234 protein-coding genes and 1 tRNA gene (1 of these 235 running past the window's edge) are annotated in these 222,626 nt (G+C 59.8%); 129 read left to right on the top strand and 106 right to left on the bottom strand.

The window, feature by feature from the left end:
* A protein-coding gene (locus tag ACR0C9_RS12160; protein ID WP_170519632.1) for a succinate dehydrogenase assembly factor 2 crosses the window boundary here: on the top strand, positions 1-182 show its 3' portion. The gene continues 76 nt to the left of window position 1, outside the view; only the last 182 of its 258 coding nucleotides appear in the window; the start codon falls outside the window, past its left edge; the stop codon is at positions 180-182.
* A 77-nt stretch (positions 183-259) separates the two neighbouring features.
* Entirely contained in the window at positions 260-757 is a 498-nt protein-coding gene (locus tag ACR0C9_RS12155; protein WP_170449617.1) for a winged helix DNA-binding protein, read from the top strand.
* On the opposite strand, the gene ACR0C9_RS12150 is transcribed toward ACR0C9_RS12155, so the two are convergent.
* Genes ACR0C9_RS12150 through ACR0C9_RS12140 form a run of 3 tightly spaced genes read right to left on the bottom strand, consistent with a single transcriptional unit; the run spans position 704 to position 2,591 of the window.
* Positions 704-1,468, bottom strand: a complete 765-nt coding sequence (locus ACR0C9_RS12150) for a DUF1194 domain-containing protein (RefSeq protein WP_480626202.1) — start codon at positions 1,466-1,468, stop codon at positions 704-706. The genes ACR0C9_RS12155 and ACR0C9_RS12150 overlap by 54 nt on opposite strands.
* On the bottom strand, positions 1,465-2,166 hold the full coding sequence (locus tag ACR0C9_RS12145) for a DUF1194 domain-containing protein (protein WP_480781103.1): 702 nt from the start codon (positions 2,164-2,166) through the stop codon (positions 1,465-1,467). Before ACR0C9_RS12145 ends, ACR0C9_RS12150 begins: the two co-directional genes overlap by 4 nt.
* On the bottom strand, positions 2,163-2,591 hold the full coding sequence (locus tag ACR0C9_RS12140; RefSeq protein WP_170449626.1) for a VOC family protein: 429 nt from the start codon (positions 2,589-2,591) through the stop codon (positions 2,163-2,165). Before ACR0C9_RS12140 ends, ACR0C9_RS12145 begins: the two co-directional genes overlap by 4 nt.
* A gap of 177 nt (positions 2,592-2,768) precedes the next feature.
* Here ACR0C9_RS12140 and thyX point away from each other — a divergent pair, with 177 nt between their 5' ends.
* Positions 2,769-3,680 (top strand): FAD-dependent thymidylate synthase, encoded by a 912-nt coding sequence (gene thyX / locus ACR0C9_RS12135; protein ID WP_170622040.1) that lies wholly within the window; start codon positions 2,769-2,771, stop codon positions 3,678-3,680.
* 56 nt (positions 3,681-3,736) lie between these two features.
* Positions 3,737-4,045 (top strand): hypothetical protein, encoded by a 309-nt coding sequence (locus ACR0C9_RS12130; RefSeq protein ID WP_480781102.1) that lies wholly within the window; start codon positions 3,737-3,739, stop codon positions 4,043-4,045.
* An 86-nt stretch (positions 4,046-4,131) separates the two neighbouring features.
* Here ACR0C9_RS12130 and ACR0C9_RS12125 read toward each other — a convergent pair whose 3' ends face one another.
* Positions 4,132-4,338: a cold-shock protein gene (locus ACR0C9_RS12125; RefSeq protein WP_008758035.1), complete on the bottom strand. Its 207-nt coding sequence runs from the start codon at positions 4,336-4,338 to the stop codon at positions 4,132-4,134.
* Positions 4,339-4,553: 215 nt separating this feature from the next.
* Between ACR0C9_RS12125 and ACR0C9_RS12120 the strand changes: the two genes are divergently transcribed.
* Together ACR0C9_RS12120 and ACR0C9_RS12115 are read left to right on the top strand one after the other, a co-directional pair.
* On the top strand, positions 4,554-4,871 hold the full coding sequence (locus ACR0C9_RS12120) for an ArsC/Spx/MgsR family protein (RefSeq protein WP_480626199.1): 318 nt from the start codon (positions 4,554-4,556) through the stop codon (positions 4,869-4,871).
* A gap of 41 nt (positions 4,872-4,912) precedes the next feature.
* Positions 4,913-5,281 (top strand): hypothetical protein, encoded by a 369-nt coding sequence (locus ACR0C9_RS12115; protein ID WP_170449639.1) that lies wholly within the window; start codon positions 4,913-4,915, stop codon positions 5,279-5,281.
* A 101-nt stretch (positions 5,282-5,382) separates the two neighbouring features.
* Here ACR0C9_RS12115 and ACR0C9_RS12110 read toward each other — a convergent pair whose 3' ends face one another.
* The 5 genes from ACR0C9_RS12110 to thrS all read right to left on the bottom strand — a co-directional run bounded on the left by ACR0C9_RS12110 (position 5,383) and on the right by thrS (position 10,068).
* The gene (locus ACR0C9_RS12110) at positions 5,383-5,901 is read right to left on the bottom strand and encodes a DoxX family protein (protein WP_170622038.1); all 519 of its coding nucleotides are present in this window, start codon (positions 5,899-5,901) and stop codon (positions 5,383-5,385) included.
* Positions 5,898-6,659, bottom strand: a complete 762-nt coding sequence (locus tag ACR0C9_RS12105; protein ID WP_170622037.1) for an HvfC/BufC family peptide modification chaperone — start codon at positions 6,657-6,659, stop codon at positions 5,898-5,900. The genes ACR0C9_RS12110 and ACR0C9_RS12105 overlap by 4 nt, the downstream gene beginning before the upstream one ends.
* Entirely contained in the window at positions 6,656-7,513 is an 858-nt protein-coding gene (bufB, locus tag ACR0C9_RS12100; protein WP_170449647.1) for an MNIO family bufferin maturase, read from the bottom strand. Before bufB ends, ACR0C9_RS12105 begins: the two co-directional genes overlap by 4 nt.
* Before the next feature lie 72 nt (positions 7,514-7,585).
* On the bottom strand, positions 7,586-7,888 hold the full coding sequence (locus ACR0C9_RS12095; protein WP_170449650.1) for a BufA1 family periplasmic bufferin-type metallophore: 303 nt from the start codon (positions 7,886-7,888) through the stop codon (positions 7,586-7,588).
* A gap of 221 nt (positions 7,889-8,109) precedes the next feature.
* The gene (gene thrS, locus ACR0C9_RS12090) at positions 8,110-10,068 is read right to left on the bottom strand and encodes a threonine--tRNA ligase (RefSeq protein ID WP_170449653.1); all 1,959 of its coding nucleotides are present in this window, start codon (positions 10,066-10,068) and stop codon (positions 8,110-8,112) included.
* Positions 10,069-10,286: 218 nt separating this feature from the next.
* Here thrS and ACR0C9_RS12085 point away from each other — a divergent pair, with 218 nt between their 5' ends.
* The 4 genes from ACR0C9_RS12085 (at position 10,287) to ACR0C9_RS12070 (ending at position 13,493) form a co-directional block, all read left to right on the top strand.
* The gene (locus ACR0C9_RS12085; RefSeq protein WP_170449657.1) at positions 10,287-11,036 is read left to right on the top strand and encodes an alpha/beta fold hydrolase; all 750 of its coding nucleotides are present in this window, start codon (positions 10,287-10,289) and stop codon (positions 11,034-11,036) included.
* Positions 11,036-12,028, top strand: coding sequence for an alpha/beta hydrolase (locus tag ACR0C9_RS12080; protein WP_480781101.1), 993 nt, complete (start codon positions 11,036-11,038; stop codon positions 12,026-12,028). The genes ACR0C9_RS12085 and ACR0C9_RS12080 overlap by 1 nt, the downstream gene beginning before the upstream one ends.
* Positions 12,029-12,077: 49 nt before the next feature.
* Positions 12,078-12,692, top strand: a complete 615-nt coding sequence (locus ACR0C9_RS12075; RefSeq protein WP_480781142.1) for a hypothetical protein — start codon at positions 12,078-12,080, stop codon at positions 12,690-12,692.
* Positions 12,693-12,776: 84 nt separating this feature from the next.
* Positions 12,777-13,493, top strand: coding sequence for an alpha/beta fold hydrolase (locus ACR0C9_RS12070; RefSeq protein WP_480781100.1), 717 nt, complete (start codon positions 12,777-12,779; stop codon positions 13,491-13,493).
* Here the strand turns inward: ACR0C9_RS12070 and ACR0C9_RS12065 are convergent.
* Both ACR0C9_RS12065 and phaZ read right to left on the bottom strand, forming a co-directional pair.
* Entirely contained in the window at positions 13,484-14,068 is a 585-nt protein-coding gene (locus ACR0C9_RS12065) for a DUF6151 family protein (RefSeq protein WP_480781099.1), read from the bottom strand. The genes ACR0C9_RS12070 and ACR0C9_RS12065 overlap by 10 nt on opposite strands.
* A gap of 5 nt (positions 14,069-14,073) precedes the next feature.
* Positions 14,074-15,345: a polyhydroxyalkanoate depolymerase gene (gene phaZ, locus ACR0C9_RS12060; RefSeq protein ID WP_170622033.1), complete on the bottom strand. Its 1,272-nt coding sequence runs from the start codon at positions 15,343-15,345 to the stop codon at positions 14,074-14,076.
* A gap of 112 nt (positions 15,346-15,457) precedes the next feature.
* Here phaZ and ACR0C9_RS12055 point away from each other — a divergent pair, with 112 nt between their 5' ends.
* From ACR0C9_RS12055 to phaR, 3 genes are all read left to right on the top strand, one after another.
* Positions 15,458-17,260, top strand: a complete 1,803-nt coding sequence (locus ACR0C9_RS12055) for a class I poly(R)-hydroxyalkanoic acid synthase (RefSeq protein ID WP_170735173.1) — start codon at positions 15,458-15,460, stop codon at positions 17,258-17,260.
* Positions 17,261-17,389: 129 nt separating this feature from the next.
* Positions 17,390-17,836, top strand: coding sequence for a phasin family protein (locus tag ACR0C9_RS12050; protein ID WP_170449690.1), 447 nt, complete (start codon positions 17,390-17,392; stop codon positions 17,834-17,836).
* A gap of 134 nt (positions 17,837-17,970) precedes the next feature.
* Positions 17,971-18,522 (top strand): polyhydroxyalkanoate synthesis repressor PhaR, encoded by a 552-nt coding sequence (gene phaR / locus ACR0C9_RS12045; protein ID WP_170449693.1) that lies wholly within the window; start codon positions 17,971-17,973, stop codon positions 18,520-18,522.
* Between the two features lie 49 nt (positions 18,523-18,571).
* On the opposite strand, the gene ACR0C9_RS12040 is transcribed toward phaR, so the two are convergent.
* The 7 genes from ACR0C9_RS12040 to ACR0C9_RS12010 form a co-directional block, all read right to left on the bottom strand.
* On the bottom strand, positions 18,572-19,786 hold the full coding sequence (locus ACR0C9_RS12040; RefSeq protein ID WP_480781098.1) for a DegT/DnrJ/EryC1/StrS family aminotransferase: 1,215 nt from the start codon (positions 19,784-19,786) through the stop codon (positions 18,572-18,574).
* 116 nt (positions 19,787-19,902) lie between these two features.
* Positions 19,903-21,207 (bottom strand): NAD(P)/FAD-dependent oxidoreductase, encoded by a 1,305-nt coding sequence (locus ACR0C9_RS12035; RefSeq protein ID WP_480781097.1) that lies wholly within the window; start codon positions 21,205-21,207, stop codon positions 19,903-19,905.
* 45 nt (positions 21,208-21,252) lie between these two features.
* Positions 21,253-22,611 (bottom strand): glutamine synthetase family protein, encoded by a 1,359-nt coding sequence (locus ACR0C9_RS12030; protein WP_170449702.1) that lies wholly within the window; start codon positions 22,609-22,611, stop codon positions 21,253-21,255.
* Positions 22,611-23,291 carry a type 1 glutamine amidotransferase gene (locus ACR0C9_RS12025; RefSeq protein ID WP_480781096.1) on the bottom strand — a complete coding sequence of 227 codons (681 nt, stop codon included), beginning with the start codon at positions 23,289-23,291 and terminating at the stop codon, positions 22,611-22,613. The genes ACR0C9_RS12030 and ACR0C9_RS12025 overlap by 1 nt, the downstream gene beginning before the upstream one ends.
* A gap of 58 nt (positions 23,292-23,349) precedes the next feature.
* Positions 23,350-24,669 carry a glutamine synthetase family protein gene (locus tag ACR0C9_RS12020; protein ID WP_480781095.1) on the bottom strand — a complete coding sequence of 440 codons (1,320 nt, stop codon included), beginning with the start codon at positions 24,667-24,669 and terminating at the stop codon, positions 23,350-23,352.
* Positions 24,670-24,806: 137 nt separating this feature from the next.
* Positions 24,807-26,993, bottom strand: a complete 2,187-nt coding sequence (locus ACR0C9_RS12015) for a xanthine dehydrogenase family protein molybdopterin-binding subunit (RefSeq protein ID WP_480781094.1) — start codon at positions 26,991-26,993, stop codon at positions 24,807-24,809.
* 2 nt (positions 26,994-26,995) lie between these two features.
* On the bottom strand, positions 26,996-27,460 hold the full coding sequence (locus tag ACR0C9_RS12010; RefSeq protein WP_170449709.1) for a (2Fe-2S)-binding protein: 465 nt from the start codon (positions 27,458-27,460) through the stop codon (positions 26,996-26,998).
* 137 nt (positions 27,461-27,597) lie between these two features.
* Between ACR0C9_RS12010 and ACR0C9_RS12005 the strand changes: the two genes are divergently transcribed.
* The 7 genes from ACR0C9_RS12005 to ACR0C9_RS11975 all read left to right on the top strand — a co-directional run bounded on the left by ACR0C9_RS12005 (position 27,598) and on the right by ACR0C9_RS11975 (position 33,358).
* Positions 27,598-28,206, top strand: coding sequence for a TetR/AcrR family transcriptional regulator (locus ACR0C9_RS12005; RefSeq protein WP_170449712.1), 609 nt, complete (start codon positions 27,598-27,600; stop codon positions 28,204-28,206).
* Positions 28,207-28,391: 185 nt separating this feature from the next.
* Positions 28,392-29,231, top strand: a complete 840-nt coding sequence (locus ACR0C9_RS12000; RefSeq protein ID WP_480781093.1) for a hypothetical protein — start codon at positions 28,392-28,394, stop codon at positions 29,229-29,231.
* A gap of 160 nt (positions 29,232-29,391) precedes the next feature.
* Entirely contained in the window at positions 29,392-30,423 is a 1,032-nt protein-coding gene (gene dusA, locus ACR0C9_RS11995; protein ID WP_480781092.1) for a tRNA dihydrouridine(20/20a) synthase DusA, read from the top strand.
* A gap of 40 nt (positions 30,424-30,463) precedes the next feature.
* Positions 30,464-31,288 (top strand): sulfite exporter TauE/SafE family protein, encoded by an 825-nt coding sequence (locus tag ACR0C9_RS11990; RefSeq protein WP_480708373.1) that lies wholly within the window; start codon positions 30,464-30,466, stop codon positions 31,286-31,288.
* Positions 31,282-32,067 carry a hypothetical protein gene (locus ACR0C9_RS11985; RefSeq protein WP_480781091.1) on the top strand — a complete coding sequence of 262 codons (786 nt, stop codon included), beginning with the start codon at positions 31,282-31,284 and terminating at the stop codon, positions 32,065-32,067. The genes ACR0C9_RS11990 and ACR0C9_RS11985 overlap by 7 nt, the downstream gene beginning before the upstream one ends.
* A 36-nt stretch (positions 32,068-32,103) precedes the next feature.
* Positions 32,104-32,832: a SpoIIAA family protein gene (locus ACR0C9_RS11980; RefSeq protein WP_170449726.1), complete on the top strand. Its 729-nt coding sequence runs from the start codon at positions 32,104-32,106 to the stop codon at positions 32,830-32,832.
* Positions 32,833-33,124: 292 nt separating this feature from the next.
* Positions 33,125-33,358: a hypothetical protein gene (locus ACR0C9_RS11975; RefSeq protein WP_170449730.1), complete on the top strand. Its 234-nt coding sequence runs from the start codon at positions 33,125-33,127 to the stop codon at positions 33,356-33,358.
* Between the two features lie 4 nt (positions 33,359-33,362).
* Here the strand turns inward: ACR0C9_RS11975 and ACR0C9_RS11970 are convergent, their stop codons facing one another.
* The 3 genes from ACR0C9_RS11970 to ccmI are packed head-to-tail and all read right to left on the bottom strand — an operon-like array spanning position 33,363 to position 35,295.
* Positions 33,363-33,596 carry a DUF1289 domain-containing protein gene (locus ACR0C9_RS11970; RefSeq protein ID WP_170449733.1) on the bottom strand — a complete coding sequence of 78 codons (234 nt, stop codon included), beginning with the start codon at positions 33,594-33,596 and terminating at the stop codon, positions 33,363-33,365.
* A 17-nt stretch (positions 33,597-33,613) separates the two neighbouring features.
* Positions 33,614-34,078: a Holliday junction resolvase RuvX gene (gene ruvX / locus ACR0C9_RS11965; RefSeq protein WP_170449736.1), complete on the bottom strand. Its 465-nt coding sequence runs from the start codon at positions 34,076-34,078 to the stop codon at positions 33,614-33,616.
* Positions 34,075-35,295 (bottom strand): c-type cytochrome biogenesis protein CcmI, encoded by a 1,221-nt coding sequence (ccmI, locus tag ACR0C9_RS11960; RefSeq protein WP_170449738.1) that lies wholly within the window; start codon positions 35,293-35,295, stop codon positions 34,075-34,077. Before ccmI ends, ruvX begins: the two co-directional genes overlap by 4 nt.
* Before the next feature lie 176 nt (positions 35,296-35,471).
* On the opposite strand from ccmI, the gene ACR0C9_RS11955 reads away from it, so the two are divergent.
* From ACR0C9_RS11955 to ACR0C9_RS11925, 7 genes are all read left to right on the top strand, one after another.
* Positions 35,472-36,716 (top strand): sarcosine oxidase subunit beta family protein, encoded by a 1,245-nt coding sequence (locus ACR0C9_RS11955; RefSeq protein WP_170449741.1) that lies wholly within the window; start codon positions 35,472-35,474, stop codon positions 36,714-36,716.
* A gap of 75 nt (positions 36,717-36,791) precedes the next feature.
* The gene (locus ACR0C9_RS11950) at positions 36,792-37,121 is read left to right on the top strand and encodes a sarcosine oxidase subunit delta (protein ID WP_170449744.1); all 330 of its coding nucleotides are present in this window, start codon (positions 36,792-36,794) and stop codon (positions 37,119-37,121) included.
* Between the two features lie 67 nt (positions 37,122-37,188).
* Positions 37,189-40,227, top strand: coding sequence for a sarcosine oxidase subunit alpha family protein (locus ACR0C9_RS11945; RefSeq protein WP_480781090.1), 3,039 nt, complete (start codon positions 37,189-37,191; stop codon positions 40,225-40,227).
* On the top strand, positions 40,220-40,786 hold the full coding sequence (locus tag ACR0C9_RS11940; protein ID WP_170449750.1) for a sarcosine oxidase subunit gamma family protein: 567 nt from the start codon (positions 40,220-40,222) through the stop codon (positions 40,784-40,786). The genes ACR0C9_RS11945 and ACR0C9_RS11940 overlap by 8 nt, the downstream gene beginning before the upstream one ends.
* A 203-nt stretch (positions 40,787-40,989) precedes the next feature.
* Positions 40,990-41,466: a hypothetical protein gene (locus ACR0C9_RS11935; RefSeq protein ID WP_170449753.1), complete on the top strand. Its 477-nt coding sequence runs from the start codon at positions 40,990-40,992 to the stop codon at positions 41,464-41,466.
* Positions 41,467-41,485: 19 nt separating this feature from the next.
* Positions 41,486-41,962, top strand: coding sequence for a hypothetical protein (locus ACR0C9_RS11930; protein ID WP_480781089.1), 477 nt, complete (start codon positions 41,486-41,488; stop codon positions 41,960-41,962).
* Positions 41,934-42,425 carry a hypothetical protein gene (locus ACR0C9_RS11925; protein ID WP_480781088.1) on the top strand — a complete coding sequence of 164 codons (492 nt, stop codon included), beginning with the start codon at positions 41,934-41,936 and terminating at the stop codon, positions 42,423-42,425. Before ACR0C9_RS11930 ends, ACR0C9_RS11925 begins: the two co-directional genes overlap by 29 nt.
* A 72-nt stretch (positions 42,426-42,497) precedes the next feature.
* Here the strand turns inward: ACR0C9_RS11925 and ACR0C9_RS11920 are convergent, their stop codons facing one another.
* Positions 42,498-43,259: an FkbM family methyltransferase gene (locus ACR0C9_RS11920; RefSeq protein WP_480781087.1), complete on the bottom strand. Its 762-nt coding sequence runs from the start codon at positions 43,257-43,259 to the stop codon at positions 42,498-42,500.
* Between the two features lie 100 nt (positions 43,260-43,359).
* Here ACR0C9_RS11920 and ACR0C9_RS11915 point away from each other — a divergent pair, with 100 nt between their 5' ends.
* The 3 genes from ACR0C9_RS11915 to ACR0C9_RS11905 all read left to right on the top strand — a co-directional run bounded on the left by ACR0C9_RS11915 (position 43,360) and on the right by ACR0C9_RS11905 (position 45,505).
* Positions 43,360-43,959, top strand: coding sequence for a superoxide dismutase (locus ACR0C9_RS11915; RefSeq protein ID WP_113789565.1), 600 nt, complete (start codon positions 43,360-43,362; stop codon positions 43,957-43,959).
* A 3-nt stretch (positions 43,960-43,962) separates the two neighbouring features.
* A complete protein-coding gene (locus ACR0C9_RS11910) occupies positions 43,963-44,844 on the top strand; it encodes a metallophosphoesterase (protein ID WP_480781086.1) in 882 nt (293 codons plus the stop codon).
* Positions 44,845-45,043: 199 nt separating this feature from the next.
* The gene (locus ACR0C9_RS11905; protein ID WP_480626183.1) at positions 45,044-45,505 is read left to right on the top strand and encodes a host attachment family protein; all 462 of its coding nucleotides are present in this window, start codon (positions 45,044-45,046) and stop codon (positions 45,503-45,505) included.
* Between the two features lie 30 nt (positions 45,506-45,535).
* Here the strand turns inward: ACR0C9_RS11905 and ACR0C9_RS11900 are convergent, their stop codons facing one another.
* A complete protein-coding gene (locus ACR0C9_RS11900) occupies positions 45,536-46,087 on the bottom strand; it encodes an LOG family protein (protein WP_480626182.1) in 552 nt (183 codons plus the stop codon).
* A gap of 127 nt (positions 46,088-46,214) precedes the next feature.
* Here ACR0C9_RS11900 and ACR0C9_RS11895 point away from each other — a divergent pair, with 127 nt between their 5' ends.
* The 3 genes from ACR0C9_RS11895 to ACR0C9_RS11885 all read left to right on the top strand — a co-directional run bounded on the left by ACR0C9_RS11895 (position 46,215) and on the right by ACR0C9_RS11885 (position 49,896).
* Complete coding sequence (locus ACR0C9_RS11895) at positions 46,215-47,582, top strand: LysM peptidoglycan-binding domain-containing protein (RefSeq protein ID WP_480781085.1); 1,368 nt, start codon at positions 46,215-46,217, stop codon at positions 47,580-47,582.
* A gap of 76 nt (positions 47,583-47,658) precedes the next feature.
* Positions 47,659-49,464, top strand: a complete 1,806-nt coding sequence (locus tag ACR0C9_RS11890; protein WP_480781084.1) for an ABCB family ABC transporter ATP-binding protein/permease — start codon at positions 47,659-47,661, stop codon at positions 49,462-49,464.
* A 108-nt stretch (positions 49,465-49,572) separates the two neighbouring features.
* On the top strand, positions 49,573-49,896 hold the full coding sequence (locus ACR0C9_RS11885) for a hypothetical protein (protein WP_480781083.1): 324 nt from the start codon (positions 49,573-49,575) through the stop codon (positions 49,894-49,896).
* Between the two features lie 58 nt (positions 49,897-49,954).
* On the opposite strand, the gene ACR0C9_RS11880 is transcribed toward ACR0C9_RS11885, so the two are convergent.
* Both ACR0C9_RS11880 and ACR0C9_RS11875 read right to left on the bottom strand, forming a co-directional pair.
* The gene (locus tag ACR0C9_RS11880; protein WP_170449775.1) at positions 49,955-53,734 is read right to left on the bottom strand and encodes an efflux RND transporter permease subunit; all 3,780 of its coding nucleotides are present in this window, start codon (positions 53,732-53,734) and stop codon (positions 49,955-49,957) included.
* Positions 53,731-54,963 carry an efflux RND transporter periplasmic adaptor subunit gene (locus tag ACR0C9_RS11875; RefSeq protein WP_170449777.1) on the bottom strand — a complete coding sequence of 411 codons (1,233 nt, stop codon included), beginning with the start codon at positions 54,961-54,963 and terminating at the stop codon, positions 53,731-53,733. The genes ACR0C9_RS11880 and ACR0C9_RS11875 overlap by 4 nt, the downstream gene beginning before the upstream one ends.
* Positions 54,964-55,187: 224 nt before the next feature.
* Here ACR0C9_RS11875 and ACR0C9_RS11870 point away from each other — a divergent pair, with 224 nt between their 5' ends.
* The 5 genes from ACR0C9_RS11870 (at position 55,188) to ACR0C9_RS11850 (ending at position 60,554) form a co-directional block, all read left to right on the top strand.
* Positions 55,188-55,859, top strand: a complete 672-nt coding sequence (locus ACR0C9_RS11870; protein WP_170449779.1) for a hypothetical protein — start codon at positions 55,188-55,190, stop codon at positions 55,857-55,859.
* A 39-nt stretch (positions 55,860-55,898) separates the two neighbouring features.
* The gene (locus tag ACR0C9_RS11865; RefSeq protein WP_170449781.1) at positions 55,899-57,221 is read left to right on the top strand and encodes a PQQ-binding-like beta-propeller repeat protein; all 1,323 of its coding nucleotides are present in this window, start codon (positions 55,899-55,901) and stop codon (positions 57,219-57,221) included.
* A 48-nt stretch (positions 57,222-57,269) separates the two neighbouring features.
* Positions 57,270-58,733, top strand: coding sequence for a ribosome biogenesis GTPase Der (der, locus tag ACR0C9_RS11860; RefSeq protein WP_170628547.1), 1,464 nt, complete (start codon positions 57,270-57,272; stop codon positions 58,731-58,733).
* A 163-nt stretch (positions 58,734-58,896) separates the two neighbouring features.
* Positions 58,897-59,883 carry a fatty acid desaturase gene (locus ACR0C9_RS11855; protein ID WP_170449785.1) on the top strand — a complete coding sequence of 329 codons (987 nt, stop codon included), beginning with the start codon at positions 58,897-58,899 and terminating at the stop codon, positions 59,881-59,883.
* 86 nt (positions 59,884-59,969) lie between these two features.
* Positions 59,970-60,554 (top strand): helix-hairpin-helix domain-containing protein, encoded by a 585-nt coding sequence (locus tag ACR0C9_RS11850; protein WP_480781082.1) that lies wholly within the window; start codon positions 59,970-59,972, stop codon positions 60,552-60,554.
* 51 nt (positions 60,555-60,605) lie between these two features.
* Here the strand turns inward: ACR0C9_RS11850 and serS are convergent, their stop codons facing one another.
* Positions 60,606-61,898 (bottom strand): serine--tRNA ligase, encoded by a 1,293-nt coding sequence (gene serS / locus ACR0C9_RS11845; RefSeq protein ID WP_480626176.1) that lies wholly within the window; start codon positions 61,896-61,898, stop codon positions 60,606-60,608.
* A gap of 86 nt (positions 61,899-61,984) precedes the next feature.
* Positions 61,985-63,643: a mechanosensitive ion channel family protein gene (locus ACR0C9_RS11840; protein ID WP_480781081.1), complete on the bottom strand. Its 1,659-nt coding sequence runs from the start codon at positions 63,641-63,643 to the stop codon at positions 61,985-61,987.
* A 201-nt stretch (positions 63,644-63,844) separates the two neighbouring features.
* Between ACR0C9_RS11840 and yajC the strand changes: the two genes are divergently transcribed.
* The 10 genes from yajC to ACR0C9_RS11790 all read left to right on the top strand — a co-directional run bounded on the left by yajC (position 63,845) and on the right by ACR0C9_RS11790 (position 70,871).
* Entirely contained in the window at positions 63,845-64,132 is a 288-nt protein-coding gene (gene yajC, locus ACR0C9_RS11835) for a preprotein translocase subunit YajC (RefSeq protein ID WP_480626174.1), read from the top strand.
* A 33-nt stretch (positions 64,133-64,165) separates the two neighbouring features.
* A complete protein-coding gene (gene secD / locus ACR0C9_RS11830; RefSeq protein ID WP_170519499.1) occupies positions 64,166-65,827 on the top strand; it encodes a protein translocase subunit SecD in 1,662 nt (553 codons plus the stop codon).
* A gap of 1 nt (position 65,828) precedes the next feature.
* Complete coding sequence (gene secF / locus ACR0C9_RS11825; protein ID WP_170449797.1) at positions 65,829-66,797, top strand: protein translocase subunit SecF; 969 nt, start codon at positions 65,829-65,831, stop codon at positions 66,795-66,797.
* On the top strand, positions 66,790-67,536 hold the full coding sequence (locus ACR0C9_RS11820) for a TSUP family transporter (RefSeq protein ID WP_480781080.1): 747 nt from the start codon (positions 66,790-66,792) through the stop codon (positions 67,534-67,536). Before secF ends, ACR0C9_RS11820 begins: the two co-directional genes overlap by 8 nt.
* A gap of 9 nt (positions 67,537-67,545) precedes the next feature.
* A complete protein-coding gene (locus ACR0C9_RS11815; protein ID WP_170735125.1) occupies positions 67,546-67,899 on the top strand; it encodes an Mth938-like domain-containing protein in 354 nt (117 codons plus the stop codon).
* 182 nt (positions 67,900-68,081) lie between these two features.
* Positions 68,082-68,696 carry a heme ABC exporter ATP-binding protein CcmA gene (gene ccmA, locus ACR0C9_RS11810; protein WP_480781079.1) on the top strand — a complete coding sequence of 205 codons (615 nt, stop codon included), beginning with the start codon at positions 68,082-68,084 and terminating at the stop codon, positions 68,694-68,696.
* Positions 68,693-69,349 carry a heme exporter protein CcmB gene (ccmB, locus tag ACR0C9_RS11805; RefSeq protein ID WP_480781078.1) on the top strand — a complete coding sequence of 219 codons (657 nt, stop codon included), beginning with the start codon at positions 68,693-68,695 and terminating at the stop codon, positions 69,347-69,349. Before ccmA ends, ccmB begins: the two co-directional genes overlap by 4 nt.
* A 61-nt stretch (positions 69,350-69,410) precedes the next feature.
* Positions 69,411-70,184: a heme ABC transporter permease gene (locus tag ACR0C9_RS11800; protein WP_170449806.1), complete on the top strand. Its 774-nt coding sequence runs from the start codon at positions 69,411-69,413 to the stop codon at positions 70,182-70,184.
* Positions 70,181-70,339, top strand: a complete 159-nt coding sequence (gene ccmD, locus ACR0C9_RS11795) for a heme exporter protein CcmD (protein ID WP_480781077.1) — start codon at positions 70,181-70,183, stop codon at positions 70,337-70,339. Before ACR0C9_RS11800 ends, ccmD begins: the two co-directional genes overlap by 4 nt.
* Positions 70,332-70,871: a DsbE family thiol:disulfide interchange protein gene (locus ACR0C9_RS11790; protein ID WP_480781076.1), complete on the top strand. Its 540-nt coding sequence runs from the start codon at positions 70,332-70,334 to the stop codon at positions 70,869-70,871. Before ccmD ends, ACR0C9_RS11790 begins: the two co-directional genes overlap by 8 nt.
* A 9-nt stretch (positions 70,872-70,880) precedes the next feature.
* Here the strand turns inward: ACR0C9_RS11790 and ACR0C9_RS11785 are convergent, their stop codons facing one another.
* Together ACR0C9_RS11785 and acnA are read right to left on the bottom strand one after the other, a co-directional pair.
* On the bottom strand, positions 70,881-71,582 hold the full coding sequence (locus ACR0C9_RS11785) for an SDR family oxidoreductase (protein ID WP_170449812.1): 702 nt from the start codon (positions 71,580-71,582) through the stop codon (positions 70,881-70,883).
* A 146-nt stretch (positions 71,583-71,728) separates the two neighbouring features.
* The gene (gene acnA, locus ACR0C9_RS11780; RefSeq protein ID WP_480781075.1) at positions 71,729-74,419 is read right to left on the bottom strand and encodes an aconitate hydratase AcnA; all 2,691 of its coding nucleotides are present in this window, start codon (positions 74,417-74,419) and stop codon (positions 71,729-71,731) included.
* A gap of 247 nt (positions 74,420-74,666) precedes the next feature.
* Here acnA and ACR0C9_RS11775 point away from each other — a divergent pair, with 247 nt between their 5' ends.
* Entirely contained in the window at positions 74,667-75,368 is a 702-nt protein-coding gene (locus ACR0C9_RS11775; protein WP_480781074.1) for a DUF1223 domain-containing protein, read from the top strand.
* Here ACR0C9_RS11775 and ACR0C9_RS11770 read toward each other — a convergent pair whose 3' ends face one another.
* From ACR0C9_RS11770 to purB, 5 genes are all read right to left on the bottom strand, one after another.
* The gene (locus tag ACR0C9_RS11770; RefSeq protein ID WP_170449818.1) at positions 75,369-76,292 is read right to left on the bottom strand and encodes a lysophospholipid acyltransferase family protein; all 924 of its coding nucleotides are present in this window, start codon (positions 76,290-76,292) and stop codon (positions 75,369-75,371) included.
* Between the two features lie 95 nt (positions 76,293-76,387).
* Positions 76,388-77,479, bottom strand: a complete 1,092-nt coding sequence (locus tag ACR0C9_RS11765) for a flagellar motor switch protein FliG (RefSeq protein ID WP_480781073.1) — start codon at positions 77,477-77,479, stop codon at positions 76,388-76,390.
* A gap of 67 nt (positions 77,480-77,546) precedes the next feature.
* Positions 77,547-78,086 carry a tetratricopeptide repeat protein gene (locus ACR0C9_RS11760; protein WP_480781072.1) on the bottom strand — a complete coding sequence of 180 codons (540 nt, stop codon included), beginning with the start codon at positions 78,084-78,086 and terminating at the stop codon, positions 77,547-77,549.
* 104 nt (positions 78,087-78,190) lie between these two features.
* A complete protein-coding gene (locus ACR0C9_RS11755) occupies positions 78,191-78,343 on the bottom strand; it encodes a hypothetical protein (RefSeq protein WP_170449824.1) in 153 nt (50 codons plus the stop codon).
* A 113-nt stretch (positions 78,344-78,456) separates the two neighbouring features.
* Positions 78,457-79,761, bottom strand: coding sequence for an adenylosuccinate lyase (purB, locus tag ACR0C9_RS11750; protein WP_170449825.1), 1,305 nt, complete (start codon positions 79,759-79,761; stop codon positions 78,457-78,459).
* A gap of 89 nt (positions 79,762-79,850) precedes the next feature.
* Between purB and ACR0C9_RS11745 the strand changes: the two genes are divergently transcribed.
* The 3 genes from ACR0C9_RS11745 (at position 79,851) to ACR0C9_RS11735 (ending at position 81,237) form a co-directional block, all read left to right on the top strand.
* Positions 79,851-80,192: a hypothetical protein gene (locus ACR0C9_RS11745; protein WP_170449828.1), complete on the top strand. Its 342-nt coding sequence runs from the start codon at positions 79,851-79,853 to the stop codon at positions 80,190-80,192.
* Positions 80,193-80,299: 107 nt separating this feature from the next.
* A complete protein-coding gene (locus ACR0C9_RS11740; protein WP_480781071.1) occupies positions 80,300-80,860 on the top strand; it encodes a hypothetical protein in 561 nt (186 codons plus the stop codon).
* A gap of 11 nt (positions 80,861-80,871) precedes the next feature.
* Positions 80,872-81,237, top strand: a complete 366-nt coding sequence (locus ACR0C9_RS11735) for a UbiA prenyltransferase family protein (RefSeq protein WP_170449832.1) — start codon at positions 80,872-80,874, stop codon at positions 81,235-81,237.
* 41 nt (positions 81,238-81,278) lie between these two features.
* On the opposite strand, the gene ACR0C9_RS11730 is transcribed toward ACR0C9_RS11735, so the two are convergent.
* Positions 81,279-82,088 (bottom strand): glycosyl transferase, encoded by an 810-nt coding sequence (locus tag ACR0C9_RS11730; protein ID WP_480626281.1) that lies wholly within the window; start codon positions 82,086-82,088, stop codon positions 81,279-81,281.
* Positions 82,089-82,138: 50 nt separating this feature from the next.
* Entirely contained in the window at positions 82,139-83,356 is a 1,218-nt protein-coding gene (locus tag ACR0C9_RS11725) for a bifunctional alpha/beta hydrolase/OsmC family protein (protein ID WP_480781070.1), read from the bottom strand.
* Positions 83,357-83,625: 269 nt separating this feature from the next.
* Here ACR0C9_RS11725 and ACR0C9_RS11720 point away from each other — a divergent pair, with 269 nt between their 5' ends.
* Complete coding sequence (locus tag ACR0C9_RS11720) at positions 83,626-83,820, top strand: hypothetical protein (RefSeq protein ID WP_170519447.1); 195 nt, start codon at positions 83,626-83,628, stop codon at positions 83,818-83,820.
* Positions 83,821-83,828: 8 nt separating this feature from the next.
* On the opposite strand, the gene dddP is transcribed toward ACR0C9_RS11720, so the two are convergent.
* Complete coding sequence (dddP, locus tag ACR0C9_RS11715; RefSeq protein ID WP_170621999.1) at positions 83,829-85,172, bottom strand: dimethylsulfonioproprionate lyase DddP; 1,344 nt, start codon at positions 85,170-85,172, stop codon at positions 83,829-83,831.
* 123 nt (positions 85,173-85,295) lie between these two features.
* Here dddP and ACR0C9_RS11710 point away from each other — a divergent pair, with 123 nt between their 5' ends.
* The gene (locus ACR0C9_RS11710) at positions 85,296-86,039 is read left to right on the top strand and encodes a heme-dependent oxidative N-demethylase family protein (RefSeq protein ID WP_480781069.1); all 744 of its coding nucleotides are present in this window, start codon (positions 85,296-85,298) and stop codon (positions 86,037-86,039) included.
* A gap of 35 nt (positions 86,040-86,074) precedes the next feature.
* Here the strand turns inward: ACR0C9_RS11710 and ACR0C9_RS11705 are convergent, their stop codons facing one another.
* The 5 genes from ACR0C9_RS11705 to ACR0C9_RS11685 form a co-directional block, all read right to left on the bottom strand.
* The gene (locus ACR0C9_RS11705) at positions 86,075-86,977 is read right to left on the bottom strand and encodes a hypothetical protein (RefSeq protein WP_480626164.1); all 903 of its coding nucleotides are present in this window, start codon (positions 86,975-86,977) and stop codon (positions 86,075-86,077) included.
* A gap of 200 nt (positions 86,978-87,177) precedes the next feature.
* On the bottom strand, positions 87,178-87,969 hold the full coding sequence (locus ACR0C9_RS11700; RefSeq protein ID WP_170449844.1) for a lytic murein transglycosylase: 792 nt from the start codon (positions 87,967-87,969) through the stop codon (positions 87,178-87,180).
* Positions 87,970-88,032: 63 nt separating this feature from the next.
* Entirely contained in the window at positions 88,033-88,677 is a 645-nt protein-coding gene (locus tag ACR0C9_RS11695; protein WP_170449846.1) for an MSMEG_1061 family FMN-dependent PPOX-type flavoprotein, read from the bottom strand.
* Positions 88,678-88,778: 101 nt separating this feature from the next.
* Positions 88,779-90,185, bottom strand: a complete 1,407-nt coding sequence (gene glnA, locus ACR0C9_RS11690) for a type I glutamate--ammonia ligase (protein WP_170449848.1) — start codon at positions 90,183-90,185, stop codon at positions 88,779-88,781.
* Positions 90,186-90,221: 36 nt separating this feature from the next.
* Positions 90,222-90,560: a P-II family nitrogen regulator gene (locus ACR0C9_RS11685; RefSeq protein ID WP_050602105.1), complete on the bottom strand. Its 339-nt coding sequence runs from the start codon at positions 90,558-90,560 to the stop codon at positions 90,222-90,224.
* Between the two features lie 169 nt (positions 90,561-90,729).
* Here ACR0C9_RS11685 and ACR0C9_RS11680 point away from each other — a divergent pair, with 169 nt between their 5' ends.
* From ACR0C9_RS11680 to tig, 3 genes are all read left to right on the top strand, one after another.
* Positions 90,730-92,325 (top strand): NAD(P)H-hydrate dehydratase, encoded by a 1,596-nt coding sequence (locus tag ACR0C9_RS11680; RefSeq protein WP_480781068.1) that lies wholly within the window; start codon positions 90,730-90,732, stop codon positions 92,323-92,325.
* 308 nt (positions 92,326-92,633) lie between these two features.
* Complete coding sequence (locus ACR0C9_RS11675) at positions 92,634-93,758, top strand: porin (RefSeq protein WP_170449853.1); 1,125 nt, start codon at positions 92,634-92,636, stop codon at positions 93,756-93,758.
* A gap of 185 nt (positions 93,759-93,943) precedes the next feature.
* The gene (gene tig, locus ACR0C9_RS11670) at positions 93,944-95,275 is read left to right on the top strand and encodes a trigger factor (protein WP_170452999.1); all 1,332 of its coding nucleotides are present in this window, start codon (positions 93,944-93,946) and stop codon (positions 95,273-95,275) included.
* A gap of 94 nt (positions 95,276-95,369) precedes the next feature.
* Here tig and ACR0C9_RS11665 read toward each other — a convergent pair whose 3' ends face one another.
* The 6 genes from ACR0C9_RS11665 to rpsF all read right to left on the bottom strand — a co-directional run bounded on the left by ACR0C9_RS11665 (position 95,370) and on the right by rpsF (position 99,151).
* Positions 95,370-96,224, bottom strand: a complete 855-nt coding sequence (locus ACR0C9_RS11665; protein WP_170449855.1) for an acyl-homoserine-lactone synthase — start codon at positions 96,222-96,224, stop codon at positions 95,370-95,372.
* Between the two features lie 107 nt (positions 96,225-96,331).
* On the bottom strand, positions 96,332-97,033 hold the full coding sequence (locus tag ACR0C9_RS11660; RefSeq protein ID WP_170449857.1) for a LuxR family transcriptional regulator: 702 nt from the start codon (positions 97,031-97,033) through the stop codon (positions 96,332-96,334).
* A gap of 239 nt (positions 97,034-97,272) precedes the next feature.
* Positions 97,273-97,758, bottom strand: a complete 486-nt coding sequence (locus ACR0C9_RS11655) for a lytic transglycosylase domain-containing protein (protein ID WP_170449859.1) — start codon at positions 97,756-97,758, stop codon at positions 97,273-97,275.
* A 150-nt stretch (positions 97,759-97,908) separates the two neighbouring features.
* Entirely contained in the window at positions 97,909-98,529 is a 621-nt protein-coding gene (rplI, locus tag ACR0C9_RS11650) for a 50S ribosomal protein L9 (protein ID WP_170449861.1), read from the bottom strand.
* Between the two features lie 12 nt (positions 98,530-98,541).
* Positions 98,542-98,769, bottom strand: a complete 228-nt coding sequence (rpsR, locus tag ACR0C9_RS11645; RefSeq protein WP_005608650.1) for a 30S ribosomal protein S18 — start codon at positions 98,767-98,769, stop codon at positions 98,542-98,544.
* Between the two features lie 28 nt (positions 98,770-98,797).
* Positions 98,798-99,151 (bottom strand): 30S ribosomal protein S6, encoded by a 354-nt coding sequence (rpsF, locus tag ACR0C9_RS11640; RefSeq protein ID WP_170449863.1) that lies wholly within the window; start codon positions 99,149-99,151, stop codon positions 98,798-98,800.
* A gap of 285 nt (positions 99,152-99,436) precedes the next feature.
* Here rpsF and ACR0C9_RS11635 point away from each other — a divergent pair, with 285 nt between their 5' ends.
* Positions 99,437-99,955, top strand: coding sequence for a hypothetical protein (locus ACR0C9_RS11635; protein ID WP_170449865.1), 519 nt, complete (start codon positions 99,437-99,439; stop codon positions 99,953-99,955).
* A gap of 125 nt (positions 99,956-100,080) precedes the next feature.
* Entirely contained in the window at positions 100,081-100,653 is a 573-nt protein-coding gene (locus tag ACR0C9_RS11630; protein WP_170449867.1) for a YceI family protein, read from the top strand.
* A gap of 59 nt (positions 100,654-100,712) precedes the next feature.
* Here the strand turns inward: ACR0C9_RS11630 and ACR0C9_RS11625 are convergent, their stop codons facing one another.
* Complete coding sequence (locus tag ACR0C9_RS11625) at positions 100,713-101,942, bottom strand: cytochrome b/b6 domain-containing protein (RefSeq protein ID WP_480626160.1); 1,230 nt, start codon at positions 101,940-101,942, stop codon at positions 100,713-100,715.
* 166 nt (positions 101,943-102,108) lie between these two features.
* Between ACR0C9_RS11625 and fabD the strand changes: the two genes are divergently transcribed.
* The 7 genes from fabD (at position 102,109) to mltG (ending at position 108,451) form a co-directional block, all read left to right on the top strand.
* The gene (gene fabD / locus ACR0C9_RS11620) at positions 102,109-103,047 is read left to right on the top strand and encodes an ACP S-malonyltransferase (protein ID WP_170621994.1); all 939 of its coding nucleotides are present in this window, start codon (positions 102,109-102,111) and stop codon (positions 103,045-103,047) included.
* Positions 103,048-103,089: 42 nt separating this feature from the next.
* Positions 103,090-103,827 (top strand): 3-oxoacyl-[acyl-carrier-protein] reductase, encoded by a 738-nt coding sequence (gene fabG, locus ACR0C9_RS11615; protein ID WP_170449874.1) that lies wholly within the window; start codon positions 103,090-103,092, stop codon positions 103,825-103,827.
* A gap of 210 nt (positions 103,828-104,037) precedes the next feature.
* Positions 104,038-104,271 carry an acyl carrier protein gene (locus ACR0C9_RS11610; protein ID WP_008756330.1) on the top strand — a complete coding sequence of 78 codons (234 nt, stop codon included), beginning with the start codon at positions 104,038-104,040 and terminating at the stop codon, positions 104,269-104,271.
* 139 nt (positions 104,272-104,410) lie between these two features.
* Entirely contained in the window at positions 104,411-104,950 is a 540-nt protein-coding gene (locus tag ACR0C9_RS11605) for a GNAT family N-acetyltransferase (protein WP_170449876.1), read from the top strand.
* Between the two features lie 122 nt (positions 104,951-105,072).
* Entirely contained in the window at positions 105,073-105,816 is a 744-nt protein-coding gene (locus ACR0C9_RS11600) for a 1-(5-phosphoribosyl)-5-[(5-phosphoribosylamino)methylideneamino] imidazole-4-carboxamide isomerase (RefSeq protein ID WP_170449877.1), read from the top strand.
* A gap of 211 nt (positions 105,817-106,027) precedes the next feature.
* Complete coding sequence (gene fabF / locus ACR0C9_RS11595) at positions 106,028-107,293, top strand: beta-ketoacyl-ACP synthase II (RefSeq protein WP_480781067.1); 1,266 nt, start codon at positions 106,028-106,030, stop codon at positions 107,291-107,293.
* On the top strand, positions 107,294-108,451 hold the full coding sequence (gene mltG, locus ACR0C9_RS11590; protein WP_480781066.1) for an endolytic transglycosylase MltG: 1,158 nt from the start codon (positions 107,294-107,296) through the stop codon (positions 108,449-108,451).
* 55 nt (positions 108,452-108,506) lie between these two features.
* Here mltG and ACR0C9_RS11585 read toward each other — a convergent pair whose 3' ends face one another.
* A complete protein-coding gene (locus ACR0C9_RS11585) occupies positions 108,507-109,769 on the bottom strand; it encodes a DEAD/DEAH box helicase (protein ID WP_480781065.1) in 1,263 nt (420 codons plus the stop codon).
* Between the two features lie 418 nt (positions 109,770-110,187).
* Here ACR0C9_RS11585 and ACR0C9_RS11580 point away from each other — a divergent pair, with 418 nt between their 5' ends.
* The 3 genes from ACR0C9_RS11580 (at position 110,188) to ACR0C9_RS11570 (ending at position 112,905) form a co-directional block, all read left to right on the top strand.
* Entirely contained in the window at positions 110,188-111,069 is an 882-nt protein-coding gene (locus ACR0C9_RS11580) for a DMT family transporter (protein WP_170449885.1), read from the top strand.
* Between the two features lie 212 nt (positions 111,070-111,281).
* A complete protein-coding gene (locus ACR0C9_RS11575) occupies positions 111,282-111,626 on the top strand; it encodes an aldehyde dehydrogenase family protein (protein ID WP_170449887.1) in 345 nt (114 codons plus the stop codon).
* Positions 111,535-112,905, top strand: coding sequence for a DNA-packaging protein (locus ACR0C9_RS11570; protein WP_480781064.1), 1,371 nt, complete (start codon positions 111,535-111,537; stop codon positions 112,903-112,905). Before ACR0C9_RS11575 ends, ACR0C9_RS11570 begins: the two co-directional genes overlap by 92 nt.
* 132 nt (positions 112,906-113,037) lie before the next feature.
* Here ACR0C9_RS11570 and ACR0C9_RS11565 read toward each other — a convergent pair whose 3' ends face one another.
* Positions 113,038-113,625, bottom strand: coding sequence for a hypothetical protein (locus ACR0C9_RS11565; protein WP_480781063.1), 588 nt, complete (start codon positions 113,623-113,625; stop codon positions 113,038-113,040).
* 262 nt (positions 113,626-113,887) lie between these two features.
* On the opposite strand from ACR0C9_RS11565, the gene ACR0C9_RS11560 reads away from it, so the two are divergent.
* The 16 genes from ACR0C9_RS11560 to ACR0C9_RS11485 all read left to right on the top strand — a co-directional run bounded on the left by ACR0C9_RS11560 (position 113,888) and on the right by ACR0C9_RS11485 (position 126,397).
* The gene (locus ACR0C9_RS11560; protein WP_170621989.1) at positions 113,888-115,048 is read left to right on the top strand and encodes a phage portal protein; all 1,161 of its coding nucleotides are present in this window, start codon (positions 113,888-113,890) and stop codon (positions 115,046-115,048) included.
* On the top strand, positions 115,041-115,259 hold the full coding sequence (locus ACR0C9_RS11555; protein ID WP_170449893.1) for a GTA head formation protein, RCAP_rcc01685 family: 219 nt from the start codon (positions 115,041-115,043) through the stop codon (positions 115,257-115,259). Before ACR0C9_RS11560 ends, ACR0C9_RS11555 begins: the two co-directional genes overlap by 8 nt.
* Positions 115,260-115,285: 26 nt before the next feature.
* Positions 115,286-115,831: an HK97 family phage prohead protease gene (locus ACR0C9_RS11550; RefSeq protein WP_480781062.1), complete on the top strand. Its 546-nt coding sequence runs from the start codon at positions 115,286-115,288 to the stop codon at positions 115,829-115,831.
* A 29-nt stretch (positions 115,832-115,860) separates the two neighbouring features.
* Positions 115,861-117,039, top strand: a complete 1,179-nt coding sequence (locus ACR0C9_RS11545; protein WP_170621987.1) for a phage major capsid protein — start codon at positions 115,861-115,863, stop codon at positions 117,037-117,039.
* A gap of 173 nt (positions 117,040-117,212) precedes the next feature.
* On the top strand, positions 117,213-117,812 hold the full coding sequence (locus ACR0C9_RS11540; RefSeq protein ID WP_170621986.1) for a head-tail connector protein: 600 nt from the start codon (positions 117,213-117,215) through the stop codon (positions 117,810-117,812).
* On the top strand, positions 117,809-118,147 hold the full coding sequence (locus ACR0C9_RS11535) for a phage head closure protein (protein ID WP_170449902.1): 339 nt from the start codon (positions 117,809-117,811) through the stop codon (positions 118,145-118,147). Before ACR0C9_RS11540 ends, ACR0C9_RS11535 begins: the two co-directional genes overlap by 4 nt.
* Positions 118,144-118,557, top strand: coding sequence for a DUF3168 domain-containing protein (locus ACR0C9_RS11530; RefSeq protein ID WP_170449904.1), 414 nt, complete (start codon positions 118,144-118,146; stop codon positions 118,555-118,557). The genes ACR0C9_RS11535 and ACR0C9_RS11530 overlap by 4 nt, the downstream gene beginning before the upstream one ends.
* A gap of 20 nt (positions 118,558-118,577) precedes the next feature.
* Positions 118,578-118,991, top strand: coding sequence for a phage major tail protein, TP901-1 family (locus tag ACR0C9_RS11525; RefSeq protein WP_480781061.1), 414 nt, complete (start codon positions 118,578-118,580; stop codon positions 118,989-118,991).
* On the top strand, positions 118,991-119,311 hold the full coding sequence (locus ACR0C9_RS11520) for a gene transfer agent family protein (protein WP_170449909.1): 321 nt from the start codon (positions 118,991-118,993) through the stop codon (positions 119,309-119,311). Before ACR0C9_RS11525 ends, ACR0C9_RS11520 begins: the two co-directional genes overlap by 1 nt.
* The gene (locus ACR0C9_RS11515; protein WP_170449911.1) at positions 119,308-119,517 is read left to right on the top strand and encodes a rcc01693 family protein; all 210 of its coding nucleotides are present in this window, start codon (positions 119,308-119,310) and stop codon (positions 119,515-119,517) included. The genes ACR0C9_RS11520 and ACR0C9_RS11515 overlap by 4 nt, the downstream gene beginning before the upstream one ends.
* Complete coding sequence (locus ACR0C9_RS11510; RefSeq protein ID WP_170449913.1) at positions 119,504-120,166, top strand: phage tail tape measure protein; 663 nt, start codon at positions 119,504-119,506, stop codon at positions 120,164-120,166. The genes ACR0C9_RS11515 and ACR0C9_RS11510 overlap by 14 nt, the downstream gene beginning before the upstream one ends.
* A gap of 15 nt (positions 120,167-120,181) precedes the next feature.
* Positions 120,182-120,814, top strand: coding sequence for a DUF2460 domain-containing protein (locus tag ACR0C9_RS11505; protein WP_170449915.1), 633 nt, complete (start codon positions 120,182-120,184; stop codon positions 120,812-120,814).
* On the top strand, positions 120,814-121,701 hold the full coding sequence (locus ACR0C9_RS11500; protein WP_480781060.1) for a DUF2163 domain-containing protein: 888 nt from the start codon (positions 120,814-120,816) through the stop codon (positions 121,699-121,701). The genes ACR0C9_RS11505 and ACR0C9_RS11500 overlap by 1 nt, the downstream gene beginning before the upstream one ends.
* Positions 121,698-122,144 carry a C40 family peptidase gene (locus tag ACR0C9_RS11495; protein WP_480781059.1) on the top strand — a complete coding sequence of 149 codons (447 nt, stop codon included), beginning with the start codon at positions 121,698-121,700 and terminating at the stop codon, positions 122,142-122,144. Before ACR0C9_RS11500 ends, ACR0C9_RS11495 begins: the two co-directional genes overlap by 4 nt.
* Positions 122,144-126,091: a baseplate multidomain protein megatron gene (locus ACR0C9_RS11490; RefSeq protein ID WP_480781058.1), complete on the top strand. Its 3,948-nt coding sequence runs from the start codon at positions 122,144-122,146 to the stop codon at positions 126,089-126,091. Before ACR0C9_RS11495 ends, ACR0C9_RS11490 begins: the two co-directional genes overlap by 1 nt.
* A gap of 9 nt (positions 126,092-126,100) precedes the next feature.
* Positions 126,101-126,397, top strand: a complete 297-nt coding sequence (locus ACR0C9_RS11485; protein WP_170449923.1) for a DUF7742 family protein — start codon at positions 126,101-126,103, stop codon at positions 126,395-126,397.
* On the opposite strand, the gene ACR0C9_RS11480 is transcribed toward ACR0C9_RS11485, so the two are convergent.
* On the bottom strand, positions 126,378-126,716 hold the full coding sequence (locus ACR0C9_RS11480; RefSeq protein WP_480781141.1) for a TraR/DksA family transcriptional regulator: 339 nt from the start codon (positions 126,714-126,716) through the stop codon (positions 126,378-126,380). The two genes, ACR0C9_RS11485 and ACR0C9_RS11480, sit on opposite strands and share 20 nt — an antisense overlap.
* A gap of 84 nt (positions 126,717-126,800) precedes the next feature.
* Here ACR0C9_RS11480 and cysE point away from each other — a divergent pair, with 84 nt between their 5' ends.
* Complete coding sequence (cysE, locus tag ACR0C9_RS11475) at positions 126,801-127,610, top strand: serine O-acetyltransferase (RefSeq protein ID WP_170519339.1); 810 nt, start codon at positions 126,801-126,803, stop codon at positions 127,608-127,610.
* Positions 127,611-127,613: 3 nt separating this feature from the next.
* On the opposite strand, the gene ACR0C9_RS11470 is transcribed toward cysE, so the two are convergent.
* From ACR0C9_RS11470 to ACR0C9_RS11440, 7 genes are all read right to left on the bottom strand, one after another.
* Positions 127,614-127,856 carry a hypothetical protein gene (locus ACR0C9_RS11470; protein WP_170628760.1) on the bottom strand — a complete coding sequence of 81 codons (243 nt, stop codon included), beginning with the start codon at positions 127,854-127,856 and terminating at the stop codon, positions 127,614-127,616.
* Positions 127,857-128,003: 147 nt separating this feature from the next.
* Positions 128,004-129,302: a pyruvate dehydrogenase complex dihydrolipoamide acetyltransferase gene (locus tag ACR0C9_RS11465; RefSeq protein ID WP_480781057.1), complete on the bottom strand. Its 1,299-nt coding sequence runs from the start codon at positions 129,300-129,302 to the stop codon at positions 128,004-128,006.
* Positions 129,303-129,316: 14 nt separating this feature from the next.
* Positions 129,317-129,802 carry a hypothetical protein gene (locus tag ACR0C9_RS11460; RefSeq protein ID WP_170449933.1) on the bottom strand — a complete coding sequence of 162 codons (486 nt, stop codon included), beginning with the start codon at positions 129,800-129,802 and terminating at the stop codon, positions 129,317-129,319.
* A gap of 3 nt (positions 129,803-129,805) precedes the next feature.
* Complete coding sequence (locus ACR0C9_RS11455) at positions 129,806-131,170, bottom strand: pyruvate dehydrogenase complex E1 component subunit beta (RefSeq protein ID WP_480781056.1); 1,365 nt, start codon at positions 131,168-131,170, stop codon at positions 129,806-129,808.
* Positions 131,171-131,185: 15 nt separating this feature from the next.
* Entirely contained in the window at positions 131,186-132,175 is a 990-nt protein-coding gene (gene pdhA / locus ACR0C9_RS11450) for a pyruvate dehydrogenase (acetyl-transferring) E1 component subunit alpha (protein ID WP_170449937.1), read from the bottom strand.
* 169 nt (positions 132,176-132,344) lie between these two features.
* Positions 132,345-132,644, bottom strand: coding sequence for a septum formation initiator family protein (locus ACR0C9_RS11445; RefSeq protein ID WP_170449939.1), 300 nt, complete (start codon positions 132,642-132,644; stop codon positions 132,345-132,347).
* 148 nt (positions 132,645-132,792) lie between these two features.
* Positions 132,793-133,983 carry a phosphoglycerate kinase gene (locus tag ACR0C9_RS11440; RefSeq protein WP_480781055.1) on the bottom strand — a complete coding sequence of 397 codons (1,191 nt, stop codon included), beginning with the start codon at positions 133,981-133,983 and terminating at the stop codon, positions 132,793-132,795.
* Between the two features lie 136 nt (positions 133,984-134,119).
* Between ACR0C9_RS11440 and ACR0C9_RS11435 the strand changes: the two genes are divergently transcribed.
* Positions 134,120-134,626, top strand: a complete 507-nt coding sequence (locus ACR0C9_RS11435) for a peptidylprolyl isomerase (protein WP_170449943.1) — start codon at positions 134,120-134,122, stop codon at positions 134,624-134,626.
* Positions 134,619-135,176, top strand: a complete 558-nt coding sequence (locus ACR0C9_RS11430) for a peptidylprolyl isomerase (RefSeq protein WP_480781054.1) — start codon at positions 134,619-134,621, stop codon at positions 135,174-135,176. Before ACR0C9_RS11435 ends, ACR0C9_RS11430 begins: the two co-directional genes overlap by 8 nt.
* A 46-nt stretch (positions 135,177-135,222) precedes the next feature.
* On the opposite strand, the gene ACR0C9_RS11425 is transcribed toward ACR0C9_RS11430, so the two are convergent.
* The 7 genes from ACR0C9_RS11425 to ACR0C9_RS11395 all read right to left on the bottom strand — a co-directional run bounded on the left by ACR0C9_RS11425 (position 135,223) and on the right by ACR0C9_RS11395 (position 141,755).
* A complete protein-coding gene (locus ACR0C9_RS11425) occupies positions 135,223-136,512 on the bottom strand; it encodes a hypothetical protein (protein WP_480580733.1) in 1,290 nt (429 codons plus the stop codon).
* Positions 136,513-136,658: 146 nt separating this feature from the next.
* On the bottom strand, positions 136,659-137,348 hold the full coding sequence (aqpZ, locus tag ACR0C9_RS11420; RefSeq protein WP_170449949.1) for an aquaporin Z: 690 nt from the start codon (positions 137,346-137,348) through the stop codon (positions 136,659-136,661).
* Between the two features lie 113 nt (positions 137,349-137,461).
* Positions 137,462-138,271, bottom strand: coding sequence for a M90 family metallopeptidase (locus tag ACR0C9_RS11415; RefSeq protein WP_480781053.1), 810 nt, complete (start codon positions 138,269-138,271; stop codon positions 137,462-137,464).
* A gap of 119 nt (positions 138,272-138,390) precedes the next feature.
* Complete coding sequence (locus tag ACR0C9_RS11410; protein WP_170449953.1) at positions 138,391-138,891, bottom strand: polymer-forming cytoskeletal protein; 501 nt, start codon at positions 138,889-138,891, stop codon at positions 138,391-138,393.
* A complete protein-coding gene (locus ACR0C9_RS11405; RefSeq protein WP_170449955.1) occupies positions 138,881-140,212 on the bottom strand; it encodes a DUF5930 domain-containing protein in 1,332 nt (443 codons plus the stop codon). The genes ACR0C9_RS11410 and ACR0C9_RS11405 overlap by 11 nt, the downstream gene beginning before the upstream one ends.
* Before the next feature lie 175 nt (positions 140,213-140,387).
* On the bottom strand, positions 140,388-141,206 hold the full coding sequence (locus tag ACR0C9_RS11400; RefSeq protein WP_170519807.1) for a ferritin-like domain-containing protein: 819 nt from the start codon (positions 141,204-141,206) through the stop codon (positions 140,388-140,390).
* Between the two features lie 87 nt (positions 141,207-141,293).
* Positions 141,294-141,755 (bottom strand): peroxiredoxin, encoded by a 462-nt coding sequence (locus ACR0C9_RS11395; protein ID WP_170449958.1) that lies wholly within the window; start codon positions 141,753-141,755, stop codon positions 141,294-141,296.
* A gap of 68 nt (positions 141,756-141,823) precedes the next feature.
* Here ACR0C9_RS11395 and ACR0C9_RS11390 point away from each other — a divergent pair, with 68 nt between their 5' ends.
* The 4 genes from ACR0C9_RS11390 to ACR0C9_RS11375 all read left to right on the top strand — a co-directional run bounded on the left by ACR0C9_RS11390 (position 141,824) and on the right by ACR0C9_RS11375 (position 148,369).
* Entirely contained in the window at positions 141,824-145,207 is a 3,384-nt protein-coding gene (locus ACR0C9_RS11390) for a YhdP family protein (protein ID WP_480781052.1), read from the top strand.
* A 45-nt stretch (positions 145,208-145,252) separates the two neighbouring features.
* The gene (gene queA / locus ACR0C9_RS11385; RefSeq protein WP_170453005.1) at positions 145,253-146,299 is read left to right on the top strand and encodes a tRNA preQ1(34) S-adenosylmethionine ribosyltransferase-isomerase QueA; all 1,047 of its coding nucleotides are present in this window, start codon (positions 145,253-145,255) and stop codon (positions 146,297-146,299) included.
* Between the two features lie 113 nt (positions 146,300-146,412).
* Positions 146,413-147,684 carry an MFS transporter gene (locus ACR0C9_RS11380; RefSeq protein ID WP_170449962.1) on the top strand — a complete coding sequence of 424 codons (1,272 nt, stop codon included), beginning with the start codon at positions 146,413-146,415 and terminating at the stop codon, positions 147,682-147,684.
* Positions 147,685-147,793: 109 nt separating this feature from the next.
* Positions 147,794-148,369, top strand: a complete 576-nt coding sequence (locus ACR0C9_RS11375; protein ID WP_170449964.1) for a DUF924 family protein — start codon at positions 147,794-147,796, stop codon at positions 148,367-148,369.
* Here the strand turns inward: ACR0C9_RS11375 and ACR0C9_RS11370 are convergent.
* Positions 148,366-148,800: a hypothetical protein gene (locus ACR0C9_RS11370; RefSeq protein ID WP_480781051.1), complete on the bottom strand. Its 435-nt coding sequence runs from the start codon at positions 148,798-148,800 to the stop codon at positions 148,366-148,368. The two genes, ACR0C9_RS11375 and ACR0C9_RS11370, sit on opposite strands and share 4 nt — an antisense overlap.
* Before the next feature lie 216 nt (positions 148,801-149,016).
* On the opposite strand from ACR0C9_RS11370, the gene lpdA reads away from it, so the two are divergent.
* Positions 149,017-150,411, top strand: a complete 1,395-nt coding sequence (gene lpdA / locus ACR0C9_RS11365) for a dihydrolipoyl dehydrogenase (protein WP_480781050.1) — start codon at positions 149,017-149,019, stop codon at positions 150,409-150,411.
* Positions 150,412-150,545: 134 nt separating this feature from the next.
* Here lpdA and ACR0C9_RS11360 read toward each other — a convergent pair whose 3' ends face one another.
* Positions 150,546-151,931, bottom strand: coding sequence for a dipeptidase (locus ACR0C9_RS11360; RefSeq protein WP_170519293.1), 1,386 nt, complete (start codon positions 151,929-151,931; stop codon positions 150,546-150,548).
* Positions 151,932-152,264: 333 nt separating this feature from the next.
* Here ACR0C9_RS11360 and hemA point away from each other — a divergent pair, with 333 nt between their 5' ends.
* From hemA to ACR0C9_RS11340, 4 genes are all read left to right on the top strand, one after another.
* Positions 152,265-153,488, top strand: a complete 1,224-nt coding sequence (gene hemA, locus ACR0C9_RS11355) for a 5-aminolevulinate synthase (RefSeq protein WP_480781049.1) — start codon at positions 152,265-152,267, stop codon at positions 153,486-153,488.
* Between the two features lie 128 nt (positions 153,489-153,616).
* Complete coding sequence (locus ACR0C9_RS11350; RefSeq protein ID WP_480781048.1) at positions 153,617-154,825, top strand: helix-turn-helix domain-containing protein; 1,209 nt, start codon at positions 153,617-153,619, stop codon at positions 154,823-154,825.
* A 71-nt stretch (positions 154,826-154,896) separates the two neighbouring features.
* The gene (gene ispG, locus ACR0C9_RS11345) at positions 154,897-156,018 is read left to right on the top strand and encodes a flavodoxin-dependent (E)-4-hydroxy-3-methylbut-2-enyl-diphosphate synthase (protein WP_170449976.1); all 1,122 of its coding nucleotides are present in this window, start codon (positions 154,897-154,899) and stop codon (positions 156,016-156,018) included.
* A 28-nt stretch (positions 156,019-156,046) separates the two neighbouring features.
* Positions 156,047-156,892, top strand: a complete 846-nt coding sequence (locus ACR0C9_RS11340; RefSeq protein ID WP_480781047.1) for an SDR family NAD(P)-dependent oxidoreductase — start codon at positions 156,047-156,049, stop codon at positions 156,890-156,892.
* Positions 156,893-156,940: 48 nt separating this feature from the next.
* Here ACR0C9_RS11340 and ACR0C9_RS11335 read toward each other — a convergent pair whose 3' ends face one another.
* Genes ACR0C9_RS11335 through ACR0C9_RS11320 form a run of 4 tightly spaced genes read right to left on the bottom strand, consistent with a single transcriptional unit; the run spans position 156,941 to position 159,783 of the window.
* Positions 156,941-157,273, bottom strand: a complete 333-nt coding sequence (locus tag ACR0C9_RS11335; RefSeq protein ID WP_480781046.1) for a Rieske (2Fe-2S) protein — start codon at positions 157,271-157,273, stop codon at positions 156,941-156,943.
* Positions 157,260-157,631: a hypothetical protein gene (locus tag ACR0C9_RS11330; RefSeq protein WP_480781045.1), complete on the bottom strand. Its 372-nt coding sequence runs from the start codon at positions 157,629-157,631 to the stop codon at positions 157,260-157,262. The genes ACR0C9_RS11335 and ACR0C9_RS11330 overlap by 14 nt, the downstream gene beginning before the upstream one ends.
* Positions 157,632-157,645: 14 nt before the next feature.
* Positions 157,646-158,404, bottom strand: a complete 759-nt coding sequence (locus ACR0C9_RS11325; protein ID WP_170449980.1) for a DsbA family protein — start codon at positions 158,402-158,404, stop codon at positions 157,646-157,648.
* Entirely contained in the window at positions 158,401-159,783 is a 1,383-nt protein-coding gene (locus ACR0C9_RS11320) for a M48 family metalloprotease (protein ID WP_170449982.1), read from the bottom strand. The genes ACR0C9_RS11325 and ACR0C9_RS11320 overlap by 4 nt, the downstream gene beginning before the upstream one ends.
* Between ACR0C9_RS11320 and ACR0C9_RS11315 the strand changes: the two genes are divergently transcribed.
* The 3 genes from ACR0C9_RS11315 to ACR0C9_RS11305 all read left to right on the top strand — a co-directional run bounded on the left by ACR0C9_RS11315 (position 159,782) and on the right by ACR0C9_RS11305 (position 164,816).
* Positions 159,782-160,945: a pyridoxal phosphate-dependent aminotransferase gene (locus tag ACR0C9_RS11315; protein ID WP_480781044.1), complete on the top strand. Its 1,164-nt coding sequence runs from the start codon at positions 159,782-159,784 to the stop codon at positions 160,943-160,945. The genes ACR0C9_RS11320 and ACR0C9_RS11315 overlap by 2 nt on opposite strands.
* 66 nt (positions 160,946-161,011) lie before the next feature.
* Positions 161,012-162,232, top strand: coding sequence for an N-acetylmuramoyl-L-alanine amidase (locus tag ACR0C9_RS11310; RefSeq protein ID WP_170449986.1), 1,221 nt, complete (start codon positions 161,012-161,014; stop codon positions 162,230-162,232).
* Between the two features lie 94 nt (positions 162,233-162,326).
* Positions 162,327-164,816, top strand: coding sequence for a PBP1A family penicillin-binding protein (locus ACR0C9_RS11305; RefSeq protein WP_170449988.1), 2,490 nt, complete (start codon positions 162,327-162,329; stop codon positions 164,814-164,816).
* Here the strand turns inward: ACR0C9_RS11305 and ACR0C9_RS11300 are convergent.
* A complete protein-coding gene (locus tag ACR0C9_RS11300) occupies positions 164,810-165,643 on the bottom strand; it encodes an aminoglycoside phosphotransferase family protein (RefSeq protein WP_480781043.1) in 834 nt (277 codons plus the stop codon). The genes ACR0C9_RS11305 and ACR0C9_RS11300 overlap by 7 nt on opposite strands.
* A 77-nt stretch (positions 165,644-165,720) precedes the next feature.
* Here ACR0C9_RS11300 and prfB point away from each other — a divergent pair, with 77 nt between their 5' ends.
* The 3 genes from prfB (at position 165,721) to ACR0C9_RS11285 (ending at position 169,243) form a co-directional block, all read left to right on the top strand.
* Positions 165,721-166,845 (top strand): peptide chain release factor 2, encoded by a 1,125-nt coding sequence (gene prfB / locus ACR0C9_RS11295; RefSeq protein ID WP_170449992.1) that lies wholly within the window; start codon positions 165,721-165,723, stop codon positions 166,843-166,845.
* 185 nt (positions 166,846-167,030) lie between these two features.
* A complete protein-coding gene (locus ACR0C9_RS11290; RefSeq protein ID WP_480781042.1) occupies positions 167,031-168,431 on the top strand; it encodes an amidase in 1,401 nt (466 codons plus the stop codon).
* A 26-nt stretch (positions 168,432-168,457) separates the two neighbouring features.
* Positions 168,458-169,243: a DUF2189 domain-containing protein gene (locus tag ACR0C9_RS11285; RefSeq protein ID WP_480781041.1), complete on the top strand. Its 786-nt coding sequence runs from the start codon at positions 168,458-168,460 to the stop codon at positions 169,241-169,243.
* Here ACR0C9_RS11285 and ACR0C9_RS11280 read toward each other — a convergent pair.
* From ACR0C9_RS11280 to ACR0C9_RS11270, 3 genes are all read right to left on the bottom strand, one after another.
* Positions 169,236-169,964 (bottom strand): helix-turn-helix domain-containing protein, encoded by a 729-nt coding sequence (locus tag ACR0C9_RS11280; protein ID WP_480626136.1) that lies wholly within the window; start codon positions 169,962-169,964, stop codon positions 169,236-169,238. The two genes, ACR0C9_RS11285 and ACR0C9_RS11280, sit on opposite strands and share 8 nt — an antisense overlap.
* Before the next feature lie 317 nt (positions 169,965-170,281).
* Entirely contained in the window at positions 170,282-170,842 is a 561-nt protein-coding gene (gene ilvN, locus ACR0C9_RS11275) for an acetolactate synthase small subunit (RefSeq protein ID WP_170449999.1), read from the bottom strand.
* A gap of 67 nt (positions 170,843-170,909) precedes the next feature.
* Entirely contained in the window at positions 170,910-172,661 is a 1,752-nt protein-coding gene (locus tag ACR0C9_RS11270) for an acetolactate synthase 3 large subunit (protein WP_170450001.1), read from the bottom strand.
* Positions 172,662-173,083: 422 nt separating this feature from the next.
* On the opposite strand from ACR0C9_RS11270, the gene ACR0C9_RS11265 reads away from it, so the two are divergent.
* Positions 173,084-173,929 carry a HalD/BesD family halogenase gene (locus ACR0C9_RS11265; RefSeq protein ID WP_170621962.1) on the top strand — a complete coding sequence of 282 codons (846 nt, stop codon included), beginning with the start codon at positions 173,084-173,086 and terminating at the stop codon, positions 173,927-173,929.
* Positions 173,930-173,974: 45 nt separating this feature from the next.
* Positions 173,975-174,358 (top strand): bleomycin resistance protein, encoded by a 384-nt coding sequence (locus ACR0C9_RS11260; RefSeq protein WP_170621961.1) that lies wholly within the window; start codon positions 173,975-173,977, stop codon positions 174,356-174,358.
* A gap of 79 nt (positions 174,359-174,437) precedes the next feature.
* Here the strand turns inward: ACR0C9_RS11260 and ACR0C9_RS11255 are convergent, their stop codons facing one another.
* Positions 174,438-175,076, bottom strand: coding sequence for a response regulator transcription factor (locus tag ACR0C9_RS11255; RefSeq protein ID WP_170450005.1), 639 nt, complete (start codon positions 175,074-175,076; stop codon positions 174,438-174,440).
* Positions 175,073-176,506: a cache domain-containing protein gene (locus tag ACR0C9_RS11250; RefSeq protein WP_170450008.1), complete on the bottom strand. Its 1,434-nt coding sequence runs from the start codon at positions 176,504-176,506 to the stop codon at positions 175,073-175,075. The genes ACR0C9_RS11255 and ACR0C9_RS11250 overlap by 4 nt, the downstream gene beginning before the upstream one ends.
* A gap of 247 nt (positions 176,507-176,753) precedes the next feature.
* On the opposite strand from ACR0C9_RS11250, the gene ACR0C9_RS11245 reads away from it, so the two are divergent.
* The 3 genes from ACR0C9_RS11245 to ACR0C9_RS11235 all read left to right on the top strand — a co-directional run bounded on the left by ACR0C9_RS11245 (position 176,754) and on the right by ACR0C9_RS11235 (position 181,255).
* Positions 176,754-177,836: a TRAP transporter substrate-binding protein DctP gene (locus tag ACR0C9_RS11245; RefSeq protein ID WP_170450010.1), complete on the top strand. Its 1,083-nt coding sequence runs from the start codon at positions 176,754-176,756 to the stop codon at positions 177,834-177,836.
* Positions 177,837-177,956: 120 nt separating this feature from the next.
* Positions 177,957-178,883: a TRAP transporter small permease subunit gene (locus ACR0C9_RS11240; protein WP_480781040.1), complete on the top strand. Its 927-nt coding sequence runs from the start codon at positions 177,957-177,959 to the stop codon at positions 178,881-178,883.
* 17 nt (positions 178,884-178,900) lie between these two features.
* Entirely contained in the window at positions 178,901-181,255 is a 2,355-nt protein-coding gene (locus tag ACR0C9_RS11235) for a TRAP transporter large permease (protein WP_480781039.1), read from the top strand.
* A 136-nt stretch (positions 181,256-181,391) separates the two neighbouring features.
* On the opposite strand, the gene ACR0C9_RS11230 is transcribed toward ACR0C9_RS11235, so the two are convergent.
* The 4 genes from ACR0C9_RS11230 to ACR0C9_RS11215 all read right to left on the bottom strand — a co-directional run bounded on the left by ACR0C9_RS11230 (position 181,392) and on the right by ACR0C9_RS11215 (position 183,608).
* The gene (locus ACR0C9_RS11230; protein WP_170450016.1) at positions 181,392-181,781 is read right to left on the bottom strand and encodes a VOC family protein; all 390 of its coding nucleotides are present in this window, start codon (positions 181,779-181,781) and stop codon (positions 181,392-181,394) included.
* A 6-nt stretch (positions 181,782-181,787) separates the two neighbouring features.
* Entirely contained in the window at positions 181,788-182,612 is an 825-nt protein-coding gene (locus tag ACR0C9_RS11225; RefSeq protein ID WP_170621960.1) for an arginyltransferase, read from the bottom strand.
* A 75-nt stretch (positions 182,613-182,687) separates the two neighbouring features.
* Positions 182,688-183,119: an RDD family protein gene (locus ACR0C9_RS11220; RefSeq protein WP_480781038.1), complete on the bottom strand. Its 432-nt coding sequence runs from the start codon at positions 183,117-183,119 to the stop codon at positions 182,688-182,690.
* A 66-nt stretch (positions 183,120-183,185) separates the two neighbouring features.
* On the bottom strand, positions 183,186-183,608 hold the full coding sequence (locus ACR0C9_RS11215; RefSeq protein ID WP_170450023.1) for a DUF2852 domain-containing protein: 423 nt from the start codon (positions 183,606-183,608) through the stop codon (positions 183,186-183,188).
* 143 nt (positions 183,609-183,751) lie between these two features.
* On the opposite strand from ACR0C9_RS11215, the gene ACR0C9_RS11210 reads away from it, so the two are divergent.
* Genes ACR0C9_RS11210 through ACR0C9_RS11190 form a run of 5 tightly spaced genes read left to right on the top strand, consistent with a single transcriptional unit; the run spans position 183,752 to position 189,020 of the window.
* Positions 183,752-184,138 (top strand): DUF4440 domain-containing protein, encoded by a 387-nt coding sequence (locus tag ACR0C9_RS11210; RefSeq protein ID WP_480781037.1) that lies wholly within the window; start codon positions 183,752-183,754, stop codon positions 184,136-184,138.
* Between the two features lie 49 nt (positions 184,139-184,187).
* Positions 184,188-186,983, top strand: a complete 2,796-nt coding sequence (locus tag ACR0C9_RS11205; protein WP_480781036.1) for a [protein-PII] uridylyltransferase family protein — start codon at positions 184,188-184,190, stop codon at positions 186,981-186,983.
* Entirely contained in the window at positions 186,967-187,239 is a 273-nt protein-coding gene (locus tag ACR0C9_RS11200; protein WP_170519229.1) for a hypothetical protein, read from the top strand. Before ACR0C9_RS11205 ends, ACR0C9_RS11200 begins: the two co-directional genes overlap by 17 nt.
* A gap of 39 nt (positions 187,240-187,278) precedes the next feature.
* Positions 187,279-188,481: an RSP_2647 family RNA methyltransferase gene (locus tag ACR0C9_RS11195; protein WP_480781035.1), complete on the top strand. Its 1,203-nt coding sequence runs from the start codon at positions 187,279-187,281 to the stop codon at positions 188,479-188,481.
* Positions 188,478-189,020, top strand: a complete 543-nt coding sequence (locus tag ACR0C9_RS11190) for an RSP_2648 family PIN domain-containing protein (protein WP_480626128.1) — start codon at positions 188,478-188,480, stop codon at positions 189,018-189,020. Before ACR0C9_RS11195 ends, ACR0C9_RS11190 begins: the two co-directional genes overlap by 4 nt.
* Positions 189,021-189,126: 106 nt before the next feature.
* Here ACR0C9_RS11190 and ACR0C9_RS11185 read toward each other — a convergent pair whose 3' ends face one another.
* Positions 189,127-189,813: a M48 family metallopeptidase gene (locus tag ACR0C9_RS11185; RefSeq protein WP_170519220.1), complete on the bottom strand. Its 687-nt coding sequence runs from the start codon at positions 189,811-189,813 to the stop codon at positions 189,127-189,129.
* A gap of 193 nt (positions 189,814-190,006) precedes the next feature.
* Between ACR0C9_RS11185 and ACR0C9_RS11180 the strand changes: the two genes are divergently transcribed.
* Positions 190,007-190,711, top strand: a complete 705-nt coding sequence (locus tag ACR0C9_RS11180; protein WP_170450037.1) for a metalloregulator ArsR/SmtB family transcription factor — start codon at positions 190,007-190,009, stop codon at positions 190,709-190,711.
* Between the two features lie 82 nt (positions 190,712-190,793).
* A complete protein-coding gene (locus tag ACR0C9_RS11175) occupies positions 190,794-191,237 on the top strand; it encodes a YqfO family protein (RefSeq protein ID WP_480781034.1) in 444 nt (147 codons plus the stop codon).
* Positions 191,238-191,306: 69 nt separating this feature from the next.
* Here the strand turns inward: ACR0C9_RS11175 and ACR0C9_RS11170 are convergent, their stop codons facing one another.
* From ACR0C9_RS11170 to ACR0C9_RS11150, 5 genes are all read right to left on the bottom strand, one after another.
* The gene (locus tag ACR0C9_RS11170; RefSeq protein ID WP_170629059.1) at positions 191,307-192,491 is read right to left on the bottom strand and encodes a vWA domain-containing protein; all 1,185 of its coding nucleotides are present in this window, start codon (positions 192,489-192,491) and stop codon (positions 191,307-191,309) included.
* A gap of 3 nt (positions 192,492-192,494) precedes the next feature.
* Positions 192,495-192,665, bottom strand: coding sequence for a hypothetical protein (locus ACR0C9_RS11165; protein WP_170519210.1), 171 nt, complete (start codon positions 192,663-192,665; stop codon positions 192,495-192,497).
* Positions 192,666-192,672: 7 nt separating this feature from the next.
* Positions 192,673-194,040 carry a DUF2927 domain-containing protein gene (locus ACR0C9_RS11160; protein WP_480781033.1) on the bottom strand — a complete coding sequence of 456 codons (1,368 nt, stop codon included), beginning with the start codon at positions 194,038-194,040 and terminating at the stop codon, positions 192,673-192,675.
* On the bottom strand, positions 194,037-194,486 hold the full coding sequence (locus ACR0C9_RS11155) for an N-acetyltransferase family protein (protein ID WP_480781032.1): 450 nt from the start codon (positions 194,484-194,486) through the stop codon (positions 194,037-194,039). Before ACR0C9_RS11155 ends, ACR0C9_RS11160 begins: the two co-directional genes overlap by 4 nt.
* 97 nt (positions 194,487-194,583) lie before the next feature.
* A complete protein-coding gene (locus tag ACR0C9_RS11150) occupies positions 194,584-195,429 on the bottom strand; it encodes an AAA family ATPase (protein ID WP_170450048.1) in 846 nt (281 codons plus the stop codon).
* Between the two features lie 379 nt (positions 195,430-195,808).
* On the opposite strand from ACR0C9_RS11150, the gene dksA reads away from it, so the two are divergent.
* Both dksA and ACR0C9_RS11140 read left to right on the top strand, forming a co-directional pair.
* Positions 195,809-196,231, top strand: coding sequence for an RNA polymerase-binding protein DksA (gene dksA, locus ACR0C9_RS11145; protein WP_170450050.1), 423 nt, complete (start codon positions 195,809-195,811; stop codon positions 196,229-196,231).
* A gap of 71 nt (positions 196,232-196,302) precedes the next feature.
* Complete coding sequence (locus ACR0C9_RS11140; protein WP_170450052.1) at positions 196,303-197,454, top strand: FAD-dependent oxidoreductase; 1,152 nt, start codon at positions 196,303-196,305, stop codon at positions 197,452-197,454.
* Between the two features lie 4 nt (positions 197,455-197,458).
* Here ACR0C9_RS11140 and xth read toward each other — a convergent pair whose 3' ends face one another.
* Both xth and ACR0C9_RS11130 read right to left on the bottom strand, forming a co-directional pair.
* Positions 197,459-198,238 carry an exodeoxyribonuclease III gene (xth, locus tag ACR0C9_RS11135; protein ID WP_480781031.1) on the bottom strand — a complete coding sequence of 260 codons (780 nt, stop codon included), beginning with the start codon at positions 198,236-198,238 and terminating at the stop codon, positions 197,459-197,461.
* A 182-nt stretch (positions 198,239-198,420) separates the two neighbouring features.
* A complete protein-coding gene (locus ACR0C9_RS11130; RefSeq protein ID WP_170450056.1) occupies positions 198,421-198,744 on the bottom strand; it encodes a HesB/IscA family protein in 324 nt (107 codons plus the stop codon).
* A 76-nt stretch (positions 198,745-198,820) separates the two neighbouring features.
* Here ACR0C9_RS11130 and ACR0C9_RS11125 point away from each other — a divergent pair, with 76 nt between their 5' ends.
* Complete coding sequence (locus ACR0C9_RS11125) at positions 198,821-199,963, top strand: deoxyguanosinetriphosphate triphosphohydrolase (protein WP_170450058.1); 1,143 nt, start codon at positions 198,821-198,823, stop codon at positions 199,961-199,963.
* On the opposite strand, the gene ACR0C9_RS11120 is transcribed toward ACR0C9_RS11125, so the two are convergent.
* Complete coding sequence (locus ACR0C9_RS11120; RefSeq protein WP_170450060.1) at positions 199,964-200,515, bottom strand: molybdopterin-binding protein; 552 nt, start codon at positions 200,513-200,515, stop codon at positions 199,964-199,966.
* 133 nt (positions 200,516-200,648) lie between these two features.
* Here ACR0C9_RS11120 and argS point away from each other — a divergent pair, with 133 nt between their 5' ends.
* The 6 genes from argS to ACR0C9_RS11090 all read left to right on the top strand — a co-directional run bounded on the left by argS (position 200,649) and on the right by ACR0C9_RS11090 (position 206,227).
* Positions 200,649-202,394: an arginine--tRNA ligase gene (gene argS, locus ACR0C9_RS11115; protein WP_480781030.1), complete on the top strand. Its 1,746-nt coding sequence runs from the start codon at positions 200,649-200,651 to the stop codon at positions 202,392-202,394.
* An 87-nt stretch (positions 202,395-202,481) separates the two neighbouring features.
* Positions 202,482-203,513, top strand: coding sequence for an SPOR domain-containing protein (locus ACR0C9_RS11110; protein WP_480781029.1), 1,032 nt, complete (start codon positions 202,482-202,484; stop codon positions 203,511-203,513).
* A complete protein-coding gene (nagZ, locus tag ACR0C9_RS11105; RefSeq protein WP_170621949.1) occupies positions 203,510-204,517 on the top strand; it encodes a beta-N-acetylhexosaminidase in 1,008 nt (335 codons plus the stop codon). Before ACR0C9_RS11110 ends, nagZ begins: the two co-directional genes overlap by 4 nt.
* A complete protein-coding gene (locus ACR0C9_RS11100) occupies positions 204,507-205,301 on the top strand; it encodes a segregation and condensation protein A (protein WP_170450066.1) in 795 nt (264 codons plus the stop codon). Before nagZ ends, ACR0C9_RS11100 begins: the two co-directional genes overlap by 11 nt.
* Positions 205,294-205,944, top strand: a complete 651-nt coding sequence (scpB, locus tag ACR0C9_RS11095) for an SMC-Scp complex subunit ScpB (protein ID WP_480781028.1) — start codon at positions 205,294-205,296, stop codon at positions 205,942-205,944. Before ACR0C9_RS11100 ends, scpB begins: the two co-directional genes overlap by 8 nt.
* A 64-nt stretch (positions 205,945-206,008) precedes the next feature.
* The gene (locus tag ACR0C9_RS11090; RefSeq protein ID WP_480626120.1) at positions 206,009-206,227 is read left to right on the top strand and encodes a hypothetical protein; all 219 of its coding nucleotides are present in this window, start codon (positions 206,009-206,011) and stop codon (positions 206,225-206,227) included.
* 3 nt (positions 206,228-206,230) lie between these two features.
* Here the strand turns inward: ACR0C9_RS11090 and ACR0C9_RS11085 are convergent, their stop codons facing one another.
* The 8 genes from ACR0C9_RS11085 to ACR0C9_RS11050 form a co-directional block, all read right to left on the bottom strand.
* On the bottom strand, positions 206,231-207,310 hold the full coding sequence (locus ACR0C9_RS11085; RefSeq protein WP_480781027.1) for a 2'-deoxycytidine 5'-triphosphate deaminase: 1,080 nt from the start codon (positions 207,308-207,310) through the stop codon (positions 206,231-206,233).
* 61 nt (positions 207,311-207,371) lie between these two features.
* Positions 207,372-207,448: transfer RNA gene (locus ACR0C9_RS11080), tRNA-Pro, on the bottom strand.
* A 62-nt stretch (positions 207,449-207,510) separates the two neighbouring features.
* Complete coding sequence (locus ACR0C9_RS11075) at positions 207,511-208,077, bottom strand: MerR family transcriptional regulator (protein WP_170621947.1); 567 nt, start codon at positions 208,075-208,077, stop codon at positions 207,511-207,513.
* A gap of 18 nt (positions 208,078-208,095) precedes the next feature.
* A complete protein-coding gene (gene ihfA, locus ACR0C9_RS11070) occupies positions 208,096-208,398 on the bottom strand; it encodes an integration host factor subunit alpha (protein WP_008755922.1) in 303 nt (100 codons plus the stop codon).
* A 97-nt stretch (positions 208,399-208,495) separates the two neighbouring features.
* Positions 208,496-209,467, bottom strand: a complete 972-nt coding sequence (locus ACR0C9_RS11065; RefSeq protein WP_170450076.1) for a beta-ketoacyl-ACP synthase III — start codon at positions 209,465-209,467, stop codon at positions 208,496-208,498.
* 21 nt (positions 209,468-209,488) lie between these two features.
* Positions 209,489-210,577 carry a phosphate acyltransferase PlsX gene (plsX, locus tag ACR0C9_RS11060; protein ID WP_170450078.1) on the bottom strand — a complete coding sequence of 363 codons (1,089 nt, stop codon included), beginning with the start codon at positions 210,575-210,577 and terminating at the stop codon, positions 209,489-209,491.
* Between the two features lie 24 nt (positions 210,578-210,601).
* On the bottom strand, positions 210,602-210,808 hold the full coding sequence (rpmF, locus tag ACR0C9_RS11055) for a 50S ribosomal protein L32 (protein WP_008756996.1): 207 nt from the start codon (positions 210,806-210,808) through the stop codon (positions 210,602-210,604).
* 205 nt (positions 210,809-211,013) lie between these two features.
* Positions 211,014-211,550 (bottom strand): DUF177 domain-containing protein, encoded by a 537-nt coding sequence (locus ACR0C9_RS11050; RefSeq protein ID WP_170621944.1) that lies wholly within the window; start codon positions 211,548-211,550, stop codon positions 211,014-211,016.
* Between the two features lie 85 nt (positions 211,551-211,635).
* Between ACR0C9_RS11050 and ACR0C9_RS11045 the strand changes: the two genes are divergently transcribed.
* The 3 genes from ACR0C9_RS11045 to ACR0C9_RS11035 all read left to right on the top strand — a co-directional run bounded on the left by ACR0C9_RS11045 (position 211,636) and on the right by ACR0C9_RS11035 (position 214,829).
* The gene (locus tag ACR0C9_RS11045; protein WP_170450082.1) at positions 211,636-212,112 is read left to right on the top strand and encodes an outer membrane protein assembly factor BamE domain-containing protein; all 477 of its coding nucleotides are present in this window, start codon (positions 211,636-211,638) and stop codon (positions 212,110-212,112) included.
* Between the two features lie 100 nt (positions 212,113-212,212).
* Positions 212,213-212,953, top strand: a complete 741-nt coding sequence (locus ACR0C9_RS11040) for a GNAT family N-acetyltransferase (protein WP_480781026.1) — start codon at positions 212,213-212,215, stop codon at positions 212,951-212,953.
* 67 nt (positions 212,954-213,020) lie between these two features.
* Positions 213,021-214,829, top strand: a complete 1,809-nt coding sequence (locus tag ACR0C9_RS11035; RefSeq protein ID WP_480781025.1) for an ABC-F family ATP-binding cassette domain-containing protein — start codon at positions 213,021-213,023, stop codon at positions 214,827-214,829.
* A 90-nt stretch (positions 214,830-214,919) separates the two neighbouring features.
* Here ACR0C9_RS11035 and ACR0C9_RS11030 read toward each other — a convergent pair whose 3' ends face one another.
* Complete coding sequence (locus tag ACR0C9_RS11030) at positions 214,920-215,207, bottom strand: putative quinol monooxygenase (RefSeq protein WP_170734990.1); 288 nt, start codon at positions 215,205-215,207, stop codon at positions 214,920-214,922.
* A gap of 124 nt (positions 215,208-215,331) precedes the next feature.
* On the opposite strand from ACR0C9_RS11030, the gene ACR0C9_RS11025 reads away from it, so the two are divergent.
* On the top strand, positions 215,332-215,670 hold the full coding sequence (locus ACR0C9_RS11025) for a winged helix-turn-helix transcriptional regulator (protein WP_480781024.1): 339 nt from the start codon (positions 215,332-215,334) through the stop codon (positions 215,668-215,670).
* Here ACR0C9_RS11025 and ACR0C9_RS11020 read toward each other — a convergent pair.
* Together ACR0C9_RS11020 and ACR0C9_RS11015 are read right to left on the bottom strand one after the other, a co-directional pair.
* Entirely contained in the window at positions 215,651-216,205 is a 555-nt protein-coding gene (locus tag ACR0C9_RS11020; RefSeq protein WP_480781023.1) for a sugar O-acetyltransferase, read from the bottom strand. The genes ACR0C9_RS11025 and ACR0C9_RS11020 overlap by 20 nt on opposite strands.
* 9 nt (positions 216,206-216,214) lie before the next feature.
* Complete coding sequence (locus ACR0C9_RS11015; protein WP_480781022.1) at positions 216,215-216,970, bottom strand: SDR family NAD(P)-dependent oxidoreductase; 756 nt, start codon at positions 216,968-216,970, stop codon at positions 216,215-216,217.
* Between the two features lie 281 nt (positions 216,971-217,251).
* Here ACR0C9_RS11015 and ACR0C9_RS11010 point away from each other — a divergent pair, with 281 nt between their 5' ends.
* The gene (locus ACR0C9_RS11010; RefSeq protein WP_480781021.1) at positions 217,252-217,977 is read left to right on the top strand and encodes a hypothetical protein; all 726 of its coding nucleotides are present in this window, start codon (positions 217,252-217,254) and stop codon (positions 217,975-217,977) included.
* Between the two features lie 109 nt (positions 217,978-218,086).
* On the opposite strand, the gene ACR0C9_RS11005 is transcribed toward ACR0C9_RS11010, so the two are convergent.
* The 4 genes from ACR0C9_RS11005 to ACR0C9_RS10990 form a co-directional block, all read right to left on the bottom strand.
* Positions 218,087-218,851 carry a DNA/RNA non-specific endonuclease gene (locus ACR0C9_RS11005; RefSeq protein WP_170450095.1) on the bottom strand — a complete coding sequence of 255 codons (765 nt, stop codon included), beginning with the start codon at positions 218,849-218,851 and terminating at the stop codon, positions 218,087-218,089.
* A 119-nt stretch (positions 218,852-218,970) separates the two neighbouring features.
* Positions 218,971-220,224 (bottom strand): tyrosine--tRNA ligase, encoded by a 1,254-nt coding sequence (gene tyrS, locus ACR0C9_RS11000; protein ID WP_480781020.1) that lies wholly within the window; start codon positions 220,222-220,224, stop codon positions 218,971-218,973.
* 498 nt (positions 220,225-220,722) lie between these two features.
* Positions 220,723-221,670: a hypothetical protein gene (locus tag ACR0C9_RS10995; protein ID WP_480781019.1), complete on the bottom strand. Its 948-nt coding sequence runs from the start codon at positions 221,668-221,670 to the stop codon at positions 220,723-220,725.
* 257 nt (positions 221,671-221,927) lie between these two features.
* On the bottom strand, positions 221,928-222,458 hold the full coding sequence (locus tag ACR0C9_RS10990; protein WP_480781018.1) for a hypothetical protein: 531 nt from the start codon (positions 222,456-222,458) through the stop codon (positions 221,928-221,930).
* Between the last annotated feature and the right edge of the window lie 168 nt (positions 222,459-222,626).

The raw sequence follows: 222,626 nt of genomic DNA, 5'->3' as shown, positions 1-222,626 counted from the left end.
TGATCCTGACCGCCTATGCTGACCGCAATCTTGACGGAATGGATGCCGACGGTCTGGACACCTATGATGCGATGCTCAGCGAAAACGATCAGGACCTGTATCAATGGGTGACAGGGCAGGTCCAACCGCCCGAGGCACTGGCCGACCTGATCGCGGATATCGCCCAGACCTTTCAAAAGTAAGGATAAAACAGGCTTAACTGATTTTTCGGGATTTCGGTTCATCGTGTCGGAAAGGCACGACTGAATCGGAGGGTTGGATGAGTATGGAATTGCAGGTCTCGGCACCGGGGACCAAAGGGTTCATGACCAGCTATCTTGAGGCGCTGGCCCTGGTGGAACGGTTGCACCGCTTGCTTCTGGACGTGATCAAGGACGAGTTCGAGCGGGTCGGCGTGCTGGAAATCAACGCAGTTCAGGCGCTGTTGCTGTTCAACATCGGCGATCATGAGGTGACGGCGGGTGAGTTGAAGAGCCGGGGTTACTATCAGGGCAGCAATGTCAGCTACAACCTCAAGAAACTGGTTGAGATGGGGTATATGCACCATCAACGGTGCGAGATAGACCGACGTTCGGTCCGGGTGCGCCTGACGCCGCGCGGGCGCGAGATTCGGGACATTGTGTCAGACCTGTTTGCCCGCCATGCCGAAGGGTTGCAAAATCGCGGTGTGCTGGGCCTGGAAGGGATCGATGATATTACAAACTCATTGCGCCGGGTCGAGCGTTACTGGACGGACCAAATCCGCTATATCTACTGATCCGGGGCGCGCGTCCGACAGCACAAGGCCCTCCAGCTCTCGGATCAGTTTGCGCGCCATGGCATCTTCGTAGGCATCAAATCCCAGGGCGACCTCGACAAACGCATCCGGGCCGAGGATGACCCAAGTGTTGTAATAGGCTGAAAGCTCACCGACCTGCACCTGCCGTTGATCGCCTTGTCTCGGATCGTCTGCGCCAATGACCAGCCCGTTGATTGTGATGCCGGTGGAGTGCAGTTGAGATTTTACTTTGCGCGGATGCGGCCCCAGATTGTGTTTGCCATCGCCGGATAGGTCCAGCGTCCGCTTCCAACACTCTTGCCGGATCAGCAGATTGGCACCGAAGGCCATGGCCGAACCCACGGCGGTGCCTTGCGGGGCAGGGCTGCGTTTCACGGCATCTAGCTGTTGCCCAATGCGGGTCAGATCAAACTGGGTGCGGATCTCGGTCCAGTCCAACAGCAGTTTCTGATGATCGGGTTCGCTCCATTCGAACACGGCAATCCGTACAGGCGCGCCAGGATTGGACAGGATCAAACGCGCTACGTCCGGACGACGCAGAGCTGCCGCAAGCCCGCGCAGTTGCAACCTGTACTCCTGCGCGTCGACCGAGCCCGACACGTCCAACCCCAAGGCCAGAGCCTGCCTGCACTGAGCGGTGGCGTGAGTCGCGAGCAGACACAGCGATGTCATCAGGATGCGCAGCATCATTCGGTCACGTCCTGCAACGCCCCAATTTGCAGGCCCCGCAATTCCCGTTCCAGTTTCCGGCGCATTGCGCGTTCGAAATCTTCAAACCCCTGCGCCACCTCAAGAAACGCGCCGGGGCCGTGCAGAACGTTGTTCTCAAAAAACGGGATCAGGAACAATTCGCCTTCAAAATCAGCGGCATTGATGACCAGCCCGTTGACCACCACGTCGCGGAACGGAAAGTGCCGATAGGCGTTCTGCGGGCCATACCCGTCATTGTTCGACCCGTCCCCCGACAGATCGATCGTCTGAAACAGGCAGGGCGGGGCCCGTTGCAGCAAGGTCGCCCCAAAGGCCAGCGCATAGCCCATCGCCGTAGCCGACCCGGCATCCGACCGTTCGGATTGGCTGATCTGTGTCGCGGCGGCCAGCAGATCGCCGGTGTTCCGGATCATCCGCCAATCCATGATGATATGCTGCGTGGACCGCCCGCTCCATTCGTAAACAGCCAGGGCAACGGGCATGGGTGAGGAGAAAAAGGCCTCTTGAACCTCGGGCGCGATCAGGGCGGCGGCCAGCCCTTGCCGTTGCAGCGAGTCTTCGCTTTCATCCACCGACACCGAAATATCCAGCGCCAGTGCCAGGGCCAGACGGCAGGTCTCGGCCTGGGCAGGGCTGGCCAGCGCGGCCAGACCCACGGCTATCAAGGTGCGGATCACCAGTGGCCGGTGTTGCCCATGCTGACCCAGGGTTCCGCCGGTTCCAGCGCATCGCCGTTCTGCAGCAGTTCGACCGAGATATTGTCGGGCGAGCGCACAAATGCCATGCGCCCGTCACGCGGGGGCCGGTTGATCACCACGTCATTGTCCTGAAGGTGCTGGCATGTCTCGTAAATATTGTCGACCCCATAGGCGAGGTGGCCGAAATGGCGGCTGTCATTTGGCAGCTCGTCGTCGCCATCCCAGTTATAGGTCAGTTCAATCGGTCGATCCTCTTGCCCCGGAGGCGCCATGAAGATCAGCGAGAACCGGCCCTCTTCACTGTCATAGCGGCGTGTTTCCTTGAGGCCGAGCAACTCGTAGAACGCCAGAGATTTTTCCAGATCTTTCACCCGAACCATAGTGTGAAGGTATTTCAGCCCCATCACGGCAATCCTTATTCAGCATGAGTTCGCCATCAGCTTAGCGCGCTTCGGGGGCGTGTCGAGGGGGGCTGCGAACACATTTCCGGAAATCATCCATGTGCGGCACATCATGCGGTTCCAGCGCCGGAACTGACGATATATAGTAGGCGGCGACTCATTATCGGAAAGGATGTTTTCATGCCGCTGTCTGCCGACCAACAGGCCGAGATCGAAGCGCAACGCGCGCAGTCGCATCAAACACGCCGCGTCGTTGCAGCGGGAATGGAAGATCACCTGTATACCGCGCATCAGGTGCTGGATCACGGCTTTGTCCGTGTGATCGACTATATGGGCGACGATGCCGCGATCTGTCAGGCGGCGCGCGTATCCTATGGCAAAGGCACGAAATCCGTCCAGAACGACGAAGGGCTGATCCGCTATCTGATGCGGCACTGGCACTCGACCCCGTTCGAGATGTGCGAGGTCAAGCTGCACGTGAAGCTTCCGGTCTTTGTGGCCCGTCAGTGGATTCGTCACCGGACCGCCAATGTGAACGAATATTCGGCGCGGTATTCGATTCTGGACCGTGAGTTCTATATCCCCGCGCCCGAACATGTCGCCGCCCAGTCCGAGGTGAACAATCAGGGGCGCGGTTCGGCGCTGGAAGGGGAAGAGGCCGCGCGCGTGCTGGAAATCCTGAAGGCCGACAGCACCCGTTGCTATGACAATTACGAGGCGATGATCAATCAGGACGGGCAACAGGGGCTGGCGCGCGAATTGGCGCGGATGAACCTGCCCGCGAACGTTTATACGCAGTGGTACTGGAAGGTCGACCTGCACAACCTGTTCCACTTCCTGCGCCTGCGCGCTGACCCGCATGCGCAATACGAGATCCGGGTCTATGCCGAGATGATGTGCAAGATCGTGGCCGATTGGGTCCCATTCGCATATCGCGCGTTCGAGGATTATCGCCTTGGCGCGGTCAATCTGTCGGCTCAGATGGTCAACAGTCTGCGTCGGATGTTGGCGGGTGAAACGGTCACGCAAGACAACTCGGGAATGACCGCGCGCGAATGGCGTGAGTTTGAGGCCATCATCCGCGAAGGCTGAACCGGGCGCATATCAATCCGCTATACAGGTTGTCATGAAACTGTTACCTTGGTTTCATGACCCATGCTTCGTTTCTTTCCGTTCTGGGCCTGACCTTTGCGCTGGCTGTGCCCGCGCAGGCCAAATCCCCGATTGCCGAGGTGTTGTGCGAGCCGACTCAACGGCTACATGACAAGCTCAAGGGACAATTCCGGTCCGAGCGTGTGGCAACGGGAATGCGTGGCCCTGAACAGATCATGGAGGTCTGGAGCAGCGAAAGGGGCGACTGGACCATGGTCGTGACCTATGCCGCCGGTACGTCCTGCATCGTTGCGATGGGACAAGACTGGCACACGCATGCCGACGACAAGCCAGCACGGGGGTAGGGCATTCGCCGGAAAAGGGGGCGATTGGCGGCCGGAAATTGGCCGCCAATCCTAATTGAAGAACCCCGCGTCACACGGGGGCGTCGTTACAACGGCTTCAAATCAGCTGCCATCTGACGGCCATCGCGCCCGTCCTGCAACTCGTACGAGACTTTCTGATTGTCTGCGAGCCCGGTCAGTCCGGACCGTTCTACGGCCGAGATATGAACAAACACATCTTTGCCCCCTTCGTCAGGGGCAATAAACCCATAGCCTTTGGTGGTATTGAACCATTTCACGGTGCCAGTTGGCATCTCCCGTGTCTCCTTCTACTTTCGCATTGTCCCACAAATTGGTGGGGCGGTGGTTGGCAAGACCGCAAAAAACGGACTGTTTCCTGATCGGGTTACAGTCCGATTTGCACGTTTCACCTTTTTCAACATTGCACGGTGAAGTAAAAAATCAAGAATAACCGCTGGAAACTGGCACAATCGCCTAAAATTGAAACAAATACCGGAGCAGTCCCCAAATGCGCCTTTATGGTCTGAAAACATGCGACACCTGCCGTAAGGCGCTGAAATCACTACCAGATGCCAAGTTTTTAGACGTGCGCAGCGACGGAGTTCCCGAAACTGTACTGGCGCAGGCTTTTGCCGAGTTCGGCGGGGCTTTGCTCAACACCCGCTCGACAACCTGGCGTGGATTGGATGAGGCGCAGCGCACGCGCCCGGCTTTGGAATTGCTGCAAGACCATCCGACGCTGATGAAGCGCCCGCTGATCGAAAATGACGGAGCATTGACGTTAGGTTGGACCGCCGAGGCGCGCGCAAAGCTTGGCGTGGCGTGATCGGGTACTTATCTGATCAGGCGCAACTGCGAGGATAATTTATGCGAAACGCCGCAATGATTTTGGGTGTCATCGCCGGTTTGGTCGGGATGATTGTTGGGTTCTTTGGATATGGATATGTTGAGGCGATCAAGCATTTCGGCGATATCGATGGCATCGCCGAGCAGGTGGACAATCCCGCTTTGATCCAGACGGCGTCCATCGTGGCACCGCTGCTGGCTCTTGTCGGTGGGGCAATGGCCCATGCCCGCGCGCTGGTGGCGGGTGTCTTGCTGTTGGTGTCGGCGGCGGGGATGTATTACGCGTTCGGGTTCGGTGTCTTCACCATGTTCCCGATTGCGTTTGCCGGTGTGGCCGGGGTGCTTGGGCTCGCCGCTGGAAAACCGGACGAGCCCAAGGCGCATTTCTGAAGCGCTTTGCGTTAAACTTGAATCGGAATGCGCTGCCTCTCCCTTTGGTCGAACGCGCATTCCGATGAATGTGTCTCAGATAAAACGCAAAACGCTGTAGATCATTTCAGGCGCAGCAAGCGGTCCAGGGACAGCGGACCTGCGCCATGGATGACGATCACCAGGAACAGGAAGGTCCACATCACACGCTGATCCATCAGATCGGGCGCAGCGTTGAACAGGCTGCCCAGTTTGACGCCGTGGCCGGTGACATCAACAATGGTTTGGACCCAGACAAAGCCGATCATGGCCAGCGCGGCCAAGCGTGTGAACAGGCCAACCAGCAGCAGGGCGGGCAGGACAAATTCGGCCACGGTGCCAAAGAAGATCACGATGCGCTGGAAGAAGGTCATCTGCGTGACGTCCCACAAGACCGCCTCGGCCGCTTTGGGAAAGATCTGCCCGAACGCCCCGCTGGAGGGCGAAAAGATCGACCCGTCGATCTTCAGCATGGCCGAATTCCAGTAATAGACCAGCAGAACCGCGATGAAGATCAGCCGCGCAAGCGTCGGTGTGAGCCAGCCGGACGCGTGGTCCACCTTACCCAGAACGTTGTTGTGGATTGAAATCAGGGCAGTCATGTCGCCAGCCTTTCGATAGTCACAGAGGTTATTGCACCACCTTGCAGAAGCAGTGCCAGAGTGGTTCCAAGGTCAAAGTCAGGTGTTTCCACAGCGGTTTTTTCGAACGCTTCGCCGATGGTGTTGCCTGACTGAATATGTCCGATCCAGTTTGCGCCGCCCGGTGGCAGCAGATGTGGGGCCGGATCAAATTCGGGGCGGGTGATCAGCACATCCTCGGCCCCGGTGGTGGGTTTCGGGGCATGCGGTTCCGAATTGAACCGCCAGATCGCGTGAATGGGCCAGTCCGAGCGGATGATCCGCATCGACGGCGCGAACGTCAGCCGCGCTTGCATCACATCCTCGGGCGGGACCGCCAGCGCATCGGCCGGGGCCGCTTGGCTGTCAGCCGCATGGTAGGATTGCCGCAGTGCCAGTTCCAGCCGCGCTACATCTGGCAGATAGGCCAGATGCGCAAGTTGTGGCATGTCGGCCAGAAATGCGGGAAACGCCTCGCCATAGAACATCATCAGGGGCGAGGTCGGCGGGTGTTGCCGCAGAAAGATACCGGACAGCCCGTCCATGTTCTGCGCGCCCAGAAGCTTGGCGATCACCGGAAAGGCCTGATGCATGGCCTCGGTCAGGGAAACGGCGACATTGTTGCGGTAGACGCTGAACCGACGGCCCGCCGGTTGCGCCTCGGCATCGGTCAGCCCGTCCGGCACCGGGGTCTTCGCGTCCAGCAAGGCCGCGTGAAACTCCGTTTGCGAGACGGTCATGCCGGAACCCTGTCCAGCGCCGCTTGCGCGCGTTCGGCCTCGGCCCGCAGAACCGGCCAATCGGGGACATCGGTATCCCATTCGACCAGCAGAGGTTTGGGACCGGATTGCTCTAAAACGTAATCCAGCAACGCCCAGACCGGATCCACAACCTCGCGCCCGTGGCTGTCGATCAGCAGGGGGTGGCCGTGGTCATCTTCGTCCTCGTCATGACCGCCGAGGTGAATTTCGCCCACCTGATCCAGCGGGTAGGCGTCGATATAGTCTTGCGGCGAGAAGTCCAGATTGGTGGCCGAAACAAAGACGTTGTTCACGTCCAGCAACAGCCCGCAGCCGGTGCGTTTGGCGATCTCGCGCAGGAAATCGGGTTCCGACCATGTGCTTTCCTCGAACGCGAGATAGCTGGAGGGATTTTCCAGCAGCATCTGCCGACCGACGGTCTCCTGCACCTGATCGATATGCGCGCAGACCCGTGCCAGCGTCGCATCCGTGTAGGGCAGGGGCAGCAGGTCGTTGAAGAAATGGCTGTCATGGGTGGACCAGGCCAAATGCTCTGAGAAGCTGGCCGGGCTCAGCCAGCCGACCAGATGTTTCAGCCGGGCCAGATGATCCGGGTCCAAGGGGCCTTCGCCGCCGATGGAAAGGCCGACGCCGTGAACCGAGATCGGGAATTGTTCTGAAAGATGGCGCAGTTGCGCCAGCGGGCGTCCACCGTCGCCCATGTAGTTTTCGGCATGAATCTCAAGCCATGCGACGGGCTGGGCGTGGTCCAGAATCTGGGCGAAATGCTGCGGTTTGTATCCGACACCCGGCGCAGCGGGCAGGCGGTTCGACCTGAGGGCATCATCCAGCATTTGCACGCTCCTTCATCGCGAAGAAAAGGGCGGGCGATATTGCCCGCCCCCTACGAGTCGTTTGGCCGAAGCTTATGCCGGCAGGTCGCGGTCCAGCTCTTCCAGCGAGCCTTGGCGCGGGGTGCCGTCTGCCTGTGCGGGCAGTTCGATATCGGCACAGGTGCCTGCATCGACCAAGGTCCATGCGTTGCCCTGATAATCAACGGTCGAGGTGCCCGCGCAGGTGGTGCCGGGGCCTGCTGCGCAGTCATTCTGACCAGCCAGCGAAACGCCATAGCACTTTTCTTTGGCCTGAGCGGTTGCTGTGGTCGCTGCACCCGATACGGCGGCTGCGACTGCGCTGGCGATGACAAGGGTTTTTGCTGTGTTCGACATCTCTGAAATCCTCTTGATGACTGGGTATGTCTGCTTGTGACAGTGACTAAGGTAGTGGGTAGTTGGTTACAGTTAAACTCACGAGCCCGTGTCTCACAACCGTGTCAGGGTACAGATTGGCCCCTTGCAGGTTAATATACTGTTTTTAAGAAAGAAAAGAGGAAATGTTACAATCCGACCCCTTCCGAGGGGTCGGATTTCCGGCGATATGGTGCCGAATGTTACAGCAGGTCGGGCGGGGTTGCGGCCTGGCCCAGCTCAATTGTTACAGCCTCAAGGGATTGAACCTGCGTCTGTTTTTCGCCAAGGCGGCGGACACTGACGGTGCGGTCTTCAACTTCGCGGTGCCCGACGGCCAGAATGACCGGCACTTTGCCGACCGAATGCTCGCGGACCTTGTAGTTGATCTTCTCGTTGCGGATATCCGCCTCGGCGCGGACACCGGCGGCCTTGAGCGTTTCGACCACGTCCATCACATAGTCATCTGCATCCGAGGTAATCGAGGCGACAACGACCTGACGCGGGGCCAGCCAGAACGGCAGCTTGCCCGCGTGTTCCTCGATCAGGATACCGATGAAACGTTCGAACGAACCAAGGCAGGCGCGGTGCAGCATGACCGGCGTGTGCCGTTCACCATCCGCTGCGATATAGGTCGCGCCCAGACGTTCGGGGATAATGAAGTCCACCTGCAGGGTGCCGCACTGCCAGTCGCGCCCGATGGCGTCGGTCAGAACAAACTCCAGCTTGGGTCCATAGAACGCACCTTCGCCCGGGTTCAGATCATAGGCACATCCAGCCGCGTCACAGGCGGCTTTCAGCAGTTCATCGGCCTTGTCCCACTGCTCATCCGTCCCGGCGCGCACTTCGGGCCGATCCGAGAACTTGACCTTGAAGTTCTCGAACCCGAGGTCCTTGTAGACGTTGGACAGGAAGTTGAGGAACAGTTTGGTCTCATCGGCGATCATCTCTTCGGTGCAGAAGATATGCGCGTCGTCCTGCGTGAACCCGCGCACCCTCATGATGCCGTGCAGCGCGCCCGAGGGTTCGTACCGATTGCACGATCCGAACTCGGCCATGCGCAGCGGCAGATCGCGATAGGATTTCAGACCCTGCTTGAAGATTTCCACGTGGCAGGGGCAGTTCATCGGCTTGAGCGCATTGACCGCCTTGTCGCGGGCATGTTCCTCATCGACTTCGACGATGAACATGTTTTCCTGATACTTGTCCCAGTGGCCCGAGGCCTCCCACAATTTGCGGTCGACGACCTGTGGGGTATTGACCTCGACATAGCCGCCGCGTTTCTGCTGACGGCGCATGTAGTCCTGCAGCATGGTGTAGATGGTCCAGCCGTTCGGGTGCCAGAAAATCTGGCCCGGCGCTTCGGGTTGCAGGTGGAACAGGTCCATCTCCTTGCCCAGCTTGCGGTGGTCACGCTTGGCGGCCTCTTCCAGCATATGCAGGTGCGCTTTGAGCTTTTCCTTGCCGGTGAAGGCCACGCCGTAGATGCGTTGCAGCATCTGGCGGCTGCTGTCGCCGCGCCAGTAGGCACCGGCGATGGACATCAGTTTGAACGCGTCACCCGGAACTTGTCCGGTGTGCTGCAGGTGCGGGCCGCGGCACAGGTCCTGCCAGTCGCCATGCCAGTACATGCGCAGCGGTTCGTCGCCCGGGATGGCTTCGATCAGTTCGACCTTATAGGGCTCATTATTCGCCGTGTAGAAATCGATCGCGCGCTGACGGTCCCAGACCTCGGTGGTCACGGTGTCGCGCTTATTGATGATTTCCTTCATCTTTTTCTCGATCAGGCCGAGGTCTTCGGGGGTGAAGGGTTCGGCGCGGTCGAAGTCGTAGTACCAGCCGTTATCAATCACCGGGCCGATTGTGACCTTGGTGTCGGGCCAGATTTCCTGCACCGCGCGCGCCATGATATGGGCCAGGTCGTGACGGATCAGTTCGTTGGCCTGAACTTCGTCCTTCATGGTGTGAATGGCGATGTCGGAATCAGACTCGATGGGCCATTGCAGGTCCCAATGCTGGCCGTTCACCGTGGCCGAGATGGCCTTTTTCGCCAGCGAGGTCGAGATATCGGCAGCCACCTGCGCAGGCGTGACGCCTGCGTCATAAGAACGTGCATTGCCATCGGGAAAGGTGAGTGAGACGGATTTTGAATCCAGGGCCATGGTCTGGCTCTCCTCGTCGGTTTGGCGCCCACTGAACGCCCGGTTGCGGGTTATTTGCGTTCGGCTCATGTGGCAGGTGGAGGTGCCTGTGTCAAGTGTGGGAGCGAGGGGCGCTGCCCCTCGCGCTCCCCGGGATATTTTTGGCCAGATGAAGAGGGATCCGGGAATTGCACTTGGGGGTAGGGCGTGCATGATGCTGCAAAAGGAATGAGGGTTTTATGGCAGCAACGAATTTTCTGGAGACGGCGCAGGGGCGGCGGTTGGCCTATCACAAAAGCGAAGGCGCGGGGCCGACCATTGTTTTTTTGGGTGGGCTGAAATCGGATATGGAAGGCACCAAGGCCGTGCATTTGGAAGCTTGGGCAAAGGCGCGGGGGCAGGCGTTTTTGCGGTTTGATTATTCGGGGCACGGAGAGAGTTCCGAAGCGTTTACCGATGGCTGCATTGGGGATTGGCATGAGGACACTGTTGCGGCTGTATCGGGTCTGACCGAGGGGCCGCTGATCGTTGTCGGGTCGTCCATGGGGGGGTGGCAGGCTTTGTTGCTGGCGCGTGCCTGCCCCGAACGCATTGCAGGAATGGTCACTATCGCCGCTGCCCCGGACTTTACCGAAGATGGTTACTGGTCGTCCTTTAGTGATGAGCAGAAGGCGGCGCTGGAGACTTTGGGTCATGTCGAACTGCCCTCGGATTACATGGAGCCGTACATCATCACTAAAAGGATGATCGAAGATGGCCGACAGCGTTTGGTGCTGCGATCACAACTGGACCTGCCATTTCCAGTGCGCTGTCTGCACGGAACCGCAGATACCGCGGTGCCCACAGAAACGGCTGTGCGACTGCTCGAGCACGCAACCAGCCCGGATCTGCGCCTGTTGCTGGTCAAGGATGCGGACCATCGATTCTCGGACGGGCCTTGTCTGGGATTGATCGAACAGACGGTTCTTGAAGTGATGGGGGAAGGCTGATGCGGCGTTTTGGATGGATTTTGGGGCGTCTGTTGTTGGCACTGGTCGCGGTGGGTGGTCTGATCTACTGGTTCGGACCGCGGGAAGAGGTAAACCTTCATCCGAGCTTTGATGCAGGAAAGTTCGGCGAGGGTGTTCAGGTCTATTTCGAAAGCACCGAGTCCGCTTTTGACGACATCGTTCCCGGTGTTGAAAAACGTGTGATCTGGCAGGATGGATTCAAGGAACAGCGCACGCCCTATTCGGTACTGTATGTGCATGGGTTCTCGGCCAGTTCCGAGGAAATCCGGCCGGTCCCTGACAGGGTTGCCGATGCGCTGGGGGCCAATCTGGTCTATACCCGCCTGCAAGGCCATGGGCGCGATGGGTCTGCGATGGGCGATGCAACCGCCTCGGGGTGGATGCAGGACATGGCAGATGGGTTGGCCGCCGCGCGGGCCGTGGGGGACAAGGTGATCGTTATGTCAACCTCGACCGGGGGCACACTGGCTGCGGCTGCTGCGCTTGATCCCGAGCTGAGTGCGGATGTTGTTGGCATGGTGTTTGTATCGCCCAACTTTGGCGTCAACACCCCTGCGGCCTTTATCCCCGGCCTGCCTTGGGCGCGGGAGTGGCTGCCGATCCTGATGGGGGAGGAACGCGATGTATCCGGCCCGGATCCGGAAAAGAACAAATATTGGTCTTCGGTCTATCCGTGGGAGGCCGTGGTGCCCATGACAGTTCTGGTCGAAACGGTCTATGCGCTTGATTTCTCGGGCGCTCTGGTCCCGGCGCTGTTCTGGTTCTCGGATGACGATCAGGTCGTTCGCCCAGATCGGACCCATAAGGTGGCCGAGGCCTGGGGTGCTCCGGCAACGGTTGAGTTGGTCACGATGGGGCCGGGGGATGATCCGATGTCCCATGTCATCTCCGGCCGTTTGATGTCACCCGGGCAGACAGACGCGACGGTTGCCGGTATTCTGGATTGGTTGAAAGGGTTGGGGGTGCAATAGCCGCCCTTGCCGTTTCCGATCGGAGCCGATGATGCGTAAACCGGCCAGTATGTGGAGCCTTGAGACGCTGGGCCGTGTGCGTCTGTCGCGGCATTTCTTCATGCGGGACTTTCTGTATTCCGAGATTGGCAATTTTCACGAACGCCAGAACATCCCCGACAACCCGGATCTGGCGATTGAGACCGGGCGCGCCTTTTGCCAGGCGCTGCTCGACCCGCTAGAGGAAACCTTTGGCCGAATAGCAGTGCGGTCCGGTTATCGGTCGCCGTCGCTGAACCAATTCGGCAATGAAAACAAAATGAACTGCGCGCGTAACGACAACCCTTTGGAATGTCACATCTGGGATCGCGGCGAGGGCGCGGCGCGGATTGCCGGGGCCTCGATTGTGATCCTGTGGTTTGCCGACCAATACGAACAGGGGCGCGATTGGCGCGATCTGGCGTGGTGGATGCATGATCATCTGGACTATTCCGAGATCTGGTTCTTTCCCAAACTCTGCGCTTTCAACCTTGTCTGGCGGCCTACGCCGATACGTCGGATCGACAGCTATATCGCGCCCCGCGGATGCCTGCTGCGGCCCGGAGCCGAGCCTGAGGAAACACTGGCAGCCCGGCAGGCCCGATATGCTGATTTTCCCAGTTTTCGCGGCATCACCTACCCGTGAAGTTTCGCTTGCCCGGTCGCGGCAAAACTCTCATTCTGGGGGAAAACGAAGGGGTTCGGATATCCGAACTGATGGAGGCCCCGCGTGATCGAGCCGCTGGTGTTGTTACCTGGTTTTATGTGTGACGCTCGACTGTTTCGCCCGCAGATCGACGTGCTGTCGCGCGAACGGGCCGTGACGGTTGCCCCCATTTCACTGGGAGAGCGGGTCGAAGAAATTGCATCGAGCCTATTGGATCAGTTGCCGCATCGGTTTGCGCTGGCGGGGCTTGCGCTGGGCGGTGTGGTTGCGTTGGAAATCATGCGGCGCGCACCGGATCGGGTGTCGCGCCTGTGTCTGATCTCGACCGATGCGCAGGCTGACACGCCGCAAATCGCGGCTGCACGCGAAGACCTGATCATTGGGGCGCAGGCGGGGCGACTGGATGAGGTGATGCGCAAGGTCGTGGGCTCGGACGCGCTGGCGCCGGGTCCGCAACGGATCCCGATCCTGAACGACCTGCTTGCGATGGCGGGTGATCTGGGCCCCGAGGTTTTTGTGCGGCAGATGCGTGCCTTGCAAAGGCGACCGGACCAGCAAAGCACCCTGTGCCGGATCAAAACGCCCAGTCTGGTCTTGGGGGGAAAGCATGACACGCTGACCCCTGCGCGCAAACTCGGCTTTATGGCAGATATGATCCCGAACGCAGATTTGCACTTATTGGACAATGCAGGGCATTTGCCGACGTTAGAGGCACCGGGCGTTGTGACCAATGCGATGCAAAGCTGGCTTCAGGTGCCGTCCAGACCCCGCTACGGGTAAAGCGCGTCGCGTTCGGATTTGTCGATCAGTTTGGGGGGCACCGCAGGTTCGCCTGTCGCCGGGTCGAAAAACGGAGTTTTCTTCCAACTGCCGGACAGGCGGGATTTGGCGACACGTCGAACCAAGCCGATGATGGCCGGGCCAAGCCCCTCGTGCTTTTGCTTGCCGTTGGGTTGGGGAATGAACCCGCGCGTTGTGATCGGACCAAGGGCCGAGTTATCTGCGATCCGGGCGGCGATCACACCGGCAAATGGGAATTTTGGTCCGCGTGGTGTGGTCGCAAGCGGCACGTTGCAGCATTTGGCATACCAGCGCAACATGCCGTTGGGGCTGAGTTTCATTGCCGCCAGATGTTCATGGCCGGTTTCGATCACAAACTCTTCGGGGGCGATCTGGAAAACCTCAACTGGACCGGGGGCTGGGTCGGGCTGACCGAAATACAACTGGGCCGCGCGGCAATCATGGCAAAAGCACTCGGCATGCGTGGCGAGGCGCGCACCGTCACGCGTGATGCGGCCCGTCAGCTTGCCGCACTGGCAGGAAAAGGCGAGATCGGTTGCGTCGCTCTCGCCCATATCAATCACGCGACCTTGTTTCGGTTCGCGGCGCGGCGCTGTGGTTTGCGGCTGTTTTCATTCATAAAATCAATCACAAGCGGGCGAATGTTGTCGCGCCAGCTGCGCCCCGCAAAGATGCCATAATGGCCTGCGCCGGGCTCGACATGGCTGGCCTTTTTGCTGTCCGGCAGGCCGGTGCACAGGTCCAGCGCCGCGATGCACTGACCGGGGGCCGAGATGTCATCATTTGCGCCTTCGACGGTTTTCACGGCAACATCGGTGATCTTGCTCATATCGACCTTGTGACCGGCCACAACAAATTCGTTGCGCGCAATCTCGCGGTTTTTGAAGACACGCTCGACCGTGGACAGATAGAATTCGGCGGTCATGTCCATGACGGCCAGATATTCATCGTAAAAGCGGTTATGCGCGTCGTGGTCCGAGGCCTCATCCCGGATCACTCGCTGGATCTGGTCCGAAAAGGCTTTGGAGTGTCGCTCGGCATTCATCGACATGAACGACGCCAGTTGCAGCAGGCCCGGATAGACCATGCGACCAACGCCCTTGTACTTGAACCCGACCCGCTGGATCATGGTTTCTTCCAACTGACCCATTGTCACCCTGCGGCCGAAATCCGTGACATCGGTGGGCGTCGCATCCGGATCGACCGGGCCGCCAATCAGGGTCAGAGTGCTGGGCTGCGCCTTCGGTTCCAGCTCGGCCAGATAGGCTGTTGCGGCCAGCGTCAGCGGCGCGGGCTGGCAAACAGCGACGACATGGGTATCAGGCCCCAGCTCTTTCATAAAATCGACAAGGTAGAGGGTGTAATCCTCGACATCGAACTTGCCTGCAGACACGGGAATGTCGCGCGCGTTATGCCAATCGGTGATGTAGACCTCACAATTGACCAACAGACTTTTGACCGTGGAGCGCAGCAATGTTGCATAGTGACCGGACATCGGCGCAACCAGAAGGACCTTCCGCTGTTGCTTTTCCCGCCCGTTTACCTTGAAATGGATGAGATCGCCAAAAGGGCGTTCCAGAACAGTGGTAATGTCGACAAGATGATCTTTGCCGTCCTCGCAGGTGAATGTACGGATACCCCAGTCAGGTTTCACGACCATGCGCTGGAAGGTCCGCTCGGTCACCTCGCCCCAGGCGGCCATCCAGCTGAAGGCCGGGTTCGGAACCATCGCAAACAGGGGGTAAGAGGCCATCGCGCTGGCGGTAGAACCAAGCCATTGGTTCGTGTTGCGCATGGTCTCCATCAGGTCGTAGGTCATCATATAGCGCATGGAAGCTGCCTCCGGCGTGTAAGGCTAAGAGTTTTGGACCATTCGCCGCTTTGCCCCCCGACACCCACGACGTTATTCTGCATAGCAGCGAGGTTAGGGGGATATTGTTAAAATGACAACAAGTGAAGACCAAATGCCTGACGTGACTGAAGAACATATTGAACGCCTTAAAGAAAATATGGACAAGGTCGAGACGCTGTCCAAGCGCCTGATCGAGATTATGGCGACAAAGAAGACCCATACCCCCGCTTTGGATGGTCCGAATCAAGAGCTTTTCGCAAGAGCAGCAACCGCCTACTGGGCCGAGGCGTGGCAAAATCCCGCCAAGCTGCTGGAACAGCAAATCGAATATTGGGGAAAATCGGTTCTGAACTTCGCCGAGGCGCAGCAGGCACTGGCCACGGGTGAGGTCGAGGACGAGGAAAATGCGCCCGGAGACAAGCGTTTCTCGAACCCGATGTGGGAAACCAACCCCTATTTTCGCCTGATCCGCCAGCAATATCAGACAAACGCGCAGGCTATTGCGCAGGCTGTCGCCTCGGTCGACGATCTGGGCGACAAGGACAAGCGGCGGTTGCAGTATTTCTCGCAACAGATTGTCGACATGATGGCCCCGACCAATTTCCTTGCGACAAATCCTGACGCTTTACAGAAGGCCGTCGAAACAGAAGGGCAGTCGCTGGTTCAGGGGCTCGAAAACCTTGTTTCGGATCTGGAGGCCAATGATGGAGAGTTGGTCGTGAAGCTGGCCGACGAGAACGCGTTTGAGGTTGGCGGCAATCTGGCCACCACTCCGGGCGAAGTGGTCTATCGCAACCGCATGATGGAGCTGATCCAGTACAAGCCTGCGACTGAGACGGTTTACGAAACGCCCGTGGTGCTGTTCCCGCCCTGGATCAACAAGTTCTATATCCTGGACCTGAAGGCGCAGAACAGCCTGATCAAGTGGATCACGGAACAGGGCTATACACTGTTTGTCGTCAGCTGGGTCAACCCGGATGAAAGCTATGCCGAAACCGGCATGGAAGATTACATTCAGGATGGCTTTCTGACGGCGATCGAAGAGGCCAAGAAGATCTGCAAGGTCAAGCAGGTCAACGCAATCGGCTATTGCATCGCCGGCACCACGCTGAGCCTGACGCTGTCCCTATTGAAGCAGCGCGGTGACAAATCGGTAAAGTCCGCCACGCTGTTCACGGCCCTGACCGATTTCTCGGATCAGGGGGAATTCACCCCGTTCCTGCAAAACGACTTCATCGACGGGATCGAGGAAGAAGTGAACAAAGAGGGCGTTCTGCGGTCCTGGATCATGGCGCGCACGATGTCCTTCCTGCGATCCCGGGATCTGGTTTATGGACCTGCCATTCGCAGCTACATGATGGGCGAGATGCCCCCGGCCTTCGATTTGCTGTATTGGAACGGGGACGGTGCGAACCTTCCGGCAAAGATGGCCGTCGATTACTTGCGCGGCCTGTGCCAGCGGAACGAGTTTGCGGGCGACGGGATCGAATTGCTGGGCCATAAGCTGAAGGTCAGCGACGTCGACGTTCCGCTGATGGCGATCACATGCGAGACCGATCACATTGCCGCCTGGAAAGATTGCTATCGCGGCGTGCAGAAAATGGGCTCACGCTCGAAGACATTTGTGGTTTCGGAATCCGGTCACATTGCGGGCATCGTCAATCCGCCCAGCAAGAAGAAATACGGCCACTACACCAACCCCGAGATGAAGGTGGATTCCGACACCTGGTTGAAAGAGGCGGATTTCCACGAAGGGTCCTGGTGGCCGATGTGGGAGGCATGGCTGAAAAAGCGGTCCGGCAAGCAGGTACCGGCGCGTGACACGGGCGATTCGGATCATCCTGCCCTTGCACCGGCCCCCGGAACCTACGTTGTGGCCAATCCAAACGCCTGATTTCATTTTGAAACTAAAATTTTCTGCATTGCAGCAAAAAATACTTGCAATGCTGCAATGCAGAAACCATATTGTCCTCAAGCTGATGAAAGCCGGGGTGGGCCCGGTTCGGCAAAAAGGATTAGGACAATGGCAAAGACCCAAGACTTTACCGCGATCATGAAAGACGTCATGGGCGCATTTCCGGTAGACACCACCGCAATGGAAGGTGCCTTCAAATCGACCGCAGCCCTGAACGAAAAGCTGTCGGGCGTTGCACTGGACGCGGCTGAGAAATCGGCCGAGATCTCGAACAAATGGACCAAGGACACCCTGGCCAAGCTGAGCGAGATGTCCAAAGCAAAGGCAGAGCCTGCTGACTACGCCAAAGCGGCAACCGATTTCGCAAGCGCGTCGGCTGAAGTTGCAGCTGAAAACCTGGCCGCTTTCGCAGAAATCGCGAAAAAAGTTCAGACCGAAACCGTCGAGCTGCTGATGGCCGCTGGCAAAGACGCTGCTGAAGAAGCAACCGCAGCTGTCAAGAAAGCCACCAACGACGTGACGACTGCTGCAAAGAAAGCAGCCGCCGCCAAGTAAGAACGGCCGCGACAGGCACCTTATCCTCCCTACAGGTGCAATCGCGTTGGGCAGGTCCATTGACCTGCCCTTTCTTTTTGTGCTGCAGTCGCATAACCTGCGCTGCAACGCATCATCCTTGGGGAGGGTACAAGGTGTCGGACCAAGAAAAACCGCTATTGATCAAGCGCTACGCCAGCCGTCGGCTGTATAACACTGAGACCAGCGATTACGTGACGCTCGAAGACATTGCGGGGTTCATTCGGGACGGGCGCGAAGTTCAGATCATCGACCTGAAAACCGGCGACGACCTGACCCGTCAATATCTACTACAAATCATCGCAGAACATGAAAGCCGGGGCGAGAATGTGCTGCCGGTCAATGTGCTGAATGATCTGGTGCGCAGCTATATGGTGCCGGGCGGGGGTATGATGCCTCAGTTCCTGCAAAGCTCGTTCGAGATGCTGCGCGAAAGCCAAAGCAAGATGATGGAAAACATGAACGCCATGAATCCGATGTCGCAGATGCCGGGGTTCGACGCGTTGCAGGCGCAGCAGCAGGCGTTTCTGAAAGCCATGACCGGTGGTCTGTCCGGCGGCTGGTCCGGACCGGATAAGGAAGAAGAAAAGCCTGAGGCCAAGGAAGATCTGGACGATATCAAAAAGCAACTGGCCGAGCTGCAGAACAAGCTGTCCAAGTTGAACTGATACCACTGTCAGACAAAGCAAGGCCCGCATCGCGCGGGCCTTTTTCGTGTCAGGTGCCGTACACCGGAACCGGGCCCGTCACCTCACCGACCGAGGCCAGAAGGATGTCGGCGATCACATCCAACTCCTCGCGCGTCAGGCGGACGGGAAGGCGCACATCGCAGGCTTTCATCAGCATGTCGCGGGTCTGGGGCAGATCGAATGTTTCGGGAAGGAACTGCCAGTTCCAGAAGGCGCGGGCGTTGTTCTCGCTCAGACCAAAAACCTGAACCTTGACGCCGCGCGCGTCCGAGGCGGCGGCAAAGGCGCGGATCTCGTCCTCATCCAGCCCGACCAGATTGAACTGGATCGAATCCGGCGCGCGACGTTCGGGCGCCAACGGGGCAGGGACGTTGATATACGGAGAACCGTTCAGGCGCTCGGCCACATAGTCGTGGTTCGCCAGCCCATCTTTCACCCGACGCGCCAGTTCCGGCAGTTGCGGACGGATCACGGCGGCGCTGAGGTTGCTCATCCGCAAGTTATACAGCGGCAACTGGTTCTGCCAGCGGGCAAAGGCCTGCTCCAACTCGGGCGAGTTATCGCCGCGCGGGATTTTGTGTTTCTTCCAGTTGCTCTCATACGCGCCGGACATGATCACGCACCGGGCCACCAGATCAGCATCGTCGGTGATCAGAATCCCGCCTTCGCCTGCATTAATCATCTTGTAGGACTGGAACGAGAAGCAGCCGATCTTGCCGATGGTTCCGATGTTGCGACCGTGCCATGTGGTGCCCAGCGAATGGGCGGCGTCTTCGATCACCGGAATGTCGCGCGCGTCACACAGCTCCATGATCGCGTCCATATCCGAGGTTTGGCCGCGCATATGGCTGATGATGACGGCCTGCACATTGTCCAGCTTGGCTGCGAAATCAGCCATGTCGATGCGATAGTTCTCGGCCACTTCGCACAGAACCGGAATGCAATCCGCATGCACGACCGAGGAGGGCACCGCCGCAAAGGTGAAGCCCGGAATCAGCACCCGCGCATCGCGGGGCAGACCCAGCGCCTTCAGTGACAGAAACAAAGCCGCCGAGCAGGACGAAACCGCCAGCGCGTATTTCGAGCCCAGAAGTTCGGCAAATTCCGCCTCCAGCAGTGCGACCGGCGCATCCTGTGGTGCGGTATAGCGAAACAGGTCGCCTGATTGCATCAGGGCATCGATGGCATCTCGTGCAGTAGCGGGGATGGGTTCGGCGTCGTGGACGTTGGGGGGCAGCGTCATATTTGGATTTCCCGAATTCTAACTTTCGTTTATTTAAATCAAGCGCGCAGCCCGTGCCAAGCCCCCAATCGCCGGATCGGCAAAATTTCACCAAACTGTCGCAATGGAAAATGGGGTCAGATGCCCAGCCGGTCCCGCATCGCATACCAGGTCATCGCCAGCACCAGCAGCGGGCTGCGCAGGGCGGGGCCACCGGGGAAAGGCAAGGCGGGTACGCGGGCCAATGTATCGAACCCTTCGGCCTGTCCCAGAATGGCCAGAGCCATCAGTTGACCCGCATGAGTCGCAGTCCCGACCCCGTGGCCGGAATAGCCGGAGGCTGACAAAATATTGGGCGCAACCCGCGCAAGATACGGCATCCGGCGCATCGTAATCGCAAGCGTGCCGCCCCAGGCAAAATCGATTTTGACGTCCCGGAGATGCGGGAAAATCTCGGTCATCGGTTTGCGCACCGTCGAGGCGATGTCGGACGGAAACCGATACCCATAGCTTTCACCGCCGCCAAACAACAACCGCCCATCCGCGCTGAGGCGGAAGTAATTCACCACAAATTTCGTATCCGCAACGGCAACGTCCTGAGTGAGCACGCGCGCGGCGTCGTCCCCCAACGGCTCGGTCGCGGCGATGAAGTTGTTGATCGGCATAACCCGCGCGGCCACCTTCTGGTTCAACGCACCGAGATAGCCGTTACAGGCCAGAATGACGTTCCGGGCGCGAACCGCGCCATGCTGGGTGCGGACCAAGGCGGGGTCGCCTTCGTCGATCCCCAGAACCTCGGTGCCTTCAAAAACGCGCGCGCCTGCCATATGCGCCGCCTTTGCCAGCCCAAGCGCATAGTTCAACGGATGCAGATGCGCCGCGCCCCTGTCCAGATAGCCGCCTTTGTAGGTGGGTGAAGGGCACAGCGCATGCCCCGCCTCTTCGTCCAGCAACTCGATCTGGTCATAGCCATACCGGTCCGACAAATGGGCAGCGTGGTCATGCAGGTCGTTCTGTTCCGCAACTGACAACCCAAGCCCCGCAACGCCGGGTTTCAGATCGCAATCAATCTTGTGCTTCGCGATCAGGGACTTGACCAGATCCTTAGCGTCTTCGGCCAGATCCCACAGCTTGGCGGCATCGTCCAGCCCGACCAGCCGTTCCAGATCTTCCTGATCCATCCTCTGCGCGCTGCCCAACTGCCCGCCATTGCGGCCTGAGGCTCCGAACCCGACACGGTGCGCCTCAAGCAGCACCACATCCATCCCGGCTTCGGCCAGATGCAGCGCGGCCGACAACCCTGTATAGCCGCCGCCAACGATACATACATCGGCGCGGGCCTCGCCCTCAAACGCCGGGAACGGCTCCAGCGGATTTGCGGTCGCGGCGTACCAGCTTGCCGGATACTCGGCCTTGCGGTCATTGGAGTAGAGCAGATTCATCTTCTTCTCGTTCCAAATACGGATATCCCGAACGCCTCAACAGGCTCAGACGTTCAGCAAAAGATGCTCACGCTCCCAGGGGGAGATCACCTGCAGGAACTCCTCATACTCGGCCCGTTTTACGATACCGTAGACGCGGGCGAATTCGGGGCCCAGAATGTCATGCAACTCGGTGGCCTCGTCGAACAGATCCAGCGCGTTGCCCATGACCTGAGGGATGTCGCCGTCGCCTTCATACGCGTCGCCATAGAACTGACGGCGGGGGCGTTCCTGTTGGATTAGCCCCAGATACCCGCAGGCCAGCGACAAAGCGATGCCCAGATACGGGTTGCAATCCATCCCGGCGATGCGGTTCTCGATGCGCCGCGCCTCGGGGCCCGACAGGGGCACGCGAATGCCGGTGGTGCGGTTGTCCCGCGCCCACTCCAGATTGATCGGCGCAGCGTGGTCTTTGACGTAGCGGCGATAGGAATTCACGTAAGGCGCCATCACCGCCAGACCAGCGGGCAAATGGCTCTGCAGCCCTGCGATGAAGTGATAAAACGCATCCGTCTCACCGCCTTGCGGGCCGGAAAAGATGTTCTGACCCGTTTCAATATCTGTGATCGAGTGATGGATGTGCATGGCCGAGCCGGGCTCATCCTCAATCGGTTTTGCCATGAAGGTGGCGAAACAGTTGTGGCGCAGGGCGGCCTCGCGGATCAGGCGTTTGAAATAGAACACCTCATCGGCCAGCTTGACCGGATTGCCGTGGCGCAGGTTGATCTCCAACTGTCCCGCGCCGCCTTCCTGAGTGATGCCGTCGATCTCGAACCCCTGATGCTCCGCGAAATCATAGATGTCGTCGATCACTGGGCCGAATTCATCCACCGCAGTCATGGAATAGGCCTGCCGGGCGGCAGCCGGACGTCCAGACCGGCCCATCATCGGCTCGATTGATTGGGCGGGGTCGACATTGCGGGCGACCAGAAAGAATTCCATCTCGGGCGCGACGACAGGTTTCCAGCCTTTGTCGTGATACATCTGCACAACGCGTTTCAACACGTTGCGGGGGCTGTAGGGGATGGGCTCTCCGTCCCTGTCATAGGCGTCGTGGATCACTTGCAAGGTCCAGTCACCGGTCCAGGGTGCGGCAGATGCGGTCGTGAAATCCGGTTTCAGGATCATGTCCCGTTCGATGAACCCGTCCTCGCCCGCAGCCTCACCCCAGCCGCCCGTGATGGTCTGGTAGAAGATACTGTCGGGCAGGTGGAAATAGGATTGGCGGGCAAATTTCGAAGCCGGAACGGCCTTGCCCCGCGCGATACCGGGCAGGTCCGAGATAATGCATTCCACTTCGTCCAGCCGGTGCCCGTCGATATAGTTCTGCGCGGCCTGCGGTAAGTCGTCTGTCCAATCGGCCATCAGTCCCTCGCTTTCTTCAGGAAATCTGCCATGACCTGCGCGATCCGGGCATTATGATCCGGCGCGGTTTGCCGGTTTGCGGCGGCTTGCAACAGATCATCGGGCACCACGCCCTTGCCGCGCGTGCGCATCAGGCCCGAAACGAAGTCGTTAGTGAACTCGGGGTGGGCCTGAACCGTCCAGATCTGATCGCCATAGCGCAGCATCGCGTTCTGGCAGAAGTCGTTGTGCCCAGTGACCTCGGCCCCGTCCGGCACCGCGACAACCTGATCCTGATGCCAGGCGTTCAGCCAGACTTTTTCGCCGTCATAGTCATATTCTGTGCGCCCCACGGCCCAGCCGCCATCGAATTTCCGGACGGTTCCACCCAAGGCCTGCGCGATGATCTGGTGGCCGAAACACACGCCCACAAGCGGTTTACCGCTTTGATGGATTTCGCGGATCAGCGCCTCAAGCCGGGGGATCCACGGCAGATCCTCATACGCGCCATGGCGCGAGCCGGTGATCAGCCAGCCTTCGGCGTCGTCTGCACCGGTCGGGAAGATTCCATCAACGACGGGGTGGCTTTCAAAATCCAGCCCGTGCCCGTCCAGCAGGTCGGGAAAGAGTGAATCGTAATCCCCAAATGTCTCCCGAAGCGCATCAGGGGTGTGGCCGGTCTGTAGAATGCCGATTTTCATAGGTCACCAAATTTGATCAAATTCAGAAATACCCGAGTCCCACTCGGCGGGCAAGGGGTCAGACTGCTTCGAGGTAACTCAGCCAGTGCTGATCTTCGGGACGGTCCGCAAAGCGCGCGATTTCCTGCCGCTTGGTCATTGCCATGTTGCGGATCAGTTCGGCCGGGAACAGGCGCGTCATCAGCGGGTCCGTTTCGAACGCGTCGATGGCTGCCGCCCAACTGTCTGCCAGTTGCGGCAAGCCGTCAATCTCGTATGCGTTTCCGGTGATCGGGGCGGGGGGCGTCAGGCCGTCTTCAATCCCCAGCAGCGCCGCGCCAAGGACAGCGGTCAGCATCAGATAAGGGTTGATGTCGCCCCCGGCCACGCGGTGTTCGATCCGCCGTGCCGCCGGGGCACCGCCCGGAATGCGAATGGCTGCGGTTCTGTTTTCATAGGCCCAGCTTGCCCCCGTCGGGGCATGCGCGCTGGGCACAAGCCGGGTGTAGGAGTTCCCGTGCGGCGCAAAAATCAGGGTGCTGGCGGGCATAGCGGCAAGGCATCCGGCGACTGCAGCGCGCAGCAGATAGGTGCCTTGGGGCCCGCCATCGTCAAAGATGTTCTGGCCGTTCTGGTCAAGGACTGAGAAATGCACATGCATCCCGTTTCCGGCGTCATTAGCGTAAGGCTTTGACATGAAGGTCGCGGCAAACCCGTGTTTGCGCGCCAATCCTCGTGTCAAACCCTTGAAAAGCCATGTATCATCGGCGCAACGCATGGCGTCCTGATGGTTCAGGTTGATTTCGAACTGGCCGATCCCGCTTTCGGAAATGGCGGTCTGCGCAGGAATGCCCATTGCCGCGCAACCGTCGTAGAGGTCGTTGAAGAACGCCTCGAACGCGTCCATTTCCGCGATGGACAGGACCGCCTCGTCCGCCAGACGGTGACCTGTCACCGGGTTGATCGGTGGCTGAGGCTGAGGGCCTGAGGCGTCCAGCAGCGTGAACTCCAACTCGGTCGCGGCGACCACGGACCAGCCGCGCTGTGCATAGCGCGACAGGATGGTCCCCAGCGCGTGGCGCGGGTCGCCCGCAAAGGGCGTGCCGTCATCGTCATAAAGGCTCATGGGCACCAGGGCCGTTTCGGCGTTCAGCCACGGGACCGGAACCGCGCCGCGTTCAGTTGGCAGCAACACGCCGTCGGCGTCGCCGGTTTCAAACACCAGCGGGCTGCCTTCGATATCCGCGCCCCACAGGTCGACATTCAGGGCGGAAAACGGCATCCGAACCGCGCCCTTTGCCAGCTTGTCCGCATAGGCAGGTGGCACGCGCTTGCCCCGCATCTGCCCGTTGAGATCACAGGCCGCGACGCGGAAATTGTGAAGGGCATTCAGGTCCATCGGGGCCTCCGTTCCTCGGGTTATCCGAGATGTATCGAAGGCATGTGCGCTTGTCACGAAATTTGATCAAATTTTTTCTGGCCGGAAAAATGATATGCCGCGCCGAGTCAGTACGACCCGGCGCGGCGTATTGCGGATCAGGCGAAGCTGACCCCGTTTTCAGCCATCGGAAGCTCGGCCACCAGATTGCCCGACATTGCGCGAATAGCGTTGGCCAGGGCAGGGGCCGAGGGCGGCGTTCCGGGCTCACCCACGCCAGTTGGTGCTTCGGCAGACGGCACGATATGGACGTCGATCGCGGCAATATCGCCGATCCTCAGCGGCTCGTAATCGGGGAAGTTGAACTGATCCACCGCTCCGCTGGTCAGGGTGATCTGGTCGCGCATGACGTGCCCGATCCCGTATCCGATGCCACCTTCCATCTGGGCGCGCACAACATCCGGGTTCACGGCAATACCGCAATCGACGGCACAGGTGACCTTTTCGATCTTGATACCGCTGTCCGGATCGCCCGAAACCTCGACCACTTCGGCCGCGTAAGACCCGAAGGACTTGTGGACTGCAATCCCTTGGGACCGACCCTCTGGCGCGTTGCCCCAACCCGCTTTTTCGGTCGCCAGCTTCAAGACGGCGGCCTTGCGCTGCTGGTCCGCGTTGCTGGTGTCGGACAGATGCGCCAAACGGAACTCGACCGGGTCGCGCCCTGCGGCTTCGGCCACCAGATCCATCATGGTTTCCATCGTGTAAGCGGTGTGCGTATGACCCACCGAGCGCCACCACAGAACCGTGGTTGCCTTCGGCGTGTCCGTCAGACCCACCGCCATGCCGGGGATCGAATAGGGGCTGTCCGAAACACCCTCGACCGAGCTGTGGTCGATGCCGTCATGCACCAGAACCGCCTCGAACGGAGTGCCCTTGATCACGGATTGACCTGCGATCTGGTGCTGCCAGCCGACGATGTTGCCGTCGGCGTCCAGACCCACACGAACCTTGTGACCAAAGGCAGGGCGGTAGTACCCGCTGCGAATGTCATCCTCGCGCGTCCAGACCAGCTTGACCGGGCGCGAGCGGTCGGTGACGACAAAGGCCAGCGCAGCCTCGACCTGATAATCCGCGTCCGGTGTTGCGCGGCGACCGAAAGACCCGCCTGCCAACATGGTTTTGATGTGGATCTTCTCGGGCGGCAGTTGGAAGATCTGCTGATAGGCCATATGCGGCCCGGTCGGCATCTGCGCGCCGTCATGCAGGACGATGTCACCCTCTGCCGTCTGCTCGATGGTGCAGTTCAGCGGCTCCATCGGTGCATGGGCCAGCAGCGGGAAGTAGAAGGTCTTTTCGACAACCTTGTCTGCCCCGTCGATGGCGGCTGCCACAGCGGCGACGTCAGCCTTGTTCACGTTATATGCGGGTTCAGCATCCAGCGCCGCCATGATCTCGGCCTTGATCTGGTCCGAGTCGCGGGTTTCAGCGCCGGACAAATCCCATTCGACCTCCAACGCATCGCGTGCCTGAATCGCGGCCCAGGTGTTTTCTGCATACACGGCAACACCCGCCTGATTGGGCAGCACGGCGGCGTTGATATAGCCTTTGACCTCTTTCGACGCGCTGTCGTCAAAGCCAAGGGCGATGCTGCCTTTCGATTCCGGGCGCTTGATCATGGCGACCATCTGATTGGGCAGGTGAACGTCCATGGCATACATCGCCTGACCGTTGCCCTTGATGGCCGAATCCTTGCGACGAACGGCGTCATTACCGATCAACCGGAAATCGGACGGGTCTTTCAGGCGGGGTTCAGCGGGGGCCTCTAACTGAGACGCGGCGGCCACGAATTCAGCGATGGGCGCCGACTTGTCGCCTGCCTGCACGATGCCTTCCTCGATGGTGATGCCCGACGCGTCCACGCCCCAGCTTTGTGCGGCAGCGTTGATCAGCATCTCACGCGCCGCAGCCCCGGCCTGACGATATTGCAGCCACGAATTCGCCATCGCGGTGGACCCGCCAGTGCCCTGGAACGGGCCGAACAGAAGGTTGTTGTAGACATTCGGATCGGACGGGGCGAACTCATACTCGATCTGGTCCATGGTCAGGCCGATTTCCTCGGCGATCAGCGTCGGCAGACCGGTTGCAGGGCCCTGACCTTTTTCAAAGTGCTTTACGATAGCCGTCACGGTGCCATCGGCATCGATTTTCACAAACGGGTTGAACGTCGCGGTCTCGGACGAGGCCGCCGCCAGCGCACCATCGGGTCGGGCACCAACCAGAAGCACGGCACCAGCGGCAGCAGCGCCTTTCAGAAATCCACGGCGAGAGGTGTTGATGGTCATGATCAGGCCTCCAGAATTTCGGATGCGCGCTGGATACCGGCGCGGATGCGTTGATAGGTGGCGCAGCGGCAGGCGTTGCCAGCCATGTAGTCGTCGATTTCTTCAACTGACGGCTTGGGGTTTTCAGACAGCAGCCCAACCGCAGACATCACCTGACCGGATTGGCAATACCCGCATTGAACGACATCAAGTTCAACCCAGGCCTGTTGAACAGCAGCGCCGATTTTGTCATCGCCAATGGCTTCGATTGTGGTGATCTCGGCACCTTCGACATCTTCGACATAGGTTTGGCAGGACCGAACGGGTTCACCATCCAGATGCACGGTGCACGCGCCGCACGAGGCGACACCGCAACCAAATTTGGTTCCTGTCAGCTTCAGCTCATCACGGATCACCCACAAAAGGGGCGTGCCGGGTTCGGCGTCGACCGTGTGGGTCTGGCCGTTCAGTTTCAAAGTAAGGGTCATAGGGGGACTCTCCTGTTGGCTAATTACCTGAGTCGGTAAACTGGCGCGTTTACAAGTGGCATAATTTTCGCGACCTGTAAACTGGTGAGTTTACGAAGGGTTTGACCCGCGCCGGTCAATGGGTCTATAGCTCGGGTATGAACGAATGCAGCGCCCCGAATGCGTCCAAATACGCACAGATCATCGATGCTGCCGTGGCCGAGTTTCTGGAAAAAGGGTTCGCCGCGGCCAGTATGGATCGCATTTCGGCCAAGGCCGAAGTGTCCAAGCGCACGCTGTATAAGTATTTCGAAAGCAAGGAGAACCTCTTCCGCTCCATCGTGGTGGAACTGTCAAACAGGTTCGCGGAAGTGGTCGAGATGAAGTACGAAAAGGGCCGCGATATACGCGCGCAACTGACCGAGCTTGCCTGGGCCGAAGGCCGCATTCTGATGCTGCCGGATGTGATTGCGATGTCGCGCATGGTGATAAGCGAAACCCTGCGCAACCCATCCCTTGCGGTCGAGGCGCAGGGCAAGCTGGATAAAACAGCCGTGTTCTCGGACATGCTGCGCAATGCGGCGGAAGACGGTCAGTTAAAAATCGACAACCCCGATCAGGCCGGGAAAGAGTTTATCGGCTTGATCAAGGCCCGCGCCTTTTGGCCGATGCTGTTCAGCGGTTCGGTCCTGAGCCAATCTGAAATGGCCGAAACGATCGAGAACAGCGTCGATATGATGATCAGCCGCTACGGCATCGAGACCTGACACACACCGTGAACGACGGGCGCGTCCACCATTTGTGCCGGCGATAGGCCTTGAGAATTTAGTCTAAAAACAATGGATTGACGACCGTCGCATGCGTCCGGCACCTGATGGTTTGGAAAATTTCCACCACCGGGTAAGATGAAATTGCATCTGCTCAAAGGAAATTTCTAGTGCCTTGGGGTGATTTGGTCGAACTTCTGGGGGGCTCAGCCATCATTCTGGCTGTACTTGCCGTGTTCTGGAAGGGTGACGACTGCATATCGAAAGAGTTCAGGGATGATCTGGCCGCCTGGCTGATATTGCTTAAGCCACCCCCCGGAAACAGCCCTGTCGTTCAATCCGTTTTGGCGATGTTCGAAAAGTTCTTCGGGGAACGGCACTTGAGCTGGAAATGCCTTAGCAGATCGTTTGTTCTCTCAGCCGTTTTCTTTTTCTCGGTGGTCTTACTGATGCGACTTTTCCTTCCGAACAGTCGACAACCATTGGGCGACGAAGAAATAACTGCGTCAAACATATTCATGCTCCTATTGGCAGGATTGCTTTTTAACGGGATCGGAGACTATCCGGCGCTTTACGTCACCAGAAAGGTCTTGCAGCAGAGTTTAAAAAAATCGATGTCGCTAAGCTGGGCAATATTCTTCGATCTGGTGTTCACAGCCCTCATCATTTTTGTCATCATATTAGTAATCATATGGCTGTTCACTCAGGCCTTCGGCGCCACGTCGTCCGGTCTGCTAAAAACCGCTTTTGTCTTTCTCTATGGGTTTTTGGGCGCATTTGGCTTTGATGCTGACGGCATTGACAGCCCCTTGGGCTTTGCCGTTCTTTTTACAGCTTTCATCACCAGCTTTTGGCTCTGGGCAGCTGCGCTTGGAACGCTGCTGATCCGCTTGCTGGCCCGCTCTGGCCCGATCCTTTCCGCGCTGCAATATGCGCTGCCAATCGAAGAGAAGCCTATCCGGTCAATGGGAATCGTCGGCTTTCTGGTCTTTTTTGCCTACCTGCTGATCACAATAGCTCTGTGATCAGTTTGAATGGCGGCAAGTTGGGTGCGCCGAATTGAAACCCATCCAACGCTATGGCTGAAAGATCAGGTTCGCGCACCGTTGAAGACCTGAAAGGTCGATAGTAATTCCAGACAAAGAAGTGCTAGACCGGGCCAGCCGGGTTTCGGCGGCAGGCGGGATGCAACTTGTACCCCGACCAAGACGGAGATTTGCTGTGACTGGCAAAGCAAAAACAGCAGCGCGTTTAAGCGTGGCACCGATGATGGACTGGACGGACCGCCATTGCCGGTATCTGCACCGGCTGCTTAGCCGCGAAACGTTGTTGTATACCGAGATGGTGACAGCCCCCGCACTGGTTCGGGGTGGGGCGCTGCATCTTCTTGAATACAGCCCGCAGGAACACCCGGTTGCCCTGCAACTTGGCGGCTCGGACCCGCAAGAGCTGGCGCAGGCGGCGCGGCTTGGGGCGGATGCTGACTATGATGAGATCAACCTGAATTGCGGCTGCCCCTCGGACCGTGTGCAATCGGGAACCTTCGGGGCCGTGTTGATGCGAGAGCCCGCGCGCGTTGCCGACTGCGTGGCTGCGATGCGCGAGGCTGTGGATGTTGACGTCACGGTCAAATGCCGGATCGGGGTGGATGATCAGGACCCGCAAGAGGTTCTGCCCGAGTTTCTGACCCAAATCCGGGCCGCAGGCTGTGATCGGGTCACGATCCACGCGCGCAAGGCGTGGTTGCAGGGTCTCAGCCCCAAGGAAAACCGGGATATCCCGCCTCTCGACTATGATCTGGTGCATCGGATGAAGGCTGAATTTCCGGACATGCATGTCTCGATCAATGGGGGCATCACCTCATTGAACGAAGCGCGTGTGCATCTGGATGCCGGTTTGGATGGGGTCATGATCGGTCGGGCTGCCTATCATCAGCCCACGGATATTCTGGCCGAAGCGGATGTTCAGATTTACCAGACCGGAACCCCGTCAGACCCGATTGCAGTCGTTCAACAAATGGTGCCTTATGTCGAACGCCACCTTGCCAATGGTGGGCGTTTGCACCAGATCACGCGACATATGCTTGGCCTGTTTGCCGGGCGTCCGGGGGCCAGAGCATGGCGGCGGGCCTTGTCCGAAGGTGCGGTGAATGAAGGCGCCGGGCCCGAGGTGATGCTGCAAGCGCTGGACCGCGTCGCACCCTTGGCCGAGGCCTGAACGAGTAACACCGGCCCGCGCCGGTATTTTTGGGGGAAAGATGCCCGAGACGATGTTGCTGGCCCAAATGCTGGGTCTTTTGCTTGTGATCGGGGCGTTTGCCGGGGTGCTGGCAGGGCTGTTGGGGGTCGGGGGTGGCATTGTTCTGGTACCCGCGTTCTTCTACGCCTTTCAGACGCTTGGCTATGGCGGCCCGCAATTGATGCAGCTGTGTCTTGCCACGTCGCTGGCAACCATAATCGTGACCTCCATCCGATCTGTTCTGGCCCATAACAAGAAGGGCGCGGTGGACTGGGACATCCTGCGCGGCTGGGGGCCGGGGATTGCTGTCGGTGCGATTGTCGGTGTTCTGGTGGCGTCGGCCCTGCGGACCGAGGCGCTGCAGGCCCTGTTTGGCGTTCTGGGTATGGTGATCGGTGCCTATCTGGGCCTTGGCAAATCCGAATGGCGCTTGGGCGATGCGATGCCAAAGGGCGTGAAACGCGCGGCGCTGTCGCCCTCGGTCGGGTTTCTGTCCGTGCTGATGGGCATCGGCGGCGGCAGCTTTGGTGTCCCGTTGATGAGCCTTTACAACACGCCCATTCACCGCGCCGTCGCAACCGCGGCGGGGTTTGGCGTGATTATTGCCGTCCCATCGGTTCTGGGCTTCCTTTTCCTTGGCATCGCGGCCGAGCACCGACCGCCGCTGACGATCGGGGCCGTGAACCTTGTGGCCTTTGGAATTGTCGTGGCCATGACCATGATCACCGCGCCATGGGGGGTGAAGCTGGCCCACGCGATGGACCCGAAACCCCTGAAACGGGTCTTTGCGGTGTTCCTGACGCTGGTTGCGTTGAATATGCTGCGCAAGGCGCTGGGATGGTAGATGACTTCTGGTCCAAGGGCTGGGTCAAGTTCCCCTATGATCCCTTGCTGGCGGCATGGGTCGCTCATGTACTTCCGGTGGCCCGACAGTCCGTAGACGACCCGGCCTATGCCGAATGGCTGGATTGCGAGGGGACGTGGTTTGTGGGCGTGGATGCCTTGGCCAATGATGCGCAGGGCAGGGTCGGGCAATCGGGGCCTCTGACCGGGGTTGCGATGTCATTCATTCAGGATCACTACGGGAACCTGCCGCTGCATAGGGGGCAGGTCTCGGTCATCCAACCGGGCTATCCGCGTCCCCGACGCGGAGAGAGTGACGCCGCCGCGCGCTATCGCCGAAACCGGGATGCTGCGCATGTGGATGGGTTGCGCCCGATGGGTCCGGACCGCCGCCGCCGGGTTGATGAGCCTCACGCATGGATTCTGGGCATCCCGCTGACCGAAGCCAGCGAAGACGCCGCCCCAATGGTGCTGTGGGAAGGCAGCCATAAGCTGCTGGGCGACACGTTCCGGAACGCTTTGGCCGGGCACCCAAGGGACGGTCTGCACAAGGTCGATATCACCGACGCCTATCAGGCCGCGCGGCGAGAGGTGTTCGAAACCTGTCCCCGGATCGCTTTACCCGCCAAACCGGGCGAGGCGTATCTGCTGCATCGCCATTGCCTGCACGGGGTTGCAGCATGGGGCGACAGCGCCACCGCTGGCCCTGATGGTCGAATGATCGCCTATTTCCGCCCCGAGTTCACGGGGGGAGTGGCCGAATGGATCGAATCTCCGTAGTCTCCGCCCATTGATTTTTGGTGGAGAATTAGGGTCATGATTACAGTTCACAGAAATTCTGACGGCGCATTGATCGAAGTTGAACTGTCCGGTCAGGTCACCAGCACCGACTACTCTGAAACCCTTGTTCCCGCGATCGAGGCCGCATTGGCCGAACATGATACGGTCGGCCTGCTGGCCATCGTGCAGCCCGAATTCAAAGGGTATGACCTGGGGGCCGCGTGGTCGGACACCAAGCTGGGCCTGAGCCATTGGCGCGGCTTTGACCGGATTGGCGTGGTGGCCGATCAGGGATGGGTTCAGACCAGTGTCCGGCTGGCCGCCCCGATCCTGCCATGCCCTCTGCATGTATTCGAATTGGCCGAGCTAGAGGCGGCACGGCGCTGGATGCGGGAATCGCTGGGATCGATCCATGTCACCGATCTGGGTGGATCCTGCGTGCAACTGAGCCTTCTGGGAAAGCTGGACCCCGAAGAATACGCCAAGGCCGGGCGCGATCTGGACCTGCTTTTGCAGGATCGCGAGGGGTTCCGACTGCTTATTGACCTGCGCGAATTTGACGGGTGGCAGGGGCTGTCGGCATTGGCTGCGCATTTTCGTCTGGCCAGCGGCCATATCCGGATGCTGGATCGCGCGGCGATTGTCGGCAACAAGGCATGGCAGCAGATGGCGCAACGCGTCGCCAGTCACGTCCTTGGCACGCGCACGCAATTCTTCCCCTCGGAAGAGATCGAAAACGCCAAATCCTGGCTGTCTGCGGGCTGATTTCTGACCACATTTGATTCGAAAACGGGCCCAGCACCCGAAAAATGGCCTTTTGGGCCCCAGATATCGTCATTTTGTGACGTAAGGGAATTTGTTGGAATTTGTGGGGTTTAGTGTTTTCAACCTCAAAAACGAGGAAAATATGAGTGTTTTCCCCGTAAAAATGAAGTTTGCATTGATTAGCTCAGCCTCGTTGCCGCGGGTTGCCACTCACATTCAGCTACGTTCTTGAGCCGACCCTCGGAGCTCGGACGCGACCCGCGGCGACATCGATTATTTAATTCACTACAGGATGCTCGAAATGACGTTCAGGACTGTCTTAAATAAAATCTTTTCCGGAAACGGAGTTGTGCTGCCTTTGCCGGGTGATTTGGCCCGTGACGATCAACAAGGCCCGATCTCCGACCAGCCTCGGACAAGCCAGTCAGAGATCATCAATCTGTTTGCAGAAGAATTGCGCGGTCGGGAACCGATTCACAGCGCGACCGATGCCAAGGACGAGGACCGGCGCGTCAAAACGAACTAGGGGTTTAGGAACCGTTCAACCGGGCCGCCCGACCGCCGCGACGTTTTGCCAGGCGTGGCTTGCGGGCGGGCAGGTCTTCCATGATCTCGGCGCGTTCGCTGCTGTCCATCTTGGACCACCGGGTGATCTCGTCGATGGTGCGGTAGCAGCCGGTGCAGATCCTTTCGGTCGGGTGTACGACACAGATCTGGACACACGGGCTTTCAACCTCGTTCCGTTTCCAAACCATATTCGTCATCAGCGGTCTCCGACCAGTTATAGAAAGCGCAGCCTGTCCAGCGCTCCTTGCAGGATATAACCGGCTGCGACGTGGTCGATAACCTGTCCGCGACGTTTTCGTGTCGTATCCGCCTCGAGCAGTGCCTTTTCTGCCGCAACCGTGCTGAGCCGTTCGTCCCAGAACCCGATGGAGACGTCGGTCAGGCGCGACAGATTGCGGGCAAAGGCGCGGGTGGATTGGCACCTTGGACCCTCAGTCCCGTCCATGTTCTTAGGCAGGCCCAGAATGACGCCGCCAATCTCGCGATCTGCGATGATCTCAAGCAAACGGGCGGAATCCAGAGTGAACTTCTTGCGTCGCACGGTTTCCAGCGGGCTGGCCACGCCGCGCATCCGGTCCGAGACCGCGACGCCGATGGTCTTTTCCCCAAGGTCCAGCCCCATCAGCGCGGTCATCGGGGGCAGGGCGGCTGCGAAGTCTTCGAACGCGTCGTGGATCATTGCGCGATCCCGGCCTGCAGGGCGGCCGCGTCCAGCATCTGCAACGCATCCGCGTTATCGGCAAACACCACTTTCGCTTCCTTGTGGATATCTATGGCCCGCTGGCCTTGGCCCAGAACCCCAAGTGCTGCAATCAGACGGGCCCATTCCTCGGGCGAGCCGCCTTCGGTCGCCAACCGGTCTGAAAGCTGGTCGACCATGCCCTGAATCATCTCCTGCCGTTCTTCCGGCGTCAGCTCGGCTGCGGCGGCCATATCCTCTTGGCTGGGTCCGGGGGCCGGTGCAATGTCCGGCGCGTTGAAAACACCTGCTCGGAAGGCAAGCTCATCCAGTTGAACCCTGATCGCCTCGGCCCAGGGCGCGCCCTGGGGGGCGTCGCGCAGGGTTTCGATCCACATTCGATAAGCGATGTCCGGGCGTCCGACCTGCGCCAACATCTGGCCCAGATAGTACCGGGCCGGCCCGTGCCGTGGATCGCGATCCAGCGCTTGCGACAGTGCCTGCTCGGCCTCGGGCGAGACATATCCGTTGGCCGCCAGAATCATCATCTCGGCGAAATCCGCATAGGCATCGGCGGTTGCGGTGTCTCCGGACAGCTCGATCACCCGCTGCTGCGCCTGGTATCCAGCCTTGAAGTTGCCAGCGTTGGTTTCGTGCTGAGCCAACAGCATATGCCCCTGCAGATCTTCGGGCCGTGCTTCAACTGTTTCGCGCAACTGGTTGAGAAGGTTGGCGTAACTTTCATCCAACTCGCGCGGTGGCGGTGGTGTCGCCAACTCCTCGGCAGCGGCTTGCGGTGGGCGGTTTGCACGCACCTCCTCGGCCAGTTCGATGCGGTCGGTCAGGGGCATATCTGGCAGACCAACCGCGCCGATCCGCTGATACATCCACAACCCGCCGCCCGCCAGAACCACGGTCAGACACGCAATTGTGATCGCGGATACAACGCCCGACGGTCCGGCACCTGCGACCTCTTTGGCCATCTGCGCATCTGCTGCCAGAATGCGGCGCGAGATTTCGGTGCGGACCCGTTCGGCATCCGCTTCACCAATGACACCGCGCGCCAGATCGCGGTCAACGCTGGCCAGTTGTTCCCGATAGACCCGCAAATCATAGGCCGCCGCAGGCTCGGCGCCGCGACGGCCACGCAGCAGGCTGTAGCTCAGGAACGCCGCGATCAACAGCGCAATGATCAGTAGCAGAACCCAGAACGTCATGGTCCCTCCGAAATAGCTGCTTTGACTTAGACCTGTCAGACGCCCGACAAAAGGGACAAATGGCCGCGAAAGGGCGACATGTCGCAATAGTGCTATATTGTGGCGTTGCCCGGCAGGGGTAGAGTCGGCCAACACGGCATATCTTCGCACAATCACCGAACCGGATGGATTCGCTTATGAAACACTATTCAGCCTTTGCTGTGGCGCGCGAAGCGTTGCGCTATCACACAGGATGGGAACGCGCTTGGCGGTCCCCCCAGCCCAAGAAACGCTATGACGTGATCATCGTCGGTGCGGGGGGGCATGGTCTGGCGACGGCCTATTACCTTGGCAAGAACTACGGCATCCAGAACGTCGCCGTGATCGAAAAGGGCTGGCTGGGTGGTGGCAACACCGGTCGGAATACGACCATCATCCGGTCGAACTATCTGCAGGACCCATCGGCCGCGATCTACGAAAAGGCGCGCAGCCTCTATGAAGACCTGAGCCAGGACCTGAACTACAACGTCATGTTCAGCCCGCGCGGCGTGATGATGCTGGCCCAGACTCAGCACGAAATTCGCGGCTATCAGCGCACCGCCCACGCAAACGCGCTGCAAGGCGTCAAGACCGAGTGGATCGGCCCCGAGCGCGTCAAAGAACTGGTCCCGATCATCAATATCGACGGTCCGCGCTATCCGGTACTGGGGGCGCTGTGGCAGGAACGCGGCGGCACCGCGCGCCATGATGCGGTGGCCTGGGGCTATGCCCGCGCCTGTTCGGCGATGGGGATGGACATCATCCAGCAATGCGAAGTCAAAGGCGTTCGGTCCGAAAATGGTCGCGTTGTCGGCGTCGACACCACCAAAGGCTCGATCGACTGTGACAAGCTGGGGATCGTAGTGGCAGGCCATTCCGGTCAACTGGCCGAGATGGCGGGCTTCCGTCTGCCTTTGGAGGCGATTGCCCTGCAGGCGCTGGTGTCAGAGCCGATCAAACCCTGCATGGATGTGGTCGTGATGGCCAACACCGTGCACGGTTATATGTCGCAGTCCGACAAGGGCGAGATGGTGATTGGCGGTGGCACCGACGGGTTCAACAACTACACCCAGCGCGGCAGCTTCCACCACATCGAGGAAACGGTACGGGCACTGGTCGAGACCTTCCCGATGATCTCGCGCCTGAAGATGCTGCGCCAATGGGGCGGGATCGTGGATATGACCGGGGATCGCTCGCCCATCCTGTCGTCAACACCTCTGGGCAATTGCTTCATCAACTGCGGATGGGGCACCGGCGGCTTCAAGGCCATTCCGGGCTCGGGCTGGGGCATGGCACAGCTGATGGCCACGGGGCATTCGCCACTGACCGAGGCATTCTCGCTGGACCGCTTCAAAGAGGGCCGCTTCATCGACGAAAGCGTCGCCGCCGGGGTGGCGCACTAAGGGGCTGCCCGAAGGTGCCAAAGAACAGAATTCTGATCGGCCCGCGCGCCGACTGACCGCCAAAAGGATGACCACATGCTGATCCTGAATTGCCCCTATTGTGGCGTTGACGCCGAAGAAACCGAACTGGCCGCCGGTGGCGAGGCGCATCTGAAGCGCTATGGCCCGGGCTCGTCGGATGACGAGTTCCACGACTACCTGTTCATGCGTGAAAACCCCAAGGGCGTTCACCTCGAACGCTGGCGCCACGCCAATGGCTGCGGCAAGTGGTTCCACGCCGCGCGCTGCACCCAGACGCTCGAGGTGTTCGGCACCTACACCGCCCAGACCTCTGAGCCGCCGCAAGAGATCAAGGACGCCATCGCCGCCAAACGGCCCGGCTGGACGTGGAGAGAGTTCTCCTGATGCTTCATCTTTTCCAAAATACTCCCGCCGGAGGCCCTGACGCCTCCACCTGCGAAAGGTCCGCACAATGAGCACCCGTCTCGCAAAACAAGGCCGTCTGATTGATCGGTCGAAAAAGGTTACCTTCACCTTCAACGGCACCTCGATGCAGGGGTACGAGGGCGACACGCTTGCCTCGGCCCTGCTGGCCAATGATCAGATGATGATGGGCCGGTCGTTCAAATACCACCGCCCGCGCGGCGTGGTCGCCAGCGGCGCGGAAGAGCCGAACGCTCTGGTCGGACTGGGGCAGGGTAATCGGTTCGAGCCGAACCAGCGCGCCACCACGACCGAGCTGTTCAACGGACTGACCGCAGCGTCGCAGAACCATTGGCCGAATCTGGAATTCGACGTGGGCGCGATCAACACCCACCTGTCGCGGTTCCTGCCCGCCGGGTTCTACTACAAGATGTTCATCCATCCGAAACCGTTCTGGAAGCATGTGTATGAACCCTTCATCCGCCAGTCCGCCGGTCTGGGCAAGGCCCCCGACAAGGACAGCCGCGATGCGGACACTTATGAGCACTTCTATGCCTTCACCGACGTCCTGGTGATCGGCGGCGGAGTGGCCGGTCTGCAGGCAGCCAAGACGGCAGCGGTGTCTGGTGCCAAGGTCATGCTGATCGAACAGACCGCGCATTGGGGCGGTCGCGCTCCGGTTGATGGCGGGTTGGTAGACGGAGAACCTGTGGATAAGTTCGTGGAACAATTGGTTTCCGAACTCGAAACAATGGACAACGTCACCATGCGGTCTCGCTGCATGGGTGCGGGGGTCTATGACCACGGTTACGTGCTGGGATACGAGCGTCTGACCGACCACAACCCGGGCGCGCAAGGCCCGCGTCATCGTCTGTGGCGTATCCGCGCCAAACAGGTTGTGACGGCGACCGGAGCCATCGAGCGTCCGCTGTCCTTTGCGGGCAACGATGTGCCGGGCGTGATGCTGGCCTCGGCCATGCGCGATTATGTCGTAAACTGGGGTGTGACCCCGGGCGAGAAGGTGATCGTCGCCACCAACAATGATGACGCCTATCGCACAGCTATTACCCTGAAACAGGCCGGAGTGGATGTGATCCGCGTGGTCGATGCCCGCGCCACCGCCGGGCCGCTTGCGGAAGAGGCGCGCCAGCTTGGCATCCGTGTCGATCCAGGCAAGGCCATCGCCAAGGTCAAGGGCGGCAAGCGCGTCAAGAAAGTTGCCATCTGTAATCAAGAGGGCGTCGGCGGCGCGCGGGAAGAGGTCGAATGCGACGCGGTTGCCATGTCGGGCGGTTGGTCTCCGGTTGTGCATATGTGGTCGCATTGCGGCGGTAAGTTGGTGTGGAACGAAAAATACGCGATGTTCCAACCTGATTTAGAGCGCCCACCATTGGGAGCAGATGGCAATGGTTTTGTCGTCCCGGCAGGCGTAGCCGCTGGCTCGCAAACAGATACTGACTTCGAAGGCCTTTCGCTTTTTGAAACGCTTCGGACCGCCACTGAAGCGGGGCTGAAGGTGGTCAAAGCGCTTGGTCTGAAAAAACCAAAAGTGTCGGTTCCCGAAGTCAGTGAAGATGACGAAGCACCTATGGAACCCGTGTGGCTGATGCCTGCAAATGCGGAAATCCAGTTGCGCGCCAAGTCGTGGCTGGATTTTCAGAACGACGTCAAAGTCTCGGACGTTCAGCTGGCCGCGCGCGAAGGCTATGAAAGTGTTGAACATACCAAGCGCTACACCACGCTGGGCATGGCGACCGATCAGGGTAAGCTGAGCAACATCAACGGCTTGGCGATCCTTGCTGATGCGCTGGAATCAGAGATTCCGAAGGTCGGCACCACCACGTTCCGCCCGCCCTACACGCCGATCTCTCTGGCGTCGATTGGCGGTGAAGCGCGTGGAGAGGTGTTCCAGCCGATCCGTCAGACGCCGATGCACAACTGGCATGACAAGAACGGCGCTGATTGGGAGCCGGTCGGCCAGTGGCGCCGGACCTACGCCTATGTGCGTCCCGGCGAATCCGTGCATGACGCGGTGAACCGTGAGGTGAAGAACACCCGCGACAACCTTGGCCTGCTGGACGCCTCGACGCTTGGTAAGCTGATCGTCAAAGGCCCGGATGCGGGCAAATTCCTGGACATGATGTATACCAACATGATGTCCACGCTGAAGATCGGCAAATGTCGCTATGGCCTGATGTGTTCGGAAAACGGGTTCCTGATCGATGACGGCGTTGTCGCCCGCATCGATGAGGATACATGGCTGTGCCACACCACCACCGGCGGGGCCGAACGCATCCATGGCCATATGGAAGAGTGGTTGCAGACCGAATGGTGGGACTGGAAAGTCTATGTCGCCAACGTGACCGAGCAATACGCGCAGGTCGCCGTGGTCGGCCCCAACGCCCGCAAGGTGCTTGAGAAACTGGGCGGGATGGATGTGTCGAAAGAGGCGCTGCCTTTCATGGAATGGCGCGATGGCAAGATCGGTGACTTCGATTGCCGCGCCTACCGCATCTCGTTCTCGGGTGAGCTGTCCTATGAGATCGCGGTGCCCGCGTCACAGGGTCAGGCGTTCTGGGACGCACTGATGGAGGCAGGCAAAGAATTCGGCGTCATGCCTTACGGCACCGAATGTCTGCACATCCTGCGGGCCGAAAAGGGCTTTATCATGATCGGGGACGAGACCGACGGCACCGTGATCCCGCAGGATCTGGGGCTGCATTGGGCGCTGTCCAAGAAGAAAGAGGACTACCTCGGCAAACGCGCCCATTCGCGGACCCATATGGCCGATCCCGAGCGCTGGAAACTGGTCGGCTTGGAGACTGTGGATGGTTCCGTTCTGCCGGACGGCGCTTACGCAGTCGGCGAGGGCGTCAACGCCAACGGTCAACGCAATATGATCGGGCGCGTGACCTCGACCTATTACTCGGCCAATCTGGGCAAAGGCATCGCCATGGGCCTGATCAAGCACGGCCCTGACCGGATGGGCGAGATTGTCGAGTTCCCGGGCACGGATGACAAAATCTACAAAGCCAAGATCGTGGACCCGATCTTCTTCGACAAGGACGGGGAGAAGCAGAATGTCTGAACCCATCAGCGCATTGAACCACGCCAGCTATGACGGCATCGCCAGGGTCGAGGAAACCGGCCTGCAGGGCATGATCACCCTGCGCGGCGACCTGTCCGACAAGGTGCTGGCCAAGGCCGTCAAGGATGCCACCGGGCAGAAAATGCCCGGCCAGCGTGAGGCTCTGGTCGATGGCGACACCGGCGTCTGCTGGATGTCCACCGACGAGTTGCTGGTGCTGGTGCCATATGCCGAGGTCGAGGCCAAACTGGCGGCGATGACCAATGCGCTTGGCGGCACGCATGCCCTGGCGGTCAACGTCTCGGACGCGCGGGCGGTGTTCCGCATTTCGGGCGCGTCCGCGCGCGAGGTTCTGGGCAAACTGTCCCCGGTCGATCTGTCACCCGAGGCCTTCCAGCCCGGCCAAATCCGCCGCTCGCGTCTGGCGCAGGTGGCCGGGGCGTTCTGGATGGACGACGCCGAAACGTTCCGTGTGGTTTGTTTCCGCTCGGCTGCCGACTATGCGTTCAACCTGCTGAAGGTTGCGGCGCAGCCGGGCAGTGAAGTGGGCGTTTATTGACCCGCCCACACACCTAAGGGATCATTCGATGGCCACCTCGTTTCAGACAGGTGGCCATTTTCCTTTTTAAGACTTTTTTCGTGATTGAAGTGTCAAGTTGCGCGACAGATGCGCGCGCGAGTTAGGATTGGTAAGTTCCCCTGTTGCGGGTGGAAAGGGGCTGCTTTATCGATATGAAAAAGACTTAAACTAAAGACATTTGGATGAACATTTTTAGACTAATCGCCATCGGTTTAATCGCCGTTTCAACTATACCTGATGCAGCGCGATCCGAAACCTATTCAGAGTCGTTCGAGTGTGTTTTTAAAAAAGGTCTGGCAAACCGGCCTACGCCCGCGCGCGTCATATTCTCGGTTGACAAGTATGGGCGCTCGGCCCTGTTGCACGAAGTTGAATTGCAGGGGATCGACACACCCAAAATCGCGGCTTCAATCAATAGAAACAGCTTTCGTTTGCTCTCCATCAGTTGGTCTGGTGAGGCGTATACGTTTTCGCGCACCGGTCGACGTACAAGGGCAGGTGATCCCCGGCGAATGGTTCTTGATTTGGGGCGTCTGGATTTTTCGATCTTCTTGAACCGTAAAACGATGCGGGCAATTGCTAGCTCAAAATCAAACGTACAAGCGTCCCATGATGGCAACGCCAATGGGACCTGCGTTGAAATTCAAACGCCAAAATGACGATATGTTGGAGCAAACTATGAAACTACAAGCAATTGCATTGGCAGTCGGACTTGCGATCGTCCCGACTGTTTCAGTTTCTCAGACCTTTAAAGAGACGTATGAATGCAACTTTAGCCGTGGCATTGCCAACAAGCCGACGCCAGAGTTCTTGATCTTTTCAGTGGATGAGTACGGGCGCTCGGCGTTCATCCATGAGGCGCGGATGCCGAATATCGATACGCAACCCGGGCCCGCCAGGGTAAAGCGCGATAGTATTCGAAACCTGTCAATCGCATGGGTCGGACAAGACTATGTCTACTCGGATTCAGGCAGAAGCTATGCGTCGAACGAGTCGCGAATTGATGCCATTGACCTGCTTAATCAGGAGTTTGCGGTCTTTGTGGACCGCCGAACGCTAAAAGCAACGGCGCGGTCATCCTCATACAGCGCATATCTGCCGAGAGACGGTTTCGCGCGAGGCAAATGTGCAAAAATCCCAACGCCGTCAAACTGATACTGATAAGGTGCTGAACATGAAAATAAGACTTCTTGCCATCGGTCTGTGTCTTTTCGCCTCGGCGGCACAAGCTGAGGTGGTAAACTATGACTGTGAACTTCACAGTATTGAAGCGCAGGGATGGATTCCCTCGCGCGTTTGGCTGAGTGTCGACGCCGAAAACAAGCGGGCCCGCGTTTATGATGGCGCGATCCGTGAAGACAACAGATTGAACGGCCAGAACGACGAGAAGCCCAAGGAAGCGAAGTTCAAGGTGAATCGACGCGGTGAATATCAGTTGAGTTGGCGAATTTCCCTGGTGGCCAGTGCTGGCGGTCAATTGCGCGTGTCTTACACTGGGATGCTGAACCCGCAAACCAATGAGTTTGAGATGATCGCGCGGTTCCCGCAGGCCAATGTCAGCAATCGGCCCAGCGGTGTCGGGCGCTGCAAAGCGGTCAATACGCACGCCCTCTACTGATCGGGCGGTTAATTTGGGAAGGGCATTCAGAATGTGCTTCCCAGCCCGCACGGATAGCGCGTTCTGACTGCGTCATGACGTGAGCAAATACGTCTGGAACCTAGCTAAGGCGTCTTCATCGGTCATCGGGTGATCGGACGGCGACGCCGGACCTTCACGCTGGCATGTATGGTAGAAGGACAAAAGTTCAGCCAGGTTGCCCATCTTCTCAGCCCTGTCTTCATCGCCAAGCAAAGGCGCGTGTGTTGACAACAGCAAAGCCGGGCGTTGCCGTTTGAGCCATGAGATCAGCGCGGGCAGGACAAAGAACTCAGCCCCTTCGATATCCATCTTGACTAACGAAACGCCGGACAGGTCATTGGCCGCCTCGAACTGTTCCCACGCGATCGTCAGGGCATCGGTTCCATGCGCGCCGTCATGCAGCAGGGAACTGGTCGAATCCCCCGGCTCTCCGCGGACCGAGGCCATACGGGCCACGCCGAACTGATCCGACAGGGCGACCCCAAAGGCTGAAACATTGTGGATTTTGTTCAGGTCCAGATTCCACGCCAGATGTCGGAACGCGGTCGGGTCGGGTTCGAAACACCACACATGTCGCGCTTTGCGGGCACCGTACAGCACGGTGGGGCCGATCCACGCCCCGATATCCAGATAGTCACGATCAGGCGACAGATATTGGTCCAGAACCGCAAAGGTTTCGGGCTCCCAGTCGCCCGCCGAGGCTTTGCGCCAGAATTTCGAATGGTAGGGGTCCAGGCGGAACGGTTCTCCGTTCAGGGTGCCCGCACAGTATCCGCGGGCGCGGTAGAACATCTTGCGCGCCTGTGTCAGCATCGCGGACCTCCGGGTTTTCTTGTCTCGGCTCTTGACCTGCGGCTGCTGCCAAAGCATTTAACCTTGGGAACCGCAACTTACATTTTAACAGGGGGCCGACATGGCTTTTGAACTTCCTGATCTTCCTTATGCACATGACGCGCTGGCAGCCAAGGGTATGTCCGCGGAAACACTGGAATATCACCACGACCTGCACCACAAGGCCTATGTCGATAATGGCAACAAGCTGATCGCCGGGACCGAGTGGGACGGCAAGTCGCTGGAAGAGATCATCGTTGGCACCTACGACGCAAACGCCGTGGCGCAGAACGGAATCTTCAACAACATCAGCCAGCTGTGGAACCACAACCAGTTCTGGGAGATGATGGGCCCCGGCGGCAATGCCATGCCCGGTGAGCTGGAGAAGGCTCTGACCGAAAGCTTCGGCTCGGTTGACGAGTTCAAGTCGCAATTCAGCGCCGCAGGTGCAGGCCAGTTCGGCTCGGGCTGGGCGTGGCTGGTCAAGAACGCGGACGGCTCGTTGGCCGTGACCAAGACTGAAAACGGCGTGAATCCGCTGTGCTTTGGTCAGACCGCGCTGCTGGGATGTGATGTGTGGGAGCACAGCTACTACATCGATTTCCGCAACAAGCGCCCGGCTTACCTGTCGAACTTCCTCGACAATCTGGTAAACTGGGAAAACGTTGCATCGCGGATGTAAACCTTGACCCGACGAGGGTTCATAAAGGGCCTGCTGGCGGTGACGCTGGCAGGCCTTTTTGCTGCGTTTTACGGGTTTTTCATCGAACCGGCGCTGCGCTTGCGTGTGCGTCGGTGGCGGGTGAAGCGCTCGGATTGGCCGCAGGATCGCCGAGTCAAGGTCGCGGTCCTGACCGACCTTCATATGGCAGAGCCGACGACGCCGCTGTCTCGGCTAGAGAAGATCGTGGCGCGCACAAATGCGCTGGGTGCCGATCTGATCGTGGTTTTGGGCGATCTGACGGCCGGGCATAGCTATGTGACCAAGGATGTTCCGGTGCGTGAGACGGCCACGGTTTTGGGGGCATTGTCGGCTCCGCTAGGTGTTTACGCGATATTGGGCAACCACGATTGGTGGCAGGACAAAGCCGCGCAAGACCGGGGGCGCGGGCCGGTCGAAACCGCTGTCGAGCTAGAGCGCAACGGTATTCCGGTGTTGGAAAACAAGGCGGTAACCTTGCCAAACGGTGTCTGGTTGGCGGGCCTTGGGGATCAGATCGCCATTCGCCATAGCCGAGGTGTTTATACCGGGGTGGATGATCTGCCCGGAACGCTAGAGCAGATCCCGCCGGACGCCCCGGCAATTCTGTTGGCACATGAGCCCGACATTTTTCCCAAGGTGCCAAGCCGTGTTGCATTGACGTTGTGCGGTCACACTCATGGAGGGCAGGTGCGGCTGTTCGGGTGGTCTCCGGTCGTGCCATCGCGGTTTGGCAATCGCTATGCGTATGGCCATGTGCACGAAGATGGGCGCGATCTGGTTGTGTCGGGTGGCATTGGCTGTTCCATGTTGCCGGTGCGCTTTGGCGTAACGCCCGAGATCACCGTGATCGAGCTGTCGGCCTGATCAGAAAAATCCCGCCGATGAACAAAGTTTCATCCTGAGACGGGATTGTACCCCACCTGCCAATGCTTACCTAAGGTGAGCGGAAGGAGAAGCCCGCCAACAACAAAACGGACGGCAACCGCCACACCTACGAGGCTGTGGGCAGACGCTATGACTGACGGATGAGGGATGCCACCTGACATCGCTACGGGAGAACACGATGGTCGCACTTGCACAAGGAACCTGGGTTATTATTGCAGACGGGGAAAAGGCGCTGTTCATGGAGAACATCACCGATGCCGAAGACCCCAATCTGGTTGTTGTTTCGGTCGAAGAACCAGATACGCTGCCTGCAAAGCCTTCAGATCGTGCAGGGCGTCGAAATGACGGTGGTCCCAATCAGAAATCGGCGATGGAGGAGGTGTCCTGGAAAACCCATGCCAAGTCCCTTTTCGTGCAGGATCTGGCAAACCTGCTGAACCGCAAGGGGTTGAAGGGCGCGTATAAACGTCTGGTTCTGGTCGCCAGCCCCCATGTGCTGGGGCTGTTGCGGCGGCGTTTGCACAGCGACGTGCTGGCCAAGGTCGTGGCCGAGGTCGATAAGACGCTGACCAACCATCCGCTGCACAAGGTCGAGCGGGTTTTGCGGCAACGCCTGAAGCCCGCGCCGCGGCTGGCGTAAGGGCGCCAAGGGCGGCAACAGCCGCCCACACTAAGCCAGTTTGTCGCGCAAAGCGTCCATGGCGGCCCCGGCGCTGTCGGCCCATGTGATGAAATCGGCCAGCGATGCGTCGGCAAAGCCCTGACCCATGACCTGATCCAGCAGCGTATGCAGGGCATCCCAATAGCCATCGACATTCACCACCACGATGGGCTTGTCATGCAGACCCAACTGCCGCCATGTCAGCGCCTCGAACAGCTCATCCAATGACCCGGGGCCACCGGGCAGAACAACGACTGCGTCGGCATTCATGATCATGACTTTCTTGCGCTCGTGCATCGTTTCGGTGATCACGAAATGGGTCAGGTCGGTTTTGCCAACCTCGCGCTGCACCAGATGTACCGGGATGACGCCAAAGGTCTCGCCGCCTGCGTCCTGTGCGGCGCGGGCGACTTCGCCCATCAGGCCAACATCTCCGGCACCGTAAACAAGCCGCCAGCCTTCCTTTGCCAGCAAGGTGCCAAACGTTCGGGCCGTATCGGAATAGGCCGGTTTTGCGCCATTGCGTGACCCGCAATACACACAGACAGATTTCTGGGACATCGAATGGGGGCTCCGGGGTTGTGTCAGGGGTTTTGACCCGTGATAGCGGGATTGATAAATTGGCTCAACTGTCCGCCGGAACGCATTAGGAATGAATGCCTTCGCGCTGCGGAGCGAAAGGAAAAGAATGGACGCCAAGTCGGGAAACGGAAGCTCGGGGAACTTCGTGTGGGGGGTGGTTGCCGGTATCATCGCAATTCTGGGGGCCGGCGGGCTGTATCTGTCCGGGGTCTTCACCTCGGCCCCGGCACCGGAAGACGTCCCTCAGGAACAAACGGCTGCGGTGCCGGCGGACGAGACCGAGCAACAGACTGAAGAAGCAGAGCCTGAGCAAGCAGCCGAAGCCCCCGCGCAGGATACCGCCGAGATTGCGTCGGATGAGGCCGAAGCCGCCACGGAAGAGCCCGCCGAACAGCCCGCGCCCGAGGTTGCCGATACCGCGACCGACGAGCCAACCCAAGCAGAGCCCGAGGCGGAAACCACCGAAGAGGTGGCCGAGGCCCCCGCAATCGCCGCTCCTGTCCTAGATCAGATTTTCGTTGAAAAAGACGGCAATGCGCTTCTGTCCGGCGAGGCCGCGCCCGGCAGCGAGATTCAGGTGCTGCTGGACGGAGAACCGCTTCACAGCTTCACCGTGGACAGCAGCGGGCAGTTTGCCGAGTTCGTGTCGATCCCGTTCAGCGATGATGCGCAAGGGCTGGTGCTGCAAACCTCGGACGGCCAGCAAACTGCGCAGTCGGATGACTACCTGATTGCGGCGCTGCCGAAACCGGTTGAAGACGAACAGGTGGCCAGCGCCGATCCGGTGCCAGAACCCGAGGAAGCGCCAGCGGCACCAACCGAAGCGGACAGCAGCGATGCCCCGGCACAACCGGAACAGCCTGCTGAAGACACGCAGCTTGCCGAAGTTGCCCCGGTCGAGGATGAAGCTGAGGATCAACAGATTGCCGTTCTGCGCTCGGGCGAAGAGGGGGTTGAGTTGGTTCAGTCACCATCCGCGTCTGCCAGCGAACCGCAACAGGTCGAGTTGGATACGATTGGCTATTCCGACACCGGTGAGGTCGAACTGACAGGTCGTGTCAGCGAAGGCTCTGCCGTTCGACTTTATCTGAACAACCGTCTGGTTGCGGATCTGACACCTGCCGATGACGGCAATTGGCGGGGCGAGTTGGAAGGGATCGATCCGGGCGTCTACACCCTGCGGGTGGATGAGGTTGCCACCGATGGCACCGTCATCAGCCGGGTGGAAACGCCCTTCAAACGCGAGCCGGTGGAAGTTCTGCAAGCAGCCGAGGCGACGGCTTCGGAAGAGGTTGCGGAACAGGCGGCCCCGATCCGCTCGGTCACTGTGCAAAAGGGCGACACGCTATGGGCCATTTCGCGCGAGCGTTTTGGTGATGGCATTCTGTATGTCCGGTTGTTTGATGCCAACCGCGACCTGATCCGGGACCCGGACCTGATCTATCCGGGGCAGGTTTTCACGATCCCTGAATAAAGAAACCTCTGGCCCTTTTGGGGCCAGAGTATATCTCTGACCGCAGACAAGGTACGTGATGAGACGGACGGTCCCAATGACATCTGAGGAATTGGCCGAGATCGACGAGCGAAAGTCGGGCTGGCGCACGATCCGCAAGGTTACGCCTTACCTGTGGCCGGATAATGAGCCCTGGGTGAAGCGCCGGGTCGTCATTGCGATGTCGATGCTGGTGCTGGCCAAGCTGATCGCGGTCTATACACCGATCCTGTATAAAGGGGCCGTTGATGCGCTGGCGGGGGAAGGGGTTCCGCCCGTTGCGCTGGGCGCGGTCGGGTTGACCGTCGCTTATGGCGTTGCACGCATGATGACGGTTGGGTTTCAGCAATTGCGCGATGCGTCCTTTGCCCCGGTGGGTCAACGCGCCCTGCGGGCCCTTGCGCTTGAGACCTTCGGGCATATCCACCAGTTGTCGATGCGCTACCACGTCACCCGCCGCACCGGCGGCCTGAGCCGCATCATCGAGCGTGGGGTCAAAGGCGTCGATTTTCTTCTGCGGTTCCTGCTGTTCTCGATCGGGCCCCTGATCCTGGAACTGCTCTTGATCGCCGTCATCCTGATGTGGCTGTTCGACATCTGGTATCTGGTGGTCGTGGCGGTCACCATCGCGCTTTATATCTGCTTTACTTTCGTCGTCACCGAATGGCGCGTGAAGCTGCGGCGCGAGATGAATGATCAGGACACCGAAGCCAACCAACGCGCCATCGACAGCCTTCTGAACTTTGAAACCGTCAAATATTTCAACGCGGAAACGCGCGAGACCGAACGCTACGACGTATCGATGAAAGCCTATGCCGGGGCTGCGTTGAAAACGGCTTATTCGCTGGCGTTCCTGAATTTCGGGCAGTCCTTCCTGATCACCTGTGGTCTGATTGGGGTTATGGTTCTGGCGGCCGTCGGGGTGCAGAACGGGTCGCTGACCGTAGGCGATTTCGTGATGGTGAACGCCTACATGATCCAGATTACCGTGCCGCTGAACTTTTTGGGCACGGTCTATCGTGAAATCCGGCAGGCTCTGGTCGATATGGGGCAGATGTTCGACTTGTTGGAACAACCCGCCGAGGTCAAAGACAAGCCCGATGCGCCCAAGCTGAACGTCAATGGCGGTGAGGTGACGTTACAGGACGTCCGTTTTGGCTATGACCCGGATCGTGAAATCCTAAAAGGCGTGTCTCTGACCGTTCCGGCAGGGAAGACGGTGGCAATCGTTGGGGCGACCGGGTCCGGGAAATCCACCATCGGACGCCTGCTGTTCCGTTTCTACGACGTCACAGGAGGGGCCCTGAAAATCGACGGGCAGGATGTGCGGGACGTGACCCAAGCCAGCTTGCACGGCTCTATCGGGGTTGTGCCGCAGGACACGGTTCTGTTCAACGACACCATCCGCTACAACATCGCCTATGGCCGGGATGGCGCGACGCAGGAAGATGTCGAAGCGGTCGCGCGGGCGGCACAGATTCACGACTTCATTGCCTCCTTGCCCGAAGGCTATGACACCAAAGTGGGCGAGCGGGGGCTGAAACTGTCCGGCGGTGAAAAGCAGCGCGTTGGGATCGCCCGCACGCTGCTGAAGAACCCGCCGATCCTGTTGCTGGATGAGGCGACCTCGGCCCTTGATACGGATACCGAGCAGGACATCAAGGATGCGCTGGCCCGTGCGGGTGAAGGGCGCACGGTGATCACCATCGCCCACCGGCTAAGCACGATTGCCGAGGCCGACCGCGTCGTCGTACTGGAGGCCGGTGAGATCATCGAGCAGGGCACCCATGACGAATTGCTGGCCCGCGAAGGGCGCTATGCGCAACTGTGGAGCCGCCAGCAATCCGACAGTCAGGCCGCCTGAGGCTTTCGCTCAAATCGGTTGAGCTTTGAATTGACCTTTCTCCCCTGCGATGAAATTCAGGGCTGGCGCAGCGAAATGCTGCGGCGAAGTTCAACAAAGGATATATCTATGAATAAGTTTACGGCGGCGCTGACCGCTGTGCTTTTAGTGTCGAGCACAGCGGCCAAAGCCGAAGATCTTAACTTCCTGCTGGTTAACGAAACCAGCTCGGATCTGGTTGAATTCAACGTTTCAACAAGCTCGTCCGATGAATGGGAAGAAGATCTGTTGGTCGACGGGTATCTGGCATCGGGTTACGAGGTCGAGGTTCTGATCGCCGACGGCCTGAGCACCTGCGTTTATGACATTCGCGGCGTCTTCGATGACGGCGGTACCTACGAAGATTTCGGCCTGGATTTGTGTGATCTGGGTGAATACACGTTCACCGAATAATCGGGACCACGGACCGGACTATTGAAAAGGGCGAACCATTGCGGTTCGCCCTTTTGCTTTATTCTGCGGCTTTCAGCGGTGCGCCGGGCGGGGTGTCGGGGCGATCCTCGGGTTCGACCCGATTGGGCAGAGGCTGATCGTCCCACACAATCTCGGTCGATTGCATGGCGCGCGCGGTCCGGCCAATTGCCATGTCCTGCGCGATCCTGCTGGAACGGCCTGCGGACACCCGTGCCAGAAGCTTGCCCAGCCAAACCGCGTAGGTTGTCACCCAGACGCGTAGCGCCAGGAAGGATGGCGTCACGATCAGGGTCAGCACGGTCGCGATACCCAGACCAAACACCACGGCGGTCGCCAGTTGCTTCCACCACAGCGCGGTGGGGCTGTCGATGGTGTAGCCGCCATTGACGAAATCCAGCGACAGGCCAAACATCATCGGTGTCAGACCGGCCATTGTGGTCAGCGTGGTCAGCAGAACCGGACGGATCCGGGCCTCGGCCGTGCGCACGATGGCATCGATCCGGGGCATATAGCGGCTGTATTCCTGATAGGTGTCGATCAGAACGATGTTGTTGTTCACCACGATGCCTGCCAGCGCAACGATCCCGGTGCCGGTCATGATGATCGAGAAGGGCTGCTCCATCACCAGCATCCCGATCAGGACGCCGGTCGTGGACAACACCACCGCCAACAGCACCAGAACCGAGTTGTAGAAGCTGTTGAACTGCGCCAACAGGATCACGAACATCAGTCCCAAAGCGGCCAGAAACGCGCTGGACAGGAAGGCCTGGCTTTCGGCCTGTTCTTCCTGATCGCCGGTCCATTCCCAGCTGATTGCGGGATCGAACGGGTCGGTTTGCAGCCACTCGGTCAGAACAGCAATACGTTCGTTTGGATTGATCAGGCTGATGCGGGCGTCACCTGCGTCGATCACGCCGCGCAGCTCATCGACGCTGCCTGCACCGGTCAATTGAACAAGGTCGAACTGCTTGCCGTCCGGCGTTGTCAGGGTCGAGGCCGAAGGCGCGGCACCATCCTCAAGCGCGCGCAGAACGGCCAGACGTTTGTCTGTGCCATCGGGGCCATCCGTCACCACCTTGCTCAGACCGGGTTCGACATCGGCCTTGACGTCATAGTAACGCTCCTGATCGATGCGGTTGATCTCGGCCAGCTTCGCCACGGGTTGACGCGACACGAAGTTCGACAGCGGCACCAGCCCGTCAGGCGTGCGGACTTTCAAGGTGTCCAGCGTGGACAAAACGCGGTCTTCCTCGGGCAGGCGGACGCGGATCTCGATCTCTTCATCCGTGGAGTCGGGGCGCATCTCACCCAGCAGGATACCGCGCGTGACCAGTTGCACCATGGCCCCAACAGTTGCCACATCGGCCCCGAACCGACCCGCCTTGGCGACATCCACGTCGATCTGCCAGTCGATGCCGGGCAGGGGCAGAGTGTCTTCGATCTTGATCAGGCCGGGCATGGTATCGAACGCCTCACGCGCGGCCAGAGTGGCGCTTGTCAGACTGTCCCAACCATCACCCTTGATCCGCAGATGCACGGGCTTGGCCGAGGCCGGCCCTTGTTCCAGCGGCAGAATCTCGACCACGAAGCCGGGCAGTTCGGCTAGTTGGGTATTCAGCTCGTCCAGCACATAGTCGCCGTCATATTCAGGGGCGACAAAGTGGCGATCAAACAACCCACCCAGAATGGGTTCCGAGATGTTCGGGCGGTCTTCCCATGGGATGATCTCGAACTGAACGCGCCCGACGGTATCCGCCGGGTCCTGTGCACCGCCGTTGTTCTGGTCCAACCCGCCTTCACCGGCGAAGGAAAAGACGTTGATTACCGCAGGATGGGCCGCGATTACCTGTTCGGCGGCCAGAACCATGGCGTCTTTTTCCGCCAGCGACAGGTTGCCCCGCGCCCTTACGAAGGCGGTGGCCTGCTCGGGCTCGCTTTCGACGAAGAACTCAACGCCGCGGTTGTTTTCGCCAAAGATCGTCATCACGGTCATCACTGCAAACCCGACGGCGGCGATGGACACAATCGGCATGATCGGGTTGCCGACGAGGAACTTGATGAAATAGCCGAATGGCGTGTGCTCTTTCGCGGTATGAATCTTGGTGTCCGGCTTGCGTTCGATCTTGGCCGCACCCAGCGTGACCGATCCGGCGAACGCGCCAAAGATCATCATGACAGCGCCGATGAAGGAGCCACCACCCGGCACAAGGTAGTTCGGGTTCAACACCTGCATTGCGCCCAGGAACACAAGGTAGAACGAAGGGGCCACCAACACCGCACGCAGCCACCACGGCGTGCGGGCCCGCAGCCAATTCGAGCAGCGGTCAAAGACACGGCTCAGGCGGCCGGACACGCCGCCCATGACCGGCAGGTAGATCAGCGCAACGATCAGCGAGGCGGACAGAACGAAGATCAGGGTGACGGGCAGCATCCCCATGAACTCACCCGGTACGCCGGGCCAGAACAGCATTGGAAGGAAAGCACACAGCGTTGTCGCAGTGGATGAGACGATGGGCCAGAACATCCGCTGCGCCGCCTCGACATAGGCGTGCATCGGGCCGACGCCTTCCTTGATGCGCTTGTCGGCATATTCGACCACCACAATCGCACCATCCACCAGCATACCAACCGCCAGGATCAGACCGAACATCACAATGTTCGAAATACTGACGCCCATAACCGCCAGGAACGCGAAACACAGAAGGAACGACGTGGGAATGGCGAAACCCACCAGCAACGCGGCGCGTGACCCCAGTGAGGCCAGCACAACGATCATCACCAGCGCAATCGCTGTCAGGACCGAGCCTTCCAACTGGCTGACCATCGATCCCACGATGCGGCTTTGGTCGTTCGACGTGCCGACATCCACGGCGGCTTGCAGTTCTGGCGGCCATTTGCTTTGCGCCTCGGCAACGGTTGCTTTGACCTGTTCGACCGTGTCGATCAGGTTGAACCCTTTCCGCTTGACCACCTGTAACGCGACGGTCGGCACATTATCGAACCGTGCCGTGCCTTCGCGGTCTTCGAAGGTGTAATTGATCTCGGCCAGTTCACCCAGCGTGATCACCCGGTCACCGTTGACCTTGACCGGCAGCCCATAGACATCCTGCGCGGTTTTGAAGGACGAGGGGATCTTGACCGAGAATGTGCCTTGCGCCGTTTCAACTTCACCCGCTGCGATCAGCTGGTTGTTGTTTTGCACGACATTGATCAGTTCGGCTGCTGTGACGTTGTAGGCTTCAAGCCGCAGGGGGTCGATGACGACCTCAAGCAATTCGTCGCGATTGCCCGCAATACCGGCCTCCAGCACCGAATCCAGTGCCTCAAGCTCATCCTGCAAGTCCTTGGCCACGCGGGCCATTGTGCGTTCGGGCACGGCCCCGGTCAGGTTGACGATGACGATGGGGAATTCGGAAAAGTTAATCTCGTGCAGCGAATATTGCTCGGCCCCTTCGGGGAACTCGGCCTGCGCGCTGTTCATGGCATCGCGCACGTCGGCCATGATGGCCGTCTTGTCCCAGCCAAAGTCGAATTCGAGCGCCACACCGGCATAGCTTTCGGCGGCGGTTGCCGTCATCTCTTTCAGACCGTCAAGATCCGCAAGCTCGGTCTCCATCGGTTTGACAAGCAGGTTTTCGGAATCCTCTGCCGAGATGCCCGGAAACTGGACCGACACAAACAACGCCGGGATTTCGATATCCGGCTCGCCTTCTTTTGGCAAGCTGACATAGGCAAACCCGCCGATGACCAGCGAGATGGCGATAAAGGCCAGAACCATTCGGGCCCGATCAGCGGCCCAAGCAACAATACCTGTCATTGTGACGCTTCCTGATAGGTCGGGGCGACGGTGACGCCCCGGGTCACGAATTCTTGTCCGACAACGATTATATCAGTTTTTTCCGGCAATCCGCCAATCCAGACGCCATCGGCGGTATCTCGCAATACGCGGACCGGCATGAAATCGACCACATCGCCCGCGCCAATGGTGCGCACGCCCAACTGGCCTTCATTGTTCAGTGTCAACGCCGATTGCGGCAGCAAATGTGCCTTGGCCCCTTCGGCTGCAATGCGGATCGTTGCGGTCTGGCCGTCGCGGATGGTCAGATCGGGGTTCGGTACGGTGATCTCAACCTCGAAGGTACGGGTGGTTTCATCCGCCGACCGGCTTAGGAATGTCACGCGCCCTTCAACCTGCCGCCCGGTAACCAGTTGCGCCGAGGCTTCGGCACCGACCTGCACGCGGTTGACCTCGGTCTCCGGCACAAAGCCGACCAGCTTGATGGGGTCAAGCTGGATGACCGTGGCGCATAGCGAACCGGGCTGCATCAGGCTGCCAAGCTCTGCCGTGTCGCTTTCCAGCAGGCCCTGAAACGGGGCTTCGATGGTCAAGCGGTTGATCTCACGCCGTGCGGCTTCGACCTCGGCTGTGGCAGCTTCGATCCCGGCGCGGGTGGCTTCCAGCCCGGCTTCGGCGGACTTGATGCCGGCTTCGGCAGTGCTCATCGCGGCTTCGCTGGAAATGCGCCGGGTCTCGGACCCGAACCCGGTTTCTGACAGTTTCTGGGCGGCAGTAAGATTGATCTGCGCCTCGGCTACAAGCGCGTGCGCTTCTTCCAGCCGCGCTTCGGCCTCGGGAATGCGGCTTTCGGCTTCCAGTTTTCCGGCCATGGCTTCCGCCAGGCTGGCAGGGCGCGTGCCCGGATCAAGTTCGCACAGCAGATCGCCGGTCTCTACAAACGTACCCCGGCGTTTGGGTTCCGAGACAACGGTCGAGGTTGTTTCGGCCAGAACCTCAACCTGCCGGTTGGCTTTGGTTTGTCCACGCAGCAGCACGGCGCTGTCGATTTCGCGCGCTTGCGAACGCACCGCGACGACGCGAATAATTGCTTCATCTGCGGCTGCAACCTGGGTTGCTTCGCCCTCGGTTGTGGAAGAGTCCTCGGCGTCACCCCGTCCGGCAAACGCAAACAGCGCGTCACGCTCGAACACAAGAAAATACAGTGCAACAATGACCAAAAGGGCGTTGATGAACGAAATCAACCGCATAAGGTACTTCTCCCAGAATTTCACGTCAGGCGGACCTGACATACATGTCTGAAAATGGGGGCGGACATGTATATTTTCTACGCTAAACTGAATAGTTCGGTTCACTTTTTTGCGCAAGAGCGGACTGCCGCTAGGGTATTGTGCACAATCCGGGCCTTGGCTTGGCCGTGGTGCCGGGGTATGACATGGCGCACGAAAGCAGAAGACACAGCCCGGGGGCAGGGATGAGCGACACCGACAGTTTCATTGATGAGGTCACAGAAGAGGTACGCCGTGACCGCATGTATCTGCTGTTGCGCCGATGGGGCTGGGTCGGTGTTGTTGCCGTCATACTGGTCGTCGGCGGGGCCGCTTTCAACGAGGTTCGCAAGTCCCGCGATACGGCTCAGGCGCAAAAGCTGGGCGACGAAATCCTTGCCGCGCTTGAGGAGAACGATTCTGCTGCGCGGGCGACCGAATTGCAGGCGGTTCAGCCACAATCGCCGGGCGGTGATGCTGTTCTGAGCATGCTGTTGTCCGCCGCGCAGGTGGATGCCGGATCCGAACAGGACGCCGTTGCCAGCCTGAACGCAATTGCCGTGCAGGGCGATTTGCCGGAAATTTACCGGGCGATTGCAAGTTTCAAGGCACTGTTGCTGCAAGCGGATACGTTGCCTGCCGCAGATCGCCGCCTGCAGTTCGAGGCTCTGGCCGCGCCGGGCGCACCGCTGCGCCTGCTGGCCGAAGAGCAACTGGCCCTGATCGATATTTCCGAGGGTGAGGTTGACGCGGCGCTGACCCGTTTGCAGGCATTGCGGCAGGATGCCGAGGTGGGCGTAGATTTGCAGCAACGCGCTGCGCAGTTGATTGTCGCCCTGGGGGGCGAGCCGGACCCGTTGGTGGCACAACAGGGCTAAGCTGGCGGTATAATAAAGGACAGGCGAGTTCGGATTGACATGGTAACACGACTATTTTCCCGTATGGGATTGCCGGCTGCGGCAATTGCCCTTACTGCCCTGGCCGCCTGTGAAGAGCCCGAGTCCATTCTGCCCGGCGCTCGCGAAGACATCCGGCCTGCCTCGGACACCGAGGTTGTGGAAACGCGCGGGTCTCAGCCGATCAGCCTGCCAGCGCAAACGGCCAACTCCAGTTGGTCGCAGAGTGCCGGAACCCCGGCTTTCCGCACCACCAACGCGGCCCTGCGTGGTACGCCGCAGCGGATCTGGTCGGCCCCGATCGGCAAGGGCGACTCGCGCAAGCAGCGCATCACCGCCGAACCTGTCGTGGCCGGAGGGTTGATTTACACTCTGGACGCGGTCGCGACCGTGACAGCGGTTTCGCCGCAAGGGCAGGTTGTGTGGGAGACCAACCTGATCCCCAGAAATGACGGTGATGTGGACGCGACCGGCGGCGGCATGGCGTATGCCGACGGTGTTCTGTACGTCTCCTCTGGCTTTGGCCGCCTGACCGCGATGGATGCACGAACCGGAGCGATCCGGTGGCAGAAACGCCTGAACGCCACAGGCAGCGGATCGCCCCTGGTTGCGAACGGGCTGCTGTATCTGGTCGCAGGGGACGAAACCGGCTGGACCATCGACACCAAAGACGGCCGGATTGCCTGGCAGATCGAAGGCACGCCGAGCGTCGGCAACGTTCTGGGCGCTCCGGCCCCGGTTCTGGCCTCGGACCTTGCTGTTTTTGCCTTTGGTTCCGGTGATATTGCCGCCACCTTCCGGCGGGGCGGTATCCGCCGCTGGAACGCGTCGGTTGCCGGCGGGCGCCGGGGACGGGCCGCAGCGCAGATCATCGACGTGACCGGTGGGCCGATGGTGGCGGGCGACACGATCTATATCGGCAACCATTCCGGGCGCACCGTCGCATTCGACGCGGGTTCGGGCGAACGTCGCTGGACCGCCGATGAAGGCGCGGTGGATACGGTCTGGCCTGCGGGCAACAGCATCTTCCTGATCAGCGACCGCAGCCAGTTGGTGCGCCTGAACGCTGCTGATGGTTCGATCATCTGGGCACAGGACCTACCGGGTTTTGTCAAAGACCGTCCCGGACGGCGCGGACCGATTGTGGCCCACTACGGCCCGATTCTGGCGGGTGGACGTCTTGTCGTGTCCTCAAACGATGGCTATGTGCGCTTCTTCAATCCGGTCGACGGATCGCAGATTTACCAGGTCGAGGTTCCGGGCGGGGCCACCACCTCACCAGTTGTGGCGGGGCAGACGCTGTATGTCGTTTCGACCAAGGGCGATCTACACGCTTTCCGTTGACGTTCAGATGCGCTAAAGGGCGCTTCTTGAGTCTTGAAAGTTGAGAACATGTCGCTGACCCTCGCCATCGTGGGGCGCCCGAATGTGGGCAAATCCACCCTGTTCAACCGCCTTGTGGGCAAACGTCTGGCCTTGGTCGACGACCAGCCCGGCGTGACGCGCGACCTGCGCGAGGGCGAAGGGCGGCTGGGCGATCTGCGTTTTACCGTGATCGACACGGCGGGGCTTGAGGATGCAACCGATGACAGCCTGCAGGGCCGGATGCGCCGCCTGACCGAGCGTGCGGTGGACATGGCCGATGTCTGCCTGTTCATGATCGACGCGCGGACCGGTCTGACCCCAACGGATGAGATGTTTGCCGAGATTCTGCGCAAACGCTCGAAACACGTGATTCTGGCAGCCAACAAGGCCGAAGGGTCCGCAGCGGATGCCGGTGTTTTGGAGGCCTATAACCTGGGCCTCGGCGAACCCGTACGCCTGTCGGGTGAGCATGGCGAAGGGATGACGGACCTTTATGCCCAACTTATGCCGCTGGCGGATGAGGCTGAGGACAAGGCCGAGGACGATACCCCCGAAACCGATATCGAGCTGGATGAGGATGGCGAAGGTGAAACGCCTCTGATCACCGCCGCCAAGCCGCTGCAGGTTGCGGTGGTTGGACGTCCGAATGCCGGTAAATCCACGCTGATCAACAAGATCATCGGCGAAGACCGCCTGCTGACCGGCCCCGAGGCCGGGATTACCCGCGATGCCATCAGCCTGCGCATCGACTGGGCCGACCCTGATGGGGACAGCACCCCGATGCGGATCTTCGACACCGCGGGCATGCGCAAAAAGGCCAAGGTGCAAGAGAAGCTGGAAAAGCTCTCGGTCTCTGACGGGCTGCGCGCCGTGAAATTTGCCGAGGTTGTCGTGGTTCTATTGGATGCTGCGATTCCGTTCGAACAACAGGACCTGCGCATTGCCGATCTGGCCGAACGCGAAGGCCGTGCCGTGGTTGTCGCTGTCAACAAATGGGACATCGAAGACGACAAGCAGGAAAAACTGCGCGAGCTGAAAGAGTCCTTCGAACGCCTGCTGCCACAACTGCGCGGCGCGCCTTTGATCACCGTCTCTGCTAAAACGGGCCGGGGGCTCGAGCGTCTGCGCGCCGCAATCCTGCGCGCCCACGACATCTGGAACCGGCGCGTGCCGACCGCTGCGCTGAACCGCTGGCTGACCGCAATGCTGGAACAGCACCCACCGCCAGCCCCGCAGGGCCGCCGGATCAAGCTGCGCTACATGACTCAGGCCAAGACCCGCCCGCCGGGTTTCGTGGTCATGTGCTCGCATCCCGACAAGATGCCCGCCAGCTACACCCGCTATCTGGTCAATGGTCTGCGCGAAGATTTTGACATGCCCGGCACACCGATCCGCCTGACCCTGAGGGGGCAGGGCGACAAGAACCCCTACAAGGGGCGACGCAAGAAAAATGCGGGTGCTTTGGCCAAACATCTCAAGGGTAAGGCGTAACTGCGCCAATTTTCAGCGTTTTTAGCCTCGGGGCGTGACAGCGCCTTTTCCCCGCGCTAGCATTCAGTTGCGTGCATTTGTTTCGTGTGCGCTGCTTGTACGCGGACACTCCGCGCATATTTTTGGGTTAATTTTTGTCGGGCCATCGTGGGGAGCGGGCTGGATGGATCTTAGGGAATACACAAGACAATACGCGGTTCAGGACAACAAACTGGCAGCGTTGAGCTATTTTGGGACCTTCGCGGTGTATTTCGCATCGCTGGCGCTGGCGATCACATACGTGGATCGCTGGTACATCATGGTTCCGGCGGGGATTGTTTTTGCCTTTTCGGCAGTGCGTCTTTACGTGCTGCAACATGATTGCGGGCATCATTCGCTGTTTGAGACACGGCAACAGAACGAATGGGCCGGGCACGGCCTGTCGCCTTTCACCTTCGCTCCGTTCGAGGTGATGAAGCAGAACCACAACCTGCACCACGCCGGAATTGGCAATCTGGAACACCGCGAAACCGGCGAGATCCATACGATGACCCTACGGGAATGGAACGAGGCGGATTGGAAAAAGCGCCTGTTCTACAGACTTTATCGCAACCCGTTCATCCTCGTGCCGGTTGGGGCGTTGTTTACTTATTTCATCCGCTATCGCTGGCCCAAGAACACCGTTCGGTTCGGAGTGAAGGGGGTTGTGCTGCACAACCTTTCCATCGTCGTGTTCCTGGGGCTTCTGTGGTTGATTGCCGGTACAACGGGCATTCTGGTCTGGCTGGTCTTCTCACTGCTCGGGGGGATGCTGGGCGTGTTCCTTGTCTATCTGCAGCACAACTTTGAGGATACCTATTGGGATCGTCGGCCTGATCTGGACCCTCAGCTGGCGGCCTTGCAAGGATCGTCTGCTCTGGATTTCGGGTGGTGGTTCGACAATGCGGTTGCCTGCATCACTTTGCACGACATCCACCATTTCAACGCGCGCATCCCGTCCTACCGGCTGCGGGCGTGTCACTATAACCTGCCGCCAGAATTCACCCCGCGTCGGATCAAATTCCCCGAGGCTGTGGCCGCGCTGACCCTTAAGCTATGGGACGAAGACGCCAAACGTTTGGTGCCGTTTCCCAAGCAGCGGCAGGACGCCAAGCTGGCTCACGGCAGGTGAGAACGCGGCGGGACAGCATCACGACTTGAAGGATTGTATATCCTGTGTATATACGGATATGCAGGGAGACAGAGAAAGGACCCATAATGACCGCATTGACCGATGTTAAGGGCGTGGGAGAAGCGCTTGCCACAGCCTTGTCCGCGAACGGTTTCAAGACAGCCGAGGCCGTGGCGAAAGCCAAGCCCGAAGATCTGGTCAAGGTCCCCAGAATAGGTCTGGCACGGGCCGCTGTGCTGATTGCTGCCGCGAAAGAGGCCGTCGCTGCGAAACCCGCCGCCGCCAAGCCTGCCGCCAAACGCGCGCCAGCGGCACGTCGCGCGACGCCGCGCAAAGCTGCGGCGCGACGCCCCGCGGCCCGCAAGACAGTCGCCGCTGCAGCCGCCGAAAAACGCGCGGAAGAGGCCGCGAAGAAAGCTGCGGCTGAAAAGGCTGCCGCCGAAGCCGCCGAGGCGAAGGCGAAGAAGAAGGCCAAGGCAAAAGCAAAGGCTGAAAAGGCCGCCAAGAAACGTGCCGAGATGGAGGCCGCGTTCTCGAAAGCCAAGGACAAGGTGAAAGCCAAGTCGAAGAAGGACAAGAAGTCCAAGAAGGACGACAAGAAAAAAGACGCTGCCAAGAAGGACAGCAAAAAGAAAGATAAAAAGAAGGATAAGAAAAAGGCGAAGAAGTAAGCCTTCCTCGCCCTTTGGGAAAGTCCGGCGCTTGTCGAAGCGCCAGTTTTCTTATGCCAGCGTACCGTCTGTTTGCAGGGTCCGCTTGCCGCCCAGATAGGGGGCCAGAACCTCGGGCACGGTCACAGTGCCATCTGCGTTCTGCCCGTTCTCCAGCACAGCGATCAGGCAGCGCCCCACGGCCAGCCCCGAGCCGTTCAGGCTGTGGACATATTCCGGTTTGCCACCCGCTTCGGGGCGGAAACGGGCATTCATGCGCCGGGCCTGAAAATCGCCGGTGGTCGAGACCGAGCTGATCTCGCGATAGGTATCCTGACCGGGCAGCCATGCCTCGATGTCAAAGGTGCGGCGCGCGCCAAATCCCATATCACCGGTGCACAGGACAACGGTGCGGTAGGGGATGCCCAGCTGCTCCAACAGGTCCTCGGCGCAGCGCAGCATCCGTTTTTGTTCCTCGTCCGATTTATCGGGATGAGTGATCGAGACCATCTCGACCTTTTCAAACTGGTGCTGCCGCAGCATCCCGGCGGTGTCCTTACCGGCGCTGCCAGCTTCGGACCGGAAGCAGACGGTGTGGGCGGTCATGCGGATGGGCAGGGCGGCCTCGTCCAGAATCTCCCCGGATACCGAATAGGTCAGTGTGACCTCAGAGGTCGGGATCAGCCACCAGCCATTGGTGGTCTGATAGCTGTCATCGCCGAATTTCGGCAGTTTGTCGGTGCCATACATCGCCTCATCCCGGACCAGAACGGGGGTCTGCATCTCGGTCAGACCGTTCTTGTCGATATGGGTGTCCAGCATGAACTGGGCCAAGGCGCGGTGGATACGCGCGACGCCTTTTGACAGGTTCACAAACCGGCTGCCGCTGGTCTTGGCGGCGGTCTCGAAATCCATTGCGGCGGCGACGGCGGGAATGTCGAAATGCTCTTTCGGAGCGAAATCGAACGCACGCGGCGTGCCCCAGCGGTTGACCTCGACATTGTCATTCTCGTCCGCGCCTTGGGGTACATCCTCGGCGGGCAGGTTGGCGATGCGGGCCAGTTGATCGGTCAGCAGCGCGTCCAGATCCTTGGCTTCGGTCTGCATCCGCGCAATCTCGGCCTTTTTTTCGGCGACCAGAGTGCGCAGGCGTTCGAATTCCGCCTCATCTCCGCGCCCCTTGGCGGCACCGACCTCTTTGCTGGCTTTGTTCTGTTCGGCCTGCGCCGTCTCAGCCGCCAGAATTTTGGCGCGGCGGCTTTCGTCCAGGCGCAGCAGGTCTGACGACACCGGCGCGTCCCCACGGCGCGCAAGAGCGGCGTCGAAGGCGGCGGGGTTTTCGCGAATGGCGCGGATGTCGTGCATGTCTCAGATCCTTAATGCGTGAATCACTAAAGCTGCTTATGCACCATATGGCTGGAAGGGTGTAGCGCTGGTTAACCAAATTGCGCTTAACTGTCTGGCGTCTCTTCGTGATGCGCCAGATGACCATCCCAATCCCCGGCTGGGATCTTCGGCTCGGGCGGGTCGGCCATGTAGGACGGGGTCATGATCTGCACATTGTTCTCGTTAAACACAGCCACGATGTTGCGGTGCAGGTCTGACCGGATTTTGGGGATAATACTGCCGCGTGTGGTGTACCCATTGATCTGATAATTGATCGCGTAATCGGCCAGCGCGGTCCACAATACAAAGGGTTCAGGCTTGGCCTTGATCCCCTTGGTGCGATGGGCGGCTTCGATCAGCATCGCCTCGACCTTTTCGGGCGGTTCCTCGTACCCGATGCCGACAGTGGTGTGCAGCAACAGACCGCTGCCGTCGGTTTTCTTCGAGAAATTCACCACATCCGAATTCATCAGCTGCGCGTTGGGGATCGAGATCAGCTCATTCTTGATGGATTTCAGATGTGTCTCCATCAGCTTGATCTGCACCACGTCACCAATGTGATCCCCGATCTGAATTCGATCCCCGATCGAGGTCGAGCGGCGATAGATCACAAACAGCCCCGCCAGCATATTCGACACGACCGAGTTTGCGCCAAGCGACAGCATCGCACCCACCAGAATGGTCAGCCCCTGAAACGCCGCGGAATCCGAGCCCGGGATATAGGGCACAGCAAAGACCAGCGCGATCAGGATCACAACCACCCGAGCGATGTTGAAGGTTGGGTTGATCCAGTGCTTTTCGAAATCCCCCAACTCGAACGAGCCCGCTTCGACCGCGTCAAAGAACACCCGCATGCCCTTGATAATATACATCGTTACCCAGGTGATCAGGCCAAGCATGATCATATTCGGGATATAGCTGAGGATGCCCTTGAAGATCAGAAGGACGGGTTCCGTCAGGTAGGTCAGAAGCAACTGCGCGAAATAGCGGGTTTCGGCAAAGGCCAGCAGGACGAAGGACAGGTAGTAGTAAAAGCCCAGAAAGAAGATCACCAGCAGGACAAAATTCAGCCCATAGCGGACCAGGGCGGCAATTGCCTCGGCCTGAACGCTTTTGGCGGTGGCGGTTTCAACGTCCTTCAGGTGGCGTTTGACGAATTTCAGGGTGCGCCGCCGGATTCTGCGATGCAGCCACAGGATGGCGACGACAAAGACAAAAAAGCCCAAGGTCCAGGCCGCAGCTTCGATCGCGCCCGACACGCGCGCCTGATCCGTTCTGTTCGAACGGTAGGCTTCGATGGATTGCTTGATCGCATTGCCGTGCAGAACGCTGACAACGCTCAACTCCATCTGATCCAGTTCGGCATCGGCTTCGGTGACGATTGAGACCCTTTCACCATCTGCCAGAATCCAGGTGCCAAAGTCGGTTTCTTCAAAGCTGATTGCGACCTCGGTCGCGTCCGAGGCTTCGGCGATTTCGATGATCTTGTTCTGAACACCCTCGGCCCGTTCGGGCGCGGGCAGGGCGCTTGAGCCGCGGACCTGAAACAGGATGTCCCCGTCCACGATGACCGGGGCCATAAAGGCCTCTGATTCAGCCGTTTCAGGCGCGGTCGCTTCCGCAGGTGCGTCCTGTGCCCGGACAGGACCGTCAAACCACAGGATCACCGCCAAAGCGGCCAGGAAATAACGTAACAAAAGGAAGGGCTTGAATTGCCGTGCCATATGTCCCCCTTACCCCGGACTATACCCGGTTTGGGCCATGTTCCTAGGACATATCTGCAACGCTTTGACTGTTCTTGCGGTGACAGGGTCGCGTTCAGGTGGGTCACACCGCCGCCTTTGCTTGCAAACAGACATATCAGCGCATAGGTTCCCGCCAAATTTGCGGAACGGTGCCGCAACACAAAGCAAAAGGAATATCCCATGGAAGGTGGCGCAATCGCCCAGTTTCTCCCGCTGATCCTGATCTTCGCGATCATGTATTTCCTGCTGATCCGTCCGCAGCAAAAGAAGATGAAGGAACATCAGGCCATGGTCGAGGCCGTGCGCCGGGGCGATCAGGTCGTCACACAGGGTGGTCTGATTGGCAAAGTGTCCAAGGTCAAGGAAGGCGAGAACGAGATCGAGGTCGAGATCGCCGAAGGTGTGAAGGTGCGCGTGATCAAATCGACCATCGCCCAGGTTCTGAACAAGACCGAACCTGCGAAGTAACTTCGCCTGACAATTCCTTGAAAAGGCAGGGTAATGCTGCAAATTGATACCTGGAAGCGGGTTCTGATCTGGCTGGTCTGCGTGACCGGCCTGATCCTTGCCCTGCCAAATGCGTTTTACACGCGGGTCGAACAATCCAACGACGCCAAAGCCGCGATTGAGCTGGGCGCAAACACCCCCGAAAATCAGGCGCAAGCCGAACAATGGCCCAACTGGCTGCCTTCGTCTCTGGTCAATCTGGGCCTTGATCTGCGCGGCGGTGCCCATCTGCTGGCCGAGGTTAAGGTCGAGGATGTCTACGAATCCCGGATGGAGGGCATGTGGCCGGAAATCCGCGACGCCCTGCGGGACGAGCGGGCGACAGTTGGAACCATCCGCCGTCAGGACTCGGCCCCCGATCAGATTCGCGTCCGCATCAGCCAGCCCGAGGGGATGCCCCGCGCGCTAGAGGTTGTGCGCGGTCTTGCCCGTCAGGTGCAAACCCTGACCGGGGTCGGCGCGACCGACATCGAAGCCTTCGCCGACGGGGATACGATTGTCGTGCAACTGTCCGAGGCTGAAAAACTGGCCTCAGACGACCGCACCGTGCGCCAATCGCTTGAGATTGTCCGCCGCCGGATTGACGAGGTCGGAACCCGCGAACCCACCATTCAGCGCCAGGGCGCGGACCGTATCCTGATCCAGGTGCCGGGGATCGGCAGCGCCGGAGAGTTGAAAGACATCATCGGAACGACGGCGCAGCTGACCTTCAACCCTGTGGTCAATCGCGGCACCGACCCGGATGCGGTTGCTGGTATTGGTCAGGAAGTCGTGCCCTCAATCGACGAAAGCGGTGTTTACTACATCATCGAATCCGCCCCGGTCGTGACGGGTGAGGAACTGGTGGACGCGCAGCCATCCTTCGATCAGAATGGTCGTCCGGCGGTCAGCTTCCGTTTCAACACATCAGGTGCGCGCAAATTTGGTGACTACACGCGCGACAATATCGGCGCGCCTTTTGCCATCGTGTTGGATGACGAGGTGATCTCGGCCCCGGTCATCCAAAGCCACATTCCGGGCGGGTCGGGGATCATCACCGGCAACTTCTCGGTCGAGGAAAGCACCAATCTGGCCATCCTGCTGCGGGCAGGGGCCTTGCCCGCCGAGCTGATCTTTCTGGAAGAACGCACCATCGGCCCTGAACTGGGCCAAGACAGCATCGACGCCGGTAAAGTCGCCACAATCGTGGCCTTCGCCGCAGTGTTGGTCTTCATGGCGCTCAGCTACGGGCTGTTCGGTATCTTTGCCAACATCGCTCTGATCATCAACGTCGGTCTGCTGTTCGGCTTGCTGTCCCTGATCGGGGCCACTCTGACCCTGCCGGGCATCGCCGGGATCGTGTTGACCGTGGGTATGGCGGTGGACGCCAATGTGCTGATCTTTGAACGGATTCGCGAGGAACTGAAATCCGCCAAAGGTCCGGCCCGCGCCATCGAGCTTGGCTATGAAAAGGCGCTGTCGGCCATCCTGGACGCCAACGTCACCACATTCATCACTGCGACCATCCTGTTTGCCATGGGCAGCGGTCCGGTGCGCGGCTTCGCTATTACGCTTGGGCTGGGTATCATCACCTCGGTCTTCACTGCGATCTTCGTGACGCGCCTGATGGTGGTCATGTGGTTCGAACGCCGCCGTCCGAAAATGATCGAGGTTTGACATGAGACTGAAACTCGTACCCCAGGAAACCTCGTTCGATTTCTTCAGCCGGTGGAAAGTCTGGCTGGGCATCTCGGGCCTGATGATGGTGATCGCCTTTGTTTCATTCCTGTTACAAGGTCTGAATTTCGGCATCGATTTCCGGGGCGGCACCACGATCCGCACCGAAAGCGCACAGCCGATTGACGTAGGCACCTACCGCGACGCCATCGCGCCGCTGGAATTGGGCGATGTCACGATAACCGAGATTTTTGACCCGACATTCGGGCCGGACGAAAACGTCGCCATGATCCGCATTCAGGCGCAGGCCGATGCCGAAGCGGTCGAAGCTTCGACAATCACAGCGGTTGAAAGCGCGTTGCAAACTGTGATCCCCGACATCCAATTTGTCTCGGTTGAATCTGTCGGCCCGAAAGTGTCCGGCGAACTGATCCAGACGGCGGTCATCGCCGTGGCCTTGGCCATCGGCGCGGTGCTTGTCTATATCTGGCTTCGGTTCGAATGGCAGTTCGCCTTGGGCGCGGTGGCCGCACTTGTGCATGACGTGATCCTAACCATCGGCATCTTCTCGGAGCTGCAAATCCGCTTCGATCTGGCCATTATCGCAGCCCTGTTGACCATCGTTGGCTATTCTCTGAACGACACCGTGGTTGTGTTCGACCGGGTGAGGGAGAACCTTCGCAAATACAAAAAGAAAGACCTCAAGGAAGTTCTGAACATCTCGATCAACGAAACGCTCAGCCGGACGGTGATGACCTCGGTCACGACCCTGCTGGCGCTGATCTCGCTTTATGTTTTGGGCGGCGACGTGATCCGAGGGTTCGTATTTGCGATGATCTGGGGCGTGATCGTGGGGACCTATTCGTCAGTCTTTGTGGCCTCGACCATTCTGCTGTGGCTGGGGGTCAAGCGCGATTGGTCCAAGCCATCCAACACCGCCGGCAATCAGTTTGCCAACATAGATGCCTGAGGTATTCGGCCAGTCCCCGCAGGGTCTGGCCGTTATCTTTTTTGCAGCGTTTCTGGGCGGGGTCGTGCGCGGCTTCTCGGGTTTCGGAACCGCTTTGGTCTTCCTGCCCATCGCCACGCCTTATCTGGGCCCATTCGGCGCTCTGATCGGTCTGACCATCATGGATATCTTCGGCCCCTTGCCGAACCTGCGCCGGGCTTGGGGCGCGGTGAACAAGGGCGATCTGGCACGTTTGGTGATCGGTTGCGCCGCGATTCTGCCGGTCGGCCTATGGGTACTAACGCAAGTCGACCCCGAAGTGTTTCGCTACGCGGTCAGCGGCCTTGCCCTGATCATGCTCGCCATCCTGATCCTGGGCCTGCGCTATCACGGGCAGATCAGCCGCACGATGGTCACGGGTATCGGCGGTGCCGCCGGATTTCTGGGCGGCGTTGCGGGGTTGCCCGGACCAGCCGTCATCCTGTTTTACATGTCGCGCCCGCTGCCTGTGGAAGTGATCCGGGCAACCATCCTGCTTTTCCTGTTTGCCTTTGACTTCCTGCTACTGGGCTATCTCACTGGCATGGGGCAAGTAACACTGGCTGCCGCGGGACTGGGGTTTGCGCTGGCCGTGCCAAACCTGTTGGGCAACTTGCTGGGGGCCTGGCTGTTCCGACCCGACCGCGAACACCTCTACCGTGCCGCCGCGTATCTGGCGATTGTGCTGGCAGCCTTGTCCGGCCTGCCACTTTGGGGATAAATACCACCCATGCGATTGAATGAGATCACCTATACCAACGCCCAACCCATCGACGGCTACGGACCGGGCTTTTTTCGTATCGGTGGGCAGGTCCATAACGGCGGCGTCCTGACTGGCGCAACCGGTACCCAACCGTGGGAGGGGTATGCCGACTCCGAACCCCTGCTTAACCTTTCGGGCGCAATAGATGTACTGTTGATCGGCACCGGAGCCGAACTGACACATATCCCCACAGATTTGCGCAATGCCTTGGAAAATTCGGGTATCGGGATCGAGATCATGAACTCCCCAGCCGCTTGCCGCACCTATAACGTCCTGCTGTCAGAAGGTCGCCGCATCGCGCTGGCCCTGATCCCCGTGTAACCGGATCCCCCTTCATCTGGCCAAAAATATCCCGGAGAGCCGCCATTGGTGCGCCATTGGTTCGAGCGCCAATGGCGGCGAGGCTGGCCTCTCGCTCCCGCAATCACCAATATGCACCGACATCGCCACCCTGCGGCAAATCCCGCCTTTTGCCTGCGTCCCCAATCGGATAAGCGGGTCACATGACGTTAACCGTAACCGATCTGACCATCACCCGAGGCGGCATTCCAGTACTGGAGGGGCTGAGCTTCACGCTCCAACCCGGTCAGGCCCTGATCCTGCGCGGGCCGAACGGGATCGGCAAGACAACCCTTTTGCGCACGCTGGCCGGTTTGCAGCCCCCATTGGCCGGTCAGATTGACGGCGCCGAAGATCAGATCGCTTACGCCTCGCATTCCGACGGGTTGAAACCAACCTTGACAGTGACTGAAAACCTCAACTTCTGGGCCTCGGTTTTTGGGACGCAGCAGATCCAGCCCGCCCTGGACGCCTTTGCACTGAATGAGCTTTCGGACCGTCACGCTGGCAACCTGTCCGCCGGGCAAAAGCGGCGATTGGGGCTGGCGCGGATGCTGGTCACGGGGCGGCCGATCTGGATGCTGGACGAACCAACCGTTTCGCTGGACAAAAACGCCGTGCAGATGTTCGCAGATGCTGTGCGCGCGCATCTGGGGCAGGGTGGCTCGGCCCTGATCGCCACCCATATCGATCTGGGCCTTGATGGCGAGGTCCTGGACGTAGGCCCCAACAAAGCCAAACCCGCCCCTATCGACGACTTTGACGGAGGTTTCCTGTGATCGCCCTGTTGCTGCGTGATCTGAAACTGGCCTTCCGGGCGGGCGGCGGCTTTGGTCTGGGGCTGGCCTTCTTCCTGATCGTAACGGTTCTGGTGCCCTTTGCGGTCGGCCCGCAATCGTCGCTGCTGTCCACGATCGCGCCGGGTGTCCTGTGGCTCGGTGCGCTTCTGGCCTGCCTGCTGTCGCTCGACCGCCTGTTGGCGCTGGATTGGGAGGACGGCTCGCTGGACCTGCTGGCGACCGCGCCGATTCCGCTTGAAGCGGTTGTCTCGATCAAGGCGCTGGCCCATTGGATCACCACCGGCCTGCCGCTGGTCCTTGCTGCACCCTTTCTGGGTGTGCTGTTGAACCTGCCGGTGCCCGGCTTTTTCTGGCTGGTGATCTCGCTGCTGCTCGGCACCCCGGCCATGAGCGTTATTGGCACCTTCGGCGCAGCGCTCACCGTCGGCCTGAAACGGGGCGGGTTGCTGCTGTCCTTGCTGGTCCTGCCGCTTTACGTCCCAACCCTGATTTTCGGCGCTGAGGTCGCCCGCCGTGGTGCCATCGGGATGGAAACACAGACACCGCTTCTGATGCTGGCCGGGATCACTGCAGCAACCATCGCCCTGCTGCCCTTTGCCAGCGCAGCGGTGCTGCGGATCAATCTGCGGTGAAGCGCCACATCTTTGACCGAGGTCAATTGAGAAAACCTCCGATTCAGACTAAATAACGGCCATGACAATCGCAGCCAAAGCCAACGCCCTCTGGGAATATGCCAACCCGCGCAAGTTCCTTGCCACCAGTGAACGTGTCCTGCCGTTTTTCTGGATCACATCGGCAGTGTTTATCGTGGTCGGGCTGGTCTGGGGCTTTTTCTTCACGCCGGACGATTACAAGCAGGGATCGACCGTCAAGATCATCTACCTGCACGTCCCGTCGGCGCTGATGGCGATCAATTGCTGGTTGATGATGCTGGTGACCTCGCTGGTCTGGCTGGTGCGCCGCCACCATGTCAGTGCTCTGGCCGCGCGGGCCGCCGCCCCGATCGGCATCGTCATGACACTGATCGCGCTGGCAACCGGGGCGATCTGGGGCCAGCCGATGTGGGGGACATGGTGGGCCTGGGATCCGCGCCTGACATCGTTCCTGATCCTGTTCCTGTTCTACCTTGGATATGTGGCGTTATGGGAGGCGATCGAGGACCCCGATACCGCTGCCGACCTGACCTCGGTCCTGTGTCTGGTGGGGTCGGTCTTTGCGATCCTCAGCCGCTATGCGGTGAACTTCTGGAATCAGGGCCTGCATCAGGGCGCGTCCGTCATGCGGGCGGGTGCTGTCACCGGCACCGATACCGAAGAGAAGGTCAGCAATATCTTCTTCTATCCGCTGCTGGCGTGCATCATCGGCTTTGTGTTGCTGTTCATCGCGCTGGTGCTGTATCGCACCGGCACGGAAATCCGGGCACGGCGGATCAAGGCATTGCTTGCACGGGAAAGGGTGGGCGGATGATCCCTGATCTTGGAAAATACGCGGACGCGGTCCTGTCGTCTTACGCAGCCTCGATTGCACTGCTGGTCGCACTGGTTGTCTTCAGCATTCTGCGCGGACGCAAGGTGCGGACCGAGATGGAAAAGATCGAACAAAGGGTAACTCGGAATGGCTAAAATCTCGCCCCTGATGCTCGCGCCGCCCCTGATTTTCGGGGCTTTCGCGGTTCTGGCCGGGATCGGCATGTTCCGCGAGGATCCAAACGCGCTGCCCTCTGCGCGCGAGGGGCAGCCTGCGCCCCCGGTCGTGCTGACCGAGTTTCCCGGCAAGGCCCTATTCGACGACACGACCCTAAGGGATGGTGAGGTCAAGCTGGTCAACTATTGGGCCAGCTGGTGCGCCCCATGCCGGGCCGAGCACCCGAACCTTGAGGCGCTGTCGGACGAAGGCATCCCGGTCTATGGCATCAACTACAAGGACAAGTTGGACAATGCCGAGGGTTTCCTGACCGAGTTGGGTGATCCATACGAAGCCATCGGCCGCGACGAGCAGGGACGCATGGCGCTGGATTGGGGCCTATACGGCGTGCCGGAAACCTATGTGATTGACGGCGAGGGTACGGTAATTCTGCGCTTTGCCGGGCCGATCACTCAGCGCGTGATAGAAAGCACAATCCGCCCTGCTTTGGAAAAGGCGGCGGGCGGATAACCCCTTTGCCTAAAGCCTGTAGCCCCCGGTAACCGCCAAGGTCTCACCGGTGATGAATGCAGCGTCATCCGATGCGAGGAACCGAACGGCCTTTGCAATGTCTTGCGGTCGTCCGACGCGCCCAATGGCTGTGTCTTTCACAAACAGGGCTGTCAGATCATCGGGCCGCGGGGCCTCGGGGATGTTGATGGCCCCCGGTGCGACTGCGTTCACCCGGATACCTTCGGGCCCAAGCTCTTTCGCCATGCCGCGGGTCCATAGGTTCAGTGCAGCCTTGCTTGCCCCATAGGTTACCGCGTCTTTCGGCGGCAAAACGGCGTTCATCGAAGATATGCTGACAATCGCCGCACCCGGTTTCAGATGCGGCAACGCGGCAGTCAACAAGGCTGCGGGCACAAGCAGGTTCAAATCCAGAATGGCGCGGTGGTCGTCGCGATTGAACACCTCTTTTGGGGTCGATTTCACCGCCCCCGCGTTGTTTACGATCACGTCCAGCCGGCCAAACTTGTCGATGATCTGCTGAATCACGGCCTCCGGCTGCCCATCCTCAGTCAGGTCGGATCGAATGGACAGAGTCCCGTCACTCAAAAGCGTATGCGTCGGCTCGGTCGAAAACCACGTGAATGCGATGTGATGGTCGCGGCTCAACTCCTCGACAATCGCGCGCCCAATGCCGCGCGCGCCTCCGGTTATCAATGCCACCTTGTTCATCGCGACCTCCCCGGCGCAGCAAACCCGGTCTCTTGCGCCAATTCAACTTCTTCTGTTCAAAAATACCTCGGAGCGCGAGGCAGAGCCTCGCAAAAAACAAAGGACGCCCGAAGGCGTCCTTTCTGATCAAATCCAAAGGCGCGGCTTTATCCCGCCTTCGCCAGATTCCGCAGCACATACTGCAGCACGCCGCCGTTTTCGATATATTCAATCTCGGGCGCGGTATCGATCCGGCATTTCAGAGTGATGGTCTTCTCGGTTCCATCCCCATAAACGATAGTGCAAGGCACCTCCTGCAGGGGTTCAACCGTGTCCAACTCATGGATCGAGACGGTTTCATCCCCCTTCAGACCCAGCGACTTGCGCGTGTCGCCGCCTGTGAATTCCAGCGGGATCACACCCATCCCCACAAGGTTCGAGCGGTGAATGCGCTCAAAGCTTTCGGCGATCACCGCCTTGACGCCCAGCAACGCCGTGCCCTTGGCCGCCCAGTCGCGGGACGAGCCCGCGCCATATTGTTCGCCACCAAACACGACCAACGGGGTTCCGTTCGCCTGATGCGCCATCGACGCCTCGTAGACTGAGGTCTGCTGACCGTCCGGCCCGACGGTGTAGCCGCCCTCTACGCCGTCCAGCATCTCATTCTTGACGCGGATATTGGCGAAGGTGCCACGCATCATGACCTCGTGGTTGCCACGGCGGGACCCGTATGAGTTGAACTCGCGCGGCTGAACCTGGCGGTCGGTCAGGTATTTGCCAGCCGGTGTGGTCGTCGCAAATGATCCGGCGGGTGAGATGTGGTCGGTGGTGATCATGTCGCCCAGGATCAGCAGAACCTTGGCACCTTCAATGTTCGAGATCGTGCCCGGCTCGGGACTCATGCCCTGGAAATAGGGCGGGTTCTGGATGTAGGTCGAGCTCGGTGGCCAGTCATAGGTTTCCTGTTGCGGAACCTCGACGCTCTGCCATTTCTCGTCGCCCTTGAACACGTCCGCATATTTGGTCTGGAACGCCTCGCGGGTCACGGTTGCCTCGACCAGCTCGGCGATTTCGCTTTGGCTGGGCCAGATGTCTTTCATGAAGACGTCGTTGCCATCCTTGTCCTGACCGATCGGCTCCGAGGTCAGGTCGATATCCAGTGTGCCCGCCAGCGCGTAAACCACGACCAGCGGCGGTGAGGCCAGATAATTGGCGCGCACGTCCGGGCTGATACGGCCTTCGAAGTTGCGGTTGCCCGACAGAACCGAGGTGGCAACCAGATCGCCCTCGGCAATCGCTTCGGACAGTTCTTTCTGGATCGGACCCGAGTTGCCGATACAGGTGGTGCAGCCATAGCCAACAAGGTTGAAGCCGATGGTATCCAGATCATCCTGCAGGCCAGCGGCCTCAAGATAGGCCGACACAACCTGCGATCCCGGTGCCAGCGAGGTCTTGACCCACGGCTTGCGGTTCAAACCCAGCGCGGCGGCTTTTCGCGCCACCAGACCCGCGCCGATCATCACATAAGGGTTCGAGGTGTTTGTGCAGGAAGTGATCGAGGCGATCACGACCTTGCCCGATTCCATGGTGTAGTCTTCGCCTTTGACGGGGACGTCTTTGCCCATGGGGCGCTTGAAGGTCTCGGCCATCTCGCGCGCAAAGGCGGCCTTGGCGTCGGTCAGCGCGACATAATCCTGCGGGCGTTTCGGGCCGGAAATCGCCGGGACAATAGTGCCCATATCCAACGACAAGGTATCGGTATAGATCGGCGCATAGTCCGCCCCGCGCCAGAATCCGTTTTCCTTTGCATAGGCTTCGACCAGCGCGATCCGGTCCTCGTCGCGGCCCGTATTGCGCATGTAGCGCAGGGTTTCGCCGTCGATGGGGAAGAAGCCGCAGGTCGCGCCGTATTCCGGTGCCATGTTTGCAATGGTCGCGCGGTCGGCCAGCGGCAGGCGGTCCAGACCGCTGCCGTAGAACTCGACAAATTTTCCGACCACGCCTTTCTCGCGCAGCATTTCCACGACCTTCAGCACCAGATCGGTGCCGGTGGTGCCTTCGACCATCGCGCCGGTCAGCTCAAAGCCCACAACCTCGGGGATCAGCATCGAGATCGGCTGACCCAGCATGGCGGCCTCGGCCTCGATCCCACCAACGCCCCAGCCCAGAACGGCCATGCCGTTGACCATGGTGGTGTGGCTGTCGGTGCCGACCAGCGTGTCGGGATAGGCGACCTCATCCCCGTTCTGGTCGGTGTCGGTCCAGACGGTCTGAGCCAGGTATTCCAGGTTCACCTGATGACAAATGCCGGTGCCGGGGGGCACGACGCGGAAATTGTTGAACGCGTTCTGGCCCCATTTCAGGAACTGATAGCGTTCCATATTGCGCTCATATTCGCGATCCACATTCATCTGGAAGGCGCGGGGGTTGCCGAACTCGTCAATCATGACCGAGTGGTCGATGACAAGATCGACCGGGTTCAGCGGGTTGATCTTTTGCGCATCGCCGCCCAGCCCCTTGATGCCATCGCGCATCGCTGCCAGATCGACCACCGCCGGAACGCCGGTGAAATCCTGCATCAGCACGCGGGCAGGGCGGTAGGCGATCTCACGCGGGTTCTTGCCGCCATTCGCGCCCCATTCGCCGAAGGCCTTGATGTCCTCGACCGAGACGGAAAAGCCGTCATCCTCGAACCGCAGCATGTTTTCCAACACGACTTTCAGCGCGGCGGGAAGCCTTGAAAAATCACCCAGCCCGGCCTCTTGCGCCGCGGGGATCGAATAATACGAGATGGATTTGCCATTCACGCTCAGGCTGCGGCGCGTTTTGGCGGTGTCCTGTCCGACTTTGATGGGCATCTGTTGGCCTCCCTCTCAAACAACTTGGAATTCAGGGTCGCTGCATTTTATCTGCATCACTCGGGCCACCGGTTCAAGAAGGATCGGCTCGTTAAGTGCATTTTTTGTATACCATTGCACACATTTTGGTGGAAATCCTTGCAACCGGTCTCAAGAAACCTTGATTGGAGGGTGATGAGCAAAGGGTTTAAACCATTACCACACCTTATCGAATCCAGAGAATAAAGCTGTTAGCCCGAGGCCAGACATGATCCGAACTGCCGCCATTGCCACTGCATTTTCCCTTTTTGCGCTTGTCCCCGTTGTGGCCAAAAGCGATCCGGTGGTGATCGAGCTGTTTACCTCGCAAGGCTGTTCGTCCTGCCCGCCGGCCGACGACATCATGCACGAACTGGCCAAACGCGACGATGTGATCGGTCTGGCCCTGCATGTGGATTACTGGGACTATATCGGTTGGAAAGACGAATATGCCGACCCCAGCCACACTGACCGGCAGCGCGCCTATGCACGGCAGGGCGGACGGGCGATGATCTACACACCGCAGATGGTGGTAAACGGACAGCAGGACGTGGTCGGGGCACAAGCCCGCCAGCTCGATCAACTGATCAATGCGCATCTGACGGCGGCCCCGCAAGCTTCGGTTCAGGCGCAGCGGGATGGCGGTGCCGTGACTGTTGAGGTCTCACCGGTCGAGCTGCCCGCGGGGCAGGTCTATGACGTCCGAGTGGTCCAATATTCGCCGATGCGCCATGCCTCGATCCGCCGGGGTGAGTTGGCGGGGCATGAACTGGATTATGCCAATGTGGTCGAATCCTGGCAGATCGCCGGGCAGTGGGACGGTGTTTCGTCGCAAAGCTACACGGCGGAACTGGTGTCAGACCTGCCTGCGGTCGTGCTCGTGCAGCAAGACGGGCACGGGCCCATTGTTGCCGCCGCCAAGGTCAGGTGATCAGGGCATTTCCTCGGGGCTGACGCCCAGCCCGTTCCAGTGTTTCCACCGGCGATGGATCCAGAACCATTGGCCCATGTGCTGACGAACCATCTTTTCCAGATCGTTATTGGTGAACTGCGTCATTTCCTTGGGATCGGTGTGCGGAACCGGCTCATGCAGAACGATTTCAAAGTCGATTCCGTTGGGTTGACGCACCGCGTAAACCGGGATCAGGACCGCTTTGTACTTCATCGCAAGTTCGGCGTTCAGAACCGAGGTGATCGCGGGTTTGCCAAAGAACTGCAGCTGTTCGCCGCCCTGAACATGCAGGTCTGATACGATCGCGATAATGCCACCACTTTTCAGCGACCGCACCATTTCCACCATTCCGCGCCGACCCTGCTCGAACATGGGTGAGCCGGTTTTGTAGAAGGCTTTGACGTAATCGTCGTTGAAATAGGGGTTTGCCATTCGACGATAAAGGCATCCGATTGGCTTGCCGCACCGGGCCTGAAGCGCGACGCGCGCCGCCAGGTAGTGACCGAAATGAGCGGTGATCATCATCACCGGACGGCCCTCGGCAATCGCGGTATCAAGCGCTGCGATCCCGGCTCCACTGATCTTGGCGGTCTTCTGACGCGCCATGAAGCCTTCGGGCGAAAAATGCTCCATGATCGCGCGCCCGGCATTGTCCGACACATCGCCCGAGATCTTGCGAATCTCGGCCTCGGACAGGTCCGGGCAGGTCAGGTTCAGGTTGCGGCGCACGCGTCTGCGAAATCCAACCACCGGGGCAAGGCCACGCACGATGGCACCCATTGTCGCGATGCGCCGTTCATACGGCAGCAGGCGCATGGTGCCGATGACCCCCTTCAGGAACAGATTGGCGACATAGTATTTTGCAAGCTCAGTCTGGCTGAGCTCTGACTTTTCGACAGGCATGAAGGCGTCTCACCGCATATTGCGCGTTTCCCGATCAGACATACAGACCGGGGCTGGCAACCTCAAGCATCCTCATGGGTCCATGGCGACCCAATCTATGTGTCCTCTGCCTCGGCTTCGACCAGGGTGAGCGTGCCTGCATCCACCAGATTGCGAATGGCACCGACGATCTGTGTCATCGCCTCCTCGGCTTCGGCTTGTTTGACGCGGCCGCGTTCGCCCATTTCTTCGCGTAGGTTATCGGCCATACGGGATGAGATGTTCGAAAGGACATATTCCACCGACGCCTTGTCGTCATCCGCCGCAGCACCTGCCAGGGCGGTGATCAGAACGGGTTGATCTACCTCGCGCAGGATGGCCGGAATGTCGCGGGCGGCGATACGGGTCGTGATATGGGCGAAGGTGAATATGGACTGGCGCACGACGCTAGCGAAATCTGCATCCTCTTCGTCCAGCGCGGTCAGCAACCCGTCGCGGGTCGAGGCCGCCGACTGGTTGAGAATCGCCCCGACCCGCGCGCCGGGCCCGTCGCTGAAGGCCTGGGCCGGACGTTGATCCAGTTGCGAGGCCAGCGACCAGCCAATCCGTTCGACCGCTTCGGGGGTGACATTGGCGGTTTTAGAGATGGCATAGGTGATCCGTCGGGCCACAGGTCCGGGTAAATGACCCAGCAATTGCGCCGCCTGCGCTGTATCGAGCTTGGAGACCATGACCGCCGCAATCTCGGTGCTTTCGGCTTGCGCCATTTGGGCAAGGTCTTCGGTTGGAATTTCGCGCAACCTTTGCCACGGATCACCGATCTGGCGCACGCCAGCCACTTTGCGCAACCGGGCCGCCGTGGCGGGCGCGATCTTGCCGTTGATCGCGTCCAGAGCCCCAGCCAAACCATGCGGGAAGGACAATCCGATATTGTCCAGCGCATCGCCAAATTCACGCGCGACGGCATCCAGTGTAACGCGATCCACCAACCCCATCTGACCCAATTGATGGGTCAGCTTTTCCTGCAAATCGTCAGGCAGGTCTTCCAGCGGTATATCCGCTCCTTCATTCAACAAAAGCCGCACAACAACCGCGGCCTTTTGTAGAGAGCTGAGCGATCGGGGAACAACCCTTGGGGCGTCGTTACCGTCACCGGCGGGGGCGGCCGCCCCCGGTGCCAATTGTATCAGCGCGTTCGTATCCTGCATCTGCCTGCCGAGCGAAAATCAAGTCCACAGGCAGATTAGCGAGAATCGGGTAAAGAAAGGCTGAAGCCTAATAGCTATATGTCAGCCCGGTGCGGATTGCGTCGCGCAACGAGGCTTCGGCCCAGGTGCCTTCGCCACCACGGGCCTTGATCTCGCGCCATTGTTCGATGGCCAGATCGGTGCGGCCTTCCGAGACAAAGCCCTGACCCATATAGCTGCGCGCCAAAATGTTGTCGGGGTTTGCAGTGATCGCATCCTGATAGAACGCATTGGCCAGCGCCAGTTCGCCCATCTTGCGGTAGGTAAAGCCCCAATATGTAAGAACACGGTCATCGCCTTGATCCATCACGCGCAGAATGTACTGCGCATGTTCATACTGCCCGTCATAGGCCAGCTCGCGCACCGCGTCATACAACTGATCTTGGGTGAAATTGGTTTTGTTCGGCTTCACACAGCGGCCCGCAGCCTCGTCATACACACGGCCAAACAGGCATTTCTTCGTCGTGTTTGTCGGTTTCGGCGGGCTGCTGTCGCCACCTGCGGCATGAACAATGGGGGCAAAGGCAAATGCCTGAAATGCAATCGCGGATGCTAGGACTAGGCGCATAATTTAACTCCGTTCTCGGGTCTGCTAATTGAAATCATAGTGCGATCTTCAAAAAAGCTAACACCGGACGGGTCGCATTTATTCACAAACAGGAAAGAAAACTCTTAGCTGTTTATGATTTTTGTGCAGCTTTGCGATTCCTGATCCCAAACGGCGCCATCGGCGCAGGATTGGGTCTGCTTGGAATGGCCGGTGCAGGCAAGGCTGGCCGAGGCAAAGCAGACAAGGGCGATCGAGCAAAGAACGGTTCGGATCATGATCAGTTCCTTTTGCAGAGACGTCCCGTGAAGAGTAACCGATTCTTGCTGAATCGCAAAAAAGCCCGGCCTGCTGCTGTGGCAGACCGGGCTGTTTCACGGCTTACGATGATTTATTCGCCAAAAACACGCTCGAAAATCGTGTCGACATGCTTGGTGTGATAGCCAAGGTCGAATTTCTCTTCGATCTCTTCGGGGCTCAGCGCGGCGGTGACGTCGGCATCTGCCAGCAGCTCTTGCTTGAAATCGGTCCGGTGTTCCCAGACTTTCAACGCGTTGCGCTGCACCATGGCATAGGCGTCCTCGCGGCTGACACCGGCTTGGGTCAGGGCCAGCAGAACGCGTTGGCTCATCACCAGACCGGGGAACTTGTTCATGTTCTCCAGCATGTTCTCGGGGAAGATCAGCATCTTGTCGATCACGCCGGTCAGACGGGCCAGGGCAAAGTCCAGTGTGATTGTGGCGTCGGGCCCGATCATGCGTTCAACCGAGGAATGCGAGATGTCGCGTTCATGCCAAAGTGCCACGTTTTCCATCGCCGGGATCACAGCCGCGCGCACCATGCGGGCCAGACCGGTCAGGTTCTCGGTCAGAACCGGGTTTTTCTTATGCGGCATCGCCGACGAGCCCTTTTGACCCATCGAGAAGAATTCGGCGCCTTCCAGCACCTCGGTCCGCTGCATGTGGCGGATTTCGATGGCGATGTTTTCGATGCTGCTGGCGATCACGCCGAGGGTCGCAAAGAAAGCTGCGTGGCGGTCGCGGGGGATAACCTGCGTGCTGATCGGTTCGGGCACCAGACCAAGTTGGTCGCAAACATGTTCTTCGACACGCGGGTCGATGTTGGCGAAGGTGCCAACCGCGCCGCTGATCGCGCCGGTGGCAATCTCGGCACGGGCGTCGCGCATCCGGGACAGGTTGCGGTCCATCTCGGCGTAGAAGCGGGCAAAGGTCAGGCCCATGGTGGTCGGCTCGGCGTGAATGCCGTGGCTGCGGCCAATGCGGACAGTGTTTTTGTGTTCAATCGCGCGGCGTTTGAGCGCGGCCAGCAGACCCTCAAGATCGGCGATCAGCAGATCGGCGGCGCGGGTCAGTTGTACGTTCAGGCAGGTGTCCAGCACGTCGGAGCTGGTCATGCCCTGATGCACAAAACGCGCCTCTTCACTGCCGACATGCTCGGCCAGATGAGTCAGGAAGGCGATGACGTCATGCTTGGTGACGGCTTCGATCTCATCAATGCGGGCGACGTCGAATTCCACGTCCTTGGCTTTCCACACGGCCTCGGCATTCTCACGTGGGATCACGCCCAGATCGGCCATGGCGTCGCAGGCATGGGCCTCGATCTCGTACCAGATGCGGAACTTGCTTTCGGGCGACCAGATGGCGACCATATCGGGGCGGGAATAACGTGGAATCATAAGCAGCGGCACCTTATTGTGTTTGGGCAGGAGGCGATGCGGCGGGGTTTAAACCCGCACCATCAAAGGAACAAGGTGTGAGTGCGGATATGAGACGGTTTGCCCTGATTTTAGCGATCTGGCCCGGTTTTCTGGCGGCTGAAGAGTTTCAGACCCTGTCTGGCGAGGGAATTCTGGCGGCGCTGACCGAACAGAAGCTGGATTACGGGGATGGCGTTTGGCAGACCTTTGAGCCCTCGATGCTGACCCAATATTTCGCGGGCGGCCCAAGTGAGGGGCGCTGGGCTGTGCGAGGGGATCAGTATTGCTCGCTCTGGCCGCCATCGGATCTGTGGGCGTGTTATGATGTTCAGCAAAAGGGTCAGACAATCCGCTTTGTCGATGACGCCGGCAACACAACAGATGGCGTGCTTGTTAAGCGGGGGAACTGACCCAACGCTTCCCGCGCGGATTTTCCGTTGTTGGGCAAGGCAGTACTGGACAAAGCAAGCGCGCCCGGTTCAATCTGATGGCAGCGAAACCATCAGGTTATTGAGATATGCGTATTTTTCTAGCGTCAACACTTGCTGCTTGCGCGGCCCTATGGGCGGCAGGGGCTGCACCTGTCCGGGCCGAGACGCCTGTGACCTATACCGATGCGGGTCGGGCCTTGTTTCGGTTTTCAGTACCGGATTTCTGGGCCCTGCGCACCGGCGGGCCGCGTGACATTGAAGACACCGAGTTAGGGGATGCCCGCGCCGTTGCGCGCGTGATGGCCATTCGACCGGTTACTGACGACACGGTCTGGATGGGCTTCGTATCGCCAGCCGGAGTTGAAGATATTCAGGACGGGGAGCGATATCTTGAAGATATCGACAAGTTCCTTGTCAAAGATCCAACCGTCACCAGCACCAGCGATACCCGTATCGGGGGGTTGCCCGCTCGTGTCTACCGTGGCACCGGCAACCGCGATGGTCGCGGGGTCAATTTCACGGCGACCCTGATCGACCTGCCGCGAAACCGGGTGGCCGTCGTGGTGGCGATCCTGCGCGATGGGGCTGACCCGGCTTATGTGGGTGATCTGAACGCCGTTTTCGCGTCGTTCCGGTCGCTGCAATGACGGAGGTTGGTATGACACGCAAACTGATCAAACGTTCCGTGCTCGCGCTGGGCTTGGGGGTCGCAGGTCTGACCCTGTCAGGCTGCGATGGCGTAAGTGTCGGCGTGGGCTATGGGTACGGGTACGACCCGTTTTACGACTCGATGCTGTGGAATGATTATTACCACGACGTCGATGTCGATATCGACGTGAACCGACCGGACCGGCCCAGACCGCCGGACGGCAAGCCGCCCAATCGACCGAAGCCCCCGGCGGGCAAGCCACCTGCGCGTCCGAAGCCGCCGATTGCCAAGCCGCCGTCGCGTCCGCGTCCTCCGGTTGCAAGACCGCCTGCGGCGCGGCCTCCGATCCATCGGCCTGCGCCGCGGAGACGCTGATTGGGCATCTGTTCCGTGCCCGGCACACAGCCGGGCCGGGCCTAGCTTTGTTCTGCCTGATCCCAAATCCGCTCGACCCAGGTTGCTGGTCGAACAAACTGGCGGATTCCCCGAAGCTTGTGCTTTGATCTGAGCGCGCGCCAGATGTGTTGGCCGGGCGGCAGGTGCGGAACCTCGGCATGGTACTGGCCTTTGATCGCATCGGGCGGGTTGAGCGATCCGGCAAAGATCACGACGCGCGCGTCCTTGGGTGCGCGTGTGTCCAGAAAGTAGTTCAGCGGAAACTTGGGAATACACTCGATCCGGAAATGGCGGACCCAGCCGGAGGGCCAGAACCTTATCCCGTTTGGCGCGTTCTTTGTCACAAAATGCTGTTCAAACCGATACGTATCCGCCACGCCCTGAGGGTCGGCGGCAAAGATATCCTGCAGCGGGGCAAGCGCACCGACCGGCATACGGTAGATCGACGTTTGCCCCAGACGGCTGAGGGGTTTGGCCACGTTGCGTGCAAGGATAACGTCGTCCGGGTCGCCGAACTCGAAGAACGGATCCAGCGAGCCGGTGATCGCGACGTCCAGATCCAGAAACAGGAATGGCCCCGTCAGATCAGCCAGCTCTGCGGCCCACAGTCTGGATTTCGGCCATTGGCCAATGGTTCGCTGCGGCATGAAGCCGGGCATCTCGGGCAGGTCAAAGCACTCGACACCGGGATCGACACCGTCGCGCGAATCCGTGAAGGCCACAAACCGGAAAGGCGGCGTCGTTCTGGCACAGACCATCCGATAAAGGCGGTTGATATAGGGGGCACCGTAGAGCGTGCCCCAGTTTATGCACACGATCTGTTTTTCCATGGCCGCGTGGGTAGCAGCCACGCGAAACAGTTCCGTGACAGGATTTCAGGTCACGCGTCCAGCAGGATCGTGGTCACAACGGACGAGCCTTCCAGCGTGCGGTGCACGGGGCATTTATCCGCAATCTCCAGAAGGCGCGCGCGTTGGTCGGGGGTTAGGGGGCCTTCCAGCCGTATCTTGCGTTTGAACTGATCGATCTTGCCCTCGTTTGCCAGACCCGCATCCTGCGCGTGGACCTTGTCGTGGCACACATCGACCGTGATGCCGGTCAGCGGCCACCGTTTGCGCCGCGCATACATGCGAATGGTCATCGAGGTACACGCCCCAAGACCCGAGGAGACATACCCGTAAGGCGACATGCCACGGTCCGTGCCGCCATATGACACCGGCTCGTCCGCGACGACGTGATGGCGCGGCCCCGATTGAATGTCCTGCAAGAAACCGTTGGGGTCCGACTCGGTCACGCGAATGACGCCTTCGGGCGCGCCCGGCGGTGGGGCAGGCGGGCATAGCGAAACATAGCGCGACACCCAGGCTGCGATCACATCGGCCGCATATTCGGCATCTGCAGCGCGGGTGATTAGGTGATCGGCATCGTCAAGGGTGACAAAGCTTTTGGGGTGTTTGGCCGCAAGAAAGATCGTGCTGGCATTGTCGATGCTGACCGTTTCATCCATCGGCGCGTGCAGGATCAGCAATGCGGCTTTCAGATCAGCAACCGATGGGGTCAGTGCTGCTTCGGCAATATCATCGACAAAGGCCTTGCCAATGCGGAACGGACGCCCGCCCAGCGAGACCTCGGCGCTGCCGTCCTGCTGGATCTGCGGCAGGGCATCTTCAAAATGGTGCGAGACGTGGCTGGGATCGGCCGGTGCCCCAAGCGTCACAACCGCCTTGACCGAAGGGATGCCCGCACGGGCCCGCAAAACCGCAGCACCGCCGAGCGAGTGACCGATCAACAGGGCAGGGGCCATGTTCCGGCCCGCAAGATACTGAGCCGCCGCAATCAGGTCTTCGACATTCGAGGTGAAGGTGGTGTTTGCAAATTCGCCTTCCGAGTGGCCCAGACCCGTAAAGTCGAACCGCAAGACCGCGATGCCCATTGCCGCCAGCCGGGCCGAGATGCGGCGCGCGGCTGGAATGTCCTTGGAACAGGTAAAGCAATGCGCGAACAGGGCGGTTGCCAGCACCGGACCGTCGGGCAGGTCCAGTCGTGCTGCAAGTTGACCGCCGTCATGTCCGGCAAAAGTGATGCGTTCCGTGGGCATTTCGGCTCCTTCGGTTTGGGGGGATGCCTGCAATACTGTGGTGAAGCAAAGCCAGTCTCAAGGGATATGTCAAAGGCGTAACGGTAAGGTGAGGACTTGGCGGACAGGTGCACAGGACCTGTGCACTTGCGCAGGTAAGCGGTGTTGCGGCGTCCAATTGAATGACCATAACATCACGATTAGTGATGTTATGCCGATTAAATATTCATTTTCATAATTCAACTGCCTCCCCCATCTTCACGGTATCCACACCATCGCCGGAGGAAAGCATGGCACATATTACAGCAACCCCGCAGTCGCCCGGTATCGGGGCAGGCACATTGGTTACTCTTGTTCTGGTTGGCGCATTGGGTTTTGCGCTGGGACAGTCCTGGCCCTTAAGCGAATTCGCAAGCGACCCGCAATTGACGCAGCCGGTTGAAGACTGGCACGGCAATGTGCGTCGTTCATATTGGTCAGAGTGAGGGCATCCTCACTCTGACCCCATAAGCCGCCCATCAAACGGGTATTTGGTCAGGTTCTCATAGCCGTCCTCGGTTATGAGCACCTGATCTTCCAGCTTGATCGAGAAATCTCCGCCCACTTCGCCAACGGCGGCTTCGACACATAGCACCATGCCGGGTTCCAATGGATAGTCATAGGCCCCGGCAACCGCCTTGTCGGGATAAGCGACCAATGGCCATTCGTCGCACAATCCCACGCCATGCATCAGGCAGCCGTATTTCTGCGCCTGAAACTTGTCGTCCAACCTGTGAGAGTTGGCCGTCAGTTCAGGGATCATCACCCCGGGTTTCAGCATTTCCATATTGGTCATGATGTGTTCATGCGCGTGCTGCATGGCATAGATCATATCGGCGCGCGGTTTCTGGTCGCCGATCCACCATGTGCGTGAAATATCGATGCAAATCCCGTATGAGCCGATCAGGTCCGTGTCGAAGGCAATGATTTCATTCTGCTGCGTAACACGGGGGCCACATTCCTGAAACCATGGGTTGGTGCGCTGGCCCGAGGCCAAAAGGCGGGTTTCGATCCACTCACCCCCGCGCCGGATGTTTTCGGCATGCAGAACGGCCCAGATGTCATCTTCCGAGGTTTTGCCGTCGCCGACATTGGCACGGGCGAATTTTTCCATCTCAGCCACGGCAGTCTCGCAGGCATGGCTGGCGCAGCGCATGGCCAGAATCTCGTCCGGGCCTTTGATGGCGCGGGTCTTTTCGGTCAGTTCCTCGCCTTCCATGATCTCGAACCCCTGCGCCTCAAGCGCGCGCAGCCCGTGCAACATGATCTTGTCGACCGCCAGACGCTTGTTTCCGCCGCCATGTTCGTCGATCAGCACGCGCACCTCGTTCGAGAACACGTCCGCCGCGATATCCACCTTGTCGCCCCGGTCGAAATAGAACAGATCCGCGCCCGAGCGCTGTTCGCGCACCAGCGGGTTGAACGTCGACAGGAAGGGCGAGTTCTTGTAGTCCCAGATCACCATATACCCGTCGGCGCATAGCAGCACAGCCCGAAACGGGTTGTGGGTGTTCCACAATTGCATGTTGGTGCTGTCAGTGGCGTAGCGGATGTTCAGCGGGTCAAAGATCAACAAGCCGCCGTATCCGCGATCGACAATCGCCTGCGTCAGGCGCTTCCAGCGGAATTCGCGCATCCGTTCAAGGTTTGGTAGTTTCAACCCGGCCGCAGCCCATTCGTCAAAGGCCAGTTGGGTCGGTCCGATCTCGATCCGGTTGTTGTCGTTGGGTGTTCCGTCGCCCAGTGTTTCCCCTCGGGTCGGATCGATTTTGCGGGTATCCCGGTAGTGTTGATTCACGTCACGCCTCCCTAACATGGGGTCGAGTGTGTTGAGGCCCTGAACCGTCGTCGCAGAAGATTGCGACCGTCTGCGGGTCGTTTTTTGACCGACATTGCATGGATTCGGTGGTAGCTGGGTCTCATGACTATCATTTTGCAGGAAAAAATCCCGTATGATCCGCGCAAAGCCCGTGCGCTGCCCGGTGTGCAGCCTGCGTCGCAGGATGCGTGGCTGCATCAGGATGACGCCTTTGCCGCGCAGATGATCCATCGGGCGACCCTGTTGAAAGAACGGCGCGATCAGGTGCTGGCACTGGACCAAGGTGCCGAACCTGCGGCGCAAGAGCTTTTGGAACTGGTTCTGGCGCAGGTCTATCCTGATGCTACGGACAGCGTGCTGCGGCCTGACGGCGTGTCGGTTGACATCGACAGGACCCAGCCACTGGATACGCTGTGCCATCTGGTTCAAGAGGATTTCTGTATCCTGCAAAAGCAAGCCGATCAGCATGTTCTGACAGGCGCGATCCTGTGTTTTCCGGCCAGTTGGCGTTTGAGTGAGAAATTCATGCGCCCGCTGATGGATATTCATGTGCCGGTCGCCAGCTACGACGACAATATCGCCCGGCGCGTGCAGCGCTTGTTTGATGGGATTCAACCTGATCGCCCGCTTTGGCGCTTCAATGCGCTGTGGTACGAGGACCCGGAGCTTTTTCAACCCCGCAGTGCCAGCGAACCGCGGAAAAAACCCAAAGCGGGGACCACCTCATACCTGCGGAGCGAGCGTCAGACTTTGATGCGGCTGCACAAGACTGGCGCGGTCGTTTTCTCGATCCACACCTATGTTCTGGCCGCGCACAGCCTGGCAGAAATGGAAAACCCCGCCTGACGGCGGGGCCTCCAAGGAGGGTTCTTGTAATTCGGTTACATGCCCAAAGCGGTGGCAACGTCGGCAAAAGCGTTGCTGGCATTCAGGGCGACAATGGCAAAGGTGAAGACCAGAACCTGAGTGTTCAGTCTGAAATCCTCACCCCGGATCAGGTTAACCGCCGCCATGGACAGCGCAATCGGGGTGGAGACACTGGCGATCACGCCTGTCATGCACCAGCTGCTGAGCCGCAGAATGTCGCTTGGCCGCTCGTCTTCCTCAGCGGTTTCGCTGGGCAGGGTTTCTGTTGGGGTTTGGGGTTCGTCCGTGCGAAACGCGATGCTGAGCAGTTGTTCGTCTGACAGCTGGATCGGACGGGCCGCAGGTTTGGCTGCTTCGATAGGATCTTGCGGTTCTGGGATGTCCAGACCTGCAAACTGACCGGTCACAGATTGAAAGATCTGTTTTCGGTTTCTGGGTTTGCTGGGGGCCAGCGTGTCAAAGGCGCTCATGAACTGTTCGACGGTCAATACCGTGTGCGGTGACAGCCATTCCACCCGCCGGGTCGAGCAGATATCGACCATGCGATACAGAATGACGACCAGCATAAGTTCCGAGATCTCGAGATCGTCCAGCAGCGGCGACACCGGAGTAACCGTCAGGACCAACCGGTTCTGAGGGTTGGACACAACGGGCCGGGCGAGCGTCCGCAGGCCAGCCGCGCGATCCATACGTTCGTAACGTGTGTCGGTATCCGCCGCTTCGGTATCCAGCGTCAGGCGCACCATATACTGGCTTGAGACAACGCTTGCCTCAGTCCGTGACAACAGCGCTTTGCGTTCGACCAAATGGCCGTAATCCTCAAGCGTCGTGGCGACAATTGTGCCAAACCGCTCGATCGCGCCGTCTGTGTCGCCATCGAATTGCAGGCCGCCATGGTAGCTGTGCTTCCGAGCCACTGGAATGTTCCTTTGCCGCTTATTGTCTAAGCCGACAAACTATCAACGGTTTTTGGACAGAATTTGACCAAAATGGAAAAAAATCGAAATTTCCGAGGATTGATTACGCTTTGGAAACCCTGAATCCAAGGCGTTTTGGTGGCCACTATGGCAATTTTGTGGCCGAATTGCGTGTAGGGCGTGGTGACGGAGTGTCGGGCCTAACCATCGATTCGCGCGGCCATGATGGCGATGGATTGCTGATAGACCGATGCCGCATTCCATTGTTGAATGACTGCGAAATTCGGCTGTCCCGGCTGATACCCACGCCCCGGTTTCCATCCTTTTTTGCGAAGGAAATTCGCGGTCGAGGCCATTGCATCCGTCAGGTTGTAAAAGTCCACACGTCGGTCGCCGGTGGCATCGACACCGTATTCCAGGGCGTTGCCGGGCAGGAATTGCGTATGGCCCAGTTCGCCATGTTTTGCCCCTTTTGTCGCCATGGTGATGCTGCCCTGATCGACCAGTTTAAGCGCCCCAATGGCATGGGGGATAAAGAAATCCGATCTGCGGCAATCATAGGCTAATGTTGTGATTGCGGAAACAACCTGACTGTCGCCCATGAAGCTGCCAAAGCCGGTTTCCATACCGTGGATGGCCAGCAGAATTCCGGATGGCACGCCGTATTGGCGTTCCAATGCGGCGTAGAAATCCGGGTTTCTGGCTTTGCGTTTGCGCCCCTGCGCAACAATTGTATCCGCGCCGCGCACACGCATGAATTTATCCAGCGAGTATTTGAAACTCTTCTGGTTTCGGTCGGCCGCAATGGTGCGGGTGGCGTATTGCGTCTGAGCCAGCGCTTGCAAGCCCTTCCTTTTCACTCCGGCCCGGCGCGCCTGTTTGGCAAAGTCCGCTTTCCAGGCCTCGAACCCCGCGCTGGTATTCCCGCAGGGCGCGGTTAGTCCGACGGTCGGGATGGTCAGGGCAAGCGACAGAAAAAGCGCGCGCAGCATAGGGGCACTCCGATTGGCTGTGGTTGTGAAAGCGTAAATGCCAAGGGCGAAATGGCAAGTCGGTTAATACAGGTCCAGTTCGTCCGTGGCTTTCAGGCTTTCGAACCATTCCTCGGGCGTTTTGTCGATTTTCGCGTGTTTGACCATCATCGCGTTCATGTTCGGCAGTTGCGAGGCATCGGGCCAGTGATCGGGTTGCCACAGGTTCCCACGGATGACGCATTTGGGGCAGTGGGCAAAGGCAGTTTCGACATGGATCAGCAGGACAAGTTTCGGCACCCGCCCGTTCACGGCCATACCGCTTAGCAGGTCGGGGTCAGCGCATATTCGCGCCGTGCCGCGAATGCGCAGAGTTTCCATTTTGCCGGGAACAAAGAAAATCACACTGACGCGCGGGTCTTTCAGAACGTTGTGAAACGTGTCCACCCGCTTGTTGCCGGGGCGATCCGGGATGGCGATCAGGGTGTCCGAGACCACTTGAACAAACCCCTCAGGGTCGCCGCGCGGTGAGATGTCCAGATACCCATCCGGGTTGGCCGAAGCGATCAGGCAGAAGGTGGATTTGTCGATGAAGTCGCGGCACATCTGATCCAGTGCGGACAATTCCTTGGCGATGATCTGGGGCAGAGGCGCGCCGGTGATGCGTTCCAGATCTTCGACCGAGGTTACGATGTCCGAGAATTGTGCAAACGGGGTATCGGATGACATGCGCTCTCTCCTGACCGGTTTGCGTCCGAGTGTGAAAGATCATGCCAAACGAAACAAGGGCGCCCGTTTGGACGCCCTTGCAGATGTAACCCTGTTCCGGATCAGCAGCTGTAGTACATGCCGTACTCAACCGGGTGCGGGGTATGCTCGTAGGTTTCGACCTCTTCCATCTTCAGCGCGATGTAGCCGTCGATCTGGTCTTTGGTGAACACGTCGCCCTGCAGCAGGAAGTCGTGATCGGCAGCCAGAGCTTCCAGAGCCTCACGCAAGCTGCCGCAGACGGTCGGGATGTCGGCCAGTTCTTCGGCGGGCAGGTCGTACAGGTTCTTGTCCATGGCTTCGCCCGGATCGATCTTGTTCTTGATGCCGTCCAGACCGGCCATCAGCAGCGCAGCAAACGCCAGATAGGGGTTTGCGGCCGGATCGGGGAAACGGGCCTCGACGCGCTTGGCTTTCGGGCTTTCGGTCCACGGAATACGGACACAACCGGAACGGTTACGGGCCGAGTAAGCGCGCAAAACAGGAGCTTCAAAGCCCGGGATCAGACGCTTGTAGCTGTTGGTTGACGGGTTGGTGAAGGCATTCAGGGTCTTGGCGTGTTTCAGAACACCACCGATGAACCATAGTGCTTCATCCGACAGGTCGGCATATTTGTCACCTGCAAACAGCGGCTTGCCGTCTTTCCAGATCGACATGTTCACGTGCATGCCGGTGCCGTTGTCGCCTGCGATGGGCTTCGGCATGAAGGTCGCCGATTTGCCGTAGGCGTGCGCGACGTTGTGGATGACGTATTTGTACTTCTGCAGCTCGTCCGCCTGTTTGGTCAGGCTGTCGAAAATCAGGCCCAGCTCGTGCTGGCACGAGGCAACCTCGTGGTGGTGCTTGTCGACCTTCATGCCCAGACGCTTCATGGTGCTGAGCATTTCCGAACGCAGGTCCTGAGATTCGTCGATCGGGTTAACCGGGAAGTAGCCACCCTTGACGCCTGGACGATGGCCCATGTTGCCCATCTCGTATTCGGTGTCGGTGTTCCACGACGCGTCGGTCGCATCAACCTCGTAGGATACCTTGTTGATCGTGTTCGAGAAACGGACATCGTCAAACAGGAAGAATTCAGCTTCGGGGCCGAAGAAGGCCGCGTCGCCGATGCCGGACGCTTTCAGGTAAGCCTCGGCTTTTTGGGCGGTGCCGCGCGGGTCACGCTCATAGGCTTCGCCGGTGTCGGGCTCGACGACCGAGCAGTGCACGCAGATGGTTTTTTCTGCATAGAACGGATCGACATAGGCGCTGTCGGTGTCGACCATCAGTTTCATGTCCGATGCTTCGATCGACTTCCAGCCCGCAATCGACGAACCGTCGAACATGAAGCCTTCTTCCAGGAAGTCTTCGTCAACCTGATCAGCCATCAGGGTCACGTGCTGAAGCTTGCCGCGCGGGTCGGTGAAACGGACGTCGACGTAATCGGCGCCTTCGTCTTTGATCAGCTGAAGAACTGCGTCCTTGCTCATTCTATTGTTCCTCTGGTTTGAGAATTCGGTAATGGGTTACAGCGCGTCCGAGCCGGTCTCGCCGGTGCGGATGCGGATGGCTTGTTCAACGGGTGAGACAAAGATCTTGCCGTCGCCGATCTTGTCGGTCTTGGCGGCCGAGACGATAGCCTCGATGGCGGCATCGACCTGATCGTCGTCCAGAACCACTTCGACCTTCACCTTGGGCAGAAAATCGACCACGTATTCGGCACCCCGGTAGAGTTCCGTGTGACCCTTTTGGCGGCCAAAGCCTTTGACTTCGATCACGCTGAGGCCCTGGACGCCAACGTCCTGCAATGCCTCTTTCACTTCGTCCAGTTTGAACGGCTTGATGATCGCTTCGATCTTTTTCATCCCGGCTCACCTCGCATGGTTGTCAGACCCGCAGTGATCACGTCTAAGATCGCTCAGCAATGTGATTGCGAAAATGTAGGCCTTAGGGCGGGGCGAAATTTGGCGCGGGGTGAATTTTTAGTCACTTTGCACAAAAAGTAATCATAATTGAATCGCGAAGGGGTTTTGGATGGCAGAATTGCTGACAGCGGCGCAGATGCGGGCGATCGAGCGGGCGGCGATTGAGTCCGGTCAGGTGACGGGTCTGGAGCTGATGGAGCGCGCGGGGCAGGGCGTTGTCGACGCGATTTTCGAGGAGTGGCCAGAGTTGAGGGATCAAGGGGCCAGCCCCTCGAGCTCCCCGGGATATTTGGGGCCAGATGAAGGGGATCCCTTGCGCGCCGTTGTGCTGTGTGGACCGGGGAACAACGGGGGCGACGGGTTTGTCGTGGCGCGGTTGTTGCGGGAGTTGGGTTGGGAGGTTGAGGTTTTTCTATATGGCGATCCAGAGAAGCTGCCGCCCGATGCGCGCGTGAATTATGAGCGGTGGATGGAAAACGGAGCTGTTCAAGACCTTTCTGTTCGCGACGTTTTTGACGATATGGCCGCAGTGGACCTGATCATTGACGCGGTTTTTGGAACCGGGCTTGCGCGGCCTGTCGAAGGCAAGTTGGCCCAGGCCTTTCAGTCTGTAAGGGCGTTCAGGGAGGCGCGCGGCGGCAGAATTGTCGCGGTCGATGTGCCCTCGGGTCTTTGTTCGGATAGCGGAAAACTACTTGGGGCTCAGCTGGATGCCGAATTGACGGTCTCATTCCATAGGGCCAAGCGTGGTCACGTGCTTTGTGGTGGTCCACGGCATACTGGCACGCTTGCTACGAAGTCGATTGGATTGGACGGCGGGTGGGACAGGTACGCCGAAGGGCCGATCCTGAAAAAGACTGAGGGCGTTTCATCGCGTATTAGCAAGAGCAGTTCCGCGCACAAATATGGATACGGTCACGCCCTTATCCTATCGGGTGGTGCCGGTAAAACGGGCGCGGCGCGGCTGGCGGCGCGGGGGGCTTTGCGGATCGGTGCCGGGTTGGTGACGATTGGGGTGCCGCCGTCGGCCCAGATGGAGGTTGCGGCGCAGGTGACGGCCATCATGTTGCAGCGCGTTGAGGGTGCGGATGGGTTGGCCGAGGTGTTGCAGGATGAGCGGCTGAATGCTGTGTGCCTTGGCCCGGGGCTGGGAGTGAAGCGTGCGCTGCAATTGGTGCCGGTCGCGTTGGCAGCGCGGCGGGCAACAGTGCTGGATGCCGATGCGCTGACGGCCTTTGCGAACGACCCAGACGCGCTGTTCGGACTGCTGCACGCAAACTGCGTGCTGACCCCACATGGCGGAGAGTTTGCGCGGCTTTTCCCGGATATTTCTGAGAAGCTGAATGCGGTGCCCTTGAAAGGCCCTGCATATTCCAAAGTGGATGCCACGCGCGAGGCCGCGAAACGGGCCGGGTGTGTTGTTCTGTTCAAAGGGCCGGATACGGTGATTGCCGATCCAAATGGCCAGTGCTCGATCAACGCGGCGCATTACGACCGTTCCGCCCCGTGGTTGGCGACGGCCGGGTCGGGGGATGTGCTGGCCGGGTTCATCACAGGGCTTATGGCACGAGGGGTTTCAGCCATGCAGGCCGCCGAGAGCGCGGCCTGGTCGCACGTGGAATGCGCGCGCCACTTCGGCCCAGGGCTGATCGCGGAAGATCTGCCCGAGCAGCTTCCATACGTATTTAGGCAATTAAATATATAAGTATATTGGGCGGGGAATGGCTCAGCGAGGCGCGAGTCGGCGGAAATCCGCCGTCAAGGCCTGCGCAGTTGCATAGCGAGTGTTTGCCAGACGCATGGCTCGGCGTCACAATTCACTTGTGGTGCTTGGCGAGATCTAGTGTGTGAATGTTCAAGCCTTTATAAAAATTAACAAATATCAAATTTTGCGAGTTTCTGCTGTTGCGAAAAAGCAATGCTCGCGCGGGACCGATTGCGGCGCACTGGAACGCTCACGTTCCGTAAACATCTGAGCAGTACCTGAAACCTGAATTTTTCATGGTGAGTGAAATGACCCTGAACTTTAAATCCACCTCGGTTGTTGCAGTCCTTGCCGCATCAACGGCAATTCCGGCTGCGGCTGAATTGAAATATGAAAACAATAGCGGCGGCTATGTCGAGCTTTATGGCCAGCTGAACCCGGCCATTATTTCGGTCGACGATGGCGAAGAGACCGAGACCCGGCTTTTGGACAACGATCTGTCGAACAGCCGCGTTGGCCTGCGCTTGCTGCAGCCTTTTGGCAGCAACGAGTTTACCTTCCGCTTTGAAACCGGCCTGGGTCTGCCCGGATCAGCCTCGGCGGATCAGTTCGGCACCAATGGCGATGGCTGGACGCGCGAAGATCTGCGCCATGTCGATTTCGCCTTGAAGGGCGATTGGGGTAAATTCTCGGCCGGGCAGGGCAGCATGGTGTCCGATGGTGCCGCCGAAGTGGATTTGTCCTATGTCGGCACAGCGCTTTATTCGTTCACCAACGACGAGAACGCGGGCTTCTTCTACCGCGGAACTGACGGCATGCTGAGCGATATCACCGTTGGCGACTCCAGCAGCAACCTGGACGGTTCGCGCCGGGGCCGCATTCGTTATGACACGCCGACCGTCAACGGATTTTCTGCCGGGATCGCCTATGGTCAGAATATCCTGTCCAGCAGCGATGACGACGATTACTACGACATTGGCCTGTCCTACGAAAACACCTTTGCGGGCGGGGTCGAATTTGCGGCCGGTCTGGCCTATGCCGTGCGCGACCGCGACGACAACTCGGGTGAGCGCAAAGACACGATCGGCTCGGCCTCGGTTCTGTTGCCCAGCGGGTTCAGCTTTACCGTTGCAGCAGGTACGCGCGACGACGACGCGGATGGCGCGTCCGACCCCAATTACTGGTACGGCAAAATCGCCTATGAAGGGAACTGGGTGCCATGGGGCAAAACCGGCGTCGGGATCGACTATTTTGACGGTTCGGATTTTGACTCGGACGGGTCCAGCACCAAGGCGTGGGGCATCGCGGTGGTGCAGAAGATCGACGCAATCAACACCGATGCCTACCTGAAATACCGCAACCACGACTTCGACGACGGCACCTCGTTCGACAACAACGAGGCCTGGGTTCTGGGCGCGCGCTGGCGGTTCTGATCACCCGGACGATTTCCTGAACAAACGCCCCGGTCCAATCCGGGGCGTTTTTTATACTGAGAAGCGGTAAATCCAGGGTGATCCGGCCTTTGCCCCCTTGCACGCGGGCGGCTGGGCAAATAGAAGGCGTCAAATTTGCCCGGCGCGCCGTTTTGCGCGCCCCGAATCCTATGGGGACTACCATAATGCAGGTTACCGAGACGCTGAACGAAGGTCTGAAACGCGGCTACAACATCACCGTCACAGCAGCCGAGCTGGACGACAAGGTCAACGAGAAGCTGACCGAGGCGCAGCCCGAAGTTGAGATGAAGGGCTTCCGCAAAGGCAAGGTGCCGATGGCGCTGCTGAAGAAGCAATTTGGCCAGCGCCTGCTGGGCGAAGCGATGCAGGAAACCATCGACGGTGCGATGAACAAGCACTTTGAAGACAGCGGCGACCGCCCTGCGCTGCAGCCTGAGGTCAAGATGACCAATGAGGACTGGAAAGAAGGCGACGACGTCGAGGTCGCAATGTCCTATGAGGCGCTGCCGGAAATCCCCGAGGTTGACCTGAAATCGGTCGAACTGGAGAAGCTGGTTGTCAAAGCCGATGACGCAGCTGTGGAAGAGGCGCTGAACAACCTGGCCGAAACTGCACAGGATTTCAAAGCGCGCCGCAAGGGTTCGAAAGCCAAGGACGGCGACCAGATCGTGTTCGATTTCGTCGGCAAGGTTGACGGCGAAGAGTTCGAAGGCGGCTCGGCGGAAGACTACCCGCTGGTGCTGGGCTCGAACAGCTTCATCCCCGGCTTTGAAGAGCAGCTGGTTGGTGTGAAAGCCGAGGAAGAAAAAGACGTCAACGTCACCTTCCCCGAAGAATACGGTGCCGAGCATCTGGCCGGTAAAGACGCTGTTTTCACCTGCACCGTCAAAGAGGTGAAAGAGCCGGTCGCCGCCGAGGTCAATGATGAGCTGGCCAAGAAATTCGGTGCCGAGGATCTGGAGGCTCTGAAAGGTCAGATTTCCGAGCGTCTGGAGGCCGAATACGCTGGTGCGTCACGCGCTGTGATGAAGCGCGCCCTGCTGGATGCGCTGGACGAGAAGGTGTCCTTTGACCTGCCGCCGTCGCTGGTAGAAGCCGAGGCCAAGCAGATCGCCCACCAGCTGTGGCACGAGGAAAACCCCGAGGTCGAAGGCCACGATCACGATGAGATCGAACCCACCGACGAGCACAACAAACTGGCCGAGCGCCGCGTGCGTCTGGGCCTGCTGCTGGCCGAGCTGGGCCAGAAGGCCGAAGTTGAAGTCACCGATGCCGAGATGACTCAGGCGATCATGAACCAGGCGCGTCAGTACCCGGGTCAGGAACGCCAGTTCTTTGAATTCGTGCAGCAAAACGCCCAGATGCAGCAGCAACTGCGCGCGCCGATCTTCGAGGACAAGGTTGTCGACTACGTTTTCGAACTGGCCACCGTTGCAGACAAAGAAGTCAGCAAGGACGACCTGCAAAAAGCCGTTGAGGCACTGGAAGAGGAATAATCCTCTTCCCCCCTTTTCGGGGGCCAAAAGTAAAGCGGAGCCGCCTGAAATTGGCGACTCCGCATGGGTGGCTTTGTACTATGAGGTGAGGGGGTCAGGCCTCATGAGCAAAAGCACGGGGGGTCTGTAGCAGAGCGGTCTTCTGCTCTGGCGTGAAGGTGTCGGTCAGCGCTTCGATCAGCTTCAGAACATCTTGCCGTTCCGCTTCGGTGCGCGCTGCGCTCATCTGTTCGACAAAGTATTTTTCGAGGTCAGTGAGCGGTTTGTGATCGCGGTTGGCCGGATTGGGCTCAACAGCTTTCTTCGAGTTGAACAGGGCCAGCGCCTCTTCCTCGTCCAGGAAGACATCGCCTTCGATGCCAGCGAAGTCGCGGACGCCCTGAATGCGTTCATCGGTGCAATCCAACAGCGCGGCCAGTGCAGACACTTTGCCCATCGGGACAGTTTTGCCGACATAGTCATAAGGGGCACAGTTCGACCGCTGCAGAACGCGATCCATAACCGGATCGATTACGGTGATGATGTCCTGGATACCTGCGTTCTTGGCATACTCCAGCGAGCCAATCATCAGTTCACAGGTGGCATAAGATACCGAGTTCTTGTCCTTGCCGCGTTTGAGACGCTGCGTGTCGACGCAAAAGCGCGTGGATTCCCACATCGTCGCGCTGCGCAGCGGTGCTTCGCCATCCAGAATGGCCGAGAAGACATCGGAAAGCATGTGAGGTCCGGTGGTCTGCAGGGCACGCACGGCTGCGACGACATTCCCCCCGTCGTCGAGTCCGATTACGTATGCAGGATCCAGGTGATCGAATTCATCGATCTCTTTCCCGTCTTCAATATTAACGTCCCATCCAAGACGTCCGCCGAATACGCGTGCGCGCAGTTCAAACATTTCGTCGAGAACTTCGCCGAACAGGTGTCTGTTCAGCCCATCTACCACGATGATCATTTTTTCCCCCTTCGAGTGGTTGTTCGGTAAACTAGAAGTTACCGTTTTGAGGGGGTTTTTCTATTGGGGGTTTCCCGTATTTTGACGGAATTTGGGGAAATTTGTGTTTAACCTGGGGTAATAAGCCCAATTGCGATGGCCCGGCCGACGGCTTGCGGCGTGGTCAACGCGCTCAGCTTTTCGCGGCTTGATCGCAGATGCACCTCGACGGTGCGGTGCGAGATGGACAGGATGTCGCCGATATCCTGCTGCGACTTGCCTGCCGCGACCCATTGCAGGATCTCGGCCTCGCGCGTGGACAGGGTAGGGTGGTACAGTGCACCGGTCAGTTCATCTGAGGTCACGACATGGTCGTGAATGTGAACGGCCATCGATTGCAGGTCGCTGATGACATGGGTGTACAGTTTACGCCATTCTTCCTTGCTGCAATTTCGGGTCGCGCTGAGCAATCCAATATCGCCGTAAGGTCCACGGACAGGAATGGTAACGCCTTGATTCGGAATGCCAAAATCATGGGCGTCCCTGAAAACGCGCTGAAATTCCGGGCTGCGTTCAAGACGGCTCCAATCCACGGGGGCGATGCTGCGGCGGGCCATGTGGATTGTGGGGTCGATCATGATCAGACCCTGGTTCTGATAGTGTTCGTTCCAGGCGTCGTCGTAGGTCACAAATCCGGCCACGGTACCAGCTGCAGGATTCATGCCAGCATAGGCGGCATGGTCCATTTCATGCTTGTCGCAAATCTGCTTAAGAAACTCGGTATACCGAGTTTCTGCATCCGGCAGAGTGCTCAGATCGAAAATTTCCATGCGGCGCCTACCAACTGCGGCCCATACCACAAGTCTGATGGTGTCGTCAGACCGGCAGTAAACTTAGAGTGGAACCCAACTTACCTCACGGCAGCCAGCACAACATACTTTTGAAAACATGACAAGGCGACGTGCGAAATGTCTGTGCTTTTCGACGCTGCTGGTGACGTATTAGAACATTTTTGTCACTATCGGAACGCAACTGCTAACAGAAGATCATTCCGATTGACCGCCCCAGATCACGGCGCGGGTCGTAATCCTGTCTCAACCAGCATACCGCGTGCCTTGGCTTCGGGATAGTACCCTTTTGCATATAAAAAGATGGCGCGTTGCTGATCGCCATCGGAAAGCAGCCATGCACCGCGCAGATATTTTCCCGCAAACTCAAGATTGGTGTCAGCGTCCAGCAGACCTTGCGCGTTGCCCTTATATCCCATCGAGCGCGCCGTGGCAGGCAGGATCTGGAGCAGGCCGTAATAAGGGCGGTTCACAGCCCAGGGTCTGTGCGTGCTTTCGCGGATCGCCAGCTTGTGCACCAACTCACGCGGCAACTCGTAGTGATCTGCCCATTTGTTGATCGACGCGCGCAGTTCCGGGGTCTCGTTGGGGTAGAGCGGCGGATCGAACGGTTCCGCGTCACCTCGGGATACTTCGGCGCCGCTACAGGCGGCAAGGGTGGCCATTGCGAGGAAGGCGATGATGCTGCGGCGGGGGAAAACTGCCATCTAAATTCTCCAGGTTCCGGTGCGCGATGATATGGATCGCAGTCGACGCCGCAAGATTAGCTGTGAAATTGGGCTGAATTTTGCTGGCTCGGGCAAGAAAAAGGGCCGCGCGGATGGCGTGGCCCTTTCTGTAAGGTCAGCTTGGCCAGATCAGGCTTTTGCTTCGTCTTCTTGGGCAGGGGCGTCTTCGGCCACCAGATCGTCGTCGTCCGAAGCGGCCGAGCCGATGTCGTCGAACAGTTCGGCGATTTCGAATTCAGCGGCAGCTTCTTCTTCAGCGGCCAGTTCCTGAATCGATTTGCCCGATGCCTGCAGTTCGGCTTCTTCTTCTGAGCGGGCAACGTTCATCTTGATCTCGACTTCAACCTCGGGGTGCAGGCGAACGGCGACCGAGTGCAGGCCCAGTTCCTTGATCGGAGCGATCAGGATGACCTGTTTCTTGTCGACGGTGAAACCTGCTTCGGTTGCGGCATCTGCGGCGTCACGCGGGGTGACCGAGCCGTACAGAGCGCCAGCATCCGATGCCGAGCGAATCACGATGAACTGCTGACCGTCCAGCTTTTCAGCCAGGGCTTCAGCTTCTTTCTTGGTTTCCAGGTTGCGTGCTTCCAGCTGCGCTTTCTGGGCTTCGAACGACGCGATGTTGGCGTCCGATGCGCTCAGGGCTTTGCCCTGGGGCAGCAGGAAGTTGCGGGCGTAGCCGGGCTTGACGTCAACGACGTCGCCCATCTGACCCAGTTTCGCAACGCGTTCCAGAAGGATAACTTGCATGTCAGTCTCTCCTTACTTCACGGCGTAGGGCAGCAGGGCGAGAAAGCGGGCGCGCTTGATAGCACGGGCCAGTTCACGCTGCTTTTTCGCCGAAACGGCGGTGATGCGCGAAGGAACGATCTTGCCACGCTCAGAGATGTAGCGCTGCAGCAGACGGGTGTCTTTATAGTCGATCTTCGGCGCGTTCTCACCCGAGAACGGGCAGACCTTGCGGCGGCGGAAAAATGGTTTTGCGGCCATGGTTTAGTGTCCTTTTCTCAGGCGTTGATCAACGACGCTCGCGGCGGTCGCCACGTTCGTCACGCTTCTGCATCTGAACCGACGGGCCGTCTTCGTGACCGTCGACCTTGATGGTCAGAACGCGCATGACGTCGTCATGCAGGCGCATCAGGCGTTCCATTTCCTGAACCGCACCCGAGGGGGCATCGGTCTTCAGGAAGGCATAGTGGCCTTTGCGGTTCTTGTTGATCTTGTAGGCCATCGTCTTGACACCCCAGTACTCGCTATCCACGAGGTTGCCGCCGTTGTCGGCCAGCACGGTGCCAAAGTGTTCGATCAGGCCTTCGGCCTGCGCGTTGGACAGGTCCTGACGCGCGATCATTACATGCTCATACAGTGGCATGTTCACTCCTGTTTATATCAAGGCGCATTTCATAGGCGGGGCCATTGTGATCCTTCGCGACCCTGCCACGAGAGGCTGCGCGATTCATGTGTCGTGCGAAGGATGGCCCCGTATACACGTTTCCCCGTCCGGGGCAAGGCCTGCCGGGACTGCCATGGTGAAGTCGTCCAATTTCCTTTGCTGCGCCCAATTCCTGACGCTTTTCGGCTCAAAGTTGTTAAGCAAGCCGGAACACATCCGGACAGCCAAATCTAAGACGGTAACCTTATACAGGGTGATGATGTTATGACCGCGACGAACACGAACACACTTGGCAAGCAGGCGCAGGGCGCGGGCTTTGAACATTCCGTGCCGGTCAAGATTGCATTCAAAGTGAACTGGAAAGCCCGGATCGTTCTGGCCCGCATCGTCGGAGCCTTCCTGATCGTGTCGGCCTTTTCGATGTGGCTGATGCCGGGGTCGGTGATCGGGGCCGAGGTCTGGCCGATCAAGATGGTCGCGTCGATGCTGTTCCTGATCGTCGGTGTCAGCCTGTTGACCATCGAAGTGATGGATTCACGCCCGGATGCCTATTTCGACCCGATCCGCCGTGAAGTCCGCATTTTGCAAAAGAATGAGAACGGCCGTCCCCAGACGGTTCTGCGTCGCAGCTACGAAAGCCTTGGCGGTGCCCGTTTCGAGGATGATGAAGTCCAATTGTATGACGTTGACGGCAGCCTGCTGATGAAACTGCCGTTGCAATCGGCGGATGTCAGCCGAGCGCTGAAGGGTCAACTGAGCCAAAGCGTAACAATTTTCGCCTGAGTTTTATTCTGTTCAAAAAGGAACAGAGTTTGTGAATCAAAAATACTTGTGTGCCGCCCTTGGGCGGCACATTTTTGTTTTGAGCAACCCAAACGGTTTGCATTCACAAAAAAGCGGAGACTGTTATGAAATCCACCCTGCTTGCTGCTGCCCTGGCCATGACGGCGACCACTGCCTTCGCCAGCGCCGAGAAATACGTTCTGGATCCAAGCCACAGTCAGGTCATTTTCAGCTATGACCACCTGGGATTCTCGACCACCACTGGCATGTTCTCGGGCTTTGAAGGCGAGATCATGTTCGATCAGGAAGACCCTGCCGCATCCAGCGTGTCGGTCTCGATGCCGGTGATGTCGATGTTCACCGGCTGGGAAGCGCGTGAAGATCACTTTATGACCGAAGACTTCTTTGGTGCGTCCGAAGGCGATCTGATCACCTTCACCTCGACCGGGATCGAAGTTACCGGAGACGACACGGCCAATATTACCGGCGACCTGACCATGAACGGTGTGACCAAGTCGGTCGTTCTGGATGCCAAACTGAACAAGGTCGACCAGCACCCGATGGCCAACAAGCCCTGGGCCGGTTTCAATGCGACCACAACCCTGACCCGCAGCGAGTTTGATCTGGGCCAGTTCGCCCCGTTCGTCAGCGACGAGGTACAGGTTCAGATTTCGGTCGAAGCGCAGAAAGCCGAATAAGCGAAGCTTGATCGTTACGACAGGAAACCGCCGGGTCAGACGACCCGGCGGTTTTTTTGTCACTCTTCGTCCCGCTCGGTAGTCAACTCGACCGAGACTATGACGTTAAAGCCCAGCGAGTCCTCTGTCGGTTGAGATGTGCCAACGTCGAAATCCATCCGGTTCAACTGCAACTCGCCTGACATGGTTGCCTGATCATCCTGCAACTCCAGGGCGAAAGGCAGAACAACGTCCAGGGATTTGTCGCGGATCGTCAGAGGCCCGCGGGCCTCATAGCCTGTTTCGGTCTTGAACAGATCGGCCTTGAAAGCGGCGGTCGGGAATTGCGCGCTGTCAAAGAAATCCGCGCCCATCGCCTGATCGGTCACTGTACCCAGGCTGAGCGATCCGATGGCAATTGTCACATCAACCGCCCCGGCCAATCCCGGTTCGGCGGGGTCTTCGAAGGCAATCGCGGCTGTCCAGTCGCCAAAGGTCCCGGTCACGGGGCTGCCCAGCTGAGAGATGGTGATCGACAAGGTGCCATCCTCGACCTCCCATTCCGATTGCACGTCTTCAAGCTCGGCCGTGTCGGTTGCCGCTTTGGAGTGGTCATCAAATGTGCCGTTGGTCCAGCCAAAGCCCAGAACCCCCAACCAGACGATCAAGGCAGCGAATGCAGGCAGGGCCGAGTGGTGTTGTGCTGGCGGTTCGGGTGCGTCCGCCTGACCGGGCAGCATGCGGCGCAGGGTGCTGTCCTTATCTACAACGTGGTGTTTCAGGGCGCCCATGATGTGCAGAACCAGTGACCCGCCTAAAACCCAGATGAACAGCCAGTGCAGCCCGGCGGTCACCTCGGCCACGTATGGCGATTTCGGAACAAACGGCAGGTTTTGGCCGAAAGGCCACAGGATCGGCGCAAACCCTTCGGCGGCGGCGTGGTGAAGCCAGCCGGTCAGCGGCACCAGAACCAGCGAGGCATAAAGCATCCAATGCACGGTTTCGGCGGCAAAAGCCTCGGGCTTGTTTTCAGCGTTCAGCAATCCCGGTTTGGTTTGAGACAATGTCCACAGAATGCGGGCCAGCGCGACAAAGAACACCGTCACGCCAACGGTCTTGTGCAGCGAGAACAGGCGGGCCGCGTTGGCAATATCCTCTTCGGATGTCGGGATGTTAGGGTCATAGATCGCGTGGGCCAACTGGTTGGCGTACCAGCCCAGTGGCAGGGCCGTGAAGATCAGCAAAGCCGTCAGCCAGTGAAAAGCCTTGGCGACGCTGCCATAGCTGGAAAAGGTATTGCTTGAGGGCATCGAACAAACGCTCCGGTATGGGTAGGCTGCCCCCAACCTAAAGCGCACGCGCAATGACACAAGTACGAGACTGCGCACATTCAAGGTGCCGCAATGCACCCTACTTGTGCCGCGTCCCATGTCAGTTTACACCCCGCCGCAACCTAACGTCATCCATGAGGTTGCAATGACACGCGCGTTCGTTTTTCCGGGGCAGGGCGCCCAGACCATCGGAATGGGTAAAGCACTGGCCGAGGCCTACCCGGCGGCCCAAGCCGTTTTTGATGAGGTCGACGAGGCGCTGAGCGAAAAGCTAAGCAGCCTGATCTGGGACGGCGAGATCGAAGAACTGACGCTGACTCAGAACGCGCAGCCCGCGCTGATGGCCACTTCTATGGCGGCGATGCGTGCGCTGGAGGCCGAAGGTGTGTCTGTAACTGATGCGGCCTATGTGGCCGGGCATTCGCTGGGTGAATATTCCGCACTGGCGGCGGCGGGTGCTTTGTCGGTGGCCGATACCGCCCGCCTGTTGCGCAAGCGCGGTCAGGCGATGCAAAGCGCGGTTCCGGTGGGTGAAGGTGCAATGGCCGCTGTTCTTGGTCTGGACCTTGAAGCGGTGCGCGCCGTCGCTGAAGAAGCCGCGCAGGGCGAGGTGTGTCAGGCGGCAAATGACAACGATCCAACGCAGGTTGTCGTATCCGGCGCCAAGGCAGCCGTGGAACGCGCTGCCGAGATTGCCAAGGAAAAAGGCGCAAAGCGGGCGATTTTGTTGCCGGTAAGTGCTCCATTTCACTGTGCGCTGATGCAGCCTGCTGCAGATGTAATGGCAGACGCCTTGGCCGCAGTCGAAATCAAGGCCCCGACGGTTCCGGTCGTCGCCAATGTGCGCGCCGAGGCCGTGAGCGACCCGGACCTGATCCGGCAGTTGCTGGTCGAGCAGGTGACGGGCTCGGTTCGGTGGCGCGAAAGCGTGCAGTACATGGCGGCGCAGGGCGTGACCGAGACATGGGAGATTGGCGCGGGCAAAGCCCTGTCCGGCATGATCCGCAAGATTGACCGGGCCATCGCTGGCAAAGCGGTTGGAACGCCAGAAGATGTCCTAAAGGCCGTCGCGGCCGAGTCGTAAGCATAGAACGCGCCGTTCGAGGCGCCTCACGAGGGAAACAGTATGTTTGATTTGACGGGTAAGAATGCGCTGGTTACTGGCGCTTCGGGCGGGATCGGGGGCGATATTGCCCGCGCTCTGCATGGCGCTGGTGCCAATGTGGGCCTTTCGGGTACGCGGGTTGAGCCACTGCAGGCTTTGGCCGATGAACTGGGAGAGCGGGCGCATGTGCTGCCCTGCAACCTGAGTGACACAGAGGCCGTCGAGGCACTACCGAAACAGGCAGCCGAGGCGATGGGATCAGTCGACATTCTGGTCAACAACGCCGGCATCACGCGTGACAATCTGTTCATGCGCATGTCCGATGAAGAATGGCAGAGCGTCATTGACGTGAACATGACCTCGACCATGAAACTGTGCAAAGGCGTGATCCGGGGCATGATGAAGGCGCGTTGGGGTCGGATCGTGAATGTCTCGTCCGTGGTGGCTGCGATCGGCAATCCGGGGCAGGCGAACTATGCGGCCTCGAAAGCCGGAATGATCGGCTTTTCCAAGGCTTTGGCCCACGAAGTTGCCACGCGCGGCATCACCGTGAACGCTGTGGCTCCGGGTTTCATTACCACGGCCATGACCGAGAAGCTGACCGAGGAACAGAAAAAGGGTCTGTTGCTCAAGGTTCCGGCGGGTCGTATGGGCGACCCCGAGGAAATTGCGGCCGCCGTTCTGTATCTTGCCAGCCCCGAAGCGGGCTATGTTACCGGAAGCACCTTGCATGTGAATGGCGGTATGGCCATGTTGTGAGCGCATAACAGGACAGGCGCGAAAGCGTTTGCCTTGTGCGCGGACTATGTTATAGGCGGCGCATCTATGCAGGGGCCGGTCGTTCAGGTCGGCCTTCTACTTTCCCGGTGAGCCGGGACCCAAACCGCCCGGAACGGGCAAATCAAAGCCAACCCGTGCGGGCAAGGGCAGAACCGGGCAAACCGCCCTGAATAGGAATGAGGAATAGACATGAGCGACGTCGCAGATCGCGTTAAAAAGATCGTTGTTGAGCACCTGGGTGTTGAAGAAGACAAGGTTGCGGAAAACGCCTCCTTCATCGACGATCTGGGCGCAGACAGCCTGGACACCGTCGAACTGGTCATGGCCTTCGAAGAAGAGTTCGGCATCGAAATTCCTGATGACGCAGCCGAGACCATCCAGACCTTCGGCGACGCGGTCAAATTCATCAGCGAAGCGTCCTAAGCGTTTCATTTCTGATCAAAAGCGGCGCTTCCGGGCAACGGGGGCGCCGTTTTTTATTGTCGGCCCGATTTTCAGGCTTGCGTGACGCCTGTTCGCTTAGCACTGTTTCCACTGAGGCGTTATTCCAAGTGGGCAGGCGATGATAAGATCCACACCGATGATCAATACGGCACGGCTGACGCTGTGTGCGATGCGGCCCGAGGATTTTGAGCGCTTTGCCGAAATCTGGCGCGACCCTTGCGTGGTTCAGCATATCGGCGGCCAGCCCCGTTCGCGCGGTGAAGCCTGGGATTCGTTCCTGCGCAATGCGGGCCACTGGCAGATGGCTGGGTTCGGGCAGTGGGGCGTTCTGCAACAATCGAATCGCAAATTGATAGGTCAGGCCGGGTTCTTCTACGCCGATCGCGGGATGGGTGAAGAGTTCGACGCTTTCCCCGAAGCCGGTTGGGTCCTCGCCACCGAAGCCCAAGGGCAGGGACTGGGGTATGAGGCCGCGCAGGCCGCCCATGACTGGTTCGACCGGATCATGCCGGGGCCGTTGGTTGCCATGGTGAATGCCGGCAACGCGACCTCGCAGAAACTGGCGAAAAAGCTGGGCTATGTGCTGACGCGCGAGGCCGAGTACAAGGGCACTCCGGTCCACTTGCTGCGTCGCAACGGACCACCGGCGCGGGCGTAACTCCGCCGAAGGCAACTTATGCCGCAAATTGACCAGACTTTGCCGATCCCGGTAAATTGGGCCGATCCATCGCATGTATGCTATTCTGGATTTCCAGAACGATTGAGCGGAGGAGAATGCTCATGCGGATTTACCCCACGATGGAATTGCAGAACGGGCGGTGCGTCACCCTGGACAAGGGTCGCCTGGACGATGCAATGATCTGGCATGTGGACCCGGTTGAAACAGCGCGCAGCTGGGCTGCCGTCGGTGCTGAATGGATGCATCTGACCGATTTCGACGCGATCGAAGGGCGCGACACCAACGCGGGGCTGGTCGAAGAGATCATCCGCAGCGCTGAAATCCCGGTACAGCTGGGCGGCGGTATGCGCAGCCGCGAACATGTCGAGCATTGGATCGACAAAGGCGCGGGCCGTATTGTGATCGGGACATTGGCGGCGCGTGATCCGCAACTGGTGAAGGAACTGGCCAAGCTGTACCCCGATCAGATCGTGTTGGCTGTGGATGTCTGGCAGGGCTACGTGATGACCGAAGGTTGGCGCAGCCAGAGCGCCTTTACACCCGAGGCATTTATCGACGCGTTCGAAGGCACGCCTTTTGCGGCCATCGTGGTGACGGATATTGACAGCGACATGGAAGATGTCGAAGCCCAGCTTGGGCTGATTTCCGGCCTGGCGCAGCATTCGCGCACGCCTATCGTTGCCAACGGCGTGGTGCGTTCGGCCGATGATATTTCGCGGCTGGCCTATATTCCCAACATTTCGGGTGCGATGTTCGCGCGCGCATTGTTCCGCAAAACGCTGGATCTGTCAGAGGCGCTTGAGGTTGCGACGGCTGCCCATGAACCGGTAGCGCAGTTCCAATAGGACTGGCCGGGAAATCTGTTCCGCCCTTTTCCACATCCGGGAGAGGGCGGTTTTTTTTGTTCCAGCGGGGTGGCGAAACCCGGCTGCCCGGCAAGATGTGACCGGAATTGGCAATATGATGTCGGTAAGGAATGCGCCCTTGCTCTTGCCCCCGTACCCCGGGGCGGGGTATGAGCGGTTCTCATAACAGGAAGCAGGCAAGAGGCACTTCATGCGCAGAGTCGTCGTAACCGGTCTGGGATTGGTCACTCCTTTGGCCAGCGGGGTCGAAGAAACCTGGTCACGTCTGCTGGACGGAGAGTCCGGCGCTGGCCCGATCACACTGTTCGATGCCGAGGCAAGCGGGGTCACCACGACCTATGCCTGTGAAGTGCCGCGTGGGGACGGAACCAACGGCACGTTCAACCCCGACGACTGGATGCCGCCGAAAGAACAGCGCAAGATTGAGGACTTTATCCTGTATTCCATCGCGGCGGCCGAGATGGCGTGTAAGGATGCGGGCTGGACGCCCGAGGATGAAGAGGATCGCCTGCGGACCGGCGTTCTGATCGGGTCGGGCATTGGTGGTCTGGGATCGATTGCGGAAACTGCAAACCTGATCCGCGACAAAGGCCCACGCCGCGTATCGCCGTTCTTTATTCCCGGCGCGCTGATCAACCTGGCGTCTGGTCAGGTTTCGATCCGGTTCGGTTTCAAGGGTCCCAACCATTCGGTGGTGACGGCCTGTTCGACCGGTGCCCACGCCATTGGCGATGCCAGCCGGATCATCCGGTCGGGCGACGCGGATGTGATGATCGCCGGTGGCGGCGAAGGCTGCATCTGCGAGATTGGGATTGCAGGATTCAACGCGTGCAAGGCGCTGTCCACCAAATATGCAGACGATCCGAAGAAAGCCAGTCGCCCCTATGATGTTGATCGCGACGGCTTTGTCATGGGCGAAGGCGCAGGTATCGTGGTTCTGGAAGACTACGAGCACGCCAAGGCACGCGGCGCGAAGATTTATGCCGAGGTTCTGGGCTATGGCATGTCCGGTGACGCCTATCACATCACCGCACCGTCCGAGGATGGCGACGGGGCCGAGCGTTCGATGAAAGCCGCGCTGCGAAGTGCCGGGCTTGAGCCGAAGGATTTGGACTATATCAACGCGCACGGCACCTCGACCATGGCGGATACGATTGAGCTGGGTGCGGTGGAGCGTCTGCTGGGCGATCATGCCAGCAGCGCCACGATGACCTCGACCAAGTCGGCCACCGGTCACCTGCTGGGGGCTGCGGGTGCGATTGAGGCGATCTTCTCGATCCTGGCGATCCGCGATCAGGTTGCACCGCCGACGATCAATCTGGACAATCCAGCGGTTGAAACGCCGATTGATCTGGCACCAAACGCCAAGCGCGGGCGTGAGATCAATGTGGCCCTGTCGAACTCGTTCGGGTTTGGCGGCACCAATGCCAGCGTGATCTTCGGAAAGGTCAGTTAAATGTGGCGTGCCCTGGCATCGAATGCGCTGACCATTCTGGTGGTCGGCCTGTTCCTGATGGGCGGTCTGATCCTTTGGGGCCAATCCCAGTACAAGGCGGAAGGCCCGCTGGACACCGCGATTTGCCTGCAAGTGGCAAGCGGGTCGAACATGACCCGCGTCAGCCGCGATCTTGAGGATCAGGGCGCTATCACAAGCGCCACGATCTTTCGGATGGCTGCGGATTACACCGACCGGGCGCAGCGGTTGAAGGCGGGCAGCTTTCTGGTGCGCGAAGGCGCGTCGATGGAACAGATCATTGACGAAATCACCAGCAGCGGGGCCAGCACCTGCGGGTCCGAGATTGAGTATCGGATCGGCGTGACCCGTGCCCAGACCCGTGTACGCGAGTTGAACCCGGCGACGCTGGACTTCGACGAGATCGCGTCATTCGATGCCGCAGAAGACGAAACGCCCGAAGCCTATACGGAGAAGCGCAACGAAGCGGATACCCGCTATCGTGTGTCGCTGGCCGAGGGCGTGACCTCGTGGCAGGTGGTTGAGGCGCTGAAGGGGTTTGAAGCGCTGAGCGGTGAGGTGACAGAAATTCCCGCCGAAGGATCGCTGGCGCCGGACAGCTATGATGTCGTCGCCGGGCAGGACCGGAACGAAATCCTTCAGGCGATGCAGGAAACTCAGCAGTTGCGCATCAATGCAGCTTGGGAAAGCCGTCAGGATGGTCTGCCGCTGCAAAGCCCCGAGGAAATGCTGATCCTTGCGTCGATCATCGAGAAAGAAACCGGTGTCCCGGAAGAACGTGGTCAGGTGGCGAGCGTGTTTGTGAACCGTCTGAACCAGGGTATGCGGCTGCAAACAGACCCGACCGTTATTTATGGCGTCACCAAGGGGCAGGGCACGTTGGGCCGGGGATTGCGGCGCAGCGAGTTGAACCGCCCGACGCCGTGGAACACCTATCAGATCGATGGTCTGCCGCCGACTCCGATTGCCAACCCCGGTCAGGCCAGCCTGCAAGCGGCGGTTACCCCAGACAGCACGAATTACATTTTCTTTGTCGCGGATGGCACCGGTGGTCACGCTTTTGCCGAGACCCTGCAGGAGCATAACCGCAATGTCGCCAAATGGCGCGAGATTGAGGCCGAACGGAATTCGGGCAACTAAGCTCTGAGTTTGAAAGAAAAAAACAGCGCCGGTTCGGGCGCTGTTTTTTGTTGGGTCAAGCTGCGGGTTTGCGACGGGGCCGCCTGCGCTTGGATTGCGACGGCTTTGAGCCGCCACTGGCGGGCTTGGGTCGGAATCCACGGCGGCGATTGTTCTGACCGCGCGCGGGGCGTTCGGCCTGAACGGCTTCGGGCATTTCTCCGCTGGCCACGGGAATGTCGATTTTCATCAGCTTCTGAATCTGGCGCAGCAGATCGACCTCCTCCGCTGAGCAGAACGCGATGGCTTCGCCCTCGCGCCCGGCCCGTGCGGTGCGGCCGATGCGGTGGACGTAGTTGTCGGGCACCTCAGGCAGATCGTAGTTGATCACATAGGCGACGCCCGGAATGTCGATCCCACGTGCGGCCACATCTGTTGCGACCAATACATTGATTTCTCCGGCGCGGAAGGCCTTGATGGCGCGGTCACGCTGGCCCTGACTTTTGTTGCCGTGGATCGACGCGGCGTTATAGCCATCGGCGACCAGACCTTTCATCAGCTTCTCGGCCCCGTGTTTCGTGCGCGAGAAGACAAGCGTCAGGGCATCGGTGTCCTGCGACAGGATTTCCCGCAGCTTGCCGGGCTTTCCGGGTTTGCTGACAAAATGCACCGACTGGGTGATCTTGTCCGCCGCCTTGCCCGGAGGCGAGACCTGCACCCGTTGCGGGTTGGTCAGGTACGCGCGGCTAAGCTCTTCCATCTGCTTGGGCATGGTGGCCGAGAACAGCATGGTCTGGCGCGGCGTCCCCAGCGCGGGCGCGATCTTGCGCAGCGCGTGGATGAAGCCGAGGTCGAGCATCTGGTCTGCCTCGTCCAGCACCAGATGGCGAACGGCGCCAAGGTCAACCGCGCCGCGCTCCATCAAATCGATCAGACGTCCGGGGGTGGCGACCAGAATGTCGGTGCCACGGGACAGAAACATGATCTGCTTGTTAATGGACTGTCCGCCCACAACAGTGGCCACGCGCAGCTTTGTCTTTTGGGTCAGGGTGCGCAGGCTGTCGGCGATCTGGTTCACCAGCTCGCGGGTGGGGGCAAGGATCAGGGCCTTGGCGGTTTTGGGATCGGGCTTGGCCGGCTGGGCCAGCAGGTGATCGATCAGCGGCAGGCCAAAGGCCAGGGTTTTACCGGTACCCGTCTGGGCGAGCCCCAGAATGTCATGCCCGTTCAGGGCCAACGGAATGGCCTGGTTCTGGATTGGGGTCGGTTGCGAAAAATTCGCGCGTTTCAGCGCGTCATTCAAAGCTGGCGCAAGGCCCAGCATGTCAAAGTCGAACAATGTCTATCCTTTTTCCACCCCTGACCGAACTGGCCGGGGCGCATTTGAAACGGGTCACGCGGCAACCGCGCAACCGGCAGGGGTTTTGCGCGGCCTCGGGACTCACAGGCGAACCCTGTGCCATCCGGCCATCGCATCAAGAACCCTGCGTGAAGGGGAACTGGAGAAGTGTCTGTGGGGCGCTGTGGGGCGGAAGAAGCCCGGCAATGCTCACGCGTCAGCGCTTTGATGGGGCACATGAAGGCTGTGACGGCGTTTGTCAAGGTGTTGAGCCTGCATTGGGTAAACCCTAAGCGCCTCGAGGTATAGAATCTGCTGGTGTTCCTGGGCGGATTGCGGCATCGATTTTGTGGTCCAGGCCGCTGCAATTTGAGCGGGTTGTGCCGCAACCGGAATTGATCGGCACCGAGTATCACAGATGATGTCAAGAAACTTGCACGGCTCTAACCTGAAGGTCGCAAGTGTCGCCCTTGTGTTTGGCGGCATGATGTGGGGGCTGTATTGGATCCCGGTCCGCTTTTTCGTTGATCAGGGACTAAGCGGCGCTTGGCCCGGCATCGTGATGTATTCCGCTGCTCTTGTCGGTCTGGCACCCTTTTTGTGGCGCGACTGGCGGGATCTGGTGCTTCGCTGGCAGGACTTGATGTTCAGTGGCGTTTTCACTGGCGCAGCTTTTGGCCTGTTCACGATCAGCCTGATCTATACCGATGTCGTGCGCGCGATCCTGCTGTTCTACCTCACACCAGTATGGGGAACGATTGTCGGCCTTGTCTTTCTGGGCGAGCGGCTGACCCTGATCCGGCTGTTGGGGCTTGCCTGTGGGCTTGGCGGTATGGTCATCGTCCTCGGGGGCGAGCAGATCATCCCGTGGCCCAGCAATGCCGGGGATTGGGCGGCCCTTCTGTCAGGGATGGCCTGGGCTGTGGGAACACTTGGGCTGTACCGGGCGTCAGGTATTTCTGTTCCGGGGCAGGTCTTTGCGTTCATCACCGGGGCATTGTTGCTGTCAGTGGCCAGTCTGGCCTTCAGCGCGGGCGCGTTGAGCGAGCAGAGCGACGTTATTGTCCGGGTGCTTCCGATTGCGCTGCTGTCGGTCCTATACACGCTGCCGATGATTTTTCTGACAATTTGGCCCGCAACGCTGTTAACGCCTGCGCGGGTCGGTTTGCTTTTGATGAGCGAGATTGTCGTTGGCCTGATTTCCGCCGCCGTGTTCTCGGGTGAACCTTTTGGGCTGCGCGAATTAATCGGCGCGACGCTGATCGTCAGCGCGGCATTGTTGGAAATCGCGCGGGGGTAAGGCCTGAAACCGTCAGGAGATTGACGGCGAAGTGTAAACAGGTCGCACGGTGCGTGTTGCGCGTGTGTTGCGTAAAACATTGACTTCGCGCGCTTTTTTCTATATCGATTGTGCCATGCTAGAAGAGGTGGGCAACGGCCCCGGGGCGACCCGGTGGCCGTTTTTCGTTTCTCTCGTGCGGAGAAAACTCACGCATGAGGTCACAGGCAAACATGACTTTGATTACCCCGGAAGAGCGGATTTCCCAGACGGCTGACTTGTTGCAGTCGCTTGAGCGATCCATTCGCGATCTGCGCCAGGCAGCGGAAGAACTGCGCAGGCAGATCGGAGCCGGGGAGGATGCAGATCTTGCTGGTTCAGCACGGCAACTCGGTCAGCTGGAGGGGCTGATCCGAACGTGCCAGAAAGTGGAGGCAAACTTTGTCGAACAACATCACAGACAAGCCGGAATTGCCCAAGGGGGCTATGCGCTCGATCTTGAGTGCGCTCGATTTGAAATCGGGTGCAGGTTGGCTCGCCTCCGCCGATGCTGCGGTGCGGGAGAGATTTCTGAGTGAGATCGGGGAGGGGGGGCTGTGTGCCCTCCCTTTCCTGTTCGAGTTCTGGGCGCTGCCGCATCAATTGCCGCCCGAAGGCGATTGGCGGTCATGGGTGATCATGGGTGGGCGCGGCGCGGGCAAGACGCGCGCCGGGTCCGAGTGGGTGCGGTCGATGGTCGAGGGGTCTTTGCCGCTGCATCGTGGCGAGGCCAGTCGCGTGGCGTTGGTTGGCGAGACCTTTGATCAGGTGCGCGACGTGATGATCTTTGGCGACAGTGGGATATTGCAATGCTCGCCACCGGATCGTCGGCCTGTGTGGAAGGCGTCCGAGCGCAAACTGATCTGGCCCAATGGGGCCGAGGCGCAGGCGTTTTCCGCGCATGATCCCGAGGGGCTGCGCGGCCCGCAATTCGATGCGGCCTGGGTGGATGAGTTGGCCAAATGGAAAAAGGCGGGCGAGACCTGGGATATGCTGCAATTTGCTTTGCGTTTGGGGGATCGGCCTCGGGTCTGTGTGACCACGACACCAAGGAATGTGAAGGTTTTGAAGGAATTACTGGCCTCTCCGTCCACGGTCCAGACCCACGCGCCGACTGAGGCGAACCGGGCCAATCTGGCGGAGTCATTTCTGGACGAGGTACGCGCCCGTTATGCGGGTACGCGGCTAGGGCGGCAGGAGTTGGATGGTGTGCTGCTGTCTGACGCGGAGGGGGCGCTGTGGACGGGCTCGATGCTAGAGGCGGCGCGCTGTGCGCAGGTGCCCGATTTGGATCGGATCGTTGTGGCGCTGGACCCGGCGGTGACATCCGGTTCAGGCGCAGATGCTTGCGGGATCGTGGTGGTTGGCGCGCAGGTGCAGGGGCCGCCCGGGGACTGGCGCGCCTATGTGCTGGCCGACCGGACGGTGCAGGGCGTTGGCCCGGCGGGCTGGGCGCAGGCGGCGATTGACGCAATGGATGAGTTCGGGGCCGAACGTCTGGTGGCCGAGGTCAATCAGGGCGGGCAGCTGGTGGAAGAGGTGGTGCGGCAGGTGGATCCTCTGGTCCCTTATCGCGCAGTGCGGGCCTCCCGCGGCAAGGTCGCGCGGGCCGAGCCTGTGGCCGCGTTGTACGAGCAGGGGCGGGTGAGCCACGTGGCCGGGCTGGACGCGCTGGAGGAGCAGATGTGCCAGATGACCGCGCGCGGGTTCGAGGGGCAGGGTTCGCCCGACCGAGTCGACGCGCTGGTCTGGGCACTGCATGAGTTGGTTGTGGGACCAGCGGGAGCGTTTCGGTGGCCGAGGGTGCGGAGTTTGTGAGGCTCCTATTTGGTTAAGTTACAGAAGCCCACAGATCGCATTGTCCCTGTAATACCCGTAATCAACTCGTCTTCTTCTTTGCCTGGAAAGACTGTTCTTGATGGGGACATCTTGGGATGCGCACATTCCAGTTTAGCGGTTTTCCTTGATAATCATCACATCGCAAATGTCCCCGATCTTTGAGTAATCCGCTACTAAATGTCCAAGTTCATATAACGAGTTCACCAGCCCCGCGGAAAAACACGACAGATACTCCGAATTCTCCAAGTCCTCTGGGGAAGTGCCAGTCATATCCATTTTGAGTTTCAGCAAATTTACTGAAAACACAAAAACGTCAGACTTTATAGAGCTGCCGAAGTTGTCCTCGGATAATCTGTATAGATGAGTATCGACCACCGACATAACTTTAATCAGGGGCGTTTGCAGAACCGCAGGGATAAATTTACCATCCTTAGAGTCCGAAAGAAAAATCACTAAGACATCGGAGTCGTCTGGATTGACCCAAGTCAGATTCCGATCAAATTTCCCAACACCTCGATCATGCTGGAGAGGGTAAGAAACGAAGTGCTGTGGCGCGGCAAATGTACTAACGGAAAGCGATTCACTCGCACGACTTTTGGTTGCAGAGCTGAATGCAACTAACCCTGCAGCAAGAAGTGGAATAAGAAGTAGACGCAAATTTACAACCCCAAATACGTGCTTCGAAGAAACCTCACGCACTTATCGGCAGAGGTAAGCAATCACTTAATCTCAGCGCTCATACTCTGCATAGCATTAAGATGAAAGCAAGACGGGGGCATTTGTCTTGGTATTTTGTGGAGCCACAACCATTCGCCGCTACACCTTTGTTTAGTTTGATTGCAGCAAAGGAGCTTTAGGGCCGTTGCCCAACCGCCGTACGCCCCATTCCCAAGCCCTAAACTTCTTTCCGTCATAACTCCTTTCAACAAGCCGGGCAGAGCGGCGGCAGAAAGGAGCACAGATGGTATTCGATTTCTTGCGTCGTGGATCGGCTGGCGAGGCACCCGAGGCGAAGGCGAGCGCGGCGGGACCTGTGGTGGCGTGGCAGACGGGCGGGCGCGTGGCGTGGAGCCCTCGGGACGCGGTGTCGCTGACGCGGACTGGGTTTTCGGGGAACCCGGTGGGGTTTCGCTCGGTCAAGCTTATTGCCGAGGCGGCGGCGGCTCTGCCTTTGGTGTTGCAGGATCAGGCGCAGCGGTTTGATACTCATCCGATCCTGTCGCTGATGCGCCGTCCGAATGCGGCGCAGGGACGGGCGGAGTTGATGGAGGCCCTGTTCGGGCAGTTGCTGCTGTCGGGCAATGCTTATGTTGAGGCTGTACAGGCCGAGGAAGGCTTGCCGGTAGAGCTACATGTGTTGCGCTCGGATCGGATGAGCGTGGTGCCGGGGGCGGATGGCTGGCCTAAGGCGTATGATTACGCGGTCGGTGGCAAGAAGCATCGGTTCGCGGCGGAAAATATCTGTCATATCAAATCGTTCCACCCTCAGGATGATCACTATGGGTTTTCGCCGATGCAGGCGGCGGCGATGGCGATTGATGTGCATAACAGCGCGTCGCGGTGGTCGAAATCGCTTTTGGACAATGCGGCGCGGCCTTCGGGGGCGCTGGTGTGGAAGGGCGATGGCCATGGGGTGATGGCCGAGGATCAGTTCCGTCGTCTGTCGGACGAGATCGAGCAGAACTATCGCGGGGCGCGGAATGCCGGGCGGCCGATGGTTCTGGAAGGGGGGCTGGATTGGAAACCGATGGGTTTCTCGCCCTCGGATATGGAGTTTCAAAAGACCAAGGAAGCCGCCGCCCGCGAGATCGCGCTGGCCTTTGGGGTCCCGCCGATGCTGCTGGGGATTCAGGGCGACGCGACCTATTCGAACTATCAGGAGGCCAACCGGGCGTTTTATCGCCTGACCGTGTTGCCCCTGGTGACGCGGGTGGCGGCGGCGGTGTCGGACTGGCTGGCGGGCTTTACCGGCGAGGAGTTGGTGTTGAAGCCCGATCTGGATCAGGTGCCCGCATTGTCGGCGGAACGCGATGCGCAATGGGCGCGGGTCAACGGGGCCGATTTCCTGAGCGATGCCGAGAAGCGCGCTTTGCTGGGGCTGCCGGAGCGTGCCGATGGCTGAGGGGTATCCCCCGTTCGAATGCGCGCCGGGCCTGCGTCTGGCCGCGCATGAGCGGGTGGCCGAGATCCAGCACGCTCACCTCTGTCGGCGACTGGATCAGATCGAAGAGATGATGGAACGGCTGGAGCGGCGGTTGTGGCTGACGGTCTATGGCGTGGCGGCGGTGATCCTGGCGCAGGCGTTTCAGTCATTCCTTGTGGCGGCGCCATAAAGTCAGTGAGTTACATGGAGAAGTTCATGGATTTGGAACATAAATTCGCGCGGTTTGGGGACGGTCTGTCCGTCTCGGATGATGCGGTGATTGAAGGCTATGCCAGCCTGTTCGGGCAGGTCGATCAGGGCAGCGATGTGGTGCAGCGCGGGGCGTATCGAAGCTCGCTGACCGGGCTGGCCGAGGCGGGTCAGCGGGTCAAGATGCTGTGGCAGCACGACCCGGCCCAGCCCATCGGCGTCTGGGACGAGGTGCGCGAGGATGACCGGGGCCTTTGGGTCAAGGGACGTCTGCTGGAGGCGACGCAGAAGGGCCGCGAGGCAGCGGAACTGATCCGCGCCGGTGCCATGGACGGACTGTCGATTGGCTATCGCACCAAGCGGGCCGTGAAGAATGACAAGGGCCAGCGGGTCCTGACCGAACTGGAGCTGTGGGAGGTGTCTTTGGTGACCTTCCCGATGCTGCCCAGTGCGCGGGTGGCGGCGAAAGGGGCAGACCCCGAAACCGCGTTCACCTGGCGCAGTATTGCCGAGGTGTTCCGAGATGCCCGGCAGGAGCTGGCGCGGATCTAGCGCCGCAACCCCCCAATAAGGAAGTGCTGATGAGCAAGACCGAGACCCCGGCCTTGACCGGAGAGGGTGCGCCCCTGGTTCAGGAGGTGAAGCAGGCGATGGCTGGCTTCGTGAATGAATTCAAGGGCCTCAAGGCCGAAGTTAAAACCAAACTGCAACAGACAGAAGAGCGACTGACCATGCTGGATCGTAAATCAACCATCGCGGCGCGTCCGCATCTTGCGGCCTCGATCGAAGACGGCGCACCGCATCAGAAGGCGTTCGACGCTTATGTGCGGTCCGGCGAGGATGACGGGCTGCGCGGGCTCGAGATGGAAGCGAAATCGCTGTCCACCGCGGTCAACAGCGATGGCGGCTATCTGGTCGATCCGCAAACCGCTGAGACGGTCAAGTCGGTGCTGAACTCGACCGCTTCGATCCGTTCGATTGCGTCGGTGGTGAATGTCGAGGCGAACTCGTTCGACGTGCTGATCGACCATACCGATGTGGGCGCGGGCTGGGTGGATGAGGCGTCGACTACGGCAGAGACCTCGACGCCGGTGATTGACCGTATCTCGATCCCGCTGCACGAGCTGAGTGCGCTGCCCAAGGCCTCGCAACGTCTGCTGGATGACAGCGCGTTTGACGTCGAAGGCTGGTTGGCCGGTCGCATCGCGGACAAGTTCGCCCGTGCCGAGGCCGCAGCCTTTATCAACGGGGATGGGATCGACAAGCCCAAGGGCCTGATGATCCACCGTGCGGTGGCGAATGACACCTGGTCGTGGGGAAGCCTGGGCTATGTGGCCACCGGCATCGATGGCGGCGTTGATGCGGATGCGATTGTCGATGTGGTCTACGCGCTGGGCGCGCAGTACCGGGTCAATGGCACCTTCGTCATGAACTCGAAAACCGCCGGTCAGATCCGCAAGCTGAAGGACAGCGATGGCCGCTTCCTGTGGTCGGACGGTCTGGCCTCTGGTGAGCCTGCGCGTCTGATGGGCTATCCGGTGCTGATTGCCGAGGATATGCCGGATGCGGCGTCCGACAGCTTTGCCATTGCCTTTGGCGATTTCCAGGCGGGCTACACCATCGCCGAACGCCCCGATCTGCGCGTGCTGCGCGACCCGTTCAGCGCCAAGCCGCATGTCCTGTTTTACGCGACCAAGCGCGTCGGCGGTGACGTGAGCGATTTTGCTGCGATCAAGCTACTGAAATTCGGCACTGCCTAAGCGGTGACGGATCCGGGGGGCCATTGGCCCCTCGGGCGGCGGGCGCGGGCCGGGGTGAGATCCCCCGCGTTGTCTAGCTGCTCCCCTCCGTCCGAGCAACGTGGGGCGGCGCGTGCCCGCCAATTTCCTGAAGTGACGACCCCCGGAGGGGGCCGAGATTGCGGAGTGAATGGATGATGTTGATCGAAGAAACCGCCATCGCGGATGCGGCGCTGCCGGTGGATCAGTTCAAGGCGCATCTGCGGCTGGGCACAGGCTTTGCCGAGGACAATGTGCAGGACGAGGTGCTGAAGGGTTTTCTGCGGGCAGCGATTGCGGCGATTGAGGCGCGCACGGGCAAGGTTCTGATTGAACGCGCTTTTTCCTGGAGCCTGAACGGCTGGCGCGATCGGTCTGGCGAGGTTTTGCCGGCTGCCCCGGTCTCGGCGATTGATGTGGTCACGGTTACCGACGCGGCTGGCGTGGACAGCGTTGCCGATGACGGTGCTTATCGGCTGGAGCGCGACAGTCAGCGCCCCCGGCTGCGGCCTGTGGCGACTGCTTTGCCCAAGGTCCCGACCGGGGGCAGTGTGAAGATTGATTTCACCGCCGGGCTGTCGGTGGATTGGGGCGGATTGCCCGCCGATCTGGGGCAGGCGGTGCTGCTGCTTGCTGCCCATTACTACGAATATCGCGATGAAACAGCGCTTGGCGCGGGCTGCATGCCCTTTGGCGTCACCAGCCTGATCCAGCGCTACCGGATTGTACGCTTTGGCGCAGGGGTGACCCAATGAGCGCTCCGCATCTGAACCGCAAGCTGGTGCTTGAGGCCCCCATACGCGTGGCCGACGGTGCGGGTGGCTTTGCCGAGACCTGGGAGGCGCTAGGCACAGTATGGGCCGAGATAACAGCGCGCAGCGGGTCCGAGCGATCCATCGCCGGGGTGCCGGTGTCGCGCGTTGGCTATCGCATTGTCGTGCGCGGCGCGCCCGAGGGGTCCTCGATGCGGCCTTCGCCGGATCAGCGTTTCGTGGAAGGCGCGCGCCGCTTTGTGATCCGCGCGGTCGCGGATCGGGACCCACAGGGCCGGTATCTGACCTGTTTCGCAGATGAAGAGGTGGCGGCATGAGTTACGGCGTTTCAGCTGCTTTGCAGGCGGCGGTGTTTCAACAGCTTTCGAACGACGCCGATGTCAGCGCCCAATCCGGTGGCGCGATCTATGACGCGGTGCCCATCGGAACCGTGCCCGAGACCTACGTGACGCTAGGCCCGGAGGAGGTCCGGGAAGCCTCGGACAAATCCGGCGCGGGTGCATTGCATCGGTTCACGGTTTCCGTGGTGTCCGAGGCGGCTGGTTTCAGCGCGGCCAAGATGCTGGCCGGGGCAGTGTGCGATGCGCTGGAAGGCGCGGACCTGACCCTGGATCGGGGGCGTCTGGTTGGGCTGTGGTTCGAACGTGCCCGCGCCCGGCGCACCGGAACAGGCGGCGCGATCCGCCAGATCGACCTGAGATTCCGCGCCCGCGTGGAAGACGACTAAGCAATCAACGGAGAGAGCACATGGCTGCCCAGAACGGAAAAGACCTGTTGGTCAAAGTGGATATAAACGGCACGGGCCTGTTCGAGACCATCGCGGGCCTGCGCGCCACGCGGATCAGTTTCAACGCGGAAAGTGTGGATGTGACAACGCTGGAAAGCCAGGGCGGCTGGCGTGAGTTGCTGTCGGGGGCGGGGGTTAAGTCGGCCTCGATCTCGGGCTCGGGCGTGTTTCGGGACGAAGGCACGGATGAGCGCGCGCGGCAGTTGTTCTTTGATGGTGAGACGCCGGGCTTTCAGGTGATCATTCCCGATTTCGGCATTGTCGAAGGCCCGTTTCAGGTGACCGGCATCGAATACGCAGGCTCGCACAATGGCGAGGCGACCTATGAGATGAGCCTGGCAAGCGCCGGTGCGCTGAGCTTCACGGCGCTCTGATGGCCAATCCGTGGACGGGCGAGGTGGCATTGACCATCGATGGGGAGCGGCGGGTGCTCAAACTGACTTTGGGTGCCTTGGCGGAGTTGGAGCAGGAACTGCAGGCCGGGTCGCTGGTCGATCTGGTGCAGCGGTTCGAAGGTGGGGCCTATTCCAGCAGTGATGTGCTGGCGCTGATCGTGGCCGGATTGCGCGGCGGTGGGGCCGATGTGGCGCGGGCCGATGTGATGCATGCCGAGATCACAGGCGGCCCCATGGCAGGCGCAAAAGCGGCGGCAGAACTACTGGCGCGGGCCTTCATGGTGCCGGGTGGCGCATGAGCGGGTTCGACTGGCCTGTTCTGATGCGGGCCGGTTTCGTCGGCTTGCGCCTGACGCCGGAACAGTTCTGGCGTCTGACCCCTGCCGAGCTGCGGCTGATGCTGGGGCAAGGCGCCGGGATTCCCGCGATGAACCGCGCCGGACTGGACGCGCTGTTGGCGGCCTACCCGGACAAGCAACTAGGAGAGCGTGATGACGGATCGTGACGGGTTTGACGACCTGCAGGAACGGGGCGAGGCACTGGGCGACTCGCTGAGTGATGCGGCCAGCATGGCAGCGGCGTTTGACGGGCAGATGAAGCGCATCAGCGCAGCTTTTGAAGAAACCGGCAAGGATGTCGCCACGCTGGAACGCGGCATGTCCAGCGGGTTGCGCAAGGCCTTTGACGGCGTTGTGCTGGACGGGATGAACCTGTCGGATGCGCTGGACGTGTTGAAGAACTCGCTGATCCAGACGGCCTATGCGGCAGCGATCAAGCCGGTGACGGATCACTTTGGCGGGTTGCTGGCCAACACAGTCGGCAGCGTGGTGCAAGGGGTTCTGCCCTTTGCCGATGGCGGCAGCTTCAGTCAAGGGCGCGTGATGCCCTTTGCCAACGGCGGCGTGATCAGCGGCCCGACCACCTTCCCGATGCGGGGCGGCACGGGGCTGATGGGTGAGGCGGGCCCCGAGGCGATCATGCCCTTGGCCCGCGGGCCGGATGGCAAGCTGGGCGTGCGCACCTCGGGCGGTGGGCGCGCGGTCAATGTCGTCATGAACATCACAACACCTGACGTTCAGGGGTTCCGCCGCAGCCAGGGCCAGATCGCGGCACAGATGAGCCGGGCCCTGGGGCGCGGCAATCGCAACAGATAATTCCGGGAGCAGATCATGAATTTTCACGAGGTCAGATTTCCGGCCAGCCTGAGCTTTGGCTCGGTCGGCGGGCCAGAAAGGCGCACCGATATCGTGACGCTGGCCAACGGGTTCGAAGAGCGCAACACACCCTGGGCGCATTCGCGCCGTCGCTATGATGCGGGGCTGGGCATGCGCTCACTGGACGATATCGAGACGCTGATTTCCTTCTTCGAGGCGCGACAGGGGCAGATGTTCGGCTTCCGCTGGAAGGACTGGTCTGATTTCAAGTCCGGCGTGGCCTCGGCAGATGTTGCGATGGATGATCAGGTCATCGCACTGGGCGACGGGGTGCGCGCCGCGTTTCAACTGGTCAAGACCTATACATCCGGCGGCGTCAGCTATATGCGTCCGATCACCAAGCCGGTTCTGGGCACAGTTGTGCTGGGGCTGGATCAGGACGCCGTGCGCGAGGGCGTGGATTTTGAGGTCGATCTGAACACCGGCTTAGTGACCTTTTCTGATCCGCCACCCGAAGGGGTCGAGATCACGGCAGGGTACGAGTTTGACGTGCCGGTCCGGTTCGACACTGACAAGATCCAGACCAGCGTGGCCAGCTTTCAGGCCGGTGACGTCCCGAATGTTCCCGTGGTCGAGGTGCGTGTCTGATGGCCGGAGATGTTCAGGGACTGCATGGTCATCTGCAAAGCGGGCTGACCACGGTTTGCCGCTGCTGGGCGATAACGCGCACGGATGGGCAGGAATACGGGTTCACCGATCACGATTTGGCGCTGACCTTCGAGGGTCTGACCTTCAAGGCCAGCATCGGCTTGACCGCCGCCGCCATCGAGCAGGCCACCGGCCTGTCAATCGACAATACCGAAGCGATGGGTGCGTTGTCCGATGCAGCTGTGCGCGAGGAGGACATTGAAGCCGGTCGGTTCGATGGCGCTCAGGTACGGGCCTGGCTGGTCAATTGGGCCAATCCGGACCAGCGGATTTTGCAGTTTCGCGGTTCAATTGGTGAGTTGCGGCGCGCTGGTGGTGCTTTTCATGCCGAATTGCGCGGGCTGACGGATTTGCTGAACCGGCCCGTGGGGCGGGTGTATCAAAAGCCCTGCACCGCCGTCCTTGGCGACCGGTCCTGCCGGTTCAATACAGAAGTTGAAGGTTTCTGGGTTGAAGCGGATATCGTCGGGTTCGACGGGGGCACTCAGATCCGACTGGCGGGTGGAGCGGCCTTTGCGTCCGGGTGGTTCAAGCGCGGGCGTCTGGACGTGCTGTCCGGATCTGCCAGTGGGCTTTGGTCCTCGATCAAGACGGATCAGAAAACTGCCGGTGGGCGAGAGATCACCATGTGGTCCAGCATTGGCGGCGGGCTTGCCTTGGGCGACCGCGTCCGTCTGACCGCCGGATGTGACAAACGCATGCGCACCTGCCGGTTGAAGTTCAACAACCTGCTGAATTTCCAAGGGTTCCCTGATCTTCCGGGCGAAGACTGGATGATGGCTGTGCCCAAGAAAAGCAATCCGAACAAAGGGGGAAGCAGGCGGTGAAGCCCAACAGACAGGATATCGTGGACGAGGCGCGCGATTGGCTTGGTACGCCATACGTCCATCAGGCCTCGGCCAAGGGGGCGGGCACGGATTGCCTGGGGCTTTTGCGCGGTGTGTGGCGGGCGCAAATCGGGCAGGAGCCCGAAGAGGTGCCGATCTACAGCATGGATTGGTCCGAACCTCAGGGCGAGGAACGGATGTGGGCGGCGGCGCAGCGTCATCTGACCGAAAAGCCAATCGCGGATCTGGCCCCGGCGGATGTGGTGTTGTTCCGCATGCGTGACGCTGGCGTTGCCAAGCATCTTGGGATTGTGACCGGCATCGGCGCGGTCCCGCGATTCATTCATGCCTATTCCGGATATGGCGTTGTGGAAAACGCACTCAGCGATCCGTGGCGTCGCCGCGTGGTCGCTTGTTTTGAATTCCCGTTGGAGGACCGCTGATGACGACTATTCTATTATCCGCAGCCGGGGCTGCGCTGGGCGGCTCAATCGGTGGTACGGTTGCGGGCCTTTCGACTGCCATCATTGGCCGCGCCGTCGGGGCCACACTGGGACGTGTGATTGATCAGAGATTTCTGAGCCAATCCGTCATGGGCGGCGGCAGTGAAGTGGTAGAAACCGGCCGCATGGACCGGTTTCGCCTGACCGAGACAGGCGAGGGTGCCCCGGTTTCGACCGTGTTTGGCCGGATGCGGGTCGGCGGGCAGGTGATCTGGGCATCGGACTTTCTGGAAACCCGCAGTGAAACCACCGAAGGCGGCGGGGGTGGCAAAGGCAAGCCCAAAGCCCCCGAGGTTACGACCGTCACCTACAGCTACTCGATCTCGCTGGCGATTGCCGTTGGCGTCGGTACGATTGCCGATGTCGGGCGTATCTGGGCCGATGGGGAAGAGCTGGAGCACAACAGCCTGAACATGCGCATCTATCGCGGTACGGCAAATCAGTTGCCGGACTCGCTGATCGAGGCGATTGAGGGCGCGGGAAATGTTCCGGCCTATCGCGGTACGGCTTATGTGGTGATCGAGGATTTTCAGCTTGCCGCGTTCGGCAACCGCGTCCCGCAATTCTCTTTCGAAGTTGTGCGTCCCTCACAGAGCGACATGCCAGACTATGAAACCTCGCTTCCCCAACTGGTGCAGGGCGTCGCGCTGATGCCCGGCACGGGTGAATATGCGCTGGCCAGTCAGCAAGTGAACTATGCGCTGGGCTACGGCAAGAACGCACCGGCCAATGTCAGCTCGGCATCAGGTCGGACCGATCTGGTGTCGTCCACGCGGGCGTTGGGACGGGAACTGCCGGGATGCGACGCCGCCTCGCTTATCGTTTCGTGGTTCGGGGATGATCTGCGCTGCGCGTCCTGCGAAATTCGGCCAAAGGTCGAGCGTCGGGATGCGGATGGACAGGGGATGCCATGGCGTGTCTCGGGCGTCCGGCGCAGTTACGCTCAGATCGTAGCGCATGACGACAATCGCCCGGTTTATGGCGGAACCCCGGCGGATGCTTCTGTGGTCGAGGCGATCCGGCACCTGAAACAGCGCGGCAAGCGGGTCATGTTCTATCCGTTCATTCTGATGGAGCAGTTGAAGGGCAACGGTTTGCCTGACCCCTGGTCTGATAACGCCAACCAGCCGCACCTGCCATGGCGCGGGCGCATCACCTTGAATATCGCGCCGGGACGTACCGGTTCACCGGATCAAACCATCTCGGCGGATGTGCAGGTGGCGCAGTTCTTCGGGACGGCACGCGCCAGCGATTTTGTGGTTGGCGACGGCGTTGTCACCTATACCGGTCCGCAGGAATGGGGCCTTCGCCGCTTCATTCTGCACTATGCGGCGTTGTGCAAGGCCGCGGGTGGGGTCGATTCCTTCTGCATTGCGTCCGAGATGCGAGGCCTGACTCAGATCCGCGGTGCCGACGGGTTCCCGGCGGTGGCGCAGCTGCGCGCGCTGGCGTCCGAGGTGCGCAAGATTTTGGGTCCAAACACGAAAATCGGCTATGCGGCGGATTGGAGCGAGTATTTCGGCTATCAGCCACCCGGCACCAGTGATCGGCTGTTCCACCTCGATCCCTTATGGGCAGATGATGACATCGATTTTGTCGGCATCGACAATTACATGCCCCTGTCCGACTGGCGCGACGGCGAGGATCATCTGGATGCCGCCGCAGGCGCGCCGTCGATCTACGATCTGGACTACCTTCGCAGCAATATCGAAGGCGGCGAAGGGTATGATTGGTACTATGCATCGCCCGAAGAGGACGTGGCGCAAATTCGCACTCCGATCGAGGATGGCGAGCATGATGAGCCGTGGATCTGGCGGTACAAGGATCTGCGCAACTGGTGGTCGAACACGCACCACAACCGGATCGATGGCGTAAGGCAGGCAAACCCGACCGATTGGGTGCCGGGCTCGAAACCGATCTGGTTCACGGAATTGGGCTGCGCCGCCATTGACAAGGGCACGAACCAGCCGAACAAGTTTTTGGACCCCAAATCCTCGGAATCCCGGCTTCCGGCCTATTCGAACGGGATGCGCGACGATTTCATTCAGGTTCAGTACCTGACGGCGATGCTGACCTATTGGGCCGATCCTCAGGTGAATCCAAAATCACCCGTCTACGGCAAGCCCATGGTGGATCTGTCGAACGCCTATGTCTGGGCCTGGGATGCGCGACCGTTCCCGGCCTTCCCGAACCGCCGCGGGAAATGGAGCGATGGGGCGAATTATGCCCGTGGCCATTGGCTGAACGGGCGGTCCGGCGCGCGCACGCTGGCCTCGGTCGTGACCGAGATCTGCCATGGCGCAGGTGTCACCGATATTGACGTCAGCGGCCTATACGGTGTGGTGCGGGGCTATGTGATCGAAGATGTCACCAACGCGCGCTCGGCCCTGCAACCGTTGATGCTGCGCTATGGGTTCGACGCGATCGAGCGGGATGGCGTGTTGCGGTTCCAAATGCGGGACGGCTTTGGCGCCATTGACGTCGATCCGGATCGCCTGGCGATTAGCGCTGATCTTGACGGCACCGTCGAATATCGTCGCGAGGCCGAAGCCGAGATGACCGGTCGGGTCCGTCTGCGTTTTGTCCAATCCGATTCCGACCACGATATTGTGGCGGAAGAGGCGATTTTGCCCGACGACAAAACCCATTCTGTCGCGGTCAACGAAATGCCCTTGTCGATGACACGCGGCGAGGGGCGGCAAACTGCTGAGCGGTGGTTGAGCGAGGCGCGGGTGTCCCGCGACTCTGCGCGTTTTGCGCTGCCGCCCTCCATGATGCATCTTGGGGCGGGGGATGTGGTGCGGTTGTCTGACGATGACACCGGTGCGCGGTACCGGATCGACCGGCTGGAAAGCGCCGGGTTGCAACTGGCCGACGCGGTTCGCATTGAACACGGTGTCTACAAGCTGTCGGACATTGAAGACGAACCCCCGACTGTGCGGCCCTATCTGGCCCCGGTGCCCGTTTTGCCGGTCTTCATGGACCTGCCGCTGATCACCGGGGCCGAGTTGCCGCACGCGCCGTATCTGGCTGTTGCAGCGGACCCATGGCCGGGAAATGCCGCCGTCTATAGCTCGACCAATGATCAGGGCTATTCGCTCAGCGATGTGATCACCGCCCCGGCGACGATTGGTCTGACTGAAACGCCCCTGCGACGCGCAAGTGCCGGGGTCTGGGATGAAGGCCCGTTGCTGCGGGTTCGGCTGATTGACGGTCAGTTGGAATCTCAACCGCGCGAGTCTTTGCTGAACGGTCTCAATCTGGCGGCCATCGGGGATGGAACGCCCGGCAACTGGGAAATCTTCCAGTTCTCAAGCGCCTATCTCGAAAGCCCCGGTGTTTATGCCTTGTCCGGGCGGCTGCGGGGCCAGTTGGGGACCGACGCCTTGATGCCGGATGCCTGGCCCGATGGCTCACTCTTTGTGCTGCTGAATGACAGCGTCTCGCAGATCAACCTGTTGCGGACCGAGCGGCGCGTGGACAAGCACTATCGCATCGGACCGGCAACGCGCGGTTATGATGATCCGGCTTATGAGCACCTGGTTCACGCCTTTGACGGTAACGGGTTGCGGCCCTATTCCCCCGCGCATTTGGCGGTGCGTCAGATCTCCGCCGGTCATGAGGCGACATGGGTCCGGCGCACCCGGTTGGACGGTGATGACTGGTCTGGTCTGGATGTTCCGCTGGGCGAAGAGACCGAGTCTTATCTCGTTCGGGTCCACTCGGGCGGCACGGTCATTCGCGAGGATCTTTCAACACAGCCCCGCTGGACCTACTCAACGGCGATGCGGATCGCGGATGGCGTGACCGGAGCGTTTGAGATTGAGGTCGCGCAGGTCTCGGCCATATTCGGGCCGGGCGCAACGGCGCGCGCGACCGTTGGGTAAACCGCCGCCATGCGTCCGGTTCTTCACGGCGATCTCAGTTCGGCGGCGCGGGCCTTGCTGGCCGCGCCGCGCCTTAGCCGCAAGCGCCTGTGCGTGCAGATGATTACCGAGGCGGAACTGGCCGACGCCCATGTTCAGAAAACCGGGCGTCTGCATCCGCTATATGGCAACGGCTCGCTTATGGCCGCGGCGCGTACACGGGTTCTGGCGGATGAGCCGGGGTTTGACGATGTGCAATATTGCCAGTGTTTTGAGATGGTTCTGCGACAGTTGATCCGTTTTCACATCAGCCGGACGCGCAACTGACGCATTTACTGGCCGCCAGATCCAGCTTCAGACGGCCATCGGGAATCCGCTCGCCACAATCCTCGCAATAGCCGTATTCACCGTCCTCAAGACGTTGCAAGGCGGCGTTCAGGCGGTGGGCTTCAATATCCCGGTTGGCCTGCTGCGCCTTGGCCATGGCCTGATTTTGCAGCGCATCCATGCGGCTGAGCCGTCCAACCGCTTGCTGATCCAATTCCACTACAGCCTGTGCCTGCTGCCCCGAGGCAGAAAGTGCCGCCAATTCGGCCAATCGCTCGCGAATTTGTGTCTCGAAATAACGGCGCTGGGACTCATTCATTTTCGTTGCGATGCAGTTCACGGGTTTGCGTTTGGTGTTTTTGCCACTAAATGGCATTCTAGGCGCAGCAAAGGATCAAAAGCTATGTTCAAAAAGCGCAGCCATGTGACACAAGTCGACCCGGTTTGGGATCGCATCACCTCGGAAGCCACCGAAGCGGTGGAGCAAGAGCCGCTGATGGGCGGGCTGGTGCATGCCTGTATCCTGCACCATCGCAGCCTTGACCGGGCTTTGTCCTATCGGGTTTCGGCCAAGCTGTGCTCGAACGAGATGTCGATGATGGTCCTGCGCGAGATCGTGGATGAGGCCTATGCCGACGATCCAAGCCTGGTCGAAGCGGCGCGGGCCGATTTGATGGCTGTCTATGAACGCGATCCGGCGTGCCACCGCCTGTTGCAGCCGATTCTGTATTTCAAGGGCTATCAGGCCATGCAGGCCTACCGGGTCGCGCATTGGCTGTGGACCAAGGGCCGGCACGATCTGGCCTATTTCTTCCAAATGCGCTCGTCCGAGATTTTCGGGATCGATATTCACCCGGCTGCCAAGATCGGCAAGGGGATCATGATCGACCACGCCCATTCCATCGTGATCGGCGAAACGGCGGTTGTGGGCGACAATGTCTCGATGCTGCATTCGGTGACGTTGGGCGGGACCGGCAAGGAAGAGGAACAGCGCCATCCCAAGATCGGGAACGGTGTTCTGATCGGTGCCGGGGCCAAGGTTCTGGGCAATATCGAGGTCGGCCATTGCAGCCGTATCGCGGCCGGGTCCGTGGTTCTGCAACCCGTGCCATCGTGCAAAACCGTGGCCGGTATTCCCGCCAAGATCGTGGGCGAGGCCGGATGCGATCAGCCCTCGATCTCGATGGATCACATGCTGGGCAAGGACCAGTAAGGATCAGTTCAAGCGGTTCTTCTTTCGGTTCAACCGCTTGAGCCGCCTTTCCTGACGCCGTTTTTTCCGCTCTTCAAAGCGCTGTTTCTGCTCGGCTTTTTGCTGGGCGATCACGGCGGGGTCGCTGGATTTGAACTTGGAGTTCTCACCCGGATAGCTGTTGGGCTTGGCGATGGCCGCAGCGGGCAGCGCGGTCGCTGTCAGAGCGATCAGTAACAGGGTTTTTGTGGTAGTTCCGAAAGCCATGGCGCACCTGTGCATCTGGGTTGTCTATGCATCCAAGGTGGTATGGGTTCGGGTGTTGGGCAATTGCCCGGGCGATCACGCCCGCTCACATCATGGCGGTGATCGTAAAAATTCCCGCCGGGTTTGGACCCGGCGGGAGAAATTCGTTCAGGCCAGCATGACCATTGGGTTTTCCAGATTGTCGACGATGGCCTGCAGCAGTTCCGCCCCAAGCGCGCCGTCGATAACGCGGTGATCGACCGACATGGTGACGGACATGACGGTGGCGACTGCCAGTTCTCCGTCATCACCAACAACAGGCTTCTTGACCCCCGAACCGACGGCCAGAATACCGGCATGCGGCGGGTTCACGATGGCGTCGAAATTGTCGATGCCGAACATGCCCAGGTTCGAGACCGCAAACGTGCCACCCTGATATTCGTGCGGGGCCAGCTTGCGCTCGCGCGCGCGACCAGCAAGATCTTTCATCTCGGTCGAAAGGGCCGAGAGTGATTTGGTGTCGGCATCCTGCAGGACCGGGGTGAACAAGCCGCCTTCGATGGCGACAGCGACAGCCACGTCCGAGGGTTTCAATTGCAGCACGCGGTCGCCTGCCCAGACCGCATTGCAGGCCGGAACCTGTTGCAGCGCGTTGGCGACGGCCTTGATGATGAAGTCATTGACGCTCAGCTTCACGCCACGGCCTTCCAACTGCTTGTTCAACTGGCTGCGGAATTTGAGCAGGGCGTCCAGCTTGATGTCGCGGCGCAGGTAGAAATGCGGGATGGTCTGCTTGGCCTCGGACAGGCGCGCGGCGATGGTTTTGCGCATCCCGTCGAGTTTGATTTCTTCGTACTCGCGCCCTTCGTACATCCGGGCGACAGCATCTGCCGATGGGCCAGCCGGGGCAGCAGCCGCCGGAGCCGCTGCGGCGGGTGCCGGGGCAGCGGCAGGGGCCGTTGCAGTTGCGCCTTCGACATCCGCCTTGACGATCCGGCCATGCGGGCCGGAGCCGGTGATCTGCGCCAGATCCAAGCCTTTCTGCGCAGCGATGCGACGCGCCAGCGGCGAGGCAAAGATACGTCCACCATCCGCCTTGACCGGACCCGCCGGGGCAGGGGCGGGTGCCTCGGATGCCGCTGGCGCGGCAGCCTCGTTACCCGCGGCGGCTGGGGCCGCCTCAGGAGCCTTGGCAGGTGTGGCCGCGATATCATCAGCGCTTTCGCCATCTTCCAGCAGGACTGCAATGGCGGTGTTGACCTTGACGCCTTCGGTGCCTTCGGCGATCAGGATCTTGCCGATGGTGCCTTCGTCAACGGCCTCAAACTCCATCGTGGCCTTGTCGGTTTCGATCTCGGCCAGCAAGTCGCCGGAAGAGACAGTGTCGCCCTCTTTAACCAGCCATTTGGCAAGCGTGCCTTCCTCCATCGTGGGCGAAAGGGCGGGCATCAGAATTTCGGTGGGCATGTCTTCATGTCCTCTTACTTCGAAAATGAGTAGATCAGCGTTGCGATATCGATCAGGAGAATGGCCGCGCAGAAGGTGACGAACACCCCCACGACCACAGAGCGCGCCTTGGAGACGCGCGGATGGTTCTGTTCAAGCCATTCGGTGAACTGGCCCAGGGCGGCTGCGTCGCTGTGTTCGATGGCGGCCAGATAATCCATGCCCAGCTGCAGGCGCTGCTGTTCGAGCACGATGTAAATGACCGAGGCATAGGACACGACACAGGCGACACACAGCATGGCCCGGATAGGCCAGGCGCTTGTCAGACTGCCTTCGACCGACAGCAGATCGAACTGAAGCTGGTCGAAGGCATCCAGATTGAACGCGATGCTGACAAAGGAGACCAACAGGAACGCCGCACAAACATAAAGAAGGTTGCGGTTATTGTCCTTGCGCGCCGAGACGAGGCTTTCGAAAAGCCAGTCCACGCCCGCAGGATTATGTACGTTCCCGGGGGTCATTGCCTATCGGTAGGTCACTTGTTTGACCGCCGCGATGACCTCATCCGTGGTCACCAACGCCAGCTTTTCAAGGTTCGCCGCATAAGGCATCGGAACATCCTTGCCGGTGCAGTTGATGACCGGTGCGTCGAGGTAATCGAACGCTTCCTGCATCACCACCGAGCTGATGTAACTGCCGACCGAGCCTTGCGGCCAGCCTTCTTCGACCGTGACCAGACGGTTGGTTTTCATCACCGAGTTGATGATCGCGCCGGTGTCCATCGGGCGGATGGTGCGCAGGTCGATCACTTCGGCGCTGATGCCGTCCTCGGCCAGCTTGTCGGCGGCTTCCAGTGCGTATTGCATACCGATGCCAAAGCTGACGATGGTCACGTCAGAGCCCTCGCGCCAGATGCGCGCCTTGCCCAGTGGGATGGTCAGGTCATCCACTTGCGGCATGTCGAAGGACCGGCCGTAGAGGATTTCGTTTTCAAGGAAGATCACCGGGTTGGGATCGCGGATGGCCGATTTCAGCAGACCCTTTGCATCGGCGGCCGAGTAAGGCATGACGACCTTCAGGCCGGGGATCTGCATGTACCATGCCGCGTAATCCTGAGAGTGCTGCGCGGCCACGCGGGCGGCGGCACCGTTGGGACCACGGAACACGATGGGGCAGCCCATCTGACCACCGGACATATACAGCGTCTTTGCGGCAGAGTTGATGATCTGGTCAATCGCCTGCATGGCGAAGTTGAAGGTCATGAACTCGACAATCGGTTTCAGACCACCAAAGGCCGAACCGACCGCGATACCGGCGAAGCCATGTTCGGTGATCGGGGTGTCGATAACGCGTTTGGAGCCGAATTCGTCCAGCAGGCCCTGAGAGATTTTGTACGCGCCCTGATACTCGGCGACTTCCTCGCCCATCAGGAAGACGTCCTGGTCGTTGCGCATTTCCTCTGCCATCGCGTCCCGTAGCGCTTCGCGCACGGTTTCGGACTTCATTTCGGCATCGGCGGGCCAGTCGGGGGACAGATCGACCACCGGGGCGGCCGGGGCAGGAGCGGGGGCCTCAACCGCCGCAGGGGCGGCCTCGGCCACCGCTGCGGCTGCAGGCGCAGCCACGGGCAGGGCGGAGGCGTCTTCGCCTTCCTCAACAAGGATCGCGATGGGGGTGTTTACCTTGACCCCTTCGGTGCCTTCGGCGATCAGGATTTTGCCGACGATACCTTCATCGACGGCCTCGAACTCCATCGTTGCCTTGTCGGTTTCGATCTCGGCCATGATGTCGCCCGAGGATACGGTGTCGCCTTCCTTGACCAGCCATTTGGCCAGCGTGCCCTCTTCCATCGTAGGCGAAAGGGCGGGCATGAGAATTTCGGTTGCCATGTCTTAGTCGTCCTCTCAGGCGTAAATGTCGGTCCAGAGCTCTTCTACGGAAGGCTCGGGGCTTTCTTTCGAGAATTCGGCGGCCTGATTAACGATCTCTTTGATTTCCTTGTCGATCGCTTTCAGGTCATCCTCGGAGGCGTGTTTGCCGGACAGCAGCAGCTCACGCACATGCTCGATCGGGTCGCTTTGTTCGCGCACCTTCTGAACCTCTTCCCGGGTCCGGTACTTGGCCGGGTCGGACATTGAGTGGCCGCGATAGCGGTAGGTCTTGACCTCAAGGATGTAAGGGCCCTTGCCCGAACGGCAGTGAGCCACAGCTTTTTCACCGGCTTCCTTGACGGCCAGCACGTCCATGCCGTTCACAATCTCGCCGGGAATGCCGAACGCCTCGCCCCGGTGGTAGATGTCCTTGGTCGAGGTCGACCGCGCCTGAGCGGTACCCATGGCGTATTGGTTGTTCTCGATCACGAAAACCACGGGCAGGTCCCACAGGGCGGCCATGTTGAAGGTCTCATAGACCTGTCCCTGGTTTGCCGCACCGTCCCCGAAGTAGGTGAAGGTGACACCGCCGTTTTCTTTGTACTTGTCTGCAAAGGCCAGACCGGCCCCAAGCGGAACCTGCGCGCCGACGATGCCGTGGCCGCCATAGAAATGCTTCTCTTTCGAGAACATGTGCATCGAGCCGCCTTTGCCCTTGGACAAGCCGCCCTCGCGCCCGGTCAGTTCGGCCATCACGCCGCCGGGATCCATGCCGCAGGCCAGCATATGGCCGTGATCGCGGTACGAGGTGATGCGTTTGTCACCGTCCTGTGCCGCAGCCTCGAGGCCGACAACCACCGCTTCCTGACCGATATAAAGGTGGCAGAACCCACCGATCAGACCCATGCCATAAAGCTGGCCAGCCTTTTCTTCGAATCGGCGGATCAGCAGCATTTCGCGGTAGTAGGTTTTAAGCTCTTCCGCAGAAACATTTGGTTTCTTTGTGGTTTTTCGCGCAGCCATCGTGGCGATCTCCCCCTTTCGGACAGATAGTTTAGCGTTAAACTATCTTTTAGAGCATTTGCGGCGGTCTGGCGAGTGCAAATGTGACGCAGCGTCGCCAGACGCGGATTCCGGCTGGCACGTGATGATAGGTTTTCGAAAAAATATGGGGCAGCGGGTGTGGGGCGGTTTACCGGATCACGATCTCATCGGCGCGGATCATGCCCAGAACCGAGCGGGCCTGCTGATCCAGAAGGTCCAGATCCAGATAGGTATCCGACAGCCTGCGGGTCAGGTTCTCCATTTCCGTGATCTCGGCATCCAAATTGGCCAGATCGCGCGACAGAGCGTCCCGTTCCGCTGCAATCTCGACCCGTCGAAACAGGCCATAGTCACCCTGCACGGCGGCAAAGGTGAAATAGACACCCAGCATGAAAGCCACCGAGAAGAAAGCAACTGAGCCCAAACCGGGGCGATTGGAACGGGACACTCTGTTTACCGCCGTATGAAAACTTGCCTCAATAACGGGTCCTTTTCGAACCTCTGCCAGCACTATGTCACAGGTGATTCGCGATGTGAATCCCCTGATTCGCAAAAATGTCAGGCTGAGTCAGAATGTCTCGCCGCGCAGGCCTGCGTCACTGTTCCAGCGCTGCGACGCCGGGCAGGGTTTTGCCTTCCATCCACTCAAGGAACGCGCCGCCTGCTGTCGAGATATACGAGAAGTCATGCGCAGCGCCCGAGGCATTCAGCGCCGCAACCGTGTCACCGCCACCCGCGACCGAGACCAATTGGCCCGACCGTGTCAGCGCCGCGGCTTTCAGCGCGGCGGTATTGGTGGCCGCGTCAAACGGTTCCAGTTCGAACGCACCCAGCGGGCCGTTCCAGATCAGCGTCTGGCTTTTTGCGAAAATCTCCGAGATCGCGGCGACGCTTTCGGGGCCTGCGTCAAGGATCATGCCCTCGTCAGGGCATTGATCGGCGGGCAGCACCTGATGCGGGGCATTTGCCGCAAAGTTCTCGGCCACAACGATATCGTTGGGCAGGACAATAGTGCAGCCCGAGGTTTCGGCCTTGGCCAAGATCTCGGCAGCGGTGTCCTTCATCTCACGCTCGGCCAGCGATTTGCCGACGCTGATCCCCTTGGCGACGAGGAAGGTGTTGGCCATGCCACCGCCGATCACCAGGTAATCCACCTTGTCGATCAGATTGCCCAGCAGTTCCAACTTGGTCGACACTTTCGCGCCGCCCACAACTGCGGTCACGGGGCGCTTTGGGGCACCCAGAGCACCCTCCAAAGCCTGCAATTCAGCTTGCATCAAACGGCCTGCGCAGGCGGGCAGAAGGCGTGCCATCGCCTCGGTCGAGCTGTGGGCGCGGTGCGCGGCTGAAAACGCGTCGTTGCAATAGACATCGCCCAGCTTGGCCATACCTGCGGCCAGATCGGTGCCATTCTTCGTCTCGGCTGCATGAAAGCGGGTGTTTTCCAGCAGCAGCACCTGACCCGGTTGCAGGGCGTCTGCGGCAAGTTCAGCCTCGGCGCCGACGCAATCGGCGGCAAACAGGACAGTGGCGTCAAAGGCGCTTTCCAATGTCGGCACCAGTTGCTTCAGCGACAGGTTCTCGCGCCGTTCCCCGCCCGGACGCCCGAAATGTGCCAGCAGGATCGGTTTGCCACCCGCCGCCAGAATGTCGCGCACGGTGGGCACGATCCGTTCGATGCGCGTGGCGTCGGTGACTACGCCGTCCACGACGGGCACGTTGATGTCCACGCGCACCAAGACGCGTTTGCCGTTCAGGTCCATGTCGTCCAGCGTTTTCCAGCCCATCGTGCAATCCTTCGTGAGTTTGATACCGATTTAGGCGGTTCTTTTCCTTCATTTTGCCCTCAGGTCAATGCGTCACTTGGCATTCACGCGCCCGGCGCATAGGTATTTGCGCAAGACAAAACGACAGGAGGGCCAGATGGCCGAAATCAAGGATCCCGAAAACACCATCATCATCGAGCTGAAAGACGGCAATGTCGTGATCGAGCTGCTGCCCGATGTGGCCCCGCAGCACAGCGCGCGGATGAAGGAACTGGCCCGTGGGGGCGAGTATGACAACGTGGCCTTCCACCGTGTGATCGACGGCTTCATGGCGCAAACCGGCGACGTGCAGCATGGCGACATGGAAGACGGGTTCAACCTGCGCATGGCGGGCACGGGTGGCTCATCGCTGCCGAACGTTCCGGCGGAGTTTTCGAAGTTGCCGCACGATCGCGGGACGCTGGGCGCGGCACGGTCGCAGAACCCGGACTCGGCCAACTCGCAGTTCTTCATCAACTTCAAGGACAACCACTTCCTGAACGGTCAATACACCGTTTATGGCCGCGTCATCGAAGGTATGGAGCATGTGGACGCCATCACTCGTGGCGAGCCGCCTGCAAGCCCCGATCGCATGATCAGCGTGAAAGTGGCTGCAGATGCGTAAGCTGGCCGCCGCTTTTGCCCTGCTGGCCAGCCCGGCGCTGGCCACGGGGCTTCAGATCGAGGTCGAAGGAGAAGGGGCCAACGGCACCATCACCGTCGACCTGTTCGAAGATCTGGCGCCCCAGCATGTCGAACAGATCACCGCGCTGGCCAGCGAAGGCCAATATGACGGTGTCGTGTTCCACCGCGTGATCGACGGATTCATGGCCCAGACCGGGGATGTTCAGTATGGCGACCAGTCGGACGCGTCCTTTGATATGCGTTACGCCGGTCGTGGCGGCTCGGACCGTCCTGATCTGCCTGCCGAGTTTTCGGACCGCACCTTTGATCGCGGTATCGTTGGCATGGCGCGGTCAAACGACCCGGATAGCGCGAACTCGCAGTTTTTCATCATGTTCGATCCGGGCCCGTTCCTGGATGGTCAGTACACCGTCGTCGGTCAGGTCACCGAAGGGATGGAGGTGGTCGATGCGATCAAACGCGGTCACTCTCAGACCGGGGCGGTCACAGGCCAGCCTGACGTGATGAAAACCGTCACGGTCACCGAATAAACCTGTGTCCCGGCGCGGCTGACCGCGCCGGGATACCCATTTCGGATCAGTTCACCTTTTCCGAACGGCGCGGCGGGGTTGGCAGAACAGCTTGCCGGATCCGCGCCAGCATTCCGTATTCATTCACATGCCGCTGATAGGCCCGGTACGACGGTGCCTGAGACAAGCACCGTTCCTCATGCCAGGCGCGCAGGAAATAGATGACGTTGATGCCCAACAGCGCCACGCAATTGGCCACACCGGTCCAGAAATCCACGGCGATGAACGGGATCGATACCATCCACCAGCTGAGGTTCTTGCTGATATAGGCGGGGTGTTTGGTGATGTTATAGGGGAAATCGCAGGCCAGACCGCGATAGGTGAGGTTCGAAAACCGCAGCCCCATTCGTGCTGAGGCCAGAGTGTAGATGAACAGGCAGAACAGGATCGTGCAGCCCCAGATCGTATAGATGACCGGGTAATCCCACAGCCACGCGCCCCAGGCGAACCCGTCCTGCACATAATTGAAGTACTCGCGCGACAGCACCTGCCAGAAGGGCGAATAACACAGCACGCAGACCAGCCAGCCGCTGACGGTCGTTTCCGTCCACCGGATATGGGACATCAACAGTCGCGTGGCCGTTGCGTATCCGATCACCACGATGGTCAGGTCAAGGAAGAAGGAAAACCGGTAGAGGTATTCGTAAACCTCGGGAAAGGTTGTGGCCTCCCATAGCGATCGCGACTGAAAGAAGCTCCAGTCATAGACCAGATAGCAGAACATCAGTGGCAGAAAGAAGCCTTTGACCAACAGGCCCAGCAGATAGACCTTGAGGCCGCGCGCGTGCAGCGACTCTTGCCCAAGCGTCAGGACAACCCGGCCCAGATGCCACATCCCGTCGCGGGGATGGCGCATCATGAAATGGACGGATGTGACGACGCTTAGAACGACGGTCAGGATCAGCCACCAATAGTCGGCAAGCAGGGAAAAGAAGGGCCAGTACCAGTCGCCGTGGTACAGGTCGGCGGACCAATAGACCAAGGCCAGTAGCGCGGCGCTGGTTGCCAACCCCACCAGCTTGATCTGGTAGGCCCGAATATAGGCGGGGTCACGGAAGTTCTGTGGTTTGTAGACCAGCCCGCTGCCGGGCATCCGGTGCAGCTTGCAAATGGCGAATTCAGCCGCAGCCATCAGCGCAAAGATCGTCAGGGCAAACAAAACCGTTTGATCCCGGTCAGACACACTTGGCATTTCAGGCCAGAGGTAATGCAGGATCGGAATGCCTAGCATCGCAATCCATCCGGGCGTCACCGGAATAGCCGAGGCAGGGCGTTTGAAACCGGTTCCGGAGGTCATGAAAAATCTCTCATACACATAAGCCGGAGTTTTCGCCGCTTTTGGGCGAAATTCAACCAGCCAGTTCCGGGTACAAGAATTCTGCGCAGACCTGTGTCTTGCCGCAGGTCAACCGGCGCGACCCTTTTGGCCGCGCCGTGAAGGATTCAGTCGTCGGACGCCATTGCCTTCCAGATCAGGGCGCCAATGGCTCCACCGATCAGTGGCGCGACCCAGAACAACCAAAGCTGTGCAAGGGCAGGGCCATCGGCAAACAGGGCAACCCCGGTCGACCGCGCCGGGTTGACCGACGTGTTGGTCACCGGGATCGAGATCAGGTGGATCAGGGTCAAGCCCAGACCAATGGCGATGGGCGCAAAGCCAGCAGGCGCTTTGTCGGACGTCGCGCCAAGGATGATCAGCAGGAAGAACGCGGTCATCACGATCTCGATCACCAGCGCGGACATCATCGAATAACCTTCCGGCGACGCCTCGCCATATCCGTTCGAGGCGAATCCTCCGACACCTTCAAACCCGGGCGCGCCGCTGACAATCACATAAAGAACAACGGCTGCAACAATGGCCCCGGCGACCTGAGCGATCCAATAGGGGATCAGATCCTTGGCGTCGAACCGCCCGCCGATCATCAGGCCAAGGCTGACAGCCGGGTTGAAATGCCCGCCCGAGATCGGACCGACCGCATAGGCCATGGTCAGAACCGTCAGGCCAAAGGCAAAGGACACGCCCAGCCAGCCGATCCCGACATCGGCAACACCCGCCGCCAGAACCGCACTGCCGCAACCGCCCAGCACCAGCCAGAATGTGCCGATAAATTCGGCCATCAATTTGGATGACATGGAAACTCCTCCGTTAAACCAATGGTTTTTAGTCTAATTCAGGAAATGCCATTTGTTAATTTTTTTGAGAAAGGGGAGTTTTTCCCGGCTTTCGTCAAACGCGGCAGGTTTGGCTAATTCCAGCTGACCGGGTCCAGATGAAACAGTTGAGACAGTTGGTCGTAGACGTCTGGATTGCTGGATTTCAGCGCCCGCGGTCGTTCGAAGAAAACCTCGACCGAGACGGCAAAGAACTCTTCATGACCTTCGGCACCGTATGGGTCGATGACAGTGGGGTGTCCGGTTTCGACGGCGCAGACATGGGCGTCATAGGCGGATACAAAGACCCGTTCCCAGTCGGCATAGCTTTGTCCTCGGCTCAGAACCGGCACGCCATCCGTGCCGCCTGACAGGTCGTCAATCTGATGCGCGAATTCGTGAAAGACGACGTTATGCCCGTCATGGTCGTTCAACGCGCCTTGCTGGCTGTGCGCCCAGGACAGGATAACCGGCCCCCGGTTCCAGCTTTCCCCGGTGCGCACGATCTCTTTCTCGGTCACCACATAGCCGCTGCGCCGTTGTTGGCGGGATTTGAAGGCGTTCGGGTAGATCAGAATGGTGGTCAGGTTGTCGAACCACATATCGGTGTTCACGACCAGCAGGCAGGCCTGAGCGGAAATCGACAACCGCATATCTTCGGTCACTTCCAGCCCGTCACAGCCATAGAAGCTGACCTGGTTCTGAAACAGGTTCATCTTGCCTTCAAGCTTGGCGCGCAGCTCGGACGGCAGGCGTTCGACAATTGGCACCATCGTCTCAATCGTCTGGCGCTGAGACGCAGTCAGCGGCGTTGCCAGCAACTGCGCGCGCGCCTGTCTGCGCGACCACAGGTAGTAGGCAACGACAGCAGCGATCAGGGCAACAACGCTTAGAAACATGAACATGGCCCGAGCCTAAGCCAGTTCCCGCCTGACGGGAAACGCAAAACGGCCCGTCGCAGGCCCAAAAGAAAAACGCCGCAGGAAGGTCCCGCGGCGTTTTCGAATTCTATTCGGCGAATGGCTTACTGCTTGACTTCCGCCGCAGGGTTGCCGCCGGATTTCGCGCTGCGACCCGGGTTCAGCGGATCGTCCTGACGCTGGACCGAGCCTTCGAAATGCGCGCCGCTTTCGATGGCGATGGTCTTGTGGATGATGTCGCCTTCAACCCGCGCGGTCGAGGTCAGGCGGACCTTCAGGCCACGCACGCGGCCCACGATACGGCCATTGACCACAACGTCGTCGGCGGTGACTTCACCCTTGATGGTGGCGGTTTCACCGATGGTCAGAAGATGCGCGCGGATGTCGCCTTCGACGGTGCCTTCAACCTGAATGTCGCCGGTTGTCTTGATGTTACCGGTGATGTGCAGGTCCGAGGACAGAACCGACGCGGGCGGCTTGGGCTTGGGCGTGGTGCTGGCCTTGGGCTCGGATGGTGCAGGGGCCGCCGGAGTCGCCGGAGCAGCAGGTTTCGCCGCCTCAGAATCCTTGGATGCGGGCTCGTTGATTTTGCTCTTAGAAAACATTTCTCGCAGCCTTGATGTAAGTCATTGGGTTCACGGGTTTTCCGTTCACGCGCACCTCATAGTGCAAATGCGTGCCGGTGGACCGTCCGGTGCTACCCATATCAGCAATATGATCCCCGCGCGAGACCCTTTGGCCAACCTTTACGTTGATCTTGGTGTTATGAGCGTAAAGTGTCTCAATCCCGAAGGCATGCTTGATCTTCACAAGGCGGCCAAACCCGGATTGCCAGCCTGCGTGGGTGACCACTCCATCAGCGGTTGCAAAGATGTCGGTGCCCTGAGGCCCGGCAAAATCAACGCCATTATGCATCCGCCGACCGCCGCTTTTGGGATCGCGGCGGGTGCCGAAGCCGCTAGTGAAACGCACGGCGGAATGCACCGGATTGGCAAAGGGCGCTTTTTCCGCAGCCAGACGGTACAGGTTCAGTTGATCCATCTGTTGCAGCAGTTTGTTGGCCCGGATTTCGTCAGCCGTCAGCTCTTCTTCAGTGCCGCGGCTGCTGAAGGATAAAGGGGTCAGCGGACCGCCCATACCGCTATATCCGCGCCGGACCTCTTCGATGATACGATCTGTGGGCATGCCTGCCTGACGGAACATTTTGTCCAGCGGCTCGACCGAGATTACCATGGCCTCTTCCAACTGGCGGAAGATCTCGTCGCTACGTTCCTGCATCAGCTGGATTTCCAGCTCCAGCTCGTCGCGCTGATCCAGGGCATCCTGCGCATCGGTGGCGATCTGATCGCGTTCCTCCGCTGTGCGCGCCAGTGCCTCGGTCATGAATTCCATCTGCGCGGGGTTGGCGACCGCCGCCATATACATGTCTGAACCGTCAGCACCCTGTTGCAGGTTGGCCAGCTCGGTCCGAACCTCTTCGCGCTGTTTCATGGTCGCGCGCAGGGTGGTCTGGATGACTTCGATCCCGGTTTCCAACTCGCGCCTGCGGTTTTCCGAGGCCAGCAATTCGGACTGCATGGCCGAGATCTGTTCGAGCGCCGCATTGAACCGTTCATGTGCGGCCAGTGCTTCCTGCGCGCGAGAATCGCGTTCTGTGGACAGAATGTTCAGACGTTCCTGATAAGTCGCCTGATCGCGTTTTGCCTGCTCGCGGAAATTGCCGGATCCGATGCTGTCCATCAGCAGGATCGCGGTGGCAACCGTCGTCCAGCCCACCATCACGGCCACACCGGCAACAGCAGCTACCTGCGTTTCCGAGCTAAGCCGGATGAACCGCGTGTCTTGATCAGATTTCAGAAAAACCCGGCGTTCCGGGAAGCGGCGTTCAAGCCACGAGTGAAACTTAATTGCCAGACGTGTTCGCACGCGTCTTACCTCTCATCCCCAAGATCGGGACCGGTCGTGGTGCAGTAGCCGTCCCTTGGGGCGATTGCATAAACGGGTCGTGGCCATGCGGCAAGTTTGTTGACCAATTTGCCACAAACCTCGCAATTTTTCCCCACGTGATCGGCGGGATTTTGCCGAAATTAACCGGCAAGGATCACTTTGAGACAGCGCCCGGCAAGGGCAGGTCTTCGGTCAGCGGCCAGTAGAAATCGGGCGGCAACCCGGCCTCGGCGCGTTTTTCCTCGTTAAAGGGCGGTTTCAGCACGCCGTGGAAGTAACGCCTCACAAGCGTATGGAACACGTCCTTGGGGTCGGCATTCTCGCGCCCGCAGAGGAAATGAAACCATTTCGAGCCGTAGGCGACATGGCCCACCTCTTCGGCATAGATCAGCTCTAACGCCGCGATGGCCTGTTCGGCTTTGGCCTTGCGGAAGATGTCGATCATGCCCGGCGTCACGTCCAGCCCGCGCGCTTCAAGCACCATGGGGACTACCGCCAGACGCCCCATCAGGTCCTCGGCGGTGTCTTCGGCAGCGCGCCACATGCCTGCATGGGCGGGCAGGGCACCGTAATGGCTGCCCATCTGTTCCAGACAATCGCAAACCATCTCGAAATGGCGCGACTCTTCTTCGGCGCATTTGACCCAATCGTCGTAAAAGCCGATGGGCATGGGAACATGGCCAAAGCGCGCGATGATGTCCCAATGGAGGTCGACGGCGTTCAGCTCGATATGGGCAACCGCATGCAACAGGGCGATCCGCCCGGCCTCGGTCCCCGGTTTGCGCTTTGGAACCTCGCGGGGCGACAGCAATTCGGGTTTGTCGGGGCGTGAGGGTTGCAGCGGTGGCGTTGCGGTGCCGATCTCAATCGGCTCGCCCTCACCCTTGCGGGCGGCAAACCAGGCGGCGGCATGGCGTTTGGACAGGGCGGTTTTCGCCCGCCCGTCCGCTGTGGACAGAACCTCGGTGGCCATCTGGGTCAGTGTTTTGGGCACGGGTGCGCTCCGCCTGTTGATTGCAAGGCTGCGACATAAACCGGATGGCCGCCGGGGTCGAGGGACTTACATCGCCTTCACGGCCTCCAACACGGCCTCGACATGGCCGGGCACTTTGACCTTGCGCCAGATCTGCGCGATGCGACCTTCGCCGTCGATGATGAAGGTAGACCGTTCGATCCCCATCGATTTGCGCCCATACATGTTCTTCTCGACCCAGACGCCATAATCCTCGCACACGGTCGAGTTCTCGTCGGACAGTAGCGGTGTGGTCAGGCCGTGTTTGGCGACGAACTTGCCATGCTTGGCCACGCTGTCGCGCGAGATGCCGAAAACTTGAGCGCCTGCATCCGCAAAGGCCTGTAGTTGTTCCGAGAAACCGATGGATTCCTTGGTGCAGCCCGGCGTATCATCCCGAGGATAGAAGAACAGAACGACGGTACTGCCGCGCAGGTCCGAAAGGCTCACCTCGCCACCGCCGTCGCGCGGCAGGGTGAAATCGGGGGCCATGTCTGAAATGTCGGGCATTGGAAACTCCGCTAAAGGTTTTTAAAGGCTGCCCGAGATCATAGGGCGATACCAGCGGGTTAAAAGGCGTGAACAGCAAATTGGCGCAGCAGGAACAGCAAGGGGGCGATCCGCCGGAACGCACCCCACGCCGCCGCTCGCGCCGACGGACGGCAGGCCTTTGGGCGATGCGGGGCACCATTCTGCTTGTGGTGCTGGCAGTGGTGGTCGGGTTCATGATGATCGGCCAACGTATGCACGCCCCGGCATGGGTGCGCGACCGGGTCGAGGCGCGGCTGGAACAGACCTTGGGCGGTCTGCAAATCCGGTTCGGGGATGTCAGCTTTATCATCCACGAAGGATGGCGACCCCGCCTGCGCTTGACCGATGTCAGCATCAGCGACGCGGCGGGCCAGCAAATCGCGCAGGTTTCGGACATGCGGGCCAGCCTGGCCATGCGCCCGTTGCTGCGCGGCAACGTACGCCCCAAACGCATCATGCTGAGCGGCGCCCAGATCGCACTGACCCGAGGGATGGATGGGGCGCTAACCCTGACGGTGGGCACCGACAGCTCTCCTGTTCAGGAAGCACCAAACCTGGCGCAGTTGATCGAATCCTCGGACGAGGTGTTCCTGTCGCCCATGTTGTCGGCGCTGACCTCGGTGCAACTGGACGCGATCACACTGGATTACCGCGATTTGCGGCTGGGCCGGTCCTGGGTGCTGGATGGTGGCCACATCCAACTGACCCGTAACGACAATGAGATGCGGCTGGCGACGGGCTTCTCGGTTCTGTCGGGGCGCGATTATGTCAGCGGGATCGAGGCGAACTATACCAGCGTTCTGGGCACACCCGAGGCGCGGTTCGGTGTTTCAATCACCGATCTGCCGGCCGAAGATGTCTATGGCCAAAGCCCGGCGTTGGCGTGGTTGCAGGTGCTTCGCACGCCAATCTCCGGCGCGCTGCGCGGCAGTATTGACGGCGAAGGCGCGGTTGGGCCGCTGTTTGCCACGCTCAACCTTGGGGCCGGGGCAGTACAACCCAACCCCGAGACACGGCCCGTTCCCTTCGACTCGGCCCGCACCTATTTCACCTACAACCCCGTCGGGCATCAGATTGATTTTAACGAAGTTTCAGTAGTGTCCGCCTGGGGCTCGGTCCAGGCGGAAGGGAAGGCGTTTCTGCAAGGGGTGGAAAACGGCACCCTCGACAGCCTCGACGCGCAGTTGCGCCTGACCGGCATCGACGCCAACCCGGCAGACCTGTTCCCCGAGGCGCTGAAGCTGCGGCAGGCCGATCTGGATTTCAAGATGACCTTCGCGCCGTTTCATCTGCGTCTTGGTCAGATGACCATCGAAGATGGGGATCACCGGGTGCGCGCATCCGGTGATCTTGTGGGCCTGCCTGACGGGTGGTCGGTCGATCTGGACGCGCATCTGGATCGCATGACCTCGGATGAGGTGCTAAGCTACTGGCCCGAACGTCTGGCCCCCAAGCCGCGGGAGTGGGTGACAAAGAACCTGTATCAGGGCCTGCTGTCGGACATGGATTTTGCGCTGCGTCTGCGGCCCGGGTCCAAGCCGGACCTCTATCTGGATTTCGGGTTCGAGGATGCAACGATCCGCTTTGTCAAAACCCTGCCGCCCATCGAAAACGCGCAAGGGCAAGCCAGCCTGATAGATCGCCGCTTCACCGCGACGGCGCAGCGCGGGATTGTGATCGCGGATGCGGGCGGTGAGGTGGATGCCTCTGGGACGTCCTTTATCATTCCGGATACAAGCATCAAGAAATCCTCGCCGGCGATTGCACGGATCAAGGCGTTGGGCAGTGTCACGGCAGCATTGTCCTTGCTGGACCGGCCGCCGTTGTCATTGCTCAGCAAGGCCGGGCTGCCGGTTGATCTGGCGGATGGGACCGTCGCGCTGGCGGGTACTTTGTCACTGCCGATGAAGAAAGAGCTTCAGTTTCAGGACACGCAGTTCCACTTTGACGGCGATCTGGGGAATCTCAGCAGCGACAGGCTTGTCCCCGGATTTTCCGTCAGCGCCGATCTGCTGGATCTAAGCGGAGATCAGACCGGAGTTGAGATCGCTGGTCAGGGCAATTTCGGCGACGTTCCGATTCAGGCCGCGTGGCGCCAGCCGATCGACGGAAAAACCGCGCAGCGCAGCGAGCTGACGGGCCAGATCGAACTGTCCCCCCGACTGATGCAAGAGATCAACGCGGCCCTGCCGGACGGTATGCTGACCGGGCAGGGCACGGCGGACATCAGTCTGGGTATCGGTGCAGGCGAGCCGCCCAAGCTGTTGGCGACATCGGATCTGTCCGGGGTCGTGCTTGCCATCCCCGAACTGGGTTGGCGCAAAGGCGCGAACAGCACCGGTACTTTGATTGCCGACGTCACGTTGGGCGACCAGCTGAGCGTCGACTCCCTGCGTGTAGATGCGGCGGGATTGCGTACCAATGCCTCAATCTCGTTCCGCGAAGACGGTGAATTTGACCGCGTCCGCTTTAGCTCGTTCGATCTGGGCAATTGGCTGGCCGTTCCGGCGGAACTGATCAGCCGGGGCGGGGCGGTGCCGGATATTCGCGTTCTGGGCGGTGTCATGAATATGGGCGATGCAACCTTTGGCGAGGGCGGAGGTTCGGGCGGTGGCGGTCCGGGGCCAAAGCTGGATGTAACGCTGGATCGGCTGCAAGTGACCGAGACCGTGGCGCTGACCGGTTTCAAGGGGAACTTCCAGACCACAGGCGGTGTCACCGGCGGTTTCACGGCTGCCGTCAATGGCGGGGCCGCTGTGCGAGGGCAGGTGACACCGCGCAGCAACCGCAGTGCGGTCAGCCTGACGTCAAAGGACGCGGGGGCGGTGCTGCGATCAGCCCGGGTGCTGACGCAGGCGCGCGGCGGCGATCTTGACTTGCAGCTTGAGCCGGTGGCGGCCCCCGGCAGTTATGATGTGATCGTCAAGATCGTGAACACTCGCATTACCGACGCGCCCGCCATGGCGGCCCTGTTGAACGCCATCAGCCTTGTTGGCCTGCTGGATGAGATGGCGGGGCAGGGCATCTTCTTTTCGTCCATCGACAGCCGCATGCGGCTGACACCAACGGACATCAAGGTGCTAAGCGGCAGTGCCGTTGGCCCGTCCATGGGCCTGTCGTTTGATGGCACCATCGATACCGTCAACGGTATGCTGGACCTGCGCGGCGCGATCTCTCCGATCTATCTTGTGAATGCAATTGGCAGTGTTCTGACGCGCAAAGGCGAAGGCGTGATCGGCTTTAACTACAGGCTGACCGGACCGCTGAGCGCGCCGAAAGTATCGGTGAACCCGCTGTCAGGGCTGGCACCCTTGTTCTTACGTGACCTGCTGCGCCCACCGGCACCCAGGGTGTCCGACGGGCCAAATTCCCAGCCTCAGAAACCCGATGAGGTGAAACGCACCTATGGATCACCGCCAAGGGACAACTGATCCGGGGATATGGCCGAATCTGTTTTGGCCTTGTATGGCGCGGCCATGAAACTCAGCGATTTTGATTTCCACCTGCCCGAAGACCTGATTGCAACGCGGCCCGCCAATCCGCGATCCTCGGCGCGTCTGCTGGTGGCGCGGGGGGATGCGGTTTCGGACAGCCATGTGTTCGATCTGCCCGACTGGCTGCAACCCGGTGATCGGCTGGTGCTGAACGATACGCGGGTGATCCCGGCAAGACTCAGCGGCAGGCGTCATCGTGACAGCGCACAGGGCCCTGTGTCGGCCGCGATTGAGGCCACCTTGCTGGACCCGCAAGCCGATGGCAGTTGGGCCGCTTTGATCAAGCCGCTGAAAAAGGTCAAACCGGGGGAAGAGATCATCTTCTCGGACGATCTGACCGCAACATTGGACCGCGTGGAAGACGGGCAAGCCTATCTGCGGTTCAACCTGACGGGCGAGGATTTCGACACCGCGCTGGAACAGGCCGGTGCAATGCCCTTGCCGCCCTACATCGCCGCCAAACGCCCTGCGGACGAGCAGGACAAGACCGATTACCAAACCATCTGGGCGCGGAATTCAGGCGCGGTTGCCGCCCCGACGGCTTCGCTGCATTTCGACGAACCGCTGATGCAGGCGCTGAAGGAACGCGGTATCGAATTCAGCCATGTGACCCTGCATGTCGGCGCGGGCACTTTCCTGCCTGTGAAGGTCGAAGACGTGACCACCCACAAGATGCATGCCGAATGGGGCAGGGTCAGCGACACCGCCGCCGCCGAGATTCGTGCCACCAAAGCCGCAGGCGGGCGTGTCATCCCCGTAGGCACCACCGCGCTGCGTCTGATAGAAAGCGCCGCGCGGGGTGGTGAGATCCAGGCATGGGAAGGCGAGACCGATATTTTTATCTACCCCGGTTTCCAATTCCACGTCACCGACGCGCTGATGACCAACTTCCACCTGCCAAAATCCACCCTGCTGATGCTGGTCTCAGCCCTGATGGGCCAGGACCGGATGCGCGAGGTGTATGCCCATGCCATTGCACAGAAATATCGCTTCTTCTCATATGGTGACTCGTCGCTTTTGATCCCGTGAAGGACGCGTTTCGGGCCGCAAACGACAGGAAAGTCGTAGACAAGCGCGACCAGAGCGTTTTTTGATCGCACCAACGAATCCAAGTTAAGAACGGCATTTCATCGGAGGCCCCAATGTTTCAGGTCCTGTCCAGCGCGTGGGCGCTGTTGCTCGGAATGGGTCTTTTGATGATCGGAAACGGCCTGCAGGGCACCATCCTGGGCGTTCGTGGCGAGATCGAAGGGTTCTCGACACTTCAGATGTCCTTTGTGATGTCGGCGTATTTCCTTGGGTTCCTGGGCGGATCGCGCCTGACGCCCGAGATGATCCGCAGGGTCGGGCATGTCCGAGTTTTTGCCGCGCTGGCCTCATTCATCTCGGCCGTGATGATCATGTATCCGATGCTGACCGACCCGATTGCATGGGTTCTGGGCCGCGTCGTGATCGGGTTCTGTTTCTCGGGTGTGTATGTCACTGCTGAAAGCTGGCTGAACAACGCAGCCAGCAATGAAAACCGTGGTCAGGCCCTGTCGCTGTATATGATCGTCCAGATGACCGGGATCATCAGCGCGCAAGGGCTTGTTTTGCTGGGCGATCCGGCGGGCTATGAAACATTCGTCATCGCCTCGATCCTGGTTTCGGTCTCGTTTGCGCCCATTCTGCTGTCAATTTCCCCCACACCGGCCTTCGACACCACCAAACCCATGACCCTGCGCGAGTTGATGGGGAAATCGCCCCTGGGCTGCGTCGGCATGTTCCTGCTGGGCGGCGTATTCTCGGCCCAGTTCGGGATGGCACCAGTCTATGGCGCACGCGCCGGGCTGACATTGGTCGAAATCTCATCCTTCGTGGCCGCGTTCTATATTGGGGCAGTGGTTCTGCAATATCCGCTGGGCTGGTTCTCGGACCGGATGGATCGCCGCGTTCTGATCATGCTTGTTTCGGCTGGCGGCGGCATCGGTGCTGTGGTTGGAATGATCTTTGGTCTGGCATTCCCGGTTCTGCTGGGCGCTGCCTTCCTGATCGGCGGCATGTCCAACCCGCTCTATTCGCTGCTGATTGCCCACGCCAACGACTTTCTGGAGCATGAGGACATGGCGGCGGCCTCGGGCGGGCTGATCTTCATCAACGGTCTGGGCGCAATTGCAGGTCCGCTGATCACCGGCTGGCTGATGGGTGATGCCATTTTCGGGCCGCAGGGCTTCTTCCTGTTTATCGCCGCCCTGTTGTTCATGACCGCAGTCTATGCGCTCTACCGGACGACGCAGCGCCCGACTGTGCCTGTCGACGAAACCGGCACCATGTCCCCGCTTTATCCCACCGCGTCGCCGGTTGCGCTTGAAGTGGCACAAGAGGTGGCCATCGAGGCCGCCGAAGCTGAACAGGATACGCAGGAAGTCGCTTAAGACACGTAAATATGTCGCTAATGTTGCAATATTTTACTGTTACAATTCTGTAAAACAGCCTTAAATGACGTTACGTCCCTGGGGAGGGCACAAGTTGGAGTTTAGGGCAATGGTAGGGCCTGAAGACGTATTGAGTTATTGGTTAGATGAAGTTGGTCCCAAAGGTTGGTATCTACAGGATGACGCGTTGGACGCGGAAATCCGGGACCGTTTCCAGACAACATGGGAGGCCGCAACCGAAGGGACATTCTCTCTTTGGCTGACCTATCCCAGCGGGGTGTTGGCCTACATCATCCTGACCGACCAGTTTCCACGCAACATGTTCCGAGGCAGCGCAAAAGCCTTTGCAACGGACAAGGCGGCGCTTACCGCCGCCAAATGTGCGGTGGACAAGGGTTGGGATATGAGGATCGATGAACCGGCCCGGCAGTTCTTTTATCTGCCCATGATGCATTCGGAAAACCTGTGCGATCAGGAACGCTGTGTGCGCCTGATGTGCCAGAACCTCAGCAGCAACCCGGGCAATCTGTTACATGCTCGGGCCCATCGTGAGGTGATCCGCAAATTCGGCCGGTTCCCCTATCGGAACGAGGCACTGTCGCGCCACTCGACCGAACATGAGACAGCATATGTCAACATGGGCGGCTACGGCACAACAGTGCGCGAGCTTCAGGCGGCGAGTTAAGTCTCGGGGACGCATCCCCTGATGGCAAGGACTCGGTCGGCGACAACGTCGCCCGAGGTCTGAATGGCTTTTTCGATCAACAGGTCCGGTTGCTCTGCCAGGTCAGAGAACCGGGCCTGAGTTGTTTGCAGCTTGTCCTCGATCGCGTTCAGCCGGTTCAGCGCCGACTTAATCCGGCGCGACGTGGCGGTGTCGATAACGCTGCCATCGGTCGGCAGGGCCGCAAGCTCGCTGCGCAAAGCCGCCAGTTCCCCCCGGATACCTTGTGCTTCGTCCCGCAGAGGCGTCACAACCTGCAGTGTTTGGGCGAAATCGGTTGTGACATTCTCGACGCTCGAGGCCAGCTTCCATCCCAGAAACAGGCACAGCGCCACCAGAATCAATGTTGCGTTGAGCAGGGCAAGAAATAGATCTTTCAGAGTTTTGGCCATGGTAAGCCTTTCGAATGACTTGTGATTAGGAAAGCGGCGCCACTGTCGGCTGTTCTTTTCTAGCCTTTGGGATGGCGCGGGTATAGGCTGAAAACAGCGCAATTCTGCCACTGTTTACCCTGCGTCGCTTTTGTCGCGGGTCGGGTGTGTTGATGCGTTCTGAAAAATAGTTTAATGGTAAACTAAATTTCATCCGACCTGCGCCGAGAGGGACACATGGCAGCACAATCTTTTGATCTGATCGTAATCGGGGCAGGCCCCGGAGGCTATGTTGCTGCCATCCGCGCGGCGCAGCTGGGGCTGAAAACCGTTGTGGTCGAGCGTGAGCATCTGGGCGGTATCTGCCTGAACTGGGGTTGTATCCCCACCAAGGCGCTGCTGCGCTCGTCCGAAGTGTTTCATCTGATGGAACGGGCCAAGGATTTCGGCTTGAAAGCGGACAAGATCGGCTACGATCTGGATGCGGTGGTCAAACGGTCGCGCGGTGTTGCGGGGCAGCTTTCCGGCGGCATCGGGCACCTGCTGAAGAAAAACAAAGTGTCCGTGATCATGGGTGAAGCCACGATCCCCGCCAAGGGCAAAGTGACCGTCAAGACGGACAAAGGCACCGAAGAGCTGACGGCCAAAAACATCGTGCTGGCCACCGGCGCTCGGGCGCGGGAACTGCCGGGGCTCGAGGCTGACGGCGACCTGGTCTGGACCTACAAACACGCGCTGCAACCGCCCCGTATGCCGAAGAAACTGCTGGTCATCGGGTCGGGCGCCATCGGCATCGAGTTCGCCAGCTTCTACAATACGCTTGGCGCAGACACGACCGTGGTCGAGGTAATGGACCGGGTCCTGCCCGTCGAGGACGCCGAAATCAGCGCCTTCGCCAAGAAAGCCTTCACCAAGCAAGGCATGACCATCTTGGAAAAAGCGATGGTCAAGCAGCTGGATCGCGCCAAGGGCAAGGTCACAGCGCATATCGAGGTCAAGGGTAAGGTCGAGAAACACGATTTCGACACCGTGATCTCTGCCGTTGGTATCGTGGGCAATGTCGAGAACCTGGGGCTAGAGGCTCTGGGCGTTAAAATCGACCGCACCCATGTGGTCACAGATGAATATTGCCGCACGGGGGGCGAGGGTCTCTATGCCATCGGCGACATCGCTGGCGCGCCTTGGCTGGCCCATAAGGCCAGCCACGAGGGCGTCATGGTCGCGGACCTTATCGCGGGCAAACACGCACATCCGGTCAAACCCGAAAGCATCGCAGGCTGCACCTATTGCCAGCCGCAGGTTGCTTCGGTCGGCTACAGCGAAGCCAAGGCCAAAGAACTGGGCTATGACATCAAAGTCGGCCGCTTCCCCTTCATCGGCAACGGCAAGGCCATCGCGTTGGGAGAGCCCGAGGGCCTGATCAAAACCGTATTCGACGCCAAGACCGGAGAACTTCTGGGTGCCCACATGATCGGCGCGGAAGTAACCGAACTGATCCAGGGTTACGTGGTTGGTCGACAGTTGGAAACAACCGAAGAAGATCTGATGAACACCGTCTTCCCGCACCCAACGCTGTCCGAGATGATGCACGAAGCCGTGCTGGATGCCTACGGGCGTGTGATCCATATGTGAGAAAAGGGGGCTCTGCCCCCGCCGCGGCAAGCCGCGACTCCCCCGAGGTATTTTCAAACAGAAGAAGCAGGGGATCCGTACTTCTTCTGTTCCCAAATACCTCGGAGCGCGAGGCAGAGCCTCGCAAAAGACTCTTACTTATTCAAAGCGTCCAGAATGCGGGCCCAGGAGCGGATACCTTTGTGGAAGCTTTTGACGTCGTATTTCTCGTTGGGTGAGTGAATGGCGTCGTCGTCATTTGCATAGCCGACCAGCATCGAATCCAACCCGAGCACGGTATTGAAGTAACCGACAACCGGAATCGATCCGCCCATTCCGGTAAAGACGGCCTCGCGGTCCCATTCATCAGACAGCGCACCGCGCGCGGCTTCAAATTCAGGGCGGTCCAGGTTCATGACCGAGGCGGGTGAGCCTTCAAGGTCATTGTCCCACGTGACTTTGGCGTCCGGCGACAGGCGGTCTGCGACATGTTTGCGGATTTTCTTGCGCAGGGCGTCCGGGTCCATGTCGCCAACAAGGCGGCAGGTGATCTTGCAATGCGCCTCGGACGGGATCACCGTTTTGGACCCTGCGCCGTTGTACCCGCCCCAAAGGCCGTTGACCTCAAGCGTCGGGCGCGCCCATTGCTGTTCGAGGGTCGAGTAGCCTTTTTCCCCATGGGGCTGGCTGTAGCCTACCGAGTTCAGATAGTCGGCTTCGTCAAAGCCGCAGTTTTCCCACTGGCGCAGCTGCTCGGCAGGAACCTCGTGCACGCCTTCGTAGAACCCCTCGACCGCGACGCGTCCGGTTTCATCGTCGTAAAACGAGGCGATGATCTTGGACAATTCGCGCAGGGGGTTCAGCCCCGGGCCGCCGTAATGGCCGGAATGCAGGTCGATGCGTGGGCCGATGATGGTGAATTCGTCCTTCAGCATCCCGCGCAGTTGCGATGAAATCGAGGGCACGCCGCGTGACACCATCGAGGTGTCACAAACCAATGCCAGATCGGCCTGCAATTCTTCTTTGTTGGCCTCAAGAAAGGGCACCAGCGAGGGCGAACCCGATTCTTCCTCGCCTTCGAAAAAGAAGGTGATGCGGCAGGGCAGGGTGCCGTGCACGGCTTTCCAGGCGCGGCAGGCTTCGACAAAGGTCATCAACTGACCTTTGTCATCCGACGACCCTCGTCCCCGAATGACCGGGCCGTGTTCGGTGTCTTCGATGGCCGGATCGAAAGGATCGCGGTTCCACAGGTTCAGGGGATCAACCGGTTGCACATCGTAGTGGCCGTAGAACAGCACATGCGGACCGTCCAAATCCTCGCCCACATGTCCGACAACCATGGGATGCCCCGGGGTTTCGCGTTTTTCGGCCTTGATACCGATGCTTTGCAGATCGGCCACAAGCCAGTCGGCGGCCTGATCCACTTGCTCTTTGAAGGCGGGGTCGGTCGAGATGGACGGGATGCGCAACAGCTCCATCAACCGGTCGATCGAAGTTTGCAGATCGGAATCGATCCGGCTCAGCACGGCGTCTAGCGACATAACAGGGCTCCTGCGTGATTTTGGATTGTGGCGAACCTACCAGCGTAGCCGCTGCCGTCCAGAGGCGTTGAGGTGGAATTTGTGCTATCATTGGAAACCGGGCGGGCTAAGACACGGGGCCTGCGTCGTTTCCTCGCGTCTGGGGGGCGTAACTATACTTGCTCGACCCGAATGAAGTTTATATTTGATGCAGGTCAAAGTTAGGTTCTTCCGTTCGCCTGTAGTCAGGTAGCACGAGGGAACGAAAAACCGCCGGAACGCTTTAGGCTGTGACAGGTGGTGGAATACGCGCTTAGGGTGGGTGTATCACCTTGGGTGAATTAGGAGGGTCCGGTGGACTATACTGCTCAGCTCGATACAGCGATTGCCAGGCTGCATGACGAAGGACGTTACCGGACCTTTATCGATATCGAACGTCGGAACGGGCATTTCCCGCATGCGGTTCGCACTCGTCCTGATGGGTCAACGCAGAACATCACTGTGTGGTGCGGCAATGACTATCTGGGCATGGGTCAGCACCCGGTTGTTCTGGAGGCGATGCATGAGGCTGTGGATGCGGCTGGTGCAGGCTCGGGCGGGACGCGCAATATCTCGGGAACCACGGTCTATCACAAACGGCTTGAGGCCGAACTTGCCGATCTGCACGGCAAGGAATCGGCCCTGCTGTTCACCAGCGCATACATCGCTAACGACGCGACGCTTTCCACTCTGCCCAAACTGTTCCCCGGTTTGATTATCTATTCCGATGCGCTGAACCATGCCTCGATGATCGAAGGCGTGCGCCGCAATGGCGGGGCCAAGCGCATCTTCCGCCACAATGACGTCGCCCATCTGCGCGAACTGCTGGAAGCGGATGATCCCAATGCGCCCAAGCTGATCGCTTTTGAGTCGGTCTATTCCATGGACGGCGATTTCGGCCCGATTGAAGAGATCTGCGACCTGGCCGATGAATTCGGCGCCCTGACTTATATCGACGAGGTCCACGCAGTTGGCATGTACGGCCCGCGCGGCGGTGGCGTGACCGAGCGTGATCGTCTGGCCCATCGTATCGACATTATCAATGGCACGCTGGCCAAAGCCTATGGTGTCATGGGCGGCTATATTGCGGCCAGCGAGAAGATGTGTGACGCCGTGCGCTCTTACGCGCCGGGCTTCATCTTTACCACGTCTTTGCCGCCTGCGGTTGCGGCAGGGGCGGCTGCCTCGGTGGCGCATCTGAAAACGGCCCCTGAGCTGCGCGAACAGCACCAAACTCAGGCCAGTATCCTGAAGCTGCGCCTGAAAGGGCTGGGCCTGCCGCTGATCGACCACGGCAGCCATATCGTCCCGGTCATCGTCGGGGACCCTGTGCACGCCAAAATCCTCAGCGACCGGTTGCTTGAGGATTATGGCATCTATGTGCAACCGATCAATTTCCCGACCGTCCCGCGCGGGACCGAGCGTTTGCGGTTTACCCCGTCTCCGGTGCATGGACCGGGCGAATTGAACCGTCTGGTGCAGGCCATGGACGAACTTTGGTCACATTGTGCGCTAAATCGCGCCGAACTTGCCGGATAACCTCACGCCAAAGTGTGCAACTTATTTGCCACGTGTTAAGCTTACGCTAACAAAAGTGACGGACGAATCGTTATGGGGGCGATTCGCCGTTAGCGCGAAACGCGTGACAGGCAGAATGGGGCAGCAGGATGATTGGGCGCAGATCACAGCGCGAAGCCGAGGAAGGTGTAGACGTCAGACCCAAAGGGTTTGACGATTACGAGGTTCGGCTTGGTGATCGAATGCGCGGCGAGCGTGCCACCATGGGCAAATCGCTTCTGGACGTTCAGCGCGAGCTTCGGATCAAAGCCAACTACATCGCTGCCATTGAAAACGCCGACCCCGACGCATTTGACACACCCGGCTTCATCGCCGGGTATGTGCGTTCCTATGCCCGTTATCTGGGTATGGACCCCGACGAAACCTTCGCCACCTTCTGCGCAGAAAGCGGGTTCGAGGTGGCACATGGGATGTCCGCTCAGGCGTCGGTGGTGCGCAAACCCTCGGGCGATTTGCCCGCGCGCGGACCGATGGGGCGTGACCCCTTCATTTCGCCCAACACGCCCTACATTCCGGGCAAGGAATCACTGGTCAGTCAGATCGAGCCCCGCGCCATCGGATCGTCGCTGGTGCTGTTGGCGCTGATCGGTGGTATCGGCTATGGCGGCTGGTCCGTTCTGAACCGGATCCAGCAGGTGCAGGTCAGCCCGGTTGAACAGGCCCCCGTCGTGCTGTCGGATCTTGACCCGCTGGATGCCGCCCGCCGTACCGCGCCTGAGGTCGAAACAGCACAAGCACCCAATGTCGAGGCGCTGGATCGTCTGTACCGCCCGCAGGCCTTGGATGTGCCGGTTCTGGTGGCGCGCGATGCACCGATCTCAACGCTCGATCCGCGTGATGTGGGTACGTTCCGCTCGCCTGAACTGCCCGAGGTTGTAGTGGCCGACATCCATACCGTTGAACGCCCGGCCTTGCCGCAGGTTGTCGAACAGATCGACACCACGCTGAAGATCGTGGCCGTTGATCCGGCCTGGATGCGCGTCACGGCCGCCGATGGCAGCGTGATCTTCGAAGGTACTCTGGGCACGGTCGAACAGGGCAATGTGTTCGAAGTGCCGCTGACCGAAGAACCGCCGCAGCTGCGCGCTGGCGCTTCGGGTTCGGTCTATTTCTCGATGAACGGCAAGCATTACGGACCTGCCGGTGCACCGGGCACCGTGGCGAAAGGCGTTGTCCTGTCCAAGGATGCGGTGTCCGAGGTTTATGCCGAAGCCGATCTTGAGGCCGAGCAGAACAGCGCCCTGAAACAATTCGTGGCCGAGCTGCAGACCGAAGTCGCGGAACAACCGTCCGAGTGATCTAGCCATTGCGGTACCCCGGTTCGCGGACTATCTAATGTCGCAACCCAGCTAGACGCGGACAGGTTCTCATGTCTCTTAATCATGTACGCCCTTGGCGCGACATTTATCGCCGCAAATCCCGTCAGATCATGGTCGGCAATGTGCCGGTTGGTGGTGATGCGCCCATCGCCGTGCAGACCATGACCAACACCCTGACCACGGATGTGGCTGCTACGGTTGCGCAGGTGCAGGCGGCGGCCGAGGCTGGTGCGGATATCGTTCGCGTGTCGGTCCCGGATGAGGCATCCGCGAAAGCTCTGAAAGAGATCGTGCGCGAAAGCCCGGTGCCGATTGTGGCCGACATTCATTTTCACTACCGCCGAGGCATCGAAGCCGCCGAGGCGGGTGCCGCCTGTCTGCGGATCAATCCGGGCAATATCGGGGATGAAAAGCGCGTCAAAGAGGTGATCAAAGCCGCCCGCGACCACAATTGCTCGATCCGCATTGGGGTGAACGCGGGGTCCTTGGAAAAGCATCTGCTTGAGAAATATGGCGAGCCGTGCCCCGAGGCGATGGTCGAAAGCGGGTTAGAGCATATCCGCATCCTGCAAGACAACGACTTCCACGAGTTCAAGATCAGCGTGAAGGCCAGCGACGTGTTCCTGTCGGCAGCCGCCTATCAGGGCATTGCCGAGGCCACGGATGCGCCGATCCATCTGGGTATCACCGAGGCCGGTGGGCTGGTCAGCGGCACCATCAAATCCGCCATCGGTCTGGGCAATCTGCTATGGATGGGCATTGGCGACACGATCCGCGTCAGCCTGTCCGCGGATCCGGTGGAAGAGGTCAAGGTCGGCTTTGAAATCCTCAAATCGCTGGGCCTGCGCCATCGCGGGGTCAACATTATCTCATGCCCGTCCTGCGCGCGGCAGGGGTTTGACGTGATCAAGACGGTCGAGGCGCTGGAGCATCGTCTGGAACACATTAAAACACCGATGTCCTTGTCGATCATCGGCTGCGTCGTAAATGGTCCGGGTGAGGCGCTGATGACCGATGTGGGCTTTACCGGCGGCGGGGCGGGCTCCGGCATGGTCTATCTGGCGGGCAAGGCCAGCCACAAGATGTCGAACGATCAGATGATCGATCACATCGTGGAAGAGGTCGAGAAGAAAGCCGCCGAGCTGGATGCAGCGGCAGAGGCGGCGGAGTAGCCTTCTGTCCCACAAAGGGAGGATTGGCATGTATCTCAAGGCAATTGAACAGGGCGGCGTGGCCGTCGTCACAGGGGCGGCCAGCGGTGTGGGCCGCGTATCGGCCATCCGGTTCGCACAGGCAGGTCTAAGCGTCATTCTGGCCGATCTGCCCGGTGAGCGGCTGAATGAGGCCGTGGCCGAGGTTCGTGGCCATGTTGCGGACAGAGCCCAGGTGTTCGCTGTTCCGACTGATGTCACCAAGCAGGAAGACATCGATGCGCTGGCCGACAAAGCTTTTGCCACAGGGCCGGTCGCCGTATTGATGAACAATGCCGGTATCAGCCTGCCGACCAAGGCATGGTCCGGGATGGAAAACTGGCTGAAACTGCTTGAGGTTAACTTTCTGGGTGTTCTGCGCGGGGTACAGGCCTTTGTTCCGCGCATGATCGAGGCCGGTCGCCCCGCCGTAGTGATCAATACCGGCTCGAAGCAGGGTATTACCACGCCGCCCGGCAATCCGGGCTACAATGTCAGCAAGGCGGCTGTGCGCGTTCTCAGCGAACAATTGGCGCATGAATTGCGGCAGGCCGAGGCCCCGATCTCGGTGCATCTGTTCGTTCCCGGTTTTACATATACCGGCATGATCGCCGCGTTCCTTCCGGAAAAACCCGATGCCGCCTGGACCAGCGAGCAGACGGTGGATCATTTCATAAGCCGCATGTCAGAAGGTGCGTTCTACATTCTTTGCCCGGACAATGACGGGGACAGCACCCGCGACAACCGCCGGATCCAGTGGAATACGGTCGACCTGACCGAAAACCGCCCGGCTTTGTCACGCTGGCACCCGGATTATGCGGAGAAATTCGCCGAGTTCGAAAAGACCGGAAAGTAGAACCTTCCGCAGAATCGGCGTAACTTGGGATAAACCGCGTTGGCCCGGTTAGTTTGACGATGGCAGCGTTGACAGATCACGAACGAGAGATTGCCCGCCTTCGGCAAAATAAATCGGGTGTACCTTCAAATTTTTGTCAGTTGGACCCCTTTGAGGGCGACCCCACAAATCGAAATGAGCGCCTTGGCATGGATCGAAGAACCCGTCGTAATCACCAGCCTTGGTCAGGACGATGCACCCAAAACCTCCGGTATTGATAGGGCTGACGATGAGCCATTCGATGCGTGCAAATTCCTCGGGCCCAAGGAGCGTTGCGAGCGATCCATCATTCAATGCTTCAGCCCAGTCTTCCTGGGGAATGCTCGGGTCAGCTTGCGACATTGCCGTTGCCATCTCCGCTTGGTCGCGGCGCCATATAACGACGGGCTTGCGGCCAAAAAACTAGGGTTCTAACGTCGCCAGGTTCCCAACTTTCAATAGGTACGGTTTGCATTCTCGCCTGATAGCGGGCTTCAACGTCCGCAGTTGGTTCGGCGCTGGAAAACAGGTAATACAGCCCAACTGTGACTATCAGCGCAGCCCATCCTGCGGTCAGGTGGTAAAGGAAATTGCCTTTAGACTGCATGAAATACGTAATCTGAATCGGTTGAGAAACGGCTGATGCCTGCACTTCGCCCGGTATCGCGAATGCGTTGATTTTCGACGCGGAGTGAACTGCGGTTTTAGGTGGGGCGGTCAATCCGCCCCAAAGCCTTACCCCCGATCCGCGCGAACCCCATCCGCAATCTGTTGCATCTGATCGGCGGGCAGGAAGCCGCGCAGCATCTCAGTGCCCAGAACAAACGAAGGCGTGCCCGAGATTTGCATCCGCTGCGCCAGGGCGCGGGTGTGCTGGATTTCTTCGGTGACCTGATCGCTATTCATTGCGGCGATGATCGCGTCGCTGTCCAGCCCCAGACCGTCCGAGATACGGCGCAGGGTCACTTCGGACGGCTCGCCGCTGAATTCAAGCAGGGCGTCGTGGACCTGTTTATACGCATCAGCGCCGGCCACATGTTTGGTGGCCACGGCAAAGCGCGAGGACAGGACCGAGGCGTCGCCAAGGATCGGGAACTCTTTGATCACCAGCCGGATGTTGCCATCGGCTTCCAGCAACTGCGCCACTTCGGGCACCGCGCGACGGCAATAGCCGCAGCGATAGTCCATGAACTCGACCAGAGTGATATCTCCGTCCGGGTTGCCGCCGACCCAGCTGAAACCGTCATTGAACAACTCATCCGAGTTGGCCGCGACCAGTTCCTTGTCCGCGGCAGCTTCGGCGGCGGCGTTGCGCTGTTCCAGAATGTTGATCGCTTCCAGAATGACCTCGGGGTTTTCCAGAAGGTACTCACGGACCTGGGCGCCAAATTCGGCGCGCTCGGTCTCGGTCATGGCGTTCAGGTCCAGCGCCTGTGCCGGGCCTGTGATCAGGGAAAGCCCCAGAAGGGCGGGTGCTGCATGTCTGAGGATCATTTCCTGTTCCTTTTTGCTTTCTTTGCGCGTTCCGAGGCAATCAACACATCCTGTGCCCTTTGCCAACCCGGAGAGCCCTCGGGCAATTGCCCGACGGCGCGCCTTGCGTGGATCCCCGCATCGGCCAACCGTCCTTGCAGGGCATATCGTTCCGCGGTGACGGTCGCCGCCATCCCGTTATTTCCAACCTGCGAATAGGCGAGGCCCAGGTCGCGCATCAGGCGGGCGTTTCGAAAATCACGCGCCCGCGCTTTTTCAAGCACGCCCAAAGCCTCGTTAGTCTTGCCTTGCGCCAGCAATGCGCGCCCGTATCCGGCTAGAATCAATGAATCATTCGGAGCCATCTCGACCGCTTGCCCATAAGCTTGAACAGCCTCGGACAATTGTCTGTTTTCCAACAGGATTTGACCCTTGAGCTCGTAGTAGAACGGATCGTCCGGGCGAATGGCCAGCGCTTCGTCAATGGCTGCGCGGGCGCGGGCAAGGTTGCGGTTTTGGTGATGGGCCGACGCCTCGCGCATCATGCGAATGTCGCGGTCGGTTTCCTCTTTGGCGCGGCGCAAGGTCCATGTGGGTGAGCGCAGAAAGGCCGAAAGCTTGCCCTTGACCCGCGCAAACCAGTAGTCGGCATTGGCGTTGGGCTCGGCCTTGTCACCGAATTCTTCCAGAAACGCTTCGGCTGCGCGCAGACGTTCGCGGCTGGTGGGGTGGGACCGCATGTACGGGTCCTGATTGGTCAGGCTCAGCAATTCCTGGCCGGCGAATTTGCGATGCAGCGTCACCATGCCGCTGGGCGATATCCCGGCCCATCGCAGGTAACTGGCGGCGCTTCGGTCGGCCGAGGCTTCTTCGGCCCGCGTATGGCCCAGAAAACTGCGCAAGGCCGAGCCCTGTACACCAGCGGCAATCCCGGCTGCGGCTTCCCCACCGCCAGCGACGGCGGCGATCAGGGCCAAGGCGGTGCCCAGGCCCGCATTGCGGTTTGCCGCCCGCAGGTTCTCGGCACGACGGGCGAGGTGCCCGTTGGCGATGTGCGCGGCCTCGTGTGCGATCACCGCCTGCAGCATTTCGGGGCTGTCGACACCCAGAATCAGACCGTAATTCAGGTAGATGGCGTTGTAGTCGATGACAAAGGCGTTGAAGGTACTGTCATTGACCACCAGAATTCGCACCCGGTTGGTGTTCAGACCGGCGGCGCGCAGCACCGGAAAGGCCAGCTCTCGCAGCCCGTATTCGATATCGGGGTCGCGGATCAGGCTTTGGGCATGGCTTTGCGCTGCGGCCGTCAGCCAAACGACAGCCGCCAGTATCAGGGCCGGGATTGACGCCAGCCGGGATACGCGTTCAAAAGCCATGGCTGCAACATGGGAGATGGGCATGAGAAACTCAACCCGGTCCGGGGTCGATCCGTTTATTGTGATGGATGTGATGGAGGCCGCACGCAAAGCGGAAGAGGCCGGACGCCACATCATCCACATGGAGGTCGGCCAGCCCGGAACCGGTGCCCCCAAAGGCGCGACCGAAGCTTTGGCCGAGGCGATGCAGCAAGGGCCACTGGGCTATACGGTGGCTTTGGGCCTGCCGGCGCTGCGGCAGCGGATCGCGCGGATGTATGGCGAATGGTACAATGTCGATCTGAACCCCGAACGTGTGGTGATCACGCCCGGCTCATCCGGCGGGTTTCTGCTGGCTTTTACCGCGCTCTTTGACAGTGGCGACCGCGTAGGCATTGGCGCGCCGGGTTATCCGTCTTATCGGCAGATCCTGAAGGCCCTTGGCTTGGTCCCTGTCGATCTGCCGACTGCGCCCGAAAATCGGCTGCAACCGGTGCCCAGCGATTTTGCCGGGCTGGATCTGCAAGGTCTCATGGTCGCGTCCCCGGCCAATCCAACCGGCACCATGCTGGATCACGCGGCTATGGGTGCGCTGATCGACGCGGCGCAGGGACAGGACGCCTCATTCATCAGCGACGAAATCTATCACGGGCTGGAATATGAGGCCAAAGCCGTCACCGCGCTGGAACTGACGGATGAGTGCTATGTGATCAATTCCTTCTCCAAGTATTTCTCGATGACCGGCTGGCGGGTCGGCTGGGTGGTGGTTCCCGAAGATCAGGTGAGGGTGGTCGAGCGGATCGCTCAGAACATGTTCATCTGTGCGCCCCATGCCAGTCAGGTGGCCGCGCTGGCCGCAATGGATTGTGACGATGAGTTGCAGGCCAATCTGGACGTCTACCGCCAGAACCGCGCGCTGATGCTGGACGGGCTGCCCAAGGCCGGTTTCACCAATATCGCCCCGCCGGACGGGGCGTTTTATGTCTATGCTGACGTCTCGGACCTGACCGACGACAGCCGCGCCTTGGCGGCGGAAATTCTGGACAAGGCCGGCGTCGCGGTCACCCCGGGGCTGGATTTCGACCCCGCGCGCGGTCACAAGACCCTGCGGTTTTCCTATGCTCGGGCCACTGCCGATATCGAAGACGGCCTGTCGCGGCTGCGCAGATTCATGTCCGAACGCGGCGCGCTGGTCCAGCAGGTCTGACCCGTTCACAAAAGGCCCCGCGTGGTATAGTCTGCCAGCCAAACGATCTCGGGAAAACTTGAGGCTATGAGCAGGATTTTCTTTTGCATCGCCCTGATCTGGGCGCTCGCCAGTGCTGCGTTTGCGCAGGATTTCAATGCGCTGGCGCGTATTCAGCCAGATCAAAGCCGCATCGAGGATACGGGGCGCACGGGTGTCCGCGTCGATCTGGGCCTTAGCCAGGGGGTGCCGTACCGCATCTTTACCCTGCGCGATCCCTACCGCATGGTCATGGACTTTCAGGAAGTCGACTGGCGCGGCCTGAACCGTGACGATTTCCTGCAATCGGACCGGATCAGCGGCGTGCAATTCGGGGCTTATGTGCCCGGTTGGTCACGTTTGGTGCTGGATCTGGGTGCGCCGATGGCCGTGGACACTGCCGAGATGAAAATCGACCAAAATGCGGGGACGGCGGTGCTGTCGCTGAACCTGAAGGGGGTCGATTTTGACGCCTTCAATGCCTCGGCTGGCGTGCCGCACAATCCCGGTTGGGATTTGCCGGAACCGGCTGTGACCGCCAAAGTGGTCCCGCCAAATGCAGATCGACCGCTGCGCGTGATGCTGGACCCGGGCCATGGTGGTATCGATCCGGGGGCCGAGGTTGGCGGGATCGATGAGAAAACCATGATGCTGACCTTTGCCCGCGAACTGCGCGAGCTGCTTTTGCGATCAGGCGGTTACGAGGTTTATTTGACGCGAACCGGCGATCATTTCGTGTCGCTGGAACGCCGCATCGCTCTGGCGCATCAGGCGGGTGTGGATCTGTTTGTCTCACTGCACGCGGATTCACTGTCCGAAGGGCAGGCCCATGGCGCGGTGGTCTATACCCTGTCGGAAGAGGCCTCGGACATGGCCAGTCTGAAACTGGCCGAACGGCATGATCGGGGGGATCTGCTGTCCGGCGTCGATCTGAGCGGGGCGGATGATCAAGTCACTGACGTTTTGCTAGATCTGGCGCGGCAGGAAACCCAGCCGCGCACGGATGCGCTGGCGCGGGCGGTTGCGAACGGCATGGCGCAGCAGGGTGGGCCGATGAACAGCAAACCCTTGCGATCTGCCTCCTTCTCGGTGCTCAAGGCAGCCGACATCCCCTCGGTTCTGGTCGAGCTTGGATTTCTGTCCAGCCCCAGAGACCTGAAAAACATCAAAAATCCCGAATGGCGCGCCCAGATGGCGCTGGGGATTTATCAGGGGTTGGAAGACTGGCGGCAGCAGGATGTGATCAGACGATCCCTGATTGGACAGTGACCTGAGGGCGCAAAGCGGCTAGAATGCGCTTGTGGTTTTGACCCTTGGGCGGTGCGTCCCTATATAGGCGGCAGCGCGAGAAAAAGGCAGTAACGTGATCCGGTTCATTCTTTCGATTTTCGGGGCGATCTTCAGCCTCGTGACTTTGGGTATTTTCATGACCGCGCTGGTGATCGGCGCGGTATTCTGGATGTATGGCCGCGATCTGCCCAGCCATGAATCATTGGCCCAATACAAGCCCCCGACGATCAGCCGGATTTACTCGGGTGAAGGCCAGTTGATCGACGAGTTCGCGCAGGAACGTCGTTTGTTCACCCCGTCCGAGGAAATTCCCGATCTGGTGAAACAGGCCTTTATTTCGGCGGAAGATAAGAACTTTTACAGCCACCAGGGCTATGACCCGCGCGGAATCATCGCGGCAGGGGTTGAGGCGGTTCGGACCAAGGGTGAGACCGTCCGCGGGGCCTCGACCATCACGCAGCAGGTGATGAAGAACTTCCTGCTGTCTGGCGACCGTCGGGCCGAGCGCAAGATCAAGGAAATCATCCTCGCCACCCGGCTCGAGGATACGTTGGACAAGGAACAGATCCTCGAACTCTACATGAACGAGATCTTTCTGGGCCAGAACTCCTACGGCGTGACCGCTGCGGCGCAGACTTATTTCAACAAGACCCTGCAGGAACTGGCCCCGCATGAGGCCGCGATGCTGGCCGCCATGCCCAAGGCACCGTCTGACTACCATCCGGTTCGCCAAAAGGAACGCCTGCTGGCCCGTCGCAACTATGTGCTGCGCGAGATGAACCAGAACGGCTATATCGATCAGGCGACCTATGAGGTCGAGGTCGAAATGCCTCTGCGCTCGGTTCAAAACGGAGATTTCGAAAGCTTCCGTACCGCCTTGCCACCGCGTGATTATTTCACCGATGAAATTCGCCGTCAGCTAAGCGAGGATTTTGGTGAGGGTGAATTCTTTACCGGCGGCTTCACCGTCCGCGCCTCGGTTGACGAAGAGATGCAGGTCGAAGCCGCCCGCGCGTTGCGTGAAGCGTTGCAGAAATACGACCTGTCGCGCGGCAAATGGCGCGGAACCGGCGAGGTGATCCCAGAAGAACAATTGGCGGACGAGGCGCAGTGGCGTCAGGCGCTTGCGCTGATGGAAATCCCCCGCGACGTGGTGCTGCCGACCCAATGGTACCCGGCGGTTGTGATGGACGTGGCCGAACAGCAGTTGACGGTCGGGATCGAGGATGGCCCGTCCGATGGCACAATCCCGCGATCTGACATCAAATGGATGCAGGGCAACTTCTTCGACAATTTCAAACGCGGCGACGTGATCCTTGTCATGGCCGGGGAAGAGGGCCAATGGTCCGCCCGTCAGGTGCCCGAAGTGCAGGGCGGTTTTGTCGCGATGGATGTGAACTCGGGCCGTGTTCTGGCGATGCAGGGCGGGTTCTCGTATCAGGATACGGTGTTCAACCGCGCCACACAGGCGCAGCGTCAGCCGGGATCGTCCTTTAAGCCCTTCGTTTATGCTGCCGCGCTGGACAGTGGCTACAGCCCGGCAACCATCGTTGTGGATGCCCCGATCGAGGTGAACACGCCGCAGGGCCTGTGGCGGCCCAAGAACTCGTCGAACAAATTCTATGGTCCCACGCCGCTGCGCACGGGGATCGAGCAATCTCGGAACCTGATGACCATTCGTCTGGCGCAAGAGGTCACGATGCCCGTTGTCGCCGGATATGCGGAACGGTTTGGGGTCTATGACCGGATGGGCGCGTTTCTGGCCAACTCCTTGGGGTCCGAGGAAACCACGCTGTACAAAATGGTCGCCGCCTACGCGATGTTCGCCAATGGCGGTGAACGGGTCGAGCCCACTCTGGTCGACCGTATTCAGGACCGCTTCGGCAAGACGATCTACCGCCATGACGACCGGCAATGTCTGGATTGCAACTCAAGCTGGCTGGAGCCAGACGAGTCGCCGACCATCGAGACCAACCGCTCTCAGGTCATGGATGCGATCACCGCGTATCAGCTGACCTCGATGATGAAGGGCGTTGTGGATCGTGGCACTGCGTCGCGCTATGTGAACCTGCCGGTTCCAACGGCGGGCAAAACCGGAACGACCAACGAGTCGAAGGACGCTTGGTTCATTGGCTTCACCTCGAACATCGTAGCCGGTTGCTATATTGGTTATGACCGTCCGCGCCCGATGGGCCGGGGGGCCTATGGCGGCACCATGTGCGGCCCGGTCTTCCAGAGCTTCATGGAAAAGGCCGTTGAGAAATATGGTGGCGGCCCGTTCGAAGTGCCCGAAGGTGGTCATTTCATCAAGATCGACCGCTTTAGCGGTGCGCGCCTGCCTGCGGATGCAACGGGCGACTATGTGGTGGCCGAGTATTTCCGGGATGGCGTCGATGGCTTCATCGACCGGATTTATGACGGTGGCTTTGCCATCGGCTCGGACCTGCCGCTGTTCGAAGAGGTACAGCGCGCAGGCGTTCAGGTGCAGACCTCGACCGGTCAGACGGTCACGGTTGGGCCAAAGGCCACGCAAGGCGACGTGACGACGGGCGGGCTTTACTGATCCGCAGCCCTGAGAAATGAGTGCAAAAGATCGGCCTCGTCATCCCTTGTGACGAGGCCGTTTGACCTCCAGAAGATCGACATGGCGCATTTGGCTGCCGCCCATTGGGCAAGCCGTTCGCGCGAAACACCAAGAGCATCGGCATAGAGCGTCAGGCAGCGTTCGATCTGCTTTGACTGGCGCACCAAATCCGGCATTCCTTTCGGGTGACGGATTGCATTTGCCAGTTCAAATGCGGGATCGCCCAGATACCCTTTGGCATCAAACACAAGTGGGCCGCTGTCTGTCAGGATGACGTTGTCCGGGTGCAGGTCGCCATGCAGCGGCTGGGATGTTGGTTGGGTTTCCAACAGATGCTTGGCCAGAGCGATGGCGCGCGTCATGTCCTGCGTCAGGGGCGTTGGGCATCCCGGGGCGAACCTGTATTGAAAGAGGGGTGTCATGACGTCGGCAAGCGGGCGCAGCCCTTGCAGTGTTGGTTGTGGCGATGCGTGTAACCTTGTGGCAGTTTCTGCCAGCGCGTTCAGAGCCTCAATCACCGCGCCTTGCCGGGCTATGTCGCCGAGGGTTGGGCCCTCGAGCCATTCCATCAAAATCGCCGTTTCGGTTTCTCGCAGGATTGTAACGGCACCCCGGTCTTGCCACGCGCTCAACAGATCGGCCCCACAGGCTTCGTTGCCCCGATCGGCGCGGAGATAGAGTTTCAGCGCGACATCCGCGCCGCTCGCATCGCGCACCTTCCACACCCGTGCGGCACCGGTTTCGGCGACGGGCCTGACCATCGTCAATCGCCAGTGATCCAGAATCTCTTGCGGTGGGGCCTGCATTCACCTCTCGCCTGTCTTGTGGTGGCCTTCACCTCTTGCTATCACGCAGGCCTGATTGAGCAAGTTGGGACAAGACCATGCGCGCCGAAACCCAGAATATCGTGGCGGAAATCGAAAAGTCGCTGGAGCTGTTGGCGCAGCGCATGGACTATGAAACCGCACCGCACCGACTTGAGGAATTCAACGCGCGCGTCGAGGATCCCAACCTGTGGGACAGCCCTGAAAACGCGCAGAAACTGATGCGCGAGCGTCAGATGCTGGTCGATGCCATCGAGACCTATGAGACGATAAAAACCGATCTGAACGACAATATCGAGCTGATCGAACTGGGCGAGATGGAAGAGGACGAAGAGGTTGTTCAGGACGCCGAAGCGGCCATCAAGGCGCTTGGAGCCAAGGCGGCCAAGAAAGAACTTGAGGCGCTGCTGGATGGTGAGGCCGACAGCAACGACACCTTCCTCGAGATCAACTCGGGCGCGGGTGGTACGGAAAGCTGCGACTGGGCGTCGATGCTGGCGCGGATGTATGTGCGCTGGGCCGAGAAGAAGGGCTATACGGTCGAGTTGCAGTCCGAGACGGCGGGCGAAGAGGCGGGGATCAAATCTGCTGCCTACAAGATTTCCGGCCACAATGCTTATGGCTGGCTGAAATCGGAAAGCGGCGTGCACCGGCTGGTGCGGATTTCGCCTTATGACTCGGCGGCAAAGCGGCATACCTCGTTCAGCTCGGTCTGGGTTTATCCGGTGGTGGACGACAATATCGAGATCGAGGTGAACCCAGCCGATATTCGGATTGATACGTATCGGTCCTCGGGTGCGGGTGGTCAGCACGTGAACACCACCGACTCGGCGGTGCGGATCACGCACGTTCCGACCGGGATTGTTGTGACGAGTTCCGAGAAATCGCAGCACCAGAACCGCGACATTGCCATGAAGGCGCTGAAATCGCGGCTGTATCAACAAGAGCTGGACCGCCGGAATGCCGACATCAATGCGGCGCATGAGGCGAAGGGCGATGCCGGTTGGGGCAACCAGATCCGGTCTTACGTCTTGCAGCCGTATCAGATGGTGAAAGACCTGCGGACGAACCATGAGACCTCGGACACCAAAGGTGTGTTGGACGGGGATCTGGACGGGTTCATGGCGGCGACACTTGCATTGAACGTAGCAGGCAAAAGCCGGTCCGAAGCGCAGGGTGACTAAGTGGGTCGGGGGCTCTGCCCCCGCCGCGGCAAGCCGCGACTCCCCCGAGATATTTTTAGCCAGATGAAGGGGATCCAGGCGGCGCAGGCTGACCCGGGAAAGATGTATTTAAACAGTGGGTTTTATTGACCTTGCGGCCCGACTAGGCTGATTGTGACGTGAGTTGCATTGCTGCCGGAGCCCATATGAACCTCTCAGACCATTCTGCGCGGACGCTGATTTCTGACCTGTCGCACAGGCGGGTGACAGCGGTCGAGGTGATGCGCGCGACGCTGGAGCGGATCGGGCAGGTGAATGGCGTGGTGAATGCCATTGTCGCCTTGCGGGACGAAGATGCGCTGTTGGCCGAGGCGCAGGCGATGGATGAAGGGCCCATTTGCGGGCCGTTGCACGGGGTGCCGATCGCAGTGAAGGATTTGGTCAACGTGGCGGGTGTTGTCTCATCGCAGGGGTCGCCTTTGTTCGATGGGTTTGTGCCTGACACGGATGATCTGATCGCGGCGCGGATGCGGGCGGCGGGGGCGATCCTGATTGGCAAGACCAATACACCGGAATTCGGGTTGGGCTCGCATACGTTCAATCCGGTCTATGGGGCGACGCGGAACCCATATGACGCCGCGCGCACCTGCGGCGGGTCTTCGGGCGGGGCGGCGGTGGCCTTGGCGACGGGGATGGTGGCGCTGGCAGATGGTTCGGACATGATGGGCAGTTTGCGCAACCCGGCAGCGTGGAACAATGTGTATGGCTTTCGGCCCAGCTGGGGGCGGGTGCCGTCGGACCCGGTTGGCGATGGGTTTTTGCATCAGTTGTCGACTTTGGGTCCGATGGCGCGAAGCCCGGAGGATCTGGGCCTGTTGTTGGATGTGATCTCAGGCCCTGATCCGCGCCTGCCTCTGGCTGCTTCAAGCGCAACGGTCTCACCAGTGAGACCCGCCGATCTGAGCGGTATTCGGATTGGGTGGCTGGGCGATTGGGACGGGGCGTTTTCGATGGAGGAGGGGGTTCTGGACCTCTGCCAAGTGGCCACGCGGGTCTTTGAAGACCTGGGGGCTGAGGTCGAGCCCGTGCCGCCGCCCTTTGATGCCGAACAGATGTGGGACAGCTGGATCACTCTGCGATCCTGGTCGGTGGCTACCGGTCTGGAGCCCTTGTCCGGGCAACGGTCGGCCTTGAAGGACAGCGCGCAGTGGGAGTTGGACCGGGGCCTGGCGCTGACCGCCATGCAGGTTCATCAGGCGAGCGTGGTGCGGTCCGAATGGTTCCGGACGGCGGTGGAGGTGTTTCGAAGCTATGACGCGCTGATCCTGCCTGCCGCGCAGGTCTGGCCCTTTGCGGTTGAGACACCGTATCCGACCGAGATTGCCGGGCGTGCAATGGACACTTATCACCGCTGGATGCACGTGACGGTGCCGGTCAGCCTGATTGGCTTGCCCTGTCTGGCGGTTCCAGCCGGCTTTGGGGCGCAGGGGCTGCCGATGGGCTTGCAACTGTTCGGGCCGCGCGGGTCGGACGCGCGATTGTTGTCACTGGGGGCGGCCTATCACGCCGCAACCGATTGGCCAAAAAGAAGACCGGCAATGCCATAGCGCCGGGCAGGGAGGGAGGAAACGAGATGGAGAAGCCTTTTGGCGTTCCACAGATGCAAGCGGTCAACACCGCGATGTTGCGCAGCGCTTTGCGACAGGCCTGGGCCGATTATCGCCGCGCGCCGGTGTTTGGTCTGATGTTTGCCGGGTTCTATGTTCTGGCCGGGTGGGCGATGGCCTGGGTGACGGTGCAAACAGGCACAACCTTTTGGCTGGTTCTGGCTGCCATCAGTTTTCCGTTGCTTGGACCTTTTGCAGCGGTTGGGTTGTATGAGGTCTCGCACCGGTTGGAACGGGGTGAACCACTTGATATGAAGGCGATTTTCGGGGTGGTGATACAGCAAAGCCGCCGTCAATTGCCTTCGATCTGCGCCATTATTGTGGTGGTGTTTCTGTTCTGGTTCTTTCTGGGTCACATGATCTTTGCCCTGTTCATGGGGCTGTCGACCATGACGAACGTGTCCACGTCGATCGAGGTATTTCTGACGCTGAACGGATTGACGATGCTGGCCGTCGGCACCGTTGTTGGCGCTGTGTTTGCGACGCTTCTTTACATGATTTCCGTTCTGTCGATTCCGATGCTGCTGGATCGCGAGCTGGATTTTGTCACCGCCATGATTGCCAGCTTTATGTATGTTTCCGAAAATAAGGCCGTGATGCTTGCATGGGGGGCGTTCATTGCCGTGCTGACATTTGTCGCCATGATTCCGTGGTTTCTGGGCCTGCTGATTGTCCTGCCACTGTTGGGGCACGCAAGCTGGCACCTGTATCGAGAAATCGCGCAAGCCGACAAGGCCGAGATCGCTAGCTGACAGCCAACCCACCCGGCGCGGACAGCGTGCTGGATTTCATGGATTGCCGGGCCGTGTGGAACACGGCACCGGCGTTCTGGCCAAGATGCTGCAACATGACCGGTTTGGGCTCCTGCGCTGTAGAAGGCCGGATCACCGTGCCGCGCCAGTGATCTGCATCGGGGGTGATGACGTAGATCTTGCTGTTTGCCCCGCCGCGTTGGGATGTCAGGATCGAGACGTGATCCCCGGAACTGGCGGCAATGCCCTGAATCTCGCGGGCTTTTGGCGGTGCGCCGGGCATCAGGCCGCGTGGCGTGTATCCGCGGACCAACGTGCATTGCGGCAAACGGGTTGCGTACAGCATCGACACTTGCGGCGTAAGGGGCTGGCTTTCGACAACTGCATAGAAACCGGACGGAAAGGGGGTCGCGGCGCTGGGTTCGGACCCAGAGCCAAGAAACTGGGTCAGGACGGAACTGGCCGGGTGGCCCTCGGTCTTGGGAATGTCGTTCAGCGGTTCCAGAACAATTCGGGCATCAATGTCGAAGAACCGGCAGATGCGATCCAGAACGTCGGGGCGGGGAAAACTTTCGCCTGCCAGATAGCGGTTGAACTGGGTCCGGTTGATCCCCAGTTTCCGACACAGAGCCGAGACAGACGGATGCTGTCGCGCAAGTTGTCTGAGATTCGAACCGAACATGGCCCGAAGCTCAGCAGGGCTGCGAATGTCGTCGGTCATGTCTGTCCCCGGCGTTACCAATTCCCTGCAAAAACATGATAGCGGCGTCCGGATAACCGTACGCATATCAGCAATCGTAAAGATGACCCCAAGCAACGTATCCCCACGTCGCGTTGCGGCCACGAGGCTAACGCGCCGTAAGCCAAAGGCAATAGGCTTTATTCCAATTTGTTTGATGTTTATCCGAGAGAGGGCGGCGTTATGACAAAATTAACGCACATAAACTCAATCAGAGGCTGTCAGGGGCAGCATATTGGCACGTTAGGCCTGTCCTTGCCCCGGTTTCAACCGGTGAACCGGGGCAAGGCGTTGGTTCTTTAGTCGCCGCGCAGCAAGGCGGCGACGCCAGTGCGGGCGATCTCGATCAATCCCAGCGGACGCATCAGATCGGCAAAGGCGTCGATCTTGTCCGGCGCACCGGTGATCTCGAAGATGAACGAATTGAGCGTGCTGTCGACCACATTGGCGCGGAAGATATCGGCCAGCCGCAGCGCCTCGACCCGTTTATCGCCTTCGCCCACCACCTTGATGATGGCCAGTTCACGCTCGACCGAGGGGCCCTCGACCGTCAGGTCATGCACGTCATGAACCGGCACGATGCGGCCAAGCTGCGCCTTGATCTGCTCGATCACCTGCGGGGTTCCGGCGGTGACAATGGTGATCCGGCTCAGGTGGCCGGTGTGATCCACCTCGGCCACAGTCAGGCTTTCGATGTTGTAACCGCGGCCCGAGAACAAGCCGATCACGCGGGCCAGAACACCGGGCTCGTTCTCGACCAAAACCGCGATGGTGTGGCGTTCCTGAACGTCCGAAAACGTAGGCCGTAGGTTATAGGCCGAGTGGCGGGTGGAGCCTTTTTTGATATGTAGGGCAGACATTTATGTCCCTTTCATCATCCATCTGTGGCCGGACGCGCGAGGCGTCCGACTGAAATCTTCAAATGCGTCAGACCAGAACCGAGCCTTTGGAGTCGATCACGCCCTGTGTCTCGGCCTCGCCCAGCAGCATTTCGTTATGGGCCTTGCCCGACGGGATCATGGGGAAGCAGTTTTCGTGCTTTTCGACCAGACAGTCGAAGATCACCGGGCCGTCATAGGTGATCATCTCCATGATCGCATCGTCCAGATCGGCGGGGTCGGAACACAGGATGCCTTTCGCCCCAAACGCCTCGGCGAGTTTGACGAAATCGGGCAAGGCCTCGGACCAAGAATGCGAATAGCGCTCACCATGCAGCAGTTCCTGCCACTGGCGCACCATGCCCAGACGTTCATTGTTCAGGATGAACTGCTTGACCGGCAGGCGGTACTGAACGGCGGTGCCCATTTCCTGCATGTTCATCAGCCACGACGCCTCGCCCGCAACGTTGATCACCAGCGCATCCGGGTGCGCCATCTGCACACCGATCGAGGCCGGGAAGCCATAGCCCATCGTGCCCAGACCACCGGATGTCATCCAGCGGTTCGGATCTTCGAACCCGAGGTACTGCGCGGCCCACATCTGGTGCTGGCCCACTTCGGTGGTGATGTAGCGGTCGTGTTTCTTGGTCAGCTCTTCCAGCCGCTGCAGCGCGTGCTGCGGTTTGATGGTCTTTTCGCTGGCGGTGAAGGCCAGGCAATTCACCTTGCGCCAATCCGCGATCTGCGCCTGCCATTGCTTGACCGAGGCCGCATCGGTTTTGCGCCCGCGCGACTTCCAGACCTTCAGAATGTCTTCCAGCACATGGGCCACGTCGCCAACAATGGGGATGTCCACGCGGATCACCTTGTTGATCGAGGACGGATCGATATCCACATGCGCCTTCTTCGAATTGGGCGAAAACGCATCGATGCGCCCGGTGATCCGGTCATCGAACCGCGCGCCGATATTGATCATCAGATCGCAGTCATGCATCGCCATGTTGGCTTCGTACAGCCCGTGCATGCCCAGCATGCCCAGCCAGTTTTCGCCCGACGCCGGATAAGCCCCCAGACCCATCAGGGTCGAGGTGATGGGGAAGCCGGTTGCGTCCACCAGCTCGCGCAGCAACTGGCTGGCCGCGGGGCCGGAATTGATGACGCCGCCGCCTGTGTAGAAAACCGGCTTCTTGGCAGTTTCCATTGCGGCAACCAGTTCGGTGATCTCTTCCAGATCGCCTTTCAGAACTGGCTGGTAATGCGATGTCGACGGCTTCGGCGCGTTGTATTCACCGCTTGCAAACTGCACGTCCTTCGGGATGTCGATCAACACCGGGCCGGGACGGCCAGATTTGGCAACGTGAAAGGCTTCGTGAATGGTTGCGGACAGGGAATCCGTATCCTTCACCAGCCAGTTATGCTTGGTGCAGGGGCGGGTGATGCCGACGGTGTCGGCCTCTTGAAACGCGTCCGAACCGATCATGAAGGTCGGAACCTGTCCGGTCAGAACCACAATCGGGATCGAATCCAGCAGCGCGTCGGTCAGACCGGTCACCGCGTTGGTCGCGCCGGGGCCGGATGTCACCAGCGCAACGCCCGGCTTGCCGGTCGAGCGCGCATAGCCTTCGGCGGCGTGCACCGCGCCCTGTTCGTGGCGCACCAGAATGTGGCGAATGTCGTTTTGCAGAAAAATCTCATCATAGATCGGTAGCACGGCGCCGCCGGGGTATCCGAATACCGTGTCCACGCCCTGATCCTTGAGGGCCTGAACCACCATCTTTGCGCCGGTCATCTCACGTGTCATCTGCTTTGCTCCGTTCGCGACATGTGTCTTGCGTTTCGCATAAAAAAAGCCCCCGATTTTTTCGGAGGCGCATGGGTTCGATTATGGTTTACCGTTACCGGCCCATGCGCGTGGTTCCTACGATTTCGACTAGCGTTCTCATCGCCAGAGGCTCCTTCTTTGCGTGCAGGGACATTATGGTCGGCGCGCAGGGGCGTCAACAGGCAATTGCACCAATTTTCTATCCTGAAGACCTGATTTTGCGACATTTTGTTGCGCAGATTGCCGCATGCCGGGAACTTCCGGCAATCTGTGGTGGAAAACTGCCGGTTGAACGGAATTTGAACTGGTCGGAATGCGTCAACGGAATGTCCGAAACGGGCATGATTGGCGGTTGTGTCTGCGCCACGCTGTGGGGGACGGAACCAACTGCGAGGCTCATCATGCTGCACGATCTGGTGGATTTGGGGCGCTATCCGATAGACTGTCCGGGGTCTCATGCCTATGACCGGATGATCGGCGACATTCAGCGCGAGTTAGAGCAGGATGGATGCGCCGTTTTACCGGGGTTCGTGCATCAGGACGGGCTAAATCTGCTGGTGCAGGAGGCGGACGCCGTCGCGCCGCAGGCGCATCGCTCGTTCAATCGCACCAACGCCTATTTCACCAAAGACGACCCCCGGTTTGGCATCGGCCACCCGATCCGGCGCTTTTATGATCGGTCAAACGCGTTTGTCCCGGCTGACAACTTCCCGAAATCCAGCCCTCTGCGCCGGATTTACGAGTTTGACGGCTTCCTGCCGTTCATACGCGCCGCATTGGATGAGCCCGAGGACAGGTTCTTTCGCTATGACGACCCGCTGGCGGATGTGATTATCAATGTCGTGGAAGAGGGGCAGGGCTTTCCCTGGCATTTCGACACCAATAATTTCACCGTGACACTGGCTATTCAGAACGGGGAACAGGGCGGGGCGTTTGAATATGCGCCGAACCTGCGCACCGCAGAGGATGAGAATTTCAATGCGGTGGCCTCGGTTCTGGATGGCGATATGTCCCGTGTCTGTCAGCTGGAACTTCAGCCCGGCGATCTGCAGATATTCAAGGGACGGTATTCGCTGCACCGGGTTGCGCCGGTTTCCGGGGCGCGGCGTCGCTATGTGGGGATTTTTTCCTTTGTCGAGGCCGAGGGGATGTGCGGCGGGATCGAGCGGACGCGACAGCTATATGGCCGCGTTCTGCCGCACCATTACGAACGGGAAGGGACGCGCAAAGATCAGCTGCTGGATTGATACGGCCCAGCGTGTAGGATGGTGCTGTTTCTTGCGGAGGCCGGAATGTCCAACATCCTGCAACTCACGCCATTTGTTCTGTGCGCGTCACTGGACGCGCAGATCGCGTTCTACTGCACGCGGCTGGGATTTGAATGCAACTTCAGGCAGGACAATTACGCCTTTTTGAAGAACGGCCCGATTGCCATTCGGCTGTTGGAATGCCCGCCGCGCGAAGATGGCAAACCCTTGGGGGACAATCAGTCTTATTATATCGACGTTCAGGACATTGACGCGCTGTATGAAAGCCTGAAAGACGGGCTAAGCGATCTGCCCGAGGGGCGTGTGCGTCCACCATTTGACCAGCCGTATTTGCAACGGGAATTCCACGTCATCGATGAGGACGGAACGCTGATCTTCTTTGGTGAGGATATTCGGCCAAGGGAGTAACCCTCCCGCCCATCGTCGCAACGCCTGCGGCGCATCTCCTCTGGTTGGGCCAGGCAGCGCGTGCCGCGCTGCGCCTGCGTCAGTAGCCGACGCCGGTGCCCTGCAAGACACCGTGTTCCAGAGCATAACGGGTCAGGCCTGCCGTAGACGAGATGCCCAGCTTGCGTTTGATGTTCTTGCGGTGGGTTTCAACGGTGCGGACCGAGATATCCAGCGCCAGCGCGACCTCTTTGTTCGATTTGCCCTGCGCCAGTTCCAGCAGAATGGTCTGTTCGCGGCCCGTCAATGCCTCGCGCGTGCTGTCGCCCTTGGGTTTCAGCGATCCGCTTGCGCCGGTGCACAGGTATTGCTGACCCTGCATCACGGCGTCGATGGCCTGTTTGATCTCATCGGTGGGGACGTCTTTGAGGATATACCCCTTGGCCCCGTGGCTGAGTGCGGTCGAGATATATTCGGGGCTGTCATGCATCGACAGGATCAGGATGCGCGTTTCGGGCAGGCGTTCGAGGATGATCTCGGTCGCGCTCAGGCCGCCAAGGCCGGGCATGTTCAGATCCATCAGGATCACGTCGGGGGCCAGCCCGACCGCCTGATCCACCGCCGCCTGACCGCTGCCCAATGTGCCGACCACCTCGATCTCATCATAGCTTTCCAGGATCGACTGGATGCCTTCGGCCACCATCGGGTGATCGTCGACGATGAGAACTCGGATTGTCATGTACCGGCCTTTCGGTTCGGGGTTGCGTCTTCCTGCGGCGGCAGCAGGCGGCTGAGCGGCAGGCTGGCCTCGATCGCCGTGCCCCCGCGCGGGCCGCGTGATGACAGAATACGCAGCGATCCGTCAAGCTGTTCGATGCGTTCCTGCATATTGCGCAGCCCGATCCCTGTGGTGATCTGGCCCGGTTCCGTCCGCAACCCGCGCCCGTTATCGGTGATCCGCATGGTCGCGCCCTTCTTGTGGCCACGCAGATCGATTGTAACACGGGTTGCATCCGCGTGGCGTTCGATATTGGTCAGCGCCTCTTGCGCAATACGGTAGAGGGCGATCTTGCTGTCATGGTCCAGCCGGTTGCGGAACACGACGGTCGAGAACTCGGTCTCGATTCCGGTGCGGTCGCGGAAATCATCGGTCAGGGCCTTCAATGCAGGGCCGAGGCCCAAATCGTCCAGCACGCCGGGGCGCAGGTCGCGGCTGATGCGCCGGACCTCGGTAATGGCAGTCCCGAGGTGATCGATGCCCTTGTCCAGCGGGTCCTGAGCGCCCGCATCATCGCCGCGCGACAGGCGGCGGCGGGCATTGTCCAAAGCGTAGCGCACGCCGACGAGGATCTGGCTGATACCGTCATGCAATTCACGCGCCACCCGGCCACGTTCTTCTTCCTGCGCATCAAAGACGCGCTGAGTCAGTTCCTTCAGCTTGGCATCGGCCAACCGCCGCTCGCGGATATTCAGAAGCATGCCCGAGGCAAAGACGATCAGCACAGCAGCCAGAACGATGCCGCCGATATACATGAAGGTGCGCTGAACCCGCGCCTCGACCTCGGCGCGGGCATTGGCGACGGTGGCCACGATATCGTCGATGAAGACGCCGGTGCCCACAGCCCAACGCCAATCCTGCAAGCCCACCACGTAGGCGATCATCTGCGCCTCTTCCCCGGTCGAGGGCTTTTGCCACATGAAGCTGTGCCAACCGGCCCCCTGACGGGCCAGAGTGATGAATTCGTCGACAATCGGGGTGCCGTCACTGTCGGTCAGCCCTTCCCAATTGCGGTTGATGAATTGGGTCTGGCGCGGGCTGACCAGATTGGTGCCATCGTAATCGTAGACGAAAAAGAACCCGTCCTGCCCGTAGATCATGGCGGACAGGATCTGAGTGACTAGGGTTTTGGCGACATCATCATCCGGTTCGGCGCGACCGTAGATATAGGCAAACCCGTTGCGTGCCTGGGTGACGTAATTCTTCAACTCTTCCTTCTTGGCCTGGATCAGGCTGCGCTCCAGCGCTTGGATCTCGCGCTCGGCGGTGGCACGGGCCTGATAGGCGACCAGTATGGCAATCGCGGCAACGGCAACGACCAGAGGGATGGCCGCAACCAAAGACAGTTTCTGCGCATAGGTCAGCGAAACCAGATTTCTAAGTCTTTGCATGGTCGAATCGATACGCAAGCGGCGGCAAAAATGCAAAAAGATTGAACAATTCGGGCTTAAAAGGGCTGAAAAGACACGATTGGGCTGGAGTTTCACAGGGATTAACCCGCGAAAAAGGGTCAGAAATCCGGTTTTCTACGCAGTAGTAGGTATTCCCTTTCACATCTTCGGCATTACGCTCCGGCCTATTGAATGCGACAGGCCCGGAACTGTCCGGGTTACGACTATAAAGGGGAGGAACACTTATATGGATCGTCGTTCATTTCTGAAAAAATCCGCTCTGGGCGGATCGGCTGCTGCGGCAACGGCACTGGCGGCTCCGGCCTATGCGCAGGGTCAGCGGACCCTGACCATGGTAACCTCGTGGGGCCGTGGCCTTGCGGGCGTGTTCGACAGCGCACAGCGCTGCGCCGACAGCATCAACGCGATGTCGGACGGCAGCCTGAACGTTGAAATCAAAGCTGCGGGCGAGCTGGTTGGCGCGTTTGAAGTGTTTGACGCCGTTTCGTCGGGTCAGGCCGATATGTACCACGCGGCGGACTACTACTTTGTGGGCCAGCATCCGGGTTATGCCTTCTTCACCGCTGTTCCGTTCGGCATGACCGCGCAGGAACTGGTGAACTGGTACTATCACGATGGCGGCATGGAGCTGCATGACGAGCTGGGCTCGATCTTCGGCCTGAAATCCTTCCTGGCTGGCAACACCGGCGCGCAGGCAGGTGGCTGGTACTCGAAAGAGATCAACGGCCCCGAAGACTTCCAGGGTCTGAAATTCCGTATGCCGGGTCTGGGTGGACAGGCGCTGGGCAAACTGGGTGCATCGGTTCAGAACATTCCGGGTTCGGAAGTGTATCAGGCGCTGTCCTCGGGCGCGATTGACGGCACCGAGTGGATCGGTCCGTGGGCCGACGAAAAGGCCGGTTTCCAGGAAATCACCAAGACCTACTACACCGCAGGCTTCCACGAGCCGGGCGCGGGTCTGTCGCTGGCCACCAACCGCGACGTGTTCGATGAACTGACACCGGCGCAACAGAAGATCATCGAGATCGCAGCCGCCGAAGCGCACCAGTGGAACCTGGCGCAGTTCCTGGCCAACAACGGTGCAGCCCTGCAGCGTCTGCAGTCGGGCGGCGTGAAGGTCATGGAATTCCCGGATGCCGTTTGGGACGCCTTCGGTCAGGCCAGCCAAGAGGTTCTGGACGAAAACATGGGCGACGAGCTGTTCAAGCGGATCCACGACAGCGCCATGGAATCGATGGCAGCATCGTCGGCGTGGAACAACCTGTCGTCGGGCGTCTATACCTCGCAGCGCGACCGCGTTCGCGGCTAAACGCCAGTCATCAGACTAAACGGTTTCCCCGCCTGCGTGGGGAAACCTTTCCTGTTGCGTATGCGCGGCCCCATCATGCCGCTATAATCAGCAATGCAACCGACGCGACCCGGGGACAACATGCAGGACGATAACGGTATCTCGTTTTTCGGCGCCCTGTGGAATGGACTGATCTGGTTCATTCAGAACATTGCCGAAGCCTTCTATAATTTCGGATATGCGGTGACGCATCCGCAGCTGTGGCTGAACTGGTCCGACAAAGAGGCGATCATGCGCTTTGTCTATTACGGCGGCTCGGTCGAGTTCTTCTTTGTGGTCTTCACCCTGTTTCTGGTTCTGACGGCCATTGGCCTCTACTACCGAAACTTCATGTGGGGCATGGTGCGCGGCCTCGAAGGGTTTGCGAACACAACCGGGCGCTTCTTTGCCTGGGCGGGTTTGCTGATGGTGATCCAGCAGATCGTAATCGTCTTCATGCAACGGGTGTTTGCGCGGCCTGATATGTCCTTTGGCCTGGGTATCCCTTTCAGTCAGGATATCAGTTGGTTCGCGGAAGAACTTAAACTTTATAACGCCATGGTCGTGTGCCTGTGCTGCACCTATACATTCGTTCAGGGCGGGCATGTGCGGGTTGACCTGATCTATGCGGGTATCAGCCACCGGGCCAAGCGCGTTGTTGATATGTGCGGTTCCGTTCTGTTCATGATGCCAATGGCGGTGCTGACGTGGATGTATGGCTGGTACTTCATGTGGCGGCACCTGATCGTGCCGAAACCATCGGCCAGTGACACGCTGGATCGCCTCGTGGCCAAGTCACGCGCCCTGCGCTGGAACGTGGAAACCATCGGGTTCAGCCCCAACGGGTTCAACGCCTACTTCCTGTTCAAAATCCTGCTCGTTCTGTTTGCGGGCATGGTGTTCCTGCACGCGGTCGCGTTCCTGTGGCGGTCGTATCTGGAATACGTGGAAGGCCCGGAAAGCGCCGGAAAATACCTCGACAAGGACAGCCTTGGCGAGGGTGAAGAAGCCTATGAAGGCGCACATTAAGGACGGAGACCAAGACAATGCTATTCGGACTTGATGGCGTCGAGATAGGCCTCATTATCGTATTCTTCTGCCTCTTCGGAGGTATCCTGTCCGGGTTCCCGGTGGCCTTTGCCATCGGCGGGGCCGGGGTTATCTCATTCGGTATCATCGCCGCGCTGGACAGCGCCGGGCTGCTGATCCATCAGGCAATCGATACCAGCTCGCAAATGTACCGCGATCTGGTCGCAACGGGGGTGAAACCGGATTCGGTCTCGGTGTTCCGATACCCTGACTTGCCGAGGATAGGAGAACCGGTTTTCCCTGCAGGCTGGGAAACCGCGCTGGATCGCAACGTGTCCTTCATCGTGAACCGCATGAACGAACGTGTTCTGGCCGGTCAGTCGATTGAGACTCTGCTGGCCGTGCTGATGTTCGTTCTGATGGGCATCACACTGGAACGCTCGAAGATCGCAAACGATCTGCTGACCACAATGGCCCGTGTGTTCGGCCCGTTGCCGGGTGGTCTGGCGGTATCTATCGTGGTTGTGGGTGCGTTTCTGGCGGCCTCTACCGGGATTGTCGGTGCGACCGTGGTGACCATGGGCTTGCTGGCCCTGCCGACCATGTTGCGCAACAACTACTCGCCCGAACTGGCAACAGGCGTGATTGCGGCCTCGGGGACGCTGGGGCAGATTATTCCGCCCTCGATTGTGATCGTTCTTCTGGGGACATTGGCGGGTGATCTTTATTCGACCGCGCAGGAAACCCGCGCGGTTGAGGCCGGGTGTACCGATGCGCTGACCTATCTGGGCGAGCCTGCGGTGGTCTCGGTCGGAACCCTGTTCCAGGCGGCGCTGCTGCCCGGGATCATGCTGGCCTTGCTCTATGCGCTTTATGCCTTTGGCTACGCGCTGCTGAACCCCGACAAGGCCCCCGCGGTGGAACTGACCGGCGGCTCGGGCGAGGCGATCACGCGGTCCGAAGGTCTGACATGGTTGCTGGGTGCACCGGCTGCGATCATTATTGGGGCGATCCTGTTGGGCAGTGCCGGGGTGATCGGCAGCCAGAATATCTCGGTCTCGGCCTTCTCGGATGTGGGGCAGGGCGCATCACTGCGCACGAACGTGTCCGAAGAGTGTAAAGCGTCGATGATCGACCTGCACGGTCAAGCGGCCTGGGATCAGGCGGTGGCCGAGCAGGAAGAGATCGACGCCGCCGGTGGCATCGCCAACGCCGAACGCCTGAGCGAAGAGGAACTGGCCACCGCGCGCGAGGCCAAGATCGCCAGCGCCGCGCCTATCGGCACGGGTGTCGCGATCGTCGTTGTTCTGCTGGCGCTGACCCTGGTACTGGGTCGGGGCATCGCCCCGTCGCGTTCGCCGCAGCCTTTGATCGTGGGGGCAATTGGTCTGCTGTTGATGTTGCTGGTCGATATCCTGTTTATCGCGCCGACGACCTCATCCGGGCTGACCTTTGTTCTGCTGGCCATACCCTTTGCCATCGCGATTTACGGGTGCAGAGAGGCCGCCGCGCGCTGTGCGACAAACGATCTGATCCGGGTGGTGTTCCCGCCACTGGTTCTGATCATCGCCGTGCTGGGCTCGATCCTGGGTGGTATCACCAACCCCACACCCGCTGCGGCGCTGGGGGCGGGTGGTGCGATCATGCTGGCAGCCTATCGCAAGCTGCAGGATCAGGAACGGTCGGGCAGCGTGATCATCTGGTCAACCTTTGCGGTGATCATCTGCCTGCTGATGGGCGTGAATTTCGATCTTCGCATCTCTCAGGGGAATGTGCCGGTAGAAACCTGGATCGCGTTTATCCTGGCTTATGCGGCATACCTTTATGCTCTGTTTGGTCTGGTCTTTGGCTGCTGGGTCTTGTTCTCCAGCGGGGTTCTGAGCCCGGTGGTGCGGGAAACGGCCAAGGTGACCTCGATGGTGTTCACCATCCTGATCGGGTCGCAGTTGCTGAACCTTGTGGTGATTTCCTTCGGGGGCGAACACTATATCCAGCAGTTCCTCAAGAGCTTTGACAACGAGTTCACTGTATTCCTGATCGTGATGCTTGTGCTGTTCATTCTGGGTTTTGTGCTGGATTTCCTTGAGATCATCTACATCGTGATCCCCATCGTGGGCCCGGTGATCTATGGCGGGTCGTTTGATCCGAAATGGGTGACGATCATGGTGGCGGTGAACCTGCAGACCTCGTTCCTGACGCCGCCGTTCGGGTTCGCGCTATTCTACCTGCGCGGGGTTGCGCCGAAAGAGGTGACGACGGGCCATATCTATCGTGGCGTGGTGCCGTTTGTGATCATTCAGGTGGTGGGGATTGCGATCCTGTGGTCCTTCCCGGCGATTGTGACCATTGTGCCGGATCTGATTCCGAATTGATCTGATTGCGTGATCAAATTGAAAAAGGGGGCCTGCTGGCCCCCTTTTGCTTGTTTGTTTGGGGTTAAGGGGCCAGCCCCTTCTTGGCCTGCGGCCAATTCAACCCCGAGATATTTTTGGCCAGATGAAGAATGGATCAGGTGAACTGGATCAGGTCCCAGCGATTGCCGAACGGGTCGCGCCAGACGGCGACCGAGCCATAGGGTTCATGGCGCGGCTCTTCTTCGAAGGTGACGCCTTTGCCTTGCATGTTCGTGTGGTCGCGTTCGAAGTCATCGGTTTGCAGGAAGAAACCGACCCGGCCGCCCGTTTGGTTGCCGATGGCGGCGCTTTGATCCGGGCCGTCGGCTTTGGCCAGCAGCAGGGAGGCACCGTCAGAGCCGGGAGGTGTGACAAGGACCCAGCGTTTACCGCCGCCGAGGTCGATATCCTGTGTCAGGGCGAAGTCCAGCGTTTCAGTGTAGAATTCGATTGCAGCATCATACTCCGGCACCACAAGGGTGACGGCGTGCAGGGTTTGTTTCATGTTGGGTCAGCCTTTGGTGGGGTGGCGGTCTGGCAGTTGGATATTCGCCACCTGTTCGGCAATGGGTGCCGAGGACAGAGGGTGATGAGACTCGTCCGAGAAGGTGTCGGGGTTCCGGATCTTCTGCCATTGCCCCTGCACATAGGCTTCGAGCCCTGAGAACTTGGCCTTGTACCCCATTTTCGGACTGCCGGGCACCCAGTAACCCAGGTAGATATAGGGCAGGCCGGCCTCGCGCGCGATTTCGATATGGTCGAGTATCATGTAGGTGCCCAGAGAGTTCTGAGGCTGCAGCGGATCATAGAAGGAATAGACCATGCTCAGCCCGTCATCGAGCACATCGGTCAGGCTGACGGCAATCAGGTTGCCGGTTTCGGGGTCGGCATATTCCACAACGCGGCTGCGGATCGGGGTTTCCTCGATCATCGCGGCGAATTCGAAGACGTCCATATCGGCCATGCCCCCATCGGCGTGGCGGGTGTCGAGGTAGCGGCGGAACAGTTCGTATTGTTCGTCCGTGGCCCAGGGCGATGTGGCGCGGCGTTGCAGGTAAGAGTTGCGTTTTGCCGCGCGTTTCTGGCTTTTGGTCGGGTGAAAGGCGGCAACGTCGATCCGGGCCGACAGGCAGGCCGCGCAATCTGTGCAGGACGGGCGATAGAGCACGTTCTGCGACCGGCGAAATCCTTGTTGTGACAGGGAATTGTTCAGCTGGTCTGCGCCTTCGCCTTGCAGGGCGGTAAAAAGCTTACGTTCCATCCTGCCCTCAAGATAAGGGCAGGGCTGGGGGGCCGTCACATAGAATTGTGGCGCAATTGGCAGCGTGTGTCGCATGAAGGTCTCATGTAGCCTCGGACCGGATGATAGCAACGGTTTTTGATGCCGCCAAGTGATTCACGCGAAGGCTGTTCAGGCCCGCTGATTGATCATGACTGTGCCCAGGAAGGCATCGGTCAGGCCCTGACAACGGGCGCTGGTCAGCATCATGATGATCGAGATGATCTGGACTACGAAAAACGCCATGCTGATGAAGTATCCGGCGGTATGGGCCACGGCTTTGCCCATATCCATACGCTCGTCGAAGGCATCGCGCAGCTCGATCCCCATGAAGCGCATGCCCAGCGTGGCCGAGCCGTTCGAGATGGTGATTACCCGGTAGACAAAGCTGATGACCGCATAAATCAGCGGCAGGAAGAACAGCCCCGCGCCAAATGTCAGGAAGACGGGCACGATGCACAGCAGTGAGATAAAGGCGATGTCGAACAGCCACGCGACAAAGCGTTTGGTCGCGACGGATCGGTAAAATTCGGGCTGGCGATCAGGATCGGGCAGGTGGGTCATGTATAGCTGTCTCAGAGATAAGGTCGTGTCACCCTGTCCCGAAAATTCGGGACAGGGCAAGGGGCTTTAGGCAGGTTCGCCTTTGCCTTCGTCTTCGGTGTTCTCGCGGGCGCGTTCATCCATGAACTGGTCGAACTCGGCCTTGTCCTTGGCTTCACGCAGGCGATGCAGGAAGGCCTCGAAATCCTGCTGTTCGCGTTCCAGCCGTGCCAGAGTGTCTGCCTTGTAGGCGTCGAACGCGCTGTTACCCGAGGGTTTCATGGCGCTCATATGGCTGTGCCAGGATTTGCGGCGGCTGCAGGACTTGCTGAACATGCGTTTGCTCCAGATCATATAGGCCAGAAGGGCCAGGCCCAGGGGCCAGAAGAAGATGAAACCAAGGACCATGGCGGCGATCCAGGCGCCTTTGCCTTTGTCGTCCATCCAGGCCTCGGTGCGGTGAAGCCATCCCGGGTTTGCAGGGGCGGCGGGTTCGGACAATGCGGTCATGTGGTCTCTCCAGGGTTTGATGTAAATTCCTTTCACATTGTCTAGATGGGGAGGTTCTGACCGGTTGCAAGGGGTCGATGTGAAAAAGATTTACATTTTGTGGATCGGTTGACGGCAGAGGGCTTCGCGCGCAGGGTGCAGGCATGACTGTAGAAATCGAAACCGCCCCTTCGCTTGCTGATATTCTGAAGCTTGAAACGCAGGTCTGGGCCGCATTGGTCAATGGTGATGCCAGCGCCGACAGGGCGCTGTTGAGCGCTGATTTTCTGGGTGTTTACCCCTCTGGCTTTGCCAATCGCGATGACCATGTGGGTCAGTTCGCAGATGCACCGACAATGGCCGAGTTCAAGCTGAGCCAGGAACAGTTGCGGGTTCTGACGCCTGACATCGTGCTGTTGTCCTACAGGGCGGATTACCTGCGCCCTGACGCCACCGAATGGGGCGCGATGCTGATTTCCTCCCTGTGGGAGCGTCGGCATGGGGTTTGGGTCAACAGCTTTAGCCAGGACACTCCGGTTCAGGACCTGTGATGCGTTTGCCCCATTGACCTTGCCCTGCGGCGATGCGCAGGGTCCGGGTATGACTGAAAGCCTGTCCATCAATCGTCTGCCGCGTGCGTTTGATCCCTCGCTGGGGGATGAAACGCGCGCTTTGATCCCGGATCTGAATGCTGAGCAAGGCGATTTGATCGTCGGGACGGCCGGGTCAAGCCCCTATCTGAAAGGTCTGATCGAGCAAGAAAGAGAGTGGTTGCCAAACGCGCTGCACCATCCGGACGAGGCGCTGGACGAGGTTATGGCAACGGCCCGCGCGCTTGCGCCTGACCAGCTTAAACCGGGCCTGAGACTTGCCAAGCGCCGCATGGCAGTGCTGACCGCTTTGGCCGACATCGCGGGCGCATGGCCGTTGGAAAAGGTGACCGCTGCTCTGACCGAGTTCGGAGCTTTGGCGGCGGATGTGGCGGCCAAGGCCGAGATTGCCACCCTGATCCGGCGCAACAAACTGCCCGGCATGACCGAGGATGACGTGGAGACCGCCGCCGGTATGGTCATTCTGGCGATGGGAAAGATGGGTGCGCATGAGCTGAATTACAGCTCGGACATCGATCTGATCGTGTTGTTTGACGAGACGCGGTTTGATCCGGATGACTTTTATGAAGCCCGGCAGGGAATGGTGCGGGCCACCCGCAATTTCTGTGCCACGCTTAGCGACAAGACCGCCGATGGTTATGTGTTCCGTACCGATTTGCGGTTGCGGCCCGATCCGGCGGTGACTCCGGTCTGCATGGCGATGGAAGCAGCCGAGCGGTACTACGAAAGCTTGGGCCGCACGTGGGAGCGTGCAGCCTATATCAAGGCGCGCGCCTGCGCGGGCGACATTGCAGCCGGGCAGCGGTTTCTGGAAACGCTGCGCCCCTTTGTCTGGCGTCGGCATCTGGATTTCGCCGCCATTCAGGACGCCCACGACATGCGCCTGCGCATTCGCGAGAACAAGCGGACGGGCGGCAGCCTCTCGATCCCGGGCCACGACATGAAACTGGGGCAGGGCGGGATACGCGAGATCGAGTTCTTCACCCAGACCCGCCAGTTGATCGCCGGGGGACGCGATCCGGATCTTCGCGTGCGGGGGACAGTGCCCGGACTGGCAGCCTTGGCTGCAAAAGGCTGGGTGCCGGAAGACGTTGCTGAAAAGCTGACCGATCACTATCGCGCCCATCGCGAGGTCGAACATCGCATCCAGATGATCCATGACGCCCAGACCCATAAGGTGCCGAAATCCGCGGACGGGATCGAACGCGTCGCCTGCCTGATGGGGACCACCAGCGCGGACCTGACCGCTGACCTGACCCGCCACCTGAGCGAAGTGCATGAGCTGACCGAAGGGTTCTTTGCCCCCGGACCCGGGGCGTCTCCGACACCGGAACAAGAGGTCACGTTTGACAAGAGCATTCTGGCCCGATGGGCGACCTATCCGGCGCTGCGCTCACAACGGGGCAGGCGGATCTTTGACCGGCTCCGGCCTGAGCTTTTGTCGCGCCTCGCCAAGACGGCCAAGCCCGAGGAGGCGCTGTTGGCGCTGGACGGGTTTCTGGCCGGTCTGCCTGCTGGCGTGCAGCTGTTTTCCCTGTTCGAGGCCAACCCCCAACTGATTGATCTGCTGATCGACATTGTGGGCACGTCTCATGCGTTGGCCTCGCACCTGTCGCGCAATGCGTCTGTGTTCGATGCCGTGATCGGTGGCAGTTTCTTTGCCGACTGGCCGGGGCAAGCGGCGTTGCAGGCGGAACTTGCGCAGGCGCTGGAGGACGAGGCAGATTACGAGACCCAGCTTGATCTGGCGCGGCGCTGGTGCAAGGAGTGGCATTTCCGTGTCGGTGTGCACCACTTGCGTGGGTTGATCGACGGCGCGCAAGCCGGTCGCCAATACGCCGATCTGGCGCAGGCGGTCATCGCGGCGATCTTGCCTCATGTGGCCGACAATTTCGCCCGCAAACACGGGCCTGCACCGGGCCGCGGTGCGGCGGTTCTGGGCATGGGGTCGCTGGGGGCAGGGCGGATCAATTCACAATCCGATCTGGACATGATCGTGATCTACGATCCGCTGGATCAGGATATGTCCGATGGCCCGCGTCCACTGGCGACACGCACATACTATGCCCGTTTCACGCAGGCACTGATCACGGCGTTGTCGGCCCCGATGTCTCAGGGTCGGCTCTATGAGGTCGATATGCGCCTGCGCCCGTCGGGCAATCAAGGGCCGGTGGCGACCAGCTGGGCCAGCTTTACCCACTATCAGCAGGAAGAGGCATGGGTCTGGGAGCATCTGGCCCTGACGCGCGCCAATGTGGTTGCGGGCGATAGCGGTTTGGCCAATGACATTGAAACCTTCCGGGCCGAATTCCTGTCGCACCCGCGTGAGGCCGACAATGTGCTGCATGAAGTGGCCGAGATGCGCACCCGACTGGCCGCTGCAAAAGCACCTGCTGGCGTTTGGGACGCCAAAAACGGCCCCGGCCGGATGATGGATATCGAGTTGATGGCGGAGACCGGCGCATTGCTGGCGGGCATCGCGGAGCGGGATGTCCGCTCGGGCCTCGACGGTGCAGTCGCTGCCGGTTTTCTGGATGTCGCGCAGGCACAAACGCTCAAGGACAGTTACGATCTATGCTGGTCGGTGCAATGCGCGGCGCGGCTGCTTTCGGGCAAGGTGATCGAAGCGGATGACATTGGCGAGGGCGGAACCGCCTTCCTGTGCCGGGCCACAGGGTTCGATCAGGTCGACGCGCTGCAAGCCGCGCTGCAAGACAGTTACACATCCGCCGCCGCGATCATCGGCAGCGTAATCAAAGAGGGCGAAGATGGCGCGCAGCACTGATCCCAACGACCCCAAGGGCCTGATCCGCGAGGCGTACAACATCGAAGGTATCGCCCTGCCGGAATGCCGCAGCATTTTCCTCGACTGGGCGCTGAGCTTGCCGGACGGGTTGGATCAGAAACAGGCGCTGGCCACCTTGCACGCCGCCTATGCCGCGCAGGAGGCAGATCACCCGATGACACAGGTGCTGGCCGAGGGGTTGCAATCCGCTCAGGCCCCGAAACGACGTGGCGGCTGGCGCTCGCGCCCGCGCTAAGGGCTTTTCCTTCGCTCTGTTCGCGACTATGAGGCGATCATGACCCAAACCGCCGACCGCCCCCGTATCCGCCTGAAACCCAAAGCCAACGCGCGCGGTCTGCGCCACGGGTTCCCGTGGGTCTACGCCAATGACATCGTCACCGACCGCCGCACCCGAAAAATCCCCGCCGGGGCGCTGGCCCTGCTCGAAGATGACAAACGCGCGCCAATTGCCTTGGTGGCCGTTAACCCCGAGTCCAAAATCATGTGCCGTGTGCTGGACCGCGATCTCGGCGCCGAATTGAACGCGGATTGGTTCGAAACCCGCCTGCGCCGCGCGCTTGACATGCGCGAGCGTCTGTTCGACGCGCCATACTACCGCCTGATCCACGCCGAGGCGGACGGCTTTCCCGGTGTGATCATCGACCGCTTCGGGGACGCCTGTGTGATCCAACCGAACGCCGCCTGGGCCGAGGCACATCTGGACACGCTCACCGACGCGCTGGTCAAAGTCACCGGAGTAACGACCGTCCTCAAAAACGCCTCAGGCCGCACCCGCGGGCTTGAGGGGTTGGATGACATGAACCAAACCCTGCGCGGGTCGGCCCCGGACGCGCCGTTACCGGTGCCGATGAATGGCGCGACCTATATGGCCGACCTGACTGGCGGCCAGAAAACCGGCCTGTTCTACGATCAGCGCCCGAACCATGCCTTTGCTGCCCGGCTGGTTCATCCCGGCGCACAGGTGCTGGATGTGTTCAGCCATGTGGGCGGCTTTGGCCTCGCTATGCTGGCCGGAGGGGCCGCGCAAGCTACCTGCGTCGATGGCTCTGCCGCCGCTTTGGAGTTGGCAAGCAAAGGGGCCGAGGCAACCGGCTGCTCGGGTCGTTTCCGGACCCGCCAGGGCGATGCTTTCGACGTGCTGACCCAACTGGGCGAGGAGGGCGCGCAATTCGACGTTGTCATCTGCGACCCGCCCGCCTTTGCGCCGTCGAAACAGGCGCTGGATGCGGGGCTGCGCGCCTATGAGCGCATCGCGCGTCTGGCCGCGCCGCTGGTCAAGCCCGGTGGCTATCTGGGCCTCTGCTCCTGCTCACACGCCGCCGATCTTGGACGCTTCCGCGACGCCTCATCGCGCGGGATTGGCCGGGCCGGACGCCAAGCGCAACTGATCCACACAGGTTTCGCAGGCCCCGACCACCCGCAACTGCCGCAACTGGCCGAAAGCGGTTACCTCAAAGCCGTGTTCTACCGGCTGTGAAGGCGGTTCTGGACACCTGCGTCATCTACCCCACGGTGATGCGAGAGATGCTGTTGGGTGCTGCCAAACTCGGCCATTTCACCCCGATCTGGTCTGCACGCATACTGGAAGAATGGGCCCGCGCCGCCCGCAAACTCGGCCCCGAGGGCGAGGCCCAGGCCCGCGCCGAAATCGCCCTGGCTCAGGTGCAATGGCCGCAGGCCGAACGCGCGCCCGCACCGGGGCTTGAACAGCGCCTGTGGCTGCCTGACCCGGCAGATATCCACGTTCTGGCAACTGCCATTGACGCCTCAGCCGACCTTATCGTCACGGTCAACGCCAAGGATTTCCCCAAAAACATCCTTGCGGAAGAGGGGCTTGACCGCCGCGACCCCGACACTCTGCTTCACAGCTTCTGGCAAACCGACCCCGACGGCATGACCAATATCGCCAACCAGGTCCTGGCCGAAGCCAACCGCCTGTCCGGCGATCAATGGACCCTGCGCGCGCTGATGAAAAAAGCCCGCCTGCCGCGCCTGGGCAAAGCACTCATTCAATAGGCCGGATCCCACTTCATCTGGCTGAAAATATCTCGGAGAGCTGCCATGGGTGCGCCATTGGTTCGAGCGCCATTGGCGGCGAGGCTGGCCTCTCGCTACGCCCCCCTCAGCCACCCGCCCAACGCTGCTCAAGCGCCTCCAACGCCGCAATCCGCTCACCCGTCTTCGGATGGCTCATGAGCCAGGCAGGCACCATTCCAGCCCTCTGCTGCGTCAGGTCTTCCAGCTTGTGAAACAAGGATTTCTGCGGCCCGATCCCGATCCCGGCCTTGGTCAGCAAAGCAGCGGCGTATTCGTCAGCCTCATACTCATCCTGCCGCGACAGGCGCGAGGCCAGCAGTGAGGTCAGCGCATTGGCAATCATCGCGCCGACAAACGGAATGAACCGGTTCAGCACCAGGATCAGCGCCGTGCGCAAGGCGTTCTGTCCCGAGAAATCGATCATCCGACGCCGCGCATGACCCAAGGCCACATGCCCCAGTTCATGCGCAATCACACTGGCCATTTCCTCGGCCGAAACCTCACCGTTCCGGAACTTGCGATAAAACCCGCGCGTGATGAAAATCCGCCCATCCGGCGCGGCCAGACCGTTCACCGGATCAATCTCATAAATATAAACCGGCACCCGCGCGATATCCAAAGCGGCGGCCAGCCGATCGGTCATCCGCTTCAACGCCGGATCAGCCAGCTCGGTCGACTTCTGGTCCAACTCACGATGGGTGCGCCAGACGGAAATCCGGTACATCACAAGGCCATAAGCAATGGCGAGAAGGATCGGGGTGAAACGCAACATGGGGTAGATATGGTAGCGTGAGGCTTTGGGGGCAAACAAAAAGTTTAGATTCTGCTGTGCGCGACGAAGCGGATAAACGGTTATTTTGCTGCCTTTGCGCCAATACCCGATCTGCCAAAACAGCTTCTTACTTCGGCCACCATCGAAGCGTTCGCTCTGGCTGTGTTTGAAGGGTGCGTATATGCTGGCCAGTATGACCGTCGAACCAAGACTGGATATTATTGGCGCAGCTTTGGCCGATCCCAGCCGATCGCGAATTCTTTGCGAGTTGATGGATGGCCGCGCTTTCACCAACAAGGAGTTGGCCTGTGCGGCACGCGTCAGCCCGCAGACGGCAAGTGGTCATCTAAAGCAGCTCGAACATGCAGGCCTGACCGCTTCACTACGTAGCGGAAGACATATCTATCACCGGATCGCCAATGCAGAAGTCGCCGCAATTCTGGAAGGGCTGGCCCAGCTTTCTCCCACCGAGCATTTGTCGCGTCCCGGTCAGCTTGGCACGGACACTCTTCTGTCACGCAGTTGCTACAACCACATCGCGGGCAGGATGGGTGTTTTGATGACAGATCGCTTGATCGCGCTCAATGTGCTGAAAGTACACAATGACACTCTCTCAGCCGGTCCGCGCTATCGAAGCTTCCTCGATGATATCGGCATCCAGAGTCCAATCGGTGGTACGGGCAAGCCTCCGGCGAAGCTCTGCCTCGACTGGACGGAGAGGCGGCATCACATTTCGGGCCCGCTGGCAACTGGGATCATGAATAGATTTCTGGAAGCAGGGTGGTTGGAGCGCCGCACTGGCAGTCGAGCTTTGAACATCACCGATGAAGGGTGGAATGCGCTTAAGCGCCAGTTCGGTATAACCCAACCGGATATCGATCTCTTCAATCCAGTCTGATACTTCGGTCGTTAACGAACTGTCTTTTCTGCCGGTGACACCGATCCCGGTTATTCCGACTGCACATCAGTTGGAGGCAACAATGGCACTACCCACGTTCGACAATGATAGATTCGTATCCGAAGAGGGGCTGCGGATTATTGTTCAGGTACCCGATACACATGCACAAAGGATCGTGGATGCGGTTCTGATCGAGGACAGGCTGAAATACGGAGATTATGATTCCGTGACATACAAGACCACGTTGGGAACCCAGCAGTTCAGGTCACTGGGGAGCGGTCGCAATGCTGCTACTGAGAAGGCAGTCGAAGTGCCCTGCGTGGAAGTCTCGTTTTTCTTAGGCGGTGAGGAATCCAAATCCGTGCACGTTCTGAAGGCCATTTATGCATCTCACCCCTACGAAGAACCGGTTGTGTACGTGGGCCAGTATCTCCGGACGCTTCACATTCGCGGCGTAGACGAAGACAATCCCAACAGGTTTTGGAACAGCGATGCCGAAGACTGGGTGCCCGAAGAACACCGGTAGCGGTTGCAAAAGCCGCCGTTCTTTCAAAGCGTAAAGTCGGTCGAATAGGGCTTAAAGCGGGCAGCGCAGCTACCGCGTCAGGTCCCGCATGCCCTGTTCCAGCCCGGCCAGCGTCATGGGTACCATCCGGTTCTCGAAAATCTCGCGGACCATGCCGATGGAATGGGTGTATTCCCAGTACTTCTCGGGCACCGGGTTGATCCACAGGTTGGAACTCCACTGTTCCCGTGCGCGCTCCAGCCAGACCTGACCGGCCTCCTGGTTCCAGTGTTCGTTGGCACCGCCGGGATAGGCGATTTCGTAGGGACTCATCGAGGCGTCGCCGACGAAGATGCACTTGTAGTCGGGGCCGTAGGTGCGCAGAACCTCATGGGTTGGGGTCTGTTGATCCCAGCGGCGGCGGTTGTCGCGCCAGACGCCTTCGTACAGGCAATTGTGGAAGTAGTAGTATTCCAGATGCTTGAATTCGGTCCGCGCGGCTGAAAACAATTCCTCAACCACCTTGATATGCGGGTCCATTGAACCGCCGACGTCCAGAAACAGCAGCACCTTGACAGCATTATGGCGCTCGGGCCGGGTTTTGACGTCCAGATAGCCGTGTTCAGCCGTGGCGCGGATGGTGCCGTCCAGGTCCAGTTCTTCAACCGCGCCCTCGCGTGCCCAACGGCGCAGGCGTTTCAGGGCCACCTTGATATTGCGCGTGCCCAATTCAACCGTGTCGTCCAGGTTCCTGAATTCGCGCTTGTCCCAGACTTTCACCGCGCGCTGATGGCGGCTTTCCTTCTGGCCGATGCGCACGCCTTCCGGGTTATAGCCGTAAGCCCCGAACGGAGAGGTCCCGGCGGTGCCGATCCACTTGTTGCCGCCCTGATGGCGGCCTTGCTGTTCCTGCAAACGCTCGCGCAGCGTCTCCATCAGCTTGTCGAAACCGCCAAGCGCCTCGATCTCGGCCTTTTCCTCATCGCTCAGATGTTTCTCGGCCATCTTGGCCAGCCAGTCGGCGGGGATGTCGACGGCATCCAATACCTGATCAAAGCTGATCTCGCCCAGCCCTTCGAAACTGGCAGCAAAGGCGCGGTCGAACTTGTCGATGTTGCGCTCGTCCTTCACCATCGAGACCCGGGCGAGGTAGTAGAACGCCTCGACATCATAGGTGGCCAGACCCTTCTTCATGCCTTCCAGAAAGGTCAGATATTCGCGCAGGGATACGGGGATACCTGCTTTGCGAAGGTTTTCGAAGAAGGGCAGGAACATGGGCTACCCCACAAAACGCACAAGGATCAGCGACAGGATCAGGCCCACCAGGGCAAAGGCAATGCCATAGCCTGCCGCGTATTGCGCCATATCCGCAGCGTTGCCGTTGCGCTTTCGTGCGCTCAAAACGCCCAGGATTGCACCCAAAACAGCCATTCCCAGTACTACGAGCATTCGTTTGTCATCCGCTTGTATTGTTGTCCAAACGTCCAGCCGCGCCGCTTTCCACCAGCGACTGCACCACCAGATCCGAGCCAAACCCGTATCGCGCCCACCCCAGACTGTCCACCCTGACGGCGCGTGCCTGCTGCATCTGTCCGGCCTGCTTCAACGCCTCGGATTTCAGCAGCAGCAACGTCGCGAGGAGTGAGGCGTTTTCGGCGCGGGTCATCACATCAATGGCGCTGTCCAGCTGCGGCAGTACCTCTGGCCCGCGATCCTGTGCCAGGGCAAAGGCGGCGGTCTGGGTTGTGACATGGGCGCGGTGTACCTCGGTTCCCGGTGTGGCGTTCAGGAACTGCATGGCGATCTGATATTGCTGCAATGCCGCTGCCGGATCGCGGAACTGGACCATGCGGCCCATCAGGTAATGCGGATAGGCGCGGCGATGGTCGGTCCATCCCAGTTGCCGACCGATTTCGGCGGCCCGTTGGGCGGCCCGCATTTGCCGGGGGGATCCGGGGCCGGGGCCGAGGGATTTGTTGATGGCGTCAATCCATTCGCGGGGTGTTTCGGTCAATGGCTGCACTGCCAGCCGATCGCCGCGCGGGTTCAGACGGCTCAGCACACCCGGGATCACCGCCTCGACCTGTTCGCGGGTCATGCCCGTGCGCAACTCGGGCGCATAGGCCGCCCGCAGGATCAGCATGTCGAACCCGGTCAGAACGGTGTGGATATTGTCGTCGTTGAACACCGAATCCGGCAGGTGATACAGGTCGTTCAACGGCCCCAGCGCTTGTGCCAGTTCTTCATGCAGGCAATCGCGCATTTCCTGAGGGCTGACATCATAGGGGATGAAAATCCCCAACCGCTCGCGCTGACGCAGCTCGGTCCAGCTGCTTTTGATCTTGCGCCGGTCGCGGCGGTATTCTTCCAGGCTGGAGGAGTTGGGCACCACGAAACAGGCCGCGTTTGGCAGGATGCGGTGAATGTCGCGCTGGCTGACGGCCTCGATAGTGATGTTGGCCTGACCCTCGGTGATCTGGCGAATATCGATCCGGGCTTCGCGTTGCAGCCGCGACAGAAGACTGGTCAGATCCCGCTGCATACTGGGTGTGGGCCTGCCGGTCAGACGAACCGTCACCGGCGTCTCGAACCGTGTGAACACCGGCAGTTTTGTACCGCCTTCCAGTGCGAAATGCAGATCGACAAAATCCGAAGCGATGTTGGTGTTCGACCGCGCCGGAGGGGTAGGGCGCGCCGTTGAAAACGTCTTGGCCGGGGGCAGTGACCGTTCGACAACTTTCACGCTGTCCGGTAGCTCGATCCGTTCGACGGATGCGCAGGCGGAAAGCACCAGTGCCGCGGCAAGCGCCCCCCACCGGATCATGAGCGATTGTACCTGATAAAGGGCGTCAGCGTGCCGATCCGGTCATATAGCTTTCGTGCCGTGTGGTTGAAATCCTGCGTTAGCCAGTAGACTGACGGCGCGCCTTGTCGGTCAGCCTCGTCATATACCGCTTCGATCAGGGCGCGCCCGACCCCGGTTCCGCGTGCTTCGGGCCGGGCAAACAGGTCCTGCAGATAGCACACCTTTTCAACCTTCCAGGCGTGGCGGTGGAACAGAAAATGCGTCAGGCCCACAAGCCTGCCATCCTGTTCCGCGACAAAGCACGAGAAATCCTGCGGATCATCGCCTGACAGGCGCTCAAACGTAGTGTCGTAGACCTCATCCGGGACGGAGGTTTCATAGAACGCCAGATAGGCGTGCCACATCTCGGCCCATTGATCCCTGTCCTCAGCCGTGAGGGGGCGAATTATCGGTGCGTTGGCCAAGCGATGCGTCCTGTTACTGAGATAAGCTTAGGTCTTTCGATGCTGACATCCACCCCGTCGCAAGGCAAGCCGCGTTCACAGCCTGTTCAAAGGCAATTTAGCGCTTGCTGCGCGCCATAAAGGCCAGACGCTCGAACAGATGCACGTCCTGCTCGTTCTTCAGCAGCGCCCCGTGCAGCTTGGGCAGGGCATTGGCCCCATCGCGTTTCAGATCCTCGGCGGTCAGATCCTCGGCCAAGAGCAGCTTGAGCCAGTCCAGCACTTCCGAGGTCGAGGGCTTTTTCTTCAGCCCCTGCGTCTCGCGGATTTCGTAGAACTGCGTCAGGGCGGTGGTCAGCAGTGCATCCTTGATGCCGGGGTGATGCACCTCGACAATGCGGCGCATTGTGGCCTCGTCCGGGAAGCGGATATAGTGGAAGAAACAGCGACGCAGGAAGGCGTCGGGCAGTTCCTTTTCGTTGTTCGAGGTGATGATGACGATGGGGCGGTTCTGGGCCCGGATGGTCTCGCCGGTCTCGTAGACATGGAACTCCATCTTATCGAGTTCCTGCAGCAGGTCGTTTGGAAACTCGATATCGGCCTTGTCGATTTCGTCGATCAGCAGAACGACCTTTTCGTCCGCCTCGAACGCCTGCCACAGTTTACCCTTGCGGATATAATTCGCCACGTCATGCACGCGTTCTTCGCCCAATTGGCTGTCGCGCAACCGGCTGACGGCGTCGTATTCATACAGGCCCTGCTGCGCACGGGTGGTGGACTTCACATTCCACTCGATCATTTTCAGACCCAGCGCACCGGCCACCTGTTTGGCCAGCTCGGTTTTGCCGGTGCCGGGTTCCCCCTTGACCAACAGGGGACGTTCCAGCGTGACGGCGGCGTTCACGGCGATATTCAGGTCGTCTGTGGCAACATATTCGGCTGTGCCTTGGAAACGTGCGGTCATGGGCCCCTCGTGTGGTAGCGCGCGGATGCGGGCGATCTTGGTTCCGGGTTACAGAGGGGTGGGGTTTTTGACAACCCGGGTCGCTGCGTCGATTCAGCGGAAAATCGCAACGACTCCAAACCCTTTTACGTGATTCGCAGGTGCCCCGTTGTGCCGCCGGTTGAAACTTGCCCCAAAAAAACCTGCGTATGACCACTGAAAAACAACGTTTTGTTGTTTCAAGTCTCATATTTAGACAGCCCAGCTACCCGGCGCGCCGGTCCTACGTTTGTGTAGTGACAATCGTGTGCCCGTCGGATAAACGCTGCGCAGAAGGGGGTGCCAAATGTCAGGTGATACTACCGCTACCGACGTTTCAGGCCATACCGAGGGAGCAAATATGAAGCAGGAAGTTTTTCTGCCGGACGATTACCGCCCGGCCGAAGATGAACCTTTCATGAATGATCGGCAGCTTGAGTATTTTCGGCGCAAGCTGCTGGATTGGAAGACAGAATTACTCGCAGGCAGCCGCGACACGATCGAAGGGCTGCAAGACAATACCCGAAACATTCCCGATGTCGCCGATCGCGCAAGCGAGGAAACCGACCGTGCGCTGGAACTGCGCACCCGGGATCGTCAGCGCAAGCTGGTGGCCAAGATCGACTCGGCCCTGCGCCGGATCGACGAAGGCGAATACGGGTATTGCGAAAAGACAGGCGATCCGATTTCGCTGAAACGTCTGGATGCACGTCCGATTGCAACCATGACGCTAGAGGCGCAGGAACGCCACGAGCGGCGCGAGAAGGTTCACCGCGACGATTGATCGCTGCGGAATCCACAAGAACACAAACGCCGGGGCCTGTCGCCTCGGCGTTTTTGCGTTAAGCCAAGGGCATGAATATCGACGGGCTTAGATTCTGTGTCATCGGCGGCGGCATCGGCGGGCTGGCCGCAGCGCTGGCTTTGCGCCAACGCGGGGCGCAAGTGACAGTGCTGGAACAGGCCCCCGCCTTGACCGAGGTCGGGGCGGGCCTGCAGATCAGCGCAAACGGGATGCGCGTTCTGCACGCCCTGAACGTGGTCTCGGACATCCCCGAACTGGGGCAGCGATCTTACGGCACGGTGTTGTGCGACTATCGCAAAGGGCGTGTGATCAGCCGCGTTCCGGGCCCGACGGCGGGGGCGACCTATTACTACCACCGCGCCGATCTTCTGGATCTGCTGCATGACGCGGCCAAAAAGGCGGGCGTGGACATACGATTAAATGCGCGCGTGACCCAGGTGCACAAGCACCCCGCAGAAGCCGAGATTGTGTTGGCTAACGGGGAACGCCTCCGCGCCGAATGTGCCATAGCCGCCGATGGCGGGCGAAGCGCCATCCGGCCCGACTTGAACGGGCCCGAGATGCCCAGTTTCACCCATCAGGTCGCCTGGCGCGCGACGCTCCCGTGGAGTGGTGCCGAAGCAGAGCCGCGCGCAACCCTTACAATGGGTCCACGCCGCCATGTGGTGACTTACCCTCTGCGCGACCAGAAACTCATGAATATCGTGGCAGTAGAAGAGCGGTCTGACTGGCAGGAAGAAGGCTGGCGCAAGCAGGGCGATCCAGATGATCTGCGCGCCCGGTTCGCTGACTTCGGTGGCCCCGTGCGCGATATTTTGGCCGAGGTGAAGGAAGCGCATGTCTGGGCGCTGTTCCTGCGGCCCGTCGCCCAGACATGGCAAAACGGGCGTGTTGCCTTGCTTGGGGACGCCGCGCACCCAACCTTGCCTTTCATGGCGCAGGGGGCCTGTCTGGCACTGGAAGACGCCTGGGTATTGGCGCGGTCCTTCACGGACCAATCGGGCGTGGCCCGCGCCCTTGCGGCCTATGAGGCAACACGCATCCCTCGCGCCCAGCGTGTCGTCGCCACAGCTGCCGCAAACGCCCGCAACTTTCACCTGCAAGGCCCCATGCGGTTTGCCGCGCAGCTGGCGCTTTCAGCCCTGGGGCCGCATCTGACGCGCCGGTACGAATGGATTTACAGCCACGACGTGACCGCCTGATCTATCAGATCTCCAGATCCACCCAGACCGGAACGTGATCCGACGGCTTTTCATGCCCACGGACCTCGGCATCAATCCGGCAGTCGCGCATCAGGTCGGCGGCTTGCGGCGTCAGTAGAAAATGGTCGATCCGGATGCCGTCATTCCTGTTCCAGGCCCCCGCTTGGTAATCCCAAAACGAGTAGTGCCCGGGGCCTTGGGTGCGGGCGCGAAACGCCTCGGTAAACCCAAGATTCAGGATCTTGCGAAACGCCGCGCGGCTCTCGGGGCGAAACAGAGCATCCTCGCGCCACGCATCGGGACGTTTGGCGTCGTCGGGCTGCGGAATGATGTTGTAGTCCCCGGCCATCAGCGAGGGTTCTTCACTGGCCATCAAGTCCTTGGCGCGCGCATATAGGCGTTCCATCCAGGCAAGCTTATAGTCGTATTTGGGGCCCGGAGCCGGGTTGCCATTGGGCAGGTACAGCCCGCAAATCCGTAAGGCCTGCTTTCCAACAACGGTTGCCTCGATCCAGCGCGCCTGCTCATCTTCGTCATCTCCGGGCAATCCGCGCGAAACATCCTCAAGCGGCAGTTTCGACAGGATGGCAACCCCGTTGAAACTCTTCTGGCCATGGGTTTCGACATTGTAACCACGCTCTTCGAACAACTCGCGTGGAAAGTTCTCGTCCACCGATTTGATCTCTTGCAGCAGAACGACATCGGGCTGCGCATCATCCAGCCACCGGGGCAGGGCCTCGGCCCGCGCCTTGATGCCGTTGATATTGAACGTGGCGATTTTCATGCGCGCTCCTCCGATGCCTCAGGGCAACCTATCGCGCAGAACCGGCCCAACGGCAAGGCGGATGGCGGGTTTGCGAGGCTCTGCCTCGCGCTCCGGGATATTTATGGCCAGATGAAGAGACGGATCCCTGCTTCATCTGGCTACAAATATCCCGGGGGTGTGGGGGCTGGCCCCCACCTGCGCTACATGGAAAAAGAGGTGCCGCAGCCGCAGGAGGAGGTGGCGTTGGGGTTCTCGATCACAAACCGCGCGCCGATCAGTTCCTGGGTGAAGTCGATGACGGCATTTTCAAGAAACGGCAGGGAAACGGAATCCACGATGACCTTTTGGCCCTTGCCCTCAAGAACCAGATCGTCGTCCTGAGGTTTATCCAGTGCGATTTCGTATTGAAAACCGGAACATCCGCCGCCTTCCACCGCGACGCGCAGGGCTTGACCCTGATCCGCTGCGCCGATCTCGGCGAGGCGATCAAAGGCGCGTTCCGTGACTGTTGGGGGCAGATTCATGCCAATCTCCAAAGGTTTATTTCCTAAGCCGGGTACAATATATGAAACCTCAGGACAGGCGACAAGGACAAGACCTTTGGAAAGAGCGGGTTTTGCCTCGGACCCAGCCCGCGCGCGGGGGCGGCTGGTGCCGGAGGAGGAGAGCAGTTTCCGGTCATGCTTTCAGCGTGATCGCGACCGGATTATTCATGCCAGCGCGTTTCGGCGGCTCAAACACAAGACGCAGGTGTTTGTCGAGCATGAAGGCGACAGCTATCGCACCCGTCTGACCCATTCCATCGAAGTCGCTCAGGTGGCGCGTACCATTGCCGGGGCGTTGGGGCTGAACCCCGAACTGACCGAGGCCGTGGCTTTGGCTCATGATCTGGGACACACGCCGTTCGGGCATACAGGCGAGGACGCCCTGCACGCGCTGATGGCGCCCTATGGCGGGTTTGATCACAATGCGCAGGCCATTCGGATCGTGACCAAGCTGGAACGTCACTATGCCGAGTTTGATGGCTGCAATCTGACATGGGAATGTCTGGAAGGGATCGCCAAGCATAATGGCCCGGTGGTCGGCGAACTGCCCTGGGCACTGGCCGAGTGCAATCAGGGGTTTGACCTTGAACTGCACACCCATGCCAGCGCCGAGGCGCAGGTGGCGGCGCTTTCAGATGATATCGCGTATAACAATCATGATTTGTTCGACGGGTTGCGGGCGGGCCTGTTCACGGATGCAGACATTCAGAACCTGCCGATTGTCGGCGCGTGTTTTGCCGAGGTGGACGCCAAATACCCAGGCCTCGACCCTTACCGCCGTCGGCATGAAGCGTTGCGGCGGGTCTTTGGAGTTATGGTCTCGGATGTCATTGACACCTCGGCTGATCTGATTGCGGCCTCAGGGGCTGGGTCTGTCGAAGATATCCGGCACCTCGGGTATCCGGTCATCCAGTTCTCGGGTGATCTCTGGGCTCAGCTGAAAGAAATTCGCGCCTTCCTTTTCACGCGAATGTACCGCGCGCCTTCGGTGATGGAGGTGCGGGCCAAGGTCAGCAAAGTAGTCGAGGAGCTGTTCCCGATCTATCTGAATGACCCGAAACAGATGCCGGGTCATTGGCATGACGATATCGAAGCGGCCGGTGATGAGACGGCTTTGGCCCGGATCGTATCGGATTACATCGCGGGCATGACGGACCGGTTCGCCCTGCAGGATCATGCGCGGCTGACCGGAGGCTGATCACTCGATCCCGATATAGGCCAGTGCCCAGACCTGCTGACTGGCCTGTTCCTGCGCCAGATCGGGGTCGTCGGTGGGCGGGAAGACGATCATGGTCGGGCCATAGCCACCGATGCCCATCGGGTTGCTATCGGCGTGCGTGGCAACAATCGGTTGATGTGCTGAGATGCTGTCCCACGGGATTTCGGCCTGATAACCGTCCAACGCCATCGGCTTTGCCGTCTTCCCCTCGGCCCCGGCCATGGTCATCACATCTGACAGGCGCGGGCCGGAGAATGCGATGTCGCGCTGATTGCCTTCGGGGCCGTAGGCTATGGTGATCTCGACCTGTTCGAGCCCGTCCAGCATCACAGCATCGAAACCAGCCGCGCCGTCGTGCTGGACCTCAAGATAACCCAACAACCCGCCGTCATTCTCGCCGCGGGCGGGCAGGTTGGTCTCGGTCACGGCTCCGCCCAGTGTCAGCAGCACATGGCCCTGCGGCGCGGGTATATCGGCCCAGAGCGGCAGGGCGGTGGTCAGCATCAGGCTCAACGGCAGGGCAAGGCGCATTGTCGGATCTCCGGTTCGTGGATTTCTGCCGACACTAGCGGGCTTTGACGGTAAACCAAGCCCAAACTTTAGGCGTCCATTGACCTTGGCGTGGTGCGTGGTAAACCGCCCGGCAAGCAAAAGGACATCCGTAATGAACCTGTTTTCCGAGATCCGTGCCCTGGTACTGGACGCGCTGGCGCAGATGCAGTCCGAAGGCGCGCTGCCCGAGGGGCTGAGCTTTGACAACGTGGCGGTCGAACCTCCGCGCGACGCGGCGCATGGCGACATGGCGACCAACGCGGCGATGGTGCTGGCGAAACCGGCCAAGATGAAGCCGCGCGACATTGCTGATGTGCTGGCCGGGAAACTGGCCGAGGACGGGCGGATCACCAGCGCCGAGGTGGCCGGGCCGGGCTTTCTGAACCTGCGGCTTGCGCCGACCGTCTGGCAGGGCGTACTGGCGGCGGTGCTGGAGCAGGGCACCGACTATGGCCGCTCGACCATGGGGCAGGGGCAGAAGGTCAATGTTGAGTATGTCTCGGCCAACCCCACCGGCCCGTTGCATGTGGGCCATACGCGGGGCGCGGTGTTCGGCGATGCCTTGGCAAGCCTCTTGGCCTATTCGGGTCATGACGTGACCCGCGAGTATTACATCAACGATGGCGGCGCGCAGGTGGATGTGCTGGCACGCTCGGCCTATGAACGGTATCGCGAGGCCAATGGCCTCAGCCCCGAGATTGCCGAAGGTCTTTATCCCGGTGACTACCTGATCCCGATCGGTGAGGCGCTGAAAGAGAAATATGGCGACAGTCTGATCGACAAGCCGGAAAGCGAATGGCTGGAGGACCTGCGCGAGTTCTCGACCGACGCGATGATGGACCTGATCCGCGCCGATCTGAAGGCGCTGGGCGTTGAGATGGACGTGTTCTTCTCGGAGAAATCCCTCTATGGCACAGGCCGGATTGAGGCTGCGCTGGCGTCGCTGACCGACAAGGGCTTGATCTATGAAGGCGTGTTGGAGCCGCCCAAAGGCAAGAAGCCCGAGGATTGGGAACCGCGCGAGCAGACCCTGTTCAAATCCACCGAGCATGGTGATGACGTGGACCGCCCGGTCAAGAAATCGGACGGCAGCTGGACCTATTTCGCCCCCGATATCGCCTATCACTATGACAAGGTGAGCCGTGGTTTTGACGCGCTGATCGACGTGTTTGGTGCTGACCATGGTGGCTATGTCAAACGGATGAAGGCGGCTGTTTCGGCGCTGTCCGATGGCAAGGTGCCGCTGGATATCAAGCTGACGCAGTTGGTGAAGCTGTGGAAGAATGGCGAGCCGTTCAAGATGTCCAAGCGGGCCGGGAACTTTGTCACGCTGCGCGATGTGGTCGATCAGGTTGGCCCGGATGTGACCCGTTTCGTGATGCTGACGCGCAAGAACGACGCGCCTCTGGATTTCGATTTCGACAAGGTGCTGGAGCAAAGCCGCGAGAACCCCGTGTTCTACGTGCAATACGCCCATGCGCGGGTCATGAGCGTGCTGCGTCGCGCCGCCGAGGCCGGGATTGCCGCCGATGATGCGACGCTTACAGGTGCTGACCTCAGCAAGAACGATCACGCCTCGGAACTGACTGTGGCGAAGAAGCTGGCCGAATGGCCGCGCTTGGTGAAAATCGCGGCGCGCACCAATGAGCCGCACAGGGTTGCCTTCTATCTGTATGAACTCGCAGGGGATTTCCATGCATTGTGGAACAAAGGCAATGATGAAACCCAATTGCGCTTCATCCAGGATGGCGATGTTGCCACAAGCCAGTCGAAAATCGCCTTGGCGCGGGCTGTTTCTGTTGTGATTTCAGCGGGCTTGGGTATTCTTGGCGTCACTCCGGCGCAGGAGATGCGGTAACAAAATCGCCCGAAACGCCGGTCTGAGGTAGGCAAGAAATGACCCGCGCGCCGTGTTTTTAAGGCGCAAACGGGCAGTGAGGCGGACATGGCGAGTTACGATTACTCGGGGCAGCAAGGCCCCGAGCATATGCATTACACGAATCAACCGCATGCACAGGATGCGCACGCTGACGATGCGCCGCGTGGCTCTTTCGGGCTGGGCAAAGCGGTGAATGTGCTGGGGGCGGTGGCCTCTCTGGCGCTGGTCGCCGGTGTCGGTATCTGGAGCTACAAGTTGGTCATGCGGGATGTCAGTGGCGTCCCGGTCGTGCGCTCCGCCGAAGGGCCGATGCGTATTCAACCCGAAAATCCGGGTGGCCAGCCTGCCGACCATCAGGGGCTTGCCGTCAATGCCGTCGCTGCCGAAGGCTCGGCTGCGGCACCTGCGGATCGCCTGATCCTTGCCCCACGCCCGGTCTCGCTGACCGACGAAGACCTGCCCGCCGGAGAGTTGATGCCAACTCAGGCGCTGCATGTGATGGAAGAGCCGATTTCGAACCAGGAGGCGGCAGAACTGCGGCAGAACGCGGTTGACGCGCTGGTCGCTGAACTGGCGGGCGAGGCCGCGCGGAACCAGCAAGAGGCGGAACCCGGTGTGCAGGTTGCCGCGCTGGCGACGCCCGAAGAAGAACCCGCCATTGACCCCGCCGATCTGGCCGCATCTCTGCCTGATCCGGCGATTGCGGAACTGCCGGGAGTACGCCGCTCGCTTCGCCCCAACACGCGGCCCGCGCGCCGTGTTTCGGCCGCTGCTGCCTCGGAGGATGCGATCAATGCCGCCGTGAAGGCTGCGGCTGGTTTGGATGTTGACCCCGACACGCTGAGCAAGGGCACCCGTTTGGCGCAGCTTGGGGCGTTCGAAAGCGCTGATGTGGCCAAGGCGGAATGGTCTCGTCTGGATGGTCGATTTGGCGAATATATGAATGGTAAACAGCGTGTTATTCAGCGAACCTCAAGCGGTGGGCGCACGTTTTATCGCCTGCGCGTGCTGGGATTTGAAGACCTGAGCGACTCGCGTCAATTCTGCGCCGCGCTGGTGGCGCAAGGGGCTGACTGCATCCCGGTGGCCGTCAGGTGAGTTTCGGGGCCGTAATCACCGATGCCGAAGGTTTGCGGCTGACCGATGATGAAAGGGCCTTGTTCCGCGAGATGAACCCGTTCGGGTTCATTCTGTTTGCCCGGAATATCGAAAGCGCCGATCAGGTGCGCGCGCTCTGCGATGATTTCCGCGAATCCGTCGGGCGCAACTGTCCTATCACAATCGATCAGGAAGGCGGGCGCGTGCAGCGCCTGCGCGCGCCACTGGCGCGCGAATGGATGCCGCCACTGGATCACGCCGAACGGGCAGGGGATCAGGCGGAACGGGCCATGTATCTGCGCTATCGCCTGATTGCGCATGAATTGTTCGAGCTTGGGATCGACAGCAACTGCGCCCCAATGGTGGATACCGCACGGGCGGAAACCCATGCCTTTCTGCGCAATCGCTGTTATGGCGAGGATGCGGGCACGATTGGTCAGATCGGGCGCGCCGTGGCTCAGGCGCATCTGGATGGCGGGGTTCTGCCCGTGGTCAAGCACATGCCGGGCCATGGTCGGGCGACGCTGGACACCCATTTCGATCTGCCGCGCGTTGATCTGTCGCTGGATGAACTCACCGAAACTGATTTTGCGCCCTTCCGCGCGTTGAACGATCTGCCTATGGGGATGACGGCCCATCTGGTGTTCGAACAGATTGACCAGACCCCGGCCACGATCTCGGCCCCGATGATGCGCGTGATCCGCGAGGTTATCGGGTTTGAAGGGCTGATCATGACCGACGACATCTCGATGAAAGCGCTCAGCGGTTCTGTCGCGGACCTGTCGCGGCAGGCGCTACAGGCGGGCTGTGACGTGGTGCTGCACTGCAATGGCAGCTTTGCAGAACGGGCCGAAGTGCTGGAAGCGGCGGGCCAGATGACGCAGGCGGCGCAGACCCGCGCAGAGCGCGCCCTGACCATGCGCAAAACCCCTGCGGAACTTGACATTGAGGCCGCCGAGGCGGAACTATCTGCCCTAATGGGCGGGCAGGTATATGAACGATAACCTTTTCAGCGAAGACCCGGTCTCGGTCGCCGATCGGCTGGCCGCTGAGGCGCTGATCGTTGACGTTGACGGGTTCGAAGGCCCGCTGGATGTGCTGCTGACCTTGTCGCGCACGCAAAAGGTCGATCTGCGGAAAATCTCGGTTCTGGCGCTGGCGCAGCAATATCTGGCCTTTGTTGAAAAGGCCCGTGCGCTGCGGATCGAGCTGGCCGCCGATTATCTGGTGATGGCCGCCTGGTTGGCCTTTCTGAAATCCCGCTTGTTGCTGCCGCCCGACCCGGATGACGAAGGGCCGTCGGGCGAGGAACTGGCGGCGCATCTGGCGTTCCAGTTGGAACGTCTGCAGGCCATGCGCGACGCCGCCGCGCGTCTGATGGCGCGCGACCAGCTTGGGCGCGATTTCTTCAAGCGCGGGCAGGGCGAGGATGTGACCCGCATTCGCACCGTGACCTATTCCGCCACGCTGCTGGACCTGATGCAGGGATACGCGCGTATCCGCACCCGTGACGAATTTCGCCCCTTCGTCATGGATCGCGACGCCGTCTTCACGATGGAGCAGGCTCTGGAACGGATGCGTCCGCTGATCGGGTTTGCGGGGACGTGGACCGATATGGAGACCTATCTGCCGCAAGGCTGGGACGCCGACCCGGTGCGGCGCAGATCAGCCACGGCGGCGACCTTTGCGGCCTCGCTGGAGCTGGTGAAAGAAGGACATATGGAGATCAAGCAAAGCGACACCTTTGCCCCGATCCAATTGCGCAAGAGGACCGAAACACGTGACTGACACCCCCGAAGAGACCGGTACCCTGTTCGAAGCGCCCCCGTTGGCCGAGCAGGAACGCATGGTCGAAGCGGTGCTGTTTGCCAGCGCCGAGCCGGTCACCATTGCCGACCTCGAAGCGCGGATGCCTCATGGCAGCAACGCCGCGCAAGCGGTTGAATTGTTGCAGAAACGTTATGAGGGGCGCGGTGTTCGCGTTGTGCGCGTCGGCGACGCATGGGCGATCCGAACCGCCGCCGATCTTGGTTTTCTGATGCAGAAGGAAACGGTCGAGACCCGCAAGCTAAGCCGCGCGGCTATCGAGACGTTGGCGATTGTGGCCTATCACCAGCCCTGCACACGCGCCGAGATCGAGGAAATCCGGGGAGTCTCGGTCTCTCGCGGGACCATCGACCAGTTGCTTGAGATGGAGTGGATCAGGCTCGGCCGCCGCCGGATGACGCCGGGCCGCCCGGTGACGTTCGTGGTGACGCCGCAGTTTCTGGATCACTTCGGGCTTGAGAATGCCCGCGACCTGCCGGGGCTGAAAGAACTGCGCGCCGCAGGGTTGCTGGAAAACCGTCCGCCGCCGGGCACAATCCCGCTGGGGGACAGTCAGGACGACGCTGAGAATGAGGATCAAAGCGAGCTGTTCGAGGAAGAGTGATCGCGCCGCCCTTTTGTTGCCGCACAGGATGCCTATCTTGTGGTTTGAGAAACGGAGTTGAGCAATGAATGCCAATCGGATCATCGACATGATCGTGCGACAGGTCATGCGCCGTCTTGTCAACAAGGGCGTGGACAAAGGATTTGATATGGCTACCCGCAATGGTCAAAAGCCCGATGCAGCGCCAGGTGCACAAAAACGCCCCAACACGGCAAATCACGCAAAGAACCTGCGACAGGCCCAGCGGATGACGCGGCAGATGCGCCGGTTCATGAAATTCTGAGAATTACCCTACGGCCTTGAAATGTTTGGACAGTTTCAGGCCCTGACCCTGATAGTTCGACGCAATGCCCGCACCATATAGCTGCGTCGGCATCTCGGCCATTTTCTCATAAACCAGCCGCCCGACAACCTGCCCGTGTTCCAGCACAAACGGGGCCTCGTGGCAGCGCACCTCCAGCACTCCGCGCGACCCGGCACCGCCTGCGGCAGCGTGGCCAAATCCGGGGTCGAAGAAGCCCGCGTAATGCACGCGAAACTCTCCGACCATGGCCAGATAGGGGGCCATTTCGGCGGCATACATGGGCGGAATATGCACCGCCTCGCGGCTGACCAGAATGTAGAACGCGCCGGGGTCGAGGATGATGCGACCGTCTGTGGTGCGCACCTCTTCCCAGTATTCCTGCGGGTCATATTCGCCGATCCAGTCCAGATCGATCACCCCGGTGTGGGGCTTGGCGCGGTATCCCACCAGATCACTGTCGGGCAATTGCAGATCGACCGAGAACCCCAGCCCGTCCTGAATCACCGCAGGCCCATCGACCAAAGGCGATTCCCCGTGCAGCGTCATCAGTTCCGCGTCGGTCAAAACGGCCTGTCCCTGACGGAACCGGATCTGGTTCAGGCGCATCCCCGGACGGACAAGCACCGAGAATGATCGCGGGCAAATCTCGGCGTATAGCGGTCCGGTATAGCCTGCAGGAACCCGGTCAAACTCGGTCCCGCCATCGGTGATGGTACGTGTCAGCAGGTCAAGACGCCCGGTCGAGCTTTTGGCGTTGGCCACGGCCGTGATGCTGTCGGGCAGGGCCAGCGATTCCATCAGCGGCACCAGATAAACGCAGCCTTTTTCCAGAACGGCCCCGTCGGTGATGTCGATGCGGTGCATCTCGAACTCGGCCAGCCGGTCGGCGACTGAGCGCCCTTCACCGGCCAGAAACGACGCGCGTACCCGGTAAGCCACTGTTCCCAAACGCAGATCAAGACTGGCCGGTTGCACCTGTGCAGGGATCACATCCGGGCTCGCGGTGATCTCGCCGCGCGTGATCATCGCTTCGATCTGTTGATTTGGACATACACCTGTCATTCCGATCCCCCCTGATGCCAGAGCGGGATCTGGCCTGTCTGCCATAAACGTCGGTGTGATTTGGTCGGGCTAGCAGGACTCGAACCTGCGACCTTCCGTCCCCCAGACGGACGCGCTACCAGGCTGCGCCATAGCCCGACGTTGAGGTGTTCATAAAGAATTTCCCGGCAGGGGCAAGAGGAAAACACTGCCTTTTTGTCCTATCCCGCCGCTTGGGTTTCGACCCGATCCAGCCATTTGCGCAGGTCTTTCGCCAGCGGCGCGATACGGCCCAGAAGTTCCTCATCAAACTCGGACCGGTTCCAGGCCAGTGAGGCGATTCCCCCCATCAGTGGGGCCGCGTCCAGTTCGGGTTCCTGCGCGGGTGCGACGTCTGGCCGCGCCGCCTGCGGTTCGCCCAAATCCATATGAATCTGTTCCGACGCTGGGGCAGGGGCGGAGGTGAAGGGTACGACAGTATCATCACCGGCGTTTTCAGACGCTGCGACATCGTCCAGCTCTGGCGACAGCGACGCCACATGCGCGATGCCCTGTTCGCGCAGAATGCGCTGCACGCCTTTGATCGTTATGCCATCTTCATGCAGCAGCTTTTTGATACCGCCCAGCAGGCGCATATCATTGGGGCGGTAGTACCGCCGTCCTCCGGCCCGTTTGACAGGTTTGACCTGGGTAAACCGGCTTTCCCAAAACCGCAGAACATGGGCCTGAACACCGAGCCAGTCCGCAACCTCAGAGATTGTGCGAAACGCGTCGGGAGATTTGCTCATGTCCGTGCGGCCCTCGGGTTACTTGCGATTCCCGGCAGCGACGCGATCTTTCATCAGATGCGACGGGCGGAAGGTCAGCACGCGGCGCGGCTGAATCGGAACCTCTTCGCCGGTTTTGGGGTTGCGACCGATACGGGCGGTTTTGTCGCGAACGCTGAACGTACCAAAAGACGAGATTTTCACCTGCTCGCCGCGCACCAAAGCGTCAGACATGTGGTTCAGAACGCTTTCGACCAGCTGTGCGCTTTCGTTGCGTGAAAGGCCCACCTCACGAAAGACGGCCTCGCTCAGATCCATTCGGGTCAGTGTTTTGTCGCCCATACCTTTTTCCCCTGTTGATATCAAAGCATAGGGTCCACGCAAATTCGCTGTCAATATCAATGAATTGCAGGCGGGTGTGTAAGCTGGAATGCGCTTGTTACCAGCGCAGGACAACCGCGCCCCAGGCCAAGCCGCCGCCGATGGCTTCGGTCACCAACAGATCGCCGGGCTTGATTTGCCCGCGCTGTTTGCCCACCGACAGGGCCAGCGGGATCGAGGCGGCCGAGGTGTTTCCGTGGTCCTGCACGGTTACGACCACGTTTTCCATCGGCAGGCCCATTTTCTTGGCGGTGCCTTGAATGATGCGGATATTGGCCTGATGCGGCACGATCCAGTCGACATCCTCGTTGGACAGGCCAGCGCTCGACAGGGCGGTTTCGGCCGTTTTGGTCAGCTTTTCAACAGCGTGGCGGAAGACCTGATTGCCCTGCATGCGCAGATAGCCGGTGGATTGCGTCGATACGCCACCATCCACGTACAGCAACTCCCGATAGCGCCCGTCCGAATTCAGATCGGTTGCCAGAATGCCCCGGTCATCTGAGGTGCCGTGGCCTTCCTGATGCTCAAGCACCAATGCCCCCGCGCCATCGCCGAACAAGACGCAGGTCGAGCGGTCGGTCCAGTCCATGATTCGCGAAAACGTCTCGGCCCCGATGACCAGAACCCGTTTGGCCTGACCCGACAGAATCAGCGCGTTGGCATTGCTGAGGGCAAAGACAAACCCGGCGCAGACGGCCTGTACGTCAAAGGCAAACCCCCTGGTCATACCCAGCCGCGCCTGAACCATCGTCGCGGCGGAAGGGAAGGTCAGGTCAGCAGTTGAGGTGGCCAGGACGATGGCGTCGATATCGTCCGCCTCAAGCCCGGCATCCGCAAGGGCCGCCTGGGCGGCGTTGGTGGCCAGATCCGAAGTGGTCTCGCCCTCGGCTGCAAAATGGCGACGTTCGATCCCGGACCGGGTCCGGATCCATTCATCGGTGGTGTCGAGTGTCTTTTCGAACTCGGAATTCGGAACAACGCGTTCTGGCAAATAATGCCCGACACCTACAACAACTGAGCGGCCTGCCATGCTGGGGTACTGCCTTTTTTGTTATTTTTCCGTCTGCGGCGCAGATTGCGCGGCATCTTGTGCAAGCTGGGCCGTCGATGCAACCCGTGCCGCCAATTTTTCGGCAAAACCCGACTCGGCCAAGGTGAAGGCCAGTTTGACCGCCGCCGACACTCCGGTCGGGTCAGCGCCGCCATGGGATTTGACAACCGTGCCGTTCAGCCCAAGGAACACGCCGCCATTTACACGTCGCGGGTCGATCCGCTTTTTCAGACGGTTCAGCGAGGTGATGGCAAGGATCGAGGCCAGCCGGGACAGTGGCGTGTATTTGAACGCCTGCCGCAGCAGGTCGCCAATCAGGCTGGCGGTGCCTTCCCCGGTCTTGATCGCGACGTTGCCGGTAAACCCATCGGTTACAATGACATCTGCCTTGTCGCCCGGAATGTCGCTGCCTTCGACAAAACCCACGAAATCGAAATTCGCAGGCTCGGCGAAATCGGCGATCATGGCATGCGCCTCTTTCAACTCGGCGCGGCCCTTGTGTTCTTCGGTGCCCACATTCAGCAGCCCGATCCGGGGACGGTGCAGGGCCATGCCGTTACGGGCATAAGATGCGCCCATCAGGGCGTATTGCAGCAGATCCTTGGCGTCGGCGCGCACATCCGCACCGACATCCAGCATCACGTTGAACCCCTGCGGGTTGCGCGAAGGCCACAGAATCGCAATCGCCGGGCGGTTCACACCGGGCAGTTTGCGCAGGCGCATCATCGACAAAGCCATCAGCGCGCCGGTATTGCCGCAGGACACCGCGCCATGCGCCTCGCCCTGACGGACGGCCTCAAGCGTGGACCACATCGAGGTCTGCTTGCCGCTGCGCACAACCTGGCTGGGCTTGTCTTCCATCGTGACCACGTCGGGGCAATCACGAAAAGCGACGCGCCCATCAAGGACGCGCCGTTTTGCCACGAGCTTGCGCAGCATGTCTTCCGGACCGTGCAGAAGAAACCCGATATTGGGGTTCTTTTTGGCCGATTCCGCGAGGCCTGCAACAACAACTGCGGGACCTTCGTCCCCCCCCATAGCGTCAACCGAGATGGTGATCCGTTCGGCGTGCGTGGGTTGTTCAGTCATGCCTTGGCCTGCGCTCAATCAGGCTTAGGCTGCGTCTTCGTCCAGGTCGATTTCGTCGGCCTGCGCGACGACTTCGCGATCGTCATAGTGGCCGCAGGATGCGCAAACGTGGTGCGGGCGCTTCAGCTCGCCACAGTTCGGGCATTCGTTCGGGTTTGCAGCAACCAGAGCGTCGTGTGCGCGGCGGTTGTTGCGACGCGACTTGGAAACTTTGTTCTGTTGGACGGCCATGGTCTCAACCTTTGTCTACTGAGGGTCAGCAGATTCGCCGCCGACCGTGGTTTCATATTTCGTTTATCGTGGTTTGACGCGCGTTTAGGGGACCAGCCCCGAAATGTCCAACCCAAAATCCGATGAGCGCGCGAAAATACTGCGATTCTCGTCATGTTCAAGTGATTTTTCTGACCGCCTGCTATGACAGGAAATCAGACCTCTGTCACTCGTCTTTTTTCAGGGCATCGCGCAATTCCGCCAGCCCTGCGAAGGGTTTGACATCCTCATCCGTCATCGCCTGTTTGCCCGGTTCGGTATAGTCGGCCTGACCCAGTTCGGCCCCGTCCTTGCGTGGGTATTGGGGCAGGGCCAGCGAAAGCGCCTCGACCATCACGGCTGCGGGGTCGATCTCAGCGCCCAATGGCTCGGTCTCGTCATCTTCGGGGATTTCGAACTCGGGCTCGTCAGGGTCGGTCCAGTCGGCCACAAATAGGCGCGAAACTGGGATGTCGATCCGGGTGGTCACGGGTTCAAGCGTCACCACACAGGGCTGAATCACAGTCGCCCCCAGCTTGCCGGACAGCGCCCAGTCGCGTTTTCCTGCTGCGCGCAGATCTCCGACAAAGCTGAGCTTGCGCAGGCCGAGCAGGCCCAGATCCCGGCCAATAGCCTCCAACACGTCCTTTCCCGGGCGCAATTCGAACCGGGTGGGGGCGTTTTGTGGCAGGTCGGCCACCCGCAATGCAGTAACGTCGCTCATTCGTGAGCCTTTCTATGTGTTGAACCGTGGCAGCGGTTTCTGTAATCGGATAGAAGCCGCAAGAGGCCAAGGCAAGAGGGTGCGTATGTTGATGATTGGAAACAGGTCGAAATCGGCGATGCGTTCGCTTGCGTTGGTGGCCTGTCTGGCTGTGATCACCGCCTGCACTCCGATCTTCAGGAATCACGGCTATGTGCCTCCGGCCGAGGATCTGGCCGAGATCAAGGTGGGCACGGATACACGCGAAAGTGTGGCCGAGGCAGTTGGCGCGCCCGGTGCCTCGGGCGTGGTGCGCGATTCCGGCTATTACTATGTCCGGTCCCGAATCCGCCATTATGGCCCCAAACGGCCCGAGGTCGTTTCCCGCGAGGTGGTTGCCATCAGCTTCGATCAGCGCGGCGTGGTCAGCAACGTCGAACGCTTTGGCCTGGAGGACGGGGTCGTTATCCCGCTGGAACGCCGCGTAACCGAATCCAGTGTCGAGAACACAGGCTTCCTGCGTCAGCTGCTGGGCAATATCGGCAACTTCAACCCGGCCAACATTCCGGGCGCGTCGAACTAAGTCACGGGATCGTCTTGTGAGGTTCACAGGACGGTCACATGTCTTATGATATCGGGGCGGTAACTTGGATCTCCGGTCCGCAACCTCGGAGGATGCGACCATGGCAACAGCCGTTTTGTTGAACAAAGGGCGCTATCGGGCCCGGTTGGCGCAGTCTGAACGGGACGTGGCGGCGGCGCAGGCGCTACGGACGCTGGCCTTTGCGACGGATCAAACTGACGCGGACGCGTTTGATGCGGTATGTTCCCATGTGCTGGTCGAGGATATGCAGGCCGGTGGGCAGCTTGTGTGCTGTTTCCGGATGTTGACCATGGGGAGCGGGTCCGAGCTCGCGCACAGCTATTCGGCGCAGTTTTATGACCTGTCCAGTCTGGAAGGGTTCGGCGGGCGTATGGTCGAGATGGGTCGTTTCTGCATTCACCCCGATTGGACCGACCCGGACATCCTACGCGTGGCCTGGGGGGCGATGACCGCGTTTGTCGACCAAAACCGGATCGAGATGCTGTTTGGCTGCTCGTCTTTTGCAGGAACCGAGACCGAGCAATATCTGGATTCCTTTGCCATGCTCAAACACCGCCATCTGGCCCCGAAACGGTGGCTGCCGCGCGTCAAGGCGCCGGATGTTTTCCGTTTCGCCGCGCGCCTACGGCGCAGGCCGGATGCGAAACAGGCGATGCTACGGATGCCGCCTTTGCTGCGGACATACCTGCTGATGGGCGGCTGGGTCAGCGATCATGCGGTGGTGGACCGGCATATGAACACTCTGCACGTGTTCACAGGGCTTGAGATTGGGGCGATTCCCCCGGCACGGAAACGTTTGCTGCGGGCGGTGGCCGGGTGAATCCGTATTTTTGACGAGAAGAAGCAGGGGCGTTGACGCGCCAGCCCAGCCGGTTTAGCTGGCGGGCATGGCGAGAATTCCTTTGTTGCAGATGTCCGGCATTTCCCTGACCTTCGGGGGCGATCCGGTATTTTCCGAGCTTGATCTGGTGGTTCAGCCGGGCGACCGCGTGGCGCTTGTCGGGCGGAACGGGTCGGGTAAATCCACGCTGATGAAAGTGATGGCGGGTTTGGTCGAGGCCGATCAGGGCGAGATCGTCGTGCCGCCGGGCAAGTCGGTCGGGTATATGGAGCAGGACCCGACAATGGAGGGGTTTGCCACGCTGGGCGACTATGCCGCCAGCGGGTTGGAACCCGGAGAGCTGTACAAGGTCGAGCGTGCGGGGGAGGGGCTGAAATTCGACCCCACGCGCCCTGTTGAGACGGCCTCGGGCGGCGAGCGGCGGCGGGCGGCCTTGGCCAAGCTGATGGCCGAAGCGCCGGACCTGATGCTACTGGACGAGCCGACCAACCATCTGGATATCGAAGCCATCGCGTGGCTTGAGCGCGAGTTGGGGGCGACGCGGGCCGCTTTTGTGCTGATCTCGCATGACCGCGCCTTTTTGCGGGCGTTGACACGGGCGACGCTGTGGATTGATCGCGGTGCGGTGCGGCGGCAAGAGCAGGGGTTTGATGCGTTTGAGGCCTGGCGCGACAAGGTTTGGGAAGAGGAAGATCAGCAACGCCACAAGCTGAACCGCCTGATCAAGTCCGAGGCGAAATGGGCCGTTGAGGGCATCAGCGCCCGCCGCAAGCGCAATCAGGGCCGGGTGCGGGCGTTGCAGGCGCTGCGGGCCGAGAAGGCGGCGCAGATCAAGCGTCAGGGCTCGGCCGCGATGACGCTGGAGGCCGGGCCGAAATCGGGCCGCAAGGTGATCGAAGCCAAAGGGCTGGCCAAGGGGTACGGCGACACGCAGATCGTGCGGAATTTCGACCTGCTGGTGCAGCGTGGGGATCGCGTGGCCTTTGTCGGACCCAACGGGGTGGGCAAGACCACGTTGTTGAAAATGCTGTTGGGGCAAGTAGAGCCGGATGCCGGCGCGGTCGCTTTGGGCACCAATCTGGAGATTGCGGTGTTCGACCAGACCCGCGCTCAGCTGGACCCGGAGATGACCCTGTGGGACAGCATGACCGGCGACCCCGAGATGCGGGTGTCGGGCAAGGCCGATCAGGTCATGGTCGGCGGGCAGCCCAAGCATGTGGTGGGTTATCTCAAGGAATTTCTGTTCGACGACGCGCAGGCGCGGGCCGCCGTCAAATCCCTGTCGGGTGGCGAAAAGGCGCGGTTGCTGCTGGCCAAACTGATGGCGAAATCGTCAAACCTGCTGGTGCTGGATGAACCGACCAACGATCTGGATGTGGAAACGCTGGACCTGTTGCAGGAATTGCTGGACGACTATGACGGCACCGTCCTGCTGGTCAGCCACGACCGGGATTTTCTGGATCGGGTGGCCACAACCACCATCGCGATGGAAGGCAATGGGCGCGCCACGGTCTATGCCGGGGGCTGGTCGGACTATATCGCTCAGCGCGGAGAGGTTTTTGGGAAAAGGGAAGAAAAACCAAAGCCCTCCAAGCCGAAGGTCAAGCAGGAGGCGAAGCCGAAATCGGGCCTGTCCTTCTCGGAAAAACACCGGTTGGAGAAACTGCCCGCCGAGATCGCGCGCCTTGAGGCCGAGATCGCCAAGCTGGAAGAGTTGATGTCTGACCTCGACCTGTTCACCCGTGAGCCGGTCAAGTTCCAGAAGGCGTCTGAGGCGCTGGTTGAACGGCAGGAAAAGCTGTCGGCGGCTGAGGAAGAGTGGCTGATTCTGGAAGAGAAGGCCGAGGCCGGGTAAACGCCGACTCTTCAACGCTCAAAAGGCCACATTGAAAAAGTTTCACAAAACCGGAGCCTGGCGACTGCTCCGGTTTTGCCGTGGATGGGATCAACCTATCCGTGTCATTTCGTTCAGCGTAAACTCGGCCACGGCCCCTTCGGTGGCTTTCATATAAGCTGCGAGATGAGGCGCGTTCATATGCGTTTGCCACAGGTCACGGCTTTCCCAATTCTCATAAAACGCAAAAACACCGGGATTGCCTGTGTCCACATGCAGGTCGTATTGAATGCATCCGTCTTCGCCACGGGTGATTGGGATCAGCTTTTCAAGCTCGGCGCGGACAAGTTCCTCTTTGCCCGGATGGGCCGTGATTTGAGCGAGAATGGTCAGGGCCATGATGTCTCCTTACAGGGTTCAGTTGCGATGACCCGGGATATGTGACACGTATACAAAACACGCAAGTACGCACTATTTATGCAGGTAAGTACCTTTTGTATATTGTCAAAGGCAGGAGGCGGCGGTGGATCGGTTTGAAAGATATGACTGCAGCGCAGGCTGCCCGGTTGAGGCCGGGTTGGAGCAGATATCGGGAAAATGGAAAGGGCTGGTAATCTATCATCTTCTTGGCGGCACCATGCGCTTTAACGCCTTGTCCCGTGCGCTGGGTACGGTGACCCAGCGCAGCCTGACCAAGCAATTGCGCGAGCTTGAGGCAGATGGAATCGTGCATCGAAAGGTATTTGCCGAGGTGCCGCCCCGAGTGGAGTACAGCCTGACTGAAAAGGGGCAAGCGCTGCGCCCTGTGATCGCGGCTTTGGCGGTTTGGGGTCAGAACAGGGTTATCGGAGGGGGGGAATAGGCCGGGCGGGGTTGCCGACCACGGTTTCTCTGGCTGCCACGTCTTTGGTGACGACGCTGCCCGCGCCGATGGTTGCGTTGTCGCCAATGGTAATGCCGGGCATCAGAATGGCACCGCCGCCGAACCAGACATTCCGGCCAATGGTCACGGGTAAGCCGATTTCCAGACCCTGGGCGCGCTCGGTTGGGTCTTTGGCGTGCTGGGCGCAATAGATCTGAACATGGGGGCCGAACATCGTGTCGTCACCGATCCGAACCGGCGCGGTGTCCAGAATCACGCATCCGGCGTTGAAATAGACCCGGTGTCCAAGGTGGATGTTCATCCCGTAAGCGCAGTGAAACGGTGCTTCGAGATAACACTCGGACCCAAGGTCCGCGAACAGCGTTTGCAATTCAGGAGCCAGCGCGCCGCGATCGTCTGGCGGGCAAGTGTTGTGCGCGTGAACTGCGCGGCGGGCTTGCGCCCGCAACGCGTCCAACTCGGGGTCCAGGCAGCAATACCACTGCCCGGCCTGCATCTTTTCACGCTCGGTCATTCGACAGACCTAGCGCATACGCAGCGCTCCGTCGATGCGGATGACTTCGCCGTTCAGATAGCCCATCTCGACAATGAAACCGGCAAGGCGGGCGTATTCATTGGGATCCCCCAGGCGAGCGGGGTTCGGAACGTCAGCAGCCAGTTGCTGCTGCACCTCTTCGGGCAGGCCTGCCAGCATCGGCGTCATGAAAATGCCCGGAGCGATGGCCATCACGCGGATACCGGTCGAGGCCAGATCGCGCGCCATGGGTAAGGTCATACCCACCACGCCGCCTTTTGACGCCGCATAGGCCGCCTGGCCCTTTTGGCCGTCGAATGCGGCAATTGAAGCGGTGTTGATGATCACGCCGCGCGCGCCATCCGGCTCTGGTTCGTTTTTGGCCATCTCAACGGCTGCCAGTCGCGACACGTTGAAGGTGCCGACCAGATTGATGTCGATGGTGCGCTGAAAGGCGTCCAGCGGGTGCGGGCCATCGCGGCCCACGGTTTTGATCCCGTAGGCGATCCCGGCACAGTTCACCGTGGCGGTGATCCGACCCATTTTGCTTGCTGCGGTGGCAACAGCAGCCGCGACCGAGCCTTCGTCGGTGACATCGGTTTGTGCAAAATGGCCGCCGATTTCATTGGCCACCTGCGCGCCGCGGTCTTCATCCCGGTCCAGAATCGTGACTTGCGCACCGTGTTGCGCGAAATGGCGGGCAGTGGCCTCGCCAAGACCCGACGCGCCTCCGGTGACGAATGCGGCTGTGTTCGACAGGTTCATCGGATGCCTCCCAGATTTATGAACGTATGTTCAATAAGCGGCTTGGGTCGGGTGTGTCCAGATGTTTGGCCAAAGACCAAGCGTCATTTGCATCCGACGTGGGTGACGCGAGGTTAACAAATCTTCAGCCAGCGTTCATCCGGACCTCACGAGACGTCTCCATCTCGTGATCGAATAGCCTGACATGGTCAGGTGTTTCTATGTCAGGAGGTACCGACATGTTAACGAGTACGAAGCACAAATTGGGTGCGTTTGCGATTGCACCATTTGTTGGAGTTTTGATGGCCAGCAGCGCCGCGGCCGCGCCCGAGGTTTGCGATTGGCGAACCGCGCGGACGGCGGCGAATAGCGGCGATTATGCTGCGCTGTGTGACTGCACGCAGGTCACGCCGAGCTTTCTGAAGCAGCTACAGCGGCGCGCGGATTTCGAGACCACGTTGCAGAACACCGGCGCGATGTGCCCCGGTTTGGCGGCATTGCTGACGGATCTGCCGACGGCGTCGATTTCGGACGCAGGCAGCACACGGGGCGAAGACCGCAGTTCGGATCGGGTCGCTCAGGGCCCGACGGGTGGTGGAAACGATGGCGGCAATACCGGCGGCGGAGGTCAGGGCCCGGGTAATGGTGGCGGCAACGGTGGAAACGACGGCCCTGGCGACGGTGGTGGTGACGGTCCCGGCGACGGTGGCGGCGATAACCCCGGCAATGGTGGAGGTGACAACCCCGGCAATGGCGGCGGTGACAACCCTGGAAACGGTGGCGGTGAAGGCCCCGGCAAAGGCGGTGGCAAAGGTGGCGGCAAGGGCGGCGACGGTAAAGGTGGCGGCAAGGGCGGCGACGGCCCCGGAAACGGAAATGGGAATGCAGGCAACCCCGGTAACGGCGGCGGTAACAACAACGGTTCCGGACCAGGTACCGGCAATAACGGTAACAATAATGGCCAGGGCAACGGTTCCGGACACGGCAAAGGCGGCGACGGCAAAGGTGGCGGCAAAGGCAAAAAGTGACCCGGCACGCTTGAATAGTAATCGGCCACTTTCGGGTGGCCGAGTTTTTGTTGGCGCCAGATCATCCCTAACGCCCGGTCATCGTCAATTCACAAAAAAGACCAGTCGATCAAAGATCCAACGGTATGCTGAACGGTTTAATCCCCGTGGCAACTGGCATCTTCTTGACAACCGAAGGGGGGAGTTTTGTCCTGGGGATACGTTCGGTCGGCTTGCCGTCTCGGAAGAAACTGTCAAACCGCCAACTGGCCTGCAGGGTCTTTGGTAGCTTGCTCAGCATCCGCGTGGTCTCTTTGGACGCGCCGCTACCCCACCACGGTTTCATCGCGCCCTTGCATTTTGCGTGAAACCGGACCCGCACGCGGTAGCCAGTGACTTTTTCTTCCTTTTTCACATCCTCAAGCAATCTGATCAGCTTGGATTCGAACTTGCTGTAGTAAGTTGAATTCGAACTTGCCGACATCGGCGTCAGGTTCACGTTGGTTCCCGGGCCGCCCAGTTGTTCGCTGAGGATATGACCTTTGACATAGGTCTGGGCCTGCAGCTCGGAATAGTCAGCCAACATATGAATTTCGCTAAGCGCCAATAGTTCTAGGATTTTTTCGACCGATTTGGCTTTGGCCAGCTTCTGCAGTGTCGTCTTGTTCGCAAGCGCCTTTTGAACCGCCGATAGGTCAATCAAATCCTTGACGTCCCAGCGAGAGTTAAAGCGTTCGACGATGTTGCAGTGACCCGAAGCGGGCGGGCTGCCTTTCAGCTTCAAACTGTCTGTCGTCAAAACACAGGTGACTTCATCCGCTCCGGTCGAGAATTTCTCGCCTTCGAAGACAACATCGCTTCTTTTGGTGGATTTGAAAATATTCTGAACAACCATGACACAACAATCTGCGAAACCAAAACCCCGAACAGGTTAGCACAGAATGCATCACGGCAAAGAAGCCGAGTTCACAGAAGGCCCCTGAGCACGCCCTTACGCGCTCAGGGTCAATCGGTTTAGCCCAGTTGCACCAGCGCGTGCCGTTTCTTGCCCGCGCTTAGTTTGATGGGTGAGGACAAGGCACCCGCATCGATCATCAGCCCCGCATCTGTCAGCGGCGCGTCGTCCAATTTGGCCCCGTTTTCGGCAATCAGGCGCTTGGCCTCTTTGCCGGATTTGGCCAGACCGGATTTCACGATCAATTGCACGATCGACATGCCGTCGCCCAGCTCAGCGGCGCTGAGGGTCAGGGTCGGCAGGTCGTCGCCCACGCCGCCTTTTTCGAACACCTCGCGCGCAGTAGCTTCGGCGGTTGCCGCGGCCTGTGCACCGTGGGCAAGCGTGGTCACTTCGTTGGCGAGGCGGATTTTGGCCTCATTGATCTCGGACCCTTGCAGCGCGCCCAGCCGATCACACTCATCCACCGGCATTTCGGTGTAGAGCTTCAGGAACCGCCCCACGTCCGCATCGGTAGTGTTGCGCCAGAACTGCCAGAACTCATAGGGCGAGCGCATGTCGGCGTTCAGCCAGACTGCACCGTCCTGGGATTTGCCCATTTTCTTGCCGTCGCTGGTGGTCAGCAGGGGCGAGGTCAGGCCGTAAATCTCGTGATCCAGCACCCGGCGGGTCAGGTCGATGCCGTTGACGATGTTGCCCCACTGGTCCGAGCCACCCATTTGCAGAACGCAGCCGTAACGGCGGTTCAGTTCAAGGAAGTCATAGGCCTGCAGGATCATGTAGTTGAATTCGAGGAAGCTGAGCGACTGCTCGCGATCCAGCCGCGATTTCACCGATTCAAAGCTCAGCATCCGATTGACCGAGAAATGCCGCCCGATATCGCGCAGGAAATCAAGGTAGTTCAGGCCATCCAGCCACTCGGCATTGTTCAGCATCAGTGCCTTGTTCTCGGCGTCGCTGTCATAGTCGATATAGGCGGAGAATACCTTTTTGATGCCCGCGATGTTCTCATTGATCTGCTCGGGCCCCAGCAGGGGGCGTTCGTCCGCACGAAACGACGGGTCGCCCACCTTGGTGGTGCCGCCGCCCATCAGAGTGATCGGCTGGTGTCCGGTCTTCTGGAACCAGCGCAGCATCATGATCTGGATCAGGCTGCCCACATGCAACGACTTGGCCGTTGCATCAAAGCCGATATAAGCCGGTTTGCACCCACTGATCAGCGCCTCATCAAGGCCCTGATAATCGGTGCAATCGGCCAGAAAGCCGCGCTCGATCATCGTGGCGATGAAATCCGATTTGGGGTGGTAGTTCATAGCGCTCAGCAAGCCTTGTACTTTGGCCCTCTCAGCAAGGGCGGGTGTAAGTTATGGGTCAGTGAATGTCAAACCTTACCCGATTGTCCGCACGAAATTTGGAGTGCCGTGGGACATGGTTTTCTAATTCCCTATGTCTGCAGGAATGTCCAGTCTCTATGGCTAGAACTCATAGTCAAAGGATGATGGTCGCGGCGATACGGATTGCCGACAAGATTAGTTCTCGACACCAAGGTGTTTTCGGTAGATTGGGCCGTTGTGGTCGATGGGGTTTCTACTTCTTCCTCGATGGGCAAGATGCTCGCATTGATTTTTGCATTGAATGGTGACAGCTAAGAGTCTACTGCTACGGTTTACCGCGCTTTGGTCATTTGCATGCGAAGCTCAAAGACCGGACACTGGCCGTATTACGCTTGAACCTGTAGAGAGAGGGAAAAGCGGGCATAAGCGCCAAATTCGCAAACGAGCACTATTCCTTGAACAGTAGAGAACTTCACTTCACCTATCCGTTTTCGTAGTAGACGCGTCGCCCGCTATCGGTTCAACGGCTACTGCACTCTCCAAGGTTTGCAAGATAATGCGCCATTGATCAGTCTCGAGAATTGCCTCACCGTGCTCCTCAAGTTCTGATCTTATAGCCAATTGACTCGACAATAGTTGAGGAAGGTCGATGTCGTCTAAGGATGCTGAAGTTGTGCCCATCCACTCGTTTAACACGAGAAGGGTTGCAACAGCGTCTGGGCCTAAGTGACTGACCAAACTATCCGCACCGCAAGTAGTGTCGTAGCTTGTTCTAACGAACGTCCAATACCCAAGTGGTGTTAGGACAATGTCTGCTGAAGGATGCATACATGGGTCTCGCCCTACCAACAACTCCTCGATTTCGCTCTCTACCAATTCAAGAGACCCTTTTGGAAGGGGAGGTTCTATTCGAATGCTATGTTCGACAAACAGAACATTAAGAAACCACAGAGTTGCACAAACTACATATCCGGTTGGTAGGACTGCCTGGAAAAAACCGATTGGACGCGTGTCCCAAAGAAACCAGAATTCAATAGCAACGAGTAACATTAGCGGTATGAGAAGTATCGTGAAAGCAAAAATCGAACTTGTCGCGAGAATAACAACGCTGACATTCGCGGCAATCGTAGCAATGATACCTGTAGCCCAAAATAGCGTGCTACCTGTTTTTATTTTCTTGCTTGCCAACAACAGTCTGATGCTCAGAAACGCCCCGAGCGCGGCGGCATATAGTCTCGTCAACTCTCTCTGTTCGATATCAACGTTTGGAAGCAGCTTCGTCTTAAACCCAGCCGGTGGTTCAAAGAAAAGCGCATTAGCTAAAAGCAAAACGAACGAAGCTAGTAACGCAATCTCAAGACCAGAAAATGCTGATTGGACGTAGTTCTTGAGCCGATCCATCGCTTCGGTGGAAAATTTTTTCAAAAGTTCGCCTCTGTGTTTCGTAGCTCAGCTATTTTCAAAGTGGCACCTGAATACTACTACATTTTCAAAATCGATTCGGGAGATCGGTCGATGGTTGGTTCCGGTCCCACAAAACCATGATCTTTGACGCACTGGCCTTCGGAAGTGATGAGCCCCAATCGGCCGTTGCCCCGGTACACCGCATTTGCAATGGCAGCATGATGTTCCTGCCCGAATCTGGCATCCGCAGTGCATGAACACGGCGTAGTGCGACTTTCTCAAAGGCCACAACCGTCAGGATAGCGAAAGAGTGGTTTCATCGGGTCACTGCGATATCTCTTTCTGAACTCTCGGAGCACCATCTCGAGCGTCGCCTCGAAAACGTCTTGGTCAAACATCATTGTTTTCTTTGTCTCGTGGAGATAGCGCCAATCCACGAATGCATCTTTGTGCTGTGAAAGAATGTCGCGAATACTGCATTCGCACAAAAAGACACTGGGGTGACGCGGGCTTACCGTTCGCTTGAACTCGTCATCTAGACGCCGCTGACTTTCCGGTAGCAGGCCGTCAAACAACTTCGCCAGGTCATGCGACTTGATAACTTTTGGATCGTCGTGGTCGAAGACAAACCACGCTTTGAGTGCTAATTCCATCGACAGTGCCAACAACATAGGCTCTACACCGACATGTTCGCGGTCATCCCAGTCTTCATTTTCTTCAAACCGCTGGTCCGGAAAGCTCTTGTTCTTTCGCAAAATCGCTCTTGCGGCATCACCTATCCGAATTGCTGTTGATAATCGAGCGCTCATAATCGTTCCCAGTTTGTCTGTTCTCAAATTGGATGCCGAGAGGAGTGAATACAAGAAGGTTGCTTCATGGTTAGGGGTGAGATGCTGTAACGGGGCCTGCGTCACGCACCGCCGTTGCCACTTGTCAGATCAGCATCGCGCTGTCGCCATTCCCGTATTGAACCCATA

The sequence above is a fragment of the Ruegeria sp. C12 genome (genome assembly GCF_056537745.1).
Note: the sequence above shows the minus strand (reverse complement) of the source record. Positions and strands in the feature narration are given on the sequence as shown.

Bases quoted from the DNA above. Each gene is read 5' to 3' on its own strand.
- ACR0C9_RS11580 (WP_170449885.1), top strand. From the start codon at position 110,188: ATGATGTCAAGAAACTTGCACGGCTCTAACCTGAAGGTCGCAAGTGTC.
- ACR0C9_RS11710 (WP_480781069.1), top strand. From the start codon at position 85,296: ATGACTATCATTTTGCAGGAAAAAATCCCGTATGATCCGCGCAAAGCC.
- ACR0C9_RS10990 (WP_480781018.1), bottom strand. From the start codon at position 222,458: ATGAGCGCTCGATTATCAACAGCAATTCGGATAGGTGATGCCGCAAGA.
- ACR0C9_RS11280 (WP_480626136.1), bottom strand. From the start codon at position 169,964: ATGACCGACGACATTCGCAGCCCTGCTGAGCTTCGGGCCATGTTCGGT.
- ACR0C9_RS11130 (WP_170450056.1), bottom strand. From the start codon at position 198,744: ATGAATCTGCCCCCAACAGTCACGGAACGCGCCTTTGATCGCCTCGCC.
- aqpZ (WP_170449949.1), bottom strand. From the start codon at position 137,348: ATGTCATCCAAATTGATGGCCGAATTTATCGGCACATTCTGGCTGGTG.
- ACR0C9_RS12065 (WP_480781099.1), bottom strand. From the start codon at position 14,068: ATGGGCGAGAGCGACGCAACCGATCTCGCCTTTTCCTGCCAGTGCGGC.
- ACR0C9_RS11340 (WP_480781047.1), top strand. From the start codon at position 156,047: ATGTATCTCAAGGCAATTGAACAGGGCGGCGTGGCCGTCGTCACAGGG.
- ACR0C9_RS11720 (WP_170519447.1), top strand. From the start codon at position 83,626: ATGGCACATATTACAGCAACCCCGCAGTCGCCCGGTATCGGGGCAGGC.
- ACR0C9_RS11900 (WP_480626182.1), bottom strand. From the start codon at position 46,087: ATGTCCCAGAAATCTGTCTGTGTGTATTGCGGGTCACGCAATGGCGCA.
- mltG (WP_480781066.1), top strand. From the start codon at position 107,294: ATGTGGCGTGCCCTGGCATCGAATGCGCTGACCATTCTGGTGGTCGGC.
- ACR0C9_RS11260 (WP_170621961.1), top strand. From the start codon at position 173,975: ATGTCCAACATCCTGCAACTCACGCCATTTGTTCTGTGCGCGTCACTG.
- ACR0C9_RS11380 (WP_170449962.1), top strand. From the start codon at position 146,413: ATGTTTCAGGTCCTGTCCAGCGCGTGGGCGCTGTTGCTCGGAATGGGT.
- plsX (WP_170450078.1), bottom strand. From the start codon at position 210,577: ATGACTGAACAACCCACGCACGCCGAACGGATCACCATCTCGGTTGAC.
- xth (WP_480781031.1), bottom strand. From the start codon at position 198,238: ATGAAAATCGCCACGTTCAATATCAACGGCATCAAGGCGCGGGCCGAG.
- ACR0C9_RS11065 (WP_170450076.1), bottom strand. From the start codon at position 209,467: ATGGCAGGCCGCTCAGTTGTTGTAGGTGTCGGGCATTATTTGCCAGAA.
- ccmA (WP_480781079.1), top strand. From the start codon at position 68,082: ATGACGTTAACCGTAACCGATCTGACCATCACCCGAGGCGGCATTCCA.
- ACR0C9_RS11255 (WP_170450005.1), bottom strand. From the start codon at position 175,076: ATGACAATCCGAGTTCTCATCGTCGACGATCACCCGATGGTGGCCGAA.
- ACR0C9_RS11045 (WP_170450082.1), top strand. From the start codon at position 211,636: ATGTTGATGATTGGAAACAGGTCGAAATCGGCGATGCGTTCGCTTGCG.
- ACR0C9_RS11370 (WP_480781051.1), bottom strand. From the start codon at position 148,800: ATGGCCAAAACTCTGAAAGATCTATTTCTTGCCCTGCTCAACGCAACA.
- ACR0C9_RS11350 (WP_480781048.1), top strand. From the start codon at position 153,617: ATGATTGGGCGCAGATCACAGCGCGAAGCCGAGGAAGGTGTAGACGTC.
- ACR0C9_RS11270 (WP_170450001.1), bottom strand. From the start codon at position 172,661: ATGACACGTGAGATGACCGGCGCAAAGATGGTGGTTCAGGCCCTCAAG.
- ACR0C9_RS12150 (WP_480626202.1), bottom strand. From the start codon at position 1,468: ATGATGCTGCGCATCCTGATGACATCGCTGTGTCTGCTCGCGACTCAC.
- ACR0C9_RS11235 (WP_480781039.1), top strand. From the start codon at position 178,901: ATGCTATTCGGACTTGATGGCGTCGAGATAGGCCTCATTATCGTATTC.
- ACR0C9_RS11555 (WP_170449893.1), top strand. From the start codon at position 115,041: ATGGCTGAGGGGTATCCCCCGTTCGAATGCGCGCCGGGCCTGCGTCTG.
- ACR0C9_RS12035 (WP_480781097.1), bottom strand. From the start codon at position 21,207: ATGAATCTGCTCTACTCCAATGACCGCAAGGCCGAGTATCCGGCAAGC.
- ACR0C9_RS11855 (WP_170449785.1), top strand. From the start codon at position 58,897: ATGGATCTTAGGGAATACACAAGACAATACGCGGTTCAGGACAACAAA.
- ACR0C9_RS11630 (WP_170449867.1), top strand. From the start codon at position 100,081: ATGAAATCCACCCTGCTTGCTGCTGCCCTGGCCATGACGGCGACCACT.
- ACR0C9_RS11770 (WP_170449818.1), bottom strand. From the start codon at position 76,292: ATGCCTGTCGAAAAGTCAGAGCTCAGCCAGACTGAGCTTGCAAAATAC.
- ACR0C9_RS11990 (WP_480708373.1), top strand. From the start codon at position 30,464: ATGCCCGAGACGATGTTGCTGGCCCAAATGCTGGGTCTTTTGCTTGTG.
- ACR0C9_RS11175 (WP_480781034.1), top strand. From the start codon at position 190,794: ATGGCACTACCCACGTTCGACAATGATAGATTCGTATCCGAAGAGGGG.
- ACR0C9_RS11040 (WP_480781026.1), top strand. From the start codon at position 212,213: ATGGCAACAGCCGTTTTGTTGAACAAAGGGCGCTATCGGGCCCGGTTG.
- ACR0C9_RS11240 (WP_480781040.1), top strand. From the start codon at position 177,957: ATGCAGGACGATAACGGTATCTCGTTTTTCGGCGCCCTGTGGAATGGA.
- ACR0C9_RS11880 (WP_170449775.1), bottom strand. From the start codon at position 53,734: ATGACAGGTATTGTTGCTTGGGCCGCTGATCGGGCCCGAATGGTTCTG.
- ACR0C9_RS11970 (WP_170449733.1), bottom strand. From the start codon at position 33,596: ATGACGAATATGGTTTGGAAACGGAACGAGGTTGAAAGCCCGTGTGTC.
- ACR0C9_RS11895 (WP_480781085.1), top strand. From the start codon at position 46,215: ATGGACGCCAAGTCGGGAAACGGAAGCTCGGGGAACTTCGTGTGGGGG.
- secD (WP_170519499.1), top strand. From the start codon at position 64,166: ATGCTGCAAATTGATACCTGGAAGCGGGTTCTGATCTGGCTGGTCTGC.
- ilvN (WP_170449999.1), bottom strand. From the start codon at position 170,842: ATGTCTGCCCTACATATCAAAAAAGGCTCCACCCGCCACTCGGCCTAT.
- pdhA (WP_170449937.1), bottom strand. From the start codon at position 132,175: ATGGCTGCGCGAAAAACCACAAAGAAACCAAATGTTTCTGCGGAAGAG.
- phaZ (WP_170622033.1), bottom strand. From the start codon at position 15,345: ATGCGCTATATGATGACCTACGACCTGATGGAGACCATGCGCAACACG.
- queA (WP_170453005.1), top strand. From the start codon at position 145,253: ATGAAACTCAGCGATTTTGATTTCCACCTGCCCGAAGACCTGATTGCA.
- ACR0C9_RS11050 (WP_170621944.1), bottom strand. From the start codon at position 211,550: ATGAGCGACGTTACTGCATTGCGGGTGGCCGACCTGCCACAAAACGCC.
- der (WP_170628547.1), top strand. From the start codon at position 57,270: ATGTCGCTGACCCTCGCCATCGTGGGGCGCCCGAATGTGGGCAAATCC.
- rpmF (WP_008756996.1), bottom strand. From the start codon at position 210,808: ATGGCCGTCCAACAGAACAAAGTTTCCAAGTCGCGTCGCAACAACCGC.
- ACR0C9_RS11300 (WP_480781043.1), bottom strand. From the start codon at position 165,643: ATGCAGGCCCCACCGCAAGAGATTCTGGATCACTGGCGATTGACGATG.
- ACR0C9_RS12120 (WP_480626199.1), top strand. From the start codon at position 4,554: ATGCGCCTTTATGGTCTGAAAACATGCGACACCTGCCGTAAGGCGCTG.
- ACR0C9_RS11315 (WP_480781044.1), top strand. From the start codon at position 159,782: ATGAGAAACTCAACCCGGTCCGGGGTCGATCCGTTTATTGTGATGGAT.
- ACR0C9_RS11150 (WP_170450048.1), bottom strand. From the start codon at position 195,429: ATGACCGCACGTTTCCAAGGCACAGCCGAATATGTTGCCACAGACGAC.
- ACR0C9_RS11455 (WP_480781056.1), bottom strand. From the start codon at position 131,170: ATGGCAACCGAAATTCTCATGCCCGCCCTTTCGCCTACGATGGAAGAG.
- thyX (WP_170622040.1), top strand. From the start codon at position 2,769: ATGCCGCTGTCTGCCGACCAACAGGCCGAGATCGAAGCGCAACGCGCG.
- ACR0C9_RS11680 (WP_480781068.1), top strand. From the start codon at position 90,730: ATGGCAGAATTGCTGACAGCGGCGCAGATGCGGGCGATCGAGCGGGCG.
- ACR0C9_RS11575 (WP_170449887.1), top strand. From the start codon at position 111,282: ATGACTTTGATTACCCCGGAAGAGCGGATTTCCCAGACGGCTGACTTG.
- ACR0C9_RS11465 (WP_480781057.1), bottom strand. From the start codon at position 129,302: ATGCCCACCGAAATTCTGATGCCCGCCCTTTCGCCCACGATGGAGGAA.
- ACR0C9_RS11185 (WP_170519220.1), bottom strand. From the start codon at position 189,813: ATGTTGCGTTTCACCCCGATCCTTCTCGCCATTGCTTATGGCCTTGTG.
- yajC (WP_480626174.1), top strand. From the start codon at position 63,845: ATGGAAGGTGGCGCAATCGCCCAGTTTCTCCCGCTGATCCTGATCTTC.
- ACR0C9_RS11625 (WP_480626160.1), bottom strand. From the start codon at position 101,942: ATGCCCTCAAGCAATACCTTTTCCAGCTATGGCAGCGTCGCCAAGGCT.
- dksA (WP_170450050.1), top strand. From the start codon at position 195,809: ATGAAGCAGGAAGTTTTTCTGCCGGACGATTACCGCCCGGCCGAAGAT.
- ACR0C9_RS11520 (WP_170449909.1), top strand. From the start codon at position 118,991: ATGGCCAATCCGTGGACGGGCGAGGTGGCATTGACCATCGATGGGGAG.
- ACR0C9_RS12050 (WP_170449690.1), top strand. From the start codon at position 17,390: ATGGCAAAGACCCAAGACTTTACCGCGATCATGAAAGACGTCATGGGC.
- ACR0C9_RS11020 (WP_480781023.1), bottom strand. From the start codon at position 216,205: ATGACCGAGCGTGAAAAGATGCAGGCCGGGCAGTGGTATTGCTGCCTG.
- fabF (WP_480781067.1), top strand. From the start codon at position 106,028: ATGCGCAGAGTCGTCGTAACCGGTCTGGGATTGGTCACTCCTTTGGCC.
- ACR0C9_RS12125 (WP_008758035.1), bottom strand. From the start codon at position 4,338: ATGCCAACTGGCACCGTGAAATGGTTCAATACCACCAAAGGCTATGGG.
- ACR0C9_RS11200 (WP_170519229.1), top strand. From the start codon at position 186,967: ATGGCGCGCAGCACTGATCCCAACGACCCCAAGGGCCTGATCCGCGAG.
- tig (WP_170452999.1), top strand. From the start codon at position 93,944: ATGCAGGTTACCGAGACGCTGAACGAAGGTCTGAAACGCGGCTACAAC.
- ACR0C9_RS11870 (WP_170449779.1), top strand. From the start codon at position 55,188: ATGAGCGACACCGACAGTTTCATTGATGAGGTCACAGAAGAGGTACGC.
- ACR0C9_RS11535 (WP_170449902.1), top strand. From the start codon at position 117,809: ATGAGCGCTCCGCATCTGAACCGCAAGCTGGTGCTTGAGGCCCCCATA.
- ACR0C9_RS11890 (WP_480781084.1), top strand. From the start codon at position 47,659: ATGACATCTGAGGAATTGGCCGAGATCGACGAGCGAAAGTCGGGCTGG.
- secF (WP_170449797.1), top strand. From the start codon at position 65,829: ATGAGACTGAAACTCGTACCCCAGGAAACCTCGTTCGATTTCTTCAGC.
- ACR0C9_RS11415 (WP_480781053.1), bottom strand. From the start codon at position 138,271: ATGTTCATGTTTCTAAGCGTTGTTGCCCTGATCGCTGCTGTCGTTGCC.
- ACR0C9_RS12020 (WP_480781095.1), bottom strand. From the start codon at position 24,669: ATGGACCTGAATGCCCTTCACAATTTCCGCGTCGCGGCCTGTGATCTC.
- ACR0C9_RS12130 (WP_480781102.1), top strand. From the start codon at position 3,737: ATGACCCATGCTTCGTTTCTTTCCGTTCTGGGCCTGACCTTTGCGCTG.
- dusA (WP_480781092.1), top strand. From the start codon at position 29,392: ATGCAACTTGTACCCCGACCAAGACGGAGATTTGCTGTGACTGGCAAA.
- ACR0C9_RS11635 (WP_170449865.1), top strand. From the start codon at position 99,437: ATGACCGCGACGAACACGAACACACTTGGCAAGCAGGCGCAGGGCGCG.
- ACR0C9_RS12085 (WP_170449657.1), top strand. From the start codon at position 10,287: ATGGCAGCAACGAATTTTCTGGAGACGGCGCAGGGGCGGCGGTTGGCC.
- ACR0C9_RS11975 (WP_170449730.1), top strand. From the start codon at position 33,125: ATGCTCGAAATGACGTTCAGGACTGTCTTAAATAAAATCTTTTCCGGA.
- ACR0C9_RS11230 (WP_170450016.1), bottom strand. From the start codon at position 181,781: ATGAAACAAACCCTGCACGCCGTCACCCTTGTGGTGCCGGAGTATGAT.
- ACR0C9_RS11215 (WP_170450023.1), bottom strand. From the start codon at position 183,608: ATGACCGCATTGTCCGAACCCGCCGCCCCTGCAAACCCGGGATGGCTT.
- ACR0C9_RS12040 (WP_480781098.1), bottom strand. From the start codon at position 19,786: ATGACGCTGCCCCCCAACGTCCACGACGCCGAACCCATCCCCGCTACT.
- ACR0C9_RS12115 (WP_170449639.1), top strand. From the start codon at position 4,913: ATGCGAAACGCCGCAATGATTTTGGGTGTCATCGCCGGTTTGGTCGGG.
- purB (WP_170449825.1), bottom strand. From the start codon at position 79,761: ATGATTCCACGTTATTCCCGCCCCGATATGGTCGCCATCTGGTCGCCC.
- ACR0C9_RS11875 (WP_170449777.1), bottom strand. From the start codon at position 54,963: ATGCGGTTGATTTCGTTCATCAACGCCCTTTTGGTCATTGTTGCACTG.
- argS (WP_480781030.1), top strand. From the start codon at position 200,649: ATGAACCTGTTTTCCGAGATCCGTGCCCTGGTACTGGACGCGCTGGCG.
- ACR0C9_RS11505 (WP_170449915.1), top strand. From the start codon at position 120,182: ATGAATTTTCACGAGGTCAGATTTCCGGCCAGCCTGAGCTTTGGCTCG.
- ACR0C9_RS11950 (WP_170449744.1), top strand. From the start codon at position 36,792: ATGCTGATCCTGAATTGCCCCTATTGTGGCGTTGACGCCGAAGAAACC.
- ACR0C9_RS11930 (WP_480781089.1), top strand. From the start codon at position 41,486: ATGAAACTACAAGCAATTGCATTGGCAGTCGGACTTGCGATCGTCCCG.
- ACR0C9_RS11725 (WP_480781070.1), bottom strand. From the start codon at position 83,356: ATGCCCACGGAACGCATCACTTTTGCCGGACATGACGGCGGTCAACTT.
- ACR0C9_RS12140 (WP_170449626.1), bottom strand. From the start codon at position 2,591: ATGGGGCTGAAATACCTTCACACTATGGTTCGGGTGAAAGATCTGGAA.
- ccmI (WP_170449738.1), bottom strand. From the start codon at position 35,295: ATGACGTTCTGGGTTCTGCTACTGATCATTGCGCTGTTGATCGCGGCG.
- ACR0C9_RS11110 (WP_480781029.1), top strand. From the start codon at position 202,482: ATGGCGAGTTACGATTACTCGGGGCAGCAAGGCCCCGAGCATATGCAT.
- ACR0C9_RS11035 (WP_480781025.1), top strand. From the start codon at position 213,021: ATGGCGAGAATTCCTTTGTTGCAGATGTCCGGCATTTCCCTGACCTTC.
- ACR0C9_RS12015 (WP_480781094.1), bottom strand. From the start codon at position 26,993: ATGACCATCAACACCTCTCGCCGTGGATTTCTGAAAGGCGCTGCTGCC.
- ACR0C9_RS11765 (WP_480781073.1), bottom strand. From the start codon at position 77,479: ATGCAGGATACGAACGCGCTGATACAATTGGCACCGGGGGCGGCCGCC.
- ACR0C9_RS12105 (WP_170622037.1), bottom strand. From the start codon at position 6,659: ATGACCGTCTCGCAAACGGAGTTTCACGCGGCCTTGCTGGACGCGAAG.
- ACR0C9_RS11745 (WP_170449828.1), top strand. From the start codon at position 79,851: ATGAGACGGTTTGCCCTGATTTTAGCGATCTGGCCCGGTTTTCTGGCG.
- ACR0C9_RS11075 (WP_170621947.1), bottom strand. From the start codon at position 208,077: ATGAGCAAATCTCCCGACGCGTTTCGCACAATCTCTGAGGTTGCGGAC.
- ACR0C9_RS11310 (WP_170449986.1), top strand. From the start codon at position 161,012: ATGAGCAGGATTTTCTTTTGCATCGCCCTGATCTGGGCGCTCGCCAGT.
- ACR0C9_RS11685 (WP_050602105.1), bottom strand. From the start codon at position 90,560: ATGAAAAAGATCGAAGCGATCATCAAGCCGTTCAAACTGGACGAAGTG.
- ACR0C9_RS12010 (WP_170449709.1), bottom strand. From the start codon at position 27,460: ATGACCCTTACTTTGAAACTGAACGGCCAGACCCACACGGTCGACGCC.
- rpsR (WP_005608650.1), bottom strand. From the start codon at position 98,769: ATGGCCGCAAAACCATTTTTCCGCCGCCGCAAGGTCTGCCCGTTCTCG.
- ACR0C9_RS11600 (WP_170449877.1), top strand. From the start codon at position 105,073: ATGCGGATTTACCCCACGATGGAATTGCAGAACGGGCGGTGCGTCACC.
- ACR0C9_RS11030 (WP_170734990.1), bottom strand. From the start codon at position 215,207: ATGGCCCTGACCATTCTCGCTCAAATCACGGCCCATCCGGGCAAAGAG.
- ACR0C9_RS11540 (WP_170621986.1), top strand. From the start codon at position 117,213: ATGATGTTGATCGAAGAAACCGCCATCGCGGATGCGGCGCTGCCGGTG.
- ACR0C9_RS11785 (WP_170449812.1), bottom strand. From the start codon at position 71,582: ATGAACAAGGTGGCATTGATAACCGGAGGCGCGCGCGGCATTGGGCGC.
- ACR0C9_RS11955 (WP_170449741.1), top strand. From the start codon at position 35,472: ATGAAACACTATTCAGCCTTTGCTGTGGCGCGCGAAGCGTTGCGCTAT.
- bufB (WP_170449647.1), bottom strand. From the start codon at position 7,513: ATGCTGGATGATGCCCTCAGGTCGAACCGCCTGCCCGCTGCGCCGGGT.
- ACR0C9_RS11920 (WP_480781087.1), bottom strand. From the start codon at position 43,259: ATGCTGACACAGGCGCGCAAGATGTTCTACCGCGCCCGCGGATACTGT.
- ACR0C9_RS11400 (WP_170519807.1), bottom strand. From the start codon at position 141,206: ATGGCCACCGAGGTTCTGTCCACAGCGGACGGGCGGGCGAAAACCGCC.
- ACR0C9_RS11675 (WP_170449853.1), top strand. From the start codon at position 92,634: ATGACCCTGAACTTTAAATCCACCTCGGTTGTTGCAGTCCTTGCCGCA.
- ACR0C9_RS11170 (WP_170629059.1), bottom strand. From the start codon at position 192,491: ATGTTCCTGCCCTTCTTCGAAAACCTTCGCAAAGCAGGTATCCCCGTA.
- ACR0C9_RS11735 (WP_170449832.1), top strand. From the start codon at position 80,872: ATGACACGCAAACTGATCAAACGTTCCGTGCTCGCGCTGGGCTTGGGG.
- ACR0C9_RS11800 (WP_170449806.1), top strand. From the start codon at position 69,411: ATGACAATCGCAGCCAAAGCCAACGCCCTCTGGGAATATGCCAACCCG.
- ACR0C9_RS11730 (WP_480626281.1), bottom strand. From the start codon at position 82,088: ATGGAAAAACAGATCGTGTGCATAAACTGGGGCACGCTCTACGGTGCC.
- ACR0C9_RS11915 (WP_113789565.1), top strand. From the start codon at position 43,360: ATGGCTTTTGAACTTCCTGATCTTCCTTATGCACATGACGCGCTGGCA.
- ACR0C9_RS11545 (WP_170621987.1), top strand. From the start codon at position 115,861: ATGAGCAAGACCGAGACCCCGGCCTTGACCGGAGAGGGTGCGCCCCTG.
- ACR0C9_RS11195 (WP_480781035.1), top strand. From the start codon at position 187,279: ATGACCCAAACCGCCGACCGCCCCCGTATCCGCCTGAAACCCAAAGCC.
- fabG (WP_170449874.1), top strand. From the start codon at position 103,090: ATGTTTGATTTGACGGGTAAGAATGCGCTGGTTACTGGCGCTTCGGGC.
- rplI (WP_170449861.1), bottom strand. From the start codon at position 98,529: ATGCAAGTTATCCTTCTGGAACGCGTTGCGAAACTGGGTCAGATGGGC.
- ACR0C9_RS11090 (WP_480626120.1), top strand. From the start codon at position 206,009: ATGAATGCCAATCGGATCATCGACATGATCGTGCGACAGGTCATGCGC.
- ACR0C9_RS11560 (WP_170621989.1), top strand. From the start codon at position 113,888: ATGGTATTCGATTTCTTGCGTCGTGGATCGGCTGGCGAGGCACCCGAG.
- serS (WP_480626176.1), bottom strand. From the start codon at position 61,898: ATGCACGACATCCGCGCCATTCGCGAAAACCCCGCCGCCTTCGACGCC.
- ACR0C9_RS11220 (WP_480781038.1), bottom strand. From the start codon at position 183,119: ATGACCCACCTGCCCGATCCTGATCGCCAGCCCGAATTTTACCGATCC.
- lpdA (WP_480781050.1), top strand. From the start codon at position 149,017: ATGGCAGCACAATCTTTTGATCTGATCGTAATCGGGGCAGGCCCCGGA.
- ACR0C9_RS12155 (WP_170449617.1), top strand. From the start codon at position 260: ATGAGTATGGAATTGCAGGTCTCGGCACCGGGGACCAAAGGGTTCATG.
- ACR0C9_RS11700 (WP_170449844.1), bottom strand. From the start codon at position 87,969: ATGCTGCGCGCGCTTTTTCTGTCGCTTGCCCTGACCATCCCGACCGTC.
- ruvX (WP_170449736.1), bottom strand. From the start codon at position 34,078: ATGATCCACGACGCGTTCGAAGACTTCGCAGCCGCCCTGCCCCCGATG.
- ACR0C9_RS11665 (WP_170449855.1), bottom strand. From the start codon at position 96,224: ATGATCATCGTGGTAGATGGGCTGAACAGACACCTGTTCGGCGAAGTT.
- ACR0C9_RS11265 (WP_170621962.1), top strand. From the start codon at position 173,084: ATGCTGCACGATCTGGTGGATTTGGGGCGCTATCCGATAGACTGTCCG.
- ACR0C9_RS11085 (WP_480781027.1), bottom strand. From the start codon at position 207,310: ATGACAGGTGTATGTCCAAATCAACAGATCGAAGCGATGATCACGCGC.
- ACR0C9_RS11180 (WP_170450037.1), top strand. From the start codon at position 190,007: ATGACCGTCGAACCAAGACTGGATATTATTGGCGCAGCTTTGGCCGAT.
- ACR0C9_RS11395 (WP_170449958.1), bottom strand. From the start codon at position 141,755: ATGCCCGACATTTCAGACATGGCCCCCGATTTCACCCTGCCGCGCGAC.
- rpsF (WP_170449863.1), bottom strand. From the start codon at position 99,151: ATGCCACTGTATGAGCATGTAATGATCGCGCGTCAGGACCTGTCCAAC.
- ACR0C9_RS11210 (WP_480781037.1), top strand. From the start codon at position 183,752: ATGACTGTAGAAATCGAAACCGCCCCTTCGCTTGCTGATATTCTGAAG.
- ACR0C9_RS11010 (WP_480781021.1), top strand. From the start codon at position 217,252: ATGGCCAGCAGCGCCGCGGCCGCGCCCGAGGTTTGCGATTGGCGAACC.
- ACR0C9_RS11510 (WP_170449913.1), top strand. From the start codon at position 119,504: ATGACGGATCGTGACGGGTTTGACGACCTGCAGGAACGGGGCGAGGCA.
- ACR0C9_RS11980 (WP_170449726.1), top strand. From the start codon at position 32,104: ATGATTACAGTTCACAGAAATTCTGACGGCGCATTGATCGAAGTTGAA.
- ACR0C9_RS11100 (WP_170450066.1), top strand. From the start codon at position 204,507: ATGAACGATAACCTTTTCAGCGAAGACCCGGTCTCGGTCGCCGATCGG.
- ACR0C9_RS11840 (WP_480781081.1), bottom strand. From the start codon at position 63,643: ATGGCACGGCAATTCAAGCCCTTCCTTTTGTTACGTTATTTCCTGGCC.
- ACR0C9_RS11480 (WP_480781141.1), bottom strand. From the start codon at position 126,716: ATGAATGAGTCCCAGCGCCGTTATTTCGAGACACAAATTCGCGAGCGA.
- ACR0C9_RS11165 (WP_170519210.1), bottom strand. From the start codon at position 192,665: ATGCTCGTAGTACTGGGAATGGCTGTTTTGGGTGCAATCCTGGGCGTT.
- ACR0C9_RS11945 (WP_480781090.1), top strand. From the start codon at position 37,189: ATGAGCACCCGTCTCGCAAAACAAGGCCGTCTGATTGATCGGTCGAAA.
- ACR0C9_RS11285 (WP_480781041.1), top strand. From the start codon at position 168,458: ATGGAGAAGCCTTTTGGCGTTCCACAGATGCAAGCGGTCAACACCGCG.
- ACR0C9_RS11985 (WP_480781091.1), top strand. From the start codon at position 31,282: ATGGTAGATGACTTCTGGTCCAAGGGCTGGGTCAAGTTCCCCTATGAT.
- ACR0C9_RS12095 (WP_170449650.1), bottom strand. From the start codon at position 7,888: ATGTCGAACACAGCAAAAACCCTTGTCATCGCCAGCGCAGTCGCAGCC.
- ccmD (WP_480781077.1), top strand. From the start codon at position 70,181: ATGATCCCTGATCTTGGAAAATACGCGGACGCGGTCCTGTCGTCTTAC.
- ACR0C9_RS11530 (WP_170449904.1), top strand. From the start codon at position 118,144: ATGAGTTACGGCGTTTCAGCTGCTTTGCAGGCGGCGGTGTTTCAACAG.
- ACR0C9_RS11755 (WP_170449824.1), bottom strand. From the start codon at position 78,343: ATGATCCGAACCGTTCTTTGCTCGATCGCCCTTGTCTGCTTTGCCTCG.
- ACR0C9_RS11490 (WP_480781058.1), top strand. From the start codon at position 122,144: ATGACGACTATTCTATTATCCGCAGCCGGGGCTGCGCTGGGCGGCTCA.
- ACR0C9_RS11775 (WP_480781074.1), top strand. From the start codon at position 74,667: ATGATCCGAACTGCCGCCATTGCCACTGCATTTTCCCTTTTTGCGCTT.
- ACR0C9_RS11440 (WP_480781055.1), bottom strand. From the start codon at position 133,983: ATGGGCTGGAAAACGCTGGACGACATGGACCTGAACGGCAAACGCGTC.
- ACR0C9_RS11140 (WP_170450052.1), top strand. From the start codon at position 196,303: ATGAATATCGACGGGCTTAGATTCTGTGTCATCGGCGGCGGCATCGGC.
- ACR0C9_RS11335 (WP_480781046.1), bottom strand. From the start codon at position 157,273: ATGTCGCAAGCTGACCCGAGCATTCCCCAGGAAGACTGGGCTGAAGCA.
- ACR0C9_RS11460 (WP_170449933.1), bottom strand. From the start codon at position 129,802: ATGACCCCCGGGAACGTACATAATCCTGCGGGCGTGGACTGGCTTTTC.
- ACR0C9_RS11760 (WP_480781072.1), bottom strand. From the start codon at position 78,086: ATGCGCCTAGTCCTAGCATCCGCGATTGCATTTCAGGCATTTGCCTTT.
- glnA (WP_170449848.1), bottom strand. From the start codon at position 90,185: ATGAGCAAGGACGCAGTTCTTCAGCTGATCAAAGACGAAGGCGCCGAT.
- ACR0C9_RS12080 (WP_480781101.1), top strand. From the start codon at position 11,036: ATGCGGCGTTTTGGATGGATTTTGGGGCGTCTGTTGTTGGCACTGGTC.
- ACR0C9_RS11425 (WP_480580733.1), bottom strand. From the start codon at position 136,512: ATGACCTCCGGAACCGGTTTCAAACGCCCTGCCTCGGCTATTCCGGTG.
- ACR0C9_RS11935 (WP_170449753.1), top strand. From the start codon at position 40,990: ATGAACATTTTTAGACTAATCGCCATCGGTTTAATCGCCGTTTCAACT.
- ACR0C9_RS11515 (WP_170449911.1), top strand. From the start codon at position 119,308: ATGAGCGGGTTCGACTGGCCTGTTCTGATGCGGGCCGGTTTCGTCGGC.
- ACR0C9_RS11005 (WP_170450095.1), bottom strand. From the start codon at position 218,851: ATGGTTGTTCAGAATATTTTCAAATCCACCAAAAGAAGCGATGTTGTC.
- ACR0C9_RS11500 (WP_480781060.1), top strand. From the start codon at position 120,814: ATGGCCGGAGATGTTCAGGGACTGCATGGTCATCTGCAAAGCGGGCTG.
- ACR0C9_RS11815 (WP_170735125.1), top strand. From the start codon at position 67,546: ATGCGATTGAATGAGATCACCTATACCAACGCCCAACCCATCGACGGC.
- tyrS (WP_480781020.1), bottom strand. From the start codon at position 220,224: ATGAACTACCACCCCAAATCGGATTTCATCGCCACGATGATCGAGCGC.
- ACR0C9_RS11485 (WP_170449923.1), top strand. From the start codon at position 126,101: ATGCGTCCGGTTCTTCACGGCGATCTCAGTTCGGCGGCGCGGGCCTTG.
- ACR0C9_RS11570 (WP_480781064.1), top strand. From the start codon at position 111,535: ATGCGCTCGATCTTGAGTGCGCTCGATTTGAAATCGGGTGCAGGTTGG.
- prfB (WP_170449992.1), top strand. From the start codon at position 165,721: ATGCGCGCCGAAACCCAGAATATCGTGGCGGAAATCGAAAAGTCGCTG.
- ACR0C9_RS11410 (WP_170449953.1), bottom strand. From the start codon at position 138,891: ATGTTTTCTAAGAGCAAAATCAACGAGCCCGCATCCAAGGATTCTGAG.
- fabD (WP_170621994.1), top strand. From the start codon at position 102,109: ATGACACGCGCGTTCGTTTTTCCGGGGCAGGGCGCCCAGACCATCGGA.
- ACR0C9_RS11790 (WP_480781076.1), top strand. From the start codon at position 70,332: ATGGCTAAAATCTCGCCCCTGATGCTCGCGCCGCCCCTGATTTTCGGG.
- ACR0C9_RS12025 (WP_480781096.1), bottom strand. From the start codon at position 23,291: ATGAAAATCGGCATTCTACAGACCGGCCACACCCCTGATGCGCTTCGG.
- ACR0C9_RS11905 (WP_480626183.1), top strand. From the start codon at position 45,044: ATGGTCGCACTTGCACAAGGAACCTGGGTTATTATTGCAGACGGGGAA.
- ACR0C9_RS11660 (WP_170449857.1), bottom strand. From the start codon at position 97,033: ATGGAAATTTTCGATCTGAGCACTCTGCCGGATGCAGAAACTCGGTAT.
- ACR0C9_RS11375 (WP_170449964.1), top strand. From the start codon at position 147,794: ATGGTAGGGCCTGAAGACGTATTGAGTTATTGGTTAGATGAAGTTGGT.
- ACR0C9_RS11885 (WP_480781083.1), top strand. From the start codon at position 49,573: ATGAATAAGTTTACGGCGGCGCTGACCGCTGTGCTTTTAGTGTCGAGC.
- ACR0C9_RS11245 (WP_170450010.1), top strand. From the start codon at position 176,754: ATGGATCGTCGTTCATTTCTGAAAAAATCCGCTCTGGGCGGATCGGCT.
- ACR0C9_RS11605 (WP_170449876.1), top strand. From the start codon at position 104,411: ATGATAAGATCCACACCGATGATCAATACGGCACGGCTGACGCTGTGT.
- ispG (WP_170449976.1), top strand. From the start codon at position 154,897: ATGTCTCTTAATCATGTACGCCCTTGGCGCGACATTTATCGCCGCAAA.
- ACR0C9_RS12005 (WP_170449712.1), top strand. From the start codon at position 27,598: ATGAACGAATGCAGCGCCCCGAATGCGTCCAAATACGCACAGATCATC.
- ACR0C9_RS11865 (WP_170449781.1), top strand. From the start codon at position 55,899: ATGGTAACACGACTATTTTCCCGTATGGGATTGCCGGCTGCGGCAATT.
- ACR0C9_RS11250 (WP_170450008.1), bottom strand. From the start codon at position 176,506: ATGCAAAGACTTAGAAATCTGGTTTCGCTGACCTATGCGCAGAAACTG.
- ACR0C9_RS11120 (WP_170450060.1), bottom strand. From the start codon at position 200,515: ATGCGCCTTGCCCTGCCGTTGAGCCTGATGCTGACCACCGCCCTGCCG.
- ACR0C9_RS11290 (WP_480781042.1), top strand. From the start codon at position 167,031: ATGAACCTCTCAGACCATTCTGCGCGGACGCTGATTTCTGACCTGTCG.
- ACR0C9_RS12030 (WP_170449702.1), bottom strand. From the start codon at position 22,611: ATGGCCGATTGGACAGACGACTTACCGCAGGCCGCGCAGAACTATATC.
- ACR0C9_RS12055 (WP_170735173.1), top strand. From the start codon at position 15,458: ATGACAACAAGTGAAGACCAAATGCCTGACGTGACTGAAGAACATATT.
- ACR0C9_RS11820 (WP_480781080.1), top strand. From the start codon at position 66,790: ATGCCTGAGGTATTCGGCCAGTCCCCGCAGGGTCTGGCCGTTATCTTT.
- ACR0C9_RS11430 (WP_480781054.1), top strand. From the start codon at position 134,619: ATGCGTAAGCTGGCCGCCGCTTTTGCCCTGCTGGCCAGCCCGGCGCTG.
- ACR0C9_RS11695 (WP_170449846.1), bottom strand. From the start codon at position 88,677: ATGTCATCCGATACCCCGTTTGCACAATTCTCGGACATCGTAACCTCG.
- cysE (WP_170519339.1), top strand. From the start codon at position 126,801: ATGTTCAAAAAGCGCAGCCATGTGACACAAGTCGACCCGGTTTGGGAT.
- thrS (WP_170449653.1), bottom strand. From the start codon at position 10,068: ATGGCCCTGGATTCAAAATCCGTCTCACTCACCTTTCCCGATGGCAAT.
- ACR0C9_RS11225 (WP_170621960.1), bottom strand. From the start codon at position 182,612: ATGCGACACACGCTGCCAATTGCGCCACAATTCTATGTGACGGCCCCC.
- ACR0C9_RS11325 (WP_170449980.1), bottom strand. From the start codon at position 158,404: ATGATCCTCAGACATGCAGCACCCGCCCTTCTGGGGCTTTCCCTGATC.
- ACR0C9_RS11655 (WP_170449859.1), bottom strand. From the start codon at position 97,758: ATGGCAGTTTTCCCCCGCCGCAGCATCATCGCCTTCCTCGCAATGGCC.
- ACR0C9_RS11610 (WP_008756330.1), top strand. From the start codon at position 104,038: ATGAGCGACGTCGCAGATCGCGTTAAAAAGATCGTTGTTGAGCACCTG.
- ACR0C9_RS11740 (WP_480781071.1), top strand. From the start codon at position 80,300: ATGCGTATTTTTCTAGCGTCAACACTTGCTGCTTGCGCGGCCCTATGG.
- ACR0C9_RS11205 (WP_480781036.1), top strand. From the start codon at position 184,188: ATGACTGAAAGCCTGTCCATCAATCGTCTGCCGCGTGCGTTTGATCCC.
- ACR0C9_RS11015 (WP_480781022.1), bottom strand. From the start codon at position 216,970: ATGAACCTGTCGAACACAGCCGCATTCGTCACCGGAGGCGCGTCGGGT.
- ACR0C9_RS12075 (WP_480781142.1), top strand. From the start codon at position 12,078: ATGTGGAGCCTTGAGACGCTGGGCCGTGTGCGTCTGTCGCGGCATTTC.
- ihfA (WP_008755922.1), bottom strand. From the start codon at position 208,398: ATGGGCGACAAAACACTGACCCGAATGGATCTGAGCGAGGCCGTCTTT.
- ACR0C9_RS11360 (WP_170519293.1), bottom strand. From the start codon at position 151,931: ATGTCGCTAGACGCCGTGCTGAGCCGGATCGATTCCGATCTGCAAACT.
- ACR0C9_RS11435 (WP_170449943.1), top strand. From the start codon at position 134,120: ATGGCCGAAATCAAGGATCCCGAAAACACCATCATCATCGAGCTGAAA.
- acnA (WP_480781075.1), bottom strand. From the start codon at position 74,419: ATGCCCATCAAAGTCGGACAGGACACCGCCAAAACGCGCCGCAGCCTG.
- ACR0C9_RS12110 (WP_170622038.1), bottom strand. From the start codon at position 5,901: ATGACTGCCCTGATTTCAATCCACAACAACGTTCTGGGTAAGGTGGAC.
- ACR0C9_RS11160 (WP_480781033.1), bottom strand. From the start codon at position 194,040: ATGATCCGGTGGGGGGCGCTTGCCGCGGCACTGGTGCTTTCCGCCTGC.
- ACR0C9_RS11550 (WP_480781062.1), top strand. From the start codon at position 115,286: ATGGATTTGGAACATAAATTCGCGCGGTTTGGGGACGGTCTGTCCGTC.
- ACR0C9_RS11470 (WP_170628760.1), bottom strand. From the start codon at position 127,856: ATGGCTTTCGGAACTACCACAAAAACCCTGTTACTGATCGCTCTGACA.
- ACR0C9_RS11320 (WP_170449982.1), bottom strand. From the start codon at position 159,783: ATGCCCATCTCCCATGTTGCAGCCATGGCTTTTGAACGCGTATCCCGG.
- ACR0C9_RS11940 (WP_170449750.1), top strand. From the start codon at position 40,220: ATGTCTGAACCCATCAGCGCATTGAACCACGCCAGCTATGACGGCATC.
- ACR0C9_RS11850 (WP_480781082.1), top strand. From the start codon at position 59,970: ATGACCGCATTGACCGATGTTAAGGGCGTGGGAGAAGCGCTTGCCACA.
- ACR0C9_RS11525 (WP_480781061.1), top strand. From the start codon at position 118,578: ATGGCTGCCCAGAACGGAAAAGACCTGTTGGTCAAAGTGGATATAAAC.